Source organism: Methylovorus menthalis (genome assembly GCF_020523625.1).
Classification (GTDB): Bacteria; Pseudomonadota; Gammaproteobacteria; order Burkholderiales; family Methylophilaceae; genus Methylovorus; species Methylovorus menthalis.
Genome location: NZ_JAJAQH010000001.1, coordinates 305,615 through 536,300 on the forward strand (window position 1 = coordinate 305,615; position 230,686 = coordinate 536,300).

210 protein-coding genes, 1 tRNA gene, 1 pseudogene and 1 riboswitch (2 of these 213 cut by a window edge) are annotated in these 230,686 nt (G+C 54.8%); of the genes and pseudogenes, 105 read left to right on the forward strand and 107 right to left on the reverse strand.

Going from position 1 to position 230,686, the window contains the following annotated elements; translation table 11 throughout:
• A protein-coding gene (locus LG204_RS01360) for a LysR family transcriptional regulator (protein WP_230335600.1) crosses the window boundary here: on the reverse strand, positions 1-163 show its beginning. 791 nt of this gene lie to the left of the window's left edge; only the first 163 of its 954 coding nucleotides appear in the window; it begins with the start codon at positions 161-163; its stop codon lies off the left edge, out of view.
• A 157-nt stretch (positions 164-320) separates the two neighbouring features.
• Between LG204_RS01360 and LG204_RS01365 the strand changes: the two genes are divergently transcribed.
• From LG204_RS01365 to LG204_RS01410, 10 genes are all read left to right on the forward strand, one after another.
• Positions 321-1,022 (forward strand): pirin family protein, encoded by a 702-nt coding sequence (locus LG204_RS01365; protein ID WP_230335601.1) that lies wholly within the window; start codon positions 321-323, stop codon positions 1,020-1,022.
• Positions 1,023-1,091: 69 nt separating this feature from the next.
• Positions 1,092-1,970, forward strand: a complete 879-nt coding sequence (locus LG204_RS01370; RefSeq protein WP_230335602.1) for an SDR family oxidoreductase — start codon at positions 1,092-1,094, stop codon at positions 1,968-1,970.
• A gap of 149 nt (positions 1,971-2,119) precedes the next feature.
• On the forward strand, positions 2,120-2,785 hold the full coding sequence (locus LG204_RS01375) for a hydrolase (RefSeq protein WP_230335603.1): 666 nt from the start codon (positions 2,120-2,122) through the stop codon (positions 2,783-2,785).
• Positions 2,786-2,849: 64 nt separating this feature from the next.
• Entirely contained in the window at positions 2,850-4,727 is a 1,878-nt protein-coding gene (locus tag LG204_RS01380; RefSeq protein ID WP_230335604.1) for an amidohydrolase, read from the forward strand.
• A 7-nt stretch (positions 4,728-4,734) separates the two neighbouring features.
• Entirely contained in the window at positions 4,735-6,375 is a 1,641-nt protein-coding gene (locus tag LG204_RS01385; protein WP_230335605.1) for an MFS transporter, read from the forward strand.
• On the forward strand, positions 6,368-6,604 hold the full coding sequence (locus LG204_RS01390) for a DUF1427 family protein (RefSeq protein ID WP_230335606.1): 237 nt from the start codon (positions 6,368-6,370) through the stop codon (positions 6,602-6,604). Before LG204_RS01385 ends, LG204_RS01390 begins: the two co-directional genes overlap by 8 nt.
• On the forward strand, positions 6,605-6,823 hold the full coding sequence (locus LG204_RS01395; protein WP_230335607.1) for a DUF1427 family protein: 219 nt from the start codon (positions 6,605-6,607) through the stop codon (positions 6,821-6,823).
• 39 nt (positions 6,824-6,862) lie between these two features.
• Complete coding sequence (locus LG204_RS01400; RefSeq protein ID WP_230335608.1) at positions 6,863-7,588, forward strand: M17 family peptidase N-terminal domain-containing protein; 726 nt, start codon at positions 6,863-6,865, stop codon at positions 7,586-7,588.
• On the forward strand, positions 7,566-9,068 hold the full coding sequence (locus tag LG204_RS01405) for an alginate export family protein (RefSeq protein ID WP_230335609.1): 1,503 nt from the start codon (positions 7,566-7,568) through the stop codon (positions 9,066-9,068). Before LG204_RS01400 ends, LG204_RS01405 begins: the two co-directional genes overlap by 23 nt.
• Positions 9,069-9,155: 87 nt before the next feature.
• Complete coding sequence (locus LG204_RS01410) at positions 9,156-9,545, forward strand: hypothetical protein (RefSeq protein WP_230335610.1); 390 nt, start codon at positions 9,156-9,158, stop codon at positions 9,543-9,545.
• Between the two features lie 106 nt (positions 9,546-9,651).
• Here LG204_RS01410 and LG204_RS01415 read toward each other — a convergent pair whose 3' ends face one another.
• The gene (locus LG204_RS01415) at positions 9,652-10,557 is read right to left on the reverse strand and encodes a LysR family transcriptional regulator (RefSeq protein WP_230335799.1); all 906 of its coding nucleotides are present in this window, start codon (positions 10,555-10,557) and stop codon (positions 9,652-9,654) included.
• 131 nt (positions 10,558-10,688) lie between these two features.
• Here LG204_RS01415 and rnk point away from each other — a divergent pair, with 131 nt between their 5' ends.
• From rnk to LG204_RS01450, 7 genes are all read left to right on the forward strand, one after another.
• On the forward strand, positions 10,689-11,045 hold the full coding sequence (rnk, locus tag LG204_RS01420) for a nucleoside diphosphate kinase regulator (protein WP_230335611.1): 357 nt from the start codon (positions 10,689-10,691) through the stop codon (positions 11,043-11,045).
• Positions 11,046-11,185: 140 nt separating this feature from the next.
• Complete coding sequence (locus LG204_RS01425; RefSeq protein ID WP_230335612.1) at positions 11,186-12,220, forward strand: AAA family ATPase; 1,035 nt, start codon at positions 11,186-11,188, stop codon at positions 12,218-12,220.
• Between the two features lie 4 nt (positions 12,221-12,224).
• Positions 12,225-13,088 carry a DUF58 domain-containing protein gene (locus tag LG204_RS01430; protein WP_230335613.1) on the forward strand — a complete coding sequence of 288 codons (864 nt, stop codon included), beginning with the start codon at positions 12,225-12,227 and terminating at the stop codon, positions 13,086-13,088.
• Complete coding sequence (locus tag LG204_RS01435; protein ID WP_230335614.1) at positions 13,085-14,011, forward strand: nonribosomal peptide synthetase MxaA; 927 nt, start codon at positions 13,085-13,087, stop codon at positions 14,009-14,011. The genes LG204_RS01430 and LG204_RS01435 overlap by 4 nt, the downstream gene beginning before the upstream one ends.
• Positions 14,008-14,991, forward strand: coding sequence for a VWA domain-containing protein (locus tag LG204_RS01440; RefSeq protein ID WP_230335615.1), 984 nt, complete (start codon positions 14,008-14,010; stop codon positions 14,989-14,991). Before LG204_RS01435 ends, LG204_RS01440 begins: the two co-directional genes overlap by 4 nt.
• Positions 14,988-15,512 carry a hypothetical protein gene (locus LG204_RS01445; protein ID WP_230335616.1) on the forward strand — a complete coding sequence of 175 codons (525 nt, stop codon included), beginning with the start codon at positions 14,988-14,990 and terminating at the stop codon, positions 15,510-15,512. The genes LG204_RS01440 and LG204_RS01445 overlap by 4 nt, the downstream gene beginning before the upstream one ends.
• Entirely contained in the window at positions 15,509-16,489 is a 981-nt protein-coding gene (locus LG204_RS01450) for a vWA domain-containing protein (RefSeq protein ID WP_230335617.1), read from the forward strand. Before LG204_RS01445 ends, LG204_RS01450 begins: the two co-directional genes overlap by 4 nt.
• A gap of 68 nt (positions 16,490-16,557) precedes the next feature.
• On the opposite strand, the gene LG204_RS01455 is transcribed toward LG204_RS01450, so the two are convergent.
• Positions 16,558-17,574, reverse strand: coding sequence for a zinc-binding alcohol dehydrogenase family protein (locus LG204_RS01455; RefSeq protein WP_230335618.1), 1,017 nt, complete (start codon positions 17,572-17,574; stop codon positions 16,558-16,560).
• A gap of 93 nt (positions 17,575-17,667) precedes the next feature.
• Between LG204_RS01455 and LG204_RS01460 the strand changes: the two genes are divergently transcribed.
• Entirely contained in the window at positions 17,668-18,585 is a 918-nt protein-coding gene (locus LG204_RS01460) for a LysR family transcriptional regulator (RefSeq protein WP_230335619.1), read from the forward strand.
• A gap of 277 nt (positions 18,586-18,862) precedes the next feature.
• Positions 18,863-20,317: an ArnT family glycosyltransferase gene (locus LG204_RS01465; protein WP_230335620.1), complete on the forward strand. Its 1,455-nt coding sequence runs from the start codon at positions 18,863-18,865 to the stop codon at positions 20,315-20,317.
• Here the strand turns inward: LG204_RS01465 and LG204_RS01470 are convergent.
• The 18 genes from LG204_RS01470 to LG204_RS01555 form a co-directional block, all read right to left on the reverse strand.
• Entirely contained in the window at positions 20,314-22,479 is a 2,166-nt protein-coding gene (locus LG204_RS01470; RefSeq protein ID WP_230335621.1) for a putative bifunctional diguanylate cyclase/phosphodiesterase, read from the reverse strand. The two genes, LG204_RS01465 and LG204_RS01470, sit on opposite strands and share 4 nt — an antisense overlap.
• Before the next feature lie 31 nt (positions 22,480-22,510).
• Entirely contained in the window at positions 22,511-23,593 is a 1,083-nt protein-coding gene (locus tag LG204_RS01475; RefSeq protein ID WP_230335622.1) for a protein-glutamate methylesterase/protein-glutamine glutaminase, read from the reverse strand.
• A 27-nt stretch (positions 23,594-23,620) separates the two neighbouring features.
• The gene (locus LG204_RS01480; protein WP_230335623.1) at positions 23,621-24,118 is read right to left on the reverse strand and encodes a chemotaxis protein CheD; all 498 of its coding nucleotides are present in this window, start codon (positions 24,116-24,118) and stop codon (positions 23,621-23,623) included.
• A gap of 2 nt (positions 24,119-24,120) precedes the next feature.
• On the reverse strand, positions 24,121-24,930 hold the full coding sequence (locus LG204_RS01485) for a CheR family methyltransferase (protein WP_230335624.1): 810 nt from the start codon (positions 24,928-24,930) through the stop codon (positions 24,121-24,123).
• Positions 24,931-24,996: 66 nt separating this feature from the next.
• Entirely contained in the window at positions 24,997-25,548 is a 552-nt protein-coding gene (locus tag LG204_RS01490) for a chemotaxis protein CheW (RefSeq protein ID WP_230335800.1), read from the reverse strand.
• Between the two features lie 9 nt (positions 25,549-25,557).
• On the reverse strand, positions 25,558-27,816 hold the full coding sequence (locus LG204_RS01495; RefSeq protein WP_456085624.1) for a methyl-accepting chemotaxis protein: 2,259 nt from the start codon (positions 27,814-27,816) through the stop codon (positions 25,558-25,560).
• 239 nt (positions 27,817-28,055) lie between these two features.
• Positions 28,056-28,589, reverse strand: a complete 534-nt coding sequence (locus LG204_RS01500; RefSeq protein WP_230335626.1) for a chemotaxis protein CheW — start codon at positions 28,587-28,589, stop codon at positions 28,056-28,058.
• A 9-nt stretch (positions 28,590-28,598) separates the two neighbouring features.
• Positions 28,599-30,773, reverse strand: coding sequence for a HAMP domain-containing methyl-accepting chemotaxis protein (locus tag LG204_RS01505; RefSeq protein ID WP_230335627.1), 2,175 nt, complete (start codon positions 30,771-30,773; stop codon positions 28,599-28,601).
• Positions 30,774-30,834: 61 nt separating this feature from the next.
• Positions 30,835-31,521 (reverse strand): DUF2490 domain-containing protein, encoded by a 687-nt coding sequence (locus LG204_RS01510; protein ID WP_230335628.1) that lies wholly within the window; start codon positions 31,519-31,521, stop codon positions 30,835-30,837.
• Position 31,522: 1 nt separating this feature from the next.
• Positions 31,523-32,050 carry a chemotaxis protein CheW gene (locus LG204_RS01515; RefSeq protein ID WP_230335629.1) on the reverse strand — a complete coding sequence of 176 codons (528 nt, stop codon included), beginning with the start codon at positions 32,048-32,050 and terminating at the stop codon, positions 31,523-31,525.
• A 9-nt stretch (positions 32,051-32,059) separates the two neighbouring features.
• Positions 32,060-33,694, reverse strand: a complete 1,635-nt coding sequence (locus LG204_RS01520) for a methyl-accepting chemotaxis protein (protein ID WP_230335630.1) — start codon at positions 33,692-33,694, stop codon at positions 32,060-32,062.
• A 66-nt stretch (positions 33,695-33,760) separates the two neighbouring features.
• Entirely contained in the window at positions 33,761-35,941 is a 2,181-nt protein-coding gene (locus LG204_RS01525; RefSeq protein WP_230335631.1) for a chemotaxis protein CheA, read from the reverse strand.
• 24 nt (positions 35,942-35,965) lie between these two features.
• A complete protein-coding gene (locus LG204_RS01530) occupies positions 35,966-36,286 on the reverse strand; it encodes an STAS domain-containing protein (protein ID WP_230335632.1) in 321 nt (106 codons plus the stop codon).
• Between the two features lie 37 nt (positions 36,287-36,323).
• Complete coding sequence (locus LG204_RS01535; protein ID WP_013443418.1) at positions 36,324-36,692, reverse strand: response regulator; 369 nt, start codon at positions 36,690-36,692, stop codon at positions 36,324-36,326.
• A gap of 35 nt (positions 36,693-36,727) precedes the next feature.
• On the reverse strand, positions 36,728-37,696 hold the full coding sequence (locus LG204_RS01540) for a methyl-accepting chemotaxis protein (protein WP_230335633.1): 969 nt from the start codon (positions 37,694-37,696) through the stop codon (positions 36,728-36,730).
• Between the two features lie 524 nt (positions 37,697-38,220).
• The gene (locus LG204_RS01545; RefSeq protein WP_230335634.1) at positions 38,221-39,600 is read right to left on the reverse strand and encodes an efflux transporter outer membrane subunit; all 1,380 of its coding nucleotides are present in this window, start codon (positions 39,598-39,600) and stop codon (positions 38,221-38,223) included.
• Positions 39,597-42,728 (reverse strand): multidrug efflux RND transporter permease subunit, encoded by a 3,132-nt coding sequence (locus LG204_RS01550; protein ID WP_230335635.1) that lies wholly within the window; start codon positions 42,726-42,728, stop codon positions 39,597-39,599. The genes LG204_RS01545 and LG204_RS01550 overlap by 4 nt, the downstream gene beginning before the upstream one ends.
• Before the next feature lie 32 nt (positions 42,729-42,760).
• Positions 42,761-43,912 carry a MexX/AxyX family multidrug efflux RND transporter periplasmic adaptor subunit gene (locus LG204_RS01555; protein WP_268867965.1) on the reverse strand — a complete coding sequence of 384 codons (1,152 nt, stop codon included), beginning with the start codon at positions 43,910-43,912 and terminating at the stop codon, positions 42,761-42,763.
• 118 nt (positions 43,913-44,030) lie between these two features.
• On the opposite strand from LG204_RS01555, the gene LG204_RS01560 reads away from it, so the two are divergent.
• Positions 44,031-44,639, forward strand: a complete 609-nt coding sequence (locus tag LG204_RS01560) for a TetR family transcriptional regulator (protein WP_230335637.1) — start codon at positions 44,031-44,033, stop codon at positions 44,637-44,639.
• Between the two features lie 64 nt (positions 44,640-44,703).
• Here the strand turns inward: LG204_RS01560 and LG204_RS14090 are convergent, their stop codons facing one another.
• Together LG204_RS14090 and LG204_RS01580 are read right to left on the reverse strand one after the other, a co-directional pair.
• Positions 44,704-46,752, reverse strand: coding sequence for a putative bifunctional diguanylate cyclase/phosphodiesterase (locus LG204_RS14090; RefSeq protein ID WP_328440772.1), 2,049 nt, complete (start codon positions 46,750-46,752; stop codon positions 44,704-44,706).
• A 264-nt stretch (positions 46,753-47,016) separates the two neighbouring features.
• Positions 47,017-47,832 (reverse strand): ChaN family lipoprotein, encoded by an 816-nt coding sequence (locus tag LG204_RS01580; protein ID WP_230335638.1) that lies wholly within the window; start codon positions 47,830-47,832, stop codon positions 47,017-47,019.
• On the opposite strand from LG204_RS01580, the gene LG204_RS01585 reads away from it, so the two are divergent.
• From LG204_RS01585 to LG204_RS01595, 3 genes are all read left to right on the forward strand, one after another.
• Positions 47,819-48,088, forward strand: coding sequence for a hypothetical protein (locus LG204_RS01585; protein WP_230335639.1), 270 nt, complete (start codon positions 47,819-47,821; stop codon positions 48,086-48,088). The genes LG204_RS01580 and LG204_RS01585 overlap by 14 nt on opposite strands.
• Positions 48,060-48,200 (forward strand): hypothetical protein, encoded by a 141-nt coding sequence (locus LG204_RS01590; RefSeq protein ID WP_230335640.1) that lies wholly within the window; start codon positions 48,060-48,062, stop codon positions 48,198-48,200. The genes LG204_RS01585 and LG204_RS01590 overlap by 29 nt, the downstream gene beginning before the upstream one ends.
• A gap of 70 nt (positions 48,201-48,270) precedes the next feature.
• The gene (locus tag LG204_RS01595; protein WP_230335641.1) at positions 48,271-48,486 is read left to right on the forward strand and encodes a hypothetical protein; all 216 of its coding nucleotides are present in this window, start codon (positions 48,271-48,273) and stop codon (positions 48,484-48,486) included.
• 34 nt (positions 48,487-48,520) lie between these two features.
• Here LG204_RS01595 and LG204_RS01600 read toward each other — a convergent pair whose 3' ends face one another.
• Both LG204_RS01600 and LG204_RS01605 read right to left on the reverse strand, forming a co-directional pair.
• Positions 48,521-48,757 (reverse strand): DUF2798 domain-containing protein, encoded by a 237-nt coding sequence (locus tag LG204_RS01600; RefSeq protein ID WP_230335642.1) that lies wholly within the window; start codon positions 48,755-48,757, stop codon positions 48,521-48,523.
• Between the two features lie 84 nt (positions 48,758-48,841).
• On the reverse strand, positions 48,842-49,648 hold the full coding sequence (locus tag LG204_RS01605; RefSeq protein ID WP_230335643.1) for an SDR family NAD(P)-dependent oxidoreductase: 807 nt from the start codon (positions 49,646-49,648) through the stop codon (positions 48,842-48,844).
• Between the two features lie 115 nt (positions 49,649-49,763).
• Here LG204_RS01605 and LG204_RS01610 point away from each other — a divergent pair, with 115 nt between their 5' ends.
• Together LG204_RS01610 and LG204_RS01615 are read left to right on the forward strand one after the other, a co-directional pair.
• Positions 49,764-50,705 (forward strand): GlxA family transcriptional regulator, encoded by a 942-nt coding sequence (locus tag LG204_RS01610; RefSeq protein WP_230335644.1) that lies wholly within the window; start codon positions 49,764-49,766, stop codon positions 50,703-50,705.
• Between the two features lie 97 nt (positions 50,706-50,802).
• Positions 50,803-51,774 carry a GGDEF domain-containing protein gene (locus tag LG204_RS01615; protein WP_230335645.1) on the forward strand — a complete coding sequence of 324 codons (972 nt, stop codon included), beginning with the start codon at positions 50,803-50,805 and terminating at the stop codon, positions 51,772-51,774.
• 1 nt (position 51,775) lies between these two features.
• Here LG204_RS01615 and LG204_RS01620 read toward each other — a convergent pair whose 3' ends face one another.
• Positions 51,776-52,315, reverse strand: coding sequence for a YgjP-like metallopeptidase domain-containing protein (locus LG204_RS01620; protein WP_230335646.1), 540 nt, complete (start codon positions 52,313-52,315; stop codon positions 51,776-51,778).
• A 318-nt stretch (positions 52,316-52,633) separates the two neighbouring features.
• On the opposite strand from LG204_RS01620, the gene LG204_RS01625 reads away from it, so the two are divergent.
• Both LG204_RS01625 and LG204_RS01630 read left to right on the forward strand, forming a co-directional pair.
• Entirely contained in the window at positions 52,634-55,900 is a 3,267-nt protein-coding gene (locus tag LG204_RS01625; RefSeq protein ID WP_230335647.1) for an EAL domain-containing protein, read from the forward strand.
• A 72-nt stretch (positions 55,901-55,972) separates the two neighbouring features.
• Entirely contained in the window at positions 55,973-56,197 is a 225-nt protein-coding gene (locus LG204_RS01630; protein ID WP_230335648.1) for a hypothetical protein, read from the forward strand.
• Positions 56,198-56,232: 35 nt separating this feature from the next.
• Here LG204_RS01630 and LG204_RS01635 read toward each other — a convergent pair whose 3' ends face one another.
• The gene (locus LG204_RS01635) at positions 56,233-57,135 is read right to left on the reverse strand and encodes a LysR family transcriptional regulator (protein WP_230335649.1); all 903 of its coding nucleotides are present in this window, start codon (positions 57,133-57,135) and stop codon (positions 56,233-56,235) included.
• A 126-nt stretch (positions 57,136-57,261) separates the two neighbouring features.
• Between LG204_RS01635 and LG204_RS01640 the strand changes: the two genes are divergently transcribed.
• A complete protein-coding gene (locus LG204_RS01640) occupies positions 57,262-58,020 on the forward strand; it encodes an SDR family NAD(P)-dependent oxidoreductase (protein ID WP_230335650.1) in 759 nt (252 codons plus the stop codon).
• A gap of 17 nt (positions 58,021-58,037) precedes the next feature.
• Here LG204_RS01640 and LG204_RS01645 read toward each other — a convergent pair whose 3' ends face one another.
• A complete protein-coding gene (locus LG204_RS01645) occupies positions 58,038-58,961 on the reverse strand; it encodes a DedA family protein/thiosulfate sulfurtransferase GlpE (RefSeq protein WP_230335651.1) in 924 nt (307 codons plus the stop codon).
• Between the two features lie 3 nt (positions 58,962-58,964).
• Entirely contained in the window at positions 58,965-59,156 is a 192-nt protein-coding gene (locus tag LG204_RS01650) for a YqaE/Pmp3 family membrane protein (protein ID WP_015831183.1), read from the reverse strand.
• A 231-nt stretch (positions 59,157-59,387) separates the two neighbouring features.
• On the opposite strand from LG204_RS01650, the gene LG204_RS01655 reads away from it, so the two are divergent.
• A complete protein-coding gene (locus tag LG204_RS01655) occupies positions 59,388-60,104 on the forward strand; it encodes an MgtC/SapB family protein (RefSeq protein ID WP_230335652.1) in 717 nt (238 codons plus the stop codon).
• Positions 60,105-60,114: 10 nt separating this feature from the next.
• On the opposite strand, the gene yegD is transcribed toward LG204_RS01655, so the two are convergent.
• On the reverse strand, positions 60,115-61,371 hold the full coding sequence (yegD, locus tag LG204_RS01660) for a molecular chaperone (protein WP_230335653.1): 1,257 nt from the start codon (positions 61,369-61,371) through the stop codon (positions 60,115-60,117).
• A 219-nt stretch (positions 61,372-61,590) separates the two neighbouring features.
• Here yegD and LG204_RS01665 point away from each other — a divergent pair, with 219 nt between their 5' ends.
• A complete protein-coding gene (locus LG204_RS01665; RefSeq protein ID WP_230335654.1) occupies positions 61,591-62,511 on the forward strand; it encodes a recombination-associated protein RdgC in 921 nt (306 codons plus the stop codon).
• Positions 62,512-62,515: 4 nt separating this feature from the next.
• On the opposite strand, the gene LG204_RS01670 is transcribed toward LG204_RS01665, so the two are convergent.
• Together LG204_RS01670 and LG204_RS01675 are read right to left on the reverse strand one after the other, a co-directional pair.
• A complete protein-coding gene (locus LG204_RS01670; RefSeq protein WP_230335655.1) occupies positions 62,516-63,379 on the reverse strand; it encodes a transglutaminase-like domain-containing protein in 864 nt (287 codons plus the stop codon).
• Between the two features lie 124 nt (positions 63,380-63,503).
• Complete coding sequence (locus LG204_RS01675; protein ID WP_013443443.1) at positions 63,504-63,695, reverse strand: YjfB family protein; 192 nt, start codon at positions 63,693-63,695, stop codon at positions 63,504-63,506.
• A 217-nt stretch (positions 63,696-63,912) separates the two neighbouring features.
• Here LG204_RS01675 and LG204_RS01680 point away from each other — a divergent pair, with 217 nt between their 5' ends.
• Entirely contained in the window at positions 63,913-65,478 is a 1,566-nt protein-coding gene (locus LG204_RS01680) for a protein adenylyltransferase SelO (protein WP_407664157.1), read from the forward strand.
• Between the two features lie 115 nt (positions 65,479-65,593).
• Here the strand turns inward: LG204_RS01680 and LG204_RS01685 are convergent, their stop codons facing one another.
• Positions 65,594-66,325: a tetratricopeptide repeat protein gene (locus tag LG204_RS01685; protein ID WP_230335656.1), complete on the reverse strand. Its 732-nt coding sequence runs from the start codon at positions 66,323-66,325 to the stop codon at positions 65,594-65,596.
• Positions 66,326-66,613: 288 nt separating this feature from the next.
• Here LG204_RS01685 and LG204_RS01690 point away from each other — a divergent pair, with 288 nt between their 5' ends.
• Positions 66,614-67,930, forward strand: a complete 1,317-nt coding sequence (locus LG204_RS01690) for a hemolysin family protein (RefSeq protein ID WP_230335657.1) — start codon at positions 66,614-66,616, stop codon at positions 67,928-67,930.
• Between the two features lie 95 nt (positions 67,931-68,025).
• Here LG204_RS01690 and LG204_RS01695 read toward each other — a convergent pair whose 3' ends face one another.
• Together LG204_RS01695 and infA are read right to left on the reverse strand one after the other, a co-directional pair.
• Positions 68,026-68,229: a cold-shock protein gene (locus LG204_RS01695; protein ID WP_230335658.1), complete on the reverse strand. Its 204-nt coding sequence runs from the start codon at positions 68,227-68,229 to the stop codon at positions 68,026-68,028.
• Positions 68,230-68,398: 169 nt separating this feature from the next.
• Positions 68,399-68,656, reverse strand: a complete 258-nt coding sequence (gene infA / locus LG204_RS01700; protein ID WP_013443448.1) for a translation initiation factor IF-1 — start codon at positions 68,654-68,656, stop codon at positions 68,399-68,401.
• A gap of 333 nt (positions 68,657-68,989) precedes the next feature.
• On the opposite strand from infA, the gene LG204_RS01705 reads away from it, so the two are divergent.
• The 3 genes from LG204_RS01705 to LG204_RS01715 all read left to right on the forward strand — a co-directional run bounded on the left by LG204_RS01705 (position 68,990) and on the right by LG204_RS01715 (position 71,086).
• Entirely contained in the window at positions 68,990-69,385 is a 396-nt protein-coding gene (locus LG204_RS01705; protein ID WP_230335659.1) for a hypothetical protein, read from the forward strand.
• 164 nt (positions 69,386-69,549) lie between these two features.
• Positions 69,550-69,810 carry a hypothetical protein gene (locus LG204_RS01710; protein WP_230335660.1) on the forward strand — a complete coding sequence of 87 codons (261 nt, stop codon included), beginning with the start codon at positions 69,550-69,552 and terminating at the stop codon, positions 69,808-69,810.
• Between the two features lie 502 nt (positions 69,811-70,312).
• Positions 70,313-71,086, forward strand: coding sequence for an AraC family transcriptional regulator (locus LG204_RS01715; RefSeq protein ID WP_230335661.1), 774 nt, complete (start codon positions 70,313-70,315; stop codon positions 71,084-71,086).
• Here LG204_RS01715 and LG204_RS01720 read toward each other — a convergent pair.
• The 4 genes from LG204_RS01720 to LG204_RS01735 all read right to left on the reverse strand — a co-directional run bounded on the left by LG204_RS01720 (position 71,083) and on the right by LG204_RS01735 (position 80,476).
• Entirely contained in the window at positions 71,083-72,252 is a 1,170-nt protein-coding gene (locus tag LG204_RS01720) for an efflux RND transporter periplasmic adaptor subunit (RefSeq protein WP_230335662.1), read from the reverse strand. The genes LG204_RS01715 and LG204_RS01720 overlap by 4 nt on opposite strands.
• Positions 72,242-75,445 carry an efflux RND transporter permease subunit gene (locus tag LG204_RS01725; RefSeq protein ID WP_230335663.1) on the reverse strand — a complete coding sequence of 1,068 codons (3,204 nt, stop codon included), beginning with the start codon at positions 75,443-75,445 and terminating at the stop codon, positions 72,242-72,244. Before LG204_RS01725 ends, LG204_RS01720 begins: the two co-directional genes overlap by 11 nt.
• Before the next feature lie 212 nt (positions 75,446-75,657).
• Positions 75,658-76,677 carry a S1 family peptidase gene (locus tag LG204_RS01730; RefSeq protein WP_230335664.1) on the reverse strand — a complete coding sequence of 340 codons (1,020 nt, stop codon included), beginning with the start codon at positions 76,675-76,677 and terminating at the stop codon, positions 75,658-75,660.
• 190 nt (positions 76,678-76,867) lie between these two features.
• Positions 76,868-80,476 carry a DUF748 domain-containing protein gene (locus LG204_RS01735; RefSeq protein WP_230335665.1) on the reverse strand — a complete coding sequence of 1,203 codons (3,609 nt, stop codon included), beginning with the start codon at positions 80,474-80,476 and terminating at the stop codon, positions 76,868-76,870.
• A 164-nt stretch (positions 80,477-80,640) separates the two neighbouring features.
• Between LG204_RS01735 and LG204_RS01740 the strand changes: the two genes are divergently transcribed.
• The 7 genes and pseudogenes from LG204_RS01740 to LG204_RS01770 form a co-directional block, all read left to right on the forward strand.
• Positions 80,641-81,138 (forward strand): sigma-70 family RNA polymerase sigma factor, encoded by a 498-nt coding sequence (locus LG204_RS01740; RefSeq protein ID WP_230335666.1) that lies wholly within the window; start codon positions 80,641-80,643, stop codon positions 81,136-81,138.
• 14 nt (positions 81,139-81,152) lie between these two features.
• Complete coding sequence (locus LG204_RS01745) at positions 81,153-82,118, forward strand: FecR family protein (protein WP_230335667.1); 966 nt, start codon at positions 81,153-81,155, stop codon at positions 82,116-82,118.
• Between the two features lie 96 nt (positions 82,119-82,214).
• Positions 82,215-84,593, forward strand: a complete 2,379-nt coding sequence (locus LG204_RS01750) for a TonB-dependent siderophore receptor (RefSeq protein WP_230335668.1) — start codon at positions 82,215-82,217, stop codon at positions 84,591-84,593.
• Positions 84,594-84,996: 403 nt separating this feature from the next.
• Entirely contained in the window at positions 84,997-85,068 is a 72-nt protein-coding gene (gene pqqA / locus LG204_RS01755; protein ID WP_013443459.1) for a pyrroloquinoline quinone precursor peptide PqqA, read from the forward strand.
• Between the two features lie 223 nt (positions 85,069-85,291).
• Positions 85,292-85,921 (forward strand): hypothetical protein, encoded by a 630-nt coding sequence (locus tag LG204_RS01760; protein ID WP_230335669.1) that lies wholly within the window; start codon positions 85,292-85,294, stop codon positions 85,919-85,921.
• A gap of 132 nt (positions 85,922-86,053) precedes the next feature.
• On the forward strand, positions 86,054-86,797 hold the full coding sequence (locus LG204_RS01765; RefSeq protein WP_230335670.1) for a dienelactone hydrolase family protein: 744 nt from the start codon (positions 86,054-86,056) through the stop codon (positions 86,795-86,797).
• A 385-nt stretch (positions 86,798-87,182) separates the two neighbouring features.
• Positions 87,183-87,473: pseudogene (locus LG204_RS01770) on the forward strand (HU family DNA-binding protein); the annotation flags it as partial.
• Positions 87,474-87,553: 80 nt separating this feature from the next.
• On the opposite strand, the gene LG204_RS01775 reads toward LG204_RS01770, so the two are convergent.
• A complete protein-coding gene (locus LG204_RS01775) occupies positions 87,554-87,838 on the reverse strand; it encodes a DUF5666 domain-containing protein (protein ID WP_230335671.1) in 285 nt (94 codons plus the stop codon).
• 237 nt (positions 87,839-88,075) lie between these two features.
• Here LG204_RS01775 and pqqA (LG204_RS01780) point away from each other — a divergent pair, with 237 nt between their 5' ends.
• Positions 88,076-88,147 (forward strand): pyrroloquinoline quinone precursor peptide PqqA, encoded by a 72-nt coding sequence (gene pqqA, locus LG204_RS01780; RefSeq protein WP_013440845.1) that lies wholly within the window; start codon positions 88,076-88,078, stop codon positions 88,145-88,147.
• Between the two features lie 108 nt (positions 88,148-88,255).
• Here the strand turns inward: pqqA (LG204_RS01780) and ybaL are convergent, their stop codons facing one another.
• On the reverse strand, positions 88,256-89,947 hold the full coding sequence (gene ybaL, locus LG204_RS01785; protein ID WP_230335672.1) for a YbaL family putative K(+) efflux transporter: 1,692 nt from the start codon (positions 89,945-89,947) through the stop codon (positions 88,256-88,258).
• A 318-nt stretch (positions 89,948-90,265) separates the two neighbouring features.
• The gene (locus LG204_RS01790; RefSeq protein WP_230335673.1) at positions 90,266-91,102 is read right to left on the reverse strand and encodes a hypothetical protein; all 837 of its coding nucleotides are present in this window, start codon (positions 91,100-91,102) and stop codon (positions 90,266-90,268) included.
• Between the two features lie 439 nt (positions 91,103-91,541).
• Between LG204_RS01790 and LG204_RS01795 the strand changes: the two genes are divergently transcribed.
• The 4 genes from LG204_RS01795 (at position 91,542) to LG204_RS01810 (ending at position 97,566) form a co-directional block, all read left to right on the forward strand.
• The gene (locus LG204_RS01795) at positions 91,542-92,444 is read left to right on the forward strand and encodes a carbohydrate kinase family protein (protein ID WP_230335803.1); all 903 of its coding nucleotides are present in this window, start codon (positions 91,542-91,544) and stop codon (positions 92,442-92,444) included.
• Complete coding sequence (locus tag LG204_RS01800) at positions 92,441-94,648, forward strand: HAD-IIB family hydrolase (protein ID WP_230335674.1); 2,208 nt, start codon at positions 92,441-92,443, stop codon at positions 94,646-94,648. Before LG204_RS01795 ends, LG204_RS01800 begins: the two co-directional genes overlap by 4 nt.
• Entirely contained in the window at positions 94,641-96,593 is a 1,953-nt protein-coding gene (locus LG204_RS01805; RefSeq protein ID WP_230335675.1) for an alpha-amylase family protein, read from the forward strand. Before LG204_RS01800 ends, LG204_RS01805 begins: the two co-directional genes overlap by 8 nt.
• A gap of 76 nt (positions 96,594-96,669) precedes the next feature.
• A complete protein-coding gene (locus tag LG204_RS01810) occupies positions 96,670-97,566 on the forward strand; it encodes a mechanosensitive ion channel family protein (protein ID WP_230335676.1) in 897 nt (298 codons plus the stop codon).
• 76 nt (positions 97,567-97,642) lie between these two features.
• Here the strand turns inward: LG204_RS01810 and LG204_RS01815 are convergent, their stop codons facing one another.
• Together LG204_RS01815 and LG204_RS01820 are read right to left on the reverse strand one after the other, a co-directional pair.
• Positions 97,643-97,822 (reverse strand): hypothetical protein, encoded by a 180-nt coding sequence (locus tag LG204_RS01815; RefSeq protein WP_230335677.1) that lies wholly within the window; start codon positions 97,820-97,822, stop codon positions 97,643-97,645.
• Positions 97,823-98,038: 216 nt separating this feature from the next.
• Positions 98,039-99,277, reverse strand: coding sequence for an MFS transporter (locus tag LG204_RS01820; protein ID WP_230335678.1), 1,239 nt, complete (start codon positions 99,275-99,277; stop codon positions 98,039-98,041).
• A 48-nt stretch (positions 99,278-99,325) separates the two neighbouring features.
• Between LG204_RS01820 and LG204_RS01825 the strand changes: the two genes are divergently transcribed.
• Both LG204_RS01825 and LG204_RS01830 read left to right on the forward strand, forming a co-directional pair.
• The gene (locus tag LG204_RS01825) at positions 99,326-99,469 is read left to right on the forward strand and encodes a hypothetical protein (RefSeq protein ID WP_230335679.1); all 144 of its coding nucleotides are present in this window, start codon (positions 99,326-99,328) and stop codon (positions 99,467-99,469) included.
• Between the two features lie 16 nt (positions 99,470-99,485).
• Positions 99,486-101,804: a putative bifunctional diguanylate cyclase/phosphodiesterase gene (locus LG204_RS01830; protein WP_230335680.1), complete on the forward strand. Its 2,319-nt coding sequence runs from the start codon at positions 99,486-99,488 to the stop codon at positions 101,802-101,804.
• Positions 101,805-101,853: 49 nt separating this feature from the next.
• Here LG204_RS01830 and LG204_RS01835 read toward each other — a convergent pair whose 3' ends face one another.
• The 3 genes from LG204_RS01835 to LG204_RS01845 form a co-directional block, all read right to left on the reverse strand.
• On the reverse strand, positions 101,854-102,231 hold the full coding sequence (locus LG204_RS01835; protein WP_230335681.1) for a hypothetical protein: 378 nt from the start codon (positions 102,229-102,231) through the stop codon (positions 101,854-101,856).
• The gene (locus tag LG204_RS01840; RefSeq protein WP_230335682.1) at positions 102,221-104,080 is read right to left on the reverse strand and encodes a GGDEF domain-containing protein; all 1,860 of its coding nucleotides are present in this window, start codon (positions 104,078-104,080) and stop codon (positions 102,221-102,223) included. Before LG204_RS01840 ends, LG204_RS01835 begins: the two co-directional genes overlap by 11 nt.
• A gap of 144 nt (positions 104,081-104,224) precedes the next feature.
• Positions 104,225-104,956 carry a 2OG-Fe dioxygenase family protein gene (locus LG204_RS01845; protein ID WP_230335683.1) on the reverse strand — a complete coding sequence of 244 codons (732 nt, stop codon included), beginning with the start codon at positions 104,954-104,956 and terminating at the stop codon, positions 104,225-104,227.
• A 139-nt stretch (positions 104,957-105,095) separates the two neighbouring features.
• Here LG204_RS01845 and LG204_RS01850 point away from each other — a divergent pair, with 139 nt between their 5' ends.
• The 7 genes from LG204_RS01850 (at position 105,096) to LG204_RS01880 (ending at position 110,726) form a co-directional block, all read left to right on the forward strand.
• Positions 105,096-105,401 carry an ArsR/SmtB family transcription factor gene (locus LG204_RS01850; protein ID WP_230335684.1) on the forward strand — a complete coding sequence of 102 codons (306 nt, stop codon included), beginning with the start codon at positions 105,096-105,098 and terminating at the stop codon, positions 105,399-105,401.
• 11 nt (positions 105,402-105,412) lie between these two features.
• On the forward strand, positions 105,413-107,548 hold the full coding sequence (aas, locus tag LG204_RS01855) for a bifunctional acyl-ACP--phospholipid O-acyltransferase/long-chain-fatty-acid--ACP ligase (RefSeq protein WP_230335685.1): 2,136 nt from the start codon (positions 105,413-105,415) through the stop codon (positions 107,546-107,548).
• 114 nt (positions 107,549-107,662) lie between these two features.
• Positions 107,663-108,859, forward strand: a complete 1,197-nt coding sequence (gene lplT / locus LG204_RS01860; RefSeq protein ID WP_230335686.1) for a lysophospholipid transporter LplT — start codon at positions 107,663-107,665, stop codon at positions 108,857-108,859.
• 106 nt (positions 108,860-108,965) lie between these two features.
• Positions 108,966-109,109 carry an entericidin A/B family lipoprotein gene (locus LG204_RS01865; RefSeq protein ID WP_230335687.1) on the forward strand — a complete coding sequence of 48 codons (144 nt, stop codon included), beginning with the start codon at positions 108,966-108,968 and terminating at the stop codon, positions 109,107-109,109.
• 156 nt (positions 109,110-109,265) lie between these two features.
• Entirely contained in the window at positions 109,266-109,337 is a 72-nt protein-coding gene (pqqA, locus tag LG204_RS01870) for a pyrroloquinoline quinone precursor peptide PqqA (protein ID WP_013440845.1), read from the forward strand.
• Between the two features lie 188 nt (positions 109,338-109,525).
• A complete protein-coding gene (locus LG204_RS01875) occupies positions 109,526-109,912 on the forward strand; it encodes a DoxX family protein (protein ID WP_230335688.1) in 387 nt (128 codons plus the stop codon).
• Positions 109,913-109,955: 43 nt separating this feature from the next.
• Positions 109,956-110,726, forward strand: a complete 771-nt coding sequence (locus LG204_RS01880) for a DODA-type extradiol aromatic ring-opening family dioxygenase (RefSeq protein WP_230335689.1) — start codon at positions 109,956-109,958, stop codon at positions 110,724-110,726.
• Positions 110,727-110,797: 71 nt separating this feature from the next.
• Here the strand turns inward: LG204_RS01880 and mltA are convergent, their stop codons facing one another.
• The 4 genes from mltA to thiS are packed head-to-tail and all read right to left on the reverse strand — an operon-like array spanning position 110,798 to position 113,428.
• Positions 110,798-112,039 carry a murein transglycosylase A gene (gene mltA, locus LG204_RS01885; RefSeq protein ID WP_230335690.1) on the reverse strand — a complete coding sequence of 414 codons (1,242 nt, stop codon included), beginning with the start codon at positions 112,037-112,039 and terminating at the stop codon, positions 110,798-110,800.
• Positions 112,040-112,049: 10 nt separating this feature from the next.
• Positions 112,050-112,433, reverse strand: a complete 384-nt coding sequence (gene apaG / locus LG204_RS01890; RefSeq protein ID WP_230335691.1) for a Co2+/Mg2+ efflux protein ApaG — start codon at positions 112,431-112,433, stop codon at positions 112,050-112,052.
• A 2-nt stretch (positions 112,434-112,435) separates the two neighbouring features.
• Positions 112,436-113,215, reverse strand: coding sequence for a thiazole synthase (locus tag LG204_RS01895; RefSeq protein ID WP_230335692.1), 780 nt, complete (start codon positions 113,213-113,215; stop codon positions 112,436-112,438).
• A gap of 6 nt (positions 113,216-113,221) precedes the next feature.
• Positions 113,222-113,428, reverse strand: a complete 207-nt coding sequence (gene thiS, locus LG204_RS01900) for a sulfur carrier protein ThiS (RefSeq protein ID WP_230335693.1) — start codon at positions 113,426-113,428, stop codon at positions 113,222-113,224.
• Between the two features lie 327 nt (positions 113,429-113,755).
• Here thiS and LG204_RS01905 point away from each other — a divergent pair, with 327 nt between their 5' ends.
• The 14 genes from LG204_RS01905 (at position 113,756) to LG204_RS01970 (ending at position 125,571) form a co-directional block, all read left to right on the forward strand.
• Complete coding sequence (locus LG204_RS01905) at positions 113,756-115,414, forward strand: O-linked N-acetylglucosamine transferase, SPINDLY family protein (RefSeq protein WP_230335694.1); 1,659 nt, start codon at positions 113,756-113,758, stop codon at positions 115,412-115,414.
• A gap of 2 nt (positions 115,415-115,416) precedes the next feature.
• A complete protein-coding gene (locus LG204_RS01910) occupies positions 115,417-116,559 on the forward strand; it encodes a DegT/DnrJ/EryC1/StrS family aminotransferase (protein ID WP_230335695.1) in 1,143 nt (380 codons plus the stop codon).
• A gap of 204 nt (positions 116,560-116,763) precedes the next feature.
• Positions 116,764-116,988, forward strand: coding sequence for an acyl carrier protein (locus LG204_RS01915; protein WP_013443488.1), 225 nt, complete (start codon positions 116,764-116,766; stop codon positions 116,986-116,988).
• Positions 116,989-116,991: 3 nt separating this feature from the next.
• On the forward strand, positions 116,992-118,047 hold the full coding sequence (locus LG204_RS01920; RefSeq protein ID WP_230335696.1) for a ketoacyl-ACP synthase III: 1,056 nt from the start codon (positions 116,992-116,994) through the stop codon (positions 118,045-118,047).
• On the forward strand, positions 118,044-118,814 hold the full coding sequence (locus LG204_RS01925) for an SDR family NAD(P)-dependent oxidoreductase (protein WP_230335697.1): 771 nt from the start codon (positions 118,044-118,046) through the stop codon (positions 118,812-118,814). Before LG204_RS01920 ends, LG204_RS01925 begins: the two co-directional genes overlap by 4 nt.
• A gap of 2 nt (positions 118,815-118,816) precedes the next feature.
• Positions 118,817-119,572 (forward strand): SDR family NAD(P)-dependent oxidoreductase, encoded by a 756-nt coding sequence (locus tag LG204_RS01930; RefSeq protein ID WP_230335698.1) that lies wholly within the window; start codon positions 118,817-118,819, stop codon positions 119,570-119,572.
• Positions 119,573-119,592: 20 nt separating this feature from the next.
• Positions 119,593-120,324, forward strand: a complete 732-nt coding sequence (locus LG204_RS01935; protein ID WP_230335699.1) for an acetyltransferase — start codon at positions 119,593-119,595, stop codon at positions 120,322-120,324.
• Positions 120,321-121,544 carry an FkbM family methyltransferase gene (locus LG204_RS01940; protein WP_230335700.1) on the forward strand — a complete coding sequence of 408 codons (1,224 nt, stop codon included), beginning with the start codon at positions 120,321-120,323 and terminating at the stop codon, positions 121,542-121,544. The genes LG204_RS01935 and LG204_RS01940 overlap by 4 nt, the downstream gene beginning before the upstream one ends.
• Before the next feature lie 28 nt (positions 121,545-121,572).
• Positions 121,573-122,703 (forward strand): aromatic ring-hydroxylating oxygenase subunit alpha, encoded by a 1,131-nt coding sequence (locus LG204_RS01945; protein WP_230335701.1) that lies wholly within the window; start codon positions 121,573-121,575, stop codon positions 122,701-122,703.
• Positions 122,700-123,338, forward strand: a complete 639-nt coding sequence (locus tag LG204_RS01950) for a DapH/DapD/GlmU-related protein (RefSeq protein WP_230335702.1) — start codon at positions 122,700-122,702, stop codon at positions 123,336-123,338. The genes LG204_RS01945 and LG204_RS01950 overlap by 4 nt, the downstream gene beginning before the upstream one ends.
• Positions 123,339-123,369: 31 nt before the next feature.
• Positions 123,370-124,473, forward strand: a complete 1,104-nt coding sequence (locus tag LG204_RS01955; RefSeq protein WP_230335703.1) for an aromatic ring-hydroxylating oxygenase subunit alpha — start codon at positions 123,370-123,372, stop codon at positions 124,471-124,473.
• 173 nt (positions 124,474-124,646) lie between these two features.
• Complete coding sequence (locus tag LG204_RS01960) at positions 124,647-124,853, forward strand: CsbD family protein (RefSeq protein ID WP_230335704.1); 207 nt, start codon at positions 124,647-124,649, stop codon at positions 124,851-124,853.
• A 16-nt stretch (positions 124,854-124,869) separates the two neighbouring features.
• A complete protein-coding gene (locus tag LG204_RS01965; protein WP_230335705.1) occupies positions 124,870-125,397 on the forward strand; it encodes a hypothetical protein in 528 nt (175 codons plus the stop codon).
• Positions 125,398-125,497: 100 nt separating this feature from the next.
• Positions 125,498-125,571, forward strand: a tRNA-Gly gene (locus LG204_RS01970).
• Between the two features lie 114 nt (positions 125,572-125,685).
• On the opposite strand, the gene LG204_RS01975 is transcribed toward LG204_RS01970, so the two are convergent.
• From LG204_RS01975 to LG204_RS01990, 4 genes are all read right to left on the reverse strand, one after another.
• Positions 125,686-125,898, reverse strand: a complete 213-nt coding sequence (locus LG204_RS01975) for a hypothetical protein (protein WP_230335706.1) — start codon at positions 125,896-125,898, stop codon at positions 125,686-125,688.
• A gap of 108 nt (positions 125,899-126,006) precedes the next feature.
• Positions 126,007-127,428, reverse strand: a complete 1,422-nt coding sequence (locus LG204_RS01980) for a 3'-5' exonuclease family protein (protein WP_230335707.1) — start codon at positions 127,426-127,428, stop codon at positions 126,007-126,009.
• Positions 127,429-127,448: 20 nt separating this feature from the next.
• Entirely contained in the window at positions 127,449-127,745 is a 297-nt protein-coding gene (locus LG204_RS01985) for a hypothetical protein (RefSeq protein WP_230335708.1), read from the reverse strand.
• Positions 127,746-127,839: 94 nt separating this feature from the next.
• Positions 127,840-128,004: a rubredoxin gene (locus LG204_RS01990; protein ID WP_230335709.1), complete on the reverse strand. Its 165-nt coding sequence runs from the start codon at positions 128,002-128,004 to the stop codon at positions 127,840-127,842.
• 136 nt (positions 128,005-128,140) lie between these two features.
• Here LG204_RS01990 and thiD point away from each other — a divergent pair, with 136 nt between their 5' ends.
• From thiD to hemE, 6 genes are all read left to right on the forward strand, one after another.
• Positions 128,141-128,971, forward strand: coding sequence for a bifunctional hydroxymethylpyrimidine kinase/phosphomethylpyrimidine kinase (gene thiD / locus LG204_RS01995; RefSeq protein ID WP_013443502.1), 831 nt, complete (start codon positions 128,141-128,143; stop codon positions 128,969-128,971).
• A complete protein-coding gene (thiE, locus tag LG204_RS02000) occupies positions 128,958-129,569 on the forward strand; it encodes a thiamine phosphate synthase (RefSeq protein WP_230335710.1) in 612 nt (203 codons plus the stop codon). Before thiD ends, thiE begins: the two co-directional genes overlap by 14 nt.
• A gap of 11 nt (positions 129,570-129,580) precedes the next feature.
• Positions 129,581-130,867 carry a glutamate-1-semialdehyde 2,1-aminomutase gene (gene hemL / locus LG204_RS02005; RefSeq protein ID WP_015831232.1) on the forward strand — a complete coding sequence of 429 codons (1,287 nt, stop codon included), beginning with the start codon at positions 129,581-129,583 and terminating at the stop codon, positions 130,865-130,867.
• Positions 130,868-131,120: 253 nt separating this feature from the next.
• Entirely contained in the window at positions 131,121-135,797 is a 4,677-nt protein-coding gene (locus LG204_RS02010; protein WP_407664154.1) for a glutamate synthase-related protein, read from the forward strand.
• On the forward strand, positions 135,798-137,225 hold the full coding sequence (locus LG204_RS02015; RefSeq protein WP_230335711.1) for a glutamate synthase subunit beta: 1,428 nt from the start codon (positions 135,798-135,800) through the stop codon (positions 137,223-137,225).
• A 66-nt stretch (positions 137,226-137,291) separates the two neighbouring features.
• The gene (gene hemE / locus LG204_RS02020; protein ID WP_230335712.1) at positions 137,292-138,356 is read left to right on the forward strand and encodes a uroporphyrinogen decarboxylase; all 1,065 of its coding nucleotides are present in this window, start codon (positions 137,292-137,294) and stop codon (positions 138,354-138,356) included.
• Positions 138,357-138,412: 56 nt separating this feature from the next.
• On the opposite strand, the gene LG204_RS02025 is transcribed toward hemE, so the two are convergent.
• Positions 138,413-140,623, reverse strand: coding sequence for a primosomal protein N' (locus LG204_RS02025; RefSeq protein WP_230335713.1), 2,211 nt, complete (start codon positions 140,621-140,623; stop codon positions 138,413-138,415).
• An 87-nt stretch (positions 140,624-140,710) separates the two neighbouring features.
• Here LG204_RS02025 and argS point away from each other — a divergent pair, with 87 nt between their 5' ends.
• The 4 genes from argS to LG204_RS02045 all read left to right on the forward strand — a co-directional run bounded on the left by argS (position 140,711) and on the right by LG204_RS02045 (position 144,532).
• Positions 140,711-142,369: an arginine--tRNA ligase gene (gene argS, locus LG204_RS02030; protein WP_230335714.1), complete on the forward strand. Its 1,659-nt coding sequence runs from the start codon at positions 140,711-140,713 to the stop codon at positions 142,367-142,369.
• Between the two features lie 30 nt (positions 142,370-142,399).
• Positions 142,400-143,005: an SPOR domain-containing protein gene (locus LG204_RS02035; protein ID WP_230335715.1), complete on the forward strand. Its 606-nt coding sequence runs from the start codon at positions 142,400-142,402 to the stop codon at positions 143,003-143,005.
• Between the two features lie 67 nt (positions 143,006-143,072).
• Positions 143,073-143,705 (forward strand): thiol:disulfide interchange protein DsbA/DsbL, encoded by a 633-nt coding sequence (locus LG204_RS02040; RefSeq protein WP_230335716.1) that lies wholly within the window; start codon positions 143,073-143,075, stop codon positions 143,703-143,705.
• A gap of 8 nt (positions 143,706-143,713) precedes the next feature.
• Positions 143,714-144,532, forward strand: coding sequence for an SDR family oxidoreductase (locus tag LG204_RS02045; protein ID WP_230335717.1), 819 nt, complete (start codon positions 143,714-143,716; stop codon positions 144,530-144,532).
• A 43-nt stretch (positions 144,533-144,575) separates the two neighbouring features.
• Here the strand turns inward: LG204_RS02045 and LG204_RS02050 are convergent, their stop codons facing one another.
• The 21 genes from LG204_RS02050 to rpmH form a co-directional block, all read right to left on the reverse strand.
• Complete coding sequence (locus LG204_RS02050) at positions 144,576-147,386, reverse strand: EAL domain-containing protein (protein ID WP_230335718.1); 2,811 nt, start codon at positions 147,384-147,386, stop codon at positions 144,576-144,578.
• 448 nt (positions 147,387-147,834) lie between these two features.
• Positions 147,835-149,664 carry a glutamine--fructose-6-phosphate transaminase (isomerizing) gene (glmS, locus tag LG204_RS02055; protein WP_230335719.1) on the reverse strand — a complete coding sequence of 610 codons (1,830 nt, stop codon included), beginning with the start codon at positions 149,662-149,664 and terminating at the stop codon, positions 147,835-147,837.
• 24 nt (positions 149,665-149,688) lie between these two features.
• Positions 149,689-151,047 carry a bifunctional UDP-N-acetylglucosamine diphosphorylase/glucosamine-1-phosphate N-acetyltransferase GlmU gene (gene glmU, locus LG204_RS02060; protein ID WP_268867966.1) on the reverse strand — a complete coding sequence of 453 codons (1,359 nt, stop codon included), beginning with the start codon at positions 151,045-151,047 and terminating at the stop codon, positions 149,689-149,691.
• An 84-nt stretch (positions 151,048-151,131) separates the two neighbouring features.
• Positions 151,132-151,557, reverse strand: coding sequence for a F0F1 ATP synthase subunit epsilon (locus LG204_RS02065; protein ID WP_230335721.1), 426 nt, complete (start codon positions 151,555-151,557; stop codon positions 151,132-151,134).
• Between the two features lie 22 nt (positions 151,558-151,579).
• Positions 151,580-152,977 (reverse strand): F0F1 ATP synthase subunit beta, encoded by a 1,398-nt coding sequence (gene atpD, locus LG204_RS02070; protein WP_230335722.1) that lies wholly within the window; start codon positions 152,975-152,977, stop codon positions 151,580-151,582.
• A 46-nt stretch (positions 152,978-153,023) separates the two neighbouring features.
• Positions 153,024-153,887 carry a F0F1 ATP synthase subunit gamma gene (gene atpG / locus LG204_RS02075; RefSeq protein ID WP_230335723.1) on the reverse strand — a complete coding sequence of 288 codons (864 nt, stop codon included), beginning with the start codon at positions 153,885-153,887 and terminating at the stop codon, positions 153,024-153,026.
• A 43-nt stretch (positions 153,888-153,930) separates the two neighbouring features.
• Positions 153,931-155,472, reverse strand: coding sequence for a F0F1 ATP synthase subunit alpha (gene atpA, locus LG204_RS02080; protein WP_230335724.1), 1,542 nt, complete (start codon positions 155,470-155,472; stop codon positions 153,931-153,933).
• Between the two features lie 9 nt (positions 155,473-155,481).
• Positions 155,482-156,018: a F0F1 ATP synthase subunit delta gene (locus tag LG204_RS02085; protein ID WP_230335725.1), complete on the reverse strand. Its 537-nt coding sequence runs from the start codon at positions 156,016-156,018 to the stop codon at positions 155,482-155,484.
• Positions 156,019-156,025: 7 nt separating this feature from the next.
• Complete coding sequence (locus tag LG204_RS02090; RefSeq protein ID WP_230335726.1) at positions 156,026-156,496, reverse strand: F0F1 ATP synthase subunit B; 471 nt, start codon at positions 156,494-156,496, stop codon at positions 156,026-156,028.
• Between the two features lie 47 nt (positions 156,497-156,543).
• Complete coding sequence (gene atpE, locus LG204_RS02095) at positions 156,544-156,819, reverse strand: F0F1 ATP synthase subunit C (protein ID WP_015831243.1); 276 nt, start codon at positions 156,817-156,819, stop codon at positions 156,544-156,546.
• A gap of 52 nt (positions 156,820-156,871) precedes the next feature.
• Positions 156,872-157,675 (reverse strand): F0F1 ATP synthase subunit A, encoded by an 804-nt coding sequence (atpB, locus tag LG204_RS02100; RefSeq protein ID WP_230335727.1) that lies wholly within the window; start codon positions 157,673-157,675, stop codon positions 156,872-156,874.
• A gap of 9 nt (positions 157,676-157,684) precedes the next feature.
• The gene (locus LG204_RS02105; protein WP_230335728.1) at positions 157,685-158,056 is read right to left on the reverse strand and encodes an ATP synthase subunit I; all 372 of its coding nucleotides are present in this window, start codon (positions 158,054-158,056) and stop codon (positions 157,685-157,687) included.
• 100 nt (positions 158,057-158,156) lie between these two features.
• Positions 158,157-159,014, reverse strand: a complete 858-nt coding sequence (locus tag LG204_RS02110; RefSeq protein ID WP_230335729.1) for a ParB/RepB/Spo0J family partition protein — start codon at positions 159,012-159,014, stop codon at positions 158,157-158,159.
• 9 nt (positions 159,015-159,023) lie between these two features.
• Positions 159,024-159,806, reverse strand: coding sequence for a ParA family protein (locus tag LG204_RS02115; RefSeq protein WP_230335730.1), 783 nt, complete (start codon positions 159,804-159,806; stop codon positions 159,024-159,026).
• 2 nt (positions 159,807-159,808) lie between these two features.
• Entirely contained in the window at positions 159,809-160,468 is a 660-nt protein-coding gene (rsmG, locus tag LG204_RS02120; protein ID WP_230335731.1) for a 16S rRNA (guanine(527)-N(7))-methyltransferase RsmG, read from the reverse strand.
• Positions 160,465-162,360, reverse strand: a complete 1,896-nt coding sequence (gene mnmG / locus LG204_RS02125) for a tRNA uridine-5-carboxymethylaminomethyl(34) synthesis enzyme MnmG (protein WP_230335732.1) — start codon at positions 162,358-162,360, stop codon at positions 160,465-160,467. Before mnmG ends, rsmG begins: the two co-directional genes overlap by 4 nt.
• A gap of 149 nt (positions 162,361-162,509) precedes the next feature.
• Positions 162,510-163,850, reverse strand: coding sequence for a tRNA uridine-5-carboxymethylaminomethyl(34) synthesis GTPase MnmE (mnmE, locus tag LG204_RS02130; protein ID WP_230335733.1), 1,341 nt, complete (start codon positions 163,848-163,850; stop codon positions 162,510-162,512).
• Positions 163,837-165,486, reverse strand: a complete 1,650-nt coding sequence (gene yidC / locus LG204_RS02135; RefSeq protein WP_230335734.1) for a membrane protein insertase YidC — start codon at positions 165,484-165,486, stop codon at positions 163,837-163,839. The genes mnmE and yidC overlap by 14 nt, the downstream gene beginning before the upstream one ends.
• A 59-nt stretch (positions 165,487-165,545) precedes the next feature.
• Positions 165,546-165,764 (reverse strand): membrane protein insertion efficiency factor YidD, encoded by a 219-nt coding sequence (gene yidD / locus LG204_RS02140; protein ID WP_230335735.1) that lies wholly within the window; start codon positions 165,762-165,764, stop codon positions 165,546-165,548.
• Entirely contained in the window at positions 165,761-166,162 is a 402-nt protein-coding gene (gene rnpA / locus LG204_RS02145; RefSeq protein ID WP_230335736.1) for a ribonuclease P protein component, read from the reverse strand. The genes yidD and rnpA overlap by 4 nt, the downstream gene beginning before the upstream one ends.
• A 4-nt stretch (positions 166,163-166,166) precedes the next feature.
• A complete protein-coding gene (gene rpmH, locus LG204_RS02150) occupies positions 166,167-166,301 on the reverse strand; it encodes a 50S ribosomal protein L34 (RefSeq protein WP_045751845.1) in 135 nt (44 codons plus the stop codon).
• A gap of 279 nt (positions 166,302-166,580) precedes the next feature.
• Here rpmH and dnaA point away from each other — a divergent pair, with 279 nt between their 5' ends.
• The 3 genes from dnaA (at position 166,581) to gyrB (ending at position 171,821) form a co-directional block, all read left to right on the forward strand.
• Positions 166,581-167,990 (forward strand): chromosomal replication initiator protein DnaA, encoded by a 1,410-nt coding sequence (gene dnaA / locus LG204_RS02155; RefSeq protein WP_230335737.1) that lies wholly within the window; start codon positions 166,581-166,583, stop codon positions 167,988-167,990.
• 251 nt (positions 167,991-168,241) lie between these two features.
• A complete protein-coding gene (dnaN, locus tag LG204_RS02160; RefSeq protein WP_230335738.1) occupies positions 168,242-169,345 on the forward strand; it encodes a DNA polymerase III subunit beta in 1,104 nt (367 codons plus the stop codon).
• A 76-nt stretch (positions 169,346-169,421) separates the two neighbouring features.
• A complete protein-coding gene (gyrB, locus tag LG204_RS02165; RefSeq protein WP_230335739.1) occupies positions 169,422-171,821 on the forward strand; it encodes a DNA topoisomerase (ATP-hydrolyzing) subunit B in 2,400 nt (799 codons plus the stop codon).
• Between the two features lie 82 nt (positions 171,822-171,903).
• Here gyrB and hflX read toward each other — a convergent pair whose 3' ends face one another.
• From hflX to crcB, 4 genes are all read right to left on the reverse strand, one after another.
• Positions 171,904-173,238, reverse strand: coding sequence for a GTPase HflX (gene hflX, locus LG204_RS02170; protein WP_230335740.1), 1,335 nt, complete (start codon positions 173,236-173,238; stop codon positions 171,904-171,906).
• Positions 173,239-173,306: 68 nt separating this feature from the next.
• Positions 173,307-174,182 carry a PA4780 family RIO1-like protein kinase gene (locus LG204_RS02175; RefSeq protein ID WP_230335741.1) on the reverse strand — a complete coding sequence of 292 codons (876 nt, stop codon included), beginning with the start codon at positions 174,180-174,182 and terminating at the stop codon, positions 173,307-173,309.
• A 52-nt stretch (positions 174,183-174,234) separates the two neighbouring features.
• Entirely contained in the window at positions 174,235-174,546 is a 312-nt protein-coding gene (locus LG204_RS02180) for a DUF190 domain-containing protein (RefSeq protein WP_230335742.1), read from the reverse strand.
• 16 nt (positions 174,547-174,562) lie between these two features.
• A complete protein-coding gene (crcB, locus tag LG204_RS02185; protein ID WP_230335743.1) occupies positions 174,563-174,946 on the reverse strand; it encodes a fluoride efflux transporter CrcB in 384 nt (127 codons plus the stop codon).
• Positions 174,947-175,020: 74 nt separating this feature from the next.
• A riboswitch (Fluoride riboswitch) is annotated at positions 175,021-175,085 on the reverse strand.
• Positions 175,086-175,295: 210 nt separating this feature from the next.
• Between crcB and LG204_RS02190 the strand changes: the two genes are divergently transcribed.
• The 3 genes from LG204_RS02190 (at position 175,296) to mqo (ending at position 177,890) form a co-directional block, all read left to right on the forward strand.
• Positions 175,296-175,715 (forward strand): hypothetical protein, encoded by a 420-nt coding sequence (locus LG204_RS02190; protein ID WP_230335744.1) that lies wholly within the window; start codon positions 175,296-175,298, stop codon positions 175,713-175,715.
• Positions 175,716-175,727: 12 nt separating this feature from the next.
• Positions 175,728-176,240 (forward strand): YMGG-like glycine zipper-containing protein, encoded by a 513-nt coding sequence (locus tag LG204_RS02195; RefSeq protein WP_230335745.1) that lies wholly within the window; start codon positions 175,728-175,730, stop codon positions 176,238-176,240.
• Between the two features lie 138 nt (positions 176,241-176,378).
• Positions 176,379-177,890 carry a malate dehydrogenase (quinone) gene (gene mqo / locus LG204_RS02200; protein ID WP_230335746.1) on the forward strand — a complete coding sequence of 504 codons (1,512 nt, stop codon included), beginning with the start codon at positions 176,379-176,381 and terminating at the stop codon, positions 177,888-177,890.
• 23 nt (positions 177,891-177,913) lie between these two features.
• Here the strand turns inward: mqo and LG204_RS02205 are convergent, their stop codons facing one another.
• Entirely contained in the window at positions 177,914-180,067 is a 2,154-nt protein-coding gene (locus LG204_RS02205; protein WP_230335747.1) for a glycoside hydrolase family 2 protein, read from the reverse strand.
• 476 nt (positions 180,068-180,543) lie between these two features.
• On the reverse strand, positions 180,544-181,800 hold the full coding sequence (locus LG204_RS02210; RefSeq protein WP_230335748.1) for a multidrug effflux MFS transporter: 1,257 nt from the start codon (positions 181,798-181,800) through the stop codon (positions 180,544-180,546).
• A gap of 337 nt (positions 181,801-182,137) precedes the next feature.
• On the opposite strand from LG204_RS02210, the gene LG204_RS02215 reads away from it, so the two are divergent.
• The gene (locus LG204_RS02215; RefSeq protein WP_230335749.1) at positions 182,138-185,845 is read left to right on the forward strand and encodes an EAL domain-containing protein; all 3,708 of its coding nucleotides are present in this window, start codon (positions 182,138-182,140) and stop codon (positions 185,843-185,845) included.
• Positions 185,846-185,929: 84 nt separating this feature from the next.
• On the opposite strand, the gene LG204_RS02220 is transcribed toward LG204_RS02215, so the two are convergent.
• Both LG204_RS02220 and LG204_RS02225 read right to left on the reverse strand, forming a co-directional pair.
• Positions 185,930-186,397 (reverse strand): c-type cytochrome, encoded by a 468-nt coding sequence (locus LG204_RS02220; protein ID WP_230335750.1) that lies wholly within the window; start codon positions 186,395-186,397, stop codon positions 185,930-185,932.
• Positions 186,398-186,452: 55 nt separating this feature from the next.
• Positions 186,453-188,321 (reverse strand): methanol/ethanol family PQQ-dependent dehydrogenase, encoded by a 1,869-nt coding sequence (locus LG204_RS02225; protein WP_230335751.1) that lies wholly within the window; start codon positions 188,319-188,321, stop codon positions 186,453-186,455.
• Between the two features lie 305 nt (positions 188,322-188,626).
• Here LG204_RS02225 and LG204_RS02230 point away from each other — a divergent pair, with 305 nt between their 5' ends.
• The 3 genes from LG204_RS02230 (at position 188,627) to LG204_RS02240 (ending at position 192,221) form a co-directional block, all read left to right on the forward strand.
• The gene (locus LG204_RS02230) at positions 188,627-190,543 is read left to right on the forward strand and encodes a sigma-54-dependent Fis family transcriptional regulator (protein WP_230335752.1); all 1,917 of its coding nucleotides are present in this window, start codon (positions 188,627-188,629) and stop codon (positions 190,541-190,543) included.
• Positions 190,544-190,689: 146 nt separating this feature from the next.
• Positions 190,690-191,202: a hypothetical protein gene (locus tag LG204_RS02235; protein ID WP_230335753.1), complete on the forward strand. Its 513-nt coding sequence runs from the start codon at positions 190,690-190,692 to the stop codon at positions 191,200-191,202.
• 110 nt (positions 191,203-191,312) lie between these two features.
• Positions 191,313-192,221: a hydrogen peroxide-inducible genes activator gene (locus LG204_RS02240; RefSeq protein WP_230335754.1), complete on the forward strand. Its 909-nt coding sequence runs from the start codon at positions 191,313-191,315 to the stop codon at positions 192,219-192,221.
• A 69-nt stretch (positions 192,222-192,290) separates the two neighbouring features.
• On the opposite strand, the gene pqqA (LG204_RS14080) is transcribed toward LG204_RS02240, so the two are convergent.
• From pqqA (LG204_RS14080) to cutA, 9 genes are all read right to left on the reverse strand, one after another.
• Entirely contained in the window at positions 192,291-192,362 is a 72-nt protein-coding gene (pqqA, locus tag LG204_RS14080) for a pyrroloquinoline quinone precursor peptide PqqA (protein WP_013440845.1), read from the reverse strand.
• Positions 192,363-192,472: 110 nt separating this feature from the next.
• Positions 192,473-193,420 (reverse strand): zinc-ribbon and DUF3426 domain-containing protein, encoded by a 948-nt coding sequence (locus LG204_RS02250; protein WP_230335756.1) that lies wholly within the window; start codon positions 193,418-193,420, stop codon positions 192,473-192,475.
• A complete protein-coding gene (gene prmA, locus LG204_RS02255) occupies positions 193,417-194,304 on the reverse strand; it encodes a 50S ribosomal protein L11 methyltransferase (protein ID WP_230335757.1) in 888 nt (295 codons plus the stop codon). Before prmA ends, LG204_RS02250 begins: the two co-directional genes overlap by 4 nt.
• Position 194,305: 1 nt before the next feature.
• Complete coding sequence (gene accC / locus LG204_RS02260) at positions 194,306-195,655, reverse strand: acetyl-CoA carboxylase biotin carboxylase subunit (RefSeq protein WP_230335758.1); 1,350 nt, start codon at positions 195,653-195,655, stop codon at positions 194,306-194,308.
• A 10-nt stretch (positions 195,656-195,665) separates the two neighbouring features.
• Entirely contained in the window at positions 195,666-196,118 is a 453-nt protein-coding gene (gene accB, locus LG204_RS02265; protein WP_230335759.1) for an acetyl-CoA carboxylase biotin carboxyl carrier protein, read from the reverse strand.
• A gap of 51 nt (positions 196,119-196,169) precedes the next feature.
• The gene (gene aroQ, locus LG204_RS02270) at positions 196,170-196,625 is read right to left on the reverse strand and encodes a type II 3-dehydroquinate dehydratase (RefSeq protein ID WP_230335760.1); all 456 of its coding nucleotides are present in this window, start codon (positions 196,623-196,625) and stop codon (positions 196,170-196,172) included.
• A 118-nt stretch (positions 196,626-196,743) separates the two neighbouring features.
• Positions 196,744-197,298: a TlpA family protein disulfide reductase gene (locus tag LG204_RS02275; RefSeq protein WP_230335761.1), complete on the reverse strand. Its 555-nt coding sequence runs from the start codon at positions 197,296-197,298 to the stop codon at positions 196,744-196,746.
• Between the two features lies 1 nt (position 197,299).
• Entirely contained in the window at positions 197,300-199,141 is a 1,842-nt protein-coding gene (gene dsbD, locus LG204_RS02280) for a protein-disulfide reductase DsbD (RefSeq protein WP_230335762.1), read from the reverse strand.
• Positions 199,142-199,145: 4 nt separating this feature from the next.
• A complete protein-coding gene (gene cutA, locus LG204_RS02285) occupies positions 199,146-199,499 on the reverse strand; it encodes a divalent-cation tolerance protein CutA (RefSeq protein WP_230335763.1) in 354 nt (117 codons plus the stop codon).
• Positions 199,500-199,610: 111 nt separating this feature from the next.
• On the opposite strand from cutA, the gene LG204_RS02290 reads away from it, so the two are divergent.
• Together LG204_RS02290 and LG204_RS02295 are read left to right on the forward strand one after the other, a co-directional pair.
• Complete coding sequence (locus tag LG204_RS02290; protein ID WP_230335764.1) at positions 199,611-200,030, forward strand: FxsA family protein; 420 nt, start codon at positions 199,611-199,613, stop codon at positions 200,028-200,030.
• 189 nt (positions 200,031-200,219) lie between these two features.
• Positions 200,220-201,254, forward strand: coding sequence for a CDP-6-deoxy-delta-3,4-glucoseen reductase (locus LG204_RS02295; protein WP_230335765.1), 1,035 nt, complete (start codon positions 200,220-200,222; stop codon positions 201,252-201,254).
• Between the two features lie 50 nt (positions 201,255-201,304).
• Here the strand turns inward: LG204_RS02295 and LG204_RS02300 are convergent, their stop codons facing one another.
• From LG204_RS02300 to LG204_RS02325, 6 genes are all read right to left on the reverse strand, one after another.
• Positions 201,305-202,486, reverse strand: a complete 1,182-nt coding sequence (locus LG204_RS02300) for a heme biosynthesis protein HemY (RefSeq protein WP_230335766.1) — start codon at positions 202,484-202,486, stop codon at positions 201,305-201,307.
• Entirely contained in the window at positions 202,486-203,610 is a 1,125-nt protein-coding gene (locus LG204_RS02305) for a uroporphyrinogen-III C-methyltransferase (protein WP_230335767.1), read from the reverse strand. Before LG204_RS02305 ends, LG204_RS02300 begins: the two co-directional genes overlap by 1 nt.
• A gap of 2 nt (positions 203,611-203,612) precedes the next feature.
• Positions 203,613-204,416 (reverse strand): uroporphyrinogen-III synthase, encoded by an 804-nt coding sequence (locus tag LG204_RS02310; RefSeq protein WP_230335768.1) that lies wholly within the window; start codon positions 204,414-204,416, stop codon positions 203,613-203,615.
• The gene (hemC, locus tag LG204_RS02315; RefSeq protein WP_230335805.1) at positions 204,409-205,368 is read right to left on the reverse strand and encodes a hydroxymethylbilane synthase; all 960 of its coding nucleotides are present in this window, start codon (positions 205,366-205,368) and stop codon (positions 204,409-204,411) included. Before hemC ends, LG204_RS02310 begins: the two co-directional genes overlap by 8 nt.
• 83 nt (positions 205,369-205,451) lie before the next feature.
• Positions 205,452-206,192 (reverse strand): LytR/AlgR family response regulator transcription factor, encoded by a 741-nt coding sequence (locus LG204_RS02320; RefSeq protein WP_230335769.1) that lies wholly within the window; start codon positions 206,190-206,192, stop codon positions 205,452-205,454.
• A gap of 69 nt (positions 206,193-206,261) precedes the next feature.
• Positions 206,262-207,305 carry a sensor histidine kinase gene (locus LG204_RS02325; RefSeq protein WP_230335770.1) on the reverse strand — a complete coding sequence of 348 codons (1,044 nt, stop codon included), beginning with the start codon at positions 207,303-207,305 and terminating at the stop codon, positions 206,262-206,264.
• A gap of 29 nt (positions 207,306-207,334) precedes the next feature.
• Here LG204_RS02325 and argH point away from each other — a divergent pair, with 29 nt between their 5' ends.
• From argH to LG204_RS02345, 4 genes are all read left to right on the forward strand, one after another.
• Entirely contained in the window at positions 207,335-208,747 is a 1,413-nt protein-coding gene (gene argH / locus LG204_RS02330; protein ID WP_230335771.1) for an argininosuccinate lyase, read from the forward strand.
• 18 nt (positions 208,748-208,765) lie between these two features.
• Positions 208,766-209,623, forward strand: a complete 858-nt coding sequence (locus LG204_RS02335; RefSeq protein WP_230335772.1) for an alpha/beta hydrolase family protein — start codon at positions 208,766-208,768, stop codon at positions 209,621-209,623.
• A 320-nt stretch (positions 209,624-209,943) separates the two neighbouring features.
• Entirely contained in the window at positions 209,944-212,178 is a 2,235-nt protein-coding gene (gene bcsA, locus LG204_RS02340) for a UDP-forming cellulose synthase catalytic subunit (protein ID WP_230335773.1), read from the forward strand.
• A gap of 32 nt (positions 212,179-212,210) precedes the next feature.
• On the forward strand, positions 212,211-214,349 hold the full coding sequence (locus tag LG204_RS02345; protein WP_230335774.1) for a cellulose biosynthesis cyclic di-GMP-binding regulatory protein BcsB: 2,139 nt from the start codon (positions 212,211-212,213) through the stop codon (positions 214,347-214,349).
• Positions 214,350-214,358: 9 nt separating this feature from the next.
• Here the strand turns inward: LG204_RS02345 and LG204_RS02350 are convergent, their stop codons facing one another.
• A complete protein-coding gene (locus LG204_RS02350) occupies positions 214,359-214,952 on the reverse strand; it encodes a hypothetical protein (protein ID WP_230335775.1) in 594 nt (197 codons plus the stop codon).
• 83 nt (positions 214,953-215,035) lie between these two features.
• Here LG204_RS02350 and LG204_RS02355 point away from each other — a divergent pair, with 83 nt between their 5' ends.
• A complete protein-coding gene (locus LG204_RS02355) occupies positions 215,036-216,064 on the forward strand; it encodes a glycosyl hydrolase family 8 (RefSeq protein ID WP_230335776.1) in 1,029 nt (342 codons plus the stop codon).
• The gene (locus LG204_RS02360) at positions 216,061-218,691 is read left to right on the forward strand and encodes a cellulose synthase subunit BcsC-related outer membrane protein (RefSeq protein WP_230335777.1); all 2,631 of its coding nucleotides are present in this window, start codon (positions 216,061-216,063) and stop codon (positions 218,689-218,691) included. The genes LG204_RS02355 and LG204_RS02360 overlap by 4 nt, the downstream gene beginning before the upstream one ends.
• A 150-nt stretch (positions 218,692-218,841) precedes the next feature.
• On the opposite strand, the gene hemW is transcribed toward LG204_RS02360, so the two are convergent.
• From hemW to LG204_RS02390, 6 genes are all read right to left on the reverse strand, one after another.
• Positions 218,842-220,059, reverse strand: coding sequence for a radical SAM family heme chaperone HemW (gene hemW / locus LG204_RS02365; RefSeq protein ID WP_230335778.1), 1,218 nt, complete (start codon positions 220,057-220,059; stop codon positions 218,842-218,844).
• A 16-nt stretch (positions 220,060-220,075) separates the two neighbouring features.
• Positions 220,076-220,294, reverse strand: a complete 219-nt coding sequence (locus LG204_RS02370) for a hypothetical protein (protein WP_230335779.1) — start codon at positions 220,292-220,294, stop codon at positions 220,076-220,078.
• Positions 220,291-220,896 (reverse strand): RdgB/HAM1 family non-canonical purine NTP pyrophosphatase, encoded by a 606-nt coding sequence (gene rdgB, locus LG204_RS02375; RefSeq protein ID WP_230335780.1) that lies wholly within the window; start codon positions 220,894-220,896, stop codon positions 220,291-220,293. Before rdgB ends, LG204_RS02370 begins: the two co-directional genes overlap by 4 nt.
• A 1-nt stretch (position 220,897) precedes the next feature.
• Positions 220,898-221,614: a ribonuclease PH gene (rph, locus tag LG204_RS02380; protein WP_230335781.1), complete on the reverse strand. Its 717-nt coding sequence runs from the start codon at positions 221,612-221,614 to the stop codon at positions 220,898-220,900.
• 98 nt (positions 221,615-221,712) lie between these two features.
• Positions 221,713-222,615 carry a PP2C family protein-serine/threonine phosphatase gene (locus LG204_RS02385; protein ID WP_230335782.1) on the reverse strand — a complete coding sequence of 301 codons (903 nt, stop codon included), beginning with the start codon at positions 222,613-222,615 and terminating at the stop codon, positions 221,713-221,715.
• Complete coding sequence (locus tag LG204_RS02390) at positions 222,612-223,553, reverse strand: serine/threonine protein kinase (protein WP_230335783.1); 942 nt, start codon at positions 223,551-223,553, stop codon at positions 222,612-222,614. Before LG204_RS02390 ends, LG204_RS02385 begins: the two co-directional genes overlap by 4 nt.
• Before the next feature lie 172 nt (positions 223,554-223,725).
• Here LG204_RS02390 and LG204_RS02395 point away from each other — a divergent pair, with 172 nt between their 5' ends.
• From LG204_RS02395 to LG204_RS02425, 7 genes are all read left to right on the forward strand, one after another.
• Entirely contained in the window at positions 223,726-224,592 is an 867-nt protein-coding gene (locus LG204_RS02395) for a YicC/YloC family endoribonuclease (protein WP_230335784.1), read from the forward strand.
• Between the two features lie 87 nt (positions 224,593-224,679).
• Positions 224,680-225,288, forward strand: coding sequence for a guanylate kinase (gene gmk, locus LG204_RS02400; RefSeq protein WP_230335785.1), 609 nt, complete (start codon positions 224,680-224,682; stop codon positions 225,286-225,288).
• Positions 225,289-225,308: 20 nt separating this feature from the next.
• A complete protein-coding gene (rpoZ, locus tag LG204_RS02405; RefSeq protein WP_013440877.1) occupies positions 225,309-225,521 on the forward strand; it encodes a DNA-directed RNA polymerase subunit omega in 213 nt (70 codons plus the stop codon).
• Positions 225,522-225,659: 138 nt separating this feature from the next.
• A complete protein-coding gene (locus LG204_RS02410; protein ID WP_230335786.1) occupies positions 225,660-227,882 on the forward strand; it encodes a RelA/SpoT family protein in 2,223 nt (740 codons plus the stop codon).
• 57 nt (positions 227,883-227,939) lie between these two features.
• Positions 227,940-228,320 (forward strand): RidA family protein, encoded by a 381-nt coding sequence (locus tag LG204_RS02415; protein ID WP_230335787.1) that lies wholly within the window; start codon positions 227,940-227,942, stop codon positions 228,318-228,320.
• A gap of 31 nt (positions 228,321-228,351) precedes the next feature.
• Positions 228,352-230,403 carry an ATP-dependent DNA helicase RecG gene (gene recG, locus LG204_RS02420; protein WP_230335806.1) on the forward strand — a complete coding sequence of 684 codons (2,052 nt, stop codon included), beginning with the start codon at positions 228,352-228,354 and terminating at the stop codon, positions 230,401-230,403.
• A 22-nt stretch (positions 230,404-230,425) separates the two neighbouring features.
• Positions 230,426-230,686: the start of a chorismate--pyruvate lyase family protein gene (locus LG204_RS02425; protein ID WP_230335788.1), read on the forward strand. The gene runs 288 nt beyond the window's last position; the window shows 261 of its 549 coding nt (coding positions 1-261); it begins with the start codon at positions 230,426-230,428; its stop codon lies beyond the right edge, outside the window.

Sequence of the window (230,686 nt, forward strand, 5' to 3'; positions counted from 1 at the left end):
CTTGCCGCTCATAAATCTGCACACCGAGATCCTGCTCCAGTTTGCTGATCGTGTACGAAATCGTCGATGGCACCTTGAACAAGGCGCCACCAGCGGCGGCAAATGAACCGAGGCGGTCTACCGCATCCAGTACCAACAGGGCATCCAGGCTGATTCTAAACATTCGAAATTTTCGATCCTATACAGGTAATTTTTCCGTTTTTCTTCTCTTCGAAGCGCGTTCATACTGGCTCCAATGCTAAACGACAGAAGAATATCAGGCAATTAAAGATATTCGAAAAAACTGCATCTACCTATTAACGTTATCAAAGGAGCACACCATGTTAGAGCTACTCAAGAATTCACAACGCGGCGCAGCAGATCACGGTTGGCTGCAATCGAACCACTCATTTTCATTCGGCCAATACTGGAATCCCGAGCAAATGGGGTTTGGTCCGCTGGTGGTGATCAATGAAGACCGCGTGCAACCAGCCCAGGGCTTTGGTACCCACGGCCATCGCGACATGGAAATCATCAGCTATGTGTTGAGCGGCGCCTTGGAACACAAGGACAGCATGGGCAATGGCTCCGTGATCCGCTACGGCGACGTGCAACGCATGAGTGCTGGCACTGGCGTAAAACACAGCGAGTTCAACCACTCGAAAACAGAGCGCGTGCACTTTCTGCAAATCTGGATAGAGCCAGCCACCAATGGCATAGAGCCCGGCTACGAGGAAAAGCACTTTCCGGTGGAAGCCAAGCAAGGGCAACTGCGCCTGATTGCCTCGCCTGATGGCCGTGATGGCTCGGTGGTGATCCACCAGGATGCGCTGCTGTTTGCCAGCATCCTGGATCAGAACGATGCAGTTAACTATGAGCTCCAGTCTGGCCGCACCGCCTATCTACACCTGATACGCGGCGCGCTTGAAGTGAACGGGCAGAAGCTCACTACGGGTGACGCGCTGAAAATCAAGGACATTGCCGCACTGGACATCCGCCAAGCCAGCAATGCCGAGTTCTTGCTGTTTGACCTGCCTTACTGAGCAGAGCGCACCGACTTTTGACTTGAGCCATATTTGATTTAGCCGATTTTTAACTTAGGAGTAGATGTCATGAAAAACGAAACCATCCTCATCATCGGGGCTGCAGGCAACAATGGCCAGGCCACACTGGCCGCGCTGCAGAACATAGTGGACGCGAACACCCACGTGCGGGCCGCAGTGCGCAACGAATCGCGCGGCCAGCAATTGCGGGCAGATTATCCAGGTATTGAAACCGTGGTGGTGGATCTCGATCAGCCTGCCACCCTGATCACCGCCTTTGCTGGCGTGACCAAGGTGTTCATGATCCCCGGCAATGTGGAAAACCGTGCGCAGCATGCCAAAGCAGCGATTGATGCCGCAGCGGCCGCCGGTACAGTCAATCAGTTCGTGTTGTATTCGGTAGTTGGCGCTGAGTGGGAGGCCATCCTGTTTGCCCGCCAGTTCCGCGAAGCCGAAAAATACCTGGAAGCCTCAGGCTTGCCATGGACGCATCTGCGCACCATCTGGTTTCAGGAAAACTTCGTCAACTGGGCGGCAGGCATCAAGCAGGGCGCGTTTTACTTCGGCGTGCGTGAAGGCCGCTTTGCCCCACTCAATGTGCAAGACATAGGCGCGATTGCCGCTCGGATACTGACCACGCCAGGCCACGAGCGCAAAGCATACAACATCACCGGCCCCGAGCTGCTTTCTGGCTACGACATGGCCGCCATTTTCAGCCGCGTCACCGGTCGCCATGTGGATTATGTATCGCCACAAGCCACCGCCACTTATGAATCCCTGATTCAGGATGGCTGGCCTGAGTGGCAGGCCAAAGGGGTGCTGGAGCTGTTTGAGGTGTTCGCCTCCAACCAGGCTGCTGTTGTCTCGCCTGACGGCGAAGCGTTGCTCGGGCGGCCTTTGACCCGGTTTGAAGAGTTTGTCCAGCAATCCCGCTCAACCTTTATCTAGAACGCACGGCCTGCCATCTCAGGGTGGCAGGGTTTTGCAAGCGTCAGTCAATTTCATTCAATACGGCAACAAACAGAGTTGCTATAACTACCCCTACATTAATAACCACTGCTTCGCAGGCTTCATCATTCACCAACAAGGAGGACATCATGTCAGCAGCAACCGAAAAACTGATTACCCCGGACAATTGCGTTTTTGTCTTTATCGACCACCAGCCACAAATGTCATTTGGTGTGACCAATATTGATCGCCAGCTGCTGAAAAATAATACGGTAGCCATTGCCAAAGCGGCCAAGCTATTCAACATTCCCACTATCCTCACTGCCGTGGAGACCGAATCGTTCAGTGGCTATATCTGGCCAGAGCTAATGGATGTGCTGCAGCAGGACCCGATTGAACGCACCAGCATGAATAGCTGGGAAGACGCCAAATTTATTGAAGCCCTTAAGAAAACCGGTCGCAAGAAACTGGTTATCGCCGCCCTCTGGACCGAAGCCTGTCTGGTATTTCCCACCCTGTGCGCACTGGCAGAAGGCTACGAAGTGTTGATGGTCACCGATGCTTCCGGCGGCACCTCGGTAGAAGCCCACAATGCCGCCATTCGCCGCTGCGAAAGCCATGGCGCCGAATCCATCACCTCCATCCAGGTATTGCTGGAACTGCAACGCGACTGGGCTCGCAAAGAGACCTATGTTGGCACCACCGACATTGCGCGCGAACACTTTGGCGCCTACGGCATGGGCATCGATTACGCCGCCAGCCTGCTGCATGACTACGGCCAGCGTGCGAAATACCCGCACAAGGTCGTCAAGTAAGTCTCCCGTGGTGGCCGGGGATCCCCGGCCACCCCCGTATTGCCCATGCTGATCAGAGGTGCCCATGTCGACCGCCCGCGTTGAAACCATTTTATATAACGGCAGAATCACAACACTGGATACTGACCACTCCGAAACCAGTGCCATTGCACTCGCGGCAGGCAAGGTGGTGGCCACCGGCACCGATCAGGAGATACATGCTCTCGCCGGCCCCGATACGCAAAAGATCGACCTGGCAGGCAAACGGGTATTGCCTGGCTTGAATGACTCGCACCTGCATCTTATTCGCGGCGGTCTCAACTACAACATGGAGCTGCGCTGGGAAGGCGTAGGCAGCGTGCAGGATGCGCTTGCCATGTTGAGACTGCAGGCAGCGCGCACCCCAGCGCCGCAGTGGGTGCGTGTGGTGGGCGGCTGGAGCGAGTTTCAGTTCAAGGAAAGGCGCATGCCCACGCTGGCCGAAATCAACGCGGCGGCCCCCGACACGCCCGTGTTCATCCTGCATTTATATGACCGGGCCTTGCTGAATGCAGCCGCGTTAAGGGCGGCAGGCATCAGCAAAGACACGCCGGACCCGGCAGGCGGACGCATAGAGCGCGATGCCAGAGGCAACCCCACTGGCATGCTGATCGCCGAGCCGAACGCGATGATTCTGTATTCCACACTGGCCAAAGGCCCGAAACTGCCACTGGAAGACCAGATCAATTCCACCCGTCATTTCATGCGCGAACTGAATCGGCTGGGCGTTACCAGTTGCATTGATGCTGGCGGCGGCTTTCAGAATTATCCGGAAGATTATCAGGTGATAGAGCGGCTGCATGCCGAAGGACAGATGACGCTGCGCATTGCCTATAACCTGTTTACGCAGAACAAGGGCGGCGAGCTGGGCGATTTTCAGAAATGGAGCGGCATGGTCACGCCCTACAGTGGCGATAGCTACTTGCGCCACAACGGCGCGGGCGAGATGCTGGCATTTTCTGCCGCCGACTTTGAGGACTTTCTGCAGCCGCGGCCGGACATGGCTGCCAATATGGAAAAAGACCTGGGCGAAGTCGTGCGCTTTCTGGTTGAAAAACGCTGGCCATTCCGCCTGCATGCCACCTATGACGAAACCATAGGCCGTGCGCTGGATGTATTCGAAGCCATAGACCGCGATACCCGCTTTGATGATTTGCGCTGGTTTTTTGACCATGCCGAAACCGTATCGGAAAAAAACCTGGAGCGCATCAAACGCCTGGGCGGCGGCGTCGCCGTGCAGCACCGCATGGCATTTCAGGGTGAATACTTTGTGGATCGCTACGGTAAAAAAGCCGCCGAACATACGCCGCCCATTCGCAAGATGCTGGAGCTGGGCGTGCCTGTGGGTGGCGGCACTGATGCCACCCGTGTTGCCAGCTTCAACCCCTGGGTGTCGCTCTACTGGCTGGTCACTGGCAAAACCCTGGGTGGGCTTGCCCTCTATGGCGAGAGCAATTGCCTGGAACGCGAAGAGGCGCTACGTCTGTGGACCACGGGCAGCGCTTATAAATCAAGCGAAGAGTCAGTCAAAGGCACGCTTGCTGCCGGCATGTATGCGGATCTCACGGTATTGTCGGCCGACTTCATGACAATTCCCGATGAAGCCATCAAGGCGATCACGTCGGTGATGACCATCGTCGGTGGCAAGATCGTTTACGCGGCTGGCGATTATCAGCACTACGATACGCCATTGCCGCCAGCCAGCCCCGACTGGTCACCTGTGCGTTACTTCGGCGGACACCAGACAGCGGACACGCACTATGCCGCTTGCTCATCACCCGGTTGCGCAGTGCACGGGCATGCTCACCCCCATGCGCACGGACACGATGGAAAACTTTCCCGATGGCTGGGGCTGGATCAGGATCGCCAGCGCCCCAGTTTTGACAACCCCTGGGCCATTGGTTGTGGCTGCTTTGCCTATTAAGAACATCATGACAACTACTCAGACCCCGGCTACGGCCACCTCCGCATTCGCCCCATTCAAATACCGCATTTTCACGGTGTTATGGCTGGCAACGCTTATCTCCAATGTCGGCACCTGGATGTTCAATGTGACCTCCGGCTGGATCATGACCGACCTTTCACCTTCCCCATTCATGGTATCGCTAGTGCAGGTCGCGACGGCGCTGCCCATTTTTATCTTTGCATTACCCGCAGGAGCGCTTGGGGATATTTTTGATCGCCGCAAATTGCTGCTGATCACCCAAATCGCCTCTGCCGGCGCCTTGTTTCTGTTCGCTGCCATCCTGTGGGCCGGGCACGTCAGTGCATGGGTGCTACTGCTGTTTACCTTTCTCACTGGTGCGGGTTCCGCGTTTGCCATGCCGGCCTGGCAAGCCATTGTTCCCCGGCTGGTCGGCAAGGAAGCCTTGCAACCTGCCATTGCGCTTAACGGCGTCAGCGTCAATATTGCGCGTGCCATCGGCCCGGCACTGGGCGGCTTTATTCTGGTCGCAGCGGGCGCCACCGCCACCGTGATATTTGATGCAGTTTCTTATCTGTTTGTAGCTGCGGCATTGCTATGGTGGCGGGCAAGCGCCGGCAAAACCGACACCCTGCCACGCGAACACATGGTGGGTGCCATGCGAGCCGGCATTCGCTTTTCCCTCGGCAGCCATGCCTTGCGCAGCACCATCATTCGCGCATTGGCTTTCTTTACCTTTGCTTCGGCTTACTGGGCCCTGTTGCCGCTTATTGCCAAAGAATTGCTGCATGGCGGCCCCGGTCTTTACGGCATTATCCTAACAGCACTGGGCGCGGGCGCAGTCGCCGGCACCTTCCTCATTGCCTCCTTGCGCAAACGGCTGAGTGCCAACGCCTTGGTGGCTGCTGGCACCGCAGGCAGCGCACTGGCCATGGGCCTGTTTGCTTATGGCGGTACCGCCATCCTGGGGGTGATCGCAGGTGTAATTGCCGGGCTGTCCTGGATCATGGTGATTTCATCGCTCAATGTTTCAGCGCAAACTGCCTTGCCCGACTGGGTGCGCGCACGCGGGCTCGCCATATTCCAAATGATGTTCTGGGGTGCCATTACGGCTGGCTCCTTGCTCTGGGGCAAGCTCGCCATGAGCCTTGGCCTGCCACATGCCCTACTGCTGGCAGCGGCAATTTCCCTGCTGTTCATCCCGCTCACCTGGCGCTTCAAGCTCAACCTTGGCGAGCATGATGACTATGTCCCGTCCGGCCACTGGCCCGAGCCCGTATTGTCCACGCCGGTAGCGCATGATCGCGGCCCCGTGCTGGTCACTATCGAATACAACATCCGCCCTGAAGACAGCCATGCCATGCATTTACTGATGCGCGAACTAGGAGCACTGCGTCGACGTGATGGCGCTGTGCACTGGGGCTTGTTTGAAGATGTAGCACGCCCCGGTACCTTCATCGAGATCTTCATTGAGGAATCCTGGGTAGCGCACATGCGCCAACATTTGCGCGTATCTGGCACCCATAAACAGCTGCAGGGAAAAATACGTGCCCTGCATCAAGGAGATAGCGCCCCTACAGTACGGCACGCGGTGACGCCGCAGCATGGCGCAGCCAGCATTCACTTACCGGAGGATCACCATGATTAAGATAGTACTAGGCCTGGTGCTTGGCTTTGGCATAGGTTTTTTTTGCCGCTGGAGTGGCGTGCCGGTTCCGGCGCCGCCGGTATTGGCTGGCGCATTGCTGGTGCTTGCCATGACCATAGGCTATTTGATCGCTGACAATATTGCCCGCCACCGTAAAAACACCACGCGGCATCTATGCGGTGGCCCTACTGGCAAACCGCCTTCAGACACACACAAGGAGGTTCTCTAAATGGAAACGCTACTGTTTGGCATTGCCCTTGGACTAGCCATCGGCTTTGCTTGCCGCTGGTTTGATATTCCGCTGCCTTCGCCACCCAATCTGGTGGGGGCTTTGTTGGTGGTGTCTATGACCTTGGGCTTTCTTGCAGCCAACACCCTGCTGAGCCCATCCACTCCTGCCACGGCCACTCATGCCAGCACTACTTCGCCAGCACCAGCGTCCAGCTGAGAAGCCTGCACTCACTATCTCTATCTAGAAGGAATCATCATGCATCTTCGCCATCTTGCCTCGCTGACTGTCAGCTTGTTGGGCAGCCTGCTTACACTGTCCGCATTTGCCGATACCCCACAAACCTCCTTCAAGGCCCCACATGGCATGACCATTAGCGTGAAGCAGATTGGCCCGGTCACGCAAACCACCGAGCTGCAGATCATCACGCTGCTCAAGCACAAGCCGGAGGGCGATCAATACATTGAGGCCATGCAGGATTTCAATGCCAAGCAGGGTGGTTTGATCCAGGCGCTGCGCGAGCGTGGCGAGTTTGTTGGCGAACTGGGGGAAACCCTGCTGTATACGCCGCCAGGTCATTCCATCACGCCTAAGCGCGTGCTGCTGATCGGCCTCGGCGATGAGAAAGAGCTGTCACTGGAAAAGCTGCAACTGGCTGGGCGGATTGCCATTCGTGAAGCGACCCGGCTCAAGGCGCACCATGTCTCATTTGCTCCTACGCTGCGCGATCAGGGCAGCAGCTTGATAGAAGTAGGCACTGGCGATGCGGCCGTAGTGGAGCAGGGGCTGTTGGCTTATGACACCGAAAAACGCCTGCAGGCGCAAGGACTCGCTCCGGCGTTTGATATCAAGGACTGGGTGATTGAAGCAGGCCCCAAATACTATCAAAGCGTGAATACGCAGATTGAAAGCACCATCAAACAGGTAACGCTCACGCTGCAACAAAAAGACGCCGCCCCATATGTCGCGCCCAGCAAAAAATAGTCTGCTGCTTGCCGGTGTGCTGGGCAGCCTGGCCTCAGGCATGACATCCAGCGCACTGGCAGATGATTTTGTCACGCCGCTGGACCCGAAAACTGGCCAGGTACTGGTGTTGCCGGAAGACTCCGTGCTGGCAGAAGACGCTACCGCGGGGCACCCAAGTCGCCATCCGCCGCCTTACACTTTGCTGCGTTACACCGAACGCTACTCTTACCTGGCTGACCCTGGCTATCCACATGAATGGCTGGACCGGATCAAATATATCCCGCTAGCCCCGGGCAACCCGGAAAGTTATCTCAGCCTGGGCGGCGAATTGCGTGAACGCTACGAGAGCTACCACAATCAGGGCTTTGGCGTTTCTGGCCCCAAACAGAATGATTACGGGCTGCAACGCATCCTGCTGCATGCTGACTTGCATGTTAACGAACGCTTGCGCGTATTCGTCCAAGGCATATCCAGCATACAGTTTGGTGGAGAATTCAAAAGCCCGATCAACCAGAACCCGCTTGATCTGCAGCAAGCTTTTGTTGATTACACCTGGGGCGAGCCCACGCCAAGCGGTGAACGCCTTACTTTGCGCGGTGGGCGCTTTTCCATGGCCTATGGTTCAAGCAGGCTGGTCGCTACCCGCGCCGCGCCTAATACACCGCTCAAGTTTGATGGCATACAGCTGATCGCCTCGACCGGAGGCAAAACCAAGCTATATGCCTTTGCCACACGGCCAGTCGAAGAGCAGCGCTATCGCCCGGACGCCGCCAATGAGGAGCAGGCGTTTTATGGGGTATATGCCTCAACGCCCCTTTGGCCAAGCTTGAGCGTGGACCTTTACTACCTGGGTTTGCGCGACGAAAAAGCGGCTTATGCCGATGCCAGTGGCGTGGAAAATCGTCACAGCATCGGTAGTCGCTGGTTTGGCAAACATGGCCAATGGGACTACGACCTCGAGGCCGTTTATCAGTTTGGCAACGTAGACCATAGCGATATACGGGCGTGGACCGCGGCAAGCGATGTGGGCTATACCTTTACGCAACATCCGTGGCAACCCAGGCTCGGATTCAAGTTGGATGTCGCCAGCGGGGATAGGCATCAGGGGGATAACAGGCTTGGTACATTCAACCCGCTGTTTTTCAAGGCGGGCTATTTTAACGATGCCAGTCTGCTACGCCCCGCCAATATCAAAGATATGCATCTTTCTCTGCAAGCGCAGCCACTGGAAAATGTCACCGCCACTCTGGGCTCGGATGTCATCTGGCGTTTCAGCAAACAAGATGCCATCTATGCCACCAATGGTGCCATCAGCCTGCCCGCTAACCACGATGGCATGTATGTAGGCACAACGGCCGAAGGTTCGCTGCAATGGAAAGCCAGCCGTCATCTGGTGGCCACCCTGTCTTATGTACATCTGTACGCCAGTTCCTACGTAAAAAATGCAGGGGGCGATGATGTGGATTACTTCGCTACCTGGGTCAGTTTCTTGTGGTAAAGCTGAAAAAATAACCGCAGCCTGATGACATATATACAGACCTGTATATATACTAGCTTCTCCATTCACAACACAAGGGAGAAGATAATGAATGTTTTACTCATAGGATCAGTTGCTTGCATCACGGCATTGATCTCATCCGCCTGGTTGATGACCTTTGCCAAATGGTTTCCGTTGCCAGGCGTGGATGCTTTCGTGGTCGATTACAAAACCATGATACGCGCGCACGTGGACTATGCGCTCATGGCCTTGTTCGGTCTGGGATTTTATGGCGCTGGCGTCGAACTCCCCGTCATTGCCTGCTGGTGTCTGGCGATTGGCGGTTTCACCAATCCCACCATTTTCACCATTGCGGCGTTTGATCCGGATTTCTGGAGCAAGAAAAAGTGGAAAGTATTTTCCGCGCTCAGCTTTGTCGTCTCCACCATCGGCTTCATGTGGATTGCCTGGACACTGTTAATGCATGCGCTCGCCTGAGTGATTTTAGCGTCTCAATAAAGCTGACTTGGAAGGGTTGCTTGAAGGCGTCCTTCCAATCATTGTCAATCAAAAACCGTTTTAACGTCTTCCGTGCCTATTGCCTTTACAAGGCATCCCAGTAGGGCTCTGGACTGAATCTGGCCAGCAAGAAATCAATAAACGTGCGCGCCTTGAGCGGCAAATGCCGATTGGGCAGATACATGGCATACACGTGCTGCTCAACCGGGATGTACTCCGACAGCACTGACTGCAGATGGCCGGATTGCAAATGATTGCCGATGATGAAGGTCGGCAGCAAGGCAAGCCCGAAGCCACCCAGCACCACTTGCGACAAAGCCTCGTCATCATTGATGCGCACACGCCCAGACACCGGCACGGCAATATCGCCCTCCGGCCCCTTGAAGCGCCACCAGCCTTTATCCCCCGAATGTGTGTAGTCAAGGCAGTTATGTGCGGTCAGCGCCATGGGCGATGTCGGCAAGCCATGCTGGGCAAAATAGGCCGCGGTGCCGCAGATTTGCCGACGAACTGCCGCGAGTTTTCTGGCCACCAGTGCAGGCGGCGGCTCCTGCGTGACTTTGACGATGACATCATAGCCTTCTTCCGCCAGATCAATCTGGCGATCAGTAATCGTCATGTCCAGTTCGACTTCAGGATACTGCTGTAAAAAATCCGCCATGGCCGGCGCCACATGCAGGGTGCCAAAGGCCACAGAAGCGGCGACACGCAAAGTACCGCTGGGCTTGCTGTTGAGATTTTCCACCACCTGGCTGGCACGCTCCGACTCGGCGACGATGCGTGCGCAATGCTCCAGCATGGCGGCGCCCACCTCGGTCAGGCTGAGGTGTCGCGTACTCCGGTTCAGCAAACGCGCACCAAGTGCGCTTTCCAGCTTGGCTACCGCCTTGCTGACAGCAGAGCGCGACATCCCCAGCTTTCTGGCAGCGGTGGAGAAACTTTGCTCCTGGGCCACATGGGCAAAAACAGCCATCAGATTCAGATCATGCATATTGATTGTATCCATTTTGGAAACTTACCTTTTCCAGTATAGCGGCTTATGGTCGGCCTGATATCCCCTTATGATGTGATGACATGCCCCTGCCACTTGGCGGGGGCTTTCGTTTTTAAAGGATATTTAACATGCAGGACAGATACTTATATATATCAGAGCCGGATTACGCCGTGCTTCATACCCTGACCAGGCATCACCCGCTAAGCGATGAACTGGACCGTGCCATTGTAGTGCCAAGTGAAAAAATGCCGCCCGATATTGTCAGCCTGAATTCGCGGGTGACATATATTGATGAAAGCAACGGTGTCAGCCGCAATATTGAGCTGGTACTGCCAGAAGAGGCGAATATGGAGCAGGGCAAGGTATCGGTATTGGCACCTGTCGGCACGGCACTCTTGGGGCTGAAGGCGGGGCAAAGTATTGAATGGCCTTTCCCCAATGGCATGCCGCGACGCTTGCGTGTGGTCAGCGCCATCTCGCCATAAGGTGAGCATCGCCACAGGAATCATTCCGCCTGATGGATCGCTGGCGACCATGATCGGGAAAATTTCCCGTTTACAATATACAGACCAGTATATAACATGGGGTACAGACTCCCTTTTACAACGATTTATAAGGACGCAGAATGACTCCCGGATTGGACACGCAGCTCGCCGATTGGCGCGACAAGGCCCTCAAGCTTGAAAACAGCGTCAAACAGGTCATTGTTGGCCAGGATCACGCCATCCGCCTGATGAACCTGGCGATCTTCGCCCGTGGACACGTGCTGCTGGAAGGCGGCGTGGGCGTCGGCAAGACGACCCTGCTACAGGCGATCACCCGGGCCATTGGCGGCGCTTATGAGCGGATTGAAGGCACGGTCGACCTGATGCCGAATGATCTGGTTTACCACACCTTTCTCGGGCCGGATGGCCGCCCGCAGATCGACGAAGGCCCGCTGCTGCGTGCAGGCGAAAACCTTTCGGTGTTTTTCTTCAACGAAATCAACCGGGCGCGGCCGCAAGTACATGCGCTGATGCTACGGGTGATGGCGGAGCGCAGCGTGCATGCCTTCAAACGCGAATACAAGCTGCCACACATGCTGGTGTTTGCCGACCGTAACCAGGTGGAGAAAAACGAAACCTTCGAAATCCCCTCGGCCGCGCGCGACCGCTTCATGATGGAAATCCCGATTGAGATTCCCGAAGACCGTCAGCTACGCAAATCGCTGGTGTTTGATACCCGCTTTCAGCACACCGACCGCCTGACCGCTGAAGTGCAGGCCGACATGCTGCATTTTGACCAGATGAACGATTTTTCTGACCTGCTGCAAAACCATATCCGCTCCAGCGAGGCCATTGAAGACTATGTGCTGGACTTGTGGGATGCGACGCGCGACCCCGCCAGGTTTGGCATACACCTCGATAGCGTGGATGTGGCGCGTCTGGTGCAGGCTGGCGCCAGCCCGCGCGGCATGGGCATGCTGCTGAAAGCCGCCCGTGTGCATGCCTGGCTGCAGGAACGCGACAGCCTGTATCCGGAAGATATTCATGCCGTATTCCACGAGATCATTTCCCACCGCCTGGTGTTCAACCCCATGTATGAAATGCGGCGCACCGTGCTGGCACGCGAGTTGAGCTCGGCCATCCTCAGGACCGTTGAAGTCGCCGCCAAGGCCTGAGCGGATGGAACAAGATCACGAAAAAGCGTTCCGCTACCGTATCCCGTGGCGCACAAAAAGCATGCACCTCGGCGACCATCGTGGCACCGAGCGCGGCCTGGGGTTTGAGTACCGCGGCAACCTGCCGTTTGTCGAATACCCGGATGCCCGCCGCATGGACTTCCGGCAATCGGTGCGCGACCCTTACGAGCAGGTTCAGGTCAAGCTGTTCAATCAGGACAACACCACGCCCGTGTATGCCGTGTGCGATTTATCGAGCTCCATGCAATACGGCAGCAAGCCCCGCAAGCTGGATAGCGCGATTGCCGTGGCTGAGAGCGTGGCCTATTCCGCCTGGCAGGCGGGCGATGTCTTCAGCCTGGTGAGTTATCACGACCAGGTGGACGAAGCTTACAGCCAGCCACTCTCGCATCATCTCGCTTCATCGCTCGACCTGCTGGCGGAGCTGCGCCAGTTCCGCCGCATGCAGATGGGGGCGCGCGGTGCGCTGGAGGTATCGCAATACCTCAGCCAGCAACGCGGGCTGGTGTTCTGGATCTCTGACTTCCATATGCCCTTGCACCTGATTGAAGAAACGCTCAACTCGCTGTCGCGCCATCAACTGGTGCCGGTGGTGCTCTGGGATGAGGCTGAATTCAGCAAGCTGCCCAAGTTTGGCATTGGCAATATGCTGGATCCGGAAACAGGTGCCATGCGCACCATCTTCTTTCGCGATTATGTGCGCAAGCAATTCATGGCGGCGTTTGCACAGCGTAAAACCGCGCTGGAACAGCTGTTTCTCCAGTTCGACAGCCAACCGCTTTTTCTCTCTGAAAGCTTTACGCCGGATGTCATGACCCGGTACTTTGACCAATACGTGAGCTTATGAAAAATCGATTCCTTGTTTCCCTGCTGCATGGCCTCCTGCTGCTGGCATTGGCTGCCCCCATGTGGGCAGCCGCGTCGGCGCCGACCCCTGTCAATGCGCGCGACATCAGTATTCAGAACCCCTCGCGCAATGTCGGCCTGAAAATCGGCGATGTACTGACACGCACTGTGTCGGTGGACCTGCCTCCGGGCTTTCGCATTGCCAAAAGCGCCCTGCCGCAAAAAAACAGCCAGCAACAGGGCATAGAGCTGGTTGAGGTCAGGCTGGATGAAACATCCGCAGGCAAGGCCATGCATTACACGCTGACCCTGCGCTACCAGATATTTGCCCACCGCACACAAGCCAGCGTGCTGCAGTTGCCGGAAGAAACCATCGCCGCCACCGGCGACAAGCAGGCCGTCACCATCACCGTGCCCGCCTGGCGTTTCTGGCTATCGCCACTGGCTGCCAGCACCATGGCATCGGCCAAGGCGAATGTGATGCCCGAGCTGCCGCCAGCCCTCATCGCCACCCAGGAACACAAACTGCGCGTATATGCCTGCCTCGCCCTGCTGGCGTTGGGATTGCTGGGCTTGCTGTATATCAATGCCGAGCGTGCCTGGCTGCCCATGATGGGCGGGCCATTTGCCCGGGCTTATCGCCGCCTGAAACGCCTGCCTGAATCATCAACGCAAGCGGCCTATCTGCTGCTGCACCAGGCGTTTAATCGCACTTATGGCAGCAGCCTGTTTGCGACGGATATTCCCGCCTTCATTGCGCAGCATCCTCGGTTTGCGCCTCTGCAGGCAGACATCGAAGCCTTCTTCCAGGCATCGGCCGCCAACCTGTTTGCCGGGCGGCAGAACGAGACTGAGCATACCGTCAAGGCTGGCCTGCTCAAGCTCTGCCGTCAGCTGCGCGACTGCGAGCGGAGGGCAAGATGACGTTTTTGCATCCCTGGAGCCTGCTCCTGCTGCCACTGGCACTGATCCCGTTCTGGCTTAAAAGCAGCCAGGGGCAGATGTACTCATGGCTGGATATCGCACCGAAAGATACTTTGTCCGATATCGTGGACCTGGGCATCAAGGCCGCTACCGCGCTGCTGATTGTCTGCATCATCCTGGCCATTGCCGCACCGCAAGGCTCTGAACGCCAGGTCGTGCGGGTAGGCAAGGGCGCCCAGACCGTGCTGGTGATTGACCGTAGCGTCAGCATGGATCACCCGTTTGCGGGCGATTCCACCAGTGGCCGCGTAGCCGAGATCAAATCGGCCGCCGCCCGCCGCCTGATCACCGGCTTTATCGATGCACGGCCGGACGACATGATGGGCGTGGTGGCCTTCACCAATTCGGCGCTTTACGGCACCAAGATCACTGCCAATCGCAAAGCCATCCATGCCGCCATTGCCGCAGCCACCAGCGCCGGGATCAACCAGACCAACATCGGCGCAGGCGTAACTGAGGCCGTGGCCCTGTTTGACCAGATTCAGAGCTCGGGCTCGCGCGCCATCATTCTGCTGTCGGACGGGGCAGGCAAACTGAGTCCGCGCATCAAGAACAAAATCCGCGAGCAGGTGACGGCACGCGGCCTGAATCTTTACTGGATCGTGCTGCGCGAGCCGGACGACATCAGTATTTTTTCATCGGACCGGGTGTATGAAGAAGGCAATGAGCCACCCGCCATCGCTCTCGATCTGTTTTTCAAATCGCTGAAAATCAAATACAAGGCATACGAGGCGCACAACCCCACCACCTTGCAATCCGCGATTCAGGACATTGATGCGCGCGAGAAAAACATCATCCAGTATTCGGTCACCATCGCGGGGCGCGATTATTCCCGCATCTTTATTCTGGTAGCGCTGGTCCTGGGACTGGCCCTGCTCATCACCAAACATTTGAGGGTTCCCGCATGGCAATCGGCTTGAAAACAAAAAACGCCCTGCTTTCCGTACTCGTGCTGGCAGGCATGGTGGGCGGCGGTTACGAGGCATATACGCTGTGGAAAATCGAGCGTTTCAATGCGGCGTTGCGAGATAACACCGCGCTACCCGTGGACCAGTATCCGCTCACCGAAAAATTCGCCGCCGCCTATCGGCAAGGCAATGCCGGGGAGTACAAGCATGCCATCCAGACGTATGGACAATTGCTGGAGATGGCTCCGGATGTGGAAGCGCAGGCAAGGGTGCACTACAACGTGGGCAACAACCTGCTGCGCTTTGGCCTGAGCCGCCGAGTGAATGATGACGGCAGCCTGATTGAAGATGCGCGCTATGCGCTGATGCAGGCACGCGCCTCTTATGAGCAAGCCTTGCGCCTCAACCCGGCGTTGCTGCCTGCCAGCTTCAATCTGGATCTGCTGCTGTCCATCCTGCCAGCCAACTTGCAACAGGTGGAAAAAGAGCAGTCCGGCGTGCAACTCAGCAACCTGCCGATAGGCTTGCCATGATGCGTCTGATCCATGGTCTGAAAGCCAACTATGCCACCGTGCTGTATGTGCTGGCGCTCGCCTTCATGCTGCTCGCGCTGTTCAAGCCGCAGATTCAGCTCAAGCAGGACGTGCACAACTACCTGCTGATTGCTGATGTGTCGCAGAGCATGAATGCAGAAGATGCGATGCTCGCGGGCAAGCCGGTGAGCCGCATGGCCTACACCCGGCACCTCATGAAACGTGTGGTGGAAACATCGCCTTGTGGCACTTATTTCAGCGTGGGGGTATTTGCTGCCGAGAACGTCGGCCTGCTCTTCATGCCGCTGGAAGTATGTGCCAACTACGACATCATTACCGACACCATCAACCATCTCGACTGGCGCATGGCCTGGCGCGGCAACAGCCGCCTGAGCTTTGGCGTGAAGTCGGGCGAAACCGTGCTGGACTCCTTGAATGCGCCTGCGCAACTAGTGTTCTTTACCGATGGCGACGAAGCTCCCAAGGTCAATGCCATCAACAAGCTGGACCTGGGCGCCATGGATGGCAGCCACTGGCTATTCGTAGGTGTGGGCGGTCACGAGCCAGTGCCTATCCCCCGGTTCAATAGCGATAACAAATGGGTAGGCTTCTGGCCGTCAGATGCCAAGGAGTTTTCCGCCGGTGCGGTGGGCGTCACCTACAACGACACCTCCAAGGACGAGCCCGACCCTATCGTAGCCTATGCCGAATTTGACCGTTATCTCTCGCAACTGGAAGACGGCTATCTCAAGGAACTGGCGGGCGAGATCAAGGCGAAATACATCGAAGGCAAAGATGAAGCCGGGTTTTATGACTATATCCAGCAGCAGAAACCCGCTGCCGTTTTCGTCACCGATTACAACATCCGCTGGCTGTATCTCGGCCTGGCCTTGCTGCTGATTCTTGGCGTGTATGGCCCGGACCTGAGCAAGACCTGGCAGCGCTACCGTCAACGGCCCTCACGCCAAGCCTCCTGACCAACTGGCCAGGGGCTGGCTGAATCAAAACCAGACAGGCGTCTTGATTTCTCAAGCGCCTGCGGACCTTAAAACCCTTCCAGCACAATCTTGCCGCGTGCCTGCCCGGACTCAATCAGGGCATGCGCGCGCCGCAGGTTTTCTGCCGTAATGCGGCCAAAATTCTCGGCGACCGTGGTGCGCAACACGCCGTTATCTACCAACGAGGCCACTTCGGTCAGGATATGGTGTTGCGCTTGCATATCGGCCGTGGCAAACAGGGCTCGTGTAAACATCAGCTCCCAATGCAGCGAAACACTCTTGCGTTTGAGCTTGATCACATCCAGCGGCGTGGCCGGATCATCAATCAGCCCGAATTTGCCCTGCGGCGCAATCACCTCGGCAATCTGCTCAAAATAGGTTTCGGTGTAGGTGAGGCTCACCACATAGTCCGGCGCTGGCAGGCCGATTGCGGCGAGCTGGGGAGCCAGTGGCACATGATGGTCAATCACATGATGCGCGCCCAGATTGCGTATCCAGGCCTGGCTTTCCGGACGCGAGGCAGTGGCAATCACCGTCAGGCCAGTCAGGCGGCGCGCCAGCTGTACCAGGATAGAACCCACACCACCCGCCGCCCCGATCACCAGCAGGGATTTGCCGTAGCCATGGGCACCGCGTGCAATGGTCAGGCGGTCAAACAACATTTCCCACGCCGTGATACTGGTCAGCGGCAACGAGGCCGCAGCGGCGAAATCCAGCGTCGCCGGCATAGGGCCGACTATGCGCTCATCCACCAGCTGCAACTCGCTGTTGCTCCCGGGCCGGTTAATCGCCCCGGCATACCAGACGGTATCTCCGGGCTTGAACAGGCTCACCCCCGGCCCCACGGCGCGCACCACCCCCGCAGCATCCCACCCTAGGACGTTCCATTCGCCTGTAGGTGGCTGCTGGCCACGGCGTATCTTGGTGTCCACCGGGTTCACCGCAATCGCCTTTACTTCGACCAGCAGATCACGGCCATGGGCAACAGGGTCCGCCAGAGTCACATCGACCAATGAATCGGCTTGGCTGATAGGCAGCGAATGTTGGTAAGCAATGGCTTTCATGGCAGCTCTCTTTCATAAAATGGATAACGGTGCCAGTTTCATTGATTTGATCCAATTGATAAACTGGCCCTGACTTGTTTAAGCTTCAATATTATGTTGAAAATAAAAAACCTGGCAGACCTCGAGCTCTTCATCACCACCGCCCAGTATGGCAGCCTGTCTGCCGCGGCGCGCAGCCTGGAGATTTCCCCCGCCGTTGCCAGCGCAGCGCTCAAGCGGCTGGAAAGTGAACTCGGGGTATTGCTGTTCGTGCGCACGACACGCAGCCTGCGGCTGACCGCCGAAGGTGAGCGCTTGCTGGCACGCAGCCAACCGCTGATCAATGAACTGCGCGACCTAGCCGATGAGCTGGTCGCCGGGCATAGCCTGATCCGTGGTGAGCTCAGCCTGTCCTTGCCTTCTGACCTGGGGCGCAATGTCATCCTGCCCTGGCTGGATGAATTTCAACAGCAGCATCCCGAGCTCCACGTGCGCGTGCAATTGTCAGACCGCATTGCCGATGTCATGCGCGAGCCGGTAGATGTCGCGATACGCTATGGGCAACCACCGGACTCGAGCCAGGTCGCCTTGCCCCTGGTCACCGACAACCGGCGCGTACTTTGTGCAGCCCCACACTATCTGGCTACCCATGGCACGCCGAGCAGCCCTGCCGAGCTGAGCCAGCACAACTGCCTGTGCTTTCGGGTGGGCGATGCTCTTTACAATCGCTGGCGTTTCACTCGCGATGGCGAGGTACTGGACATCGATGTCCGCGGCAATCGTTCAGCAGATGACGCGGATGCCGTGCGTCACTGGACAATATCCGGCTATGGCATCTGTTACCGCTCATGGCTGGATGTCGGGCGCGATGTCACAGCCGGGCGGCTCACCGTCATCTGCCCGCAATGGCAGGGAGAATCCTTGCCGCTGAACCTCATCTGCCCTGACCGCCGCCAGCTCTCGCCTACCATACGCCTGCTGCGCGAACACTTGCAGCATCGCTTTCAGGTCTATGCCCGGCAAGGCAGCTGATAGCGGCACGCCCGCACCGCAGCGGGCACCTCACTGATCTTCACTTCCAGCCTCTATCCCCGCAATCCTGCGCAGGCCTTGCCGCATTTCATACGTTTTATGCAGGGCAGCCTTCAGCAAACATTCATCAACAAAACAAAATAATCATTACATTACATACGGTTACAACCGGCATGCGTCAAATCCGAATCCGGGCCCTTAACTTGCAGATGCATCACATCAGGAATTTGTAAGCTTGCGTCGTTACCATCGCGCAACTCCTCAATGCATGTGTTAAATGTTGACCGGGTTTATGCACAATCGTCGTTTTTCTTCTACGCATCTGCTGCTGATGCTGATCGTGGCAGGCCTCTTGATCAAGCTGATCAGCCTTGGCCTGTTCCCCTTGTTTGACTCTACCGAATCGCGCTACGCAGAAATCGGCCGCAAGATGTATGAGTTGAATGACTGGATCACCCCTTGGTATGACTACGGGATTCCGTTCTGGGCCAAACCACCCATGGCATTCTGGCTCACAGCGGCAAGCTATCACGTGTTTGGTGTGAATGCTTTTGCGGCGCGTTTGCCGCATTTCCTGCTGGGCGTGGCTATTCTGTGGGTGATATGGGGCTGGCTAGGCCCACGTCGGCCCGCAGAGCGTTTGTATGCCTGCGTGATTCTCAGCGTATCGGTGCTGTTTTTCATCTCCATGGGCGCCGTCATGACCGACATGGCGCTGGCGCTGAGCTGTATCCTGATGATGCGCGGTTTCTGGCTGGGCATGCACGGCACGGAGCAAAGCCGCGCCAAAGAACGCTGGCTGCTCTTCATCGGCGCAGGCATAGGCTTGCTGGCCAAAGGGCCGATTGCCTGTATTTTAAGCGGGGTACCTATCGTGCTCTGGTGTCTGCTGGCCGGACGTTTGGGCGAAGCCCTGCGTAGTTTCCCTTGGGTGCGCGGCAGCCTGCTGGCACTTGCCATGGCGCTGCCCTGGTATATCGCCGCCGAGCTGAAGACGCCCGGATTTATCGATTACTTCATTGTGGGTGAGCACTGGCATCGCTTTCTCACGCCGCACTGGCAGGGCGACCGTTACGGTCATGCCCATGCCTTTCCGCATGGCGCCATCTGGATTTTCATCCTGATCGGCACCTTGCCATGGTCATTGTTGCTGCCGCTTTTTATTGGCTGGAAAAAACCGCTGGCATTACGGGATATCCACAACAAAGCCCGCCTGCGCCAATGGTATTTCCTGATCTGGGGCTTAAGCCCGGGCATTTTCTTCACCGCTGCCGCCAATATCATCTGGACCTATGCGCTGCCTGGCTTGGCAGGCCTGGCCATGCTGGCGGCAAGCTGGCTGGCGCGGCGCGGTCCGGCCCGGCGCGTAGCCCGCGTGCTGGCCGCGGGCATGCTGATTGTGGTGGTTGGCTGGTCAGCCTATCTGGCACACGAATATGAGGACGGCTGGGGCAGCTTCAGCACCACGCGTAATCTGGTCTGGCAATATCAGAAGGAAAAACAGCCCGGCGAGCCGCTGATCGGTTACCCATTTCTAGATTACTCCACGGAGTTTTACACCGAAGGCAACGCCATCAAGGTATCAACAGAAACTGCGCTGGAATCGGCCATGCAACACGGCAAGGCTTATGTGGCGATGCACAAGACACCCTATAAAAATCTGCCAGACAGCTTCAAGCAGCGCCTGCATGTGGTGGCCGAACATGGGGATTATCTGCTGCTGAAGAATTAACCGGCGGCCTCTGCCAATTGAAGCGTCGACAGGCTGCTTGCCAGCCACGACACAAAATCGTGCTGTGGCAATGGGCGTGAAATGAAATACCCTTGCCCCAGATCACAGCCCAGCTCAGCCAGCAGATTCAGCTGTTGCTCGGTCTCTATACCTTCGGCGATCACCTGATAGCCCAGCTCGTGCGCCATGGTAATAATGGCTTTGCATAGCGCCTGGTTCTTGGTCGAGGTGGTCAGGTTAGTGATAAATGAGCGGTCTATCTTCAGGTAATCGATTTCATACGAACTCAAATAGGACAGGGAAGAATAGCCCGTCCCAAAATCATCCAGTGAAATACTCATGCCGGTATCGCGGATTTTCTTGATGCGCGCATTAACTTCCTGGCTTTGCTGCAGGAGCAGACCTTCGGTAATTTCAACCGAAATTGCCTTGCCAGGAAGGCCCAGACTCGTCAGAAAAGCGGCCCAATCCAGCTTGCCAACAGTTAGGAATTGGATGGGCGATTTATTCACGCTTATCTGAAAGTCAGGCACATAACTATCGCGCAATGCCTTGGCAAAAGCAGCGGCCTCTTTAAATACCCAATCGCCAATGGCATTGATAAGCCCGGTGGATTCGGCCAGCGGAATAAATTCCGCCGGGCTGATATAGCCGCGTTCGGGATGTTTCCAGCGCACCAAGGCCTCCGCCTTGACCGTTACCCGGTTATCGAGCCGGAAAATGGGCTGGTAAAACACTTCAAACGCTTGCTCCTCAACCGCAAAGCGCAGCTCGGTCGTCAACTTGGATCGCTTCAGCGCAATCTGCTCCAGCTCCTGCGAATAGAAGGCGTATTGTCCACGCGCTTTGCTCTTGGCCAGATAGAGCGCCTGGTCGGCATATTTCATGAGCACATTGGGCGACAGGGTATGCTGCGGATATAAGGCGATGCCGATACTGGCGGCGCAAAACACCACCTCCGACAGTAACTCATAGCTTTGGCTAAGCACCCGCAGCACATTGGCAGCAGTTTTTTCCAGCTCGGCCAGACTGGCAGTGGTGGTGACAATAATGAATTCATCTCCGCCCTCACGCGCCACAATATCCACAGGCAATACCGCTGACTGAATACGGCTGGCCGCTTCCATCAGCAGCATATCGCCGTAGATATGGCCGAGGGCGTCGTTTACATCCTTGAAGTTATCAAGGTCAACGATCATCAGCGCGACCATGTTATTGGCGCCATGATCGCCATGGATACGCTCGCTCAACAGCTGATTCAGAAGGTGTTTATTCGGCAGGCCGGTCAAGGCATCGTAATTGGCCTGCTGCCAGATCAGCCGTTCGGTCTGTTTGCGGGCCGTGATATCGGTATTGGTGCCTATCATGCGCCGGGGGCCTTCGCTATCGTTCCCGGTCATGACCATGCCCTTGGACAATATCCAGCACCACTCTGCGCTTTTGGTCAGCATGCGGTACTCGCAGATCAGGCTTTGCGCCTCGCCCGCTTTCACCGCATCAAATTGCGCCCGCAAATCAGCAATATCGGAAGGATGCACGCGTGAAATCCACTCATCCCCCTCGTCGCCGATTTCATCATCGGCATACCCCAGCATGGTTTTCCACTGCGTACTGAACGCAACCCGATTGCTGTTCAGATCCCAATCCCACACGCCATGCCCTGCGCCATCCAATGCAAATTTCCAGCGGGCACTGCTGGCGGCCAGGGCTTGATTCTCTATCGCCATCGTGAGCCATTGCGATGCCATGCTCGCCATGGCCAGCAGGCTGGATTGCTGCAGCTGCGATAGCGACCTGGGTTCAGTATTGATCAGGAAGAGCCAGCCCAGGCAATCACCGTTGGCGTCTTTCAGGTGCGCGGCGGCAAAAAACCGGATGTGGGGTGTTGCCTGCGCAGGGAATAAGGCCGCACAAACAGGGTCAAGCAACGTATCTTCCACCTGCCTGATATCTTGCACATCGTGCGTCAGTTGGCAAAAAAGCGGAGCTTGCGCACGCAAGCTGGCGGAGATGGCAGAGGGGGCGTGCACGACCACATGCCCCTGCCCGGTCACCAGCATGGCTGCCTCTACCTCAAACTGCGCGCAAAGCGCTGCCATCAGGCTTTCCATGCCTTGCTCCAGCGGCGTCTGTGCCTCAGTCCTGGTACCCGCAGATGTCATGTCGTGGAAACCTCTATCTCATGGCTGTCAGTTAACGATGCATGGCGCCGTAGTTCTGGATCTCGGTGGCAATCCCATCCAGCGAGATACTCTTATTGACGCCTCCCAGCTTGACCGCCTCCTTGGGCATGCCATACACCACGCAACTTCGCTCATCCTGGGCAACAGTGGTTGCCCCTACATCATGCATTTCTTTCATGCCCTGCGCGCCATCATCGCCCATGCCGGTCATGATGATACCCAGGGCATTTTTACCCGCAGATTGTGCCACCGAGCGGAACAGCACATTGACCGAGGGTTTGTGGCGACTGACCGGCGGACCATCAATCACATCCACAAAATACTGGGCGCCGCTGCGCTTCAGTACCATATGCTTGCCCCCGGGTGCAATCAGCGCCCGGCCCATCACGACCCGATCACCTTTTGCCGCTTCTTTTACCTCAATGGCACAGAGCTGATTGAGGCGGGCGGCAAAGGCCGCCGTAAAGTTTTCCGGCATGTGCTGCACGATGACAATACCGGGGCATACCCGAGGCAGCGCGGTCAGCACTCGTTCCAGCGCCTGGGTACCCCCGGTTGAGGTGCCGATGGCCACTATTTTTTCGGTGGTCTGCGCCATGGCTGCTGGCTTGGGTGCCAGTACCGCATCCGCGGTGAGTTTGGTTGGCGTCTTGACCGCAGGCGGTGGATCGTTATGCAGGATCTTGCGCACATTGGCCTTGGCCGCCGCCTTGATATGCTGCACCAGGTCGTCCGCCGACTCGGTCATGAAGGATTTCAGACCTGCCTTGGGCTTGGTGATGATACTCACCGCCCCGGCGGCCAGGGCCTCCATGGTAGTCTCAGCCCCTTTTTCGGTCAGGGTCGAACAGATGATCACTGGAGTGGGGCGCTGCGCCATGATCTTCTTCAGGAAAGTAATGCCATCCATACGCGGCATTTCCACATCCAGGATCAATACATCCGGCCATTCTTTCTGCATTTTCTCAATGGCAAAAATAGGGTCGGAGGCGACACCAATTATCTCCACCTCTTTTGAAGCTTCGAGATAACTGGTCAACACCTGCCTCACCACAGCCGAGTCATCCACGATCATTACTTTTATTTTATTCATTATTGAATCCTGGTTAAGGATGTACCCCTACATTTTCACGTGCCGCATCCAGACGTGCCCACTCCACACGTCGAACGAAATATTGCGGTGCCCCGAGCCCCCGAGATGGCTGGCCTTGCAGCGGAAACCATGTTTTTTAAGAATGCTTTCCACCGCGTCGATATTTTTGGAGCCTATCGTCTTGCTGAATTCCTTGGCCGTCTTCGGGAACATATTACCGCCGCCAAAAATCTTGACGTGGTAGTTCTTGTCGAACGCCTTGAATTTCTTCATCTCATCAAACATCATCGCAATCGCATCATCGGCATACCGCCCATCCAGCGCATGCAGTGCAGGCGCATCGTGCTTGGGTGGCATCATGATATGGGTCATGCCCCCCAGCAGCTTTTCCGGGTGCCAGAACACCACTGAGACACACGAGCCGAGCACCGTACGAATCCGCGTATGGCGATCACCAAAATACAATTCGCCTGGCTGCAAAAAAATATCAATAACAAAGGGCGGTTTTTCCGGCTTTACCACCATCGTTATAACGGCCTTTGATAAATTGAGGGTTGAACAATCTGAAACTTTTCGCTGATGCCATTCAGGCTTTCCGAATGGCTGATAAACAGGTAGCCACCTGGTTTCAGCAAGCTGTACATGCGGTCCAACAAGGCCCGCTTGGTATCGTTATCAAAATAAATCATCACATTGCGCAGAAAAATCATGTCGAGCTCCCCCAGCTTGGGCAGCGGATGCATCAGATTGATATGCTGAAACCGCATCTGGCGCCGTAATTCCTTGGAAATCAGCACCACGCCATCCTGGCTGCCTGTGCCTTTCAGACAATATTTCACCAAGTAGTTTCGGGGAATATCTTCAATCACATCCTGCGGGTAACGACCACGGGTTGCCGTTTCCAGCACGCGCGTGCTGACATCGGAGGCAATGATCTCCCACAGCTTGCTTGGCAGGTGCTCGGCCAGCACCATGGCCAGGGTGTAGGGCTCTTCACCGCTGGAGCAGGCCGCACTCCACACGCGGAACACCTTGGTCTTGTTGTGCTGGGGCAGCACCTTGTCGCGGACAAAATCAAAGTGCTTGGGCTCGCGAAAAAAATAGGTTTCATTGGTCGTCAGAAAGTCGACCACTACCTGCTGCTCGGCCTCATTGCCTTTTTGGTGAATGAACTCGTAATACTGTTTGAACGTATTGAAGTTGTAATACTTGAGTCGCTTGGCCAGACGGCCACTCACCAGCGATTGCTTGTTATCGCTGAGACTGATGCCCACTTGTCCGTAAATAAACTTTTTGAAAAGCTGAAATTCCGGCTGCGTAATGGAGCGAATATCCATCCTAACCTCCATTTGCTCGATGCAGGCCGGGCATCAAGGTCATGCCCAGCCTGCTATCGACGATACTTAATTCAAAACCAGCTCCGCCATTTCATCGGCAGATAACACCTGGTTCACATTCAGGATAATCACAAACTTCTGATTGATCTTTCCCATGCCATCAATAAAATCCGTCCGGATTTGTGCTCCGAACGAGGGCACAGGCTCAATCTGGTCGCGGGCAATTTCCAGCACTTCATTCACCGCATCCACCAGCACACCGATCACCTGCTGTGCTCCCGCGCGATCCACCTCGAGAATCACGATGCAGGTCTTGCGTGAGATGGCGGCTTCCTCCCTGTCAAAGCGCACTGCCAGATCAATCACCGGCACCGCCGCGCCGCGCAGATTGATCACTCCGCGAATAAAAGAGGGCATCTGCGGCACGATGGTAAGATTGCCGTACTCGATAATCTCCTTGATACGGAGAATATTGATGGCAAAAATCTCGGCACCCAACATGAAGGTCAGGTATTGCCTGTCGTCGTTATTATCCGCCAGCGGCTGCAGTTGCTGGCCCCGGCCACCCGGCACCAGGGCCTGCGCCCTGGCTGTTTCACGCGTCATTGTTTGCGTCATCATGGCCCCCTAGAACTTCACAAACTCGGCATCCTCGGCTTCATCAAATGAAAACGAGGCCTCAGAACTTGCTGCTTTTTTGGCGAACTGAGGCTTGGTCGGCTTTTTGGCAACAGACCGGGTGCTGCCATCGGATTGGCCAATATTGAAAAAGCCGATCAGCTCCTGCAACTGCTCGGCCTGGCCGCTCATTTCCTCGGAGGTCGCAGCCAGCTCTTCACTGCCGCTGGCGTTTTGCTGGGTAATCTGGCTCATCTGGTTCATCGCCACATTGATCTGCGCGGCACCTGTGCTTTGCTCCTCGCTGGCCGCGGTAATTTCCTGCACCAGATCACTGGTCTTGTTGATATTGGGCACCATTTCTTCCAACAGCTTGCCGGCCTTTTCCGCCGTACCCACGCTGTTTTCGGCCAGTTCGCCGATTTCCTGCGCCGCCACCTGGCTACGTTCGGCCAGTTTGCGCACTTCAGCGGCGACTACGGCAAAGCCCTTGCCATGCTCACCGGCACGGGCGGCTTCAATTGCCGCATTCAGCGCCAGCAGATTGGTCTGGTAGGCAATGTCATCAATGATGCTGATCTTGTTGGCGATGCTCTTCATGGCCGCCACGGTCTGCACCACGGCCGCCCCACCCTCATTGGCATCGGTCGCCGCCTTGGCCGAGATGCTTTCGGTCACTTTGGCATTTTCCGTGTTCTGGTTGATCGAAGCACTCATCTGTTCAATGGAAGCACTGGTTTCCTCCACGCTGGCGGCCTGCTCATTGGTCGCTTGAGAAAGACTTTGTGCCGTGGAGCTCACCTGATCCGCAGCACTGGCAATGCCATCTGCCGAGTTGCGGACTTCCGCCACCACTTGCGAGATCTTCTCGATGGTGTTGTTGACCGTTTGCTTGAAGTCTTCCAGCTGGCCTTTGTAATGACCTTTTACCTTGACGGTCAGATCGCCATTTTCCATCGCCTGCAATACGGCCACCGCTTCATTGACTGGCAGAATGATGCTATCCAGCGTGGTATTGATGCCCTGCACGATGGTGTTGTACTCCCCCTTGTGCTTGGAGGCATCAGCACGGTAATCGAGTTGCCCCTCAGCGGCAGCGCCTATCAACTCGCGCGTATCGGCAGACACGGCTTTCAGGTTGCGGCGCACCTGCTCTATCGTCTCATTGATAAAGGCTTTCTTGCCTGGCAGCTGTTCCATCGGTGCTTCAAAGTTACCTTCTCCGAACTCGCGTATGACAGCCATGGCTTTTTTCTTCACTGCAATGTGCCCGCTGACCATGGTATTGACACCCGCTGCCATGGTCTTGAAGTCGCCCTGCAATTTGTCGACAGTCATCATGACGTCAATGTCGCCTGCGTCATGCTCCTGCGACATATGATTCATGTCGGCAATAAAGCCTTTCAGGTTGCCGCGCATCTTTTCAATGGTGTCATTGATAAAGGCCTTCTTGCCTGGCAGCTGCTCCATCGGTGCCTCAAAATTGCCTTCGCCAAACGCATTGATCACGGCCATCGCTTTTTTCTTCACCGCAATATGCCCGCCCACCATGGTATTGACACCCGCCGCCATGGTGCGGAAATCACCCTGGAATTTTTCTGTATTCATCATGACGTCGATATCACCCGAGTCATGCTCTTTCGACATATGGCTCATGTCGGCGATAAAGCCCTTGAGGTTGCTGCGCATCTTTTCGATGGTGTCATTGATAAAGGCTTTTTTGCCCGGCAGCTGTTCCAGCGGTGCGTCAAAATCACCCTCGCCAAACGATTTGATCACGGCCATGGCTTTTTTCTTCACCGCAATATGCCCGCCCACCATGGTATTGACACCCGCCGCCATGGTGCGGAAATCACCCTGGAATTTTTCTGTATTCATCATGACGTCGATATCACCCGAGTCATGCTCTTTCGACATATGACTCATGTCGGCAATAAAACCTTTGAGGTTGCCGCGCATCTTTTCGATGGTTTCATTGATAAACGCTTTTTTGCCCGGCAGCTGTTCCATCGGCGCGTCAAAATTGCCTTCGCCAAACGCCTTGATCACGGCCATGGCTTTTTTCTTCACCGCAATATGCCCACCCACCATGGTATTGACCCCAGCCGCCATGATCCTGAAGTCGCCTTGGAAGCGATCGGTATTCATCATGACGTCGATATCGCCCGCATCATGCTCCCTGGACATGTGGTTCATGTCCTGCACAAAAGCGGCCAGATCTTTTTTCTGCTGGTCCAGACTAGCCTGCAATCTCTTCAAGCTCTCCATGACCGGACTCAACGCATCGCGCTCCGCGTCATGAATCTGTATCACCGTGTTACCCTGCTGCAATTGATTCAGTGCATGCACAACCTCATCAATGCGCTCTTGTTTTACTCGGATGCCTAGAAAACCCATGATCAATACCTCGAATTAGAAAATCACTGCAAAATTCACTCCATAAGTTAGTTGCAAGCCATTTGCAAAAGCTCATGCCGACGCATGCCACTACATACTGCTAAACCAAACTACACCTGAGCCAGCTCTGCCATCTCATCAACAGACAAGACCTGGTTTACATTCAGGATAATCACAAACTTCTGATCCACCTTGCCCATGCCATCAATAAAATCGGTGCGAATTTTTGCCCCGAATGATGGCACTGGCTCGATCTGGTCACTGGCAATTTCCAGTACTTCATTCACGGCATCCACCATGACGCCTATCACCTGCTGTGCCTCTTCGTGGTCAACTTCAATGATCACAATGCAGGTTTTGCGCGAAAGGGTCGCTTCGCCTTTTTCAAAGCGCGCGGCCAGATCAATCACCGGCACCACCGCCCCGCGCAGGTTAATCACCCCGCGAATAAAGGGCGGCATCTTGGGCACCATGGTGAGATTGCCGTACTCGATAATCTCCTTGATGCTGAGGATGTTGATGGCAAATATCTCCGCTCCCAGCATGAACGTCAGATACTGCTGATCGTCACTTTGACCATCCAGCATAGCGCCGCGTGAGACCACGCTTCGGCCCTGTGCCAGCTCCTTGACCATGTCATTCATGATGGCCCCTTAAAACTTCACAAACTCAGCGTCTTCAGCATCATCCAGGCTTGAGGTAACAGGCAGGATGGACGTTGGCACGCTATGCGCAGTTTTGGCTTTTGACCCTTTCTTGGTAGTAGCCCGCTGGGAAGAACCACCCGCATTCTTGATGCTGAAAAAGCCGATGAGCTCCTGCAATTGCTCGGCCTGCCCGCTCATTTCTTCAGCGGTGGCAGCCAACTCTTCACTACCGCTGGCATTTTGCTGGGTGATCTGGCTCATCTGGTTCATTGCCACATTGATCTGCGATGCACCGCTGCTTTGCTCTTGGCTGGCGGCGGTAATTTCTTGCACCAGGTCACTGGTCTTGTTGATGTTGGGCACCATTTCTTCCAGCAGCTTGCCGGCTTTTTCAGCGGTACCGACGCTACTTTCAGCCAGTTCGCCGATTTCCTGCGCGGCTACCTGGCTGCGCTCGGCCAGCTTGCGTACTTCGGCAGCCACCACCGCAAAGCCCTTGCCATGCTCACCGGCACGTGCCGCTTCAATCGCGGCATTCAGCGCCAGCAGATTGGTCTGGTAAGCAATGTCGTCAATGATGCTGATCTTGTTGGCGATGCTCTTCATGGCGGCCACGGTCTGCAACACCGCCGTACCACCTTCATTGGCATCGGTAGCTGCTTTGGCAGAAATGCCTTCGGTGACCTTGGCGTTTTCGGTGTTCTGATTGATCGAAGCACTCATTTGCTCAACAGAAGCGCTGGTTTCTTCCACGCTGGCGGCTTGCTCATTGGTGGCTTGCGACAGGCTTTGTGCGGTCGAGCTGACCTGCTCGCTTGCACTGGCAATACCGTCAGCCGAATTACGTACCTCAGCCACCACCTGCGAGATTTTTTCGATGGTGTTGTTGACTGTGTGCTTGAAGTCGTCCAGCTGACCTTTGTAATGACCATCCACCGTCTTGGTCAGGTCACCTTTTTCCATGGCCTGCAGTACCGCAATCGCTTCGTTCAACGGCACAATAATGTTATCCAGCGTGGCATTGATGCCTTGGACGATCTTGTTGTACTCACCCTTGTGCTTGGATGCATCGGCACGATAGTCCAGCTTGCCTTCGGCAGCAGCAGCAATCAGCTCGCGGGTATCGGCAGAGACGGCTTTCAGATTGCGGCGAACCTGCTCAATGGTCTCGTTGATAAATACCTTCTTGCCCGGTAATTGTTCCATGGGGGCTTCAAAGTTACCTTCACCAAACTCCTTGAATACGGCCATGGCTTTCTTGTTCATGGCAATGTGACCGCCCACCATGGTATTCACACCTACCGCCATTGTTTTGAAGTCGCCCTGAAAAGTCTCGGTGCTCATCGTCACGTCAATATCGCCGAGGTCGTGCTCTTTTGACATGTGGTTCATGTCAGCAATAAACCCTTTCAGGTTTTCCAGCATTTTTTTCATGGCGCCTTGCAGCTGGCCAATTTCATCCTGACTGGTGACGGCAATATCATTGGAGAGATCGCCGCGGGCGATAGCCTCAGCCACCGCTACCGATTTATTGAGGCCGGTGACAATCCCCTTGGTGATGATGAAGCCAATCACCACCATCAATACCAGAATGCTACCCGCCACGATGTTGGACATGAGTTCGGCACTATTCTTTGCCGCAATCGCCCCTTCTGCACTTTTGGAGGCAATCTCAATGTTGTATTCCATTTGTGCGATCAGGCTGGTGGAGACCTTTTCGGCGTTGGCCACATTGGCATTCAGGGCATCGCGTGCGCCTTCCTGATTGTGCTGGCGAGATAACTCAACAGCTTTTTCCAGCCCTGGCAAATAGTCATTCAAGGCCTTGATGTTTTCTTCCAGCATGTCGCGGTCTTTATCGTCGGCGATCATGCCTTCCTTCTCGTACTTCTTGAATTCCTTGAAAATATTGTCACGTGCTTCTTTGATCTTGGTTTCGATCTCCGCCATCTTGGCATCATCGGTCATCAAGGCATGCCGATACGCTCGGGCGCGCAAGTACCCGAAGTTTTCGTTGGCGCGGCTCAGCGTCACAATGCTGGGGATACTGTTGGTATTAGAGATATTGGTTGTTTCAAAAACGTAATCCATTCGGTTCTGGCCTAGCCACGCCAGACTGATCAGACCAATCAAGGCCACTATTACTAACAAACTCATTTTTTTCGCAACGGTCATTTTCACTTTTCAATCTCCAACCCATAAATTTACATTTATAAAATTCGTTCAGAATATGTGTGTACGCTTAAAAATTGACACTCAGCACCCCAGACAACGTATGGTTCATGCGATCATCCGTCGAGGTGCGGATGTATTGGTTCAGGTAACCCCACTCGGTTTTCACACTGGCAGAAAAGTCATGGGATATGCCGAGGAAAAGCCGGTTTTGATCAAAGCCACTACGTGCGCCCCAATCCGTATGGTTGGTATTGAAAAACACCTCATCCCAGGCGACGACGCTCCATGCCCCTGACAAAGGATGGGTCATGCGCACCATTTGGCGCAGGCGGTATCCGGTATCTTCAAACTCCTCCACCCGCCGCTCTTCCAGGCGTACGCGAGCAGACAAGGACGTTGAGCCAATAGGCTCGAAAGCGTAGAGAAGCTGTTGCCATATGCGGTGCTCGTCGCGAATATCGCCACTCACCAGATAGTTTCTGACATAGCCATAACCCAGCCAGACACTCAGGTTTTTGGATACCTTGTAATTGATGGCCGGGCGCAGCAACAGGCTATCGATGTGCTCGGCATTTTCACGAAATCGTGGCTGGATTTCGGCATACCAGCGCCAGCCATCCGCAGGCAACTTGCCCTGCAAGGTCAGGTTGAGCCATAGCCGGTTATCTTCATCGGTAGCGGCGTGAGCCATGCTGGCAAACCCCAGGCTAGCGATGAGTAACAAATATTGCAGGCCGGGGCGTGTCATCATCATGCTAGGCCTGCACCAGCTCTGCCATCTCATCCACCGACAAGACCTGATTTACATTCAGGATGATCACAAACTTCTGATCCACCTTGCCCATGCCATCAATAAAATCGGTGCGAATTTTTGCCCCGAACGATGGCACGGGCTCGATCTGTTCGCTGGCGATTTCCAACACTTCATTCACCGCATCCACGAGCACTCCGATCACCTGCTGCACCTCTTCGTGGTCAACTTCGATGATCACGATGCAGGACTTTCTGGAGATGGCTGCCTCACCACGCGAGAAACGCGCCGCGAGATCAATCACCGGCACCACCGCTCCGCGCAGGTTGATCACCCCGCGGATAAACGATGGCATCTTGGGCACAATGGTGAGATTGCCGTATTCGATAATCTCCTTGATGCTGAGAATATTGATGGCAAAGGTCTCTGACCCTAGCATGAACGTCAGGTACTGCTGCTGATCTTCCAGCGCCCGTCCGCCCGCAACAAGGCTTTGCCCTGTTGCCACTGCTTGTTTGACTGTTTCCACCATGATGACTCCTTAGAACTTCACAAACTCAGAGTCTTCGGCGTCATTAAAACTCGACGAGGCCTGAGCGGCTGGTGGCGCGTACGCACCGCCTTTAGACTTGGGCGCTTTTTTTGGTGCTGTACGCTGGAACGATGATCCTGTTTCCTTGATATTGAAGAAGGCGATCAGTTGTTGCAGTTGCTCGGCCTGCCCGCTCATTTCCTCGGCGGTCGCGGCCAGCTCTTCACTGCTGCTGGCGTTCTGCTGGGTGATCTGGCTCATCTGGTTCATCGCCACATTGATCTGCGCGGCACCGCTACTTTGCTCCTGGCTGGCGGCGGTGATTTCTTGCACCAGATCACTGGTCTTGTTGATGTTGGGCACCATTTCTTCCAGCAGCTTGCCGGCTTTTTCTGCTGTGCCTACGCTGTTGGATGCCAGCTCGCCGATTTCCTGCGCGGCCACCTGGCTACGCTCGGCCAGTTTGCGCACTTCGGCAGCCACCACAGCAAAGCCCTTGCCATGCTCACCGGCACGGGCGGCTTCAATCGCGGCATTCAGCGCCAGCAGGTTGGTCTGGTAAGCAATGTCGTCAATGATGCTGATCTTGTTGGCGATACTCTTCATGGCTTCCACGGTCTGCACCACGGCGGTACCGCCTTCATTGGCATCGGTAGAGGCTTTGGCAGAGATGCCTTCGGTGACCTTGGCATTTTCGGTGTTCTGGTTAATGGAAGCGCTCATTTCTTCCACCGAAGCACTGGTTTGCTCCACACTCGCCGCTTGCTCATTCGTAGCTTGCGACAGGCTCTGGGCAGTCGAGCTCACCTGCTCGGATGCACTGGCAATACCATCGGCAGCGCTACGCACTTCACTGACAATACCGGAGAGTTTTTCCACCATGGCCTTCATCGCGGCCAGCATGCTGGTAGAGTCGCCAGGCTTGATTTCAACCTGCATGGAAAGATCACCGGCAGCCACTTTGCTTGCTACTTCAGCGGCATAATTTGGCTCGCCACCCAGTTGCTTGAGCAAGTCGCGGGTGATCAGAACACCGATGATGGCAACCACAATCAACACAACGACGGTAATAATCATGGAATTAAGAACCGCAGTACGCTGAATCGCCACCGCTTCGGCAGAAGCGTTATTGCCGATTTCAACGTTATATTGTCGATCAGCATTAATCATCTCGTGGACTTTTGCGAAGATATCCTTGGAAGCAAAGGTGAATTTGCGAGCCTCTTCGATTTTGTTAGCCCGTGACAAAGAGAGTAATTGGTCTCTTACGGGGTCATAGTCTTTCAATGCAGAGCGAATGTCTTTGATGAGGGAGGCATCCTTGGCATCTGTGATGTTATTTTTTTCGTACTTATCAAGCGCCTCATCCATTTTTGCGCGGTGCTCCAATACCGTTTTATCCAGCTGAGCCATGGTGGCATCATCGGTATTGATAACGTGCTGGTATACAGTCTCTTGCAGGTCTGAATAGGATTTACTTAAGTCATCCAGGACGATAATACTGGGCACGGTATTGATCGTAACGTAATTGGTTTTCTCAAAAACCTGATTGATGTAGTACTGTCCACTGAAAGCAAGCACGATCAGGCCAATAATGGCAATGGACAGTAACAAGATCATTTTTTTTGCGACGGTAAGTTTCATTTTATGCTCCAGGGCATGAGTTCTTAAGATTAATTACGCAAAGCGTGCTGCTAATAGCATTTCTGTTTATGTCTTCTGGGTGATATGTTCATGCGCCGCATGCTCTGCTTCCTGCATCATGCTTGGCACATCCACAATCAGGGCAACCCGGCCACTGCCAAGAATCGTGAAACCGCCGATTCCCCTGATTTTGTTGAGTACCTTGCCTAGCGGCTTGATCACGGTTTGCAGCTCGCCCATCAAATGGTCTACCACAATGCCCATTTTTCGATCCCCGAACTGGACGACAACCACGTTCTCGCGCCTAGGCGGCTCGCCGTTGATCTCAAAGTGCTTGCGCAAGCGCAGGTAAGGCAGCACCTCGCCCCGCAGATTGATAAAGTCGGCATCGTTTTCCGCATCGTGGCCGGCTTGCGTCACCGGTAACTCAATGCACTCGATCACCATATCCAGCGGTACGACATAGGAAGAGTCACCGACCTCCACCAGGAAGCCATCAATAATGGCGAGTGTGAGCGGCAAGCGTATGCGCATGGTGGCGCCTTCCCCCAGCACTGATCGGATTTCAACCGTGCCACGCAAGGCTTCGATATTGCGCCTGACCACATCCATGCCCACACCGCGGCCGGAAAGATTGCTAACCGCATCGGCGGTTGAAAACCCGGGCTCGAATATCAGGTTGTAAATTTCATTTTCACTCATAATCTGGTCGGGCTTGATCAGCCCACGCTCCACGGCCTTGGCAAAAATTTTGTCTTTGTTGAGGCCGCCACCGTCGTCGCTGACTTCGATGATGATATTGCCGGAGTCGTGATAGGCATCGAGCTTGAGGGTGCCGACCACGGGCTTGCCGCGGGCAAGGCGCACCTCAGCTGGCTCAATGCCATGGTCCATGGAGTTGCGCACCAAGTGGGTCAGAGGGTCGCCGATTTTTTCCACCACGGTTTTATCGAGCTCGGTTTCTTCACCACTGATTTCAAGCTGAATATCCTTGCCCAGCTCGGCTGATACATCGCGCACCACGCGTTTGAATTTGCTGAAAGTGCCACCAATAGGCACCATGCGCAGCGAAAGTGCAGAGTCGCGTATGGTTTCCACCAAGCGCGAAATGGTAGAGGTGGATTCCAGCAGATGGGGCAGAGCTTCTTTCTGGGCAATCAGGCTGGCTCCCGAGCTGGCAATAATCAGCTCGCCTACCAGGTTGATGAGTTGATCCAGCTTGTTGGCATCCACGCGAATCAGGCTGGCTTCTGCCGTTTTAACGTCCTTGACGGCTTTTTGCTTGTCGAGGGCAGCAGCCACCACGACTGGCTGCACCACATTCTGCTCGATCAGCACTTCGCCGATAGGTTTGACCTGGTCAGGAGACTCCACTGTTCTCTGGCTGGCCAGGCCATCTTCCAGCTCTTGCCGGGTCAGGGTGCCGCATTTGATCAAGAGCTCGCCCAGACGCATGTCATCGGCGGGCATACTTTGAATCAGTTGAATGTATTCGGAAATCTTGCTGCGCGGCGGCAGGATGTGGATCTGGCTACCTTCGCGCACGAAGTCGAATACGCTTTCGATGTCGGCCTTGTCGGCGGTGGAGCTGAAGCTGATCTCGAAGCCGAGATAGCAGGTTTCAGGGTCCATGGCGTCCAGCGGCGGCAGGGTGTCGGTCAGGGTGACGATGCTGACGATTTTGCCCAGCGTGCCCAGATAACGGATGAACGAGAGGGGGTCCATGCCATTGCGCAATACATCCTGATTAAAGCGCAACGACAAATGCCAGTTATCGGTCTCAACTGGGGTGCCGCCTTCCGATTCATAAGGCGCATCGTGCTCCACCGGCAAGGTGGATGCACTCGGTTGTGGCGTATCGGAAAGATAGGTGGACAGACCTGCCTGCAGAATGGCAGAGCCTTCGAGCAGGTCGTTGTCAGGTTCCTTGAACTGCTCAAGATAGCTGACCAGCAGGCCGATGTGGTCACATACCTGCAACATCAGGGCGACCAGTGGCGGGTCCAGCGGGATTTCGTTATTGCGTACCTTGTCCAGCACGCTTTCGGCCACGTGGACAAAAGACACGATGTGGTCAAGGCCAAACAAGCCGGCAGAGCCCTTAATAGTGTGAGCCGCGCGAAAAATGGCGTTGATCGCTTCTTCGCTGGCCGGGGCTTCTTCTGCCGACAACAAGGCAGCTTCCATGCTTTCAAGCAGCTCGCGACATTCAATAATGAATGTCTGCATTGCGTCATCTAAACTCATTACAACCCCCAAAAACTATCGTTATTATTCGCTTGCAGTGAGGACGACCTGGTCGCCAAAAAAGCCTGCCAGGTCTGTCGCGTCCAGTACTTGCTGCACCGTCTCGCTATGACCGGTAATACTTAATGTGGACCCTGTTTGCTGCGATCGTAGTTTGGCCGAGACCAGCAACTGCAAACCCGAAGTATCAATTTCAGTGACATTGGTGAGGTCGAGCTCCAGCATGTGGCACTGGGTGACCGGTGGCATCAGGGCGGCGTGGTATTCAGCCGCCTCGAAAATCGTCATCTCACCTTCAATGACGACATGGCCCATGGCTCCGTTAATGTTGACAGTAATTGTCATGGCATCGCTTTCGTGGGTATCGAAGCCTGAGAAATGCTCAGGGCATAATCAGCTTGGAAACCGCCATGAGAAGCTGCGCAGGCTGAAATGGCTTCACCACCCAGGCCTTGGCACCTGCGGCCTGGCCTTCCAGCTTTTTGCTTTCCCCGGCTTCGGTGGTCAGCATGATCACCGGCGTGAATTTGTAGGCTGGCAATTGCTTGACGGCTTTCACAAAGGTGATGCCATCCATATTCGGCATATTCACATCACTGACAATGAGGTGCACTTTCTGACCGGTAAGCTTGGATAAGGCATCCTTGCCATCTGCACCTTCCAGCACGCTGTATCCCGCGCCTTCTAATGCCAGTCGTACTACCTGCCGCAGCGTCGTTGAGTCATCGACGATCATGACGGTTTTGGACATTTACTTCCCCTCTTTGAACATGGACTAAAAATGGTTTAAAAAAACGTAATTTCGTTATCCGCATCGTTATTCGGCAAGGCCGCAACGGAGGCATGGCCACTGTGGATATTGGTCTGCTCAGGCATGGTGTAGCTGTTCTGCATGCGGCCCAGCCAGGACTGTGGATCAATGTATGCAGTGCCGGATGCCACGTCCTGATGCAGCATGTTCAGCTGCTCTGACACATTGGCCAGGATCTGGCTTACGCGATCCTGGAATTGCAGCGATACCAGCACTTGGGCAATCTCGCCGCCGATATGCTTGCTCTCGCTGCGGGCGGTCTCGGCAGAAGCGGTCAATTCATCGGCCTGATGCTTGAATTTGCCCAGCACATCATTGATGGCGGTTTCAGCGTTTTGCACCATGAGCTGATCGTTTTCGGAATACTGCTTGGACATGGCCAGGGTTTCGGCAATGCCGCCGTTCACGCTCTGCACCTTGTCGGCAATGTTTTTACCTACCCGCGCCGAGTTGCTTGAAAGCTTGCGCACTTCATCCGCCACCACGGCAAAGCCACGGCCCAGCTCACCGGCATGGGCCGCTTCAATGGCGGCATTGATCGCCACCATATTGGTTTGCTTGGCGATCTGGCCCACCGTATTGGCGAGCTCCTGCAATTCGCGGGTCACGCTGGCAAGCTGCTGCACGGTGTTGAGCAGGATCTTTTTTTCTTCGAGGGAGTTACGCAGGCTGGTGGTGATGTCGTTCAGTTGGGACTGGCTATCGCGTAGCAGGCTGACGATGCCGTGTTCGTTGCCATTGCCTTGCGAGGATTTGATCGCGTTATTGATGCGCTGTGAGAGATTGGAGAAACGACTGACCAGCTGGCCGACCTCCTCCTCGGTATGTTGCCGGGCAAACTCAACCTGCCCTGCCCATATCGGCAAAGCACTGTAGCAAAGATCTGAAAGCCCTACGATTTCAGTCTGCCCAGCCTCCTGCGTAGCATCTTGCAGGGAGGTCATGCTGTTGTCATTTCCACTCACAATTAAATCCTTATTTATCAGGCAGCATAAAAGACTGCTCTTGTCGGGTGACAGGGTGTCAACCGTCTTAATGAGGATTTTCCCCGTATTTCAATAATGCAATCTATTGATAAGCAACAGGAAAAGAGTGCAGTTTAATCAATCAGCACCACTAACTAGACGGTGCAGAGCGTTATATTGGATCCCCAGATAAAAAACATGCGCACCCGTATTATCTTCACGCACTGTGTCAGCAGCGTTTAAATTAGATTACGGTCAGCGATGGCGATTCTTTAAATGGATTCTGAATTAATTGGAGAGAAAGGGCTTTCCCACGCGGGGAAAAGAAGAATAAAACCGATAAAATACAATTTGTTACAATTTTATCGGCGTCCAGCTAAAAAATATTGAATCGTTAAACATTATTCAACATTGAATAGCTTGGACACTTATTTTAAGAATTCTGCAGAACCCTGCGAAATGAGTATGCAATTGTTCAGAAATGAACGCAGAAGAAACACTGGCTAATGCCCACCCAAGGCTTTGTAGAGGCTGATTTTGTTGACCAAGCCGAGCTGTTTCAGCTGTACCAGCTGCTGATCAGACTCAAACAGGCTGCGTTGCGCATCCAGCAACTCCAGGTAACCTGCCACCCCGCGCTCATAACGGCGTGTAGCAAGCCGCAAGCGCTCGCGGTCCGCCTCGGCGATGCTGGATTGCAGGGCAATCTCGTCATCAATCTGGCGGCTGACGACCAGCACATCGGCCACTTCACGAAATGCGGTCTGAATGGCCTTTTCGTATTCGGCCACGGCCACATCCTTGCGCACCACTGCCAGATCAAGACTGGCCTTATTACGACCATGATTGAAAATCGGCAAGATCAGTTGCGGGGTAAAGCTCCAGACACGATCACTGCCGCCGCCAAACAGGCCCAGGAGGTCATCGTTGACCAGCCCGGCACTGGTGGTGAGTTGAATGCGCGGGAAAAACGCCGCACGTGCAGCGCCAATATTGGCATTGGCCGCGATCAGCCGGTGCTCGGCAGCACGAATATCCGCGCGCTGTTCCAGCAGTTGTGAGGGTAACCCGGCGGCTACGGTTTCCACCTGTACGCTATTGAGCGGCTTGGGTGGCATGGTATTGGGTGGGGCCTTGTCGCCCGTCAGCAGGTGCAGCGCATTGATCGCGAGTGCTTGCTCGCGCGCCAGTGCCGAGGCACTGGCCTGGGCGGTGCTGGCCTGAATCTCGGCTGTTTTCAGCTCAATGGCATTATCCAGCCCGCCTTCATAGCGCCGCTTTACCCGGCTGAGCGAAGCCTGGCGCGACTTCAAGGTGTCTTGCGCCAGCGTCAAGCGCTCGTTCAGGGCCAGGAGATTCACATACGCCGTTGCCTGCTCGGCAACCAGGCTGGTTTGCACGCTTTCGCGGGCATCTTGCGTGGATAAAAACTGCTCCAGCGCGGCGCTGGAGAGATTTTTCACCCGCCCAAAAAAGTCGAGCTCGAAGTCGGTGATATTGACGCCCGCCCGGTAAAAATCGGTATCGAATTTCTGGCCCTGCGTCAGCACACTACGGCTGCGTTCATAGCCCAGCGTGCCATTGATGGTGGGCAGGCGGTCGGCTTTCTGAATGCCATATTGCGCACGCGCTTCTTCAATGCGCAACACGGCAATGCGCAAGTCACGGTTATTCTCCAGCGCCAGCTTGATCAGTGCCTGCAGGTCCGGGTCCTGAAAGTAATGCGTCCAGTCCAGGGCTGACTCGGCAGCCTGGGTTTCTGTTGCCACCGGATAGGCTTCGGGCACAGGCAATGCAGGCCGCGCATACTGCGGTGCCAGAGAGCAGGCGCCCAGATTCAACGATACCAGCACGGCGACACACAAGGGTAAGCTTGTTCTCATACGGATGCTGCGTCCTTGTTAGACGGTTGAGACAGTGGCGGGCGTTTGATATAGCGCCCGATCAATGCAAAGAAAAGGGGAACCAGGAAGATCGCCAGCACCGTGGCAGAAATAATTCCGCCCAGCACGCTGGTGCCGATGGCCGATTGCGCCCCGGAGGCGGCGCCTGTCGCCAGTGCCAGCGGCAACACGCCGACGCCGAACGCCAGCGAGGTCATCACGATGGGACGCAAACGCTGGCGCGAGGCTTCGACGGTGGCGTCGATAATATTCATGCCGCCCGCATATAGATCCTTGGCGAATTCCACAATCAGGATGGCGTTTTTGGCGGACAGGCCTATGGTCGCGATCAGGCCTACCTTGAAGTAAATGTCATTCGGCATGTCGCGCAGGGTCACGCCGAGCAAAGCGCCGAGCACACCCAGCGGCACCACCAGGATCACCGATAACGGTATCAGCCAGCTTTCATACAAGGCGGCCAGCGCCAGGAATACGATAAGGATGGACACCGCAAACAGCATGGTGGCCTGGCTGCCAGAGAGCTGCTCTTCATACGACTGACCCGCCCATTGAAAGCCGATGCCCTGGCCCAGCTGCCGGCTCAGCCGCTCCATTTCGGCCATCGCCTCACCACTGCTACGGCCGGGCGCGGCGCTGCCATTGATGGTAAACGAGGGGTAGCCATTAAAGCGCGTGAGCTGTGGCGCGCCGGTGGTCCAGCTCATGCTGACAAACGACGACAGCGCAACGAACTCGCCCTTGGCGTTTCGCACTCGCAGATTATTGAGATCATCCAGACTCTGTCGGCTATGGCCCTGCGCTTGCACGATAACCCGGCGGATCTGGTTGCCATACACAAAATCGCCGATGTAATTGGAACCGAACATGGTCGCCAGCGTATCGTTGATTTCATCCATACTCACGCCCAGCGCACTTGCCTTGCGGCGATCAATATCCAGCCGTACCAGCGGCGCATCCGGCAGCCCGGCAAACATGAGGTTGGTCAGCGCTTCATTCTTTGCGCCATTCGCCAGCAGCTTGTCACGCGCCTCTGCCAGTGCCTGCACCCCGATATTGCCTCTATCCTGCAAGCGCAGGTCAAAGCCGCCGGTAGAGCCAAGCTCAGGTAGCGGGGGCGCATTCAGGGCAAAAATAGTCTGGTTGGGCCGTCCATAAAACTGCATGTTGACCCGATCCACAATCGCTTTCACCTGCTGTTCGACGGCGGTACGTTCCTTCCAGTCACGCAGCGTCACGAACAGCATGCCGCTGCTGGTACCGGTACCGTAGATACTGAAACCACCGACTTCAAACACGTACTCAATCGGCTCGTTTTTTTGCAGGTACTGGCTGATTTCACTCAGTACGGCGTCGGTTTCGGCCATGGTAGCGCCCTGCGGCAGCATGACTACCACCATGAAGTTGCCCTGGTCTTCATCCGGCAAAAATGCCGTGGGCAAGCGCACAAACAAGATCGCCACCACCGCGAGGATACTGCCGTACACCACCACCCAGCGCAGCGGCTTTTGCAGGATTTTTTTCGTACGGCCCTGGTAATGATCTGTCAGCCAGGCAAAGCGGCGGTTAAACCAGCCGAAAAAGCCGCGACTGCCATGCGATGCGCCTTGGGGAATCGGCTTCAGCAGCGTGGCGCAGAGCGCGGGCGTCAGCGACAGGGCAAGGAAGGCGGAAAAGGCGATGGACACCGACAGCGACAGCGAAAACTGCCGATAGATATTGCCCACGGCCCCACTGAAAAAGGCCATGGGGATAAACACCGACACCAGCACGACGGTAATGCCGATGATTGCACCACTGATCTGCGACATTGCCTTGACGGTAGCTTCGTAAGGCGAAAGCCCTTCCTCGGCCATCAGGCGTTCGACGTTCTCCACCACCACAATCGCATCGTCCACCACGATACCAATCGCCAGCACCATGCCAAACATGGTCAGCACGTTGATGGAAAAACCCAGCGCGTACATCACACTGAAGGTGCCCATGAGCGCAATCGGCACCACCACGGTAGGAATCAGCGTGGCGCGGAAATTCTGCATGAAGAGATACATCACCAGAAACACCAGCACGATGGCTTCGAGCAGGGTGTTGAGTACCTTTTCAATGGAGATGCTGACAAACGCCGAGGTGTCGTACGAAATCTGGTAAGTCACCCCATGCGGGAAGTACAGCTGCAGTTCATCCAGCGCCGCGCGAATGCGCTTGACCGTGGCCACGGCATTGGAGCCCGGCGCCATCTTGATCGCCATGCCCGCCGCGTTTTTGCCATTCACCTTGGATGAGAAGGAATAATCGCTGCTGCCCAGCTCTATCCTGGCGAGGTCTTTGACCAGCAGGGCAGAGCCATCGGCATTGGTACGCAGTTGCACATTGCCAAAGTCTTCCGGCGTGGCAAGCACGGCTTCAGACTCAATGGAGGCGCTGATGGGGGAATCTGCCGGCACGCCATTGGCACCGATCTGGCCAATGGTGACGCGTGCGTTGTAGCTGCGGATGGCCGAGGCGATATCTGAGGCCGTCACGTTGAGCGCTGCCATCTTTTTAGGGTCTGGCCAGATGCGCATGGCGTATTCCGGGCTGAAGGATTGCACCTTGCCCACACCCTGCACGCGCCGCAGCGTCTGGATCACATTGGCAGAGGCAAGCTCGCCCAGGTCCACTTCGCTGGTCGCCGGGTCATCCGCCGTCAACGAGACGATCAGCTGAAAACTGTCCGCCGATTTTTCCACGGAAATACCATTGCGTCGCACGATTTCTGGCAGCCGCACTTCGATGGTTTTCAGGCGGTTCTGCACATCCACCGCGGCAAGATCAGGGTTTACCCCCTGCTTGAAAGTCAGGCTCAGCCCGGCCGAACTCTGGCTGCTGGTGGCCGAGATATACATCAGCCCCTGCACCCCGTTCATCTCGCGCTCGATCACCGAGGTCACGGTTTCTTCCACCACGCGGGCCGAGGCACCGGGATACGTCGCACTGATATTCACCACTGGCGGCGCAATATCAGGGTATTGGGCAATCGGCAGCCCGCGTATCGCCAAGATGCCGGAGAGAATGATCAGGAGGGCGATCACCCAGGCGAACACCGGGCGGTCAATAAAAAATCTAGCCATAAATTTGCCTTGGGTTCTTTAAGTGGCTTGCATCAGGGAGTCTGGCCTGCGGCCGGGGTGACTTTTACCTGCGCACCCGGTGCCAGTGTGGCGACGTTGGTCGTGACGACGCGATCGCCTGCTTTCAGCCCCTTGATCACGATCCACTCGCGCCCTTGCATGCCGCTGGTTTGCACGTCCACCGGCACCACCTTGTCATCTTTATCCAGCGTCATCACCTGCGCTGATTGGGCAGTTCTGATCAGGGCATCGCGCGGGATCAGGATGGCATGCGGATTCACCGCCTGATCGAGCTTCACCTGCACATAGGCGCCGGGGAAAAGCTCGTGGGCTGGATTATCAAACAGGGCGCGCATGGCGACCGAATCCGTGGTGCTGTTGACGGCAAGATCGGAGAAGTAGAGTTTGCCTTTATGCGTGTACTCCGAGCCATCGGGCAGTATCAGGCGCACGGTAATCTGCCCCTGTTTCTTGCCTTGCACCTGCCCGGCGCGCACCGAGCGCTGCAACGCCATGACATCGGCCGCTGGCTGCGAGAAATTCACATAGATCGGGTCGATCTGATCGATGGTGGTCAGCGGGGTTGGGCTATCCTGCCCGACCAGCGCGCCCTCAGTGACCAATGCACGCCGGGCAATGCCATCAATCGGCGCCGTCACCCGTGCATAGCCCAGATCCAGATTGGCCCGGTTAAGCTTGGCTTTGGCAGACAGCAAGGCAGCACGGGCCGCCAGCTCCTCAGACGCCGCCACTTTGTAATCGCGCTGGCTCACCGACTGGTCGCTCACCAGATCCTTGTAGCGTTCCAGCTTGTCCACGGCATTGAGGTGATTGGCTTCAGCCTGCGCCAAGGCACCCGCCGCGTCTTCACGCGCCGCCGATAGCAGTTCGGGGTTGATCAGGAACAGCGGTGTGCCCTTTTTGACTTCCTGGCCTTCCTGGTAAACGCGCTCGGTGACAATACCAGCCACGCGCGCCCGCACTTCCGCCTGACGATAGGCTTCAAGCCGACCGGGAATCTCGGCCTCCATGGTCACGGGCGTTTCTGTCACCTGAATTGCCTGCACCTCTATAGGGGCAGCCCCAGCCGGTGCCGCCTGGTCGCCAGAGGAGCATGCGCTCATCAGCCCAAGCACCGACACCGCGGAAATCACCTTCCGCCACCCTGCTGGAGAAACACCCATATTTGCAAATTCCAACTTAAAAGAATGGGGCATGATAGCCCAGCGCAGATAATCAATCAATCGTGACTGATTAATTATCGGTGTATACTACACGCCTCCCTTGATGCGAGTTCATGCCTTGGCACGCAAAACAAAAGAAGACTCCCAGCGCACCCGCGACCTGATTCTGGACGCTGCCGAACACGTGATTTATGAGCGCGGCATGAGTCTCACCACCATGGCGAATATTGCCGATGCTGCCCAGGTATCCCGCGGTGCCGTCTATGGCCATTACAAGGGCAAAGTGGAGTTGGCGATTGCCATGGCAGAGCGTGCCATCCATCACGCACCGTCACTGGAACGCGGCCCGGAAGAGCCGGCGCTGGTTTACCTGAAACGCTATTGCCTTTCCGAAGTGCACTCTTATATCGACGCTAGCTCCCTGCAACGCGTGCTGTTCATCCTGTATGTGCGGATTGACGATACGCCTGAGCTGGTGAGCATCCGCGAAAGCTGGGAGCAAAAACGCGCCACCATCATCGCGCAGTGCCTGAAAGCCGCCATAGAGGAAGGCAGCCTCGCCGCCGACATTGATGTCGCGCTTTATTCGCTGTATGTCCAGGCACAGATTGAAGGCATTTTCAGCATTCTCTTCTTCAACCACAGCGCCGCAGAAAACAAATGGGAGATTGCCGAGCGCCTCTGCTCCATGGGGCTAGAGCGACTGACGCAGCAGATAAAACCCTAGCGTGGCCCAACATCAGAGCCGGCAGGATGCAGGCCCTGAGAGACATGTAAATTCACCGGCAGGGTCATGCGGCTAACAGCTGCATAAACTGCTCCAGCGGCAAGGGCTTGCTGAAGAGATACCCTTGCGCTTGCGGGCAGCCCATCTGATGCAGGTATCCTGCCTGCTCCAGGGTTTCAACCCCTTCCGCCACTACGTTTTTGTTGAGGTTGCTTGCCAGTGAGACGATCGCCTGCACGATCAGCGCGCGTTCGGCATTGTCCGTAATATCACTGGTAAACGAACGGTCGATTTTCAGTTCACTCACCGGGAATCGATGCAGGTAGCTCAAGGCAGAATAGCCCGTGCCGAAATCATCAATCGAGATACACAAGCCCATGGCATTGAGGCTTAGCAGCATGCGCTGGATGTTGTCGGTGTTCTCCAGCAGCAGGCTTTCAGTGATTTCCAGCTTGATCCAATCGGTGTGGCAGCCAGTCTCGGCGAGGATGGTTTGAATGGAAGACACCAGGTCATTGTGCAGAAACTGGCGCGTGGATAAATTGACGGCGACGGTAACCGGCTTGGTGCGGCGGCTATTCAGCGCTACCGCCACCTGGCAGGCAGAGCGGAGCACCCATTCGCCTATCGGGATGATCAGCCCAGTCTCCTCAGCGATACCAATGAACTTGTCTGGCATGATGAGTCTGCCAGACTCATGCTGCCAGCGCAGCAAGGCCTCGGCGCCAATGATCTCACGCGTGGCAAGATCAACTAATGGCTGGTAATGCAGCAGGAATTCTTCTTTCTTGAGTGCAAAGCGCAGGTTGGTTTCTACCTCGCGACGCTCAGCGGCCTTGACCGTAAGATCGGCCGAGTAGAACTGGAAATTATTGCGCCCCAGATGCTTGGCATGAAACAACGCCGAATCGGCATATTTGAGCAGATCATCCACGGCGTGACTATCCGAAGGGTAAGCGGCAACGCCCAGGCTGGCGGTGACGAAGACTTCATGGCCGTTCACCAGAAAAGGCTGGTCGAAGGCCAGCAGCACCTTGTCAGCCACGCGGGTAATATTTTCCGGCACGCGCATTTCAGAGACCAGAATACCGAACTCGTCCCCCCCCAGGCGCGCGACGGTATCGTAAGGCCGCACGCACTTTTCCAGGCGGTTGGCGACTTCACATAACAGTACATCGCCCAGGGCGTGGCCCAGGGTATCGTTGATTTCCTTGAAGCGATCCAGATCCAGCATGATGAGGCCAAATGGATAGGCATGGCGCTCGGCTTCGGCGATGGTCTGTCCGATACGGTCAATCAGCAGCGCGCGATTAGGCAGCTTGGTCAGCGTATCGAAATAGGCCAGGTGATGTATGCGTTCCTGATATTCGTAGGTCTCGGTGACATCCTGCCCCATGCCAATCACGGCAATCGGGGCACCGGCACCGTCCAGCTCGGCGGCCAGCCAGATATGGATGATCTTACGTGTGCCATCGGGGGCATGCCAGTGCAGGTCCATTGCCGCTGATCGCCCCGTGCGAAACACCTCGCTTACTGCTTTTTCGTAGCCATAAGCCGAATCACCACCGGGAAAATCGCTAGGGGTTTTCCCCAGCAAATCCCCTTCACTCACTTCATAAAAATTGACGGTTTTCTGGTTAACAAAGGTACGCCTGCAGTTCGTATCAAAACGCACGATCAGGTTGGGGGAGTTTTCAATGAGGGAGTGGTATTCGCGTTCACGGCGGATGGCATCGGTCACATCACGCGCATACCCCAGCGTGCCTTCGACCTTGCCATCAATGAGCAGGCGGGATTTATAGGTCTCGATCCAGACATCCTGTCCATCGGCAGTGTGCAAACGATTAAGTGTGCCCACCGGCTCTTCGCTGTCCATGGCTTGCCGGTCACCTTCTACATATTCCTGCGCCAGCTCCGGCGCAAAAAAATCATAATCCGTCTTACCTTCCAGCTCGCGCGGTGAAGAGACTCCGGCAACGCGGGCGTACTCACGATTGGCCGCCAGCAAGCGACTGTTCGCGTCTTTCAGCCAGACCATGAAAGGAAAGTTATCCAGCAAGGTGCGCAGATATTTTTCTCTAGCTGTTATTTTTTCTTGCGCACTACCCAGCATCAAGGACCCTTTTCAGCAAATAAACAGCAATAAAAGAGGACAAGCCTGTGATGAACATCACCAAATTTTTAGCAATGTAATACGTTATAGGACATTTAGTGAACAACTTTTATAAGGGGCTTGCAAAAATATGTCAGTCGCCGATATTGCGCAAGATAACTTCATATAGCCGAACGGCCTGATTTCATGCACTCCATCGGGATTAATGCCACAAACAGAATTTCTAACGCCTGATCATGGGGCCATGCGATCAAGTAACGGCGATCACTGACAAGGATCCGGACGATCCTGCGCGGGGGTGATCCACACATAATCATATTGGCGACGCAAGCTATCCAGCTGGGTCATCAGTTCTGGATTCTCTTCCACAAAACCAACCACGCGCAGGTGTTGCCCCGGGAGCAGGGACTGATAAATCACCGGTATCCCATAATCGCGCCGCACATGGTTATTGCCCGCGACCAGCACCGCCATGCCGGAGCCAGCCTGCAGGGCAGTGAACATGGCGGCATCCCGCGCACGCTGCGCCAGTAACATGGCGGGCAAATGCTGGGTCGGGAGCTGACCACAATGTCCATCCAGCAGATCCTGATTCAGTGTCGCCACCGCAGACGGCGACAAGGGTGCCTGCTGGAGGATGCTTGCCAGCGGCGCTGGCAAGGCAGATGCGCCCTGACGCGCAATACTCCTGGCTTGCTCCGGCGCCAGATTGCCGCCAGTGAGTGATATCCCGGCATCGCGAATGGCGGCAAACAAGCCCTCATGGGCGGGCCACTGCCAGCTTTTTGCATTGAATCCGGCGTGTTCCAGATCGGCCAGCAAGGAGCCATTCCACTGCACCGTTTGCCCGGATTGCAGATGCTCGGCAACCACATGGAGCATGGGCGTATTCTGTTTGAGTTGCTTCAGCAATTCGCCGCGCCGCTGGTGATGCAGCGCATTGTCATGGACTTCGCCCAACAGCAGCACATCTTGCTGCGCGAGATCAGCGGCCAGCTCTGCCGTCGAAACCGTCTGCCCGTTAGCCAGATTGATAATGCGCTCGGCAGCCATGGCTGGCGCCGTGATGAATAAGCTCATCCACAGCCAGCTGAAAAAAACGGCACGCTGCCACATCGCTTTCTCCTTAAATATCCATCATGGATTTGAATTGTTATCCAACATGACGCGCACAAGACCTGATGGTTCAGCCAGTGCAATGCAAGCAGAAGTTATGCAGCGCGCGCGCAAGGAACCGGCCATAGACGCCTTGCCCCTAAGCAGACAAGATAAGCAGGCCAATGTGTATGGCGCAATAGGAGAACCTCATGGATCAGGAAATATCCGGCAAGCTTGATGCCATTAATACCACGCTAAAGAATATTCATCGGCAAATGCTGTGGGTATTCTGGCTGGTTGCCGTATTTGCGCTGCTGTACTTCGGGCTGTTGATTTACCTCTTGGCGTGAACTTTAACCCCGCCTCCAGGCATTGATTCGCCATCCCTATCACCACAAAATTCCACAACGAAAGCCCATCATGACCCGATTACCGATACCCGACGAACAAGCCGCTCTAGCGGCCTTGTTGCGCAAACAGCAAGCTGCGGAGGGTGGAACAGAAACGCTTTCCATCGAAACGCTCGGGCAATACACCTGCTTTTGCAAACTGCGCGCGTTTTGTGCTGACAAGAGCGCCGAGAGTTGTCTGCGCGAGCGCAATCTTTATCAGGAGTTTGTTGACGCCGGGCGTTGATCACACCCCCATAACTTGAAGTTTGAGGCAGGGATTACTCGGGCGCGACGATGCGCTCCACCAGCCGCCCGACCAGGGGCGCCACCAGCAAAATCGCCAGAAAAACCACAGGCCATGCCGTGCAGAAGGCATGCCACCATTCCCACATAAAGCCAGCATGCCAGCCAATATGCCGCAACGTGAGGGTGCCGGAAACCAGCATGACACTCAAGGCCGACATCACTGCTGCAAACACGATAGGCCGAAAGCGGCGCGGTATTTTCCAGGACATGAGCTTCCTTTCAATCAACATTCAAATGCCAGATAAAACACCGTGGGCTCAGGGTCACCCCCGAGCCCACGGTGTTCGGCGGAATTACTGACGCACGGCTTGCAAATAACGGGCGGCAGGCTGTTTATGAGAAAGGTTAGGGCGCAGATGATTGCGCGCATCCACCAGGCGAGTCCAATCCGCGGCTTCGGGCAGGGATGGGATAGTGACCACTTCGCCCAGATCAAGTCCGACCAGTGCTGCATCGACCATGGTTTCAGCAGGCATGACGATCTCTTGTGGCAGATGGTTAACGGAGAAACCGGCACGATCCCACAGCTCGGTATGCGTAGCGCCGGGCAATACCGCTTGCACGCGCACGCCCTTGCCGGACAACTCGTGATGCATGGACTCGGAAAGATTCAGCACATACGCTTTGCTACCGCTGTAGCTGCCATTCAGCATATCCGGAGCCAGCGCCACAATTGAGGCGATATTGATGATGGTGCCATTGCCGCGCTTGACGAAGCTGGTGGCGGCCGCCGCAGCCAGGTGTGTCAGCGCTGTGACGTTGAGTGAAATCATGGTGTCGATCTGGTCCAGGTTTGAATCCAGCAGCGAGGTAACGGCGGCAGTGCCGGCATTGTTTACCAGCACGCGAATATCGCTATCGGCTTGCAGCTTTTGCTTTACCTGCTCCAGGTCTTGTTTGCGCGTCAGGTCAGCACCCAGAATTTCTACCTGGCGACCTGTTTCGGCATGCAATTTGTCGGCCAGCGCCTGCAGACGGGTAGTATCGCGGGCCACCAGCACCAGATCGTAACCGCGTCTAGCCAGGCGATCTGCATACACAGCGCCGATGCCGGAAGATGAGCCAGTAATGAGTGCCTTGCCTTGGGTGGATGTCGTCATGCGTTTCTCCTTGGATAGTGAATTTAAGTAGGTGTTTAAATAAGCGATTGACGAGAGTCAGTATATGCACGTACTCTATGTCTCAAATGTCATTTAACCCACTTTTTGAGACATCATGATGCGTATCGGATTTGTTGTGTTCCCCGGCTTTCAGATTCTGGATCTGGCGGCGATGACCGTGTTTGAGATGGCGAATATCGTTAGCCACCAGGCGGTTTATGAGCTGCATCTGGTTTCCGAACATGGCGGTGCCGTCACCAGCTCGACCGGGGTGAGCGTGCTCACCGATGCCTTTGGCGACCAGGCCTTTGATACGGTCATCATGATGGGCAGCATCGGCATTCATGCTTCAAGCCCAGGGTTGCTCGACTATCTGCAACAGGCCACTGCTCAAAGTCGCCGTATTGCCAGCATATGTACAGGCGCCTTTATGCTAGCCGAGGCCGGCTTGCTGGATGGCTTGCGTGCCAGCACGCACTGGCGGCATGCACGCGAATTGCAGCGCCGCTACCCCAAGGTCAAGGTGGAAGAGGACCGTATCTTCATTCGCGAGGGCAAGGTGTGGACCTCGGCAGGGATGACGGCATGTATTGATTTATCGCTGGCGCTGGTCGAAGCCGACATCGGGCTTGACGCGTCGCGCACCATTGCCCAGCGCATGGTGGTATACCACCGCCGCACTGGCGGCCAATCGCAGTTCTCGGCCTTACTGACACTGGAACCGAAGTCGGACCGCATCCAGACGGCGCTCACCTATGCGCGCAGCAATCTGCACAAGCCACTATCTGTGGATGATCTGGCCGATGTCGCGCATCTGAGTCCGCGTCAGTTCAGCCGCGCTTTCCGCGCCGAGACCGGGCAATCGCCTGCCAAAGCCATCGAAAACCTGCGGGTGGAAGCGGCCAAATCCATGATAGAAACTGCCCGCCACCCGATTGACGTGGTGGCCCGGGAAACTGGCTTTGCCGACCCGGAGCGCATGCGCCGGGCCTTCATTCGTACCCTGGGCCATCCACCGCAAGCCATCAAGCGCATGGCCCGCACGCAAACCCATTGAGTGGTGTGAATATCATCTTCAGCGCGGTATATGGCCAGTCGTTGCTTGCGCTATACGCGATGCCAACGTATTACTCTAAAATATCGGGAATAAGCCCATGACACCGGACAACGAGTCACCAGCCAAGATGAGCGCGCCCTTAATACCACCTGAAGAAGACAGTACCGTCTATAAAACCCTACTGGAATCCACCAAAGCAATTCCGTGGAAAATAGACTGGAGCACCATGACCTTCAGTTACATCGGCCCGCAGATTGAGTCGCTGCTGGGTTGGGCGCCCGAGAGCTGGGTGAGCGCAGGCGACTGGGCCGCACGCATGCACCCGGAAGACCGCGAATGGGTGGTGGATTATTGCGTATCGCAATCCCGTTCTGGCATCGACCATGAGGCGGATTACCGGGCGCTGACCAAGGATGGCGAATACATCTGGATCCGCGATGTGGTGCATGTGCTGCGCAATGCCGAGGGCGAAGTTGAGGCACTCATCGGTTTCATGTTCGATATCAGCGAACGCAAGAAAACCGAAGAAAAATTGCTGCAATTGCAAAAAGAGCTCGAAGAGCTGTCTTTTCAGGATGGCCTGACGCGGGTGGCCAATCGCCGCATGTTCGATTCCATCATCCAGGTGGAGTGGACCAATGCCCGACGTAATAGCCAGCCGCTGTCACTCATCATGCTGGATATCGATTACTTCAAGCAGTACAACGACCATTACGGGCACATTCAGGGCGATGATTGCCTGAGGCAGGTGGCCGAGGTGTTGAGCGGTGCCGGTACGCGCGCCAATGATTTCTTTGCACGCTTTGGTGGTGAGGAGTTTGTGCTGGTGCTGCCTCAAACCGATAGCGAGGCCGCCAAAAAAATTGCCGAGCGCTGCCGCAAGCTGATTTTCAAGGCGCAGATTCCCCACGAAAAATCCCTAGTGAGCACCGTCCTCACCATCAGCGTGGGGGTGGGCACGGTGATTCCTGGCTATCAGGATGAGCCCGTGGACTTCATCAACACTGTGGATCAGCGGCTTTATCAGGCCAAACAGCTCGGCCGCAACTGCATCGTCAGCGGCACCTGAGTCAACAAAGCGCCGCTCTGGGCTCCCATAGCGGCTCGCCGCCTGCATCCAGATAGGTCAGGTACACCCGCAAATCGAACTCCAGCTGGTGGTATTGCGGCTCCATGTAGCAGCACAACTGGTAAAACGCCTTGTCGTGGTCGCGCTCCTTGAAATGTGCCAACTCATGCACCACGATCATGCGCAAGAATGCCTCCGGCATGCTGCGAAACAGCCCCGACACATGTAGTTCGCGCTTGGCCTTGAGCTTGCCACCCTGCACCCGTGAAATAGCCGTATGTGTCCCCAGTGCATGCCGCACGATGTGCAGCTTGCTGTCGTATGCCACCCGGCTGAGCTGGCCGCTATTACGCAGGTACTCCTCTTTTATCCTCATCACAAAATCGTAAAGCCCTTTATCGGTGCGGATGGCATGCGGCTCTGGATATTTCGCCATAAAAATCTCCGCGAGTTTTCCCTGGCGAATAATGTCCAGCGCCTGTGTGACAAGGCTGGCAGGATAAGCAGCAAGATAGTGGCTGGTGGGGGTCAAAGGCGGCATGATGGGCAGGTGAAAAGGGCTGCTGCATTTTACACCTGCAGATGGTGATCAAGGACTATTGCACATCCCCGGCAAGTTGTTTAGGCTTGCAGCTCACGCACCCGAAGGGCCTGAAAATAATAAAGCAGGGCATGGGGTTTGCTCAGTTCAGGCTGGCTTTGCGCCGCCCCATCTCTCTTGAATATTGGCACAACTACATTGCGCGTCGCTCTTAACATCCGTTGCTCAGGTTTCGCTACCGGTGTCATTCGCCGTGTGGTGACAGCCTTCTTGTGGCCCCACATCAGATGGGTTTTTCATCCGCTTGCCCTGTGGCTGATGCTTGCATTGGCTGGCCTGCATGCACTCACTGCTCATGCTGGCCCCCAGGTGCTGCGCGTCATTACCGACGACAATTACCCCCCATATCTGTTTCGCGATGCCAGCGGCCATCTGGAAGGTTACCAGATGGATCTGTGGAAACGCTGGGAGCAGGAAACCGGCATCAAGGTCGAGCTGACCGCCACGCATTGGGATCAGGCCCAGCATGCCCTGCTCAACGGAGAAGCGGATGTCATCGACATGATGTTCCGCACGCCCGATCGCGATGCGACCTATGACTTCTCATCGCCTTATGCCAATCTCCCGGTCGCCATTTATAGCCACGCCAGCATTCCGGGCATTGCCTCAACACATGATCTGCGCGGCTTTTTGATTGGTGCCCAGGCAGGTGATGCCTGTATTGAGCGGCTACGTGCGGACTCGGTAACGAATTTCAAGCTCTACCCTGATTACACCTCGCTGATTCAGGGTGCGCTGGATGAGCAGGTAATGCTGTTTTGCATGGATGAATACCCGGCAAATTATTACCTCTACAAACTGGATACCACTCACCAATATCGCAAGGCTTTCCAGCTTTACCAGGGTCAGTTTCATTACGCAGTGAAAAAAGGGGCAACAGAGACACTGCGACTGGTTGAAGAAGGCATGGCGCGGATTCCGCGTGAAGACAAGATCGAGATGTTCCAGAAATGGGTGGGCCAATCGCCGATACTGCTGCCATATAGTCGTTACATTGCGCCAGGCCTGGGCCTGCTGGCGCTGGTCGCCGCGGTAGTCTTTCTGTGGATTTTTCTGTTAAGGCGAAGCGTTCAAACCAAAACCGCCGAGCTCGCCAGCCAGCGCCAGCGATTGCAGCAGATTATTGATGGCACGGCAGCGGGTACCTGGGAGTGGGATATCCGCAGCGGTGACTGCATCGTCAATCCGCGCTGGGCCGCCATGCTGGGCTACACACCAGAAGAGCTGGAGCCTTGTACCGCCGACAGTTGCCGCGCGCTCTGCCACCCAGACGATCTTGAGCAAGTGATGCAGGCAGTTGAGGCACACCTTAATGGCAGTACGGAATACTTTGCCAGCGAGTCACGTCGTCGCCATAAAAACGGGCACTGGATATGGGTGGCAGACCGCGGACGCGTCACCCATCGGTCACCCCAGGGTGAAGCGCTGACCATGAGCGGCACGCGGCTTGAAATCACCAAGCTCAAGCATGCGGAAACCGCACTCAAACAGGCGGTGGAGCAACAAAAAACCTTTATCCAGCAGGCGCCGATCTGTGTGGCCATGTTTGATCGCGACATGCGTTATCTGGCCTGCAGCAATCTATGGCAACAGGAATTTGGCCGCCAGCACGGCAACCTGCTCGGCTTGAATCACTATGAAGCACACCCCGACCTCCCGCAGAAATGGCGCGTGGCGCATCAACGCGCGCTGGCAGGCGAGCAGCTGGAAGAGGAAGAAGACTTGTGGATACGGTCAGATGGCCAGCATCTGTGGACACGCTGGATGATCACGCCATGGCTGGATGACCATCAGACCATACAGGGCATCATCATCGCCTCCGAAAACACCTCCGCCCGCAAGCAGGCCGAAGAGGAATTACGCCTGGCGCATACGGTATTCGAGCACAGCAGCGAAGCCATGCTGGTGACCGATGCCGATAACAACATCATCACCATTAATCCGGCCTTTAGCGAGATGACGGGATACTCACTTGAGGAAGTCGTTGGCAAGAACCCGAAAATCCTGAGCTCCGGACGGCAGGGCAAGGAGTTTTACCAGGAGCTCTGGAATACGCTGGAAACGGCAGGGGAGTGGCGCGGCGAAATATGGAACCGCCGCAAGAGTGGAGAAGAATATGCCGAATGGCTGGCCATCAACAATATTTATGGCGAGGACGGCAAGCTGTTCCGCCGGGTGGCGCTATTCTCCGATATCACCGAGAAAAAACGCGCCGATGCCCTGATCTGGAGCCAGGCCAACTATGACTTGTTGACGCAACTGCCCAACCGTCGCCTGTTCAGCGACCGCCTGCAACAGGAGATCAAGAAGTCGCAGCATGACCATAGCCAGTTTGCGTTGCTGTTCATTGATCTTGACCGCTTCAAGGAAGTGAACGACACCCTGGGCCACAGCCACGGCGATTACCTGCTGATCGAAGCATCACACCGCATTCAGCGCCATCTGAAAGAAACCGATACCGTCGGGCGACTGGGCGGCGATGAATTTACCGTGATCATTGCCAACCTGCCTGACCCCAGCGTCATGACGCTGATCGCGCAGCGTGTGCTGGATGCGCTCGCTGCGCCATACGACCTCGAAGGTGAAATTGTCTACATCTCAGCCAGCATTGGTATTACCGTCTTCCCCGAAGATGCGACCACCAGCGCCGAGTTGCTGAAAAATGCCGATCAGGCCATGTATGAAGCGAAAAAGAATGGCCGCAACCGCTTCAGCTTTTTCACGCCCATGATGCAAGCCATGGCGCAGACCCGCATGCGCATGATGCGTGATCTGCGCAATGCGCTTGGCCTGAACCAGTTCATGGTCTATTTCCAGCCGATTGTGGATATGGCCAGTCAGCGCATACACAAAGCTGAAGCGCTGATACGCTGGCAACATCCGGAACTAGGCTTTGTCAGCCCCGCCGAATTCATTCCTCTGGCTGAAGAAACCGGCCTGATACACGAGATAGGTGACTGGGTATTCCAGCAGTCGGCGCAGCTGGTCAAGCAATGCATCCCGATCGTGGGTGACGATTTCCAGGTGAGCGTGAATAAATCCCCGGTGCAGTTCCGTGACCGCACACAGGCCCACCAGGACTGGATGGAATACCTGAGCGGACTGGGCTTGAGCGGGCACAATATCGTGGTGGAGATCACCGAGGGCCTGCTGCTCAATGCCGACAGCGGCATCTCGGACAAACTGCTGCATTTCCGCGATGCAGGCATGCAGGTTGCCATTGATGATTTCGGCACGGGCTATTCATCGCTGTCCTATCTCAAAAAGTTTGATATTGATTACCTCAAGATAGACCAGTCCTTCGTGCGCAATCTGTCGGGAGAAGGCGAAGACCTGGCTCTGTGCGAGGCGATCGTCACCATGGCACACAAGCTGGATTTACGCGTGATAGCCGAGGGCGTGGAAACTACTGCACAGCGTGACCTCCTGGCCCAGATCGGGTGTGATTATGCTCAGGGTTATCTGTTCTCAAAACCGGTGCCGAGGGAGGAATTCATGCAACTGCTGGAACGATCCATCGCCTGATCGTGCCTAACAGGCATACACTGCACATCGGCAGCCTGCCTGAAAAAACGACAACAAGAGAAGGGAGACAACATGCCCTACAAGTTTTTGATGTTTTACTTTATCTCGCTCGGCATATGCTCGCTGTCCACCATCTACAAAACCAGCTGTTTCAAGAACATGCTATGCCGCCAGATATTGGGCAATATGTTCTGGAGCCTGATACCGATCGCCAACACCTTCAAGGCCGTTTTGTGGATTTATTCCATGATTGTAGACGCCTGGCGGCGGCGCCATGGGCAGTCGCCACAAGGCTGATTGAGGCATATGTTTTGCGAGGTAAGCACACAAGCTTACGCTGCCATGTAGGCATGCACTTTTTGCGTCAGCCATTCCATGAATGCCAATAAACGCCGCGACAGATGACGTCGGTGCGGATACAGCAGGGACACCGGCATCGGCTCCGCCTTGAAATCCGCGAGCACCTCCACCAGCTCACCCCGTTGCAGGTAAGGCCGCACGGCCACCACAGGCACCTGGATAATGCCGAGCCCAGCCAGACAAGCCATGCTGTAGGCGCTGGAATTATTGACCGTGACGCGCGCAGGGACCGGGCGATGTCGGCTCACTCCCGCCTCCATGTATTCAAAGCCGGAAGGCTTGGCCCCCAGCACCGAAACGTAGTGCACCATGTAATGCTCCGCAAGATCCTCCAGAGTCGTCGGCATCCCATATTGCTGGATATAGGCCGGGCTGACGCAGTTCACCATCTCAAGTGATCCCAGAGGCCTTGCCACCAGCCCAGACTCCGTCAATATCCCCACCCGCACGACACAATCAAAACCTTCACTGATCGGGTCAACCCGCCTGTCTGTGCTGCTGAGTTCGATTTCAATGCCCGGATGTCGCTGCATGAATTCTGGCAGCTGGGGAATCACCAGGTTGTGGGCCATGTTCAAGGGCATATCAACCCGCAAGCGGCCGCGTAGCAGGGTTTCTGTTTGCTGAAACAGGCTTTCCACCTCGTCCACCTCTGCCAGCAAATCCTTGCAGCGCTCATAAAACCGCTGACCATCCTGCGTGAGTTGCACTTTACGTGTGGTTCTGTGTAAAAGCCTCGCACCTAGCCGAGCTTCCAGCTGGCTCACTGCATTTGAAATACTGCCTTTTGGCAGTCCCAGGCTATCCGCCGCCTGGGTAAAACTTGCCAGTTCAGCGACCCGTACAAATACCTGCATGGCATCCAGTTTATCCATAAGCGCTCAATTGATCTGTTATTTTGAACAGTATAACTACTTGCGCCCAGTTTATTCGCTCCTAGACTGGTAATAGACTGTTTTCCAGCAAGCATTCATTGTGAATTTTTTAAGAGGAGAACCAGCATGACAAGCAAGATTGCAATTGTGACGGGAAGTAGTCGCGGGCTGGGCAAAAGCATGGCGCTGAGCCTGGCGGCCAAGGGGCAGGATGTCATCATCACTTATCATAGTCAGCGCGCAGAAGCAGAGGCCGTGGTCCGCGAGATCGAATCTCTGGGCCAGAAAGCCGTCGCACTTAAGCTGGATGTAGGCGATAGCGCTTCGTTTCCTGCTTTCGTGGAAGAGGTGAAGGCTGTATTGCAAGCGCACTGGCAGCGGGATCAGTTTGATTTTCTCGTCAACAATGCAGGCACCGGCATACATACCCCGTTTGCCCAGACGTCCGAAGCCGAGTTTGACCAGCTGGTGAATATCCACTTCAAAGGCGTGTTTTTCCTGACGCAGCAGTTACTTGGCCTGATTGCCGACCATGGTCGCATCATCAACATCTCCAGCGGACTGACGCGATTCTCCTTACCCGGCTATTCGGCCTACGCCGCCATGAAGGGGGCTGTGGAAGTGTTGACGCGCTATCTGGCAAAAGAGCTGGGGCCACGCGGCATTGCCGTGAATGTCGTGGCCCCTGGTGCCATTGAAACCGACTTTGGTGGTGGCACGGTGCGTGATAATGCCGAGGTGAATAAATTCGTGGCCAGCCAGACCGCCTTGGGACGCGTGGGCTTGCCCGACGATATCGGCCCCATGGTGGCATCGTTGCTGTCGGACGATAATCGCTGGGTGAATGCCCAGCGTATTGAAGTCTCAGGCGGGATGTTTGTGTAACTCGCCCTGAGTCTTGCTCAAGGCTCTATCTTGAAGCCGGCATCGACCCAGGCATCGATGCCGCCCTTGAGTGGCCGCACCTTGTGATATCCCCGCTTGATAAGCAGCTTGGCCATTTTGGCCGCGGTCACATCATTGGGGCATGAACAATACAGCACGATATCCGTATCGATATCGGTATCAATAAACACGGTATCAATGGTGTCCTCCGTCATGCTGAGCGCACCGGGAATACGACCATCGCCTTGCAGATGTGCAGGCCGGGCATCCACGATCACCGGGCGCGAGCCGCTTTTGAGCATGGTATCCAGTTCGTCCACCGAAATGCGCGCCATGCGCAGCGATTTGATAAAGCGGTGACGCTCCCACCATTTGTTTAGGATGAAGGCCACCAGGGCGATACCCAGCAACAGGGCACCCCACTTTCCCATCTCGCTCAGAATATCCAGCAACTCATCAATGGCGCTGCTGAACAGCGTGCCAAGCACAATGGCGGAGCCTGCCCAGATGGCAGCGCCCAGGCTGTCAAAAATGATAAAGGTCGTCACCCGCGTGCCCACGGTGCCCGCCAGCGCGCTGGATACCGAGGCAAAGCCGGGAATGAACTTGCAAAACAGCAGGGCAGGTGGCCCTATGCGCAGATACACCGATTCAGTTTGCCGCACACAGGAATCAGGCGACAGCGAAATGCGGCATAGCTTGCTCATGACCCGCCGGCCGAATCGGCGTCCGGCAAAATACCAGGCCAGATCTGCCAGCAGTGAAGCGATCACGGCGGTCAACAGCAGTTGCGCCGGACTATATTGGCCCTGAGTGAGCAGGGCGCCCGTCACCAGCAAGGTAGGGTAAGCGGGAATAGGCAGCCCGATCTGCTCAAGAAACACATTGGCAAACACGATCAGCAAGCCGTATTGCTGGAGCAGATCAAGCAAATGCTGCATGGATTATCTCGACTTCAAGGCGTCGGCGATTTTCTGATCGGTCTTGTACTGGCTCAGTGCATATACCGCCCAGATGGTCGCGGGTAGCCAACCGATAAGCGTGACTTGCAGAATCAGACAGACAATGCCTGCGATGGGACGGCCAATCGTGAAAAATGTCAGCCAGGGCAGAATAAGGGCAATCAGTAAACGCATGTCAGCGACCTATATGAAATGTTAACGCCCACTATATTAACAGCGTCTGCCGGATTACGGACCTTCCAACCAGAGAAGAACGTATAGATGAGGCCATGCCAGCGCGACCGCACATGCCATGCTGGAGGCGCCACCTCTATTCCCGATGGCGCTGATCATGAATACAAACAGCCAGGAAATCAGGATAATGCTAGCGGTCGCAAGATAACACTCTCCAAAAAGGAGCCCGCAGTGGAAGCCTGGCAAAACATCAACCTCCTCTCTTTACTCGATACCCTGATCAGTCTCAGCACGGCGTTTGTACTAGGCAGCCTGATTGGCTTTGAGCGTCAGTATCGGCAGCGCACAGCGGGGCTGCGCACCAATGTGCTGGTGGCAGTCGGCGCCGCCATCTTTGTCGATATGGCCAACCGATTAACCGGGCATGAAGGATCGGTGCATGTCGTGGCGTATGTTGTGTCGGGGATAGGCTTTCTCGGGGCAGGCGTCATCATGCGTGAACAGGGCAATGTGCGTGGCCTGAATACAGCGGCAACCTTGTGGGGCTCCGCAGCGGTGGGTGCCTGCGCTGGCGCCGATCTTCTGCTGGAATCCCTGCTGGGTGCGCTGTTTGTACTGGCCGCCAACACCCTTTTGCGGCCCGTGGTCAATCGTATCAACCGCCAGCCCATGGACACCCCGGCAGTGGAGCTAACCAATACAGTCTATGTGATTGCAGCGCGCACGCATCAGAAAGAAGCCATGTATCTGCTGGAGCAGGCACTGGAGCAAACCGGCTATCCGCTGCAAGCCCTGGTCATGCATGCCTTTGGCGAAAATGAAATCGAGATCGAAGCGACGCTGGCAGCCACCTCGGTCGATGGCCTGGTGCTGGATCAGGTGATCGATCAACTCAAGCAGAGCCCGCATGTGGGGCAGGCCTTCTGGAGCCCCAGCACCACAGATTAAGGAGTGCCCGCTAGCGGGAAAACCAGCGACTGGCATAGAGCGCCAGACCGCTGGCAACCCCGCCATGCATATTGCCCGTCACTAGCGGCATGTTATCGCCCATCACATTGCGTATCGCCTGCTGTATCACGGGTGATACAGCCGAGCCGCCGGTCAGGTAGGTTTTATCAATGCGCACGCCAGCCCCGGCACGCGCTTCTTCGATCACCTTGCGGATTTTTTCGGTGGCCTGGGTAATCGCCTGTTGCATCTGGTCACGGTTCATGCCGAGCTGCAACTCAGGCGCCACAAAATCCACATTGATATCGGTCTCAGCTGCATCTGTCAGGCGAATCTTGGCCTGCTCGGCGCTACGCACCAGACTGTGGGTCAGACGCTCGCGCCAGACCTTGTACAAGCGGCGGCGCGCTTCATCCGGCTCGCCATGTACCGGCATTTCAAACCGGTTGTAAAAGGCATGCTGGCTGGGAATGCTGTTGACGGAAATGGCATCAAACGCCTTGTGATGCAGTTCTCCATCTTTGCCGAAGTGCGGCATGATCTGGTGCCAGCCGATGTGAATATCAAGATCGGTGCCGCCGATGCGGGTACCGGCATACGACAACAGGTCAGCACTACGGTCCGCGCTCGCCCGGGCATGCGGCCCGACGCGCACCACGGAGCAATCCGTCGTGCCACCGCCCACATCCACCACCAGCAAGACCTCATCATTGACCAGCCCGTTTTCGTAATCCAGCGCCGCGGCCAGTGGTTCATACATGAAGATCACATCCTGCAAACCCGCTGCCAGCGCGGCTTCGCGCATAATAGTGAGTGCCTGCTCATCGCCGCGTTCGCCGTATACCCCATGGTACCGAATGGGGCGGCCTATCACCGCCTGGTGCAAGGACATGCCACTCGCCGCCCGCGCCTGTTGCATCAGCCGCTCCAGCATGCGGCTGATGATCACGGTGAAAAATTCCAGCTGGTCGCGGCTGAGGTCGCTGCCCAGAAACACCTTGGGGGACTTCACATACAGACCATCGGTGGGGCCTTCGGTATGCGCTTGAATGGCGGCACGGCCAAACAGCAAATCCCGGGCATCGCCCAGCTGCTGACGCAGCGTCATGCGCGCATCGTCTTCTTCATCCAGATGATCCGGGCGCTGGCGATAGACCGCCGATGGCAGATAAACACTCTCGCCTTCCAGCGGCAACAAGGTCACCACGCCATTCTGCGCCACCCCCACCGAAGAGTTGGACGTCCCGTAATCGATCCCGCAATGCATGCGCGGCCCCATCTGACAAAAGAGCAGGATTCTACCATTTGTCATGCCCCCAACGCTGGCTTACCCCATCACCTGACCTTGCCTGAGGTTGCCTGAACGAGAATATCCATAGCGCCATTCGGCCACGCTGGCAAGCAATCAATTTTTAAGGTGGATGCCCATGAAGCCACGGGATGAATAGGCGACTGAGGTAAAATGCCTTGTTTTTGAGTACGCACCATGTGGTTCAAAAACCTGCAGATTTATCGCATCTCCCAATGGAATACCCCAGTCGAAGCGCTGGAAGACCAACTGGCACGCCACGCCCTGCCAGACACTCCGACATCTGAAATGCAGCAAGCTGGCTGGATTGCACCAGCCGGTCCCGGCAAGCCATTTGTGCATGTGCAAGCTCAGCAAGTGCTGATTGCGCTGTGTGTGGAAAAGAAGATCCTGCCAACCAGCGTCATCAATCAATATGCCAAGGCACGCGCGCTGGAGCTGGAAGAACAGCAGGGCTATAAACCCGGGCGCAAACAGATGAAAGAGCTGAAGGAAGCGATTGCCGATGAGCTGCGGCCACGGGCGTTTTCATTGCGCCGCACCATTTATGCGTGGCTGGACCTTGCCAATGGCTGGTTTGTGGTGGATGCCGCCAGCGCCGCCCTGGCCGATACCTTGTTGGAGCAATTGCACAAGTCTGTCGATGGCTTTTCATTACGCTTGATCAAGACCAACCTTTCCCCCACCAGCGCCATGACAGGCTGGCTGGCGGGTCGTGAAGCGCCGCATGGTTTCAGCGTGGATCGGGATTGTGAATTGCGCGCGCTGGGCGATGACAAGGCCACTGTGCGTTATGTGCGGCATGACCTCGAGGCCGAGGAAATCCGCAAGCACATCCAGGGTGGCAAGCAGGTGACTCGCCTGGCCATGACCTGGCGTGACCGCATCGCCTTTGTGTTGAATGATGTGCTGCAGATCAAACGGCTGGAAGTATTGGATGTACTGAAAGAGGCGGCGGCCGATGTCGCTGCCGAAGAAATGTTCGACAGCGACTTTGTCATGATGAGCGGTGAGCTGAGTCAGCTATTGCCCGAGTTATTGTCAGCCCTGGGCAGTGAAGTCGACACAACACCCAAACCTCAGGCTACTGCTGCCTGAGCGATCAAGCGTCTGTAGAAACCGCCTGATCGCTGTGTTGAGGCAGCACGATGCCGGACGCCACGTCCTGCAATGCCTCAATCTCGATCAGCGGCGCCCAGGAATTAATCGCGCCGAACACCGTGGCAAAGGATACATCGGCGGCATCGCGGCCCGTGCCCAGCCGTATTAATCCGAGGCGCGGCGAGATGCCGGTGGGCTCAAACACATACCAGCGATCGCCCAGATACACTTCAACGTATGCATGAAAGTCATGCGGACCACTGGCCGGGTCCGAGCCGTAGTCCACGCCAGTCACAAAGCGAGCCGGCATATTCAGGGCGCGGCACAAGGCAATCATCGCATGCGAAAAGTCACGGCATACACCGGCTTTCTGCTCGATGACGTCGGTCGCCGCACTCATGCTGTTGGTGCTCCCCGGCAAATAGGCGAGGTTGCCATGCACCCAGTCGCACACCGCCTTCACGCGCGCATAACCGCGGGGCAGATGACCAAACTGCTGGTTGGCAAATGCTTGCAGCAGATCAGACTGGCAATAGCGGCTGGGGTAAAGATAGCGCAGGTATTTGATGGGGATATCGGTGATCGCCACTTCTTCCAGCGTGTCGGGCGTCTCCAGCTGATGATCAACCTCTACTGTCGCCGAGTAATGCACTTCCAGCGGACCGGCCTCAGCCTGACAACGCACATAGCGCGTGCCATAGAAGGTGTCTTCATATATTTCATATTGAAGGGGCTGGCTGAACTGCAGACGTTCGTTAATGACGGACTGGTTAGCCGTCTGAGCCGCATGCAAATTGAGGATGAAGTCGGCGCGAGGATCCAGCACTTCATACTTGAGGCTGATGGCCAATTGCATTTTGATCATGATGGTATCTTGAGGTAGGGATACCCCATGATACGTTAGTACTTACTTAGCAGGCATCGGCATTTCGCCTATAAGCTTATCCGTGCCATCCTACAAGACGGGCAAGCGAAACGCGGGGGCAGGGTCAGGCGGTGGTATTGATATTCTGGCCGAGATGATCTGGCAAGTTTTGTATTTTAGGCAGGGCTTCTATCATGCCCGCAGCGGCTGTCGCCTGCGCGTCCAGCGCCTTTTTCAGCACTTCCATGCTAACGGCTTGCCCGGCTTTGGTCTCTGCCATGCTGGCGGCTACGGTGGCACTGGTCACAGAATCCATACAATTCTCCTCATCTACACCACTGTATCGGCAGACTTTAGAATTACTTTAGGGCCTTCACAAAAAAACTTGCTCAAGCCCGGCAAAACTTGTGTATCCCATGGCGGTCTGTTCTGATTGAATGCGCGATTCTGCTAGACTCAGCAAAGTCGCAGGTCCAGCCCACGCGGCATTCCCCGTCATCGGGGCCAACTCTCCATTTACACGCAAGGTCATGATGCTGTCTTTCGATAATCGCCTGCTAAACGAACTCCCCGGTGACCCGATACAGGGTGCCCAGCTGCGCCAGGTCCAGGGTGCACTCTGGTCGCGGGTGGCTGCAACGCCCGTCAGCGCTCCGCGCCTGGTGGCATGGTCACCTGAAATGGCCGCCACACTTGGGCTTACAGCGGCTGATATGCAATCGGACGCCATGCTGCAAGCGCTGTCTGGCAATGGCCTGTTGCCCGGCATGCAGCATTACGCCACCTGTTATGGCGGCCATCAGTTCGGCAACTGGGCCGGCCAGCTGGGCGATGGGCGCGCCATTTTTCTGGGGGAGACCGTGAGCGCGGCTGGCGAACGCTGGGAGCTGCAACTCAAGGGAGCAGGCGCCACGCCATATTCCCGTCGCGCAGATGGCCGGGCAGTGTTGCGCTCGTCATTACGCGAATTTTTATGCAGTGAAGCCATGTTTCATCTAGGCATCCCCACCACACGGGCACTGAGCCTGGTGACGACAGGCGATACCGTGATTCGCGACATGTTTTACGATGGCCACCCGGAGCGCGAGCCAGGTGCCATCGTCTGCCGCGTTGCGCCATCGTTCATCCGGTTTGGGCATTTTGAGCTGCCCGCTTCGCGCGGCGATATTGATCTGCTGCGACGCCTCACGGAATTCACCATGCAACGCGACTTTGCCGACATGGCGTTCCCCGGCGACATGCCCCTGCACGAGCGCGTGCCCATCTGGTTTGGCGAGATCTGTCGCCGCACGGCCCTGTTGATGGCGGAGTGGATGCGCGTGGGGTTTGTACATGGCGTCATGAATACGGACAACATGTCCATCCTCGGGCTCACCATTGATTACGGCCCCTATGGCTGGATAGACAATTTTGATCCCGGCTGGACTCCCAATACCACCGACGCCTCCGGCCGCCGCTACTGCTTTGGCCGCCAACCTGATATCGCGCGCTGGAACCTGGAACGGCTGGCAGAAGCGCTGGCGCTTTTGTTGCCCGAGCCTGCGCCGCTTGTCGAAAGCCTGGGCATATTTGACAGCACCTATGGTCAGGCCTGGAGTCAGGGTCTGGCCGCCAAATTCGGGCTGAGCGACTGGCAGGATGACGATGCCGCCTTGATGAGCGAGATTTTTGAATTGATGACACGGGCGGAAGTCGACATGACCATGTTCTTTCGTCTGCTGGGCGACATGGATATGCAATCCCCCAATGCAGAAGCGCTACGCGCAGCGTTTTATCGCGAGGAGTTGTGGCAGGATTTCCACCTGCCCCTGTACTCCTGGCTGCAACGCTATGGCGAGCGGCTCAAGCACGACAACCTGCCGCAGACGGCGCGACGGACCGCCATGCACAAGGTGAACCCACGCTTTGTGCTGCGTAATTATCTGGCGCAGCAGGCCATAGACCAGGCCACCGAGGGCGACACCACTATTCTGCAGCAATTGTTCAGCGCCATGCGGCAGCCTTACGATGACCTTCCGCAACATGCGCCTCTTTATGCATTACGGCCGGATTGGGCGCGGCAGAAAGCAGGCTGCTCCATGCTCTCTTGCAGTTCATAAATCGCCCGCCCACATCCACATTTTCTGTGGATAACTATGTGGGCTCGCTGCGGAAGGTGACGCCAAGTGCATGATGCAATAGCGAAGCCTCGCTATTGGTCACAATTGTGTCATCTCAGGCCAGCTTGCAGCTGCGGTAATGCTGGGCTTGGCAACTTTGCGCCAGGGCTTTGGCTTCCGCCAGCTGTTCCGGTGTCATCTTGGCTTCGAGATACATGAGTATTTTTTTGCGCTTGGCACTGCGCCCATGGGCATCCTGCGGATTTTCGGCCGCGAGCCAGATCCACATATAACCATTCACCATACTGGCTGGCACGCCTTCGCCTTCCAGATACATATTGCCGAGATTGAACTGGGCGTCACTATCCCCTTGCTCCGCTGCCAGGCCAAACCATTTCAGGGCTTCGGGAATATCCTGCGGCACCACATCACCACGCAAGTAAACAATGCCCAGATTAAGCTGCGATCGCACATGGCCTTGCTCCGCGGCCTTGCGATACCACTTGATTGCCTCGTCGTAATCCATGGGAACCCCGCCATCTCGACTAAAGTAAATCACCCCCAATGCATATTGCGCCTCCGGAAAACCCTGGTCAGCAGACAGACGGTACCACTTCACCGACTCTTGAGGATTTTCTGGAACACCGTCACCCCGGGCATACATCAGCCCAAGGTTGTACTGGGCTTTGGCATCCCCTGCAGCCGCCAACTCGCGGTATATAGCCGCTGCCTGCCCAAACTTGCCGGCATCCACGGCCACCTTGGCGTCATCCAGACTTGCCGCAATAGCCGTGACGGACAATAGCAAGGCCACACATACGATATATCCCAATAAACGTTTCACCATCGCCTCCTGGCCGGTCAAAAATCAATCAAGCCGCGCGTTTACAAACCTTTATGGCTTGATGCCCAGCCTACTATACAGCTCTGTATGGGCAAGCAATCGCAATGGATAGTTCCACCACTGCAAGACGCTCGGCCATTCCACTACGGCATAACCCCGTGCAAGCCGCGCCAGCGCTTAAGTAGGCGCAATCATCGCTTTTAATGGATAATCTCTGCTGTGCCTGTTTGCACAATTTTCCCGCAACAACGCCTTTGACCCAGGAACCCTGTTCCCGAAAGCCACCGCGACATGCTGACCGATGTATTACTGATTATTTTTGCCGGATTGCTGGTGTTGCTAAACGGATTTTTCGTGGCTGCAGAGTTCGGCCTCGTCAAACTACGGGCAACCCGCGTGCGTGCCATGGCCAAGACCTATGGCTGGCGCGGCCGCATTCTCACCCGCGTACACAGCCAGCTCGACGCCTACCTCTCAGCGTGTCAGCTCGGCATCACTCTGGCCTCGCTGGGCCTGGGCTGGGTAGGCGAACCGGCGTTTGCCGAGCTGCTTACCCCCCTGTTACATGCCGCAGGCATTGATAGCCCGCGCATTGTGCATCTGGTGGCATTCTCGCTGGCATTCTTCATTATTTCGTTCCTGCATATCGTGGTGGGCGAACTGGTACCAAAATCGCTTGCCATTCGCTCTGCCGAAAAAGTCGGGCTGTGGACCGCACCCGCGCTGTATGGGTTTTACTGGGTCATGTATCCCGCGATCTGGATACTTAACCACAGTGCCAATCTGGTATTGGGGGTGCTGGGGCTAAAAAGTGCGACATCCCACGACTCGCATTATTCGGCGGATGAGCTCAAGGTCATCCTGCGCAGCTCGCGCGCTGACGACAAATTCAGCCGTAGCGAGTGGCGCGTGCTGGCACAGGCCATCGACTTCCGCGAGCTGGATGTGGCCGATGTGATGCGCCCGTTCCACGAGGCAGTGGTATTGCATGAAGGCGACAGCCTGGAAGCCAATCTGCAAAAAATCGTGCAGCAGCGTTACAGCCGCTACCCCTATATGGAAACCTCGGGCGAAGTCATCGGCATCATCCACCTGAAAGACCTGTTTGTCGCCCAGCACAAAGGCCGTCTGGAAGATATTGAAGATCTGGTACGGCCGATTGCCATGGTCTCGCCTGATCTACCTGCGACTGAGCTTTTCAGGCGCTTTCAGCAGGGCGCGCCCCACTTTACCGTGGTGGGTTATGAGGGCAGCCCGCCGGTCGGGTTTGTCACGCTGGACAACCTGCTGAGCGCGCTGGTCGGCGAGATACGCGATGAATTCAGGCAATCGCTCAGCGAATGGACCAAGCTTGATGATGGCTCGCTACTGGGCAAGGCCAGCCTGCCCATTCCAACCTTGGAGCGCACACTGGGGATTGATATAGACTCCAACGCGGCGGATAGTGTCGGCGGACTGATTCTGTGGAAACTGGGCGACTTGCCGGAAGAAGGGCAAAAGATCGAATTCGAGCAATTCAGCATCGTCGTCAAGAAAATGGTGGGCCCACGCATCTTGCTGGTGCGGGTGTATCCAAAGTTCGACGATGAGATGGGGCTGGGAGGCTAGAAAGCCGGATGCAAAACACGTTGGGGAATCAATAACAACAGGCAATAAAAAACGGAGCACTAGGCTCCGTTTTTCACATCAAACCTAATACAGGATTAGGCTTTTTGAATGTTCGATGCTTGCTTGCCTTTAGGGCCATCGATGACTTCGAAAGAAACGCGGTCGTTGTCTTTCAGGCTCTTGTAGCCAGTGTCGGAAATTGCCGAATAGTGCGCGAACAGATCGCTGCCACCGTCATCGGGAGTAATAAAGCCGAAGCCTTTAGAATCATTGAACCACTTAACAATACCTGTTGCCATTTTGATACTTTCTAACTAAAAGGGAGGCTCCCCGAAAGTTTGAATAAAAACCATATAAAACAAATTATTAATTCTTAATTACAAACGCCTGAAAAAGGTTTTACGCAGTAATCAGCACCCTGTCAACCAATATTTAAATATATTTGCGTGGGCGCGAATCAAAAACAGCTTAATAAGTACGGCGACGCGGCACGAATGCACCACGGTTTTCAATGTGACGGAAGGTGATACGACCCTTGCTGACGTCATAAGGCGACAGCTCCAGCGTCACCTTGTCACCCGCCAGAATGCGGATGTTGTTCTTGCGCATCTTGCCTGCAGTATAAGCCACCAGTTTGTGACCATTTTCCAGGGTGACCAGAAAACGGGAATCCGGCAGGATTTCGGCAACTACGCCGCTCATTTCGATTAGTTCTTCTTTTGCCATCGCTGACCCATCCTTTTAGTAAATTAAAGTTCGTGTTGTGAAAATGTTGTCGACCGATACAACATTCGGGACAAACACGCGAGGCAAGAAAGCGAAGACATGTGCATCAGAAAATGGCAACGCACAAGGAAGACTATTTTTTACCAAGTGCAGCACTATGCGCCAAGTTGACTACTTAAGCAATGAAAAAAGCCATGACAGCTTAAATAATCAGCAGCTTAGCCGCATAAATCCTATATCCCCATGGGGTTTACAGCCAGCTTGCGCTAGAATGGCGACTGGATTATTTGCCGGACTGATTTCCGGTGCTCACGTGAATAATTGATGCCTGCCATGAGAAAAGAAACCTTTATATTCCTGTCCAGTTCGGCCGTAGTCTTGATTATCATCGGCATCATGCTGGAGCTGGGTGTTGCACAGCAGCGCGCTTCCATTATCACTACCCGCTATGCTCATTGCGAAGAAGCCCCCTCCCTCCCTGGCAAGCCATCGAGCGACGGCTGCCAGCTTGAGGTGAAGGACTACACCAAGAATGGCGACCTGCTGGTTTTTCTGGACAAGGACAACAAGCAGGGCATGCTGCCCATTAGTGCCGTTAAATCCATTGTGGCGCAAGCTGCACCACCATTTAGCATATTCCGCAACATCTACCTGCTGATTGGTGTGCTGCTGCTGCCACTCAGCATCGTGTTATACCGCTTGAGCAAATACGGGAAGCCCACCGTCTGATAGTCTGCAATCGCAGGATAGGCGCCATTTCATGGCACCTCAAGCTCCCTTTGTCACCCTACTGAAAAACATCTTTAACCTGACTGTCACCAATCTGGCACAAAGTCTGCTTATTATTGAAGTGTCATCCATGTTTAAGCAATGTCAGTTAGGAAGGAGTGATCATGATTATTACCCACACATATAACGGCTACGAACTTAGCGCTACGTTTTACCAGAAAGCCGAACGTTACTATCCCTCCGTCAGCATCATCGCGCTGCATGACAGCCAGCGCAGCTCTGTCATGGCGCCTCCATGCCCAGGCAATGGCTTTGGCAACAAAGACGACGCCTTGATGCTGGGCATCGGTTTTGCGCGTGATGCGGTCGATGGCAAGATCAAGAACTTTTGCATGGAAAGTCTGCAGTTCAAAAAATCTGCCTGATTTACCTGTCTTTGCCATTTTCGTGCGACACGGCTGTCACTGGCTAACGACTGCCTCAAGAAATCTCGACACGCTGGCTGCCTAGTGCAGGCTTTGTTTTTTCACTTTAAAAATCATGCCTAAGTTAGCATTTTGTAACATTTTTACACAGGCTCGAAAAAACTCTTACAAAGCGTTACACCGCTGTCATCGTTAAGCAATAACCACCCGCTATGATGCATACATGGTTTCTGCTGGTTAAGCATCCAGCAGCGACAGGCTGATCGGTCCATGTCATCCAAACTGACAAAGATCACCATTTATTGCTTATCTCTCTCTTCAAGTTGTTTGTTCCACGCCTCCTGCCCGGGTTCCCGGGCATTTTTTTGCCTGATGCATATGCAGGTATGCCCGATTACCAAATAAGAATTTCACATCACCAAATGGCTCTGATTATAATTAATGCCGTTCATTACCCTGGATTGCCATCATCAGCTCGCTTCCCGATCATATCTGGAGAACCTTGGCATCAAGCGCAGACCCCGACAGCTCGGACCGCCCTGTCGTTGCCATCAGCGTAGACCACGCCAAAGGACAAAGTGTGGAAACACACACCCACGAGCGCGGGCAGTTGATGTTTGTCGTATCGGGCAGCATGCGGATTACGACGATTGAAGGAGCGTGGATTACCCCGCCGGGCCGGGCATTCTGGGTACCAGCAGGCACGCATCATAGCGTGGTCTATCCACAACCTGCCCGCCTGCACACAGCCTACATCCGCCATGATCTGCTACACAACCTGCCTGCCAGCTGCCGGGTACTCAAGCTTTCGCCTTTATTGCGTGAGCTGGTGATACGAGCCGCGGCTTCGGGATGGGAATATACGGACGACAGCCCGCAGGCAAGAATGATGCAGGTGTTGATAGACCAGATTGCCCAGGAAAAAGAAGCGCCGCTATTCTTGCCTGAGGCACGGGACCATCGCGTACGCCGTGTCACGCAAGCCTTGCATGAAAATCCCGGTGACACGCGTCCTCTGGAGCAATGGTGTCACCTGGCAGGGGCAAGCTCGCGCACGCTGTCGCGCCTCTTCATGCAGGACACCGGCATGACCTTCACCGCATGGCGCCAGCAGTTATGCCTGATAAGTGCTGTGGAACTGCTGCTGGAAGGGCAGAGCGTCACGCAGATTGCCCTGCGGCTTGGCTACGCCAGCACCGGCAGTTTTACCAGCATGTTCAGCCGCGTGATGGGGGCTCCACCTACGGCTTACCTGAATCGCTGGGAACAGGCCTAGCCGGCTTTTTTTTCAGGCGCAGCGGCATCCTGCTTGATCAGCACTTTGGTACCATCAGCAATGCCATCCGGCGGGTTGTCGATGATACGATCTGTCGCCGATATACCATCGCTGAGCTCCAGCGCACTGCCAAGATCGCGGGCAACTGTAATGGCTTTGCGCTTAACTGTGCCATCTTCAGCAACCACGGCAACCTGCATGCCTTTGGCATCAAAAATCAAGGCACTCGCGGGGATGCTAAGCCGTGATGCCTGACCTTGCAGGTTAAAGCTGACGCGGGCATAACTCCCCGGCAACAGCTTGCCATCGGCATTGTTCAGGCTGAGCTGCATCAGGCTGGTGCCGGAGCTGGCATCCACGGATTGTGAAGCAGAGGCCACTTTTGCCTGAAATACCTGGCCTGGCTGCTCCGGCACCGTCACATCCGCCGTGTCGCCGGGCTTGATGCTGCCAAGATATGCCTGCGGCACGCTGACGTACAAACGCAGGCGACGATTGTCAGATACCACAAACAGCGCGGGGCCACTGCCACTTCCTACATTGATGAGCGCGCCAGTATCGGTGTTGCGCGACGTTACCACTCCATCAAAAGGCGCAACAATCCGCGCAAATGCCTTGGTCGCCACAAGACGGTCCAGATTGGCTTGTGCCGATTGCAACAGCGCCTGCTTGGCAGCGTAGTCGCCTACTTTTTCGTCGACTTCCTGATGCGATACCGAATTGGTATCGAGCAGCGATTGCAGTCGCTTGGCCGTAATCGCTGCAAGGTCAACATTCGCCTTGGCAGTTGCCACTTCAGCACGCGCTTGCAGCAACTGCTGATCCAGATCCGGCGTTTCAATTTCCGCAATCAGTTGTCCGGTCTTCACGGGAGTCCCTATATCAGCTTTCCAGGATTTCAGATAGCCGCTGACACGCGCATACAGTGGCGCTGCTGCATAAGCTTCAAATCGCCCGGGCAATTCGAGTGGCTTGCCGCCTGTGATTTCGGTGGCATTGATAACACTCACCGAAATATCCGCCTGCTGCTCGGTCCAGCTCTTGAGCGTGCGGGCATTTTGGGCACGGGCCGTAATGCCTACGATCAGCACCCCCAGCAACACGACGCCTATGGCAAGGGCGCCTATGCGTAATGATCGTGGCGTCTTATGGGTTTCAGATGACATGCGGCTCTCCATTTACTTGTGGCTGGGACGCAGCAGGTTTAAAGCGTGCGTGCACCATGCTAAATACGACAGGTACAAAAATCAGGGTAGTGATAGTGGCAAAAAGCAGGCCACCGATGACGGCACGGCCCAGCGGCGCATTCTGCTCGCCGCCTTCACCCAGGCCCAGGGCCATGGGTGCCATGCCGATCATCATCGCCAATGCGGTCATCAGCACCGGGCGGAATCGTACAAAACCGGCCTCAAGGGCAGCAGCCGTCGCATCGCCCAGCACATCCAAGCGCTCGCGGGCAAAGCTGATCACCAGCACACTATTGGCCGTGGCTACCCCCATGCACATGATCGCGCCAGTCAGCGCCGGAACAGACAACGGCGTAAAGGTCGCAAACAGCATCCAGATAATGCCGGCAATCGCTGCAGGCAAGGCGCTGACGATCACGAACGGATCGCTCCATGACTGGAAGTTGACCACGATCAGCAGATAAATCAGCACGATGGCACCCAACAGACCGAACAACAAGCCATTGAAGGATCGCTCCATGGTCTGCACCTGGCCCATCAAGGCCACGGTGCTGCCTTTGGGCACATCCTGCGCGGTCTCGTCCAATATCTTGCGGATATCGGCAGCCACCGCGCCCAGGTCTCTATCCTGCGTGCTGGCATGCACCTGGATCATGGGCTGAATATCGTACTGGCTGACGATGGCATTGGCACGATCACGAGTAAAGGTGGCAACACCGCCCAATATCGACGTGACGTCATTCGCGCTGCCGCTCATGGGCAGGTTTTCAAGCTTGGAAAGCGAATTCATCTCGTATTGCGGCGTCTGCATCACAATCGGATAAGACACGCCATTGGCAGGATTCAGCCAGTAGGTAGGCGCCACTTGGCTGCTACCAGCCAGATTGACGATCACGTTATTGGTCACATCGCGCGTGGTCAGCCCCAGCTCCTGCGCCCGCGTACGATCAATATCGATCTTGAACACGGGACTGCTGCGCGACTGCTGTATACGCGCATCGGCAATGCCCGGCACCTGGCGTATACGCTCAAGCAGCTTGTTGGCATAGTCAAAATTGGCTTCACGATTTGCCCCGCGAATCTGGATATCGACCGGCGCAGGCGAACCGAAATTCAGAATCTGGCTGACGATGTCGGCAGGCGGGAAGGAAAAGGTAGTGCCCGGGAACTGCCGTGGCAAGCGCTCCCGCAGAGCTTTCACATAGTCCGCCGTTGGTTGGTGGCCTTCAGCCAGCGCAATCTGGATATCGCCATCCTGCGCGCCAATAATGCCGGTGTTGTTGTAGGTCAGGTTGATCGAGCTGATCGGCTGGCCGATGTTATCCACCATGGTCACAATCTCATGTGCCGGAATCACCTCACGGATCGCCGCCTGAATATCCGCAAATTGCGCGGCGGTCTCTTCCAGACGTGTACCCACCGGCACGCGCACATGCATCAGAATCTGTCCGCCATCCACCGCCGGGAAGAAGTTGCGGCCGAGGAAAGGCACCAGCGCAAACGACAGCATGACAAAGGCCATAAATCCAATGACGAATTTCTTGCGGTTGCGCATGGCGACATGCAACCAGCCGTGATACCCCTCGCGCACGCGCTCGAAACGCGCCTCAAAACCACGCTGAAACCTCACCAGAGGATTGCGTGATGGTGGCAAGGCCGCATGATTGCCATGCAAATCCGTATGCGGCGCATGCGGCTTGAGCAGATACTTGGCCATGGTTGGCACCAGCGTACGCGACAAGATGAACGAGCTGACCATGGCAAAAATCACCGCCTCGGCCATGGGCACAAACAGGAAGCGTGACACGCCCTCCAGCAAGAACATCGGCACGAAGACGATACAGATACAGAGCAGCGACACGAACGCTGGCGTCACGATTTGCGCCGCGCCATCGAGAATAGCGGGCTCCACCTGCTTGCCTTGTTCCAGATGCCAGTTGATGTTCTCAATGGTCACCGTAGCATCATCCACCAGAATACCCACTGCCAAGGCCAGACCACCCAGCGTCATGATATTGAGCGTTTCGCCAAAGGCATTCAGCGCAAAAATGGCGCCCAGAATGGAGAGCGGAATAGATACCGCAATAATCACGGTAGAACGCCAGCTGCCGAGAAAAAGCAGGATCATCAGGCTGGTCAGCACCGCCGCAATCGCGCCTTCAAAGGCAACGCCCTTAACGGCAGCCCGCACGAAGATAGATTGGTCATTGATAGGCACCGCTTCCAGATTATCCGGCAAGGTCGGCTTGATTTCCTGCAAGCGTGCCTTGACCCCGGACACGATATCCAGCGTTGAAGTCGCCCCGTTTTTCAGCACGGACATCAGCACCGACTTGGCGCCATCCACGTGCACAATATTGCTTTGCGGCGGGTTGCCATCACGCACAGTGGCGACATCGCGAATGTACACGGTCGCACCATTGACCACCTTGATCGGGAAATTGCCAATATCGTCCATCGCGCCAGCGGCATTATTCAGCTGTAGCGTATATTCCTGCACACCGATTTTTTGCGTACCGACTGGCAAAATCAGATTCTGTGCGGCCAGCGCATTGGCGACATCCTGTGCTGCCAGGCCACGGGCCTGCAAGGCAGTCGGGTTCAAGTCGATTTGCACCTGTCGCGTCTTGCCGCCAAAGGGATACGGCACCGCGGCGCCTGGCACGGTAACCAGCCGCGTGCGTATAGTATTCAGTCCAAGATCGCCCAACTGTTGCTCGGACAAGCCCTTGCCGGAAAGCGCAATCTGCAAGATAGGCACCGTAGAAGCGCTGTAGTTGAGGATCAGCGGTGGGGTAACGCCCGTGGGCATCTGCCGCAGTATCACCTGCGATACGGCGGTCACCTGCGCATTGGCGGTGGCGATGTTCACACCCGGCTGGAAGAAAATCTTGACGATGCCGAAGCCGTTATACGAGTTGGCTTCGATGTGCTCAATGTCATTCACCGTCGTAGTGAGCACGCGCTGATACACCGTGGCGATACGCCCTGCCATCTGATCCGGCGGCATGCCGGTGTATTGCCAGGCCACGGCGATCACCGGGATGCGAATCTCCGGGAAAATATCTGTCGGCATGCGCAACGCGGACAAAATGCCCAGGATAAGCAGCAGGATAGACATCACTACAAACGTATAGGGGCGCTTAAGTGCAATCTGAACAATGCTGAACATACGAACTTTCAAAACGCCATGAGGCGTTTACACAAGTGAACAATAGGAAATACCACGAGAATAATGTCAGGAATCCATGCCAGGATGAGCATTACCGCAGCTGAACATTATGCGTATTCCACCCGTCTCGTGCTTGGGCAATCCTGCCATATTATTCAACTTTTACGCTAACTATTATCGTTACGCGCTGAATTTTTTATTGTTGAAGATGCTTATTGTGCGAGGCCCGCTTCTTGTGGAACCAGCTCCTGCGCCATGTCAGGCGCCAGGGCCTGCAACTGGCTGAGGAGTGTCAGCATGCGGTCAGCCTCCCCCTGCTGACGCGCAATACGGGCTTCCGCCAACAGGCTGGCACTATGGCGCGGATTGGCCTGCAATACCTGCCTGTACAAAATATCCGCTGCCTCCATATTGCCAAGACGGTCCTGCGCCAGCGCCTTGTAGTAAACTGCTTCCACGGTACCCGGCTCCTGTAACGCCCATTCGCTGGCTATTCTCAGCAACTCATCCCACTCCTCGTTCTGCATGGGAATCACCACCCGCATCAGGTAAGGGCGCTGGTTTTCCGGTGCATCCCACAACGGCCTGCCATTCTCGCTCACATGCTCCGCCTCGGGTGCCTGCAGCAAGGCCTTGATCCATTTCACTGACATGCTGTAGTAGTACCCATGACGCCCAGGGCTTTTGAAGGTGTTGAGCCCGATGAGCTTGCCTTCGCTATCAAACAGCGCACTGCCGCTGGCGCCTAGCACAAAGGAAGAGGATGTACGGATGATCTCGGCATCATCCAGCGGGTAGAGCGCCTTGATGGTACCGAAGGTGGTTTGAGGTTTGGGTGGCCCGCCAGGAAATCCAATGGCAAACACATCCTGCTCGTATTGCAGTTGTTCATCATCGCCGAGCACAACCGGTTTTAATGGCAAATACTCTACGCGCAACACACAGATATCGTGACGCCAGTCCTCTCTTACCGACACGGGCGCGTAGGTTTCACCACGCGCAGCGACGTTGATGCCATTCGCATCAGCCAGCACATGGCAATTGGTCGCCACCAGATTTTCTGCGACGACGACGCCAGAGCCTATGCCGTGGCCGCCACTTTTCGTGACTGTATGTATTTTGACTATGGAACCTTTGAGCGCAAAAATCAGCTCGGCCGGGGGTTCTGCGTCCGCCCATGAGGGTAGGCTGGCAAGCGCAAAAAGCACGCACAGGGATTGGTAAATTCGCATGGTCGCTCTCCAGCCATACTGCGCAATATCAAGGCGTACACCCCACTCAATGCTGAGGGGGTGGTTGCAGTCTCAGGATTATAAGTTATGAGGCCGCCCCATCTTGCAATCAACGCATGAGATGAGGCGGCCTTGAAGCCGCTGACCGCAGAACCGGGGAGACCACCGCCAGCGACTACATCATGATTGACTACCGGCTGACTCCCAGGTTCAATTTAAGCTGGATTTGTCCCCCGTCAGTACGGGCTGCATCGATTGGGGTTTGTGCAAGACGCGACGGCGCCAGCCCAGCTGCTTGCTGCAAATATTGCTGCACACTGGCTGCGCGGGCCGTCGCCAGTTCTTGCAAGGCGCTATCAGGAACATTCACGCCATCTTTGAGTTGCTGCAGCATGCTTTCATAAGCCGCCGGGTCTTCCGGCTTGGCAATTTCGAGATAATCCTTCAGCTTGCCCAGCACGCCGCGCTTCTTGGCATCCGGACCGCGCTCTTGCGCCAGCTGGAATACCGCCGACTGTACCTTGGGGTTATGCAGATCGACCGGCCCGGGTTGCTCATCGGGGGACAGCTTCAGCCCCATACGCTGCGCCACATCCCGACGAATAGTCTGCTCCTGCAATGCCCTCCGGTCCGCTACCGCGTCATAGGCCGGAGTCACCGTCAGCGTCAATGCCGGACGTTTTTCCATGGCTTTTGCCACTGTCTGCAATTTTTCCTGCTCGGGGGGTGCCAGCGCCGCACTGGCAGGATCAAACACCACCGCCTCCAGCTTGTCGGATTTGATGCCCAGCAAATTGCCGAGCGCGCGGAATGGGGCGGTGGCGATTTTGCCGAGCACATTCACAAATGCTTTCCAGACGATCTTGCCGTAGCTGAACTGCGGATCATCCAGGCTGCCCGATACTGGCAAATTGAGATCGATAATGCCATCGCTGTCTTCCAGCAGGGCAATCGCCAGATCGAGGGGCAGATTGACCGCATCCGGGCTATCCACATGCTCCCCCAGCCGCAGTTTGTTGATGACAAACTTGTTTTCGCCAGTCATCTGCCGCTGTTTGATCTTGTACTCCAGATCCACCGAGAGCTTGCCCGATTCAATGCGGCGCCCGGCAAACTTGCCGGAATACGGCGTCAGGCGGTTCATTTCCAGATTACGGAATGTCAGCTTGAGATCGGTAAAGTCAGTGGCTTTAAAAGGTTGCAAGGAACCACGAATGCGGGCGGAGCCATACTCATCCACCTTGCCATCCAGCTCCACCTGCGCGGTGGTATTGGGGTCTGTCGACAAGCCATTGATTACGCCTGACAAGCTGTTGATATAGGTACCAAATTGTGGCTTGAGCGAATAATCCGCAAACTCCAGACGCGCGCGATCTATACGAACCCGTGAAATGCTGACCGGGAAGGTGGAGGTAGCCTCCGCCCCTGTCGATGCGTTTTTGCTCGTGGCCTTGCCCTGCGCTTTGGGCGCGCTGGCTGGGGCCGGGTTCGCTTTTGCCCCCGCAGCCGAATTCACTGGCTGGGTACGCATCATGCGCTGCACATTCAGCGTTTTGTCTTCATGAATAATGAACTTGCCCTGCGGCTCCACAATGCGCAGCTCGTCCATATGCAAGCGATCTGGCCCCAGGCTGAGCTTGAGGCTATCGCTACCCAGGGTTTTCCAGGCAAGGAAGGTAGCGCCGCCATTTTCCTCGGCAATTGCCAGCCTATCCACAGCAAAGCCGCCTTTGAATTGCGCACTGAATGCCTGGTCAGTCTTGAGGCCGAGCTGGCCATTAAGCCGGACGGCACCATCATTCAGCCGCAAGAGGGCGAACTGATTGATGTAGGGTGCCAGCGGCTTCAGCGACAAGGCATTCAGCGCCAGTTTGAGGTCTGCCTTGAAAGGCGACAGGGTGAGCTTGCCATCGGCATTGAACTGCCCACCTTGCCTGACCTTGAAGCTTGCCTTGACGGGGATGCTGCGACCAAGATCCAGCGAAACATCATGCAGCTCTATCCCAGCGCGCTCAATATCCAGCACCACTGGCTTGCCGGTCGTATTGTCTTCCACGTGTACACTGGCATCCTGCAATGCCAGTTTAGGCAGGCTCAATTTCCATGCCGGGCCTGATTTTGTGGCGCTCGCATTGCTGGCTTTTTGCCTGGCTGAGGGGGAAGCGGCAGCTTGTGCACTGGCTGCCGGGCTCCGTGTTTCCAGCATGGCCTGCCAATTCAGCGGCTGACTGGTGGAGCGCAATACCTGGGCCTGCAAACCACTGAGCAATACCGCGCCAAGACTGACCGATTGCGCGTCCACATCCACGGCGCCATTCTGCACTTGCAGGCTGGCCAGGGTCACGGCTGGCTGAGGATAGAGCGCCGACTGCAGTTGCACCGGGCCAACCCGACTTTGGATATCGCGCAACTGCAGCTTGCCTTCGGAATTACCTAATCCCAGCTCCAGATTAAACGCATTCAGCGTCACATCCAGCGGGTGAACAAAACTGGCATCGTGATATTCCGCCCGCCAATCCGCCAGACGCAGACGGCCGATATCGAACGTGAATGCCTGCCTGGTGGGAGCAGCATCGGCGGCAGGGCTGCGGCTGCCTGTTTGCGCAGGCTCGCTGTTAGCGGCTGGTATCAGCGATTGCCAGTCCAGACTGCCATTACTACTACGGGCGGCCTTGATATGGCCTGCGTGCAAGACGGCATCCGCCACTTGCAGATGCTGGCGCGCAAGGTCGTAATCGATGCCTTGTACATCAATGGCATCGAGTTGAAACAAAGGTGTTTTTGCCTGTTGCAGCGCCAGTTTCTGCAAGCCCAGCCGCATGTTCTTGAATGTCAGCTCCGTGCCTTTCCGCATGGAAAAATCCAGGCGTGGCATGGCCACGGATAACTGCTTCAGATGCAATTGTGCCGGGCCATGCTGCCCTTGTACTTCCGCCGCCACATCATCAAGTGCCAGGCTGAGGTCCTGCACAATGGCTTCTGGGGTTGGGTCTTGCTGCTCGGCGCTTTTTACCATGGCAAAACTGTAAGTCAGCTGGCTTTGCAATTCGCCTTGCGTCAGGCGCACCGGCAATGACTGATGTTTGACAATCTGCATCAAGGGAGCGAGCTTGATGCCTTGCAGCTCCAGCACCCCCTGCGACACCAGCGGATTAAGCCCGATATTCCCCTTCCACTTCAGGCTGCCGCCATCGGCGGGCAATTTTGCCACGATCAGGTAATCCCCCCGGTCCTCAGGCAAGGTAGACAAGCCATCCAGCTCCAGACCCAATGGCTGCAATGCCAGCTCGAATGGTTTCGGACGGTTGCGTTCCACATAAGCGACATTCCCGCCTTCGATCAAAATATGATCAATCAGCAAGCGCGGCATGCTGGTGGATGGCGTGTCATCCTTGTCTTCATTCAGCTTGGCAATGAGATCAGCCCAATTCAGCCGTCCATCCGAGCCAATCTCGACGGCGACCTGCGGAGCGGTCAGACGTATATCCTTGATACGCCAGGCAAAGCGAAACAGCCCGCTGGTTTCAAGATTGACATACAGGCGGTCAAAGCTCGCCAGTGGTGCGCCATTTTGCCTATTCAGCTTGAGTTGATGGGCCGTCAGGATGAGGCGCAAAGGATCAAACTTTACATGTTCAACACTGGCCTGGCTGGCCAGCTTGTTCTCGGCAAACCACGGCAAAATGCGGCGCGCCAGAGGATCCACCGCAAAATAGGCAAATAGCAGATAGGCGACAACGAGGCCTGCGAAAATCTTGAATGGGGTGGTGAGCAGTAGCGCCCTGATTCTGCTTAACATGGCAGTCTCCTTCTTTTTCGGCAGTATAAAACATGCACCGATCTGGGGCGACCTTGCTTTTGTAAAGTAAAGCCTGCTTGAGGATGCGACGCGACCACCTAAAGCGTTGACGCGGTATGCTTACAATCATAAAATGAGAACCATTCTCATTAAAAATAGACCGCATGTCTGCCCATCATCATGCCGCCCTGCACGCACTTTATCGTGATCACCATGGCTGGCTTTCCCATTGGTTGCGAAACAAACTGGGCTGCACCCAGCAGGCGGCAGACCTCGCCCAGAACACCTTCATCCGGGTACTGCAATCGCGGCAGCTCATGCACTTGCAGGAGCCTCGCGCATTTCTTACGGTATTGGCCAAGCGCGAGCTTTATACCTTCTGGCGACGGCGCGACCTAGAGCAAGCCTATCTGCAAGCGCTTGCCCAGCAACCCCAGGCCAACCAGCCCTCTCCTGAAGACATGCTGCTCATCCGCGAAGCCATCGCTGCGCTGGACCAACTTTTGAATGGCCTGGCCCCCAATATCCGGCAAGCTTTTTTGCTCAGTCGGCTGGATGGACTTACCCATGTGCAGATTGCGGAGTCCATGGGCAAGTCTGTGGCCACCATCGAGCGCTACATGAAGCAGGCTTTGTTGCATTGCTATCTGTCATCAAAATGAAGAACAAAAAACCCATGACTAGTCAGGCAATAGATCCGGTGGTACTGGCAGCCATCGACTGGATGGTCAGGCTGGACAATGGTCATGCTCCGGCAGATGTGCACACGGGTTTTGAACGCTGGATGGCAGCGAGCGATCGCCACCGCCAAGCTTGGCAGGAGATGACCCGTGCCTTGCAACCGGCCAGTCAGTTGCAATCCGTCCCACATCAATCGCCCGCTCAACTCTCTATTATTCGCGACGTATTAAACGCGCCCCCATCCCCTCAGCGGCGACGACTTCTGAATGGGATGGCCCTGGTGGTGGCCGGTCTGGGAACGGCTTATCTGCTCAAACGTTCACCAACCGGCATTGCGCTCAGCGCCGATATCACGACAAGCACGGCAGAACGAAAAACCGTCATTCTGGCCGATGGCAGCCAATTGACGCTGGATGCTGAATCCTCCATAGACCTCAGCTTCACCGCAGGCAAGCGCTTGCTAACCTTACATTCTGGTGCATGCATCGTACAGGTCGCAACAGATCCCGTGCGCCCGTTCACCGTCGCCACAACCCACGGCTCCGTCACAGCCCTGGGCACCCGTTTCATGGTGCGCCGCCAGTCAGATCGAAGTCTCGCTTTGGTATTGCAGCACAGCGTCATGCTGGCCGCTGGGCAACAAAGGCAATCCTTGTTCGAGGGTGAGTCCGCCTGGTTCGACACTAAAGGGATAGCACCAGAGCGCGAGGACATGCGCTCCTATGCCGCATGGGAAGATGGCGTACTGGATGTGCGCAACCAAGCTCTTGGCGAAGTCGTGGAAGCGCTACGTACTTATCGCAAAGACTATCTTCGCGTATCCCCTGCGGCGGCTCAATTGCGGGTATTCGGGGTATTTCAGTTGGACGACGCAGAGCGCAGCCTGCGAACGCTGGCGCAAGCCCTCCCCATCCGCATCACGCACTATGGGCCCTGGCTGACGCTCATTGATAGCCGTTGATTGCAACATTCTGATGCATTTTTGAGGGGTTTTCCCCGGCTCGCTGGACATGGTGTTTGTAAATCCAAATCACCAATCGCTTCAGGGAGCTATAACATGACATTACCTATTTTCAAGCCCAGGCTTATCACCCTAGCAATTTCGCTTGCCCTCACCGGAATGCCAGCCTGGGCTGAGCCTGTCGGCGCAAATCAGAAAACTGGCGCACAGGCCACGCATCATTACGACCTGCCATCGGACAAGCTGGATGAAACGCTTATCCGCATTGCACGCCAGAGCGGAAAGTCGATTGCCGCCGACCCGGCCTTGCTAAAAGGGAAGTTGGCCCCTGCCATTCACGGCACCCTAACTGCCGAGCAAGCACTGGATAAGGCGCTTGCTGGTAGTGGTTTGCAAGCAGTGACCACAGAAGCTGGTTTTAGCCTGAAAACCGTGGCAATCGATTCAAATGTCACTGTCGAAACCCTGCCGGAAGTCACAGTGCAAGCTGCGAGAGAGCAAAGCGCCACCACCGAAAACAGCCACTCTTACACGTCCGGCATGGTGTCCATTGGCAAAGGCGAACAACGCCTGCGGGATATCCCGCAATCGCTGAGCATCGTGACCCGCCAGCGCATGGATGATCAGAACATGACCACCGTGGCAGAAGCGATGCAGCAAACCACCGCGATGACCGTCGTGAATTACGGCAGTAATACGGCGGGTATTTCTGTACGTGGTTATGGGCTGGATGTTATTCAAATTGATGGCATTCCGGTACAGGATAGCCAAGGCGCATGGGGAACCAGCTCACTCGACCTGACCACCTACGATCGCATTGAAGTACTACGAGGCCCGGCAGGTATGTTGCAAGGCACTGGCGAGCCTGGCGGCACAGTAAATCTGGTCCGGAAACGCGCGATGGCAGACTACGCGATCAAAACCAGCGTACAGGGCGGCTCCTGGGATAATTATCGCGGTGAATTTGACGTGACGGGTGCGCTCGATAGCGAAGGTAAAGTACGTGGACGCGTGGTTGCCATGTATCAGGACAAGAAGTCCTTCATTGATCATGATTACGCGCGTAAACCCCTTGTATACGGCACATTGGAATTCGATCTGACGCCTAGAACCACGCTATCGATTGGCGCCACCATTACCAGCATGGATTCACGTCCCACCTTTGGTCTTCCCACTTATGCGGATGGGCGTGTGGCCGATATCAGCCGCTCAACCTATATCGGCTCCGGGTGGGATAACAAACACGAGAACAGCAACAGCTATTTCCTCGAAGCTGAGCACAAACTCACCAGCGGCGGAGAGCTCAAGCTCCGCGCCAGTGCTCTGGAACGCCGTTACGGCCTGGAAACAAGTGCGTTTGGTGATTCCTATATTGATGCCGCGGGTAATTTTGATCGTGTTTTGCTGGCCAGCAAAGGTAAAACCAGCGATTACGGCCTGGATGCATATCTCACCCAGCCATTCACTGCGCTGGGTAAAGAACATAACATTCTCATTGGTTTGAACTCGCGCGTGTTTAACTCCAACACCGCCTATGCTCAGGTATATGGAGCGACACAAAATATTTTCACTCCAGCGCGCAGTGTAGCAAAACCCGATTTTATCTACGAACCTGCCGATATTTACCAAACCAGCCAAACGGGTATTTATGGTCAAACCCGATTGCAAGTGCTCGACAACACCAAATTGATACTGGGCGGACGTCTGAGTAACTGGAAAAACGAAAGCAAAAGTTCGGCCGATGGCGATGCCAGTATCACGCATGAGTTCACCCCCTACGCCGGGCTTGTCTTTGATATCAACAAGCAATACTCCCTGTATGGCAGCTACAGCGATATCTTTCAGCCACAAACCGCCTTGAGTGCTGATAAAAAAATCCTGAAACCCCGCACGGGAAAACAGTATGAAGTCGGCATCAAAGGCGAATTACAGGATGGCAAGATTAACCTGCACGCTGCCCTGTTCCGCATCAATGATGAAAACCGTGCCATGACGGATCCTAACAATCCGACTTATTCCATTTCGGCGGGAGAAGTCCGCAGCCAGGGCTTTGAGTCCGAGTTCAGCGGTCGCCTGCGCTCAAACTGGGATGTGATGGCGGGTTATGCCTATACCGAAACCAAATACCTGAAAGCGGATGAAGCCAACCAAGGGCTGGTATTCGCCACCTCGACACCGAAACATAACTTCAAGCTCTGGAATAAATATCGGCTTTCAGAAGCATGGGCTATTGGCGGTGGATTGAATATCAGCAGCGGTGTTTATGCATCTGATGGCACCACGAAATGGGAGCAGGGAGGATATACACTGGCCTCAGCCCAGGTCAGCTATCGCATTGACCCGCACTGGGAGTTAAGCCTGACGGGGAACAACTTGTTCGACAAGTCCTATTATTCACGCATGGAAGGCTGGTCGCGGCAGAGCTATTTTGGCGATCCGCGAAATGTCATGTTGACCTTGCGGGGCAATTTCTAAAGCTTAAATGCCTGCAAATAATCCTGGAGAATGTCACTAGCACACCATGAGTATGGAGAATTTTTCACAACGCTTAATTCGCAATTGACAATCATTCTCAATTGGAGCATGATCAATTCACCAAGACATCATCTCCCGTCAAGGTAAGTCAGAAACTGGCTGGTGACCCTTAAACTCCAGCCAGCTTTCTGATCCTCATCTGCTCTCGTCAACCATCTCGCGGCTTTATTTCTTTAGTTAATCAGGGTCTACCTCCTTTTTAATCTCATGAAAATCATGAGCCATGTTTCATGAGTTTGTCTCTGCCATACAAGCTCGCTCCGCCCCATAATGGTCTTGTCAAACGCCCAAGCGTTTAACTCTCCTAAGTTTTGAATTTCAACGGTTACAAGGGCTATCAATCATGTGGATCAAACCAGAAGTAACAGAAATGCGTTTTGGCTTTGAAGTGACCATGTACGTTTGCAATCGCTAATCTGCCAAAGAGCAGGGACATAACTGGCACATTGCTGCCAGCGTGAAACAGGAGCCTAGGCTCCTGTTTTTTTATGCTCGAATTGCACACCTAAAACTTTCCAAACCTTTGCATAGTCCTCCACATATTGATTTAAATCAATAGGCTAGATGTACCCCTAGTTTTATTCACATTCCCCGGCTATGGTGCTTTTTCATAACTAAAAAAGGAAGAGATAATCATCATGAAAACCGGGAATTTTTTTACTAGATGGCTATTACTGCTCATCAGCTTATTCGCCATACCAGCCCATGCGGCTGTGGCATATCAATATGAGGGTAACCCGCTTTATGGCAGCATCACCGCGGTCACAAATGAGGGAATATTTACAGCAGACTATGAGTCATATCCCATTCAAGCAATTTTGGTCTTTAACGATATTCTGCAGCCCAACTCCACCTACTCCATCAACGATGTCACCGCTTTTTTTGTAGGGGATTATTTGGGAACCCCGGTGCCGGTAGCAAACCTGGGAGACCCCAATGATCACAATCTAGAGATCACCGCTACCGCGAATATTCAAACCGATAATCTGGGTAATATCTCAAACTGGTTCGTACTTTACGATTATGGGACCCTCGGATATCAGAAGGTCTTCAAAACCACCCATAGCGGGGATTACGTCTCATCTTTTATTTTCACTGGAGGAATAACTGAGACGGCCGAAGCATCCAACACCTTGCCGGGGAGCTGGACTCATTATACTTATACATCGCCAGTACCAGAATTACCGCCAATTGCCTTATTGGCGTTTGGCTTGGCATTCATGACGGCATGCCGTTCGCTGACGAAAAAAAGTATCGCACCTGTTTAATCTCATTAACCCTCGTTTGATGAATGGAAGACCTCGCAAGGGGAATAGCTAATATTCCCCGCTTTTTCGCCTGACAAGCTAAAATAGCTGATTATATCGATTCAAAAAAACACTATTTCAGGAGCCCTTGTCATGCTGATTCAAAGCCACATTGTTGACCTGCCGACACCTACCGGTGTCATGCGTACCTATGTACACCGCCCGAAAGGTGAAGGTCGCTTCCCGGCTATCCTGTTCTATTCAGAAATTTTCCAGCAGACCGGCCCGATTGAACGTGCGGCAAAAATCATGGCAGGCTATGGCTATGCTGTTCTAGTGCCAGAAGTGTTCCATGAGCTTAACCCTATCGGCACGGTCTTGGCGTACGACGACGCAGGTCGCGATAAAGGCAATGCCGACAAGTCAGCCAAGGATGTCCAAGGCTACGATACCGATAACGCAGCCATGATTACTTATCTCAAGCAGCAAGAATGGTGCAGTGGTGACATTGGCGCGATGGGTTTCTGCATTGGCGGCCATCTGGCATTCCGTGCCGCTCTTCAGCCTGAGATCAAGGCAACTGCCTGCTTCTACGCCACGGATCTGCATACAGCGGTAATCCCTAACAAACCAGGCCAGCACAGCATGGAGCGTCTGGCAGATATCAAGGGGGAACTGCTGATGATCTGGGGCAAGCAAGACAACCATATTCCTACGGCAGGGCGCGCTGAGGTGTATCAAAAACTGACAGAAGCAAATCTTTCATTCACTTGGCATGAGTTCAATGGCCAGCATGCCTTCATGCGTGATGAGGGTGAACGCTACGACCCTCAGCTCGCCAATACTGGCTACCAGCTGGCATTGCAACTGTTTGGCAACACGCTGAAAAAAGCCTAACGTCGAAATGAAGCTCTAAAAAAGCAATAGCCACACATGAAAGGCCGGAAAATCCAGGGTGGTTTTCCGGCTTTTTATTCATCGCCACAGCAGCATGTGACATTTTTTGACCATTCCCATTTTTTTGCCCTTGCCATCTGAGCGACAAGGCAGGGGCTCGTCCAAGCCCTGATTAGCATAATGAAAAATATATAAAAATCATAAATTTAATAAATACTTATGCAAAAAGACCGACGATTCTTTGTTTGCATAAGTATTCAAGAAAAGTAGCTGATACTTTGCAAAAATATTCAATGTGCATAATCACAGGAAATTTTAAAAAAATTTGTATATGAAGTGCCGCAAAGCTTGCCAGACTAGGTTAAGATAGGCGCTCCATCCAACAACCTTGATTGAAAACACTATGAACAAACAAGAATTGATTGAAGAAATTGCAACAAGCGCTGGTATTAGCAAGGCTGCCGCTGGCAAGGTGATTGATGCATTCACCAGCAGTGTTACTGGCGCTTTGAAGAAGGGTGACTCCGTAACCCTGATCGGTTTCGGTACCTTCGCAGTTTCGGAACGCGCTGCCCGTACTGGCCGCAATCCGCAAACCGGTAAAGAAATCAAGATTGCTGCTCGCAAGGCTCCAGCCTTCCGCGCTGGCAAGGCTTTGAAGGATGCCCTGAACTAAACTGAACCACGGTTCTTCAGTCAGGTAAAAACGCCAGCAAATGCTGGCGTTTTTTTATGGTCGTCACACTAAGAAATTAATCAAAGCTTGCCCGCGGGCTTTGTACACTTCTCTGTTTTCTCGCTTTCGATTTCTTTCGCCAGCCCATTTTTGTGTTCAACCTCCACACAAGCGCCAATAGCGAGCGGGCCATGATCGTCCTCGAGTTTGGTTTTTTCATTCACGTGTATCTGCTGGTCACCTATCACCCAGACGCCAAGGTTGTTATCCGGCTTGCTTTGGATGGTGCCATAGAACTCGGTATCGGCCATGGCGGCCATGGGCAAAGCCAATAGACCTGCGATTACAAGACACGATTTCATCATGGTCTCTCTCCTTATTTATCGGTATGAATGTATCTGTAGGTGTACGGGTAGAGCGATTAAGTTCCGACCTGCTGCCGCTACGCGTTGAGATGTTTAATGAAAATCATGAGGCGTGAATCATGAATGGCAGCAGGGGATTAACAAAACCGCAGGCGCATACTGCAGTCATACAGATACAGCAAGTTATCGCTGATTCATTACCCGGATGACTTAACCAACCCAATGAGGAGAACTATCATGTGGACCAAACCAGAAGCTACCGAAATGCGTTTTGGCTTTGAAGTAACCATGTACGTTTGCAATCGCTAAAACGTCGCATGCATCCAGGCGCTAACTTGTTGGCGCTTGTTGATTAAATAAAAAAACGGAGGTTTTCCTCCGTTTTTTTATGGGCACGTATACTGTGTGGGATAAATATCAGGACTGCACAAAGCGATCCAGAATATGCTTGGTCATGCCTTTCGCCAGTTCTTCTTCGCCATAGAACACCGTTCCTACGCCATCTTTTCTCAGCAGGGTGGACTCTTCTTCATTATGGGTGCGCACCACAATCTCAATGGTAGGTTGCAACGTGGAAGCCGCCTCTGACATTTTGCGGAAATCGATGGTTTCCGGGGTCGCAATCACCAACATGGAAGCATTCTGTATGTGCGCTTGCACCAGAACGGCAGGATCAGCGGCATTGCCCGACACAGCAGCGATGCCTTTTTTGCGCAGCCCCTCCACAATCTCGCGGTTCTGTTCGGCAATCACAAACGGTATCCCTTGCTCGGTCAAGGCTTGGGCAATACGTCGGCCCACGCGGCCATATCCCACCAGCACCACTTGGCCTTCAAGCAGCTTGCGCTCCGTGCTCATAGGCAGCTCGGCAAACGGGTCGGTACGTCGATCAAGGTGGCGCGCAAGCTTGGAGAAGCTCAACAGCCATTTTTCTATCGGCTTCGCGAGAGAAAATACCAGGGGATTCAGTGCAATCGAAATCAGCGCTCCGGCCAGCACCAGACTCATGCCCTCCGCCGGCAGAATACCCAAGCCCATGCCCAACCCGGCGAGGATGAAAGAAAACTCGCCAATCTGCGCCAGGCTGGCGGCCACCGTCAGCGCCGTGTTGAGGGGATAGCGGAAAGCCAGCACGATCGCCATGGCCGCAATGGATTTACCCACAATGATAATGGCGACCACTGCCAGCACACTGAATGGCTCCTTGACCAGAATAGCCGGGTCAAACAGCATACCCACCGACACAAAAAACAGCACGGCGAAGGAGTCACGCAAAGGCAAAGATTCCTCTGCGGCACGATGACTGAATTCAGATTCGCGCATCACCATGCCCGCAAAGAAGGCGCCCAGAGCAAAAGACACACTAAACAGCTTGGCAGCGCCAAACGCAATGCTGATGGCCGCAGCAATCACGGCCAAGGTGAATAGCTCGCGTGAGCCGGTCTTTGCCACATGCCACAGCAACCATGGCAACAAGCGCTTGCCAGCCACCAGCATAAAGACAATGAAAAATGAAACCTGCAACAAGGTAAACCCGATGGTCTGCCAGAGTGGGGCAGCACTTTCCACCGGGGCGGTACCGCCCAGTATGCCTGCTAGCGGCGGCATCAATACCAGCACCAGGACTGTGGCAAGATCTTCCACGACCAGCCAGCCCACGGCGATTTTGCCATTCATGCTGTCTACAATGCCCCTGGCTTCCAGCGCCTTCAGCAGCACCACCGTACTGGCGCATGACAGTGCCAGGCCAAAAATAAGTCCCTCGCCAAGAGTCCAGCCCCACAAGTGAGCCACACTCGCTCCCAGCACGGTCGCAAGCGTCATTTGCACCACCGCGCCGGGGAGTGCAATACGTTTGACCGCCATGAGGTCCGCAATCGAAAAATGCAGGCCCACGCCAAACATGAGCAGCATGACGCCAATTTCAGACAGCTGGGAGGCGATACCGGTATCGGCGACAAAGCCTGGCGTTGCCGGGCCAATCAGAATACCTGCCAACAGATAACCCACCAGAGCGGGCAACTTGATTTTTTCGGCAATAAAGCCGAACACCAACGCCAGGCCGAAGCCCGCCGCGACGGTGGAGATGAGAGTGATGTTATGGTCCATAGCGCAATTTTTTGTGAAGATTGTTATTGAACATCACTGCATTGAATGTCAGCTACAGTGCGGTAAGCGGGGCCGCAATCCATCGGTGAAGTTGACTGATCCCGTTCAATGCAAAAGCCTGTATTGACCAGACCAGCAGGCTAAGCATACACAGGGTATACCCCTGCTGTCTTTCCCATTTTTTATTGACGACGCTTCAATGAAAAGTGATTCCCCACCCTAAGGGAGTCTCATCATTAAAAATGGTTCGCATCTGGTTTAAGGATTACAAAAGATAGATGTCAGGGCAGAGCCACTGATTATAAGGATAGCCGCTGGCTACCACTGAAAATCGTTGAGCAGGAAATCTTCCAGGCCATCGTTATCCTGCGGGCGTGCAGACAAGGTTACGACACGGCCAAGACGTTTGGATTCCCAGGTGAAATCCCCTTTGTAATCACGGCGGATAATCTCGATCATGCGCTTGACCACCGCCCGGCGAATATCACCATCGGCAGGCGCTTCCACCTCGATATATTCGGTGCGGGGATTACTGAAGTAGCGCCAGCCACGGAATACAAATTTAGCCCCGCGTGAACTCATCTGTGTGATCTGGAAAACGCCGCCGCCCGCTTCCTTCAGGTTGCGCTGGATATTGGCCTCACGTACCTCATCAGCCGTCGGTCCCCGCTCTTTGGCAGCCGCATCCTCATTCACGATAGAAGGATCACCCTGCGCACGCCGCTTGTCACGCTGCTGTTTCACGTAGCTCATCATGTCGGTCGGCGGCGGCGACATATCCGGTTCCGCTGGAGGGGCAGGTACACGCCGGTCCAGCGGAGCAGGTGCATGATCCCGGGCAGGCGGCTGGGCCGCCATGACAGGAGGAGATGTCGGCTTGCTCGGTTTGGTCACCGGTTTGCTGACAGGCTTGGGTGGCGCTTTGGGCGCAGGGGCGGGCTCAGGCTCCGCCTGGGTACTGGGTTGCGGGGTCTCCGCTGCTTTGGGCGCCGCCTTGGGGGCGAGTTGCATCACAATCTGGCTGGATTCGGCAGGCTCGGACTCAGGACCAGACTCCATGGGGTGAATGATGACGGTAAACAGCAGAATCGCATGTATCAGCAGCGAAATTACAATCGCGATCAGCGTATTGCGGCTGATGCGAATCTGCAGCATGCGATCTCCCCGAGAACGTTTATCCCAGAGAAAAGGGGCCGCGGCAGAGGTAGGCAATTGTGAAGAGGGCTGTTTGTTAGTCAACACGGGTTCTTGTGTGCTTGATGCTGGTGTAAATCGCCATATTGGAGCCATGCCACCCGATATGGTTGCATGAACGACCATAAGCTTAACATCAAGCGTAATAGCGTAATGTTAAAAAAAAGTAATCATCACTTGGCCGCAGGATGGCGTCATATCCCTTTGCAATGCCGGGCTAGCGTTGGCTGCTTTTAAAAAAAATCGAAACTTTGCCGCTCAAAAGACCACTAAAAGATAACAGGGGAAGCTTACAACACCCTGACCATCCCACCTTGTCAGGAGTGGCTGAATGCAGATTATCTTTTAAAAACAACAGCAAAAGGGAACTCCATTGCAATTACAACCTCACCATAAAGACATGGGCTCATGCGTTGCCTTGTTTGGCGAAGTATTAGCCGATGTTTTTCCTGATGGCCATATCCTGGGCGGCGCCCCTTTCAATGTCGCGCGCCACTTGCAGGGATTTGGCCTAAAACCCGTGATGATTTCACGCACGGGCAATGATGTCCTACGCGAAGAACTGCTCGCCGAGATGAACGCACGCGGCATGGATACTTCCGGCATCCAGTGCGATCCCCAATACCCCACTGGCCAGGTCACCGTGCATATGGATGCTGGCGGCCACCGCTTTGAAATCCTCCCCTACCAGGCATACGACTATATCCACGCTGGCGTGACCCACATGCTGACCATGTCCCTCAAGCCAGACCTGGTCTATTTTGGCACCTTGGCGCAGCGCAATATGGAGTCGCGCCTGGCGCTGGATAACTTCCTCAACGACGCCAGAAGCCCGCGCTTTCTTGATCTCAACCTGCGTGCTCCATGGTATGACAAGCATACGGTGCGACGTTCATTGCTGCGTGCCGATATCGTCAAGATGAATGAGGACGAACTGGGCGCGCTGGCGATCTTGCTGCGGCTGCCGGGAAAATCGTTGCCTGAGCTGGCGATGGCCATGCTCAAACGCTTCAATCTCAAGCTGGTGGTGATTACACGCGGTGAGCAAGGCGCATGGCAACTGAATGCCAGTGGCCAACTGCAGGAAACCGGGCCCCAAACCATGACCCAGCCTTTGCAGGATACAGTGGGCGCGGGCGATGCATTCGCCGCGGTGTACATATTGGGTCATCTGCATGCATGGGAGACCAATCTCACCCTTAGCCGGGCCAACCAGTTTGCCAGTGCGCTATGTGCCATACGTGGCGCAGCGCCGCATGACCTGACGTTTTACCAGCCGTTTGTGCAGGAGTGGCTGTCATGATCACCGCCAGCGATAGCCCGCTCTATGTACTGATGATCAGCCTGCATGGCTTGATACGGGGTTACGATCTTGAGCTGGGACGCGATGCCGATACCGGTGGCCAGATTACCTATGTGGTCGAGCTCTCGCGCACCCTTGCCGCCCATCCCGAAATCGGCAAGGTCGATCTGTTGACGCGCGCCATCCTTGACCCCTCCGTCGCGCCTGAATACAGCCAGCCGGAAGAAGCGCTATCTGCCGGGGCACGCATTATCCGCCTGCCCTTTGGCCCCAAGCGCTATCTGCGCAAAGAGCTCATGTGGCCTTATCTGGATGAGCTGGTGGATCGTTGCCTGCATTACTTACGGCAACAGGGGCGCCTGCCTGACCTGATTCATACCCACTATGCCGATGCCGGGTATGTCGGGCAGCAACTGTCATTGCTGCTGGGTATCCCACAAGTGCATACCGGCCATTCGCTGGGCCGTACCAAGCGTGAACGCCTGCTGGCCAGCGGCCGCAAGCAGCACGCCATTGAGCGCCAGTTCAATCTGGACCGCCGCATTGCGGTTGAAGAAGATATCCTCAAGCATGCCGCGTTTGTGGTGACCAGCACGCGCCAGGAGATCGACTCGCAATACGGCATCTATCACAACTTTGCCCAGCAACGCTATGTGGTGATTCCCCCGGGCACCGATACCAAACGTTTCTCACCACCCGGCAGGCGCAAGATTCAGTCTGACCCACAGCAACAGATAGACCGTTTTCTCAGCGACCCGGACAAGCCCGTCATCCTCGCTATCTGCCGCCCGGACCTGCGCAAGAATCTCAAAGGCCTGGTGCATGCCTATGGCCAATCGCAAGAGCTGCAGGAAAAAGCCAACCTGGTCATCGTCGCTGGCACGCGCGAGGATATTCGCGCCATGGAAGAGTCGCAGCAACAGGTGATGCAAAACCTGCTGCTGGATATCGACAAATATGATTTGTGGGGCAAAGTCGCCATCCCCAAGCAGATATCGCAGGATGCCATTCCCGAGCTTTACCGGCTTGCCGCCAGAAGGCGTGGTGTATTTGTGAACTCCGCGCTGACCGAGCCGTTTGGCCTGACCCTGATTGAAGCCGCCGCCAGCGGCCTGCCTTTTGTGGCGCCGGATGACGGTGGCCCGCGCGATATCGTGCGCAACTGCCGCAACGGCCTGTTGGCCAACACCCTGGAATGCGAAGCGATAGGCCAGGCCTTGACCAGCGCGCTGGCAGACCGCAAGCAATGGCGGACCTGGTCGGCCAACGGTCTGCTCGGCGTCAAGCGCCATTACAGCTGGGATGCCCATGTCGCCAAATACATGAAAGAAGTACGGCATGTGCTGCGCCGCAACCGCAAAGTGGTGCGCCGTCATCACGCGCTGTTGCTGGATTCTGGCAAATCGCAAATGCCATTGGTCGAGCGCACCCTGATCAGCGACATCGATAACACCCTGCTGGGCGAGCGAGCCTCGCTGCAACAGCTAATGCAGTGGCTGAGCCGCAATAAAGGTAAGCTGGCATTTGGCATTGCGACCGGACGGCCGCTGGAGAGTGCGATTGCCATCCTGAAAAAATGGCAGGTGCCGCAACCGGAAATCCTGATTACCTCGGTAGGCAGCGAAATCCATTATGGCGCCAAGCTGATTCCCGATATAGGCTGGGCCAACCATATCCGCCATATGTGGCGTCGCGATGATCTGCAACAAGCGCTCACCGGCATCCCCGGGCTGACCTTGCAAGCACCAGAAAACCAGCGCGAATTCAAGCTGAGTTATATCGTGGATCCCAAGCACATGCCCACCATCAAAGAGCTGTATCGCTTGCTGGGCGAGCGCAAATTGCGGGCCCAGTTAATCTACTCACATCAGGAGTTTCTCGACATCTTGCCTATTCGCGCGTCCAAAGGGCATGCCATCCGCTATCTGGCCTACAAATGGGGCTTGCCGCTTGAAAACTTCCTGGTCGCAGGCGACTCAGGCAATGATCAGGAGATGTTGGTGGGGAATACCCAAGCCATCGTCGTCGGCAATTACAGCCCTGAGTTGCAGGCGCTGAAGGGCATGCACAGCGTGTATTTTGCCTCCCGGCATTTTGCCGCTGGCATACTGGAAGGGCTGCGTCACTATGGTCTGCTGGAAGTCCCCATCAGCACGGCACCGCCTATACCGGATACGGCAGAGAGCGAGGTGCCCCATGTATGAACAGGTCTCGCACTCGCTGTTGAATGACATCCTGATCGGCCTGAAACCCGAGATCAAGAAACACAATCTGCAGCATTTCTATATCCGGCTTGGCGCTAATTTTTATGCCATCTACTCGCTATTTCATAGCCTGTATGGCGAGCGGCCAGATTACAAGCAGCAGCTGGGCAAGCTGGTGGAAACGCTCACACGGCAGTACCTGAATCGTGCGCCGCATCTGCGCGAGCAGGATCTGGCGCGGGAAAAAGACCATACCTGGTTTCTGAGCCAGAAATGGGTGGGATTCGCCATGTACTGCCAGGAGTTTGCGGGTGATCTGCAGGGCGTGCAGCGCCATCTGCACTTTTTGCAGGATCTGGGCATCAATCTGCTGCATATCATGCCCATCATGGATTGCCCGCGCGGCAAAAGCGATGGCGGTTATGCCGTGCGCGATTTTCGCAATATCGATCCTCGTTACGGCACGCTGGCCGACCTTGATGCACTGATCAGCAATCTGAAAAAGCGCGACATGCTGCTGGCGCTGGATGTGGTGGTCAACCACACCTCAGATGAACACGACTGGGCGGTGAAAGCACGGCAGGGCGACCCCAAGTATCAGGATTACTACTACATGTTCGATGACCGCGAGTTGCCGGATTTGTACGAAGAATCGATGCTGGAGGTATTCCCCGAAACGGCGCCCGGCAATTTCACCTGGAATGCCGAAGCCAATAAATGGGTGATGACCGTATTCAACCAGTTCCAGTGGGATCTGAATTACCGCAACCCGGCGGTGTTGATCGAGATGATCGACATCATTCTCTACTGGGCCAATCATGGCGTGGATATCTTGCGACTGGATGCCGTGGCCTTCTTGTGGAAAAAAATTGGCAGCAGTTGCCAGAACGAGCGTGAAGCCCACCTGATTCTGCAACTGATGAAAGATTGCTGCCAGGTAACAGCCCCCGGCGTCTTGTTTATTGCGGAAGCGATTGTGGCCCCGCCAGAAGTGATCAAGTACTTTGGCGAAGATGCCATCAATGCCAAGGAGTGTGAGATTGCCTATAACGCCACCCTGATGGCGCTGCTGTGGGAAGGGGTCGCTACCAAGAAGGCATCGCTGCTCAACAAAGGCATACGCAATATTCCCAACAAGCTGGAGCGTGCCACCTGGCTCAATTATCTGCGTTGCCACGACGACATTGGCCTGGGGTTTGATGATAACGATATCCGCCAGGCAGGCTACGAGCCTTGGGCGCACCGGCAGTTCCTGATCGACTATTACACCGGCAACCGGGAAGACTCGATAGCTCGCGGTGTAGCGTTTGGCCGTAACGATAAAACCGGCGATGCGCGTATTTCCGGCTCGCTAGCGTCCCTGGCCGGGCTGGAGACCGCCCTCAACCTTCAGGACGAAGCTGCGATTGATACCAGCATACGCACCATCCTGCTGTTGCATAGCATCATCCTGTCTTTCGGCGGCATTCCATTGCTGTATTACGCTGATCCGCTGGGCACGCTCAACGATACCTCGTATCTGGAAGACGAACTCAAATACAACGACAGCCGCTGGGTGCACAGGCCCCGCATGAACTGGGAAAAAGCCGAACTGCGCCAACAGCCAGGCACCGTGGAATATCGCATTTTCAATGGCCTGAAGAAGTTGATTGCGTTGCGCAAAGAACTCCCCGCGCTGGCCGATCTGAATAATCGAGAGCTGTTTGAGCTGGAAAACCCGCATCTGCTGGTGTATTCGCGCTTTGATCCCTTGAACAGCCAGGCACGTGTACTGGTGGTCAATAACTTTGACCATAACTCCCAGGCCATGCCGCTGGAGCAACTGCGTCGCGCCGGTTTTTTCACCCATGGCACCGTGCAAGAAACGATCGCTGCAGACAGCTATTCATGCACAGAAGATAGCTTGCTCATTCCGCCACTCACCGCGTGCTGGTTCAAGACCTGAACTACACCGCCCGGCGGGCCTGATGATTGCACACCATGCTGATCATCGCCCGCCAACACATGCAACAGGAGGCCCCATGGAACACTATCTCATTCAGCTCGGCATCGAGGACATTCAGAAATTCTGGGAAATCGCCAAGGTATTTCTCAAAATTGTGCTGATACTCGCCATCGCCTGGCTGGCGATGCGCATTTTCAACCGCATGCTGCTGGCGCTGAAAACCCATCTGCTCACGCATGCGCAGGATAACCCTGAAGAAATCAAGCGCGTACAAACCCTGGGGCGCGTGTTTCGCTACATTGCCACGGTGCTGATCTCCGTCATCACCATCATGGAGATACTGAATGAACTGGGCGTATCCATTGCGCCTATCCTGGCGGCAGCCGGGGTGGTGGGCGTTGCCGTGGGCTTTGGCGCGCAGAGCCTGATCAAGGATTACTTCACCGGATTTTTTCTGCTGCTGGAAAACCAGATCCGACAGGGTGACGTAGTGGATGCAGGCGGTAAAAGCGGCTTTGTGGAGGAGGTGACGCTGCGCTACATCAAGCTGCGCGACTACGATGGCAATGTGCATTTTATTCCCAACGGCGTTATTTCCACCGTCACCAATATGAGCCGCAGCTTTGCTTATTCCGTGATTGATGTTCGCGTCGCCTTCCGCGAAAACGTGGAAACCGTGATGACGCTGATGCGCGAAGTCGGGGACGACATGAAGGCAGACGAGGTGTTTAATCAGAAAATACTGGACGACCTGGAGATGGCGGGGGTAGATCGCTGGGATGATTCGGCGGTCATTATCAAGTGCCGCTTCAAGGTGTTGCCACTGGAACAGTGGACCGTGCGCCGTGAATACCTGAAGCGCCTGAAGCACGCCTTTGATCATGTGGGCATCGAGATTCCCTATCCTCACCTGACCATTTCGGCAGGCCAGATGCGGGGCGAGAACAGCCCTGCCATGGACGGCACGAATTAAACAGCAGGGATGTCAGAAATGCGCTGGGGTTAATGCAGGAGCTGAATTGCCGCGCTCAATGCCTAGCGCAATAACGTCAGACGCAATCGCCACTCGCAAGCGTCATCTTGACGATTTCGCGGCGTAGCTCGAGCTCACGTTGCTCTGTTTTATAAAGCGTGGTCTGGGTAAAGCGGTCGGGGATTTCCAGCACATTCAGGTACTCAGGCTGAAACGCAGGAGCGGGGATCAGATAGTCAAAACTTGCAGCATGCATGTCAATTCCTTTTGGGATATCAGGTTATTACTCGGGCTGAAATTGTGTTTCAGCGCCATTAAGAGCGCACGAGAATCAAAAGATTCCCACGCGCTCGTAGTTTATTTGGTGTTTGCGGATAGCAAAACGCCAAACTACCCTGATATCGTCCCCTAATTCGATTACTTTAGGGGCAGGCCGGAATATTTCTGCCTGAATGGACAAATTCCACTGAAGTTAATGCAGCTCGTGCAAATGCAGGCGACGCAAGCGCGGTGCCAGACGAGCCGTCGCAGCGACTACTGCCAGCGTCATAGTGCCGCCAAAAATCACCGATGGCACCAGCCCCATCAGCCGGGCACTGACCCCGGACTCAAAAGCACCCAGTTCATTGGATGAACCGATGAATATTCCGTTGATGGCCGAAACCCGTCCACGCATGGCATCCGGCGTCATCAATTGCATGATGGTGGTGCGCAACACCACCGAAATGCCATCAAATACCCCCGAGATTGCCAGCAAAAAAGCCGCCAGCCAGAAATGCGTGGTCAGGCCAAACAGGATAATGCTGATGCCAAAGCCCGCCACGGCCATCATAAGATATTTGCCCGCATGCCGATTCAGCGGGTGACGTGCCAGCACAATACCAATGATCACTGCGCCCACCGCAGGTGCGGCCCGCAATATGCCCAGGCCTTCAGGGCCGTGATGGTAAATATCATGGATAAACGCGGGCAACATGGCGACCGCGCCGCCGAACAGTACCGCAAACATGTCCAGTGCCTGCGCCCCCAGCACAATCTGGTTGCTGAATACAAAACGCAAGCCCTGCCCGATGCTGGTAAACACCGGCACGCTCTCGGCTGGCGGCGGCTCCACCACCCGTATGCTCAGGATGGCGACAGCGGCCAGGATGGCGAATCCGGCAGACACCAGATACGCCACACTGACATTGGTCCAGCCCACCAGTATGCCGCCCAGGGCGGGGCCCATGACCAGGCCGATCTGGAATACCGAACTCCCCACCCCGGCAGCCCGGCCGAATTCGCTACGTGGTACGACCAGCGCAAATAGCGCACTGAAGGATGGGCCAATGAAGGCGCGCGCAAAGCCAACGCAGATAATCGAGCCATAAATCCAGTACGTTGGACTTCCCGGCACATAGCCAGCAGACACGGCGGCCAGCGTCAGGGCATTCAGCATCAGTACGCCGCCTGCCATCGCCCCAAAAAAGCGTCGTGAATGATGGTCGACCGCATAACCAGCAAACAGGGCTGTGCAGATATAAGGCACCACTTCAGCCAGTCCGATGAGCCCCAGCGACAATGGATCGCGCGTGAGTTGATAGATATGCCACCCCACCACCACCGCCACAATCTGGTACGAAAAAATAACCGACAGGCGAAACGCCAGCAATTTCAGAAAAGACGGATTCTTGAGCAACTGCAAATTAGGGGAGTCGATAGAAGGAGTCATATCAGGGTTCGATCTAAAAACGCATTTTACGGGAAACTGGACCGAAATATGCTTGAAATTATTGGTCCCTCCCTTGTAGCAGAACCATATTCAGGCAACTCTGGAGCAGAAGCTATGCAGATGAAAACAGATGCAAACAAGCAATGGTTTACATTCGTTAACAATTTAGGGTTAAATGATGCAACAGCATAATTATAAAAAGAACTTGATGATGTCAGGCAACGCAAAAGGGGTGCTTTTTGGTGCAGTGACGGTGGTAATTCTGGCCATCATTGGTTCTTTTTTTGTACCCCAGCCGTGGTTGCCCTTGCTGGACAATCTGCACTGGACTGTCAGTAGCGGGGCTGCATTCCTGCTGGCCTGGATGGGTTACCGTCAGGCCTACCCCGAACAACGTGAACCCCGACGCTGGTTTTTGCTGGGTATAGGTTCTTACTTTGTTGGCCAGCTTTGCTGGGATGTACAATCGGTCATCGGCTGGAACCCATTTCCGGCACCTGCTGATTTCTTCTATCTGATGCTGGGCCCCTGTTGCATTCTGGGCCTGCTCAGCGCCCTCAAGCTGCATCTTTCCCATGCAAAACTGACCGCCGCCAAGCTCGATATGGCGGTGATGACCATTGCCGTCATTGGCCTCATTCTGCTGATTTATATGGGGCGCCAGGCGGATAGTAACGCCCTCCAATTGCTGGTGCTGGTGTTTTATCCGGCAGGCTTGCTTAGCGCCGCCTGCTTTGCGCTCTTGCTGGTGCCGTTTTTGCGCTTACGCTTGCAATTGGGCTGGCTATTGCTACTTGGCGGGCTGGCATTGGAAGGCGGCATTTGGATGCAGTGGAACCTGAATGTCATCGACCAGGTGAACATAGACGGCTCCTTGCTCAACCATGTGTTTTCCGCTTCTGATTTGCTGCTGGGTCTTGGCGCCATGCACTGGATGGCCACCCCATCGGGCAATCGCACTTACATCCGTATCTGCCAGGGTATACAACGCGCGATCCCGTTGATGGCCATGCTGATCGCCATCAGCACCATTTATTTCATGATGATGGATACGGCAACGCCTATCGCCAAATCCATTGCATTGGCCTCCTGCCTGAGCATTATTGCACTGGCCATGGTTAGGCAGAGCATTCTTCTGGCAGAAAGTGAGCGCCTGCTGACAGCCGAGCAATTGATAGAAGAAGGTCAATTGCGCTACCAGCATCTGGCCCATCATGACATTCTCACCGGGCTGCCCAATCGCCTGCTTTTTCAGGACAGGCTGAGCCATGCATTGGCCTTGAGTGCGCGCAACAACAATCGGGTTGGCATGCTGTTTATCGATATCGACCATTTCAAGAATATCAATGACAGTCTGGGTCATGTGATAGGAGACGAGCTACTGGTCGCGATCGTAGAACGCTTGAAACTGCGCATACGTGAACAGGATACCTTTGCGCGCCTGGGCGGGGATGAATTTGTGCTGTTGATCGAGCAGTTACAAAACGCCAGCGAAGCCGCCACCATTGCCAGCAACCTGCTGGACGCGCTCAAGACCCCGTTTCACTTAAGTGGCAATTGCGAAGTCGTCATCAGTGCCAGCATCGGCATCAGCGTATGCCCGGAAGATACCCAGGATGCCACCCAGCTTATCCGCAATGCCGACTCCGCCATGTACCGCGCCAAGGACACCGGGCGCAACCGCTATCAGTTTTATACCGAAGAGCTGACCAAGCGCGCCCAGGAAAGACTAATGACAGAAAGCCGTCTGCGTCAGGCAATACGCGACAAAGCCTTTGTATTGCATTACCAGCCGATATACGCCAAGGCCGAAAATGTCGTCGGCCCACCCCATATCTCCAGCTGCGAGTGCCTGATTCGCTGGCAGCAGGAGGATGGCAGTCTGATATACCCTGACCACTTTATTCCATGCGCAGAAGAAACCGGCCTGATTATCCCCATAGGCGAATGGGTGCTGGACCACGCGTGTGCCCAACTGGCAGAGTGGGATACCCGCCTGCCTGACAATACGCTCAGCATGGCAGTGAATATTTCAGCCAGGCATTTTTGCGACGTGAATTTTGTGACGACCGTGCATGAAGTATTGAAGCACCATGGCATTGCGCCGGGTCGGCTGACCATTGAGATCACGGAAAATGCGGTGATGGATAGAATGGATATCGCCATTCCCACATTGCAAACACTGGTTCGTACAGGCGTGCATATTGCACTTGATGATTTTGGCACTGGCCAGTCATCCTTGGCCAAGCTGAAAACCCTGCCCATCCACGCGCTTAAAATTGATCGCGAGTTCGTCAAGGATATCCCCGACAGCACCGATGACATGCAGCTTGCCGCTAGCATTATCCGCATGGCGCAGGGCCTGCATCTGCAAACCGTGGCAGAAGGGGTGGAGACACAGGAGCAGTATGATTTTCTTGCGCAGGCAGGTTGCGACAAGTTTCAGGGCTACCTGCTTTCTCGCCCAGTGACTGCAGAAAAGATTTACACCCTGCTTGCCGCTTCTGCAGAGCTTGCGACAGCCTGAAGCATCGCGGCCTGTACTCAAGCCCGGCCGACCACCGGGCTAAGGCGACTCAGGGAATGCCGATATCCTGGGCGGACAACGGCCCATACACCAGCTCATCCATGCCCCAGAAGCCGCCGGTGGCATCGAGGTAATACGCTCCACCGTCCAGCTCCTCCTGATACAGGGTGAATACATACACCTTGCTGTTGTAATACTTGCCCGGCTCCTGATACACCTGATGCAAGGCTTTTTTCTCGCGCATGCGCTTCCATTCCAGCTTGTCGATGGCGGGGAGGGGCAGCAGGGATGTGCTGTCTGCCCCAAAAAACGCCTGGTAGCGCTGATTGAATGCAGCCTGGATCGCTTCAGGCTCCGCGGCCTGACTGCTAGCAGTCATTGCCAGTGACAGGCACAACAGGCAGGTCAATAAGGATTTAATTGCCATTACTTCCTTGCGCGCTGGCATCGGTAATTTCCCGAATCTCCGGCTCTTCCAGCAGTCCTTCTGCGCCAATCACCTGATTGCGTCCGCTATGCTTGGCTTTGTAAAGAGCGGCATCGGCACGGGGCACGATGGTATCCGGCCCTTCGCCCGGCAGCCGTTCGGCCACCCCGGCGCTAAAGGTGATCAGCACGCGTTCGTTGCGATGCATGAAGAAATTCTTGGTGAGGTCACGCTGCACGCGCTTGATGATATCCATGGCCTCATCCTGCTTGGTACTGGGCAGTATGATGATGAACTCTTCGCCACCATAGCGCGCCAGCACATCGGTATTCCGCAGCGAGTACTTGATGATGCGCACCAGATGGATCAAGGCCTGATCACCGGTGGCATGGCCCAGGTTATCATTGAGCTGCTTGAAGTGATCAATATCCATCATGGCAATACTGAGCGGCGTACCATGGCGGTCGGCACGGGCAAACTCACGTTCCATGGCTTCATCCATGCCGCGCCGGTTTAGCGTGCCAGTGAGGTAATCTTCATGCGCGACTTCGCTGATATGGTCTAGGCGTCGCGTCAATTCATCGATCAGCTTTTCCGCTTCGTCAGCGCGCTGTTGGGCATCCACCAGCGCATCCTTGGAACGCTGTATGCTCAGGCCTATGCTGCGGGTATCGTTCAACAGGCTATCAATGACGGAGTTGAGCTCCACCAGATCCTCGGTGGAGGTGATACGGTCGCGATAGCCATTCAGCTTGTTCTGGTATTCACCGGTATCCGTATCCATTTCGGCCAGTCTGTCCACGAAGATTTCCGCCATGCGCTTCAGCGAATCCTTGGCTTCAATCAGCCGCGGCTTGATCTGTCCCTGCTTGTACAGCATCTCTTTCAAGCTGCTTTCGGCGTCGTAGAGGCGGGTAAGGTCCAGCGGTTTCTCGAGGATATCCTGCACGATCTGGGTCTGCCCATGCAGCCATTTATCCTCCAGCACCAGCTCACCCATGCTGTTGTTCAGCAGGCGCAATAATTGCAACAAGGCTTCGTGCAGACGGTTTTGCTGATCGCCATGCATTTCCAGGGTGAACAGCACGCCCTTCAACTCTTCGGCAATACGCTTGATCTGGGTTTCATTCGTCGCGGAATGAATATCCTTGACCAGTTGTTTAGCCTTGGCTTCCGGCTCGGGCAGGGAATGCAATTGCGGGATCAGCACCAACTCCATGGTGCGCACCAGCATTTCGCGCCAATATTCGGCAGGCTTTTTGCCATAGAGCGACTTGCTGGGGGCAGGGGTGGGCGTTTCGCCTATGGTTTCCGCTTCGCCTTCCAGCACCTGCGGGCCATCGCCCTGCACATGATCAGCCACTGAGCCTTGTCCCCATGAGTTGGCGAGGGATTGGATCTTTTGTGGCAAGACATCGGGGTCATTGCCAAAGTTGGTAAGTACCCGGTTAAGGCCTTCTTTCTTGCGTGTCAGCGTCACACCCTTGTGACTCATCTCCAGCTGCTTGAGCAGGTTGCGAATCACCACCGGCCAGCTGGTTTCATCACCACCAGCGGCGCCCAAGGGCAGGAGCTTGATGAGCTGGTCTTCCACCCGGGACCAGTCCTTTTTCTCAATCAGGGTGGCAATGGATTGGGCGGCGGCAATATACTTGGGACGCTGCTTGCCCGCGTCGTGCAAGACTTTGTCCAGCACGTGGGCAAGCTCAAGAGTTTCATTCATGGAAACAACGCCCGCGATCTCGTCGTATACCGTCCGAAAATTATCCGGCGTAGGTGGGACTTTGCGCGATGCAAGCTGCATCAGCGCCTGCCGGGCAATCTCGATGGGGGTAGGTTTTTCTTGCATACTGGCTCGCGCTTAGCTCCATAACCGATGCCACAGCATCGGAGTTTCAAACTGCGTTCTGGCTCTTGTCAGCATACGCTACCACAACTGTATTAAATGACGTGAACAGGGCCGCTATTTATGGCCATTTCCGTCATTCACAGGCTACTTTGCGCGAAATGTCACCACCAGCACATCGCGATAGGCAGGATGTGCCGCATCGATCTGCTCCACGGGCGTCACCCCATGCATGCAGCGTCTATCATTCACGATGGCGCTATCCAGCGGTTTGGTCAGGGTAAAGCTGTCCAGGGTTTTGTGCTCAAGGTCATGCATGGTGGTAGTGCCGCTGGAAATATTCACGCGCTTTACCATCATCACCAGCACAAAATCAACGCCATCGCGGTGTATGCCTTCGGGCGTTGGTTTGCCATGCAAGTCGGCACTGGCTTCAATGCGGAATTGATGGCATTCGATATGCCAGACTTTGTCAGGGAGCATGCGGCTGAACATCTTGTGACAGAAGCGCAGGATGTTGCGCATGCTGTTACCCTGCATGATAGCCGCGGGTATAGGCTCGAACTCGCGCGCGACACCTCCATTCAGCGGGTTGTAGTCCAGGCTCTGGTAATGCGGCTGATGCGGTTCCAGCACAATGTCACCGCCTTGCGCTGGTGCACTGAGCGTGGCGTAGCGGCGACGGCGATAGCGCCCGCCATCCGCCATGTATTGATCCAGCGGCATGGATTCCCAGCTGGCAGCAAAGGCGGGCCAGTCGTTCAGCGCGTCTTCGGCCTGCCCCAGTAACCAAGCCTGCATGGCTTCTCCTGCCACAAAACTGAAGCCCGCCCGGGCTATATTGTCCAACAGTTCGGATTGTCGCAGTAAGGGTGCCACGCCGGATCGCTATCTATGAAATCATGAAAGATAAGCATCTTAGCCGCTTGGAGAGGCAATCTCAACGTTGGCAGGTGCGGATTGGCGTGGTTTGAATAATATACTTGACGGACATAACTAAATAACTAATTATTTAGTTATGAAAGCCATCATGCAGATTCCATCCGAATGGGCAGATACCTCGAAACTGTTCATCGCGCTGGGCGATGAACAGCGACAACGCATACTGCTTGCCTTTGAGCCTGATGAACGCCTGAATATCGGCCAGATTGTCGCGGCCTCGACCTTAAGCCGCACCGCTGTGAGCCATCATCTGCGGGTATTGCGGGAATCCGGGGCCCTACAGAGCGAGAAAGTAGGAAAAGAGGTGTTTTTCCACATAAATAAAAAGATGATGACGGAGGCGCTTGAAGGCGTGCTGTCTTACATCAAGACTACTATCTGAAGGGAGATTTCATGCTGGCAACGCTTTTAAAATTGGTCTGTGGATTACTGTTTCGTGTTGAAGTAAGGGGCAGGCAACATCTGCCATCGCAAAACCAGGAACAGCACAAGCTGCTGATTGTGGCCAACCATGAATCCTTTCTCGATGGCTTGCTGCTCGGGCTTTTTTTGCCAGTGCGCGCGACCTTCGTGGTACACACCACCGTATTGCAGAGCCCGCTGTTCCGATTGATCCTGCGCATGGTGCCGCATCTGGCGGTTGACCCCAGCAATCCGCTCGCCATGAAACAAATCATTCGCCTGCTGGATGCAGGCGAGAATGTGGTGATCTTCCCCGAAGGCCGTATCACGCTGACCGGCAGCCTGATGAAAGTGTACGACGGCCCGGGTTTCGTTGCCGCCAAAACTGGCGCCACCATCTTGCCAGTGCGCGTGGATGGCGCAGCCCGCAGTTATTTCAGCCGTCTTTCCGGTGGCAATTATCCGCGCCAGCTTTTCCCCAAAGTGTCGCTCACCATTTTGCCAACCACGCATCTCCCCATACCGGAAGCCGCCAATGCCAGAGCCCGCCGCAAGCTGGCTGGCGAAGGCATGCGCGACATCATGCAGGATATGCTGTTCAAGTCGCGCCCGGTCAAAACACTGTTTGGCTCCCTGCTGGATGCCATTTCCATTCATGGCCGCCGCACCCGGCTGGTAGAAGACATGCAACAGATCGAGGAATCCTATGGCGATCTTTTGAAAAAGAGCCTGGCGCTGGGGCGCCTTAGCGCCAAGATTACCAGCGCTGGAGAAACCGTTGGCGTGCTGATGCCGAATGTCACCAATACCATCTGCCTCATTTTCGGCATGAGCGCATTCAAGCGCGTCCCCGCCATGCTGAATTACACGGCAGGCAGCTCGGGGCTGCAAAATGCCATCATCGCTGGCAATATCCGCACCGTCATTTCCTCACGCAAATTCATCACGGCCGCCAAGCTGGAAGAGACGGTAGCGGGTTTAGCAAATGTGCATCTGGTCTACCTGGAAGATTTGCTACCCAGTTTGAACGGATGGGACAAACTTTGGCTGATGGGCTTTGCGCTATGGTTGCCACGACTGGCAGTACCGCATGCCAATCCGCACGACGCGGCCGTGGTGCTGTTCACGTCGGGTTCTGAAGGCAAACCCAAGGGCGTGGTGCATTCGCATCACAGCATCCTGTCCAATATTGCCCAGATTGCCGCCATCATCGATTTCTCGCCTGCCGATAAATTCATGATGGCCCTGCCGCTGTTCCATGCGTTTGGTTTTACCTGCGGAGCCATCATGCCGCTGGTCACGGGTAGCAAGCTGTTCGTTTATCCATCCCCTCTGCATTACCGGGTGATTCCCGAAGTAATTTACGACCGTGGCTGCACGGTGCTGTTCGGCACCAGTACCTTTTTGGGCAACTATGCCAAATTCGCGCACCCCTATGACTTCTACCGCTTGCGCTACGTAGTCGCCGGAGCAGAAAAGCTGAATGAAGAAGTCCGCAAGGTCTGGGCGGATAAATTCGGCATTCGCATTCTGGAGGGGTATGGTGCCACCGAGTGCGCACCCGTGTTGGCGGTCAACACCCCCATGGCAAACCAGCCGGGTAGCGTGGGCCGCATGCTACCCGGCATGGAAACCCGGCTGGAAAGCATCCCCGGCATCGCGCATGGCGGACGTCTGCTGGTGCGTGGCCCCAACGTCATGATGGGGTATTACCTGTATGACCAGCCGGGCGTGCTAAAAGCGCCTGCGGATGGCTGGTATGACACTGGCGATGTGGTGGATATTGATGCCCAGGGCTTTATCCGCATTCTGGGCCGGGTAAAACGCTTTGCCAAAATTGCCGGGGAGATGGTGTCGCTGGAAACAGTGGAAGTCCTGGCACACGAAGCCTCGCCCGAGCATCAGCATGCTTCCAGCACCCAGCCGGATGCACAGCGTGGTGAAAACATCGTGCTGTTCAGCACCGATACCAGCTTGAGCCGCGATAGCCTGCAGGCGGCGGCCCGCAAGCTGGGAAGTCCAGATCTGGCGGTGCCGAAAAAAATTATTTCCCTGGAAGCCCTGCCTTTGCTGGGGACGGGCAAAACAGATTACGTGACATTGCGCACCATGGCGGCCGAGGCATGAGCCGGATATCTGCGGCCAGCAATAAAGCCCCATCCTTTGTCGATGCGGGCTTAAGGCACCCTTCAACCATTTAAGCCACCCATTCAAGCCAACCATAAAAACCAGGGAGTTTGCATGCATTCCACCTCCACCCCATCGGCGATTCCTGCGCGCGGCATGACTGCCGTTCTGATCGCCCAGTTTATCTCTGCCCTGGCAGACAACGCCCTGCTGTTTGCCGCGATTGCCCTGCTCAAATCGCAATCGGCGCCAGGCTGGCAGCTGCCCTTGTTGCAAGAGTTTTTTGTGGTGGCCTTTATCGTGCTCGCCCCTTTCGTTGGCCCTCTGGCCGATGCCCTGCCCAAAGGCCGGGTGATGCTGATTGCCAATGGCATGAAGTTCATCGGTGCCGCTGCTATGCTGTGCGGACTGCATCCCCTGCTGGCCTATGGCATGGTCGGGCTGGGCGCCGCCGCCTATTCCCCCGCAAAATACGGCATCCTGAGCGAGTTGGTCGGGCCACAACATCTGGTCAAAGCCAACAGCATGATGGAAGGCTCTACCATCGTCGCCATTCTACTGGGCGCCGTATTGGGCGGCTGGCTGGCAGATCACTCCGTCACCGGTGCCCTCACCGCCATTGCTGGCTGTTACTTGGTCGCGGCCCTCGCCAATCTCTTCATTCCGCGCCTGCCTGCCGCCCATGCCTTGAGCCGGGTGTCGTTGCCAGCATTGGTCAGGGATTTTGTCATCGCCACCAGCACGCTGCTGAAAAACCCGGACGCGCGCTTCTCGCTCATCGGCACCAGTATCTTCTGGGGGGCAGGCAGCACCTTGCGCTTTCTGCTGGTGGCCTGGGTGCCGGTTGCCTTGGGCATCGCCGATCTCAGCACGCCTGCCAATCTGAGTGGCGGTGTTGCCATCGGTATCGCGCTGGGCGCATTTGCCGCCGCCCGCTATGTACAACTACATTCGGTGAACCGCGCCTTGCCCGCCGGGGTACTGATCGGTTTGCTGATCGTGGGCTTTGCCTATGTTTCCAATCTTTACTGGGCGATTGCCGCACTGATTGTGATTGGCGCCTGCGGCGGTTTCTATGTCGTACCGTTGAATGCCCTGCTGCAGGAGCGCGGCCACGCCAGCGTAGGGGCGGGGCACGCCATTGCCGTGCAAAACCTGTTTGAAAATATCTGCATGTTGTTGATGGTAGGCTTGTATACCTTGCTGGAAAAGCAAGGCATGCCGGTCATTCATTCCACGGTAGCCGTCGGCCTGGTGGTTTTTGTGGCGATTGGATTATTGGCAGCGCAACGTCTATGGCAAAAAAAGTAGGTGCTGTCTGACACCGATTTCAGCCGCGCACTGAATGTTGGACGGCAGAGGTCCCGTTACATTGATCAGGTGTGAATGCCCTTAAATTTGCGACTGGAGATACACCATGAAGAATAAAATCGTAAGCATCCTCTGCCTCTGCTCATTCATGCTGCTGACCGCCTGTAATACCATGAGCGGCGCCGGCAAAGACATTCAGAAGGGCGGCGAAGCCTTGGAAAACTCCGCAGACAAGAACAAAGGTTACTAAACTTTCAATGTGCATAACAATGTGATTCTCATGAAAATCATGAGCTCCATTTCATGACTAACACAATGCAAGCCGTTCTCGAGGAGCGTACAGTTTGTCTCACGTTAGAAGCATGTGAGTGCATCGGACGAAACCTCAACGAAAGGAGAAACGATTATGTGGACCAAGCCAGAAGCTACCGAAATGCGTTTCGGTTTTGAAGTGACCATGTACGTTTGCAATCGTTAATATTAACGTTGCGACAACATGAACGGGGGCCCAGCGCTCCCGTTTTTATTTGGACGTTCCAACGCTGAATTCCTCAGCTCTCGGTCCCCTGCCGGGAAATCATCACTGCGTCATCCCGAATCCCCACCAGTCTTGTCTTTGCCGCTAAAATGCCAGAGCAGCACCCCTATATCTCAGGAGATTAAAGCATGAACCCTTGCAACCGTTGGCTCACTTTTGCTGGAAGAGTATTGCTGTCACTGATTTTCATTATTAGCGGTCTGGGCAAAGTGGCGGCACCTGATGCCACCATAGGCTACATCAGTAGCGTAGGCGCACCATTCCCCGAGGTGGCTTATGCCATCGCCCTGCTGGTAGAGCTGGGCTTGGGCCTAGCATTGCTGTTGGGCTTCAAGGCGAAATTTGCTGCGGCAGGAATCGCGATTTTTACGCTGGCAGCGGCGTTCTTGTTCCATACGGATTTCAGCAATCAGATACAGCTGGTAATGTTCATGAAAAACTTCACCATCGTCGGCGGTTTGTTGCTGATCGTGGCTTATGGCGCCGGTGGTTTCAGCCTGGATAATCGCAAGTAAGCTTCATCCATTTTCAAGTAATGCAGCCTGGCAGGATACGGTAATGACGACGCTTTTTATTTCACATGGTGCACCTACCCTGGCGATGGCCCCGGGCAAGACCGGTGAGATGTTGCATAAACTGGGCTTGTCATTGCCGCGTCCGCGGGCCATTCTGGTGGTGTCCGCCCACTGGGATACGCCAGAACCCCGCGTCAGCTTTGTGCAGCAACCAGATACCCTGCATGACTTCAGCGGTTTTCCCAAAGCCATGTATGACATGCAATACCCGGCACCCGGCTGCCCGGAATTGGCAGAAAAAGTGGTGGAGCTGCTGACGGCAGCCCAATTCAACATCCAGCGCGACCCCAAACGCGGACTCGACCACGGCGCCTGGGTGCCCTTGATGCTGATGTATCCGGATGCCGATATTCCGGTGACCCAGCTTTCGATCCAGGGTCACCGCGACCCGGCCAGCCACTACCGCATGGGGCAGGCGCTGGCATCGCTGCAGGATAGCGGCGTCATGCTGCTGTGCTCGGGTGCCATCACCCATAACCTGCGCCACCTGTTTGAAGTGCAACGCACCACCAGCTCATTGGCCTATGTCACGGAGTTTGCCAACTGGGTGGGGGATAACATTGTCGACAAGAACGATGAGGCACTGCTGAATTATCGTACGCAGTCGATCAATGGTGTGTTGGCGCACCCGGAAGAGGATCACATACTGCCGCTGTTTGTGGCGCTGGGCGCAGCACGCGGCCCGGCGATACGCTATCAACCTGAGCACACCTATGGTTTTCTGGCGATGGATGCTTATGCCTGGGCGGCTTAGCCTGACAACATAGCGCCCAAAAAAACAAAGCCGCTTAAAAGCGGCTTTTTGATCCATCAAAGGAATTGGAATTAAGGTGCTGGAGCCGCCGTTGGCAATGGGAAGCCATGCGGCAGCAATACCCAGATCTTGCCACGCTGCTTCATGGCACCGGCTTGCCTACCGGCATCATTTCCCGCTCCCCAGAAAAAGTCAGCGCGCACGCCACCCTTGATGGCGCCGCCGGTATCCTGTGCCATCATCAGGCGGTTAAGCGACTTGCTGCTGTTGGGGTAAGTGGTAGAAAGAAACACCGGCGCGCCCAGCGGCACAAAGCGCGGGTCTATCGCCACCGCACGCTCAGCCAGGATAGGCACACCCAGTGCCCCCAACGGGCCTGGCAAACCTGGCGGCAATTCACGGAAAAATACATAGCTGGGGTTGCTGTTGAGCAGCTCGCGCAACTTGTCTGGATTATTGCTTGCCCAGTTTTTGATGCCCTGCATGGACGCCTTATCCGCGGTTAATTCACCGCGCTGAATCAGCAAGCGCCCGATGGACTGATAAGGGAAACCATTCTGGTCAGCATAGCCCACATGCACTTGCTCGCCATTGTCCAGACGTATCACCCCCGACCCCTGAATCTGCAGGAAAAACAGCTCGACAATATCTTCTACCCAGAACAGCTCGCGCCCACGCAACGGGCCTTGTGGGGATTCAATCTCACCGCGGTCGTAGTAGGGAATCAGCTTGGTGCCCACCACGCGGCCGCGTACCCGCTTGTTGGCAAGCTCGGGGAACAGGCTCGTCAACTCCACCGTAATCAGATCATCCGGCCGACTGTAGAGCGGATAGCGATAGGCGGCTGTCGGCAGGCGGCTGCCGCGCAACAAGGGCTGGTAATAGCCAGTAATCAGGCCTTCGTCGGTGCCATCCACATTGGTGGTCTGGTAGACATCAAAATAGGTTTGCAGGTAACTGCGGATACTAGCCTGATCCGGATTGATCATATTCTGGGCAGCGGCGCAGGCAGCCTGCCAGGGCTGACGGGTTTTCAGGGTCGAGCAGCTCTGCAGCCAGGCGGGCCACGCTTGCACCAGATTATCTTGCTCAAGCGCACTTAGCGCATCCCAGCTGGATGGTTTCAGCAGGCCATACTCTGGAATCTTCGGTGCCGCTGGTTTTTCCGGGGCAGGCTTGGGCTCTTCCGGCAACGGAATCGGCAAGGCAGGACAATCGCACGCAGGCTTGGGGCTTGGCTGAGTGGGCTTTTGCGGCTGGCTGCCACAGGCGGTCAGCAATACGGCCAATAAAACAATCAAACGAGCATGCATGACAACAACCTTAATGCAGAGTACGGGGGATGGAAAGGGTAAATGCCGGTATCTCGGCTTCAAACGCAGTGCCATCCTCGGCCACCAGCTGATAGGTGCCGCGCATGAAACCAACCGAAGTGCGCATGACGGTGCCGCTGGTGTACTGGAACTGCTGACCAGGCTTCAGCGTAGGCTGCTCGCCCACCACGCCCGGGCCACGCACTTCCTGCACGGACTCATCGGCATCGGTAATGATCCAGTGGCGGCTGATGAGTTGCGCGGTTTCAGTGCCGGTATTAATGATGGTCACGGTGTAGGCAAAGGCATAGCGTGGCTCGGCTTCATCGGACTGATCCGGCAAGTAGGCACTCACCACACTGACGGTAAACTGGTAACGGCGGGATGACTCCACGCTTATCCAATCATGCCGGTGGTAGGAGAACTGGGCGTAGCAGAATAGAGTTTTTTCGGCATACGCCCGGCGAGATAGGCTTCGCGACCCGCTTCCACGGCCTTTTTCATGGCGCTCGCCATCAACACCGGGTTGTGCGCCCCGGCAATGGCAGTATTCATCAGAATGCCCTGACAGCCCAGCTCCATGGCGATGGCCGCATCCGATGCCGTACCCACGCCGGCATCCACCAGCACCGGCACCTTGGCGTTTTCGATGATGATCTGCAGATTCCATGGGTTCAGTATCCCCATGCCAGAGCCAATCAGCGATGCCAATGGCATCACGGCACAGCAACCAATTTCTTCCAGCTGTTTGGCAATAATGGGGTCATCCGAGGTGTAGACCATGACGTCAAAACCTTCTTTGACCAGGGTTTCAGCGGCTTTGAGCGTTTCAACGACATTGGGATACAGCGTGGTCGGGTCGCCCAGCACTTCAAGCTTCACCAGCCTGTGCCCATCCAGCAGCTCGCGCGCCAGACGCAAGGTACGCACCGCATCATCCGCCGAGTAACAGCCCGCGGTGTTCGGCAGGTAAGTAAATTCTTCCGGCGGCAAGTATTCCAGCAAGGAGGGCTCGCCAGCATGCTGGCCGATATTGGTGCGACGGATCGCCACGGTAATGATTTCGGCACCGCTGGCATCAATCGCCGCACGGGTTTCGGTAAAGTCCTTGTATTTGCCTGTGCCCACCAGCAGTCGTGACTGATAAGCCTTGCCAGCAATATTGAGTGTATCCATAACGCGTTAACCGCCTCCTACAGCGCCTACAATTTCAAGTTTATCCCCATCATTCAGGGCCGTATCGGCAAACAGGCCGCGCGGCACGATATCGCCATTGCGCTCAATCGCCAGACGCTTGCCCGTGAGGCCCAGGGTTTGTACCAGCTCAGCCACCGTAAGGGTTGCCACATCGAACTGCCGGGAATTACCGTTGATCGTCAGATGAATCAATTGAATTACAGCCTAATCGTTTTAGAGAAGCCAGGAATATGGGACCGCAGCTTCAAGAACCGCGAGGAAAGGTATTTTACGTAGGTTAGCAGGCAATTAGCAAATCATCGCCCGCGCATCGCAAGGATTAGTGATACCTTGAATAACGGGACTTTTACACGATTGCTACCGCCTTTACCGGGCTTGCTTTCATATTAAGCTAGCTGACAACGTATGTCGCCATACACTAGCAATTGGCTTGACGCTATATCCCCTAGGATATAGGCTTCGCCAGAGTCGGAAGCACACAGGCGTTCCGCATTACAACAGACCAAGGCCAGTTAAATAGTGTCTCAATCGCCCTCTTCAAAGTCTGCAACATTATTCCAGGAAGCGCTCAAAGCGGAAGCGGAGCAGGACTATTTTGAGGCCTTGAGCAAATACACTGCCTCACTCTCCCTCGAAGGCGATCAGGTACCGACCTGGGTCCGCATCGGCAAAATATTCCTCCGCACCATGAAATACCAGCAGGCGCGCGAGACCATGGAGTTTGTGCTGGGTATGAACCCACACAATGTCGATGCGATTTATGGCCTGGCGATCTCGTATTTTTATCTGGGCAAGCTGGATGAAGCCCGTGCTTTTATTGATCAAGCCGTGGAGATGCAGCCGGATAACGCGACCTATGCCATAGACCGCGCCAACATTCATTCCATCAGCCAGCCAGATCCCGCTCGCAAGCTCCAGCTTTATCAGGCATGGGGGCAACGATTTGCTGACCCGCTGGCCCGTCAGAGCCCGCCAATGCTGAACAACCGCAACCCGGATCGCGTGCTGAAGGTTGGGTATGTCTCCGGGGACATGCGCGACCATGCCATCGCTTTTTTTATGGAGCCCGTATTCCGGCATCATGACCCGGCACAGATGGAGGTGCATGTCTTCTCCACCACCATGCATCCAGATGACACGACGGCCCACCTGAAATCCCTGGTGCCGCACTGGCATGATGTCTCCAGACTGGACGACGATGCCTTGTTCAAACTGATACGCGCACAGCAGATTGATGTGCTGGTAGACCTCTCGGGCCATACCTACGGTCATCGTCTATATGTATTCGCTCGCCGCGCCGCGCCTGTACAAGTGACATGGCTGGGCTACATGGGGGGCACGCTGGGCATGCAAGCCATGGATTACCGGCTGACGGATTACAGTGCAGATCCGATTGGGCACGAAGCCTACTATCTGGAAAAACTATATCGCCTGGCGTGTATGGCCAGCTATATCCCGCCAGCCCATGCACCGCTGGTGGAAACTCCACCCATGTTGCAGGGCACTTCGCCTACCATCGGCTGTCTCAACAGCTCGCGTAAAGTCACCGATCACATGCTGCGACTATGGAAGCGCATCATGGAGCGACGTACAGACATCCAGCTCCTGCTGCATGTACAGGAAAACACCATCGACGACGCCATCCACACCATTGAGCCTCGACTGGTCGAGCTGGATATGCCGCTGGATCGCATCATCGTCTCGCCCATGGTACCGCTGGATGAGTTCATGGAACGTGGGAGTCTGGTGGATGTGGCACTGGATACTTCACCGGTGTCAGGTGGCACAACCACTCTGCATACGCTTTGGATGGGATTGCCAGTGGTGACGCTGGATGCAGACGAAGCTGTCTCGTCCGCCACGGCATGTACGTTGGCAGGACTGGGATTTAATGAATGGATCGCCCAAAACGATGACGACTATATCGAGATCATTCTGAGATTGCTGGATAACCCCGAGCAACTCGCCTCCATGCGAAGCATTATCCGCGAGCGCATGCTGGACAGTGTGCTGATGGATTATCAGACGCGCTGCACCGAGCTGGAAACTGCTTACCGCAGGCTGTGGCATAACTACCTACTGGGTGAAAACCTGTTTCATGACTTTCAGGCAGCGACACCCGCGCAGGAAGAAAAGATAGCGGCTCTGCGTGCCGGCGGCGGCCCTGCCAAAGGATAAGCATGTCGAATCCCCAAGGCATCCCATTACTGGTTCCCCAACTGCCCGACCGGCTGGCACTGCAACCCTTTCTGGACAGGATAGACTTTAGTCGCCACTACTCCAATTTCGGTCCCTTGGTACAAGAGCTGGAACAACGTCTGGCGACAGACTATTCAATTCATGCATCGCTGCCACTCGAGGTAGTGACGGTCAGCAGTGCAACCGCCGGGCTTGAGCTGGCACTGAGCAGCCTGGAGTTACCACCAGGTTCGCGTGTCCTGGTTCCGGCGCTCACCTTTGTCGCCACGTTGACCGCCATTTTACGCGCGGGTCATTTGCCCGTGATTTGCGATATTGATCCTGACAGCTGGTTATTGACGCCAGAGATTGCGGACAATTGCCTGCGAGAGAGTGATTGCCAGGCCGTCATTGCCGTTGCCACCTTCGGTCAGGCGCAAGATACGCAAGCATGGAGCACATGGCAGCAGCGCAATCGCGTACGTGTGATTATCGATGCCGCAGCGGCCTATGGCTCACAATGGGTAGAGGCGGTAGATATTCCGGTCGTTTTCAGTATGCATGCCACTAAATCGCTGGCGGCGGGGGAAGGGGGCTTTGTGGTAACGGGCCAGCCCAGCCAACGCCGCATGATCAAGGAGTTGAGCAATTTCGGCATTAATCTCAGTCCTGATACGGATCATCCGGTGGGGCACCTTAGTTACGCCGGCACCAATGCCAAATTATCTGAATATCACGCAGCGGTCGGACTGGCCAGCCTGAATAACTGGCAAGCACAGGCCGACATGCGGCATGCCGTGTTTCTGCAATACCGGGAAACCCTGCAACAAGCGTGCGGTGATGCACTGATCTGGCAACAGGGCCCCGCTCCCGCCAGCCCCACGACGTTTAGCGTACGGCTGGGTAGCAGTGGGCGTCGCAGCAAACTTGAGCAGCTATGCGCCGTCAGCAAGATCGGCACCCGACGCTGGTATCAACCCTTGTTGCATCAGCATGCGGCCAAGGTCGGCCCGATTGTGCATCTGCCTACCCCCATGGCAGAGGCGGTGAGTGCAGACCTTATCGGCCTGCCATTTTTCCCCATGCTGACCAAGGGGCAAATGGCGGAAGTGAGCCAGCATGTGGCAATGGCGGTGGCCGCATGAGCCTGCCTCTCAACATCATCCATAGCCAAGGTTTTTATGAAGCCGAACGCTTTGCATTGACTGGCATGGCCTCCAAAGGCACGTTCCACAAGGCACCCGCTGAAATACCCCTAAATAAATCCGGTATATTGTCGATAATAAATTTAAAGACGACAATAAATCCAGACTCTTCCATCTCTCTCTATAAATCGTATAAAGGTCGCTATGAGCACAATTGAAACATTCATCGAAAAATTCAATGAAGCAGTGGATTTTCAGGAGCCTGTTGAAGTGTCGGCAGATACCAGACTTGAAACCTTGCCTGAATGGGATTCGCTCGCAGCGCTGGGGGTGATCGTGATGTGTGATATGGAATACAAAAAAACTATCACTGGCAATGACCTTTCCAACTGCCAGACCATCACTGACATTTACAAATTGGTCGCCTAAGCCATGGCTCAATCTGTCCTCCGCAATATCCGCTACCGTGGACTCACCACCTGTGTCCCGGAACGTGCTTTCTCCAATGTGCAGGATTGCCCGCCAGAGCAGCGCTCTGAACGTGAGCGCCTGGTACGTAATATTGGGATAGAAACCCGTCGGGTCTGCCTGGAGGGCGTGGTATTTTCCGACCTGGCTCTGGTCGCTGCTGAAAAACTGATTGCGGGCCTGGGTTGGGAAAAGTCATCTATTGACGCCCTGATTGTGGTGACACAATCCCCCGATTACCCTATTCCAGCCACCGCGATCATTCTGCAGGATAAGCTTGGCCTATCGCATGGCACGGTGGCATTTGATATCAACCTGGGATGTTCAGGCTATGCCTATGGCCTCTTCACGCTTGGCTCCATGCTCTCTGCTCACGGCTTGAAGCGCGGCATCATGCTGGTAGGCGACAAGTCATCCAACCCGCTGTCACTCGACAATGGCCTGCTCTCGCTGTTTGGCGATGCTGCAACCGCCACTGCTCTTGAGTTTGATGAAGCTGCCCCGCCAATGTATTTCAATATGGGTAGCGATGGCAGTGGTCATAAAGCCATCATTATTGAAGCTGGTGGTCAACGCGTACCTATACAGCCGCACCACCTGGAGCGCCTGCCGGGTGCCGATGGCATCTCGCGCAAGGGCACAGACGTGATACTGGATGGCCCGTCCATCCTTAATTTCTCGATACGCGAAGTACCCGTGGCAGTAGCGGAATTGGTTGAATTTTCTCCGTTCGGCCTGGAAGACATTGATTATTTTGTTTTCCATCAGGCCAACCGCATGATCAACGAAACCATACGCAAAAAACTGGGCCTGCCAGCAGAAAAAGTACCGATGTCTCTCAAGGATTTTGGCAATACCAGTTCGGCATCGATTCCTGTGACCATCAACACGCGCCTGCAAGAAGCACTGGCCCAGGGCCCTCAGCGTCTTCTGCTATCAGGATTTGGCGTGGGATTATCCTGGGCATCCTGCATCCTGGAAATCGAGAATGCCTATCTTCCCCCTTTGATTGAAATATGAGCAAACTCAACCTTGACGCATTCAGCCTGCATGGCAAGCGGGTATTGGTGACGGGGGCTTCGTCCGGATTAGGACAAGCCGTGGCGATTGGCGCCGCCGCCGCTGGCGCCCAGGTAGTGCTCACCGGGCGCGATAGCGCACGCCTGGAAGAAACACGTGCCGCCATGACAGGTGAAGGCCATATCTGCGTGGCGGCTGACCTTACCAGCGCAGAACAGCGTGCAGCCCTAGTAAGCCAGGCGGGCGTGATTGATGGCCTGGTGCATAGTGCAGGCACAGCCGCCGTGCGACTATTCCGGCAGATTGATGAAGACTTCATCCACCGCGACTTCAGCATCAATCTGGATGCGCCCTTGCTTCTTACCCAGCAATTACTTGCGAAGAAGCAAATTGCCCAAGAAGGCTCCATCGTCTTCATAGGCTCTATTGCCGCCCATATCGGCACCAAAGCGTCCAGTGTCTACTCTGCCAGCAAGGCTGCATTGCGCCCAGCAGGGCGTGCTCTCGCTCTGGAAGTGGGGCCCAAACAACAGATACGCGTGAACTACATGGCGGTGAGCTACATTGAAACGCCTATGCTGAAACGCCTGGCTGAACAAGGCATGGGCGGCAGCATGGCGACCGTGACCGAACCACCTTTGGGGAAAGGCGTGCCGGAAGATGTCGCCAATAGTGCTGTTTTCTTGCTCGCCCCGGCTTCGCGCTGGATTACGCGCGCTACCCTGTATGTGGATGGCGGCCTGACGTGCCAGATTAGTGCCCAATAATCATGACGCAGATCAATAATCCTTTTTCCATGGCGAACAAACGCATTCTGGTTACCGGCGCCTCATCGGGCCTGGGCCGACAGATTGCCATTTCCTGTGCAGCGGCTGGCGCCACCCTGATTATCTGTGGCAGAAACCCGGAGCGCCTTCAGGAAACCCTGAGCCAACTGGCAGGCAGCGGTCACGTCACCATACTCGGCGACTTGACCACCGATGATGCGATCACGGCCACCGTCGAGCAGGCTGGCAACATCGACGGCGTTGTACATTGCACCGGTATTTCCATCCCCATGCCAGCCCGCATGGCCAAACGCGAATTCATCGAGCGCCTCTACAACATCAATGTGTTTACGCCGCAATTGCTCACCAATCAGCTGCTGGCAAAGAACAAGCTCAACAAGGATGGCGCCGTTCTCTTCATGTCCTCCACGGCGGCCGTGCGCGGAGTACACGGAACCAGTATTTATGCCGGTACCAAAGCCGCGCTGATTGCTGCCGCCCGTTGTCTGGCATTGGAAACCGCCAAACGTGGCATCCGGGTTAACTGCCTGGCACCCGATCTGGTTGAAACCCCCATGCTACATGGCTCTGGTGCCAACATGCCCACTGGCGAATGGCTGGATCAGCAACGGGCCATTCATCCTCTGGGCCTGGGGACGCCGGAAGATGTTGCGAATGCGGCCATTTTCTTTCTCTCACCTGCCAGCCGCTGGATCACCGGTACCACACTGATCATGGATGGCGGGATTACCCACTGATGATGAGCTGAGCGTAGCGCATGAAAAATTTAATCATTATTGGCGCCAGTGGTTTCGGTAGAGAGGTATTGATGATGGCCATTGATAACCCTTCCCACCAGCTGGACTGGGTGATCAAAGGGTTTCTGGATAACCGTCCCGGCATTTTGGATGGCTTTGCAACACACGCTGCAGAATTGCCTGATGCCATGGACTATACCGTAGAAAAACGCCTGCGTTACCGGCGTGATTACCCGGTGCTGGGTGATCCCTTAAGTTACATGCCACAACCAGATGATGTGTTTTTGTGCGCCATAGGCAATCCGGCTGATCGTCGAAAATATACTGAGCCCTTGATTGAAAAGGGCGCACAATTTATCCGGCTGGTACATCCGCTGGCGGCTGTGTCTACCTTTGCTGCGATTGGGAAAGGTAGCATCATCGGCCCTTATGCCAGTCTTTCACCGGATAGCCGCATCGGCCAACATGTGACCGTCAGCAGCTACACCGCGATTGCCCACGATACCGATGTTGCCGACTGGGTGGAAATCGGCGCCCATTGCCTGATTGCAGGTAATGTGAGCATTGCCAGCGGCGCCCGCATTCACCCCGGCTCGGTCGTCACTGCCAAATCCCGTATAGGGGAAAATGCTGTCGTCGCAGCTGGCAGTGTTGTCTTCAAACATGTTTCTGCCAATACCACGGTCATCGGAAATCCAGCCCATCGATTTGACTGGAAACCGGAAACCAATAGCGAAAGCAAAGCCTTATGAGCGCATTACCAAAACCCGATAACGCCACCCAGCTGGCCCGCGATAACCTGTTGAAGATTTATGCGCGCTGCCAGGAAAATCGTCATGCCTACTTCCCGGAAATGGCCGGGGAGCTGATCAACAATACCGCTGAAATGCGCGTTATTGTGTTCAGTACGCGCGGCCTGGGCTTCTGCCAGCAGCTGGACCAGATTGAAGCGGCAGTGCGCTTGAAGGGGGGGCGGATTGAAGCGTTGGTGCATGACGTGGATGACAAAGACAACCTGAAAAATCCGCATATCGCCGGATATCCTCAACTGACCGCCGATACTTTTTTTGCCAACCCGGAAGCATACAAAGGCTGCCTCATTGTTGACCGCACCTGCACTTGGTATCCGGGTATCCGCTACAAGGTCAGGCTCAAGCAAGCCGGCTTTACCGTATTGCGCGTTGAGCAATTCCTCAATGCACCGGGGCTGGAAGCAGCGGGCGGCTCTTATCGCCTGCACGCGGATGTCATGCTGGCCCGCTTTGATGAGTTCCTGGCACTGGAACGCCACTGGGTTGATGACCTTTCGCTACAGACCTACTACTACACGCTGGCCGCCTTTATCAGCATGAATCACCAGTATTTTGCTTTCCATTGCGGGGATTATCGCCAGCGTTATTTCTCGCCTGACATTGATCTCAAGCTCAATGGCAAGACAGTCTATGCCGATTGTGGCTCGCATGATGGTCAGGAAGTGCTGATTTTTGCCGAACGGGTAAACCATCAATTCAAGGCCGTGCATGCCTTTGAGCCGGATCACACGAACTTTATCAATCTCTCCAACAATATCGCGTCTTACACGGCACGCCATGGTGCCAAGCCGATTTATTGCCATGAACTCGGCGTGTTTGATCGCAATGCCTATCTGTACGCTGAAGGGTATGACTCTGGCGTGACCATCACCGACCAGTCCTCTTCCTCCGGCTTTGGCCTGCATGTATGCCGCCTGGACGATATGCTGGGCGAGCTTACCCATTTGCGCCTCGAAATCGAGGGAGCTGAGCTGGAAGCCCTGCATGGCGCCAACCAACTGATTTTGAAAAACCGGCCTACACTGACTGTTTCTGCCTATCATAAAGCGACCGATTTTCCCGATCTGCTCAAGTACATAGAAGAAACCGGGCTGGATTATCAATTGTCGCTCCGCCACCAGTCCCTGGAGCCGGGCGTGTTATGTATTTACGGCGTGTGATCTTGCCTCAAAAGGATATAGTGCCAGCATGCGTCCTTTATTAAGCCCGCACCATTACACGTCGCAAGCATGGTTCGACACGGAGTTAAAGACGATTTTCAATCGTCTGTGGCTGCTGGCTGGCGTTACCCCCATGTTACAAAAGCACCTGGACTATCGAACCCTCACCCTGGCTGGCAAGCCTGTCGTGCTGCAAAACCATGGGGGCGTGATACGGGCGTTTTCCAATATCTGCCGCCATCGCATGGCACGTATCCAGTCAGAAGAGTTTGGCAACCGCGGCTTGGTCTGCCCTTACCATCATTGGTGTTATAACCAGGACGGCCAGCTTACACATACGCACAAAGATCCCAAGGTATTCAATTTTGCCGAGGGGGAAACCGAAGACATCCGACTCACGCAATATCCGGTAAAAGTGATTGGTAGCCTGATTTTCGTCAATCTCAGTGATGCACCCTTGCCGATTGAAGAACAGTTTGATGCGCATACCACATCGCTGCTGGAGACCTATACCGGCCAGATGGATTCTGCGTTCATTTACACGCGCTATGAAGGTGACTTCAACTGGAAAACCGGCATGGAAAACATCAAGGATTCCTTGCATGTGCCTTGCCTGCACAAATCCACCTTTCCCAAGCACTTTCGGGTCGATATCGCCAGTGACCCTTCCATCCATGGCAAGGACGCCGTTTACGATTCACAGAATGCTGGCCTGCAGCAAGCCACAACCATGGGCATGATTGCCATGCAGTCCGCTCCCGAGCTGGACTGGCAAACCTTGGTTGCACAACTGGATAGCAAGGGGCGTTACCAGACTTTTCATCTGTTTCCCAATGTCAACCTCATGGTTGTCGATGGCACCTCGTTTGCCATTCAGACCTATAACCCGCTCGCTGCTGACAAAACCGAAATGCACATGATGGTGGCATTAACCCGTCCGGTGGCAGACTTTCCGCACAAGCCTGTCGTGCTATGGGAGCACTTGCTGAGTGACATGACGGTTCTGCAGGAAGACATCGAATGTCTGGAAGCTTTGCAGCGCAATTTGGCGTCCAGCGATAGTGACTTCATACATGGGGCTTATGAAACGGGTATTCTTGATTTTCATGCCGCATATCTTGCCCAGACAGGCTCTTCTGAACCTGACGCTACCCGATGAAGAAACTACTGATTTTTGGTGAAAGTACCTCACTCGCCCGCCTTAACCACGAAATAGAGCGCTCGGCTTTATACGACATTGTGGGTATCGTGGTCGCGAAGGCGACCACGGCGACGCGATATGGCATCCCGCTGTATACCCTGGAAACACTTCCTGCCTTCGATAAGCAGGAGGTCAGTGCCTTTATTGTGGGCGATGAACAACATCTCAACCAGCAACGACTCGCGGCTTATATGGATGTCAAACGGATGGGCTACGCGATTACATCCTTCTGCAGCTCCAGCGCATCAATCGCAAATGGCCTGAAGCTGCGCGAAAATGTATTCATTGATCGGGATGCACGCGTTCTCGCCCCTGCCAATATAGGCGCCAATACCTGGATTATGCAGGGGGCCCAGATTGATGCGGATGCCAAGATTGGCAGTTCATGCTGGATAGGCGCGCAGTGCGTTATTTCAGCAGGCGCCACCATCGGCAAGAACTGCACCTTGGGTCAGGGCGTCGTCATTGGCCCTGGGGTGGTATTACCTGCATGGTCAACCATCCATTATCCAACCACGCTGACCGAATCGCCCCCAAACGCCGTGTTCCTGGATGCCCGCTTTCGGGCCCCGGTCTATTTTTTCCAAAAATAATGACGCCTCTTTCGACTCGCTAATCGCTCCCATGACAAACGCCCCTCACATCTATTGCGATCCTGCCATTTTTGCCCGCGAGCAAGCCGAGCTTTTTGCCCAGCAATGGCTGTATGCGGGCTTGACGCATGAGCTGACAGCGCATAACGATTTCGTGCGGGTAAATCTGGCCGGGCGCGACGTCATTATTCAGAACCTTCATGGTGATCTGCATGCCTTTATCAATGTATGCAGCCACCGACACTCCATCATCCATGACACCCCTTGTGGCAATCGGCCATTAACCTGCCCCTATCATGGCTGGCACTACAATGAAGAAGGCACGCCGGTCGGAATTCCATGTAAAAAAGCGTTTCCTGCCGTCACGGCTAATCCGCAGGCCTTCAATCTGCAAAAACTGGAGGTAGCGAAGGCGGGCGATTTCGTATTTGTGCGAATGAACCCGGGAGAATCCGACCTGCCTGCGTTTTTGGGAGACGCCTATGATTTCCTGACAAAGGTGTCGGCTGGTCTCGATCAATGTATTGATATTCACGAGTCCCATATTCAGGCGAACTGGAAAATTGTGATTGAGAACTCTCTGGAGGGCTATCATGTGCCGCTGGTACATCGCGCCAGCCTGGCAAAAGCCACCGAAATACAGTTCAGTCAAGAGGCGGGGGACTCACTGGAATATATGCCGCCTACTGGTCATAGCTCCGTCAATAACAAGGCGAATAAAAAGTGGCTGGAACGCTGGTCACGCTACCAGAAAGACATAGGCCAATGGCCTTTTATGTTCGAGCACTACGTACATAGATTGGTATTCCCCAATCTGACCGTTACCTCTTTTCTGGGATACAGTTTTCATATTCAGCATTTCCGCCCGAATAGTGTTGACTCCACCACCGTCTATTCAAAGATATTTTCTGCCAAATTTGATGGTCAAACGCCACGCGGCAAAATTATCATGCAGTCCATCATGAAGGAAAACATTCACTTTACCCATCTTATCTTTCAGGAAGACAAGCTGGCATGTGAGCGTACCCAGCAAGGGTCGGCACAGGCCTCACGCCCATCCATCCCCGGCGAGATCATAGAACAGCGGGTTTCCGATTTTCGTAAAACTTATGCACGCTTTCAACCGCTTAAATAAGTGCTTTAATACTTGAGGCCTTGCTGGCCGAGGAAAACCCGCGTAAGGATTCTCCGACAATCAATTCAGTCCGCTCCGACTACCTCCCTATATTCGCTCCCTTTAATCTGAGGCTGTTGCACTCAAGAGTGCCAAGGCGTATTCCTTCCTCATTCCACGCAAAGGAGATCAGCATGAACTGGGACCAAGTAGAAGGTAACTGGAAACAACTCAAGGGCAAGGTACGTCAACAGTGGGGCAAGCTCACCGACGACCAGTTTGAACAGATCAAGGGCAACCGCGAAATGCTCTCAGGCAAATTGCAGGAGCTTTACGGCATTTCCAAGGAAGAAGCCGAAAAACAGATTGAAAGCTTCAACCGCGACTGTACCCGGCATTAAGCCTTAAGGAGCATGCATGCAGATCCTACATCTGATGCGCCATGCCAGCCTGCTCCTGTTGCTGATGGGCTCGGTCACCCACGCGGCCCCCATCAGCAAACCCAATTACGAAGCAGGCAAGGTACGGGTGCAGGAGACCTATCAGCAGGAAAAAACCCTGTGTGACCATGTGAGCGGCAATGACAGCGAGGTCTGCCTTGAGCAGGCACGCGCCAACCGCAATATCGGGCTGGCAGAACTGGAAGCGCTGTTCAAAGGCAGTCAGGCGGCCTGGATAGAAGCCGAGCAGGAAAAAGCCGAGTCCAATTACAACGTCGCCAAGCAAACCTGTCAGGGCATGATAGAAGAAGACACCAAACGCGTATGCATCAGCAAGGCGAGGGGTGAGCGCGACAGTGCCTTCACCGCCATCGCCGCGGAACGCATGCCCGACAATCGCGCTGAAGCGCAGCTGGATGATGCCCTCAAGAAATGTTCAGCATTGAATGGCAACGAACAGAATGCCTGCCGCGAACAGGCAAAAAAGCGTTACGGCAAAAGCTGAGGCGGTATTGCCCAAATGCAGGCGATATGTGAGTCTGCCGAATAAATATGCAGGATTCGTTTGCAACGACACCAGCCCGCCATTTAGAATACGACCCCATGCGGGCGTAGTTCAATGGTAGAACGCTAGCTTCCCAAGCTCGATACGCGGGTTCGATTCCCGTCGCCCGCTCCAGATTTTTTGGCACCAGACCTTTTCAAGTGCCGGTTATCCAGATTCCAATTGAGCCCTGCAGGTTATCCACTTAGATCGTTCTCGCACGATCAAAATACCTTGCTCATTTACCCTCTAGGCGTCAATAGCGCGCTCGATTTCGCCGTAAAAAGAATCGATGCTCTCTCTTTTGGCACGCTCCAGCATCATTTCGTCCGCCAGTTTGGACGCATGGACGCATAGAGCGTTTATATCTAACATTTCTTCGCGTTGATCACGCTCGCGTATCAGCGCGTTAACGGCTGCCATGGCGTAGCCATCCCATATTTTCATATGTTCATTGGTCATTCGTGCCTCAATGCCGGAATGTCGGCCAGTAAGTTGTAAGTATGCGTCTGTCCATAATCGTTCAAGCGGCCTTTTCATGCCTCATTACTGATTACTTAGACTAATTACTTAGATACTTGTCGCCATCATAGGTTTGCCAGTTACCAGACATTTGATATTGGCAGTGGCTTTGGCAAGTTCTCTCAGCAGCAGTTTGTAGGTATCAAGATCAAATATCAGGTCTGCTCTGGCGCTGGCAAGATGGTGCAGACTGGCCTCATCCTCCACGCTGCCCAGCGCGCACCAATGCTCAAACACATGCAGCTGGCTCTGCCCGGTGAGGGGGTTTTGCTCATGTATGCCGATCTTGCCAGGGTAGGGCCAGGTTTTCATGCGGTGCGCGGCGAGCGCTTGTTGCAGACGCAGGTAATGCAGTTCTGAGGCCTCTTTGCCAGCGCATACGCCTTTGCATTTGCGAAGCTGATGGGCAAAGCAGGGGCCTTTGCCAGTTTCAAGGCCCAGCACTTTGGGACAAAGGGCATGATTCTCGGCAATCTGCCGCAAGACTTCCACCGCCTGCCGCTTGCTGCGAAAGGTGCCAAACAGTTGCCCCAGTGTTGCGGGATCAATTTCTTCTTCACGCACCAGCGTGAGCAGGGGCCTGACGTCATGACTGGTTGCCAGCCGCCATGAACATAGCTGACGCTCGCGCCGCAGCTGGCGGTTGTAGATGGGCTGTCGTTCTTTTACCAGACGCGATTCCAGCATCAGGGCGCCAAACTCGCCCGCCGTCTCAATCCACTCAATATGATTGACCTCTTGCGAGATGCGCATCTCCTTGGTGGAAGCATGGTCGCCACTGAAATGCGACAGCACCCGACCACGGATATTGATGCTTTTGCCTATGTACAAAGGCAGCTGGTTATCGCCATAAAACAGATAAACGCCGGGGCCTTCGGGAATATCATCCAGAATGGCGGCATCAATGCCGCTCGGCAGGGTGTGGCCTTTGAGCAATTCACGCGCGGCCTGTGCAATGGCTACAGGACCCAGCTCCACTTCCGCTGAACGGAGAAAATCCACCAGCGCCACAACATCGCCCATTGCACGGTGGCGTGCGCCGCATTGCAGGGCGTGGCGCTGGATGATGCTATCCAGACTGTGGCTGCGATGCTGCGGATAAAGCTTGCGCGACAGCTTGACCGTGCAAAGCACTTTTTGCCGAAGGTCTATGCCCATGCGCTTGAATTCATTTTTAAGGAATCCGTGATCAAAGCGGACATTGTGCGCGCACAGCACGGCGCCCTCGAGATGATCAAGCAGCTCCCCTGCTACTTCCTTGAAACGGGGAGCGTTTGCCATCATGCCATCGTCTATCCCGGTCAAGCGCTGAATAAACGGGGGAATGGCCGTATCGGGATTCACCAGCGTTTGCCAGCGGCTGACTTCCTGGCCGTTTTCAAAGCGGATCAGGGCGATTTCGGTGATACGGTCCACCAGGGGCGTGGCGCCAGTGGTTTCAAGGTCGAGCAATACGTAAGCGGGTAACATCCGGGCGAGCTACTCTTTCATTATTCAATACGGTCGGCAGAGGTTTCGGGCAGCCCCAACTCCTGGCAGGCCAGCCGTTTGGCAGTTTTGATCATCGAGTCTGAAAACACCGTAATGTCGGCATCCGCCAGCGCAATTTGCTGGTATTTCTGCAATGCCAGCTCAAACGGCGCCTGGTTGATCATCTCAATCAGCTGCATGTAGCGGTCACGTTGCTTGGTGTCTTTGCTGCCTGTTATCTGCAGGTGGATGTTTTCCAGATGCATGGAAAAATAAGCCACAAACTCCAGCTGAAAACTGTTTTGAATATCGGTCATGAGGGATAGCGCATATGCTCAACCACGACTAGCGTAGCGGCTGGTGAAGAATAATGGCCATGAGATTTCACCAGCCCAGGCAAGTTCAGCATGCTCAGATTTCGATCATTTCGAAGTCTTCCTTGCGGGCGCCGCATTCCGGGCAGGTCCAGTTGGGGGGCACGTCTTCCCACCGTGTGCCGGGGGGAATGCCATCTTCAGGACAGCCTTTTTCTTCTTCGTATAGCCAGCCGCAAATATTGCACATCCATGTTTTCATGGGCTTTTCTCCTCGTTTATTGTTAGCGGGTAATTTAAGTTAAAATAGCATTCTTGATAGCAGAACCAGCGCTGTGCCAGCGCCTCTAAGCATCTCACCGCCCACCTTGATACGGTCAACACCCGGAACCAACACCATGAATCTGATGCCCCCTACCGTGATGACCTTTGCCGCTACCGATCCCAGCAGTGGTGCAGGCTTGCAGGCTGATTTGCTGACCTTGGCCAGCATAGGCTGCCACCCGCTTTCCGTTGTGACAGCAATTACTGTACAGGATACCGTGGGCGTCGAAAATGTCATGATGTTTGATGCCGACTGGGTCAATGACCAGGCGCGTACCATCCTGGAAGACATGCAGGTTTCCGCCTTTAAAATCGGCATGCTGGGTAGCGTGGAAAATGTCGCCGTCATTGCCGAAATCGTGGCTGATTACCCGGATGTGCCATTGCTGATCGACCCGGTCTTGTCCTCTGGCCGTGGCGATGAGCTGGCAAATGAAGAAATGCAGGCTGCGATGATAGACCTGCTGTTCCCCCAGGCCACCATGATTACGCCGAATAGCCTGGAAGCGCGCCGCCTGGCTTTTCACGATGATGATTCCGATGCCATCGAACATGCCTCGCTGGATGAAAGCGCCGACCGCCTGCTCGGCATGGGCTGCGAATATGTGCTGATTACCGGCACCCACGAACGCTCACAGGAAGTCATCAATACGCTGTATGGCGAAAGCGGCCTGATCAAGGCCTATAACTGGGAACGCCTGCCAGGCAGCTACCATGGCTCCGGCTGCACCCTGACTTCCGCCATTGCGGCCTGCATCGCCCATGGATTATCCATCGAAGAAGCCATTCTGGAAGCGCAGGAATACACCTGGAAAACGCTAAAATACGGCTTCCGTCCGGGCATGGGCCAATACATTCCTGATCGCATGTTCTGGGCACGGGATGAAGAGGATGATGCCAATTAAAGGGCTGTACGCTGTTACCCCTGACCTGGACGATACGGAGCGCCTGTGCGAGATGGTCACTGCGGCTATTGCCGGGGGTGCAACGCTGGTGCAATACCGCAACAAAGAAGCCGGTCACGTGCTGCGCATTGCACAGGCGCAGGCCTTGCTCGCCATCTGCAGGCAGCATGGCGTACCGCTGATCATCAATGATCATGTGAAGCTATGCCTGGCACTGGATGCCGATGGCGTGCACATTGGCGGTACCGATGGCGATATTGCTGCCACACGCCAGCGTATCGGCAACAAGCTGCTGGGCGCCTCCTGCTACAACCGCATCGACCTTGCCCTGAAAGCACAGGCGGCTGGCGCAGACTATGTCGCCTTTGGTGCCTGCTTCAGCTCGCAAACCAAACCGCAGGCGCCTGAAGCTGCGCTCAGCCTCTTCAGCACCGATCCTGCCTTGCATGTACCCAAAGTCGCCATCGGCGGCATTACCCTGGACAATGCACCGCAGGCGGTTGCCGCCGGTGCCGACATGCTGGCCGTGATTGGCGCCCTGTGGGGAGCAGACGATATCCGGCAAACCGCCCAACAATTTTCACGACTATACAATTGACCGAGCTCATCATGACTTCTCGTAACCAGCAACTGTTTGAACAATCCCAAAAACTCATTCCCGGCGGCGTTAATTCACCCGTCCGTGCGTTTCGCTCGGTAGGTGGTACGCCGGTGTTTTTCAAACGCGGCGCTGGCGCCTGGCTATGGGATGAAGACGACAAGGCCTATGTGGATTACGTAGGCTCATGGGGGCCTATGGTGCTGGGCCACGCCCACCCTGAGGTGATCGAAGCCGTGCGCACGGCAGCGGGCGACAGCCTGTCGTTTGGTGCACCGACGGCGCGCGAGCTGGATATGGCCGAGCTGGTAAGCAAGCTGGTCCCTAGCATGGAACAGTTACGGCTGGTCAGCTCCGGCACCGAAGCCACCATGAGTGCCATTCGCCTGGCGCGTGGCTTCACCGGCCGTAGCAAGATCGTCAAGTTTGAAGGCTGCTATCACGGCCATGCCGATGCGCTGCTGGTGAAGGCGGGCTCTGGCCTCTTGACCTTCGGCACGCCCAGTTCGGCAGGGGTTCCACCGGAAGTCGCCGCCCACACGCTGACATTGGAATACAACAACATCGCCGCCGTCGAACAGCTGTTTGCGGAGATTGGCAACGAAATTGCTTGTGTGATTGTAGAGCCGGTCGCAGGCAACATGAATCTGATCGCCCCGGCAGCCGGTTTTCTGGAGGCGTTGCGTGCCCAGTGCACCCAGCACGGTGCAGTGCTGATTTTTGATGAAGTCATGACCGGATTCCGGGTGGCGCTGGGTGGCGCACAGGCGCGCTATGGCATTACCCCGGACCTGACAACACTGGGCAAAGTCATCGGCGGTGGCCTGCCAGTAGGGGCTTTCGGCGGTCGGCGCGACATCATGCAATGTCTGGCGCCCGTTGGCCCGGTCTATCAGGCAGGCACCTTATCTGGCAATCCAGTAGCCGTTGCTGCAGGCATGGCCACGCTGAAACTGATACAGGCACCTGGCTTCCATGCAGCGCTGGAGGCCAGCACCCAGCGTTTCGTGCAAGGCCTTGCAAATGCGGCAAAAGCGCACGATATTGAATTTAGTGCACAAAGTGTGGGCGGGATGTTCGGCTTGTATTTCAGCGCCGAGGTTCCGCAAAGTTATGCGGATGTCATGCAGTCTGACAAAGAGGCCTTCAACCGCTTCTTCCATGCCATGCTGGATGAGGGCGTTTATCTGGCACCTTCGGCGTTTGAAGCGGGCTTTGTATCAGCAGCGCATGGCGACAAGGAAATTGACCTCAGCATCGCCGCTGCAGAAAAGATTTTCGCCAGCTGGAAAAAGTAAGCCACTTTAGCTGCATGGGGTTTCATGCTTTTTTAGCCCTATGTGATTGAACTTATAACCCTTTAACGGTAACATTGAAGGTTCCGCTAAATATTTTATGGCCCAGCGATAATTTCGGCCACGCAGGACGGCAAGCACCAATAAAAAAACTCCACGAACTCCCTCGATTAGCGCGACGGGATGAGGGAAGAACAAGGCGCCCGGTTCTAGTAAGTGCCTTTAAAGATGCAGTGTCGAAAGATGAGATGGAGACATGAGTTTGGTAACGCGAGTGAATACGCCAATGAATGAAACAGCAACAGTGACGAACCCTGAAATGCAGGGCCTTTACAATCCGGGCAATGAGCACGACGCCTGTGGCGTCGGCATGATCGCACACATCAAGGGCAAAAAGAGCCACAAGATCGTGGAGCAAGGCCTGCAGATTCTGGCTAACCTGACCCACCGCGGTGCGACAGGCTATGACCCCAAGCTGGGTGATGGTGCCGGCATCCTGATTCAGATGCCTGATGCCTTCCTGCGCAAGGAAGCCACCAAGCTGAGCATCAACCTGCCAGCCGAGGGCGAGTACGCCTGTGGCATCGTGTTTCTGCCGCAATCGCAAAACGGCCGCGAAGCTTGTGAATCCATCATTGCCCGCATCGTGCACGAAGAAGCACAGACCCTGCTGGGCTGGCGCGACGTGCCCCGCGACAACAGCAATATTGCCGATCAAGCACGCGCTGTTGAGCCTGTCATGCGTCAGGTATTCATTGCTCGTGGCCCGGCAGCTGCCGACCAGAACGCCTTCGAACGCAAGCTGTTCGTCATTCGCAAGCGCGTTGAACATGCCGTTCGCGCCCTGAAGCTGGAAGACGGCAACCAGTTCTACATTCCTTCCTTGTCCTCGCGCACCCTGGTTTATAAGGGCATGCTGCTGGCAAACGAAGTCGGTATCTATTACCAGGACCTGCAGGACGAGACCATGGTGTCCGCCCTGGCACTGGTGCACCAGCGCTTCTCGACCAACACCTTCCCAGCCTGGGATCTGGCGCACCCATTCCGCATGATTGCCCACAACGGTGAAATCAACACCATGCAGGGTAACGTCAACTGGATGGCCGCCCGCCACGAATCCATGCGCTCTGCCCTGATGGGTGAAGACCTGGAAAAACTGTGGCCGCTGATCGTGGATGGCCAGTCCGACTCCGCTGCATTCGACAATGCGCTGGAACTACTGGTGGCCGGTGGTTACTCATTACCGCACGCCATGATGATGCTGATTCCGGAAGCCTGGTCCAGCAACACCCTGATGGACGAAGACCGCCGCGCTTTCTACGAATACCACGCTGCGCTGATGGAGCCATGGGATGGCCCGGCCGCCGTGGCCTTTACCGATGGCCGTATGATAGGCGCCACGCTGGACCGTAACGGTCTGCGTCCCGCACGTTATCTGATTACTGATGATGACCACGTCATGCTGGCATCCGAAATGGGTGTGCTGACCTTCCCGGAAGAAAAAATCGTCAAGAAATGGCGTTTGCAACCCGGCAAGATGTTCCTGATCGACATGGAGCAAGGTCGCATCATCGACGACGCTGAAGTCAAGCAAAGCCTGGCACAAGCCAAGCCATACCGTGAGTGGATTGAAAAGTCCCGTTACTTCCTGGGCGACCTGCCCAAGGTTGAAACCAAGCTGGAGCTGAATGCTAACCTGCTCGACCTGCAACAAGCCTTCGGCTACACGCAGGAAGATCTCAAGTTTGTATTGCAACCCATGATCACCAATGGTGAAGAGGGTGCGGGCTCCATGGGTAACGACAGCGCCCTGCCGGTGCTGTCCAACAAGCCCAAGCCGCTGTATACCTACTTCAAGCAGCTGTTTGCGCAGGTCACGAATCCGCCTATCGACCCGATCCGCGAAGAGCTGGTCATGTCGCTGGTGACCTTCATTGGCCCCAAGCCTAACCTCTTGGGCATTGATGAAACCAATCCGCCTATTCGCCTTGAAGCCAGCCAGCCGGTATTGACGCTGGACGAGCTCGAGCAGCTGAAAGCCATCGACAGCCTGACCCAGGGCCGTTACCGCACGCTGACACTGGACATCACCTATGCCGCCGCACAAGGCAAACAAGGCATGGCTGCCGCGATTGAATCCCTGTGCAAAGCCGCGGCTGATGCGGTGCACAATGGCTTCAACCTGCTGATCCTGTCTGACCGTCAGGTAAGTCCTGACCGTATCGCCATTCCGGCCTTGCTGGCCTGTTCCGCGACGCACCAGTCTTTGGTACGCGCTGGTTTGCGCACCAATACCGGCCTGGTCATCGACACTGGCTCCGCCCGCGAAGTGCATCATTTCGCGCTGCTGGGCGGTTATGGCGCCGAAGCGATCTGTCCATGGCTTGCTTTTGAAACCATCAGCAACATGATGAGCACCGAAGGCAAGGCCGCTGACATCAAGGAAGGTCACAAGAAATTCGTCAAGGCGATTGGCAAGGGCCTGCACAAGGTCATGTCCAAGATGGGCATTTCCACTTACCAATCCTACTGTGGCGCGCAGATTTTCGAAGCGATCGGCCTCAATAGCCCATTCATCGCCAAGTACTTTACTGGCACGGCCACCACCATTGAAGGCATAGGCCTGAATGAAGTGGCAGAAGAAAGCCTGCGCCAGCATCAATCAGCCTTTGGTAGCGATCCGGTTCTGAGCAATGCGCTGGAAGCGGGCGGCGAGTATGCCTTCCGTGTACGCGGTGAAGAGCATATGTGGACGCCTGATTCCATTGCCAAGCTGCAACATGCCACCCGCACCAATAGTGCCAGCACTTACAAGGAATACGCCAAGCTGATCAACGACCAGACCCGCCGTCACATGACGCTGCGCGGCCTGTTCGACATCAAGTCAGCCGGCGCACCTGTGCCGCTGGAAGAAGTGGAACCCGCCAAGGAAATCGTCAAGCGCTTTGCCACTGGCGCCATGTCGCTGGGCTCCATCTCCACCGAGGCCCATGCCACGCTGGCTATCGCCATGAACCGTATTGGCGGCCGTTCCAACACCGGCGAAGGTGGTGAAGATCCCAAGCGTTTCATCCCGGTGGCCAAGGCCAGCTCGCTGGCAGAAGTGCTGGGCAAGGATCGCATTGAGAAAGACGTGCCCATGCTGGCAGGTGACTCCCTACGCTCCAGCATCAAGCAGGTGGCGTCTGGTCGTTTCGGTGTTACCGCTGAATACCTGGCGAATGCCGACCAGATTCAAATCAAGATGGCGCAAGGTGCCAAGCCAGGTGAAGGCGGTCAGTTGCCAGGCCACAAGGTGAGCTCCTATATCGCCCAGTTGCGCTTCTCGGTGCCGGGTGTGGGTCTGATTTCGCCACCTCCGCACCATGACATTTACTCGATTGAAGATCTGGCTCAACTGATCCATGACCTCAAGAACGCCAATCCCAAGGCTTCGGTATCGGTCAAACTGGTATCGGAAACCGGTATCGGCACCGTTGCCGCCGGTGTAGCAAAGGCAAAATCTGACCATATCGTGGTCGCAGGTCATGACGGTGGTACCGGCGCATCGCCGATTTCTTCCATCAAACATGCCGGCACGCCATGGGAATTGGGCCTGGCCGAAACACAGCAAACCCTGGTGCTGAACCAGTTGCGTGGTCGTGTGGTTGTTCAGGTGGATGGCCAGATGAAAACCGGTCGTGACGTCATGATTGGTGCGCTGCTGGGTGCCGATGAGTTCGGCTTTGCCACGGCGCCGCTGGTGGTTGAGGGCTGCATCATGATGCGCAAGTGTCATCTGAATACCTGCCCGGTTGGCGTTGCCACTCAGGATCCAGTGCTGCGTCAGAAATTCACCGGCCAGCCAGAGCATGTCGTGAACTACTTCTTCTTTGTTGCTGAAGAAGTGCGCGAACTGATGGCAGGCATGGGTATCCGCAAGTTTGAAGACCTGATCGGCCGCGCCGATCTGCTCGACATGCAAGCCAGTATTGACCACTGGAAAGCCAGTGGCCTGGATTTCACCAAGGTATTCCATCAGCCCAAGGTCGATGAAACCGTCTCGCGTCGCAATAATGAGTCGCAAGACCACGGTCTGGTAAAAGCGCTGGATAACAAACTTATTGCCCAGGCAGCCAATGGCCTGGAAAAAGGCGAGAAGACCGTTATCGAAACGCCTATCGTCAACACCAACCGTACCGTGGGTACCATGCTTTCGCATGAGATTGCTCGCCGTTATGGCCGTACCGGTTTGCCTGATGACACCATTACCGTGAAGTTGAGCGGTACTGCAGGGCAGAGTTTTGCTGCCTTCCTGACGCAAGGCATCACCTTCGAGCTGACTGGTGAAGGCAACGATTACGTGGGCAAGGGCCTTTGTGGCGGCCGCATTGTGATCAAGCCGCCCAAGGCTTTCCGTGGCGTGGCGGAAGACAACATCATTGCAGGTAATACCGTGATGTATGGCGCCACTTCGGGCCAGAGCTATTTCAATGGCGTGGCTGGCGAGCGCTTCTGTGTACGTAACTCGGGTGCTACCGCTGTGGTTGAAGGCGTAGGCAACCATGGCTGTGAATACATGACGGGCGGCACGGTAGTAGTGCTGGGGCAGACTGGCCTCAACTTTGCGGCTGGTATGTCGGGTGGCGTGGCTTATGTGTACGACATCGATGGCATGTTCGCCAAGCGCTGCAATATGAGCATGGTCAGCCTGGAACCTGTGGAAGCCGCGGGTCATGCGCCTGCTGGTACCGGTCATCACATGGGTCAGCACGACGAAGCCACCCTGAAGTTACTGATTGAAAAGCACGTTGAATACACCGGTAGCAGCCGCGCCAAGGCAATACTGGCGGATTGGGATCAGGCACGCGCCAAGTTCATCAAGGTGCTGCCAAATGAATACAAGCGCGTTCTGAATGAACTGGCTGCTGCAGAAAAGAAGGAAGCCGCATAAATGGGCAAAGTAACAGGATTTATGGAGTATGGCCGTCTGTCCGAGGCCAACCTGCCAGTCAATGACCGGGTCAAGAATTACAAGGAATTCGTTCTTCACCTGAGCGATGACCAAGCCAAGACCCAAGGCGCTCGCTGTATGGATTGCGGTATTCCGTTCTGTATGAGCGGCTGCCCGATCAACAATATCATTCCTGACTGGAATGACCTGGTGTATCGCCAGGACTGGCGCAATGCGATTGACGTGCTGCACTCAACCAATAACTTCCCCGAGTTTACTGGTCGTATCTGCCCGGCACCCTGTGAAGCGGCCTGTACGCTGAACATCAACGCCGATGCCGTGGGCATCAAGTCGATTGAACACGCCATCATCGACAAGGCATGGGGAAACGACTGGGTGAAGCCTCAGGTTCCTGCCAGCAAAACCGGCAAGAAAGTTGCCATCGTCGGCTCCGGCCCGGCAGGGATGGCAGCAGCACAGCAACTGGCTCGCGTTGGTCATGACGTCGTCGTGCTGGAAAAAGAAAGCCGCATTGGTGGCTTGCTGCGTTACGGCATCCCTGACTTCAAGATGGAAAAAAGCCATATTGACCGCCGCATGGAACAAATGCGCGCGGAAGGCGTTGAGTTCCGTACCGGCCAGCATGTGGGCGAAAATGTCAGCGCCGATGAGCTCACCAAGGAATTTGATGCTGTGATTCTGGCGGGTGGCGCCGAATATCCTCGCGATTTGCCAGTGCCTGGCCGTGCGCTGGATGGTGTACATTTCGCCATGGACTTCCTGACGCCACAAAACAAGGTCGTCGCAGGCGACACGGTTGCCGACCAGATCATGGCAACTGGCAAGCACGTGGTGGTAATTGGTGGCGGTGATACCGGCTCCGATTGCGTGGGTACCTCCAACCGTCACGGTGCAGCCTCCATCACGCAGTTTGAACTGATGCCACAACCGCCTGAAAAGGAAAACAAGGATCTGGTATGGCCGAACTGGCCGCTCAAGATGCGTACTTCGAGCTCCCATGAAGAGGGCTGTGATCGCGACTGGTCCATCACCACCAAGGAATTGATTGGTGAAAATGGCAAAGTGGTCGCACTCAAGGGCGCACGCGTGGAGTGGAAAGACGGCAAGATGGTTGAGATTCCAGATTCTGAATTCACCATCAAGGCTGATCTGGTACTGCTGGCCATGGGCTTTGTAAGCCCGGTACAAAAGGTACTGGACGCATTTGGCGTTGAAAAGGATGCACGTGGCAATGCCAAGGCAACCACCGACGGTGAGGGCTGCTACGCAACCTCCTCCCCCAAGGTATTTGCTGCTGGCGACATGCGCCGCGGTCAATCTCTGGTGGTATGGGCCATCCGCGAAGGACGCCAATGCGCCCGCGCCGTCGATGAGTTCCTGATGGGATCATCCACCCTGCCAAGATAAGGCTAACCAGGCATGACACAAGGGGATACCGCTGGTATCCCCTCATTTTTTTGAAAAGCCCCCACCATGACAGCACTCAAGAACGACACCTTCTTACGCGCACTTCTGCGGCAGCCTACCGACTACACCCCCGTCTGGATGATGCGCCAGGCCGGACGCTATCTGCCGGAATACCGTGCCACACGGAAGAATGCTGGCAGCTTCCTGAGCCTGTGCAAAAACACCGACTTTGCCACCGAAGTCACCATGCAGCCATTGGATCGTTACCCCCTAGATGCCGCCATCCTGTTTTCCGACATCCTGACAGTCCCCGATGCGATGGGGCTGGGGCTGTATTTTGTCGAAGGGGAAGGCCCGAAGTTTGAACGCCCGGTGCGCGACGCCGCTGCGATTCACAACCTGCATGTGCCGGACATCGCTGCCGATCTCGGTTATGTCACTGACGCTGTCAGCCAGATACGCAAAACGCTGGATGGCCGCGTACCGCTCATCGGCTTCTCCGGCAGCCCCTGGACGCTCGCCACCTATATGATTGAGGGGCAAGGCGGTACGGATTTCCTCACCATCAAGAAAATGGCGTATGCAGAGCCTGCGTTGCTGCATCATTTGCTGGATATCACCGCGCAAACCGTCACGCTGTACCTCAATGCACAGATTGAAGCGGGCGCCCAGGCCGTGATGATTTTTGACTCCTGGGGTGGCGCGCTCTCACATAACGCGTACCGCGAATTCTCATTGGCTTACATGGAAAAAATCGTCGCAGGGCTGATCAAGCAACGTGACGGTACCCCTGTTCCCAGCATCGTGTTTACCAAAGGCGGCGCCCTGTGGCTGGAAGCGCAGGCGGCCATTGGCGCTGATGCTTTGGGATTGGACTGGACTGTAGATATTGGCGAGGCCAGAAAGCGCGTAGGCGGGCAAGTAGCGCTACAAGGCAATATGGACCCGGCTATCCTGCTCTCGACCCCGGAAGCCATTGAAAAAGAAGTCGCCAGCATACTGGCGAGTTACGGTCATGGTCACGGCCATGTATTCAACCTCGGCCACGGCATCACGCAGCATACGCCGCCAGAAAATGCGGAAGCCATGATCAAGGCCGTGAAAGCCTTGAGTCCGCAGTACCACGTTTAAATCACGAAGATTCCTTTGGTTTTCTGCTAACGCGGTGTTTCCGCGACAGACAAACGCTAAAACTCCAGGGGATCTACATCGACCGTCCAGCGCAGCTTGCTGGCTAATGGATGGGCGCGCAATTGCGGTACCAGCTGTCGCAATAATTGCTGAATCTGCAAACGGCTTTCGCCTTGCATCAGCAAGTAAGCCCGCTCCATACCCTTCAACTTCTCCATCTGGGGCCGCACGGGATCATACGTAAGCACATGCTCACTCAGCTGCCTTGCCAATACCAATGCATCATTCAGAAAATCCTGCACTAGTGAATACTGATTGGCCTCAGCACGCAGCAGGGCTAGAAAAGCATAGGGCGGAAATTGCGCCAGCTGCCGTTCCTGCAGCTGTGAATCTGCGTATGCCACATAATCATGCTTACGCAGGGCATTGAACAGATTGTGCTCGGGGAAGGAGGTCTGTATCAGCACTTCACCTGGCTTGTCAGCCCGACCCGCCCGGCCAGACACCTGCATCAATTGGGCAAAAAGGCGTTCAGCCGCCCGAAAGTCCGGGCTGAATAGCGCACTATCGGTATCGACCACCCCCACCAGCGTCAGATTGGGAAAGTCATGGCCTTTGGCCAGCATCTGCGTGCCCACCAGGATATCAATCTCATCGGCATGCACCGCCTGCAGGATATCTGCCAGGGCTTCCTTGCGCCGCGTGCTATCACGGTCCACGCGTTGAATGCGTGCCGTGGGGAACAGGCGCGCCAGGGTTTCTTCCAGACGCTGCGTACCATGGCCGGTAGGGTGCAAATCGGCATTGCCACAGCTTGGGCACTGCCGCACGATCTTCTGCTCATGTCCGCAGTGATGGCATCGCAAGCGGCTCTGCCGCAGATGCACCACCAGCCGGCTGCTACAGCGGGTGCATGAAGCAATCCAGTGGCAGGCATTGCACAACAACACTGGCGAGTAGCCACGCCGATTGATGAACAGCAGGCTTTGCTCCTTGCGCTGCAAGCGTTGGCGCAGCGCTTCGATCAGAGCGGGCGATAACCCATCCTGCAATTCAACGCGATTGGTATCGATGCAACCGATACGGGGCAACTGCGATTTGGCGACAGCCCGGTTTTGCAGCGTCAGCAAGCCATATTTGCCGGTTTGCGCGTTGTGCCAGGTTTCCAGGGATGGCGTTGCCGACCCCAGCACGATGGGCACTTTCGCCCGTTGCGCCCGCACCATGGCCACATCACGGGCATGGTAGCGCATGCTATCCTGCTGCTTGTAAGAGCCATCGTGCTCTTCATCCACAATCACCAGCCGCAGCCTGGGCAGGGGAGTAAATACCGACAGGCGGGTGCCCACCACAATACGGGCAATACCTGACTGGGCCAGACGCCAGTTCTGCAAGCGCTCGGCCTCGCCCAGATTGCTATGCAATGCCACCATGGGCAGATGCGGCAAACGGCTGCGAAATCGCGCTTCCAGCTGCGGGGTCAGATTGATTTCAGGCACCAGCACCAGCGCCTGACCATCATTGTCCGCCAGCATAAGTTGCAGCCACTGCATGTAAACCTCGGTTTTGCCACTGCCGGTAATCCCATGCAGCAGCCATGCCTTGAACCCTTCGCTGGCCTGCATGCGCTGCAAGGCAGCCGTCTGGTCTTCGTTCAACGGCGGCGGCGGTACGGCTGCTGACACTGAGGCCGACAATCCCGCCAGCACCTCATCCGCCTCTACCCAGCCAGACTCCTGCAAGCCCTGCATGGCCCCACGCCAACCGGAAGAAATCTCGGGTAACGCGCTTTCATGCAGAACGCCATGCTCACGCAAGGCTGCATATAGCTTGCGCTGGATAAGCTTGCGGCGGGGTAGTTGTTCAATTTCGGCCGCAAGACCCTCAGGGGAAAGCCGGAAAGCATACTGCTTGCGCGACACCGCAGGCTCGGTCTGGCGTAAACGCCCAGGCAAACTGGCGAGGAGGGCTTGCCCCAGCGGGTATTGGTAATAGTCCGCACAAAAGCGCAACAGGGCAAAGGTATCCGAATCCAGCGGGGGTTCATCGACAAACGCCGTTTCGATCGCCTTCAGTTTGGCAGAGGGCACCTCGCTGACCGCACTCTTGCCGACCACAATGCCGATTTGCCGCCGACGACCAAAAGGCACGACCACGCGCTGCCCCACCGCGACATCAAAGCCGCCATCTAGGTAATCAAACAGGCTGTCGATAGGCACATCCAGTGCGACTTGCAGGATGCCCATGGGAGGTGGGGTAATGATCATTGAAACAGATATTGAATCGGGTGGTGAGCGTTGTTGGTCAATGGGTTAGAATAGCGACTTTCGTCATATTGTATAGACTTCACTCTCTTGAAAGCACATCTTACCGAATTACTGACCCAGGCCGCAAAAAGCCTGGGGGTCGATAGCGCAAGTTTTTCGATTCTGCTGGAACGCCCGAAATCTGCCGACCACGGCGATTTTGCCACCAATCTGGCCATGATGCTGGCCAAACCCTTGCGCCAGAACCCACGTGCCATTGCTGAGAGCCTGATCAAGGCACTTCCAGCTTCCGACTATGTTGCCAAGGTGGAAATCGCCGGTGCTGGCTTTATCAATTTCTTCCTCAATGGCCAGGCACGCCATGGCGTGATTGCGCAGATACGCGAGCAGGGTGACCGTTTTGGCCACAATAGCGCTGGTCAGCGCCGCAAGGTACAAGTGGAGTTTGTCTCCGCCAACCCCACCGGACCCTTGCACGTCGGCCACGGCCGGGGGGCTGCAGTCGGCGACTGTCTGGCACGGCTGCTGGCAGCCAATGGCTGGGACGTCACGCGCGAGTTCTATTACAACGACGCTGGCGCCCAGATCGACAATCTCACCAAGTCTGTCCATGCACGTGCGCAAGGGCTTACCCCCGAGCACCCGACCTTTCCTGAAGAAGGCTATCGCGGCGAATACATCATCGATATTGCCAAGGCTTACCTGGCAGGCGAAACCATCGTGGCAGATGACCAGCAGGTGACCGCCAGCGGTGACGTGAACGATCTGGAATCCATACGCCGCTTTGCCGTAGCTTACCTGCGGCATGAGCAGGATCTTGATCTGCAGGCATTCCAGATCAAGTTTGATGTGTTCTCACTGGAGTCCGGCCTCTACACCGAAGGCAAGGTGGAAAGTACGGTACAAGCCCTGATCAATAGTGGCCATACCTATGAGCAGGACGACGCCCTCTGGCTCAAGACCACCGACTTTGGCGATGACAAAGACCGTGTGATGCGCAAGCGTGAAGGCGGTTATACCTATTTTGTGCCTGATGTGGCCTACCACGTGGAAAAATGGAAACGTGGTTTTGAACGCGTGATCAACGAGCAGGGTGCCGACCACCACAGCACCATTACCCGCGTACGCGCAGGTTTGCAGGCAATTGATATCGGCATTCCGCAAGGCTGGCCAGATTATGTATTGCACCAGATGGTGACCGTGATGCGCGGTGGCGAGGAGGTGAAACTCTCCAAGCGTGCGGGCAGCTACGTCACGCTGCGCGACCTCATCGAAGAAGTGGGCTGCGATGCCACGCGCTATTTCCTGGCCGCACGCCGTGCCGATTCGCAACTGGTATTCGACATTGACCTGGCGCGTGCACAAACCAATGACAACCCGGTGTATTACATCCAGTATGCGCATGCCCGTATCTGCAGCGTGCTGGGGCAATGGGGTGGCGATCAAAGCACGCTGGTCAGCGCTGATCTCAGCCGTCTGGATGCACCCCACGAGGCAGCATTGCTGCAGCGTCTGGATGAGTTCACCGATGTCGTAAAAAATGCAGCCGATGAACTGGCACCGCATATGATCGCCAATTACCTGAAAGAGCTGGCGAGCGACCTGCACAGCTATTACAACGCACAGCAATTCCTGGTAGAAGATAGCGCACTCAAGCTGGCCCGCATGGCCTTGATCAGCGCTACACGCCAGGTATTAAAAAATGGCCTTGATCTCCTGGGCGTCAGCGCCCCGGAAAAAATGTAGGCCATATAGGAAAGTAAGCAAGGAGATATTGTGAGCAGAGATTACAAACCCCGTAGCGCCTCATCCAGCAAGAGCGGCAGCAAATCCAAAGGCAGCCCGTTCTTTTCCGGCCTGCTGGTTGGACTGGTTCTGGGCGTTGGCCTGTCGGTTGCGGTGGCGATCATGGTGAAAGGCAGTGACAGCCCGTTTGTCAGCCGTGCTCCAGAAAAAGCGCCAGAGGAAACAGCCAAGGCAGATACCAGCGCCTTGCCCAAGGCTGAAAAGAATGCCGATACCCCGGAAAAGCCACGCTTTGATTTCTACACCATACTGCCTGGCAGCGAAACCCAGGTAACGGAACAAGAGATCAAGCAGAAACAGGCCGCACCAGAAGCTGCCAAAGTGCAGGAAAGCTACTTCCTGCAAGTGGGCGCTTTTCAGACTGAGCAGGAAGCCGACAATATGAAGGCAAAGCTGGCACTGCTGGGGCTGGAAGCCATCGTGCAAACCGCGACCATTCCTAACAAAGGGGTATGGCATCGCGTGCGGGTCGGCCCATTTGCCAATGTCGACCAAATAAATAAATCCCGTGAAGAGCTGGTACAGAACGGATTTAAGGTTGACCTGATCAAAGTGAATAGCAGTACGCCTGGATAAAGCCTGTCAGCCGCAACCAGCTTAATGCGTTAGTCGATTACAACTTACATCAACAAGGATTCGAATCATGAAAAAATTCCTGGCGGCTTTGCTGCTCCTGGTTTCCACCCATGTCATGGCGGCAGACCCGCAAGCGGGCACCGATTACAACCTGACCGTGCAAAGCATCCCCAGCGATAGCAATGGCAAGCTCGAGGTTATTGAGTTGTTCTGGTATGGCTGCCCGCATTGCTATCAGATGGAACCTGCCATCAACGCCTGGGTAAAGAAACTGCCAGCCGATGTGGTGTTCAAGCGTATCCCTGGCGTGCCACGTCCTGACTGGGCACCGATGGCCAAAGCCTATTACGCCATGGAATCCCTGGGCGTGCTGGAAAAATTGCATGGTCCTTTGTTCGAAGCCATCCACAAGCAGCATGCTTTCCGTCCTGACGACGAAAAAGCCTTCGTAGACTGGCTGGTCAAGCAAAGCGGCCTGGATCGCAAAAAAGTAGAAGAAGCCTATAACTCCTTCTCCAGCAATACCAAAATCATGCGTGCTATCCAGGTGTTCCGCGCTTCTGGCGCAACTGGCGTTCCCACCCTGATTGTGGATGGCAAATACATTACTTCCAGCAGCATGGCCGGTGGCAATGACCAGGCACTGAAAGTCGCTGATTTCCTGATCGCCAAGGCCAAGCAGGAACGCGGCGGCAAGTAATCAAACCCGTGAGTTTCACGCCTTTTTCACAGCCCGCCACGGCTCCCGCCCGGCGGGCTGATACATTAAAAGTCTTCATTACCGGCGCTTCAAGCGGTATAGGCATGGCACTGGCACAGCATTATGCAGGGCTGGGGGCCACATTGGGCCTGGCTGCACGTCGCACCGAGCCTTTACTTGCTTTCCGTCAGCAATACGCCGGGGCTTGTGAAACCTATACGCTGGATGTGCGCGATGCCGACGCCCTGGCACACGCTGCTGCAGACTTCATGAGCAAGCACGGGGTACCCGATATTGTGATTGGCAATGCCGGCGTCAGCCGGGGTACGCTGACTGCCATCAAAGAAGACCGCACGGCGTTTGCTGCAGTCATGGCGATTAATGTGCAGGGCCTGGTACATACCTTTCAGCCATTTATCGGTGCCATGCAGCAAGCTGGGCAGGGCCAGCTGGTAGGTATCGCCAGTGTGGCCGGAATACGCGGCCTACCCGGCGCAGGTGCTTACAGTGCCTCCAAGGCCGCGGCGATTGCTTATCTGGAAAGCCTGCGTATCGAGATGCTGCCGCATGGCATTGCCGTCACCACCATTGCCCCTGGTTATATCCGCACGCCCATGACCGATGTAAATACCTATACCATGCCGTTTTTGATGGATGTGGACGTGGCCGCCAGCAAATTCGCGCAGGCGATTGCTGCCAGAAAGCGCTTTGTGGTGATTCCCTGGCAGATGGGCTGGGTGGCCCGCTTGCTGAGAATATTGCCGTGCTGGCTATGGGATGGCTTGATGCGACGAGCCCCGCACAAGGCGCGTATCGAAGTAGAGTAATACCGCGAGGGCCGCGCCTTTCTGCGTCGTGCGAATCAAATAATCAGGCAATGCTTAGTACGTCGGGATTAAGCTGTTCCAACTCTTCCAGCAGCATGGGTTTACCGAGGAAGAACCCCTGTGCCATGGTACAGCCCTTCTCACGCAAAAATGCTAGCTGGCTGGCGCTTTCCACGCCTTCTGCCACCAGTTCCAGATGCAACGCCTGGGCAATACGGATGATGGCATTCACCAGCTCGGCCCTATCTTGCTGCTGCACGACATCTTGCATGAACAAGCGGTCAATCTTGACCTGGCGTACCGGGAACTGCCCCAGATAGCTGAGCGCCGAATAGCCCGTGCAGAAATCATCAATGGCGATGGTAATGCCCATGGCCTTGAAGGCATTCAGCACGGCCATGACTTCGTGATTTTCCTCCAGCAGCAGGCTTTCGCGTATTTCCAGCTTTACCCATACCGGTAGACAGCCTGTTTGCTCCAATAAGCGGCTAACGGCGGCCAGCAAGTCGTTATAGAGGAACTGACGGGCGGAAAGATTGATGGCGATGGTGAGTTTAACCTCACGTGCCCGATTCAACTCGACGATGGCTTTAAATGCGTTTTCCAGCACCCATTCGCCAATTTCGACGATCAAACCGCTTTCTTCTGCCACGCCAATAAAGTCCGCCGGTTGCAACATGCCCCGTTTGGGATGGTTCCAGCGTAGCAAGGCCTCCGCGCCCAACAACTTGCCGGTAAAGAGATCAATCTGTGGCTGAAAATTCAGCACAAACTCGTTATTTCGCAATGCCTGCCGCAAGGAGGACCCAATCGCAATATATTCCGATGCCTTTGAGCCCAGATCATGGCTGTAAAACTGATAGTTGCTGCGCCCCATGCTCTTGGCATGGTACATGGCCGCGTCGGCGCATTTGTACAATGCTTCCTGGTCTTCACCATCAAGCGGGTAGGTAGCAATGCCGACGCTGGTTGAGATAAACAGCTCCTTGCCCTGAATATGGAAAGGCTGCGCAATTACCTGCACGATCTTGCTGGCAATCGTCGCCAGATCGTCCGGCTTGCGGATATCCGGCAACAGAATGGCAAACTCGTCGCCTCCCATGCGGGCAACGGTGTCATACGTGCGGATTGCCATCTGCAGGCGATCCGCCGTGGCACACAACAGCTCATCGCCTACCAGATGCCCCAGGCTATCGTTGATGCTCTTGAAATGATCAAGATCCAGCACCATCACGCCAAACTTCTGCTTGCTCCACTGCGCCTCCATCAGCACTTGGCTGATACGGTCATTAAACAAGGTACGGTTGGGAAGATTGGTCAATGAATCATAGTAGGCAAGATAATAGACGCGCTCGCGATAGGCGACCAGTTCGGTAATATCGCGTTCGACAGCCAGAATGTGCTGTACCCGACCCTGTTCATCCAGCTCGGGTACGATGCGGATATGTGAGTGCCAGGTGTCGCCTTCAGGAGTATTGCCCGACATTTCCATGAATCCCGGCTGCCCGGTAGCGATAACTTCAAGAATTTTTTGCTCGTATTGAGAAAATACCTTGCCGCCGGGGAATTCGGATGGCTTTTTCCCAAGCACGACGTTGCGCTCTACACCCAACTTTTCCAACTTGCGATTATTGACGAAGATGCGCTTGGCCTGGAGATCAAACCGGGTAATGGCGTCGGGGGTATTATCAATCAGGGTGCGTAACTCAATTTCGCGATGCACGATTTCAAGCTCGTTGAGCTTGGCTTCGGTAACGTCACGGGCATAGCCTACAATCCCCTTCAGCTCATCATTCACGCGCACGGGCGATTTGTAGATTTCCATCCAGCGCTGGCGGCCATGCTTGTCCGCCACTTGGTCTACCGCATGCCAAGGCTTGCCGCTTTCCAGCACGACCTGATCACTGGCAATATGCGCTTTTGCAATTTCTTCAGGGAAGAGATCAAAGTCTGTTTTGCCATCCACATCGCGCGTGGAAGCGGCTTGCGCCCAGTCTGCATAGGCGGTATTGGCTGCTAGCAAATGGCTTTGCCGGTCTTTCAGCCAGACCATGAAGGGGAAATTGTCGATGAGTACACGCTGGTATTCATCCCGCAAGCGCAATGCATTCTCGGCGGCCCGACGCTGGGAAATATCGCGGGTAATGCTGAGCACGCTGACCACATCACCTTTGCTATCAAACTCCGGTGCCACCTGCAGAGACTTGCACACATACTGGCCATCTTCCGTCACCCACTGCAGTTCAATATTGCCAGGTTTGCGCGATCGCATGATCTGCTGCAACTGATGTTCGTAATCTTCCGGCGTCATCCACGCCTTGCCCCATATTTCTGTCGGCTTTTTGCCTAAGGCATTTTCTAAAGGTATTCCATATACCGTTTCATAAGCTTGACTGATAAAAATGCGGCGGCAATCACGATCGTATCTAATGAAGATATCCGGTGCATGCTCGACCAGATCGCGAAACTTCGCTTCACTGGCCTCTAGCTGATCCTGCAAATGTTTGCGCGTTGAAATATCCCGCACCAGCGCCAGGTTGTAGGCGGTGCCTGCATATTCAACATAATTGGCATTGATTTCGACAGGCAAGATCTTGCCTTGATGGGTGCGGTGCCGGCTTTCGAAGGTCAGTGAGATTTCAGCGGTGAGCTTATGCCAGTGTTGGTCCCAGCTGGCTTGATCCATACTGGGGTCAATATCGGCCACCCGCATGCCCAGGAGCTCCTGCTCATTGTAGCCCAGCGTACGGCAACATTCTTGATTGACGTAGCGAATACGGGAAGAAGGATCAATCAGGAAAATGGATTCCGTCACCTTATTGAGGGCAAAGCTCAATATGGCGGGAATATCCATCGCGTCCCCTGTATCAGTATGTATATCAAGCCTGCTCATGTTTAGTGCGCCACTTGCCCTGATTTTTCGTTCTGCTGGCGCTTGCGCTAGCACTCTTTATTGGGCCAATCCCAATGACAAGATATTCCTGCACTCAGCCCTGGCAAACGGCAATCACCGGGGTGAATCCATGCCTGATCCTTAAGATGGCGATACAAAGCCTATTCTGCTGTAGGACGCTTGGCAATACGTTTGCCAATAATGGACGACTTCTGAATGAAAATGCATCGTTTAAAGTCGAGCATATCTTATTCAACAAGCAATCCGCGTGCCGTCGGGTTTATGAAAGACCGAGATTGATAGATGAAGCGCAGGAGCAATACGGGGAAATCAAAGCCAAGCTAGGACTCTTGGCTTTGATACAGGATGGGATTTTTGAATGTGGAATACGGAAAATAGCTACCGTGGCTTATTCCACTGTCACTGATTTAGCCAGGTTTCTCGGTTTATCAACATCGGTGCCCTTGAGCAGCGCCGCGTGATAAGCCAACAGCTGCACAGGGATAGTATGCAAAATAGGAGATAGCACACCCACATGGCGCGGCGTACGAATAACATGCACTCCCTCACTTTCTGTAAAGTGACTATCGGCATCGGCAAACACAAACAATTCGCCGCCACGTGCTTTCACTTCCTGCATATTCGACTTCACCTTTTCCAACAACACATCATTGGGGGCGATCACCACGACAGGCATATCACGGTCTACCAGAGCCAGTGGTCCATGCTTCAACTCGCCAGCAGGGTAGGCCTCAGCATGAATATAGGAAATCTCCTTGAGCTTGAGGGCGCCTTCCAAGGCAATAGGGTAGTGGATGCCACGTCCCAGAAACAAGGCGTGCTGTTTGTTGGCGAACAAAGTGGCCCATTCCCGAATCTGCGGCTCAAGGTTGAGCGCATACTGGACGCTGCCGGGCAGATGACGCAAGGCGTCCAGATATTCCTGTTCCTGGCCTTCCACCAGGCGGCCGTGCTGCTTGGCCAGTGTCACCGCCAGTGTAAACAGGGCGACTAGCTGTGTAGTGAATGCCTTGGTGGATGCCACACCAATTTCAGCACCGGCACGTGTATAGAGAATAAGACGCGATGCCCGTGGAATGGCACTTTCCTGCACATTGCAAATCGCCAGTGTGAGCAATTGCCCCAGAGCTTTGGCGTGCTTGAGTGCTTCCATGGTATCCAGCGTTTCACCAGATTGTGAAATCGTCACAATCAGCTGCTTGGGGTTCGGCACGGATCGACGATAGCGATATTCACTGGCGATTTCTACCGAGGTGGGAACCTGCGCAATGCTTTCCAGCCAGTACTTCGCTGTCAGCCCCGCATAATAGCTGGTCCCTGCCGCCAAGATCAGGACGCTGTCCACCTCAGCGAATACTTCTTCGGCTCCCAGACCAAACAAGGCCGGCGAGAAGCTGGCATCGTCAATCAGCGCTTCAATGGTGTCTGTCAGTGCACGTGGCTGTTCATGTATCTCTTTCTGCATGAAATGCGAGAACGGACCCAGCTCCATGGAGGCCAGCGAAACATCGCTCATATGTACTGTGCGCTCGACAATCTGCCCAGCGCCATCGTAGATAGTGACGCCATCCTCACGGATTTCGCCAACATCGCCGTCTTCCAGGTAGATCACGCTACGGGTCACTGACAATACGGCGGATACATCCGAGGCTATGAAATTTTCACCTTGGCCAAGCCCAATCAACAATGGGCAACCCTGGCGGGCGCAAATCATCAGTTCTGGGGCATTGATGGAGATAACACTGATCGCAAAGGCACCCGTCAACTCCTTAACAGCCGCCTGTACTGACGATAGTAAAGACTTACCTTGCGCGTGATGGTAATGCACCAGATGCGCAATGACTTCGGTGTCGGTTTGCGACTCAAACAGATAGCCCAATCCGCTCAGTCGCTGGCGTTGCTCATCGTGATTTTCAATAATGCCGTTGTGCACGACGGCGATTTCACCCTTGGATACATGTGGGTGAGCATTGGATTCGGTAACTCCGCCATGCGTTGCCCAGCGTGTATGTCCTATACCTACAAAGCCGCTAAGCTGTTGCGCGTTTGCTTTGTTCTGCATTTCGCTCACACGGCCCACTGCACGCACGCGTTGTATGCCCTGATTCAGCACGGCAATACCCGCTGAGTCATATCCGCGATATTCCAGCCGGCTGAGGCCTTCGATCAATATTGGCACTACATTGCGTTTGGCTACTGCTCCTACGATACCGCACATATGACTTGCTTTCCTTGTGGAGGGTTACTTCTTGATTTTTTCCGGGCGTTTCCAGCCGGTGACCGTGACTTGGCGACCACGTGCTACGGTGAGCTCGCCCGCTGGGGCGTCCTTGCTGATGGTAGATCCCGCACCTATGGTGGCGCCAGCGCCAATGATAACGGGGGCAATCAGCTGTGAATCAGAGCCAATAAAGGCATTGTCGCCAATGACCGTGCGGAATTTGTTTACACCATCGTAATTGCAGGTAATGGTACCGGCGCCAATATTCACCTGTTTACCTACGGTGGTATCGCCTACGTAGCTGAGATGATTGATTTTGCTACCCACATCTACCTGCGCATTTTTCAGCTCGACGAAATTACCTACATGCGTATCGTCCTGCAATACCGTACCAGGGCGTAGACGCGCGTATGGGCCAATTTTGGCTTGCTTCCCGACTTCGGCATCATCAATATGGGTATAGGCAGCGATTGCTGTGCCAACACCGATGCTGGCATTGCGGATGACGCAATACGGTCCAATCCGCACGCCGTCTGCCAGATTTACCTCGCCCTCAAACACACAACCCACATCGATGCTGACATCACGCCCAACGCTCAGTTTGCCGCGTATATCAATTCTGGCCGGATCACTAAGGGTAACTCCTTGCCGGAGTAATGCCGCAGCTTGCTGCTGTTGATAACAGCGCTCAATCGCCGCCAAATCTGACTTACTGTTTATTCCTGTTATTTCCGGCTCATTGGGCGCCAATACACCCCCAACAGCGATGCCTTGCTGACTTGCCATGCCCACAATGTCCGTCAGATAGTATTCACCTTGGGCATTGTCATTCCCCAGATTTTTAAGCCACTCCGACAATGCATCATTGTCGACAGCCATGATGCCTGTGTTGATCTCCTGGATTTGCCGTTGCTCTTCCGTGGCATCCTTGTGCTCAACAATCGCCACCACGGCGCCGTCCGTATTCCTGACGATACGGCCGTAACCTGTGGGGTTAGCCTTGGCAAAGGTAAGCAGAGTCAGCGTGTCTTGCTTCTGCAGCAATTGGCGGCAAGTTTCCACGCTGATTAATGGCACATCGCCCAGCATGATGAGTGTTTTAGCATGGGGATCAAGAAAGGGCAGGGCCTGCATGACAGCATGTCCGGTGCCTAACTGTTCAGTTTGTTGTACCCATTGGATATTCTCATTGCTAAATCTGTTCGGCACAGCATCGCCGCCGAATCCATATACTATCAATATCTTGTCTGGGGATAACTGTTTGGCTGTGTCGATGACATGCGCAAGCATCGGTTTGCCAGCAACAGGATGCAATACCTTAGGTAGGTCACTATGCATGCGAGTGCCTTTACCAGCGGCCAGTATGAGTATATTCAGCATGGTGGAGTGTGATTTCTGATGTTTCAAGTATAAACAAAAAAGGCAGCCTGAGGCTGCCTTTCCGTGAGCTACTGCATGTGCTCTTTAATGCGATTTCTTGCGCAGACGTTCAATGGCATGCAACTGGGCCATTGCTTCCGACAGTTCAGCCTGGGCACGGGCATAATCGATTTCAGAAACATTGTTTCTCATCGCTTCTTCAGCCGCCGCCTTGGCTTCAGCCGCCTTGGCCTCGTCCAGATCATGACCACGGATCGCGGTGTCAGCAAGGACAGTAATAATGCCAGGCTGCACTTCCAGCATGCCGCCAGAAATATAAATCGCCTGCTCTTCCGCCTCGTTTGCCACCTTGACGCGCAACACGCCAGGCTTGATCGTCGTAATCAGCGGAGTGTGGTTGGGGTAAATACCAACCTCGCCCAACTTGGCAGGAGCTACCACGAATTCGGCTTCACCCGAAAAGATGGAAGCTTCTGCGCTGACGACGTCTAGATGTATTGTGGATGCCATATTTAAGTTTCCTTAAGACTACTTAGTTTAAGGTTTTTGCCTTTTCTACGGCTTCTTCAATCGCGCCTACCATGTAGAAAGCTTGTTCTGGCAGGTGATCGTACTCACCATCCACAATCGCCTTGAAGCCCTTGATGGTGTCTTTCAGCGTAACGTACTTGCCTGGAGAACCAGTAAACACTTCAGCTACGTGGAAAGGCTGCGACAGGAAACGCTGAATCTTACGCGCACGGGCTACAGCCAGCTTGTCTTCTGGAGACAATTCGTCCATGCCCAGAATAGCGATAATGTCGCGCAGTTCCTTGTAGCGTTGCAGGGTTGATTGCACAGCACGTGCCACGTTGTAGTGTTCTTCACCTACGACCAATGGGTCCAGCTGACGCGAAGTCGAGTCCAGTGGATCAACCGCAGGGTAGATACCCAGGGCAGCAATGTCACGTGACAACACAACAGTGGAGTCAAGGTGCAAGAAGGTGGTAGCTGGCGATGGATCGGTCAAGTCATCCGCAGGAACGTACACGGCCTGGATGGAGGTAATGGAACCCACCTTGGTGGAAGTAATACGCTCTTGCAGACGGCCCATTTCTTCAGCCAGGGTAGGTTGGTAACCCACAGCAGAAGGCATACGGCCCAGCAGCGCGGATACTTCGGTACCAGCCAAGGTGTAGCGATAGATGTTGTCCACGAAGAACAGAATGTCACGGCCTTCGTCACGGAAACGCTCAGCCATGGTCAGACCAGTCAAGGCCACGCGCAGACGGTTGCCTGGTGGTTCGTTCATCTGACCGAACACCATGCCTACCTTGTCCAGAACGTTGGAGTCCTTCATTTCGTGGTAGAAGTCGTTACCTTCACGGGTACGCTCACCTACGCCAGCGAATACAGACAGACCAGCATGCTGCTTGGCGATGTTGTTGATCAGTTCCATCATGTTCACGGTCTTGCCTACACCCGCGCCGCCGAACAGGCCAACTTTACCGCCCTTGGCAAACGGACATACCAGGTCGATCACCTTGATACCAGTTTCCAGCAAGTCAACGGAAGGGGAGAGCTCTTCAAAGGTAGGGGCCTTTTGGTGGATGGAGCGGCGCTCATCACACTCAATTGGACCGGCTTCGTCGATAGGGCGACCCAGAACGTCCATGATACGGCCCAAGGTGCCGTGACCAACTGGAACCTGAATCTGGTTACCAGTGCTCTTTACTTTCATGCCGCGTGACAGGCCATCGCTGGAACCCATGGCAATGGTACGAACCACGCCGTCACCCAGTTGTTGTTGAACTTCCAGCGTCAGACCGGCTTCGGCTGTGGAGTTCTCTTCATCTAAAACAAGTGCCTCATACACTTTAGGCATCTGGTCGCGTGGGAATTCAACGTCAACCACCGCACCAATACACTGAACAACTTTACCTTGACTCATCTTGGTATCCTCAATCTTTATCTTAATTCGTTACACCGCTGCTGCCTTAAACGGCAGCCGCACCACCGACAATTTCTGAAATTTCTTTGGTAATCGCAGCTTGGCGGGCCTTGTTGTAAACCAGTTTCAGCTCGCCGATGACGTTCTTGGCGTTGTCGGATGCGGCCTTCATCGCTACCATCCGGGCGCTTTGCTCGGATGCCATGTTTTCGGTAACAGCGTGATATACCAGCGACTCGATGTAACGCGTCAGCAACTCATCAATGACTTCACGTGCCTCAGGCTCGTAGATGTAGTCCCAGTGGCCTTGTGCAGTCCCCATCTGCTCACCGTTCAATGGCAGCAATTGCTCCATGACCGGCTCCTGTTTCATCGTATTGATGAAACGGGTAAAGCAGATGTGCAGTTGGTCGATTTCACCAGCCACATAGGCATCCAGCATGACCTTGATCGTACCGATCAGCTTTTCCAGGTGTGGAATATCACCCAGGCCGGTGATATGCGATTTGACGTTGGCACCCACACGGGTCATGAAGCCCAGCCCCTTGTTGCCAATCGCGCTAACCGCAATCCCCTTGCCAGCAGCTTCCCATGCTTTCATCTGATTCAGCGACAAGCGCAGCACGTTGGTATTCAAACCACCGCACAGACCCTTGTCCGAGCTGACCACAATCAGCCCCACATTCTTGACTTCAGCACGCTGAATCAGGAATGGGTGCTTGTACTCAGAGTTTGCATGAGAAAGGTGAGCCGCCACATTGCGGATCTTTTCAGCATAAGGACGGCCAGCCCGCATCCGCTCCTGCGCTTTGCGCATTTTGGATGCGGCGACCATTTCCATCGCCTTGGTGATCTTGCGTGTGTTTTCAACACTCTTGATCTTGGTACGAATTTCTTTGCTACCGGCCATTATCTCGTCTGCCTGTCTCGTGAATGCTTAATCGCCAGAGGGCTTAATAAGCGTTCGTTGCTTTGAAGTCTTTAATTGCAGCTTCCACAGCCTTCTCGTCGTCACCGCCAAGATCCTGGGTAGATTCAATCTTATCCAGCAGGTTCTTGTACTTAGACTTCAGGAAGGCATGCAAGGCGGATTCGAATGCCAGTGCACGGGCAACCGGCACGTCATCGAAGTAACCCTTGTTGGCTGCCAACAATGTAACGGCCATGTCAGAGATGTTGAGCGGGGCGTATTGAGCCTGCTTCATCAACTCAGTCACCAGGCGACCACGCTCCAGTTGCTTACGCGTGGTTTCATCCAGATCGGAAGCAAACTGCGCGAACGCAGCCAGTTCACGGTATTGGGCCAGAGCCAGACGAATACCGCCGCCGAGCTTCTTGATAACCTTGGTCTGTGCTGCACCACCCACGCGAGATACCGAGATACCGGCATTGATAGCAGGGCGGATACCAGCGTTGAACAGATCGGTTTCCAGGAAGATCTGACCATCGGTAATCGAAATCACGTTGGTCGGAACGAACGCGGAAACGTCGCCAGCTGCAGTTTCAATAATAGGCAGGGCGGTCAGGGAACCAGTCTTGCCCTTGACTTCACCATTGGTGAATTTTTCTACGTAATCTTCGTTCACACGAGCTGCACGCTCAAGCAGACGGGAGTGGATGTAGAACACGTCACCTGGGTAAGCTTCACGACCTGGTGGACGACGCAGCAGCAGGGAAATCTGACGATAAGCCCAGGCTTGCTTGGTCAAGTCATCATAGACAATCAATGCATCCTGACCGCGGTCACGGAAGTATTCGCCCATGGTGCAACCAGCGTATGGTGCCAGGAATTGCAAAGCGGCAGAGTCAGAAGCGGCAGCAGCAACAACAATGGTGTATTCCATTGCGCCGTGCTCTTCCAGCTTGCGTACCACGTTGGCGATCGTCGAAGCCTTCTGGCCGATCGCAACGTAGATACAGGTCATGTTCTGACCTCTTTGATTGATGATGGCATCCACCGCAACGGCGGTCTTGCCGGTCTGACGATCGCCGATGATCAGTTCGCGCTGACCACGACCAACCGGCACCATGGAGTCGATAGACTTCAGGCCAGTTTGTACTGGCTGCGAAACCGACTTACGGGCAATAACGCCAGGAGCAACTTTTTCAATCTTGTCTGTCAGCTTGGCATTGATAGGGCCTTTGCCGTCAATCGGCTGACCCAGTGCATTTACCACGCGGCCAATCAGCTCAGGGCCAACAGGCACTTCCAGAATGCGACCGGTACATTTGCAGATGTCGCCTTCGGTGATTTGTTCGTAGTCACCAAGTACCACGGCACCTACGGAATCACGCTCCAGGTTCAAAGCCAGACCGTATGTGTTGCCAGGGAATTCGATCATTTCACCGGCCATCACATTGGAAAGGCCGTGAATACGAACGATACCATCAGTCACCGAAATAACCGTACCTTGTGTACGCGCTTCGGCACTGGTGGAGAAATTCTCTAACCTGCTCTTAATCAGCTCACTGATTTCTGATGTAGATAACTGCATAATTCTCTCCTAACCTTTCAGCGTGTAGGCCAACTGTTGTAATTGGCCACGTACGGATGCGTCTATTACCGTATCGCCGACTACAATCTTGATGCCGCCTAATAATTCCGGATCCACTTTAACGCTTGCTTCGACCTTCTTACCAAACTTGGCTTCCAGACGCTTCACCACGCCAGCAATATCGGCGTCGCTAGGTTGGGATGCGGCGGTAATTTCAGCTTCAAGCACGCCTTCGTCTTGCGCTTTCAGTTCATCAAACGCAGCGGCGATGTCTGGCATGACAGCCAGGCGACGATATTCCACCAGCAACTTGATCAGGTTAGTCACCTGCTCATCAATTTTGCCACTGGCCACGGTCAGTACAGCCTGCTCAATGTCAGCTGCATTGACCTTGGGATCATCGATATAAGCCTTCATCTGCTCATTCGTTACGATTTGCGCAACGAAATTCAGCATGTCAGACCAGCTCGCGAGTGCGTTCTTTTCCTTTGCCAGGCGGAAAGCCGCTACAGCATAAGGTCTTGCAATGGTTATCGCTTCAGCCATGATCTTCCTACAGCTCGTTAGCGATGGTGTTTAGCATGTCTGCGTGAACCTTGGCATCGATTTCCTTGCGCAGGATTTTTTCCGCACCGGCAACAGCTAATGCTGAAACCTGAGCGCGTAAACCTTCCTTCGCACGGTTAACTTCCTGATCGATTTCTGCCTTGGCACCAGCAAGGATGCGATCACCCTCAGCTTTAGCGTTGTTTTTCGCTTCTTCGATAATGTCAGTTGCACGCTTTTCAGCCTGCGTAATGATCGAAGACGCCTTCAGCTTTGCCTCTTCAACAGCAGCAGTCGAACGCTGCGTTGCGGCTTCAAGCTCTTGTTTACCACGTTCACCTGCTGCCAGACCATCAGCGATGGTCTTTTGACGCGTCTCGATAGCCTTCAAAAGAGGAGGCCAGACAAACTTCACTGTGAACCAGATCAGAATGGCAAAGGAGACGGCCTGCGCAAATAGTGTCAGGTTGATGTTCATATTTGCTCCCGAGCTGTTAGTTCAATCCGCTTATTAACTATCAAACGTTATTGAGCAACAACGGCAAGGAGTGGGTTTGCGAAAGCAAACATCATAGCCAGACCAACACCGATAATGAAGGAAGCGTCGATCAGACCCAGCAGCAGGAACACTTTACCTTGCAGAGCTGGAATCATTTCTGGCTGGCGAGCTGCACCTTCCAGGAAGCTAGCACACATGATACCGATACCTACGCAAGCGCCAGCTGCGCCAAGACCAATGATCAGACCGATACCAACACCGGTGTATGCTTGAATCATGGCTAAAAGTTGCAAGTTCTCCATTTAATTTCCTTTCGGCTTTCGAGAGTTGTAGTTGATTAAAACGTTTAAAGACTTAGTGACTTTCATGCGCCATCGAAATGTAGACAACGGTCAGCATCATGAAGATAAATGCCTGCAGCACAACGATCAGAATGTGAAAGATCGCCCAGCCAGCGCCCAGCAATGCCCCAAAGAAGGTGCCTGCCAAGCCCGTTGCCGCCCACATACCCAGCAGCAAGAAAATGATTTCACCCGCGTACATGTTACCGAACAGACGCAGTGAGTGAGAAAGAGGTTTGGAAATGTATTCGATGAGGTTGAACGCCAGATTGGCTGGCCAGATCAAGGGGTTGGTACCAAATGGGGAACAAAACAGTTCGTGTATCCAGCCGCCCAGGCCTTTGACTTTGATACTGAAGAAAATCATCAGTATCCATACAGACAACGCAAGTGCAAATGTTGCATTGATGTCGGAAGTAGGAACGCTGCGCCAGTGATCAAGGCCGATAGAATGATAGAACAAGGCCATGATGTCGACCGGCAGGAAGTCCATGGCATTCATGAACAGCACCCATACAAAGACGGTCAAGGCCAGCGGAGCCAGAAAGGCATGACGGTTGCCGTGAAAAATGCTTTTGACCTGATCATCGACAAACTCAACAGCAAGCTCAACAAACGCCTGGCGCTTGCTAGGTACGCCAGAGGTAGCGCCACGCACTACCCACCAAAGAAAGCCAAATACGACCACACCAAGGATGGCTGACATGATCAAGGTATCGTAATGCAATACCCAGAAACTGCCGTCGCCTACCGACTTGGCATTGAATGACAGATGGTGACCGATATATTCTGATGGGGTAAGTTTTTCTGCAGCCATTGCGTCAACCTAAAGGTTATTCTTTTCGTTTAAAGTAAAAATTGCTGCTCCCGACATGATCGCCGCCGAGCCCAGACCAAAAATCAAGGCCAGCGGTATCAAATTCCGGTAGAGCGTGAATACAAGCAACAGTGCGATGGCAATCACCGCGATTTTGATGACTTCTGCCACCAACAAATTAGCCAATGCGGAACCTGCCGTATTTTTAGCAGCGCTGGATTGCAGTTTTTTTGCAGCCGCCAAACTACCCAGTATGGCGGAACCACCACCGGCTAACGCCGAAAGGGCACCATGCAAACCGATAAGCAAATAAGCCACCAGTGCAACCAGGGCAGTCGCTACCACCTGCCTTTTTATCATCTGACCGAGCACCGCATCCATACAACGTAACCCTGCATTAGCATCTTATGTGCCAGACCCGCTGCGCCTGACCATAAAAACCCAAGATTTTCTTGTTTAATCAGCTGCAAGTCAAGCTAAATTAAGACAGACCTGCTTTCAGACGTTTTAGAAAATCATCCAACTGATCCAGATTGGCGTAATGGATTTTCACAAATCCTGCGCCTTTTTTGCTCGCTTTGATTTCAACCTGTGCACCAAGCGATTGCGAAACTTCTTCTTGTAGTGCGAGCACATCACGATCTACCGTTTTTTCAAGCTTGGCTTTTGGCTCGCTTAGCATCTGTTTTACCAGGCGTTCAGCCTCTCGTACCGAAAGGCTTTTCTGGGCAATATGCTCTGCCACCGTGATTTGTTTGACTTCTGGCAATGTGAGGAGGGCGCGCGCGTGCCCCATATCCAGCTTACCTATCATGAGCATCTCCTGCACATTGCCATGCAGGTTTTGCAACCGTAACAGATTGGTAACGGCACTGCGCGAACGTCCAACCGCTTGCGCGGCAGCTTCATGCGTCATGCTGAACTCTTCAATCAGGCGCTTGATGCCGTTAGATTCTTCAAGGGGGTTCAGGTCTTCGCGCTGAATATTTTCGATCAGAGCCATTGCCAGTGCGGCTTCATCCGCAATTTCTCGCACCAGCACAGGCACTTCTTCCAGACCCGCCAGCTGGGCAGCGCGCCAACGACGCTCACCAGCAATAATTTCGTAATGCTCATCGCTCAACAAACGCACCACGATAGGCTGCATGATGCCCTGAGCCTTAATGGAGTCTGCCAAACTGGAGAGCGACTCCTGATCCATATGCGTCCGCGGCTGATATTTGCCGGGCTGTAATTGGCCGACTTTGAGAGACCGCAAGGTATCGGCATCGCGCACTGTTTCCATATCGCCTGACAATAACGCGTCCAGGCCGCGCCCCAGACCTTTGAGTTTCACCATGGGAATTCCTTAACTTACAGCCGGACTGGCAGTCGGCTTACGATTGATGATTTCACCTGCAAGAGCGAGGTAGGCTTTTGCCCCTTTCGAGGCTTTGTCATAAAACAGTACGGGGACACCATAACTCGGGGCCTCAGCCAACCTGACGTTACGCGGGATCACGGTTCTGTATACTTTGTCGCCAAAGTGCTTGGCGAGCTCGGCAGACACCTGCTGAGCCAACATATTGCGGTTATCGAACAAGGTGCGCAGCAAACCTTCGATTTCCAATGTTGGATTCAGGTAAGCGCGTACTTTTTTGATGGTGTTGACCAGGTCAGACAACCCTTCGAGCGCGTAGTACTCGCACTGCATGGGAATCATGACGGCATGCGCTGCTGTCAATGCGTTCACGGTGGTCAGACTCAAGGAAGGAGGGCAATCAATCAATACATAATCATATTCGCCATCCAGTAATGCCAGCGCATTTTTGAGACGGACTTCGCGGGCGATTTCGCTTACAAGCTCCACTTCGGCACCCGCCAGGTCGCGATTCGCTGGCGCCACATCAAAGCCACCTTTTTCCGAACGCTGTATTACCTCTTTCAAGGATTTCTGACCGATCAGTACGTGGTATACGGTACTTTTTAAAGCAGACTTATCAATGCCACTGCCCGTCGTCGCATTTCCTTGAGGGTCCAAGTCGACCAGCAGCACACGCCGCTTGGTGGCTGCCAAACTAGCCGCCAGATTGACGGAAGTCGTGGTTTTCCCTACGCCACCTTTTTGATTGGTTATCGCTAAAATCCGCATGGTTACGCCATTCTGCTTAGAGGGGTGAACATCAATTCGTGGGAAGGTAATGTGACCAGATGCCGTTGCGCATCCAGCCCCGGCACATGCAAGGCAACTACCTTGGCTTCTGGCATGCCTATCGCTTCCAACTCGCCCACAGGATTAACACCCTTCATTGCGAGCCAATTCCCATCTTTTGCGATTAAATGGCGCGTCAACTTGATAAAAAGGGTTATTTCCGAAAATGCACGTGAAATCACTACGTCGTACGCTTGCGAAGGCTGATGCTGCTCGACCCGACCAGCGACCACATCCAGATTGGCAATACCCAGCTCAGCCTTGGCCTGGCGCATGAAACTGGCCTTTTTCTGGACCGCATCAATGGTGGTCACCTGCAGATCCGGCATGCATAGCGCGAGTATGATGCCAGGCAATCCTGCACCACTCCCCACATCCAAGAGCCGCGCTGGCGAAAGAGCCTGAACATGAGGCAGTACGGATAGACTATCCAGCAAGTGCAGGGTAACCATCTCATCGGGATCTCGCACAGCGGTGAGGTTATGCACCTTGTTCCATTTTTGCAGAAGAACAAGGTAAGCCAGCAGTTGTTGTTGTGTTTCTTCTGAGACAACCCACCCAGCGTCTACAATGCCAGCGGCCAATTTTTCAGCCTGACTCATGCGGCGACGTCCGACTTTTTACTGCGGTTGCGGCGCTTGAGGTGCACCAGCAACAATGAAATGGCGGCTGGCGTAATTCCCGAAATGCGACCGGCCTGCCCAACTGTTTCTGGCTTTTGCGCATTCAGCTTTTGCTGGGCCTCAATCGAGAGCCCATGCACTTCGCGGTAATCCATATCTTCCGGCAGACGCGTATCTTCCTGACCGCGCTGACGTTCAATTTCATCTGCCTGACGGTCAATATATCCCTGATATTTCGCAGCTATTTCAATTTGCTGACGCACTTGCTCATCCTGCTCACCGCCACCTTCAGCCAGCGTAAGCAAAGCCTCGTAACTCACTTCCGGACGACGCAAAAGCTCAAACATCGAATACTCTCTATCGATTTGCTTACCCAGAACTTTTTCCATGACCTCAGCACTCACCTGACCCGGGTGCACATACGTCTTGCGTAAACGCTCTTGCTCACGGAGTATGGCTTCCTGCTTGCGGGAGAAGACTTCCCAGCGCTCATTATCTACCAGTCCTATTTTGCGACCTGCTTCAGTCAATCGCATATCAGCATTGTCTTCTCGCAACATCAATCGGTATTCCGCCCGGCTGGTAAACATGCGGTAGGGCTCACTAACCCCCCGTGTAATCAGATCATCAACCAGCACCCCCAAGTAAGCCTGATCACGCGCAGGACACCAACTCTCTTTCTCCTGCGCATATAAAGCAGCATTTGCTCCCGCCAACAGCCCTTGAGCGGCGGCTTCTTCATAGCCCGTTGTGCCATTAATCTGCCCAGCAAAGAACAAGCCTTGGACAGCCTTGGTTTCCAGCGAATTTTTTAAGCCACGCGGGTCGTAATAATCATATTCAATTGCATAGCCAGGCCGCAAAATGTGTGCATTTTCCAACCCCTTTATGGACCTAACCAATTGATATTGAATATCAAAGGGCAAACTTGTCGATATGCCGTTCGGATAGATCTCATTGGTGGTCAACCCCTCGGGCTCCAGAAAAATCTGATGAGATTCCTTATCGGCAAAACGATGGATTTTATCTTCAACAGAAGGACAGTATCGAGGGCCCACTCCCTCAATAACTCCCGTGTACATGGGCGAACGATCCAGACCACTACGTATGATGTCGTGTGTGCGTTCATTGGTACTTGTAATCCAGCAAGGCAGTTGGGCAGGATGTTGGCTTGCGTTTCCCAGAAAGGAAAATACGGGTACCGGATCATCTCCCGGCTGCTCAAGCATCACACTGTAATCAATGGTACGGCCGTCAATGCGGGGAGGGGTGCCGGTTTTCAAGCGACCAGCAGGCAAACCAATTTCGCGCAACCTTGCTGCAAGAGAGATTGCAGGAGGATCACCTGCCCGTCCCGCCTGATAGTTGGCCAAACCAACATGCACCAGGCCACCCAAAAAAGTCCCCGCAGTCAACACTACGGATTTAGATTCAAAGCGCAAGCCAAGCTGGGTGACCACACCTGCAGCCCGAGTTCCATCCAAAATGATATCGTCAACCGCCTGTTGAAACAGCCAAAGATTAGCTTGATTTTCCAGCCGGCGCCGAATGGCAGCCTTATATAGCACCCGATCAGCTTGTGCACGGGTAGCTCTAACTGCAGGGCCTTTGCTTGAATTGAGGATGCGAAATTGAATGCCGCCTTCATCTGTCGCGGCCGCCATGGCACCACCCAGCGCATCCACTTCCTTCACTAGATGGCCTTTACCAATACCACCAATGGAGGGATTACATGACATTTGCCCCAAGGTTTCGATATTGTGGGTCAGGAGCAGTGTTTTTTGCCCCATGCGTGCGCTCGCCAACGCGGCTTCGGTGCCGGCATGACCGCCACCAACCACAATAACATCAAATTTTTCAGGGAATTGCATGAGAATCCGAAAGTTGCAAATATGCCCGCAATGATACCGCATTCACACCAGCAATGTCAGGATGTTTCACGTGAAACACAAATGAATCATTTGTGAATGTGACATATCGCTATGATACTAAAGAATTTTTTTATTTCTTTAGAAAAAATCTACTTACCTATGCAGAATCGACTAAAAATCTCACCTAATAGATCATCTGGTGTGAATTCACCCGTAATTGAGCTCAAGGCTTGCTGAGCAAGACGCAACTCTTCAGCCAATAATTCTGGCTGCTCTAAATATGCAGCAGCGTTTGCTAAATGGACTTGCACTATCTCTAAAGCCTGCAAGTGACGAGTGCGTGCCATGAAAATGCTTTCACCCGCAGGTTGCCAACCTGCAATCTTCAACAAATGGGCTTTCAGAGCATCAAGCCCCAAGCCCAGCTTTGCCGAGATATACAGATGCTCCTGACCCTCGTGTTCTTGCTGGCGGGGCTGCTCAGATTGCAAATCAATTTTATTATGGACCCATATTTTGGGTAAATTCGCTGGCAATCGCTCCAGAATCGATTTTTCTGTCTCGGTAATACCATGAGCTGCATCCACCAATAATAATGCGGCATTCGCGTTTTCTAGAGCTCGCCATGTTCGCGCAATTCCTTGCTTTTCGACTTCGTCATCGGTTTCACGCAGTCCGGCAGTATCAATCAGGTGTAAGGGAACACCGTCAATCTGGACGACATTACGTATGGTGTCACGTGTCGTGCCTGCAACAGGAGTAACAATCGCAACCTCTTCCCCTGCCAACTGATTCATCAAACTGGATTTGCCGACATTCGGCTGACCGACGAGTACTACTTGTATACCTTCCCGCAGCAAATTCCCTTGGCGAGCCCCTTTGAAAACCAACGAAAGGGCATCGACAATGTTTTGCAATTTATCAGAAACGCGTCCTTGGCTTATAAAGTCGATGTCCTCCTCTGGAAAGTCCAGGCAGGCTTCTACATACATACGCAGATTAATAAGGGACTCGAGCAGATTGTGGATATACCGCGAAAATTCGCCAGACAGTGAGCGAACAGCACTTCGTGCCGCCTCGGCTGTGGCCGCATTGATCACATCAGCAACTGCTTCAGCTTGTGCCAGATCAAGCTTGTCATTCAGGAATGCGCGCCGGGTAAACTCGCCAGGCTCAGCCTGACGTGCGCCCAACTGCAAGCAACGAAGCAGTAGAAGTTGCATGAGCGCTGGGCCACCATGTGCCTGCAACTCAAGCACATCTTCTCCCGTGTAAGAATGAGGCCCTGCGTAAAAAATAGCGATGCCGCTATCGATTAGCTGGCCATCGGCTTCTTTAAATGGAAGATAGGCAGCATGCCGTGGGGGAGGGCAGTGGCCCAGCACCGCAGCAGCAATCTGTGCGGAAGCCGGGCCGGATATACGAACCACGCCTATACCCCCTGAACCAGGGGCGGTGGCAATGGCAGCTATCGTATCAACGACGGCCATTTCCTTTTTTCTTCAGCGCAGTGGCACGCTCGGTACTACGATTAATATGCCATTGTTGAGCAATCGACAATACGTTGTTTACCAGCCAGTACAAAACCAAACCTGCCGGGAAGAAGAAGAAGAACACGCTGAATACGATAGGCATGATCATCATGACCTTGGCTTGAACCGGATCGGTAGGCGTCGGGTTCAAGCGCGTCTGGATGATCATGGTTGCGCCCATCAGAATAGGCAGCACATAGTAAGGATCAATGGCGGAGAGGTCATGTATCCACAGCATGAATGGGGCGTGCCGCATTTCCACGCTGCCCAGCAGCACCCAGTAAAGCGAGATAAATACGGGAATCTGTACCAGGATAGGCAAGCAACCACCCATCGGGTTGATTTTCTCGGTTTTGTACAGCTCCATCATGGCAACTTGCATCTTTTGACGGTCATCACCGTATTGTTCTTTCAGGCGTTGCAAGCGTGGCGCAAGTTCACGCATGTGTGCCATGGAGCGATAGCTAGCCGCAGAGAGGGGATAGAACGCTAGTTTGATCATGACGGTAAGCAGGATGATGGCCACACCCCAGTTGTGTACCACGCCCTCAATCTTGGACAGAATCCAGAATAGCGGGGATGCAATGATCGTGAGCCAACCATAATCCACCGTATATTCAAGACCTGGCGCCACTTGCTTCATGACTTCCTGATTTTGCGGACCGGCATAATACTGCGCTTCAACCTCGGCGCTAGCTCCAGGAGCAATGACACCGATATCACTTTTGGTACCGATAGAATAGATATTGTCAGCCAGCTTCTTGCTGTAAAACTGACGTGTCACACCCTCCTTGGGAATCCAGGCACTAACGAAATAGTGCTGCAGCAACCCAACCCAGCCGTCACTGGTGGTCTTGGACAAGTCGTTCTTGCCCATATCCTTGAAGGAAAGCTTTTTGAATTTGTCAGCTTGAGTGAAGTAAGCACCACCGGTAAAGGTAGGCATCATGTGTGAGCCCTGATTGGACTCAGTGTCATGCACTACCTGGTAGTAAACGGTAGGATCAATTGGGCTGGCGCTTTCGTTATGAATTTCATAACGCAGGTTGATGACGTAACTGTCACGGTGGAAAGTGTAGATTTTGTCGACCTTGACACCATCGGTGTTGGTGGCCGTCAACCGTACCTCAAGAGTATCGCTGCCCGCTGCCAGCTGATAACTGGTAGCCCCCGCAGTGAATACCGTCTTGTGATTAGGCAAGTCCTGACCAATCAAGCCACTTTGCGCCACATAGACCATAGGTGCCGCACGGTCATCCAGCAGTACAAAGTTTTCCGTCGTGGAATTATCGGCACGGTGCTTCAACAACTCGAGACGACGCAAATCACCGCCTGTGGTGTCAATAACTGCTTTATAAACGTCCGTTTCAACTTGAATACGATCCGCCGTTTGCAGTCGGAAACCGGATTCTTTGGGCATATCAGCCACAGCTTTGGTACCGGGTAATTTTTCAGCATGCGGAACACTATTATCGCTAGCTGCTTCAGCTGTCACTGCCTCAGGGGTAGGCGTATGTTCACGCTGCCATGCATCCCATAACATCAGGATAGAGAAAGAGAAAATAACAAATAAAATCAGACGCTTGGTATCCATAACTCGCTTATCTTAATGTTGAAATGCATGATATTGAATGGCTTGATTACTTGCACACATCAGGGCACAGGATCATGCCCACCTGGATGCCAAGGATGGCATTTTCCGATACGACGAACACCATAGGCTAATCCAGCAAAAGCCCCGTGTTTATTAATGGCCTCTATCGCATATTGAGAACATGTCGGGCTGAACCGGCACTGTTGCCCAAAATAGGGACTTAACGCTAACTGATAAAGCCGAATCATTGCCACCAGGGCCTTGGCCAGTAGTCTCATGATACTGATTTCCGCTTTTCGAGCTGCTTTGTCAATTTGCGCAGTAATTCACCAAACTCCCCAGCAAGACTGGAATAATCGCTTGATCCATAGACGCGTTGAACTCGCACGACCAGATCCAAAGGATCAATATCGTGCCGATGCACTCGAAATAGCTCACGCAGGACACGCTTCATGTAATTTCTGTCCACAGCCCGTTTGGCTATTTTCTTTCCCACAATCAGGCCAAGCCTTGGCGTGCCCAGGGAATTATATTGGTAGTGTATGGCGAGATAATGACCGGAAATACGCTTGCGGAAATTAAAAACGGATGAAAAATCATCCGTTTTAATAATTCTAACTCGGCTAGGAAAACCAAACTTTGGCGTAGCCAAAACTGGATTAACCGATATCGTCACACACTTATACAGCTAGACGAGCACGGCCCTTGGCACGACGCGCTGCAATTACTGCACGGCCGCCACGGGTTTTCATGCGCACCAGGAAACCATGAGTGCGAGCGCGACGAACTTTCGAAGGCTGGTATGTACGTTTCATTGTGAATCTCCGACTTCTGTGCGTTTCTAAACAAAGGGCGTAATTTAACCTGATACAACAGTACCCTGTCAATGTTTATTTCAAGTTATTCCTTATCCACATCCGCTTATGGATTGCTTGTGGATAAGTTTAATTAAACCCGCTAGAATGAATCCCTTGCCGTCACCAGCACTCGCCGTCTCCAATCCGGCGCCAATGGCGGCTCTGGTGCTCGAAATCAATAATACAAGCATTCGGGCAAATTCCATATTTGCTATCAGTTGAGGAATCGGGCAACCGATGGAAAATTTTTGGTCTATCTGTCTGGGCCGCTTTGAGCAAGAACTGTCAGCTCAGCAATTCAATACCTGGATCAAGCCGTTACATTTTGAGACGCATAACCATACTTTACGGTTATTTGCGCCGAATCGTTTCGTCCAGCAATGGGTAAAAGACCGCTTTTTACCTCGCATCCAGAATCTCGCTGAAGAGTTGATCCAGCATCCCGTTGAAATCGAGCTTGGTCTGCAAGACCCTTCGATGAAAAAACAAATGGCAACGCCTGTCGTTAAGACAACCTTTGCCGAGCTCAAGGTAGAAGAGGCTGCACCCCCTTTTCTTCAGGAAACCCCTGCGAAAAAACCAGCTGCCAAACCTGTCGAAGCCAAGAAAAGCAAACCTCACGGCAATCCTAGCGGTCTAAACAGTTCATTCAATTTCGATAACTTTGTAACGGGTCGTGCCAATCAATTGGCACGCGCGGCGGCCCTGCAGGTAGCTGAAAATCCTGGAACTGCCTATAACCCGTTGTTTATTTATGGCGGTGTGGGGCTGGGGAAAACCCATTTGCTACAAGCGATCGGTAACCATCTGAAAATGAACCGCCCGGATGCAAAAATTCGTTATCTACATGCTGAGCGCTATGTATCTGATGTGGTTAAAGCCTATGAACTGAAAGCGTTTGATGAATTCAAACGCCAGTATCACTCATTGGATTTGCTTTTGATTGACGATATTCAATTCTTCGCCAAGAAAAGCCGGACCCAGGAAGAATTCTTTTATGCATTCAATTCCTTAATTGAAGCTAAAAAGCAGATCATCATTACTTGCGATACCTATCCAAAGGAAATCGTTGATGTGGATGAACGTTTGCGCACACGTTTCAGCTGGGGGCTGACTGTCGCGGTAGAACCTCCGGAGCTGGAAATGCGTGTTGCTATCCTGCTGAAAAAAGCGGAAGAGGCCAAGTTTGTGCTGCATGAAGACGTCGCCTTCTTTATTGCGAAGCAAGTAAGATCCAGCGTACGAGAGCTGGAAGGGGCATTAAACCGGATTGTGGCAATGGCCAACTTTACGGGTAACCCCATTGATGTCCATCTGGCGAAAGATGCGCTGAAAGATTTGATTGCGGTGCGTGGCCGCCAGATCACGATGGAGAATATCCAAAAAACAGTGGCTGACTATTACAAGATCAAGGTCGCCGAAATGTACAGCAAAAAGCGTTCGCGTAATTTTGCACGACCAAGACAAATTGCCATGGCACTCGCTCGCGAGCTGACTAACCACAGCTTTCCGGAAATAGGGGAGGCCTTTGGCAGCCGCCATCACACCACGGTGATGCATGCGTGTGAGGAAGTTGAGCAATTGCGGCAGAATGATCCAAATGTTGCGCGGGATATCGCTTTCCTCACCCAGGTCATCCGCGATTAAGAATATGCCCACTGAGGTTAACAGAGCTAAGCGTAAGCCGTGGATAAGTTGTGTACGTAAATGCAGGTTAGGCGCGATTTTAATAAAAGGGTAGAATAAGCAACATTTTATCCACAGCAGACTTGCTAGTTTTACGCAGACATAAAAGTTAAATAATAAGTTGATTTAATTATAAAAAATTGAGTTATCAACAGAAGTTCACACCATTATTGTTATTACTACAGAATTTATTATTTAGATTGTTATAAAACATGAACATCAAAATAAATCGCGATACCTTGTTAAAACCCCTGTCTTCTGTGACAAGCATTGTAGAAAGAAGGCATACATTGCCTATACTTTCCAACCTCTTGCTGGAAGCAAAGGATGAAAAGATCGTTCTAACGGCAACAGATCTTGAAATGCAAATATCGCTGGCATTACAAACCCCAGTAGGTGGAGAGCTTTCCACCACAATTTCAGCAAAGAAACTTCTCGATATCTGTCGCTCGTTACCAGAAAACGCTGAAATAACCATGGCAACGGCAGAAAGTCGTATCCAGGTAAAAACGGGCAAGAGCCGGTTTAATCTGCAAACCCTGCCAGCAGCTGATTATCCTGTCATGACGAAAGCCACAGGCACCACGTATACCGTAGTCACGATTGACCAGAAATCGCTGAAGCGTTTGTTCAAGCAAGTTGAATTTGCCATGGCACAGCAAGATATACGTTACTATCTGAATGGTTTGCTTTTTGAGGTAAACGGAAATCGACTCAATGTAGTAGGAACCGATGGCCATCGCTTGAGCTTTACTTCAACTGAATTAGCACAAAGCTACGAAAAACAAGAGCTTATACTGCCACGCAAGACAGTAATTGAATTAATCAAATTACTGGATGACAGCGAAGAAGATGTCACCATTGAAATTGCCAGTGGACAAGTAAATTTCTCATTTGGCGATATAAAGCTTATTTCAAAGGTAATTGATGGCAAATTTCCTGATTACACACGGGTAATTCCGGTAGGCCACAAAAACAGCTTTAATGTTGATCGCATGACGATTTTGCTGGCAATGCAACGCGCTTCGATTCTGTCGAATGAAAAATACCGCGGTATTCGCATGGTGCTTGGTAGCGATAGTTTGCGTTTAATCAGTACCAATAGCGAACAGGAAGAAGCAGAAGAAGAGCTGGAAATCGCTTATGGTGGTGATTCGCTGGATATCGGTTTTAATGTAACGTACATGATTGACGTACTGAACAACGTTAATTGCGATACCGTGACCTTCTCATTTGCGGATGCAAACAGCAGTTGTCTTGTCACTGTAGCTGACGACGAAACCTACAAATACGTTGTAATGCCAATGCGCATTTAAAATATAAGTTTAAAGACTTACGATTGATTTCATTAGATTTAAGTGTTTCACGTGAAACTTTGAAAAGATAAAAAGCATGACAGATTACGATTCATCCAGTATCAAGATTCTTGAAGGCCTAGACGCAGTGCGCAAGCGCCCCGGCATGTACATTGGTGACACTTCCGATGGTAGTGGCTTGCACCATATGGTATTCGAGGTCCTCGATAATGCGATTGACGAAGCCTTGGCAGGGCATTGTGATGACATCAAAGTTATCATCCATCCTGATAATTCAGTCAGCGTTTCTGATAATGGCCGAGGTATTCCGACCGACATCAAATACGATGACATCAAGGCGGTAAAGCGTTCTGCTGCTGAAATTGTGATGACCGAACTGCATGCAGGTGGCAAGTTCGATCAAAACTCTTACAAAGTGTCTGGTGGTTTGCACGGCGTGGGCGTTTCTGTTGTAAATGCCTTGTCTGACTGGCTCAAACTCAAAATTTATCGTAATGGCCAAGTGCATCAGATGGAATTCCGTCGTGGCGACGCCGTTGCTCCACTCGCGATCACCGGCACTACTGAACGCAAAGGCACTGAAGTTCACTTCTTGGCTTCTATTGAAACGTTTGGCCTTGTCGAGTTTCACTTTGAAATCCTGGCCAAGCGGATTCGCGAACTGTCTTTTCTGAATAATGGCGTGAAGATCGAGCTGATTGATCAACGCAATGGTAAGTCTGAAAACTTTGCACACTCTGGTGGTGTACGTGGTTTTGTGGAGTACATGAACCGCAGCAAAACCGTGCTCCACCCCAAGCCTTTCTATGCCGTTGGCGAGAAAGATGGCATGACAATTGAAGTTTCCATGCAGTGGAATGACTCATATGCTGAAACAGTGCAATGTTTTACCAATAACATTCCGCAACGCGATGGTGGTACCCACCTGACAGGCTTGCGGACGGCTATGACGCGCACGCTCAATAACTACATTGAGCAGAACGAGCTAGCGAAAAAAGCCAAAATTGAAACCACTGGCGATGACATGCGCGAAGGCCTTACTTGCGTACTGTCGGTTAAAGTCCCCGAGCCAAAGTTTTCTTCCCAAACCAAGGACAAGCTGGTATCTGGCGAAGTCCAGCCTGTCGTACAGGAAGTGGTTTCGGCCAAGCTGGCAGAGTTTCTGCTTGAAAACCCGATAGATGCCAAAGTCATCTGCGGCAAGATCATAGACGCCGCCCGCGCCCGCGATGCCGCCCGCAAAGCGCGTGAAATGACCCGCCGTAAAGGCGTCATGGATACCATGGGCTTGCCTGGCAAGCTGGCTGACTGCCAAGAACGCGATCCTAGCAAATGTGAACTGTACCTGGTCGAGGGTGACTCCGCCGGCGGCTCAGCCAAACAAGGCCGCGACCGCAAGTTTCAGGCTATTCTGCCGCTTAAGGGCAAGATTCTGAATGTGGAAAAAGCCCGCTTTGACAAGCTGTTGTCCTCGCAGGAAATTGCCACGCTGATTACGGCCATGGGCACAGGCATAGGCAAAGACGACTTCAGCGCTGACAAGCTGCGCTACCACCGCATCATCATCATGACCGATGCTGACGTTGACGGTGCCCACATCCGTACCCTGTTGCTTACGTTCTTCTATCGTCAGATGACGGAACTGGTGGAACGCGGCCACATCTACATCGCCCAGCCACCTCTCTATAAGGTCAAGCAGGGCAAGGACGAGCGTTACCTCAAGGATCAGCAAGAGCTGGATCAATACCTGCTGCAATCTTCCCTCAAGGGTGCCGAGCTTTTAACGCGTGAAGGTGGAGAAACGCTGGCAGGCGAGCAACTGGCCGAGATCGCCAAGCAAATGGTGCTTACCGAAGCCGTTATCCGTCGCCTGGTCTCGCTTTACGATGAAAGCGTGCTGCGTGCCTTGCAAAACGTAGAAGGTACGGTAGAGCTTGATACCGAAGAGCATGCCAACGCTGTGGCCGAGAAGCTGCGCCCATTGCTGGGCCACACCGGCTCAGAAGTCATCGTGGCACAAGACCTTGAAACCGGCACCTATCGCCTCGAAGTCAACAAATACGTACACGGCAATCTGCAATCCTGCGTGGTTGATACCGACTTCCTCGGTAGCGGCGATTACCGCCAGATCAGCAAGATGTCGGTCATGCTGCAAGGCCTGCTGGGAGAGGGCGCCACTATCAAGCGTGGCGAAAAATCACAGCCTATAGCTACTTTCAAGGCCGCGCTTGACTGGTTGCTGGAAGAAGCCAAGCACAACCTCAATATCCAGCGCTACAAAGGCCTGGGCGAGATGAACCCGGAACAGCTGTGGGAAACCACCATGGATCCTACCGTGCGCCGCCTGCTCAAAGTGCAGATCGACGATGCGATTGCCGCAGACGAGATTTTCACCACCTTGATGGGCGACCAGGTAGAACCACGTCGCGCCTTTATTGAAAGCAACGCGCTGGGTGTAAATAATCTTGATATTTAAGTAGTTAGAATTATTTTGATTGTAAAAAAGCGGCCATTTGGCCGCTTTTTTATTTCAGCTATCTGAATAAAACTGGAAAAAATTATTCAGATAGTTTTTCCTGCAGTCTTTCTAATACTGACGTTTCCCCACATATCTGGAAGAAGGTCCCTTGCTCATCCGAGCGTTCGCCACGTACCTGGCAGCTAGCGTAGATTTCGCCCAGTAATTGCTGCTTGGCCCAGGGTACGAAAATTTCCGTTTCAATCAGATCCCGCTGAAAAAACTCCACGATCATCTTGTGCAACTTGGAGACATCCTCAGGACGGCGGGCACTCATGACGACACAGTCAGGGTATTGGGTTTTGAGGGCCGCTTCACGCTCGGCTTGGGCATCGGCATCGCCTACATGGTCAATTTTATTGAAGACGCGGATTCGGGGGACATCATCTGCGCTGATTTCCTCAAGCACTTTGTCGGTGACTTCCAGCTGGCGTTCAAAGCCGGGGTCGCTGGCGTCGATCACGTGTAGCAGTAGGGCGGCATCCAGCGCTTCATCCAGTGTGGATTTGAAGGATGCGACCAGACCGTGGGGCAGGTTTTTGATGAAGCCTACGGTATCGCTGACAAGCACGCGCGGCACGCTCTCCGGATAGAGCGTGCGTACGGTGGTGTCCAGTGTGGCAAAAAGCTTGTTGGCCACCAGAACTTCGCTGCCGGTAAGAGCACGCATCAGGGTGGATTTTCCGGCATTGGTATAGCCTACGAGCGCAACGCTGGTGAGGCCTTGCCGTTGTTGCCTTCTGGCACGCTGGGTTTTGCGCTCGGCTTCCATGGCCAATATCTCGAGCTGCAGCTCGGCGATGCGGTCACGTATCTTGCGGCGATCAAGCTCGGTTGAGGATTCACCGGCGCCGCGGCCACCCACACCGCTACGTTGTCGGCCCTGCGGGCCTGCGAGTTTGGCGGCTTCACGCAGTCTCGGCGCCATGTATCCCAGGCGTGCAATCTCAACCTGGGCTTTGGCAGCGCGGGAGCGGGCATTACGGTGAAAGATTTCCAGGATCACCATGGTGCGGTCCATGACTTCACAACCGGTTTCTTTTTCCAGGTTGCGTGCCTGGGAAGGCGAAATCTCATGGTCGACCAGAATTGCTTCTATGAGGTGACTGTCTGCGGGGGCATCTTCCTGTTCGGCGATTTCGTTTTCATGGCTGACCCATGCCTGGATTTCCTGGCGTTTGCCGATGCCGAGGTAGGCAGTGGTATCAAAACTGCCGCGTTTTTGCACAAAGGTATGCACGACATGATAGCCCAGCGTTTTGGCCAGTTCGCGCAGTTCGGTGAGCGATGCTTCAAACTCAATGTCACTGACACTGGGTAATTGCACGGAGGCAACGATGGCGTACTTTGGAGCGTCTTTTACATCTGTTTGCATGGTCAGGGTTAGGGTGCCTTGAAAAAAATCGCCTGAGCGATCAGAAATGCATATTGGGGAAAATAATATTAACTATGCTGCGGTCGGCTTTTATCTGCAGGTGTTTCTGTGGCGCGAGCCTGTTTTTTTTCTTCTTCCTTGCGCACATCATCAATCACCCGCAGCACGCTCTTTAAATCCACCGGCGTGGCATCTGGTGCCACATGCCCAGTGAGTTTGGATTCGATGGTCAGGTCGCCATGAGCATACAGCGCCCAAATTTCCTTGCCATATTGCGTGCCTAGCAGCGAGGGAGCAAAGCGGCCGAAATAGGCGGCAAGATTATCTACATCGCGCTCCAGCATGCTGCTGGCGTGGTTGTTACCGGCTGCGTTAACGGCTTGCGGCAAATCGATGATGACAGGCCCATGGCTGCCCAGCAGGATATTGAATTCGGAAAGGTCGCCATGCACGATACCTGCATTCAGCATGCGGATGACATCCACCAGCAGGCTTTGGTGGTGCTGCAGCGCTTCTTGCTCGGTGAACTCGACATCATTGAGGCGAGGGGCGGCGTGGCCTGCGGCATCCGTTACCAGCTCCATCAGTAACACGCCTTCGTAAAAATTGTATGGCTGGGGCACGCGCACACCAGCCGCGGCCAGGCGATAGAGCGCATCAACCTCGGCACTCTGCCAGGCCTCTTCCTGCAGCTTGCGCCCATAGCGTGAACCTTTACCCATGGCACGGGCCTGACGGCTGCTTTTGACCTTGCGGCCCTCGGTGTAATCCACACTCTGGCGAAAGCTGCGTTTGTCGGCTTCTTTGTATACCTTGGCACAGCGAACATCATCGCCGCAACGAACTACATAGACGGTGGCTTCCTTGCCACTCATGAGCTGGCGTAGCACTTCATCAATCAGCCCATCTTCAATCAGGGGCTCCAGGCGTTTGGGAGGTTTCATGGGCCCCATCATACGGGGGTGCGGGCCCCCCGGCAAACTTGCAGAGGCAGTGTTAACCCGTTGTTCCGAATTCAACCGGGGTTTTAACGTAAAACAGGGAAAGCGCATGTTGCGCTAAAAGTGCAAAAAGCTGGTCTGCCTCATTGCTCTGCACGATCATGATCACTTGCACCGGCTGATCTGCCAACTCAAAAAAATGCGCGGCATGCAAGACGCCATCGTGGCCGTAACCCTGGCTGGCAGGGATAATGGTCGCCCCTTTGATCCCAAGCTTGCGGGCTTCGTCCAGCAGCCAGTCGTGAATGGGGCGCTGTTCGTGATGGCGGTTTTGTGCGGTGTAAAACGGCAGTTGAAATCCTTGCATGGCACACTCCTTTTTCCTAAAGCGATTTGATCGCGTTGATGGTGGCAAAGCCGAGCAGCGTCATGCTGATAGAGCCGACCACATGCAGCAGAATGGCAGCGCCCGCCCAGCTTAGGCGACCTTGTTGCAGCAGGGCGGTAACTTCCGCCGAGAAAGTGGAAAATGTGGTGAGACCGCCCAGAAATCCGGTAATCGCAAACAAGCGCCATTCTGGAGATAGTTGCGGCAGGCTGGCAAACAAGGCCAGCAGCAGGCCAATAAGATAACCACCTATAAGGTTGGCAGCCAGTGTGCCTGGCGGTATGGTGGGGAAGATGGCATTAAGTGCCGAACCAAGCCACCAGCGGGATACAGCACCCAGTGCAGCGCCCAGGCCGATAACGAAAATTGAGTTAAGCATGAAAACTGTCCTTCAAGATGGGCTGATTGCAAAGCCGGGACAGGGGGCGTGCACCTACGCACCCTGGCCAGGGTGTTCTCGTAGGCATCATCAGCTGCAAGGCAGCGGTTAAGGGAGGAATGCCATCTCCACCGCTTGTAGTATAGCCGCGCCCTTAAAAAAAATCTAACTGCCAAGAGAAGGGCATCACCCGCTTGAAAAAGTGACATTAAAAGTTGGATTAACTTCATAAGTTTATGATTTATAGGTGAATTGTTTACATAACTTTACACGGGATACCAGAACTGCACGGCCGGGGGTCCAGTCTTATTTGTAACCCGCATTTCGACGGGTAGACAGGATTAACAATATGCATGGCTTTAAAAATATTATCTTGGCTGTCAGCGTTGCTGCCGGTTTGCTGGGTAGCGGAGTGGCATTGGCAGATCGCGGCCATTTCCATGGCAATGTTGGCGTTTATGTAGGGCCGGGCTTTGGCCCCGGTTGGGGACCGGGCTGGGGACCGTATTACCCACGTCCGTATTATTACGACCCTTATTACTATGGCTATCCAGTTCCGCCACCTATCATCGTGCGCCCAGCGCCGCAGCCTGAAGTGTATGTGGAGCAACCACAAGCGCAGGTTGCACCGGCACAGGCGCCAGCCGCCCCCGCGACCGATAATTACTGGTACCACTGCGCGCAGCCTGAGGGCTATTACCCGTACGTGAAGGAATGCTCACAAGGCTGGCAAAAGGTGGCTCCGCAACCACCGGCACCGGCCAAGTAGCGAGGGAACATCATGAAGATCCCATTATATGTATTGCTGGGCGGTGGCCTGGTTGTGAGTGGTTGCGTCACCGTGCCGGATGGGCCTAGTCGCATGGCCCTGCCTGGCAGTACCAAAACCTTTGACCAGTTCAGGGCCGATGACGCCAGTTGCCGCCAATACGGCCTTCAGCAAAGCGGAGCCTCGGCCAAACAGGCCGGAGACGATAGCTTGGTGAAAAGTGCGGCCGTCGGCACGGCAGTTGGTGCAGTGCTTGGGGCTGCCATCGGTGGGCATGGGGCAACAGCCGTAGGTGCGGGTACCGGCTTGCTGGTAGGGACTGCGGCCGGTGCGGATGCTGCACAAGCCTCATCGTATACCGTGCAGCAACGCTACGATAATGCGTATTTGCAATGCATGTATGCCAAGGGGCATCAGGTGCCAGTAGCAGCCAGCGAAGCAAATCAACGCCGTGTGGTGCAGAGCTACACCCCGCCACCGCCCGCTTACTATCCACCGCCACCTCCTCCACCTGGGTATTACTGAGCGGATTCTTTTCTAACAGTTGGACGTCATCAGGGCTGCATGCTGAAAGGTATGCAGCCTTTCTCACGCAGGTCGGTACCGAGCAGGCCTTGCCCCAAGCAGTTATAATAGCGCCGCTATTCATCATGCAATGGACGGATGCGCGTTAAGCGCTTGGGGAGAGACGTGACAGACAGGCAGGTAGATATTTTGTTGGTAGGCGGTGGCGTCATGAGCGCGACCTTGGGCACCATGCTGCAACAGCTGGATCCCACCTTGACCATCTTGATGGTGGAACGCCTGCCGCAGGTCGCCGCCGAAAGCTCGGATGGCTGGAATAACGCCGGTACCGGCCATGCCGGCTATTGTGAGTTGAATTACACCCCCCAATTGGCAGATGGCAAAGTAGAGATCAAGCGTGCCCTGAGCATTAACGCAGCTTTTGAAGTCTCGTTGCAATTCTGGTCTTGGTTGGTAGAGAACGATCTATTGCCCGAGCCCCAACAATTTATTCGTCCCACCCCACATGAAAGCTTTGTCTGGGGCGCTGAAAACGTCGAATTTTTACGTCAGCGTCATGTAGCGCTTAGCCAGCATCCTTTGTTCAAGGATATGGAGTTCAGTGATGATCCACGCGTGATTGCGGAGTGGATGCCATTGGTGATGGGTGATCGCCCGGCCTCGCAGCCAGTAGCAGCCACGCGTGTGGCCTATGGCAGCGATATTGATTTTGGCGCATTGACGCGCCAGCTGGTGCAGTCCCTACAAACACGTACAGGATTTGAGCTCAAGACCAATACCGGCGTCAAAAGCCTCCGTCAGCTCCATAATGGCCGCTGGCGCGTGCAACTGAAAGGCAAACAAGCCGCCGATAACCAGATCGTCGAGGCAGGCTTTGTATTTCTGGGCGCTGGCGGTGGTGCGCTGCCTTTGCTGCAAAAGTCGGGCATTCCCGAAGCGCGCGGCTATGGTGGCTTTCCGGTCAGTGGCTTGTGGCTGGTCTGCAACAAGCCCGAGATCATCCGTCAGCATCAGGCCAAGGTCTATGGCAAGGCCCCGCTGGGTGCGCCGCCCATGTCGGTGCCGCATCTCGATACCCGCTATATTGATGGCAAGCCCGCCTTGCTGTTTGGTCCTTATGCCGGGTTTACCACCAAGTTTCTCAAGCAAGGCTCATGGCTGAACCTGCCAGCCTCGGTGAAGCCACGCAATCTCAAATCCATGCTGGGTGCCGGTCGGCATAATCTTGATCTGACGCGGTATCTGATCGGCGAGGTTTTTCAGTCACACAGCAAGCGGGTAGAGGCTCTGCGCCAGTTTTACCCGCAAGCGCGCGATGAAGACTGGACGCTCGCCAAGGCCGGACAGCGCGTGCAGATTATCAAGCGCTGTGACGATAAAGGCGGCAAGCTCGAATTCGGCACGGAGATTGTCGCCTCGGCGGATGGCACGCTGGCAGCATTGCTGGGAGCTTCGCCCGGGGCATCTACCTCGGTACAGGCCATGCTGGATGTATTGCAGCGCTGTTTCAAGGCGCGCCTGCAAGAGACGGCATGGCAACAGCAATTGAAAGCCATGGTGCCATCTTGGGGCGAGTCTTTGATTGAGGATGCGGCATTGCTCGCGCAAGTGCGTACTCGCACCTTGCGCACCCTCAAGCTGCAAAGCTGATCAGGTAGCGGTGGTGTTGCTGGTCAAGGCGTGACGCTGAACCGGAACCGGTTGCTCCCAAGGCGTTTGCCTTGGCTATCCTGTAACTCGGCCTGCAACTCGTACTGCCCTGGCTTGGGTTGTTCCAGACGGTAATCTTCCAGCTTTTTGCCGCTGTCCGCGGCCATATCCAGCATCCACTCGCGTTGATCCACTGCCTGGCCATCCCGTAACAGGCTGATGGTGTACTTCGCCTGAGGATAAGGCTGCCAAAGATCATTGATGGCCCACAGGCCGATGATGATGGTTTCGCCACTCGCGTATTGGTCTTTTACCCATTGCAGGCTGGGAAGCACTGGCTGAAAGGCCGTACGCAAGGCGTCATAGCCGGGTTTTGGCTGGCGCCAGTAATCCACCACCCCCCAGTTGATGGAGGGCCAGTTTTCCACAAACATGAACTGGAAAATGGCGGATACTGGCGCATAGCGCTGGCGCCGGTAGTTTTCAGCAGCAAATTGAATCAAGCGCGATTGATAGGCCTGCGTGTTTTCCATCAGTTCTTGCACGTTGTTGCCGCGCGGCACATGGGCAATATTGAAGGTCTCATGCGGCTGAAAATTATGGAATTGCCATTTTTCCCATTGCGGTTCGGTTTGCGGCCACATCTCAGCTTCGCTAAACAAACGCTTGAGGCTGCTCATCACCGGCAAGGCCTGCGCACCAAATTCAGTAATCCAGGGGTTGGGGGCAGGGCGGGCAAAGGCATGCCAGTTGTCGGAATACCAGCCTAGCCACTCATGCTCCTTGGTGCCGGATTCACGGCGCGTGATGCGGGTATCGTCGAGGGCACGTACATCCTGGTAGAGCGCATTATCCAGCGCGAGGTTCTGATCTGCGCGGTAGTCCGGATACTTGCTGACCATCCATGGCGAATCCCACGGCGGCTCGTTGTGCATGGTCCAGGAGACGACAGAGGGGTGGTGGTACAGGGTTCGCACCATGTCAGCAGCCTGGGCGCGTGCGGTGCGATGAAAAGCGTCGTCATCGCTGTATCCCCAGAGTAGCGGGAAATCCTGCATCACCAGCATGCCATTGCGATCGCAGGCCTCGTAAAAGGCCGCAGATGCGATATGGGCATGCACCCGGATCGCGTTCACATGGGCGTCGCGCATCATGCGGATATCGCGCTCGTAACGATCAGGCGTCATTTCTGCCAGCCACTGGCTGCCAATATAGTTGGTGCCACGCATGAACATGCGATGGTTATTGATATACCACTGCTGTGTGGTTTCATCGACACGCACCTCGCGCAAGCCCAGCACCTGTTCGCGTGCATCCAATACCCGACCATTGTTGGTGATGCGCAGCTTGAATCGATACAGATTAGGTTTGCCATAGTCGGCTGGCCACCAAAGCTCGGGCTGGGTGAGTGCATACTGCAAGGGAAAGGTCTGGCTACCAGGCTTTAACTTAAGCGGCTGGGCAAAGCGATAGCTGCGGCCTTCAAAATTTTCTGGCACCAGCTCGGCTTCGACCTGTACCAAGGTTTCATGTGAAACATCGCTGGCTACCGCCACTTCCCCATCCAGGCGCCAAGCATTGCCATGGCGGCGTGGTGTCAGCTTGAGGCCCTGTACGGCAAGCTGATCGCTGAAGGCGATGGTGACCGGCGCCCAGATACCGCCGGTGTTCTGTTCTTGCCCACGCGGCGACCAAGCGCCCCCGGGGCGGGTGTCATGGTGACTGAATATTCCCTTCACCAATCGTTTATGCAAAGACCAATCTTCCGGTTTTTCCAGCGGGCTATCTACCAGCACGGTAATGACATTATCGCCATCGCGCAAATGGGGGGTGATATCAAATGAAAATGGCTGGAAGTAACCTTCGTGGTGGCCAAGGTACTGCCCATTGACCCAGACATCCGCCAGATAATCTACGCCTTCAAACTTCAGCTCGGCATGCTTGCCACGGGTGCTGTCATCCAGCCTGAAGTGCGTGCTATACCAGGCTTGGCCGGAGATATCCTGGCCTTGCCTGAACCAGTTGTCTGGCACGTTGATCGTCTTCCAGCCTTCTGCAGGCGGGGTCATGCTCGGCGTGACGGGGACGCGGTTGATGGGCATGAATTGCCAACGGCCAGATAAATCCAGTACTTGGGGGCCGCTTGATGGTGCGGAATGCGCAAGCTTAGGTGCCATGATCAGCCAGCAGGCTGCAACCAGCATCAAAAAAAAGGCGGCAGACCCAAGCGGGCGCCCGTTGTGAATGTTCTTTATCAACGTGTATCCCAGTCGAGCCTGTTAATGTGAAGTGATCGTTGAGGGTAAAGCGGAAAGGGGCGAGCCCCTGATAAAACACAGGCGCCCCACGCTTGCAGGCGCCCGATACTGCTGCAGCCAGCTTATTCTGCGATTCTAGCAGGCTCGCGATGCAGGTAAGATTTTGCAACACGCTTAACGATATAACCAACCACCAAAGTCTTGATCAATAATCTCATGATGCTCTCCTTGTGATGAGTGACGAAGTCGGTGAAAAACCAACATAACGTCTGAGTACATTATTGCGAGTAAGTTGCCGCTATCTGATCCATGCGGCAACAATGAAAGCTCAGTTTAGTGTGCCATGGGTGGCCTGCCTATCGGGGCTGGTCTGACATGGCTGTCGGACTAGTGCTTTATTTAATGGCTTCCCAGGCATTGAGTTTCTCCGCCTCCAGCTGCTGGCTATGGCGATAATAGCGTTGCCCGGCTAGCCATAACACCAGGCCGACCAGGCTGAATCCCAGTTGACCACCCGCGAGCCACAGGACCGAGTGCGACAGCATAGGAGCAAGTCCGCCGGCGACTACTGCCGACAGCATGGTTTGGGTAAAGGATTGGCACGAGGCCACAGTACCGCGGATGGCGGGGAAGAGATCCAGCACAAATAGGGTGATACCCGGTGCCGCCATGGACATGCCTATGGTATAGAAAAAGAGCGGCATTACCGACCACGGCAGGGCAGGTGGGAAAATGGCATGGTAAATCACGTTGGCCAGGCTGGCGCCCACCATGAAGATAAAGCCAATGTGAACCTGGCGTTGCACGGGCAATTTACCCGCCATGCGATTGGCGGCGAGTGCTCCCAGAAAAATACCCGACACGGCTGGAATAAACTGCCAGCCAAACTGGTCAGGCCCCAGATGCAAATGCTGTGTGAGAAACACTGGCGCCGCCGCCACATACAAAAACAGACCGGCGAAATTGAATGCCAGCGTACCGGACTTCAATTGGAACAATGGCGAACGAAATACCTGCTTGTAGCTGGCCCATAAAAAATGCGGATTGAATGGCTGGCGTTTGCCTAATGGCAGGGTTTCTGGCAACAACTTATAGCAGGCCCAGAACAGCAGGATGGTGTAGACAAACAAAACCAGGAAGATAGTGCGCCAATCAAACCATTTCACAATCCAGCCGCCGAGGATGGGCGCGATGGCCGGGGCAATGGAAAAGATCATGGTCACCAGCGATAGCAGCCGTGCGGCGGGCACATCGTCGTAGCGATCGCGAATGATGGCACGCCCCACCACCACGCCCGCACCCGCGGAAACCCCCTGCAAAATGCGGAATGCCCACAGGTATTCCACGCTGTGGGCGGCAGCGCAGCCCAGCGAACCAATGGCAAATACGGCCAGCGCCACCAGCACAATATTGCGACGGCCAAAGGCATCGGAGAGCGCACCATGCCAGAGGATCATGACAGCGAAGGCAAACATGTAGGCCGTCAGAGTTTGTTGCACCTCGATTGGCGTGGCGTTGATGGAATCCTGAATGGCCGGAAAGGCGGGCAGATAGGTATCCACTGAAAAAGGCCCCAGCATGGCAAGCGCAGCGAGAAGTATGGCTAAGGTGGTCGAGCTGGAGAATAATTTATTGCGCGGAATCAGTGGCATATATCCATGGCAGGGGCGATTGCCCGGTTAGGTTATTGTTGGCAAAGGGAGTGACTGGACAAGGCCTTACACATGCTGGGTTGGTCAATTTGAATAAGAAAAAGTTTAAACCTCGCCGCGTATTCTAACCACGTATGGTGTCGGGAGAGCAGGGTGTCAGGCCTGGTCATTTTACCCTGCCCAGCGCGTATTTAAATTGGACACTCGTCAGCAATTGGGATAGTTTTATAAGGGGTTGTTTGCATAATAAGTTCTTGCGTCATGTAGATCGCGAACCGGGGAATTATTCCAGCGAATTTCATGACCATGAGAATAATGGGAAGAACACAGCGCAATGATGACCACATATCTTCTTGACGCCCAGAAGGCACTGGCAGAGAGCAAACATTTGCTCGCCATGGCGGGTGAGCTGGCGTCAATCAGCATGGCGATCGTTGATACGGACGGTCACTGGCTGGCTGCCAATGGCCCTTGCTGCCAGCAACTGGGCTATGAAGAATCGGAGTTACTCAAAACCAGTTATTGCGAGCTGGTGCACCCTGAAGATTGGCAAGCGGAAAAGCTGACGTGGCGCGAGGTATTGGCGGCATGTTGTGCGCAACCACTGGAGCACAGGTTCAAACATCGTTCCGGTCGCCATGTCTGGCTCAGCAGCGCTTTCTCTCCCATACGTTCCCAAGACAATACCCTCCTGTTTTATCTCCTTCGCATTGAAAATATCACCGACCGCAAACTGGGCGAACAACATCGTGTGTTGATGAATTTTGCGCTTAACCAGGTCACTGAAGCCGCGTATTTGCTGGATGAAAATGAGCGCCTGACCTATGTGAATGATGCCGCCTGCAATGCCCTGGGCTACAGCCGTGAAGAGCTGCTGCACATGGAGATGGGGGAAATACATAGTGACGGGTGGCCGGAAATAACCAGGACAGCCCTGGACAATACCGCGTCTCATCTAGTGGTAGAGACCATGCATAGGCGCAAGGATGGCAGCCAGTTTCCGGTGGAAATTCATGCCAGCCTGTTTGAGTATGAAGGCGTTCCCTATCGGCTGGTCATGGTGCGCGATATCAACGACCGCAAAGAGACCGAACAGCAATTACGCAGTCAGGAGCAGCTCTACCACACGCTGGTGGATCATTTGCCTGATCCGGTTATTCGTTACGACAGCGAAGGCAAGCGTGTATTTTTGAATCCGGTGGCTGAGGCTTTGTTACAGCGGCCAATCGCCGAGTTGCTGGGTAAAACCAGTCTGGAGCTGAATCCGGCATCGCAGGCCTTGCAGGACTATGTGGCGCGAGTAAAGCAGGTGATCGCGAGCGGGCAGGAGTGCGACTTTGATTTTTTTATGGACAGGCAACCCACGGATAGCCAAGTCCACAACAAAGTGATTGCCGTACGCATGGTGCCAGAGCATGATGCTTCGGGGCAGATCTCCGGCGTATTGGCCGTGGGGCGCGATGTGAGCCTGCTGAACGAGGCCACGCGCAAGCTCAGTACCTTGCTGGAAAATATCCCGGATCTTATTGCACGCTTTGATCTGCAAGGCCGCTATCTGTATGTAAACCCGGTTTTTTGCGAAACGTTTCAGACCAGGGCCCCCGACCTGATCGGGCAGCAGAGTGTTAGCTGGCCAGGTATTGTGGGACAGGACGCTCCCATTTTGAAATCGATTCAGGAAGTTGCCCAACGCGAAGAAGCCATCACTGTCGTCTTGGATGTCACCATGCATGGCAAGCCGAGTTATCTGGAGTGGCGCCTGATTCCGGAAAGTGATCAGCAGGGCCGCGTGGTCAGTGTGCTGGCGGTTGGGCGTGACATGACGCAGCTGCGCATGCATGAGCGCCTGGAGCAGATGCGCTTACTGATTCTGGAATCGCTCGCGCATGGTGACGCTTTCTCCAGCGTGCTGGATCTGGTCACACGCTACATGGAGCAAGCCAAGCCCGGCTTTTTATGCAGCATCATGCTGCTCGATAGCACGGGCACGCGCTTGTTCTGTACCCATGCGCCCAGCCTCCCGGCTGAATTTGTGGCTGCGGTGGATGGGGTTACCATCGGCATGGGCGTAGGTTCTTGCGGAACAGCGGCGGTGTTGCAAGAGCGGGTGCTGGTGGATGATATATGCACCCATCCTTATTGGGCACCTTATAAAGAGATCGCCTTGGCTGCGAATTTGCTGGCGTGCTGGTCTGAACCCATTTTTGATTCAGGCCACCGCTTGCTGGGCACCTTTGCCATCTATCGACGCGAGGTAGGGGCGCCCAGTGCAGAAGACCTCAACTTCATTCATCAGGCTAGCCATCTGGTGGCCATCGCCATTGAGCGGCATCGTTCGGATACCCAGTTGCAGGAGCGTGAACGCGAACTTCGTTCATTGCTGGATAATTCCCCCGATACGATAACCCGCTACGATGCCAATTGCAGGCGTCTTTATGTCAATCAGCGCATGCTGGAATACTTTGATACCACCCCCGAAGTGGTCCTGCATACCACGCCAAGCGACTTTCCCGGTGGTACGGTGACGGTGGAATATGAGGCACGTATCCGGCAGGCTTTTCTTTCTGGCCAGCCGGATGAGCTGGAGCTTCCGCTGAAAGCGTCGAATGGAAAGCTATTGGTGCGGCATATCCGAATGATGCCGGAGTTTAACCCTGATGGTACCGTGGCCAGCGTGCTGGCAGTAGGGCGTGATATTACGGAAATCGTGGAATACCGGCAGCGTATTCATGACATGGCGTTTTATGATGCGCTGACCCGCTTGCCTAATCGCGCCATGTTGCTGGAGCAGATGCGCAGCGGGATATTGGCAGCCACAGATGCAAGTCAGATCTTTAGCCTGATGGTGCTGGATCTGGACCGGTTCAAGCAGATCAACGAAACCCTGGGGCACAGTACCGGCGATTTATTGTTATGTGAGGCGGCGGCGCGTTTGCAGGATCATCTGCGCGAAGGCGACATGATTGCCCGCATGGGCGGCGATGAGTTTGTGCTGATGTTGAGGCCGGGCGATGCGGAGCCTGAATTGATTGCCATGGCACAGACTTTGATCCAGGCTTTCCGCCAGCCATTTCTGGTGGCGGGCCGGGAGCTGTTTGTGTCAACCAGCGTTGGCATTGCCCGCTACCCGACGGATAGCCAGGATGCCGATACCCTGCTAAAATTTGCTGATACCGCCATGTATCACGCCAAGGCCCAGGGACGTAACAACTTTCAGTTTTATGTCAGTGCGCTGACCGAGGTTTCATCTGCCCGGATTGAGCTTGAAACCATGATGCGCCGGGCCATTCAGCAACAGGAGCTGGAGCTCTATTACCAGCCGCAATGGGATCTGCTGGAAAACCGGATTGTGGGGGTAGAGGCCCTGTTGCGCTGGAACCAGAGCGAGCATGGCCTCATGATGCCCAATGTATTTATTCCGGTAGCCGAGGAAACCGGGATGATCATCGAGCTTGGAGAGTGGGTGCTCACAACAGCTTGCAGGCAGGCCGTGCAATGGAACAGGGGCAAGGATGTTCCATTGAAGATCGCGGTGAATCTTTCTACCCGCCAGTTTATTCAAAACCCATTGCTTGCCTCTGTCACCCGCATCTTGCAAGAAACTGGCTGCCGTCCTGAATGGATCAAGCTGGAAATCACCGAAAGCCTGCTGCTGGAAAGCAACCTCGATATTCTCAATACCTTGAACGCATTTGATGCCATGGGGCTGGTGATTTCGATCGATGATTTTGGCACCGGGTATTCGGCACTAAGCTATCTCAACCGTTTTCCGGTCAAGCAGATCAAGATTGATCGCAGCTTCGTCAAAGATGTGCCACATGACACGCACAAATCAGAACTGGTGAAAGCCATGATCTCCATTGCCCATGTGCTGAATCTGGATGTTGTGGCGGAGGGCGTGGAAACCCAAGTGCAATCCGACTATCTCAAGGCATCGGGTTGCCGTGCGGTACAGGGCTATTTTTATGGGAGGCCCATGCCGCTGGCGGCACTGGAAGCGGTGTTACGTGAGCAGAGTCTGGGCCACAAGCCTGCTGACATATAAAAAAGGCCGGGTAAACAGGTTTACCCGGCCAACGCTATGGATATGCCAAATGGAGATAAGGCATAAACTTGCTACAGCAAACTGTTAATGCTTGACCGCGTTGCTGCGCAGAAACGCGACCACTTTGAGAACTTCGTCCGGGCTAAGCCCTTGGGTCGGATCATCCGGTACCATGGCTCCGGCGCCTTTTGCCCCCATGCCACCAGCCGTGCCGGCCCAGATTGTTTCGAAAATGCCTTGATCGTTGGCATTCTTGGTGTAGTTCCATCTGTCGTCGATCAGGTTGGGGCCGACAGCACCTTCGCCTTTTGCGCCATGACAAGCGGTGCAGCTATACATCTGAAAAATTTTCTTGCCGGTCTTGATGGCATCGGCATTACCCAGATAGGTGTTTTTGCCGGAACTCATGAATTCCTTGGCGGCAGGGGTATCAAACATCGCGCCGGGAATCGCCAGCGGTTTGTTGTCTATGGTGGATACCAGGCTGATGCCAGCGTTACCTGCGTAAGGCAGGGCGATAGCCAACAAGGCGATATAGCGTAGTTTCATCATGTTGCTCTCCTCACGGGGAGACCCGGTTAGATGGGCCTCCCACCGTTTTTATGGTTTAAAGACTGAATACATTCATGCCGCCGCCGCCAGGAGCTGCGTTCCACTTGGTCAGCTCCTTGTAGCCGCCAGCTGCACCCAGGCCATCGGTTTCATTGCTCAAGCCGAGGTTCATGGCTACGCCAGCCCAGCCGCCGATACCGGACAATACGCCAACATACTGCTTGCCCTTGTGGCTATAGGTAATGGCGTTACCCACAATGCCGGAGCCAACCTGGAATTTCCACAGCTCCTTGCCGGTTTGCGCATCCACTGCCTTGAACCAGCGGTCCAGCGTGCCATAGAACACGATGTCGCTAGACGTTACCAGCGCGCCACCCCAGGCCGAGAATTTCTCCTTGTTGTACCAGACGGATTTTCCCTTCAGGCCATCCCAGGCCATAAAGCCACCCATCACGCCATCCGGACCGGCAAACATGGTCAGGGTCGCACCTACCCAGGGTTGCCCGGCGATGTACTTGGACTCAACGGGCTCGTAAGTCATGCAAACATGGTTAAGCGGCACATAGAACTTGCCGGTCTTGGGTGAGTATGCCGAAGGCTGTTCATCCTTCACGCCCAGCGCAGATGGGCAAATGCCTTGCGCGTTATAGTCTTGGTGCGTGGAGAACTTTGGATCCTTGATCGGTACGCCAGTTTTCAGGTCTACCTTACTTGCCCAGTTGACGAATGGATGCATCTTTTCAGCAACAAGCAGGGTGCCATTGGTGCGGTCGAAGGTGTAGCCAAAGCCGTTACGGTCAAAATGGGTTGCCAGCTTTTTACCCTTGGCTTCCCACAGCACGATTTCGTTCATGCTGTCGTAGTCCCACTCATCATGTGGGGTCAGTTGATAGCCCCAACGTGCCATACCGGTATCCACATCGCGTGCGAAAATCGTCATGGACCACTTGTTATCACCTGGTCGTACATCTGGGTTCCAGGTTCCTGGGTTGCCGGTACCGTAGTACATCAGGTTCAGTGCTGGATCAAACGAGTACCAGCCCCAGGTAGGGCCGCCGCCATGTTCGTAGCCATTTTGCATGGCTTGTGGCTTGAGCCATGTACGGGTACCCAGTTCCTTTTCCGGGAATTTCAGCTGATCCTTGGTCAAGGCCTTGAATGAGCCGCCTTCCTTGTTGCCGCCGTTTACGTCTTCATACAGCGAGAGCGAACTGTAGTGCGGGTTTTCCTTGTTGAAGCCATCACCGATCAGCATTTCGCTGTCAGGGCCGGTGCTGTATGCGCGCCATGCCAAGGAGCCATCCTTGATGTTGTAAGCCGAGATATAACAGCGTACGCCATACTCACCACCGGAGCAGCCGGTAATGACCTTATCCTTGATGATATGTGGTGCATTGGTATTGGAAGCGCCTTTCTTGGTATCAACGACTTGTACGTCCCAAATCTTGGTGCCAGTCTTCGCATCCAGCGCAACCAGCTTGCCGTCGTTTTGCTGCAGGAATATCTTGCCATCGCCATAACCCAGGCCGCGGTTAACGCTGTCACAGCACAACAGGGCTTGAATTGATGGGTCCTGCTTGGGGAAGTAAGACCAGATGATCTTCTGGTTATCGTTCAGGTCCAACGCATAAACGTTATTCGGGAATGCAGTATGTACGTACATAACATCATTGATGACCAGCGGAGCGCCTTCGTGGCCGCGATTCACGCCAGTAGCAAACGACCAGGCCATTTTCAGATTGCGCACATTGCCTTTGTTGATCTGGCTCAAACGGCTGTAGCCAGTATTGGCGTAGTCTTTACGAGGATGTGCCCACTGGTTGTCGTCCTTCATCAGGTTTTCGAGTTCAGTAGCGGCCAGGCTGCTCAAGCTGCTGAGACCCAATACGCCAGCTAATGCGAGTTTCAAGGTTGTTGTCTTCACGCTAAATCTCCATAGTTAATTTGTTTTAACAGCATGTGAGTGACTAGCCACCAGCTTCCGGCGGAGGCCCTTCGGCCGGTGGCAGTAAAGCCTTAATTGCAATCGCTGTGCCAGAAAAGAAAACAGGAAGGGAGAATTACCCGAAAGCCTTATGGCGTAAGGCTTGCAGGTGGTATGAAAAAAACATGAGGGACTTGGGAGCGACGCTACTGGCAGGCGTGTGGTTGTCACGAAAATGAACAGGTGTTACATTCAGTAACAGGTGATTTTCCTGCATTTCCCCAGCCAAAGACTGACAGCTAGCCATGCAATATTCCATTCCCGATGAAGCACACCAAATCAGAAATGCACGCTCGCAATTTCTGGTCAGCGGACAGGTGCAGCAAGGTGCTGTGGCGGAAGAAATAGCCCGCTCCTGGCAGCGCTGCCTGGCCAACGGCATGGACAGCGCTGCGTCGGTGGACAATCAAATACTGACCCAGTATGAGTTGCGCCAGCGTCAGGAGCAGTACCATCTGCTGCTATCGCATGCCCGCCCCGAGATGACCACGCTTAATGAGCAGATTGCTCACACGCGCAGCATGGTGATCCTGACGGATGATCAGGGCGTGATTTTGCATAGCCTGGGGGACAATGCTTTTCTCTCAGAGGCGCAGCAGCTCGCGCTCAATCCCGGTAGCTCATGGCATGAAGCCTACCGTGGCACCAATGCCATTGGTACAGCCTTGATTGAGCAATCCGCGCTCACCGTGCGGGGTGCTGAGCACTTCATGGAGCGCAACCAGATCCTCAGCTGCTCGGCTGTACCTATATTCGGGGCGCAAAATAATCTGCTGGGAACACTGGATGTTTCCAATGATTTACTGATGCCGCAACAGCACACCTTGGCGCTGGTGAAAATGGCGGCGCAAATGATTGAGAACCGTCTTTTCCGCGCCAGTCATCATGCCGATATGGTGCTGCATTTTCATGCCCGGCCAGAATTCATTGGTACCTTATGGGAAGGTATCGCCATGTTCGGAGCCGATGGCCGGCTGGTGGCCCTCAATCGTAGCGGGCAGTTCCAGTTGGGGTTGGCGCCCACTGAGTTGCCCCAAGGTGGTGTCTATTTCCATCAGCTTTTTGAAAGTGACCTGGGCAAGCTCGAAGCCGCGAGCGCCAGCACGCTGGTATTTCCTTTGCGCCTGACCAATGGCGCGCGCTTGTTTGCCCGTGCAGAAGCACGCAGCAATAGTCCGGCACGTCCCGAGACGGCGGTAGAGCCCCAGAAGCGCGATGCCGCGGCTAATCTGGGTATGCTGAATACAGGCGATCCACAGATTGCGCGTGCGATCAGCCAGGTGACTTTGGTATTGAACCAGCAAATCCCTATTCTGATTGAAGGCGAAACTGGTGCCGGCAAGGAGCTGTTTGCCCGGGCGATTCATGAAGCCAGTGCGCGGTATCAGGGCCCGTGGGTGGCTGTTAACTGTGCCGCCTTGCCAGAAGGGCTGATTGAAGCCGAATTGTTTGGCTATGAAGATGGTGCCTTTACCGGTGCGCGCCGCAAAGGCAGCACAGGCAAGCTCGAGCAGGCTAACGGCGGTACTCTGTTCCTGGATGAAATTGGTGATATGCCACTTGGTCTGCAGGCGCGGTTGCTGCGCGTATTGCAAGAGCGTAGCGTTACGCCATTAGGCAGCAGCAAATCCAAGCCTCTGGACTTTATGCTGGTGAGTGCGACTAACCAGAAACTGCGTGAAAAAGTCGAGAAAGGCGAGTTCAGGCGTGATCTTTATTATCGGCTGAATGGCCTCAGTGTGAGTTTGCCCCCTTTGCGTCAGCGTACGGATCTGGCCGCGTTGGTGCAGCTGATCCTGCAAACTGAAAATGCTGAAACTACGCCGATTGATGCAGAAGTGATGCAATTGTTTGAATGCCATCCCTGGCCCGGCAATATTCGCCAGTTGCATAATGTGGTCAAAACCGCACTGGCCTTATCTGCGGGCGGCAAGATTCAATCTATGCACCTGATGCAGGATTTTCTGGATGAGCTTGAGCAGGGGGTGGGCTCTCCAGAGCGCGCTCAGGAATCGCCGCAGGTCTCGCTGGATGCGGTGACCACAGATGCCGTTCGCAATGCCTGGCAGCAGCACGCAGGCAATGTATCGGCCGTGGCACGCCAGCTAGGCATCAGCAGAAATACCCTGTATCGCAAGCTCAAGGCTTTGCAGCTTATCTAGCTTTTCAAAGCCAGCCCTTTCAAAACGCACATTTCCATCGCGACTTTCCGTTCGTCCTACAGCTAAATCGGACCACACCTATAGAGTCAATGTTTGCTCTCACGTATGGTAAAGAGCTGATCATTGGATATAAACAGGAGGTCATCATGGACCATTACCAGCATCGCGTCGCAGGCGTATACGTTTATCCGCAAGAGGCAGAGAACACCCTGCAAAAGCTGAAGGAAGGCGGTCTGCAGCCAGAGCAATTGCATCTGCTGACCTCGGATCGTCACGCTACACACGAGCAGGAAGGTAGTCGGGATGTATTAAAAGATGTTATCAAGGATACGGCCATAGGGACCGTAGTCGGTGGCGGCGTGGGCGCCTTGGGTCAAGCAGCGATAGTGGCTGCCAATGTGAGCCTGTTCGTCGCTAGTCCGCTTTTGGCGCCATTGGCCATGGTGGGGTGGGGAGCGGCGGTGGGAGCGATTGCCGGGGCTGGCGCAGGGATTGCGCAGAAATCAGGCGACTTCAGTAATTTTGTGATTGATGCCATCAATAATGGCTACGTAGTGTTACTGGCATACACCCGTTCAGGGGATGAAACAGAGCTGGCGCGCGAGATAATTGCCGCTTCAGGCAAGGAGCAGCATGAGATGCAAGTGGTTAAATTGTAAGGGGTAGCCTGCATATACCACAACCAGCTAAAATTGCTATAGTCGATATGTATCATTCCAATTGACGCATGTTTTGATATATTTGCTTTATCAGTAAAGTTGGGATGGTCATGACCCTTAGTGAACTTCGTTTCATCGTGGCAGTGGCCCGAGAGCGTAATTTTAGACGCGCCGCCGAGAAAAGTTTTGTCAGCCAGCCGGCGCTCAGTCTGGCCGTAAAAAAGCTGGAGGACGAGCTGGGCGTGATGCTGTTCGAGCGCAGTCGTAGCGATGTCAGCATGACGCCGGTAGGGGAGCGTATTGTTGAGCAGGCCATACGCACCCTCGAAGAGGCTGGGCGCATCAAGGAACTCGCCAAGCAGGGCAACAACCAGCTGATTGGTACTTTCAAACTTGGCGTGATTTATTCCGTTGGCCCCTATCTCCTGCCTGAAATCATTCCGCCCTTACGCAAAAGCGCGCCCGATATGCCATTGGAGGTGGAAGAAAACCTCACCGCCAATCTGGAAACCCAGTTACGTAATGGAAATATTGATGCTGCCATTATTGCGCTGCCATTCGATATTCCTGGTATCAAGCTTCAATTGCTTTATGAAGAAGAATTTGTAGTGGTGGTGCCGGCGGATCACCCTTGGGCTAGCCGTAAGAGCATTAGCCCAGAAGATCTGGCTGAAGAAAAAGTATTGTTGCTGAACACGGGCCACTGTTTCAGTAGTCAGGTACTGCTGGCTTGCCCAGACCTCTCCCGTAAGGGCGAAATGCTGCAAGGTAACTCTCTCGAAACCATACGCAATATGGTGGCTTCCAATCTTGGTATTACCGTGCTGCCCGCCAGCGCGGCGGTTGAGCGCTATCAGAATCCGCTGATCAAAGTGGTGCCTTTTGAAGCTCCAGTGCCCAAGCGGCAAATTGCGCTGGCATGGCGCAAGAGCTATGGCCGCGAAAAAGCGGTGGACGAAATTGCCCATGCCATACGCGGCATCCAGTCCGAGTGCATACACGTTAATAATCCCCATTAAAAAAGGAGGCCATGGCCTCCTTTTTTAATGAGAGTGTGGATGAGATCCACATCTCCTGTCGCTAGTGAATTAACGATTGCAAACGTACATCGTTACTTCAAAGCCGAAACGCATTTCAGTAGCTTCTGGTTTGGTCCACATGGTGTTCTCCTTGGTAGTCAATGGGTACTGCATGAAGAACATCATAATCCTGCCGGGAACACGCTGCATGCGCAGCTTCATGAAAGAACACTCATGAAAATCATGAGTGCTTAATAATTCACAAATAAGCGGTAGCCCGATACTGTCTGATGATCGGCCGTGAGCAGCAATTTGATGGGCATCTCTTTTCCTGCTGCGATGCCTTTTTCTACCACCGTTCCTGCGGGCAGATACTCTTCCGCGGTGAATGTGCGACGCAATATTGCTTGATCATTCGCATCGGTTAATGTCAATTCCAGCTGCGGATAAGCCTGAGTATGCTTGGCCTGATTGATCAAGGTACTGGTCAAGACCAATAGACCTTCATATTCGCTGTCTTCCAGCAGATTGGCATCGTCGATGACGAGCTTGCTCGCGTCTTTCGGTAATTCAACGGTGCATTTCAATGTCACGCACACCTGTTGCAGATAGGGTTTGCTATCTGGCCAAGCCAGTGCCAGCGCATTGCGCTGGAAATACGCCAATTGCAGAATAATTGCGATAAGTAGTAGCAACACAAAAAAACCACTCAGCCAGGGGAAGGCCCTAGGCTGGATAGTCACTGTTTGTAGTTTGGATTTTGGTGCTGCATCACGCCAGACGGGCTGGCTTGGCGTGTGTGGTGGCGTTTGAGGGAGCGCATGCGTTTCTACTGCAGCATGCGGTTCATCAGGTTCGACAGCCTCGGGTTCGACAGCCTCGGGTTCGACAGCCTCGGGTTCGACAGCCTCGGGTTCGACAGCCTCGGGTTCGACAGCCTCGGGTTCGACAGCCTCGGGTTCGACAGCCTCGGGTTCGACAGCCTCGGGTTCGACAGCCTCGGGTTCGACAGCCTCGGGTTCGACAGCCTCGGGTTCGACAGCCTCAGGTTCGACAGCCTCAGCCTCATTCAAATGATCCAGCGCATTAAAGATATGCTGGCATGCGCCGCATCTTACCGTGCCTCGCCGCAGGGATAACTGCTCCGGCTTCACGTGAAACACGGTGGAACACGCTGGGCAGGAGGTGACCAAACTCATCTTTTACGACCGGTGAGTAGCACCCAGCTATCCATGAATTGCGGGGTTTCCATATCAAACCATTCGGCATAGATGGCGGAAACTTGTTCCTGTTGCTCACGCAAAATGCCGGAAAGTGCGATACGGCCTTGAGGCTTGCAGGCAGCTGCCAGCGCAGGGGCCAGTACCATCAAGGCGCTGGAGAGAATGTTGGCAACCACCAGATCGGCGAAACTGTCAGGGAGTTGCTTGGGAAGGTAAAACTCCGCTTCCACGCCATTGTTTTCAGCATTGAATACACTGGACTGTATGGCTTGAGGATCAATATCGACGCCGATAACCTTACCCGCGCCTAATTTGCTGGCCGCAATGGCCAGAATCCCGGAGCCACAGCCGTAATCGAGTACGGTAAGGTCTGCGCTGACCTGGTCAGCCAACCATGCCAGACACAAGTGCGTGGTGGGGTGGCTCCCCGTGCCAAATGCCAGACCGGGATCCAGCACGATGTTTAATGCGTCCGGGTTGGGGGCGGCATGCCACGACGGCACTATCCATAAATCATCTCGAATCCTGATCGGGTCGAATTGCGATTGTGTGGCGCGTACCCAGTCCTGTTCGGCAATGTGTTCCGTGCTATAAGGCAGCGAGCCAAGCCCGGTGGCTGCTGCCAGCTCGCCCATTAATACCGGAATATCCGTAGATTCTGCCAGCAGGGCGCTGACAATATTGTGTTGCCAGATGCCTGGAGGTGGGTCCCCTGGTTCACCAAAAATCGGTTGTTCGTCAGGGGTTTCAGCATTGGCATCCTCGATGCTAACAGACAACGCCCCCAGTTCCATCAGGGTGTCACTGATGAGATCGGCGGTGTTGTCCCTGGCTTCTATTTTCAGCGATACCCAGGCCATGCTACTTACTGCTGATGCCCAGCTTGTGTTCGAGATAATGAATGCTGGTTTCACCTAGGTGGAATGCGGCATCGTTCATCAGATCACTGTGCAGGGGCACATTGGTTTTAATGCCTTCAACGACCATTTCTGACAACGCGATACGCATGCGGGCAATCGCCTGCTGACGCGTATCACCGTAAGCAATCAGTTTGCCGATCATGGAGTCATAATGGGGTGGAACCAGGTAGTTCTGGTAGGCATGGGTGTCAACACGAATGCCAGGACCGCCAGGCATGTGGAAGGTATTGATCCGGCCAGGGGAAGGTACGAAATTGTATGGGTCTTCTGCATTGATACGGCATTCAATGGCGTGACCACGCAGTACGATGTCACTCTGCTTGAAGGAAAGTTTTTCGCCTGCTGCAATCAGGATCTGCTGCTGGACGATATCAATACCGGTGATCATTTCGGTGACTGGATGCTCAACCTGTACCCGGGTGTTCATTTCAATGAAGTAGAACTCGCCGTTTTCATACAGGAATTCAAAGGTCCCCGCACCGCGGTAATTGATGCGACGGCAGGCATCGGCACAACGTTCACCGATTTTTTCGCGCATTTTCTGGGTAATGCCAGGGGCAGGCGCTTCTTCCAGCACCTTTTGGTGACGGCGCTGCATGGAGCAATCGCGTTCGCCCAGATAGACGGCATTGCCATGTTCGTCAGACAGCACCTGGATTTCAATATGGCGTGGCTGCTCAAGGAATTTTTCCATGTAGACGGTGGGGTTGCCAAAGGCTGCACCCGCTTCGGCTTTGGTCATGCTCACTGAGTTAAGCAACGCCGCTTCAGTATGGACCACGCGCATGCCGCGGCCACCGCCGCCACCTGCGGCCTTGATGATCACAGGGTAGCCAATTTCCTTGGCGATCTGCAGGACGGCATCAGGATCGTCCGGCAATGCGCCTTCGGAGCCAGGCACGCAGGGCACACCTGCCGCGCGCATCGCATCCTTGGCGCTGACCTTGTCGCCCATCAGGCGTATGGTTTCAGCGCGCGGGCCGATAAATACAAAACCGCTTTGTTCTACACGTTCTGCGAAATCAGCGTTTTCCGATAAAAAGCCGTAACCGGGGTGGATGGCTTCAGCATCGGTGACTTCTGCCGCACTGATCACGGCTGGAATATTCAGATAACTTTGACTGGAGGGCGCTGGGCCAATGCAGACGGATTCATCTGCGAGTTTAACGTACTTGGCTTCACGGTCGGCTTCGGAATGCACCGCAACCGTCTTGATGCCCAGCTCGCGGCACGCGCGCTGTATGCGCAGCGCAATTTCGCCGCGGTTGGCAATGAGGACTTTTTCAAACATGGAAACCTCGTTAGCCAATAATAAAGAGTGGTTCGCCGTATTCTACCGGCTGACCGTTTTCAACAAGAATCGCCTTGACCACGCCAGTGTGATCTGCCTCGATCTCGTTGAGCAATTTCATGGCTTCAATAATGCAAAGTGTGCTGCCAGCGGTGATGCTGCTACCTATCTCTACAAACGGCTTGGAATCAGGGGAAGGCGAGCGGTAGAACGTACCGACCATCGGGGATTTCACCACATGCCCTTCAATGACAGGTGCAGCGGCTGCTTCAGCGACAGCCGGAGCGGCTGCCTGCGGGGCAGGAGCTGCCTGGATATACTGTGGAGCGAACTGCATGCCGGCATGGGCATTGGGCAGATTGCGACTGATGCGTACTTTTTCTTCACCTTCGGTCAATTCCAGCTCGGAGATGCCGGACTCTTCGACCAGGTCGATCAGTTTCTTCAGTTTGCGTAAATCCATGTTGAACCTCTAAATGATTAAAACGCATGTGACATGCGGTTATGTTGGTAGTTAATGTTGTAAACGGCGGATGGCGTAATCCAGCGCCAGAGAATAACCATGTGCGCCAAGCCCGCTGATAACACCGACTGCGATATCCGAAAAATACGAATGATGGCGGAAGGATTCACGGGCATGTACGTTTGAAAGGTGAACTTCAATGAAAGGTACTTTTACGGCAGACAAGGCATCGCGCAGGGCGACCGAGGTATGGGTGAAGGCAGCCGGATTGATGATCACAAAATCGACAGGGTGTCTGGCGAGATCATGTATCCGGGCAATCAGTTCCGCCTCGGCATTGCTCTGAAACGTTGTCAGGGCCACGCCATGCGTCTCCGCCTGCTCTTGCAGACGCTGGTTGATCGCCTGAAGAGTATCGCTGCCGTAATGGTCAGGCTCGCGCAACCCCAGCATATTGAGGTTGGGGCCATGCAATACGAGAATGGAAGGAGTCGTATCAGCAACCATGGCAGTGAGATTCGGGGGACTGGAGACGCGATTTCATGGCAGCAAGTTTGCCGTAAATTGGGGGATATTGTCCAGTGAATTGACGAAATTTACCGAATTTACATGTTTTTGAAAACTTCTACGGGGTGTTGCTGGCTTGCAGCAAGGGCTTGACGGTTTGTTCCAGAAGATGGCGTGTAATACGGCCGAAGTACGTTTTGACAATATGCCCGTCGCGATCAATCACCACGGTGTAAGGCAACACGCTGCGGTGGTTGCCCAGACTGTAACTTAAGGGGCCTGCTTCGGTATCTGCTGCGAAAAGAGGATAGCCTACCGGGGCCTCACTAGCAAACTGATTTACACTTTCCTGATCTTCAGCAGCAATGCCTAAGACCAGTAGTTCTTCATCCTTGTATAGGGCCTGAAGCTCGCTTAGTTCTGGCATTTCTTCGCGGCAAGGTGGACACCAGGTTGCCCAGAAATTTACCACCAAAATGCGTCCGCGTAACTCGGACATAGGCTGCATGTTGCCTTTCACATCCGGCAGTATTACGGCAAAAAAGCGGGAAGTGCTGGCGGCTGGATGATCTTCACTAAAGCCGCCCTGCTGCCAGCGGCTCACAAGCGAATAGGCGCCAGTGGCAATCAGCAGCAAGGCAAGGATGAATAAGGCGCGGCGGGAAAGCTTCATATCAGCAATAGGCTATGCCGGTCTCGCAACCCAGCGTGTGGCGTGCGCGCAAGAACTGTTCGCTATTCTGATAGCCGATCAGCTTGAGTTTCGGGTCACGTTGATCCTGCCCATGGAAAAACAGAATGGCAGGGGGGCCGAACAGCTGGAAACGTTGCAGCAATGCGGCATCTGCCGGGGTATTCTGGGTAACATCCACTTGCAGTAACACAACATTTTCCAGAGATTGCTGCACCCGTGGGTCGCTAAAGGTGAACTGTTCAAGCTCTTTGCAGGCCACACACCAATCTGCATAAAAATCCAGCATCACGATCTTGCCCTTGGCATCCGCCAGCGATTGCTGCAATTCCTCCAGGCTATGGATGCGCTTGAAAGGCAATGCAGGTGCCGCGGCGGTTTTTTGCAGACTGGCGGTGTTAAAGCCAGAAAGAGGCTGCAGAGGAGATTTTGCCCCACTGAATGCACCTATCAGCATCATCACGCCCAGCAGGAACAGGATAATTCCCAGCCCCTTCCATACCCGTTGCCATCCCGTCGCGGTGTCAGGCAGGCGATCAAGCGCATGCAGAAATATGGCAGGCACAATCAGCAGGGCGGCCCATAAGGCCATTTGTACCGGAAGCGGGATCACCGGGCTGATCAGTAACAGCGCGACATACAGCATGACCACGCCAAACAGCTGCCGTATGCGCTCCATCCAGGGGCCCGCCTTGGGTAACAGGCTGCCAGCAGAAGCACCGATCAGCAGTAGGGGCAGGCCCATGCCCAGGGATAGCGCAAACAAGGCACTGCCCCCCAGCCAGACATCGCGTGTCTGGCTGATGTATAGCAGAGCACCAGCTAATGGTGCAGCCACACATGGGCTCACAATCAGCGCGGACACCACGCCCATAAGAAATACCCCGGCAAAATGCCCGCCGCGGATACGGCTGTTGGTACCAGTCAGGCGATCCGCCAGCGACTGCGGCAGGCGGATTTCATAAAAACCGAACATGGAAAGCGCAAGCAGGACGAACAGCAGTGCCGTGGCTCCCAGCACCCATGGTGTTTGCAAGGCGTTGCTCAGCAATTGCCCGGATAAGCCGGCCGCGATACCTGCCAATGTGTAGCTGAGTGACATGCCAAATACATAAGCGGCGGACAACAGCATGGCGTGGCCTTTGCCCCCATGGCCATGCGACTTGCTACCGACAATAATGCCGGAGAGTATAGGGATCATGGGCAACATGCAGGGCGTGAAGGCGAGCAGCAGGCCTATGCCAAAAAAGCCGCTCAGAATCAGCCATAGTTTGCCGCTGCCCAGCAGGCCTGCAATGCGATCCTGATCCGGTTGGCTGGCGGCAGAGGTTTGTTCGGTGGCATCGCCACCCAGGCTGACATCCAGTGTTTTATGGATGGGCGGGTAGCACAAGCCTTTTTCGCTACAGCCCTGGTAGGTCGCATTCAGCTTGAGAATGGCGGGTACATCGCCGCTAAAAGCGAGCTGCAGTTTGGCTTCGGCTTCGCGATGAAAGACATAAGTAGTACCAAAGTTGGGATCTTTTTTGGATTCGCCGGGTGGCAGGCTAATGTCAGTGACCGTCACGCCTGGTGTTGCACTGGAAAACTTGATGCGATCCCGGTAAACGTAATGGCCGGGAGCAATCTGGAAGACGGCTTGCAAGGTATCTTGCCGTATCGAGCCCACTTCCAGCTTGAACGCTTCATCGGGCGGCAGAATGCCATCGTCATCGCTGGTGAATAATGCCAGCTTGCTGCTGAGCGGCGCGGCGGTTACGGGGGCGCTGGACAGGGCGGGGAGCAGACTGCATAACATCAGCAGCACGTTCAAAAGGTGTTTCATGGGGTCAGGCCGTCGTTTCCTCGTTAAGCCACGCCAGGTAAGCGGGCAATCCAGTGCTGATTGGGACACAGAGGATTTCGGGAAGTTCGTAAGGATGCTGCTGCACAATCGCCTGTTGCAAGGCAGAATATTGTGCGCGGTTGGTCTTGATTAGTAGCGGAATCTCACTGGCGGTTTCGATGTTGCCCTGCCAGCGATAAACCGATGTGCAAGGCGCCATGATATTGACGCAGGCAGCGAGCCGCGCGTTGACCAGAGACTCCGCTAGTCTGGTAGCCGCCATCTGATCCGGCAGATTGGTCAGGACCAGAATCGCCTCGCTGGCATCTACTGCATTTGATAAGGTGTCATGTGACATGATGTCAGCATCCCCGACTTGAAATATCCACGTAAGGCTTCATTTACAAGGGAACAAGGGCGATGACGCGACGTCACACCCTTGCTTCGCTATTTTTAAAGTACCGCATATATGCCTTTACCCTTGTTGCTGCTGATTTTACTCGCATTCCCCGTTGTCGAGATATGGTTATTGATAGAACTGGCCGGGCGTTATGGCGTTTGGGTACTGCTTTACCTGGTGGTGGTCGCCATTCTGGGCTGGCGTCTGATACAGGACGAAAAGCTGATGCTGGGTCGCATGACACAAACCCTGAGCCAAGGGGGCGCCCCGGCCCGTGCCTTGTTCAGCGGTGCCAAAAACATGCTGGCAGGCATACTGCTGATTATTCCTGGCGTGGTGACTGACGCCATTGCCGTGATTCTGCTGCTATTGCCTTCGGCCAAGCCAGAGGTTTTTGATCAAACCGTACAGCCGGAGCCCCGTCAGAGCCGCAGGCCACAAGCGGCAAACGATGATGTCATCGAGGGTGAATATACCCGCGAAGATTAATAAATAGCCTGCAGAGTCTCATAGGCTATGCAATGGCTGTTTGCACGTGCTCATGCTGATTGATGGAGGGCTTGTGTTAAACTCGCGCCTCGCCTAACGGTTTGTTTTTGTGCGCATTAATGCCATGCGGCCTTATGGTTGGTCTGGCTTGGTGGCACTTTCATCATTGTAGAATCGGGAATTGAACGCATGTCTCACCAAGTTACAGTCCAGCCTAGCGGCCATAGCTTTGTCGTTGAAGGTGATGCCACCGTGCTGAGCGCGGCTATTGATGCAGGGCTTGGCCTGCCATACGGATGCCGTAACGGCGCTTGTGGTGCCTGCAAAGGCAAGGTGTTGCAGGGTGAGGTAAGCCATCATGAGCATCAGGCATCCGCCCTGACCGATGCTGATAAAGCCAATGGCCTGGCGTTGCTATGCTGCGCTGTACCGCAAACCGACATGGTGATCGAATGCCGCGAAGCGACCGGCAGCAATGGCATACGGCCACGCATCATGCCGGCAAGAGTCCAAAAAATGGAGAAGCTGTCACACGATGTGATGGCCTTGTTTTTGAAGCTGCCCAGCAACGAGCGCATGCAGTTTCTGGCAGGGCAATACATCGAGTTTCTGCTCAAGGATGGCAAGCGCCGTGCCTTTTCGCTGGCTAATGCACCGCACCATGATGAATTGCTGGAACTGCATCTGCGCCTGATCCCTGGTGGGACCTTCACCGAATATGTCTTCAACGAAATGCAGGAAAAAGCCATTTTGCGCCTGGAAGGGCCTTTTGGCAGTTTTTACCTGCGTGAGGACCATGACAAGCCTATTGTGTTTGTGGCGGGGGGTACGGGCTTTGCGCCGATCAAAGGCATTATCGAGCATATCCTGCATCAGAAAACGCCTCGCAAGATGGTGCTTTACTGGGGCGCGCGTTCTCTGGAAGACCTTTACATGCCGGAATTGCCACAGCGCTGGCTGGAGGAATCCAATCTCTTCAGTTACGTGCCGGTATTATCCGAACCCAAGGACGAAGACGGCTGGCAAGGACGCCGCGGTCTGGTGCACGAAGCCGTGCTGGAAGACTTTGCTGATCTGAGTGCTTATCAGGTGTATTGCTGCGGTGCGCCGCAGATGGTCGATGTCGCGCATCAGGCTTTCCAGCTGAAGGGCCTGCCAGAAGACGAGTTCTTTTCAGATGCGTTTACCTTTTCCAATCCTCCACCCAAGCCTGTGGTGGCATGACCTTATAGCGAGGTCTTCACTCTCAAGCCAGCGCCCTTACGCTGCTGGCTTTATTCAAGCCCCTGGCAGAACTGGGTGCTAAGGCGGAATTGATGGTTGGCGGCTTCGGTTTCCCCGCGCTTATCCAGCAGTCGCGCCAACGCCAGATGGGTTGCGGCACTTGGCTTCACGCTGAGGCTGGCTTCAAAATAACTCTGGGCCTTGCCCCATAAACTCAGGCGTACGCACAGGTTGCCTAGCGAACGCAGCAAATCAGCGTCATTTTCATGACTCAGCAACCAGTGCTCCGCCTGTTGCAGTTGTTTTTGTGGGTGCGATGACAGGCAGTCGCCCAGCATGCCCGCAAGTTTGCTGTCCCATCCTTTGGTCAGGCTCATTTCAACAATTTCTGCTGCCTGATCGCCTGCCCCTGCCTGCATGAAGGTCTGCGCCGCAATGCTGGCAATGCGATTATTCAGACGGTCTTCTTCCGGCATTTTTTTCCAGTAAGCATTCAGCTTGTCCAGATCATCTGCCAGCCGTTGCAAGAGATGCGTATGGGCTTGCTGGCGCAGTTCGCGCAAATGCCAGCTTTCGATGGCATCGTGTTTTTCCAGACGGCGCAAGGCTACCAGCACCTGCTCCCAGTTTTTCAGATGCACCTGGGCTTTCAGCTCCAGTCGCAGCGCAGGAGGGTACTTCGACTCCAGCTTGTCCAGTTTGTGCAGTACATTCAATGCTTCGTTGTAACGGCGATCATCCAGCATGAACTCTGCCTGATAAAGCAAACGGGCAACGGCGGCATCCGGCGCAATGCGCTCTGCTTCTGCCAGATAGTAATCACGCTGCGATTTGTTCTTGAGCTTGTGGGCGGCGCGAGCGGCAACCAGCGTAGATAATCCGGGATTTTCTTCTAGCGCCAGGGCTTTGTTGGCGGCTTTTTCGGCCAGCAGATAGCGACCTTCGGCCAGCGATTGCAATCCCTCACTCAAGGCTGCACGCCCCAGGCGAATGCGGCGTTCTTCCTTATAGCTGCGCACGCTGGCGGGCAGGTGGCGGGTGTATTGAATCAGCCTCAGCAATAGGTGCAGGCTGATAAAGCCGCCCACGATCATCACCAGCAGCAGGTTGAGCGAAAGCTCCATCCGATAGGGCGGACGTACGATCAATACATAGCCCTGATTATTGACTGCCAGCAGCGATACACCGACCGCCAGCCCCAGAATCAGCAATATCCAGAACAGCCAACGCACTATTTACGCTCCGTGTTGCTTTTTACAGGTGTGCTCAAGCGTTCCAGCGAAAGTTTGTACTTGCTAACCAGCGACAGGCTTTCGTTGACATCCGGCAGGTTGATGACGATTTCCTTTGCCGAAAGCTCTTTCAAGGTATTCAAGGCGAGCTGTGTACCGCTATCGCGAGGGTCGAAATGACTCTTTAGCCATTTTTCAGCGGCAGCGAGGTCAGCACGGTAGGTCGCTTCGTCATGTTGCAGCAGGGCAATGCGCGCTGTCAGCAAGTGCAGCTTGATGTTTTCACGCAGGAAGAAATTCTGTTCAGGTGCCAGGAGTGGTGGTTCCGGGCGGTCTATGCGCTCCAGACGGATCATGGTGCGCAGATCCTGCCACACTTCTTGCGCCAGGCGCCGCCATGGATTGCTGTCCCATTCGGGGGCCAGTGCAGGCGCAGATTGCGGATGGCGCTCGCTTACCAACGGCAACGTACCGACGGATTCCGCCAGGTTTTCCAGTTTCAGGCTGATGCCCACTGTGTCTACTTGCGGCATGTTTTGCAGGCGCTGAATATCCTGGCCTATGGATTTGCGCAATTGCACGACCTGGCTGCTATCAAGATGCTGCAAGCGGGTATCCGCTGTTTGCAGTGCCAGTAGCGCGGGCTTGATATTGCCTGCCAGCTGCAATTGCTGGTTGGCGATGATGATCAATTGCTCGACCTCGGCAATCGTACGTTCCTCGCGATTATTGGCAAGCTCCACATACAGTGTCTGCAGGGCTTCGGCCTGATCGCGTGATTCCGCCAGTTTTTGCTCAAACATCGAGGCGCGGGCACTGACTTCAGTGCTGCGTTCATCGGCATTGCGGGCCAGGGCCAGGGCTTGCTGGTTGACGCCATTGAACTGTTCGAGCTTTTGCGAGAGCTCCTGCTCCAGCACGGCAAAGCGCTGGCGTGCGTGATACCACTGCCAGGCCATGGCGATCGCAGCGGCCAGTGCGATGACGAGCGCGAGCTGGGTCAGCCAGCTGTTGCTGGTCGCAGGGGTGGCCGCTTCTTCCTCCATGACCTCTTGTGCAGGCACGTTGGAAGTCGCGATGGCGGGCGTTTCAGCTGGCTGGGAAGGCGTGGGTTGTTCGCTCATATTCAGTGTCGTTGTTGTTTCAAGAGGGCTACAGCATTCAGGCATTGCAGCATGGCATCATCTCCCGGCGCCTCTGCAATCCTGACGTGAAGTCCAAGATCAAGGGGCAGCTCGGCAATGCGTGCATGATTCACACACAAAGTCACATCTCGTATCCACGCTTGTTGCCCATTATTCGTCATGGTCAGCAAATGGCGCATGGCTTCGCTACTGGTGACCACAACGGCATCCAGTTGCTGTTGTTCCCAGCGTTGCGCCAGCGGCTCTGCGCTGGTTTGCGGATTGATCCGGCGGTAGCATTCGGCAAAATCCACAGTAGCACCGCGTACGCGCAGGCTCTCTGCCAGTAGTTCCCGACCACCAACGCCACGAAAAATCAAAAATCGCTTAGCCTTTACCTGCTGCATCTCGGGGAGTGCCAGCAGCGATTCACTATCATACCTGCCTTGTGGCGTTAGCACCGGGGCAATGCCCAGGCTGGTCAGTTCGGCAGCGGTAACCGGGCCGATGGCAGCATGATGCAATGTGGCAGGTGGCTTGCCTACCAGATTCAGCATCCTTGGTATTGCATTCTGAACCGCATTGCTACTGATAAAAATAGTCCAATCGTACTTGCCGAGCTCATGCAGCTGCGCATCAAAAGCGCTGTAATCTGCCAGCGGTGCGATTTCAATCAGCGGGAAGGGGTGCGGCTTACCCCCTGCTTCCACGATCATGCGCGATAAGCGCGTGGCCTGATCCGACGGCCGGGTTATAGCGACGTTCAGGCCTGTCAGTGCCAGACGGATCAGCGCTAAATCAGCCATGCGCGCTTTGTTCGGCCAGCGCTTGCAGAATCTTGTCTGCTCCCTGTGCAATCAGGGATTGGGCTAGCTGCTGGCCCAATAGTTCAGGCTGGGCTGCATTTCCATTGGCTTCGGCGTGCAGCATCTGCTTGCCATCTACACTAGCGACGAAGCCATGGATGGTGATGTTCTCGCCCTGCTTGGTGGCATAAGCCCCAAGCGGTACCGTGCAGCTGCCGGCCAGCGCCCGGCTCATGCCGCGCTCGGCTTCAACGCAGGCAGCTGTGTCCGCGTGGTTCAGGGGTGCCAATACCGTTAACAGATCGGTACGCGCTGCGTTGATTTCAATCCCCAGCGCACCCTGGCCCACGGCGGGAATGCTGTCTTCTGGCGCAATGGTTTGCGCAATACGATTACCCAGGCCCAAACGTATCAGGCCTGCGGCTGCCAGAATGATGGCCGCATATTGGCCTTCATCCAGTTTGCGCAGGCGGGTTTGCAGATTGCCGCGCAGGGACTCAATCACCAGATGCGGAAAGCGCGCTTGCAACTGGCTCTGGCGGCGCAGGCTGGAGGTACCGACGATGCTGCCCGCAGGCAAGGCTTCCAGCGATGGGTAATCATTCGATACAAAAGCATCCCGTGGATCCTCGCGTTCGCCTATCGCTGCCATGGCAAAGCCCTCAGGTAAATGCATGGGCACATCTTTCATCGAATGCACCGCCAGGTCGGCGCGGCCATCGGCCAATGCCTGCTCCAGCTCCTTCACAAACAGCCCCTTGCCGCCAATGCGTGCCAGCGGGGAATCCAGAATCTGATCACCCGTGGTGGTCATGCCCAGAATTTCTACCAGCGTCTCAGGGTACAGGGCCTGCAAGCGAGCCTGGATGTGGCGAGCCTGCCACATGGCCAGCGCACTTTCACGCGAGGCAATGACAAGTTTTTCTGGAATGGTGGTCGGAGTGGAAGTCATCATGGGCTGGCAGGGCGCAACGCCCGAAGAATCGAATAAAACGCTATTTTAACATACGGATGATGACCGCTTTGTGCGTCTGGTCAGCCTGCCAGATTTTTAAGCAGATGCAATTGCCGCCGACTGACAGCCACCGTTTCCGGAATGCCTTTCAGCAACGCTACCCATTGATGTTCCCCTTCGGTCATTTTCTGATAACCCAGCAGGTAGTGCGGATTGACCAGGCAGTTACGATGCAGTCGCAGAAAGCGTTCGCCAAACTCCTGCTCTATGCTGTTGAGGCTGTCTTCAATCAGATATTCATGTTGTGCAGTGCGCAAGGTGGTGTATTTCAGCTCTGCCCGCAGATAAATCACCTCGCTCACTGGTACCAGCAATACACGCCCACGCTCGCTGATGCTGAAGTGGCTGCGCTGAGGCTGCATGGGGCGAATCGCAGCCAGTTGCGCAGGCAGCAATGCACGTGCCTTGTTGATGGCGGTGAGCAGACGTTCACGCCGGATGGGCTTCAGCAGGTAATCAACCGCGTTCATGTCAAATGCCTGCAGCGCGTATGCATCATACGCCGTGGTGAAGATGATCGCTGGCGGGGAGACCAGCTTCTGTAAATGGCCGGCGGCTTCTATACCGTCCATTTGCGGCATGCGAATATCCAGCAGCACCAGGCTGGCGCGGCTTTGCTGGACCAACTCAATGGCCTCGGCGCCATGGCGGGCTTCTCCGGCAATGCTGATGTCGGGCATGTCGGCCAGTAGCTCGCGCAGGCGGTTGCGCGCAGGCGCTTCGTCATCGGCGATGATGAGCGTGACGGCTTGATCAACCATGGTTCAGTGGTAACTGCATCTTTAAATCCAGTTGTTTGGGCATGCCATCTCTCATTTCAATAGCGTGTGTCAGCCATGGCGATGGTAAGGCAACATGATATGGACTTCATAACGGCCATCACGCACAGAACTGGAGAGCGTGGCCGCGATATCAAAGTGCAAGGCCAGGCGCTCTCTGATATTGGCCAACGCCATTTTATTGCCCGAGGTGCGGGTCTGCTCGGGAGCCAGCGGGTTTGAGAGCAGCAGGTGCACTTCATTGTGCACGGTGTAAATCTTGATGATGATTTCGCCACTTTCGCTTAGTGGCTCAATGCCGTGGTATACGGCATTTTCCAGTAATGGCTGCAAGACCAGCGGCGGCACCATGGCATCCGGTGGCATGGAATCTATCTGCCACGTGACCAGCAGGCGCTCATCCAGTCGCAGTTTTTCCAGTGCCAGATATTGACGGCAGAGGCTGATTTCCTGCGCCAGCGGTACCAGCTCGCGGTTGTCTGCCATCAACACACGGAACAGTTCCGCCATGTCTTCCAGCGCGGCTTCTGCCCGCTGTGGCTGGCTACGCACCAGTGACAACACCGCATTCAGACTGTTGAACAGAAAGTGTGGGCGTATGCGCGCCTGCAATGCCTGCAGACGCGCCTCGGCCATGGCGGGGGACATGGAGCGATAACGCAGATGCAGATAGTAGCCAGTGATAGCGCAAGTCAAGAAGCTAAGCAGCCAGAGACGCGACAAGAGTGGCAGGGCCTCCATCCCCAGAATATTTACCCCGGCGATATACAGCAGGGTGACGACTAGCATGGCGAACACTCCGGCCAGCAGCATGGCGACTGCATAAGGCACCCGTAACAGCCATGGGTATGTCAGATAAAGCACGAGCAAGCTCAGTAGCAAGGCGGGCTGACCAAACGCCGATTGCTCGGTGAAGTGGCTTAAGGTTGCTGGCAAGCTGGTGCTTTGCACGGCAGCGGAGAGCAGCATGAGCAGATTGACCAGTAACAGGATGCGCAAGGCGATGCCGGGGTTACGAAAATCCGGCAGTTTTTGCAGCGCCCCCGGCGCGGTCGCAGTGAGCGTAAGGCCGGGCTTTTGCTTTATACTTGTCATAAGCTCATTATTCTTAACGAAAACGTCTCATGCAAGAACAATCCCGCACCCCCAATTCACTCGATGCCAAAGACAAAGCCTGGTCCGGCCGTTTCAACGAGCCTGTCGCTGAGCTGGTCAAGCGCTACACGGCATCGGTGGATTTTGACAAACGCCTGGCCGAGTTTGATATTCAGGGATCGCTGGCCCATGCTCGCATGCTGGGCAAGCAGGGCATTATCAGCCATGAGGATGTCAGTGCCATCGAACAAGGGCTGGCGGCGATCCTGCAAGAGATTCGCGCTGGCGAGTTTGAGTGGCTGCTGGATCTGGAAGATGTGCATCTGAACATCGAGAAGCGCCTGACAGACAAGATCGGCGATGCTGGCAAGCGCCTGCATACCGGCCGCTCGCGCAATGACCAGGTGGCGACCGATGTGCGCCTGTGGTTGCGCGCTACCACCGATGATGTGATCGCCGGAATTCGTGGCTTGCAGGCTTCGCTGCTGGATCTTGCTGAAGCGCACAGTGATACCGTGATGCCTGGCTTTACCCATTTGCAAGTGGCCCAGCCAGTGACCTTTGGTCATCACCTGCTGGCTTACTTTGAGATGTTGCAGCGCGATGCCGAGCGTTTTGCCGATGCGCGCAAGCGTATCAATCGTTTGCCGCTGGGCGCCGCCGCGCTTGCTGGCACCAGCTATCCGATAGATCGTGAATATGTGGCGCAACAACTGGGCTTTGATTCAGTCTGCCAAAATTCGCTGGATGCCGTATCCGACCGCGATTTCGCCATTGAATTTACCGCTGCCGCTGCCTTGCTGATGACGCATCTGTCGCGCTTCTCCGAAGAGCTTATCTTGTGGTCCAGCCCGCGCTTTGGCTTTATCGATATTGCCGATCGCTTCTGTACCGGCTCCAGCATCATGCCGCAGAAAAAAAATCCTGACGTACCCGAACTGGTGCGTGGCAAGACCGGCCGGGTCAATGGTCACCTGGTGGCGCTGCTGACCTTGATGAAAAGCCAGCCGCTGGCCTACAACAAGGACAATCAGGAAGACAAGGAACCCTTGTTCGACACCGCAGATACTATTCTGGTGACCTTGCAGATATATGCCGACATGCTACGCGGCATCAAGGTCGACAAGGCCGCCATGCGGGCAGCCGCGAGCGAAGGCTTCGCTACCGCCACTGATCTTGCTGACTATCTCGTGAAAAAAGGCACGCCTTTCCGCGATGCTCATGAAGTGGTGGCGCTTGCCGTGCGGTATGCGGTGGAAAAAGGCTGTGACCTGTCTGACCTGCCTCTGGCCGAGTTACAGAAATTCAGTGGCCAGATCAGCGATGATGTCTACGCCGTCCTGACCCTGGAAGGCTCTCTCGCCAGCCGTAATCATATCGGGGGAACCGCTCCGGAGCAGGTCCGGCTTGCCATCGGCCGCGCGCGTCAGGCCTTGGCCTGATCGCCAACCGCCCTCGGCATGCCGGTCGGTTTTCAGACATTCAATGTGTCAGATGCTGCACAGCATCTGACCTTTCCCGCCCTTAGTTTTTACCCCACCACGCAAGAACCCCAGCCGCACAGCATAGGCCCCTATACTATGCAGGTGGCGCTGGATGCTCCCTTGGCACCAGGTGTCTTCCCGCTGGTGCTGATATCTCACGGCAGCGGCGGCGCGCCCATTCTGTACCGCACCATCGCCATGGCTTTGGCAGCACATGGCTATGTCGTCGTTCTGCTGGAGCATGCCGGCAATAATCGGCTTGATAACCGCCTTAAGGGTACCTGGCAAAACCTGCAAAACCGTCCGCGCCATGTATCGCTGACCATAGATCATCTGGCCCAGAACCCAGCCTACTCCCCCCATCTTGATTTCACCCGCATTGCCGTCATCGGCCACTCGCTGGGTGCATATACCGCGCTTGCCCTGGCGGGTGGCCAGCCCTGGACTCAGGAGCAGGAGGCCGTGCCGGTCGAGGCTGACCATCGCATTTCTGCGCTGGTGTTGCTGGCGCCCGCCACGGCTTATTATTTGCCCGAAGGCGCCTTGAGTGCGATCAATTTACCCATACTCATCCTCACTGGCGAGCACGATGACATTACCCCGCAATGGCATGCCGACCTCGTGATCAATGGCGTTCAGCAGCCAGCCTGCGTGAGCTGGCATGAGGTGAAGAATGCCGGACATTTTTCCTTTCTCAGCCCATTTCCGCAGGCGATGCAACGTCCAGGCCTGGCCCCTGCGCTTGATCCCGCCGGATTTGACCGGGTAGCGTTTCATCAGGTGATGCCGCTGCAAATTGCAGCGTTCCTTGATCGAGAGTTAGGGCAGCCCTGAGGCAAGCTTTATGCACTATTCAGGGGAGTTTTAGCCTGCCAAGCTTAAATGAAGCAAGGCTTTTGTTCGGCGCTTGCGCATGAATAAAGCGCCTTAGTAAATGATTTCACTACGAATTAACAACGGATAGTACTAAAGTAAGCGGGCGACGGTATAAGAGTTGCTAGTTATCCTGCTTGAGCATGTGCAAGCCTTCCCGATCTATCGGCGATGATGGGCTTGATGGTAAAGTGGCGTGCGGTTGGGGGAATGTAATACCAGCCGCGTCAGATGAGGATCAGGGGTTCATCTGTGAAAATGAGAATTAAAAGAAAAAAATCATGAAACCAAAGGCGCTGTTCCCATTTTTTAATGAGGATCCCAAGAGTCAATCGCTCTCCATAGGATGGCTCTTGCTGGGGTTTGCCAGCCTGTTGATGTACCTCTTGAAGGTATCCATTGATGTATTCGATCTTCAGCGCCAGCTCATGCTGTCCTGGGGCGTGTTTGTGATTCTGGCGTGCATGTACAAATGGCAGGTGACCAAGCGCCCACCATGGCGCTTTTTGTTTATCCTGCTTTCCGGCTTTCTGGCCTTGCGATACCTGATCTGGCGCAGTACCGAAACCCTGATCTACACCGGGCCGCTGGATTTCATTGCCATGACCTTGCTCTACCTGGCCGAAGTGTATTCCCTGACGATCTACATGCTGGGGATACTGCTGAATCTCTGGCCCCTGCGTAACCGGCCACTCAAATTGCCGCCCAACCTGGCGGATTATCCCGTGGTGGATGTGTTTATCCCGACCTACGATGAGTCGGACGATATCATTCGCATCACGACCATTGCCGCTAGCCAGATTGATTATCCCAAAGACAAACTGCGCATTCACATTTGCGATGATGGCAGCACGGTAAACAAGCGCAACAACCCGGCCTCGGCCGAAGTCGCGTGGGCGCGGTATTACCGTTTGCGCAGGCTGGCGCAGGATCTTGGCGTCAACTACATCACCCGTGAAACCAATGTTGCCGCCAAGGCGGGCAATCTTAACCATGCCCTGCACCAGACGCATGGCGAGCTTTTTCTGGTACTGGATTGCGACCACGTGCCGACCAACGATATCCTGCGCCGCACAGTTGGCTTCTTTGCGGCTGACCCAAAGCTGTTTCTGGTGCAGACGCCGCACTTTTTCATTAATCCCACGCCCGTGGAAAAAAACCTCATTGGCGTCGGCAATCCCAATCGTGAAAACGATATGTTTTACAAGGAAATCCATCGTTCGCTGGATTTCTGGAACTCCAGTTACTTCTGCGGCTCGGCCGCGCTGCTGCGCCGTCGCTATGTCATGGAAGTGGGCGGCATCGCGGGCAAGACCATTACCGAAGACGCCGAAACCTCCTTTCACCTGCACAGCCTGGGCTATAACAGCATTTATCTGGATCGCCCCATGGTGTGCGGGCTATCGCCTGAAAGTTACAAGGACTACATCTTGCAGCGCACGCGCTGGGCACAGGGCATGGTCCAGCTCTTCCTTCTCAGCAATCCACTGATGGCCAAGGGCCTGAGCTTCCACCAGCGCTTGTGCTATTTCAATTTCTGCTTTTACTGGTTTTTTGGATTGGCACGCGTGATGTTTTTCATCGCGCCAGCCTTGTTCCTGCTGCTCAGCCTCAAGATTTATTTTGCGTCGTTCACGCAAGTCATCAGTTATGCCGTGCCGTATATCTTCTCCACCTTCATGCTGATGGATTTCTTCTATGGCCGGGCGCGCCAGCCATTTTTCTCGGAAATTTATGAGAGCGTGCAGTCGATTTTCCTGGCACCGGCGGTGATCGCCGTGCTATTCAACCCGCACAAGCCCTCGTTCAAGGTCACACCCAAAGGCAGCACGCAGGAGCAGGATTTTCTTAATCCTTTGGCTGCCATCTTTTTCGTCATTATCCTGGTTAATATCCTGGCCATCGGCGCCGGGGTCATCAGCTGGTTTACGGATCCCATCCTGCGCGATACCTTGTCGGTGACGGCTGTGTGGTGTACTTATAACGTGGTCCTGGCGATCATTTCACTGGGGGCTTTCTGGGAACGCAAACAGATGCGCCAATTTCACCGCATCAACGTGGAAGAGCCCATGAGGATACGTCTGCCGGGCGGGGATGCCGAATACTTAGGGGAGACCATGGACCTTTCCATCACGGGCTTGGGGTTCAAGGTGAGGCTGCCTCAGGTGCCAAAGGTTTCGGAGCCGGTGATACTGGAAACAACCAGCAGCGATGGCAGGAAATTTATCTTTAACGCCGTCTTCAAACGGGTGATTGAGCGTGACGGCGTGTTTTATTGTGGGACGGAATTTGTGCTGGATAAGCAGAGTTACGCCCAGGCCGTGGCCTATTTGTATGGCGATAGCGGGCGCTGGACGCGCTTTTGGGCCAAGAAAACCCGCAATGAGAAAACATTCAGAATGCTGGGCCACCTGTTTGTATCTGGCATCAAAGGTATGGTGGAAAGCATGGGCATCATGACGTCATCTGGCGTGCAGTATCTGATGGCCTTGCAAAGAAAATACGCAAAAAAATAAGCCAATCAATCATAGGGAAGTTCGGGGGTAGTATGAAAGTGTTGATGTATGTCGTTTTATGGATGTTTCCGCTATTGGGTTATGCCAATACCCAGCAGGTCGAGCTCGACAAGCTGATTGCAGCGCCCACGCTTACCTTGAAATGTACCGGGGATGAGCAGGGGCTGGATATCCCGCTGGCGCATCGCTGGAATGTGAAAAAGGTGACGCTGAACCTGCATTACGTTTCCTCGATCAACCTGATTACCAGCCAATCCCAGCTGGTGGTCAAGCTGAATGGCATGCCTATCGCCCAGACCAAGCTCGATGCATTAAGCCCGGATGTGCTGGTGCAGCTCAATCTGCCGGTGCAGTATCTGACCGCAGGCTATAACAAACTCTCGTTTGCCGTAGCCCAGCACAGCGAAAGCAAAGGCTGCGAAAAGGGCTGCTCGCCCGATATGTGGACGACGATAGACCTCAAGCGCTCGGTGCTGGCGATCGACTATGAAAACAAGGCGGTTCCTCTGGCCTTGTCCAGCGTGGGCACCATGCTGTTTGACCCAAAAGTCTTCCCCCAGGCTGAAGTGCATCTCGTCACCGATACCCAGGATGCCGAGTTGCTGAACCCCTTGTCGATTGTGGCTTCCGGAGTGGCGCATCATTTTGACTATCGACAAGTCAGCTTCACGGTTTCCAGCCAGCTGAAACCCGGGGTCGACAATATCCTCGTGGGCAAGCATGCCTTTACCCAGCGCCTGCTGGGCGAGGCGAAACTGGCATTGGCCGAACATGCCGACGGTGGTTATGTCACCATGCTGCCGCTGCCACAGGCTGGCGGCGGTCAGGATGCCGGACACGCTCTGCTGGTAGTCACTGGCAAGCAGGTGGATGAGGTCAAGCTCGCTGCCGAAACCTTTGCCAGCATGTCGATTTTCCCCGGCACACAGGGACTGAGTGCCTATGAATTCAAATTGCCCAAACTCAAGGAATACAGCGGCCGTGAGCTGATTGAGCCGGGCAAGGAATATACCCTCAAGGCGCTGAATTTCCCGACGGCGACGTTCCAGGGGGGCAATGCCAGCAGCAAGGATATCAATTTCCGCTTGCCGCCAGATTTCATGATCCGGCCCAACCTGGCGGCCAAGCTCACGCTGCACTTTGCCTACGGTGCTGGCATGCGTGACACCTCGGCCATGAATATCGTGGTGAATGGCAAGATCGTCAAAGGCATTCACCTGGGCAACACGGATGGGGCTTCGTTCCAGAATTACGTGATTGAAATCCCCACACGCCTCTTCCAGCCAGGGAGCAATCGCATTTCTTTCAATACCGAGTTGCATCCGCCATTGAAAGAATGCGATCTGATGCTGACCGGCAATATGTTCCTCACCGTATTTGATGACACCACCTTCAGCTTCCCCGACATGCCGCATTTTGTCGAGTTGCCGAGGCTGGAGCTCTTCATGCTGAGCGGCTTTCCCTTCACGCGCTGGGCAGATGGCTATGAAACCAAGGTGGTATTGACGCAGACCGACGACAACACCCTGTCTGCCGCCATGAACCTGATTGGCTTGATGACGCAGAAAAGCGGTTTTCCCCTGTATGCCATCCAGCTGGATAAAGCCTTGGCCAATCCATGGAAGGGTGACTTCATCATGCTGGGGTCGCCAGACAGCATTTCTACCGCGCTAGGCGGCAAGGGCTTGCCTTTTACCAAGGCCAAGGCCGCCGTGCCGTATGCACTGGTGCGGGATTGGGCGTCAGATCCCGTGTTGGTCAGCAGTGTGCAAGCAAGTCAGTTGGGCGAGGGGCAGGGCTATCTCATGCAGTTTGAGTCGCCGTATGAGTCGGGTCGTACCGGCATGGTATTCGCCGCGCGTGATTCGAAAAACCTGCTCAGCCTGAGTGAAGCCTTGCTCAAGTCCGAGGTGCAGGCGCAGACCGAGGGAGAGCTGACCATGCTGGACATTGCCGCGCAGGAGGACAAGCCTATCGTGAAAAGCTTCAAGCCTGAAACCACCTTTACCACGGGTAAATCCGGCAAGAAGTCGTTCTGGCAGTCTTACCTCTACACCCATCCTTATGTGTATTACGGGCTGGTGATTTTGCTGACCATCGGGTTTGCCATCACCCTGTTTGTGGTGCTGCGCCGTTATCGCAAGAAACGTGTGGCCGGACGGGCAGTATAAAAAAGCGGGCTATTGCAGCTGATGGTCTATGGTACGCGTGCCATCCAGCGAACTCAGGCCATGCTGCAAGGGTTCGCGCCAGGTATACGCCAGCACCAGCAGAAAAGGGATCAGGCAAATGAGGAACAGCTTGATGAAAAAGCCTGCGGAAGACGCGCCTTGATGATGCGTGGGGCTAGCGAGCTCGAATTCCTGCATCTTCCAGATGGCTTTGTAGGCGGTGGTGCTGGCATGATCCACCGTCCTGAACTTGATGGATTGATCATGGTGGATGGCGCGGTATGCGCTTTCTGAGAGGTGGATTTCCCCGGGGCGTAAAAAAGCCGCCGGGGGAGATGTGAGGGCAGGAGTAGTATTTTCAGCGCATGCGATATGGATACCCAACAGTATGGGTGGGTGGCTGCCGTTATTGAAATTAAAGAGGTCGGTAGCGCGCTGCATGGCGATGGCGGCTTGCAGGCTATCGTCGGTACTGGCAAAGCGGGCGATCCAGTGCTGGCCTTCCGTTGTCATGCTGCCGGTGTGTTCGGTCACGGCGTCTTGGGCTAGCTGCCGAATGGTTTGCAAGGCATCGTTGCTGTGGCTGAAGACCTGGATGGTCATCCCCACTGCTTGTGCCGGATTAACATGTTGTAATTGTGCGGAGCCAGTCATCGTTACCCTGTCAGTCATTTTTGAGAGACGTTATGTTTAAAACGGATAGGCCTTTATCTTACTTTAAGGCACTGCTGCTAGGTTTCCTATTTCAATTCGGCAGTGCGTCTGCCACGGCGGGCCAGGCCGAATGGACGGAATTCAAGCAGCGCTTTGTGCTGGCCGAGGGCCGCGTGGTAGACGTAGGCAATGGCGGTATCAGCCATTCGGAAGGGCAGGGCGTCACCATGCTGCTGGCCGTGCATTACAACGATCAGAAGACCTTTGATCGTCTGTGGCAGTGGACGCAAACTTCACTGCAGGTGCGCAAGGATCATTTGCTGGCCTGGCGCTGGACCACCAAACATGGCGTCAATGATTTCAACAATGCCACGGATGGCGACCTGTACGTAGCATGGGCGCTGCTGCGCGCCTCGGACAAATGGCATGTCCCCGCCTATAAAGCGGCGGCAGAGGCTATTCTCAACGATGTGAAGCGGCTGCTGGTAAAACCGAGCAAGTGGGGCCCCGTAATTCTGCCCGGCTCGGCAGGTTTTGAAAAACCGGCTGGCCAGATCGTCAACCTGTCTTACTGGGTTTTCCCGGCCTTGAATGATTTCAGTCGCTACGCGCCCGACCCTGTGTGGGACCAACTGGGCCAGAGCGGTATCACCTTGATCGGCGAGAGCCATTTCGGCAAATGGCAGTTGCCCACCGACTGGGTGCAACTCGGCAATAAAGTGATTCCTGCCCCGGGATTCCCGGCGCAATTTGGCTATGACGCAGTGCGCGTGCCGCTTTTCATCATGTGGGGCAAGAAAGCCAGCGCAAGTGTGCTGGCGCCATTCCAAGCATTCTGGGGACATTATCAGAAAACCCCCTATGTACCGCCCACTGTCAGTATCGAAAACGATGCGATAGCGCCTTATGGCGCAGCGTCCGGCATCCTCAATATTGCAGATATGACATGCCGCTATCCTGCCTTACAGATAAGGCCTGAGTATCCGATCAACACGCAGGATTATTACTCGGCAACGCTATTGCTGCTGGCCGATATGATGGTGGAGGAGCAGTCGCGTTGAAATACAGGACTCTAGTGGTGATGCTGTCATTGGCCGGACTGGCCGAATGCCCCCTCATCGCCTGTGCGGAAGAAGCTCCCGGCAATCTGCGGGCGATGACGGCCACCACATCTGCATGGGCTGTCGTCGCAGAGCAGGATGCGGGCGCATCACCGGCAAAAATCAAGGCTGTGCCGTCCAATGTCATCAGTGAACCCAAGGCGGTGTCAGATGCCATCGAATCCCAAACGCCTGAGAAGAATGGCCGGGTGCAAAGCCAGCCACTGATCAACAATGTGCCGCTTTCCAGCTTTTTGACCTCACCGAAAAAAGCCACTACTCCTGCTGCCGTCAATCAGGCTGTACAGCCGAGCGCGCCCGATACCCGTCCCTTATGGAAGCTCTTTAACCAGCATCAATATGACCGTGTGGAACAGGATATTGCCAGGCTTGAACGTGAGCATCCCGACTGGAAAGCCCCACCGGATCTGCTTGCCTTGCTGGTGCAAAAGCGGCGCGAACAGCGGCTGGAGCGCGCAATGCGCGAGCAGGATATGGAGGCACTGGTGAAACTGGGCGAGCAGTACCCGGATGCGTTTTCATGCGCTGCCATCGACAAAGCATGGGTGCTGGCCGCCGCTCGCTCAACGACGGGGCAAATCGAAGCCTTGCAGGCGCAACTGCAATATCTGGTGACCCGGTGCGAGAAAGAAGAAGACAGGCTCGCCACCCTGTACAAAGCCCAGCAGTGGCTCGCCCGTGAAGAATGGGAGGCCTTGATTGCCCTCAGCGCAGGCACCCAGCGCAGTGCGCATGGCGAGGGGCTTTTTCAGCAACTGGTATACCAGAACGGGGTAGAGGATCTGGAGCTTGCGATCAAGCAGCAGAACAATGCCATGGTGGATAGCCTGTTTGCCCAGCTGCAACCACAGATTCTTGCCAGAAAAGATGTCAGCCAGCTATTGCTGGTGGCCTGGCATGATTTCAAGCTGGAGAGATTGGCGGCGGCGCAGGATTTGTTTGTGATTGCTCTGACGATGGAGCCGCAGAATGACAATGCCCGCTATGGCCTAGCATTGAGTTACTCGCGCCAGCAAAACCATGAGGAAGCGATTACGGTTGCCCAAGGCTTGCCGCCGGGCGATGCCGGGCGCAATGACCTGCTGCTGAATGCTTATCTTGCAAAGGCAAAACAGGCTTATGAGCAAAAGGATAGTCAGCAGGCTTTGAACTACTTGCAGGAGGCGAAGCAAGCTGGGGCCTTGCCCCGGTATGCGGCACTCATGCAGGCCTGGTCCAAGCTTGAGTTGGGGGATACTGCGCACGCTGCTGAGGAATTTGCCGCGCTTTACCGCGCACGGCCGGATGAGGAAAGCGCCGCTGGCGTCATGGCGAGCTATCTCAAGCAAGATCGGGCAGACGACATTGCCACTCTGGCGTCTACCGAGCCACTGGCCAGCCTGTACAAACACCATGTCGCCGCAGGATTATTTGGGCAGAAACGCTTTTTTGAGGCGCGCGCACTTGATCCTGCAAGCTATGGCGAAGTCGGGGCTATTGCCGCGCCACAAGCCAGTGCCGAGGCGGCCTTCCGCGACAAGAGCGGCACCCAGGGCTTATCTCAGTTGAGCATACGCCAGGTGCCCGTGCTGGATGCCAGCCTGCCGACGGGTAGCAGCGGCGAGCTGAATGTTTCACTGCGCGAAGTTCGCCTGGATAGCGGCACATTGTCACGCAATGCGCTGGTGGGCTCCGGCAATTCCGGTGCCTGGCAGTATTCGCCGGTTACCAAAACAACCGGGCTTGAGCCGCGAGTAAGCTGGCGCGACGATGTGTGGGATATCGCCTTGGGCATGACGCCGGATAACGGCGAGGTCAGCAGTCGCCCGACGGGCTATGTGGCGCATCAGAGCATGAGCAAACTGGCGAATCTCACCAGCAGCTTGTATGTAGAGCCGGTGCGCGAGTCCTTGCTGTCTTACACCGGTATTCGTGATCCCTATACCGGCAAGCAATGGGGGCGCGTGCTGCGCAAAGGTCTTCGATTGAACGGCCTGCAGCAACTGGGGAATAACTGGTCCGTGAGCGGTGCCATTAACCTGGAATATCTGGATGGCGAGAGTGTGGAAACGAATCGCCATGCGGGTATGTTTGCCAGTGTGGGCAAAAACCTCGACTTGCCTGCATTTTCATATGCCGTGGTGGGCCTGGGCTTGAATTATGATCATTATGAAAAAAATCTCAGCCATTTCACGCTGGGGCATGGGGGGTATTTCAGCCCGGAGCGCTTTGTCAGCATAGGCCCCTCGCTGGACTTTCTCACCCGTGAAAACCAGCAGTTCATCGTGAAAGGCCGTTTGGCGTTTGCCACCGTGTCCATCGCCGAAGCGGCTTCGCCGTGGTTTCCCGGCAATGAAGACGGCAATACCTATGCCTCCAGCAAAAATAACGGCATGAGCTATACCGCTGAAGCCAGCGGTGTCTGGCGCATCAACGACAGGCTGCAGATAGGCGGTGCGCTCTCCGAGCGCAATGCACCACAGTACAAGGACGAGACCGGAATGCTGTTTTTACGGGTTTTGTTTGAATCGCGGCAATCGGTATTAAGTACTGACTTACCTACCAGAACATTCAACGGGCTGTACTAACCTTTCAATCCTGTTCTTTCAATGCTGTCTTTTTGCGCGGGCCTTACGACGCGGTGCTTCGATTTCGCATTGTCAGGTCAGTGCGTGGGATTATTGCGTTGCGCGTACATCAGGCGGTGGCGGATGTACGGCAAGATAGTCGCGGGATTTTCAGTCCTGCAGAAAGAGTTGCAATAGCTCATTCAAAAAGCGCTGCCCCAGCGCGGTGGGGGCAATCAGCTCAGGAGTACGCGTAATCAGGCCGCGTTGCTCGGCCTGCTGAAGGGCGGGTTCCACCGTGCTGAGCGCTTGCCCCGTCATGGTGGTAAACAGCTTGGGGTCAAAGCCTTCAGTCAGGCGCAGGGCATTCATCATGAATTCAAATCCGAGGTCTGCGCGATCCAGCAGGCGTTCTTCCTCGACATGGCTCATTTCAGCCACGGCTTTCATGTAGGCGTTGGGTTGCTTGATGCGCGATTGCCGCAGGATGCGGTCATGAAAACTCAGCTTGCTGTGAGCGCCCGCACCGATGCCCAGATAATCCCCAAACACCCAGTAATTCAGGTTGTGCCGACAACGTTTGCCCGCTTTGCCAAAGGCTGAGGTTTCGTAATGACCATACCCGTGTTCTGCCAGCAAGTGCTCAATGGCTTCCTGCATGGTGGCGCTGGTGTCATCGTCCGGCAGGGCTGGTGGCTTGTAGTAAAACGGCGTGTTGGGTTCCAGTGTCAGGTGATAAGCGGAGATATGCGTGGGGCCTAGCGCAATGGCGGTGCGGATATCCTGAAGGGCTTCTTCCAGGGTTTGCTCCGGCAGTGCATACATCAGGTCCAGGTTCACGTTGCCAAAAATCTGGATGGCATGTGCTGCGGCGTGCTGTGCTTCTTCGCTGTTGTGTATGCGACCGAGGGCTTGCAAATGGCGCGGATTAAAGCTTTGTATGCCAATCGAAATGCGGTTGACCCCGGCATCGCGGTAGCCTTCGAAGCGATCAGCTTCAAAGGTGCCGGGGTTGGCTTCCAGCGTGATTTCCGCATCGTATTCCAGCGGTGTGAGCATGCGCACATGGCTGAGGATGCGATCTATGGATTCCGCGCTGAACAGACTGGGCGTACCGCCGCCAAAAAAGATGCTGCGTACCTTGCGGCCCCATACCAGAGGCGTGGCTTGCTCAAGGTCGGCAATCAGCGCATCGACATAGGTGCTTTCCGGGATGGGATTGCGCGATTCATGCGAGTTGAAATCACAATAAGGACATTTGCGCACGCACCAGGGGATATGAATATACAGGCTGAGCGGCGGCGGATTGCGCAAGCCGCTGCTGGTGAGCTGGCCGACCAGTGGATTCTCGGTCACCGGGGCAGGTGCAATTGGAATAATCGGGATCATGCGGCGCGGAAAACCGCTAGGCTTTGTTGTACGGGTTGATCAGGCTATCGATCAGCTGGTGCAGGGCGTCACGCATCTGCTGCTCGGAGACTTCCATCAAGAGGCCGTCTTCCAGCGCATCCTGCGCAATTTGTTTCAGCTCGTCAAAATTCTCGGTCATCACCTTCACTTTTTCCGTGCAGGAGACCACGCTGTTGTCATCGCGTACCCATTTGGGCCAGTCGTTGCTACTCATGTTGCCAATCTCTCCAGTCGATGTAGCAATCGCGCCATGGCTTGGCCACGGTGGCTGATCCGGCTCTTAACATCCAGTGGTAATTCGGCCACGGTCTTGCCGGTTTTGGCATCCAGAAACAAAGGGTCATAGCCAAAGCCATCTTCGCCGCGCAAGGTGTCCAGTATCTCGCCTTGCCATACACCTTCGGCAATCAGCGGTTCCGGGTCGTCAGCATGGCGCACCAGCACGATCACACAATAAAAATGCGCCTGCCGCTGGGTGAGACCCTGCATGACCTCCAGCAGTTTCGCATTATTGCGGGCATCCGATTTTGGTTCACCCGCGTAGCGGGCTGACAACACGCCAGGTGCGCCTTGCAGGGCATCTACGCACAGGCCGGAATCATCGGCCAGCGCAGGCAGTCCGGTATGGCGGCTGGCATGGCGTGCTTTGGTCAGGGCGTTTTCAATAAACGTACAGTAGGGCTCTTCCGCTTCCGGCACATTCAAGGTGGATTGCGGGATGATCTCCACGGCGAGCGGTGCCAGCAGGTGGCGGATCTCGCGCAACTTGCCCGCGTTGCCGCTGGCGATGACCAGTTGGTTGAATGGCAGCGCCATGTTACAAGCCCAGTACCTTGGTTTGCAGGCTGGTCAGCTCGCGAATGCCTGCGGCAGCGAGGTCCAGCATGCGATCCATATCGGCACGCTGAAACGGCACACCTTCGGCCGTGCCCTGGATTTCCACATAGCCGCCGCTGCCGGTCATCACGACATTCATGTCGGTATCGCAGTCGGAATCTTCAATATAGTCGAGGTCCAGCACCGGCGTGCCTTGATAAACACCTACCGACACAGCGGCGACGGAGTCACGCAAAGGCGATTCGCTGATCAGGCCCTGGGCCAGCAAGCGGCTGATGGCGTCATGCAGGGCAACATAGGCACCGGTAATACTAGCGGTGCGGGTGCCGCCATCGGCCTGAATCACATCACAGTCAATCTGTATGCTGCGCTCACCCAGTTTTTCCAGATCGATGATGGCGCGCAGGGAGCGGCCAATCAGGCGCTGAATCTCCTGTGTGCGGCCACTTTGCTTGCCACGCGCCGCTTCGCGGTCCATACGGCTACCGGTGGAGCGGGGCAGCATGCCGTATTCTGCCGTTACCCAGCCCTGGTTTTTGCCGCGCAAAAATCCGGGCACTTTTTCGTCCACGCTGGCGGTGCAGAGCACATGGGTATCGCCAAACTTGACGAGTACCGAGCCCTCGGCATGCTTGGTGTAGTGCCGGATGATTTCAATAGGGCGTAGCTGGTGGGTTTCTCGCTGGCTGGGGCGCATGATGGTTTCGCTCTGTCAAAACCTTGATTATAAGCCAGTCGTGGTGAATTCAATAATGCCGGGTTCCACGTGAAACGACGGCTGCAGGGCGGGGCAGGCTAGACGCGGGATTTGGCAATGGCCGCCTGTATTTCAGCAATTGCCAGGTCAATCTGCGCTTCGTTCAGCTCAACATCTTCGGCCTGGGCTGAATTTTCAGTAACGGGATTCATGATGGTCGTAATCGCCCCCATCGCTATGTCATCAGAAGACAGCATCAGCTCGGCTTGCCCCAGGCGCAGGCCGATGGCACTGGCATTGTCACCTTCGCTGCCATTTTGCTCCTCGGCGGTTTCCAGCATACGGGGAATGGCAATATCGACCGGATGCTGGTAAATCATGTCGGCCATCTGCTCTTCGCTCAAGCCTGACCACAAGCCATCCGAGCACAGCAGCAGAATATCGCCATCTATCAGCTTGCGCGGCGGCGTCAGCTCGATTTTGGGCGCATGGCCGCTCCCCAGGCAGTTATAGATTTTGTGCCGCTCCGGGTGGCGTGCCATCTCATCGCGATGCAGCAAGCCCTGACGAAACAGCTTTTGCACCACGGAGTGATCCTCCGTGTGGTAAATGCTGCGCCCACTGCGGAAATGGTAGAGGCGGGAGTCGCCTACATGGGCTGTGTACAGGCGATGTTGCTGGATAATGGCGGCGACGATAGTGGTGCAGGGGGCTTCGAGCAAGTGCTGGCTATGCTTGAGCTGATGCAAGGCTTGGTGAATGACCTGGATTTGCTCCATCAGGTAGCGGCCGGGGTGGGGCAGCAGGTCAACCGCTCTTTTTTTGAAATCCTCGGTCAGGGTTTTGACGGCAAGGCGAGCGGCCACTTCGCCATGACGATGGCCACCCATGCCATCGGCCAGCACCATCAGCACGGCATCGCGACTATAGGCATAGGCCAGCCTGTCCTGATTATGCGCACGTGGGCCTTTGCGGCTACTTTGGTAAATGCTGAATTTCATGTGTCTGGCCGCCAATACTGGCGTAGTTTGTCCATCAGCCCGGCTTTGGCGGGAGGCGCGCTGGGGATCTGCTCCGCCAGCAACTTTTGCAGGGTCAGCACACTTTGTGGGCGCTGCATGTGGTCTATCGCCAGGCAGCGATCAATAATTTCCAGCAGGGCTCGCGAATAATGCGCTTGGCCGAGGCGGGTGGCGGGTATCAGTTTGTCTTCCTTGCGGCGGGCATCCGCTGCAGGTGGTGTGCCGCGGCTGATGCAGGCATACATGCTGGCACCTACACTATAGATATCGCTCCATGGTCCCAGCAGGGTTTTGTCAAAGTATTGCTCGGGCGAGGCAAACCCTGGTGTATAGCTCGGCGGCAGGCTGGGCTGGGTAGCGGACAATGTTTGCCGGGCCGAGCCGAAATCCAGCAGCACAGGCGAGCCATCCAGCCGGATGTAGATGTTGGCGGGCTTGATATCCAGATGCAACAGCTTGCGGGCGTGCACTTCGCGCAGGCCATTCAGTAGCTCGCAAAAGACGCGACGGATGAAGTTCTCTCCCAATGGCTGCGGTTGGTTGAGGATGGAAGCTTGCAGGGATTTTCCACGCTCGTATTGCATGACCATGTATACGGTATCGTTGGCGCGGAAAAAATTCAGCACCCGCACAATATTGCGGTGTTCGATGGTAGCAAGTGCTCGCCCTTCCTCAAAAAAGCATTTGAGGCCATGCTTGAAATTGGTAGAGGCGGCGGCCGAGTTGATCTGCACTTTGCTGCCTTCGCTACGCAAGGCGAGGCCGGTGGGCAGGTATTCCTTGATAGCCACGGTATTTTTGCTGGCATCTTCGGCCAGGTAGACCACGCTGAAGCCACCCGCGCTCAGAACCTTCTTGATGACATAGTCCTGTAGTGGGTGTCCAATGGGGAGAGACTGGTTTTGCGTAGCCTGCATACTGAACGATACATCCCAAGTGTCGGCCGTGGCATGAATGAAAAATGCGCAACAAGATCATCAGAAAACCGTGTGCCGCCGCGGCGAGGCACCAGCTTATTTTGGCATGAATCCGGCGGGATTTGATACCATGCCCCAACTTTAAAATCTTCATCTCCCCCAGGAATTTTCCATGACATTCAGTATGACCGGATTTGCCTCGCTGGAGCGCGAGGTTAGCGGCGGCACTCTCATTATCGAGTTGCGCTCCGTCAATCATCGCTATCTTGAATTGCACATGAAGCTGGATGACAGCCTGCGCAGCTTTGAACCCATGGCGCGCGAACTGATTGCAGCGCATCTCGGCCGTGGCAAGGTGGAATGCCGCATGAGTCTGATGCGTAGTCAGGATGCTGCCAAAAAAGCCGAGCTTGATATCAGTATCGTGCAGCAGCTGGCCAAGCTCTCGGCCGATGTGCAGCATCATATGCCTGCCAGTGCGCCTTTGACGGTGGCCGACATTCTGCGCTGGCCCGGCGTGGTCATGAGCGATGGCATGGATACGGCTGCGCTGGGTGATCAGGTCAAGGCGACCCTGGAACAGGTGTTGCAGGACATGAGTGCCGCGCGGGCGCGTGAAGGTGCCAAACTGGCAGCGGTGATCCGCGAGCGCCTGGCTGAGATGGAGCGCGAAGTTGCCCAGGTGAAGCCGCTGTTGCCATTGCAGATCAAGGCGTATCAGGAGCGCCTGATGGCCAAGCTGCAGGAGGCCTTGAAGTCGGTGGATGAAGAGCGCGTGCGGCAGGAGCTGGTGCTGTTTGCCCAGCGCGTGGATGTGGACGAGGAGCTGACCCGCCTCACGGCGCATATTGAAGAAGTAAAGCGTATCCTCGGCGCCAAGGCCGCGGCAGGCAAGCGTCTGGATTTCCTGATGCAGGAGCTGAATCGCGAAGCGAATACCCTGGGTTCCAAGTCGGTATCAACCGAAGTATCGCAAACAGCCATGGCACTCAAAGTATTGATTGAACAGATGCGTGAACAGATTCAAAATATCGAGTAATCACATTTGAAAAGGCGGCCTGGTAACGGGCCGCCTATCTGAAGTTACCGCCAACTGGCGCAGGCCATTTACAAAGAAATCACAAGCATGACAGGCAATCTATTTATCATCACCGCAGCTTCTGGCGCGGGTAAAACCAGTCTGGTGCGCGAGTTGCTCGCGTCGGACAGCCAGATCCAGCTTTCGGTGTCGTACACCACCCGCAAGCCGCGACCAGGCGAGGTGGATGGGGTGCATTATCACTTTGTGGAAGAGGTTGAATTCATGCGCATGCTTGAAGCCAGCGACTTCCTGGAAAGTGCGCATGTGCATGGCGCGCGCTATGGCACATCGCAAAGCCGGGTAGAAGGCGTGTTGAAGCAAGGCAATGACCTGATTCTGGAGATTGACTGGCAGGGTGCTGCCCAGGTGCGCAGTCTTTATCCCCAGGCGATCAGTATTTTTATTCTGCCACCCTCGCTGGAGGCTCTGGAGCAGCGCCTGCACGGCCGTGGGCAGGATAGCGTCGAGGTGATTGCACGTCGGCTGGCAGCTGCTCGCGATGAGATGCGCCATGTGGTCGAGTTCGACTATGTTACAATTAACGACGATTTTGAGGTGGCGCTAAATGATCTGCGCGCCATCATCCGCACCCAGCGTTTGCAGCGTGAAAAGCAGTTGCTGCGGCACCAGGATCTGCTGGAAAAACTCATATAGATCATACGGAGGAATAACACATGGCTCGCATGACAGTAGATGATTGTCTCGAAAAAATCCCTAATCGCTTTCAACTGACACTGGTAGCAGCGTACCGTTCGCGCCAATTGGCCAACGGCTCGGAACCTTTGGTCAATACCCATGGCCAGAAGGACAAGCCCACAGTGCTGGCACTGCGCGAAATCGCATCCGGCAAGGTCGGTCTGGAAGTGCTGAACCGCGGCCAAGCCTAAGTTCAACATCCGGTGCTAGATGCACCGAAGATCAAGCAAGGCGCTGTTTGAAGGCATTATGTGTGTTCAATCGGTGCCTTGTTTTTTTGGTAAAACCCTTTAGAAGTTTAATGGATCGTCACAGGTGGTTGAGTCAGCATGCCTAAATTGGTAGCCAAACGTCCGGCGGAGTCGCTGAAACATGTGGCAGCCCCCTTATTGCCCGCCGATAGCGAAGATTCGCTACTGACGCAGCGCTTGCGGGTTTATCTCAAGCCAGAAGATATTGAGCAGGTCTGGGCGGCATATCGCTTCAGCGATATGGCGCATACCGGCCAGCTGCGCAAAAGCGGCGAGCCGTATATCACGCACCCGGTGTCGGTGGCCTGCATCCTGGCCGAGTTGCACATGGATGTGCCGACGGTGGTGGCTGCCTTGCTCCATGATGTGGTGGAAGATACCGGCGTCACCACTCAGGAGGTGAGCGAGCGCTTTGGCAAGCAGGTGGCCGAGCTGGTGGATGGACTTTCCAAGCTGGACAAGATCAAGTTCAGCACCGAGACCGAAGCCCAGGCGGAAAACTTCCGCAAAATGCTGCTGGCCATGTCGCAAGACGTGCGTGTTATTCTGGTCAAGCTCGCTGACCGCCTGCACAACATGAGCACGCTCGGCGTCATGAACCCAGAAAAGCGTCGTCGCACCGCGCGCGAAACCCTGGAAATTTACGCGCCCATCGCCAATCGCCTGGGGCTGAATGCCATCTACCAGGAACTGGAAGACCTGAGCTTCAAGCATTTGTACCCCATGCGCTATTCGGTCATCTCCAAGGCTATCCTGGCTGCGCGTGGCAACCGCAAGGAAGTGGTCGGCAAGATACTGGATGCCATACGCGAGCGCTTGGGCGAGATGCATATCGAAGCCGAGGTGACGGGGCGCGAAAAGCATCTTTACAGTATTTACCGCAAGATGACCGGTAAAACCGTGACCTTTTCCCAGATATACGACATTTACGGTTTCCGCATCATCGTCAAGGATCTGTCCAGCTGCTATCTGGCGCTTGGCGTGTTGCATGGGCTCTATAAGCCGATCCCAGGCAAGTTCAAGGATTACATCGCTATCCCCAAGGCCAATGGCTACCAGTCGCTGCATACCACGCTGTTTGGCCCGTTTGGCACACCGATTGAGGTGCAGATACGCAGCCGCGAGATGCACAACATCGCCGATGCTGGCGTAGCGGCGCACTGGTTGTACAAGACGACCGACGCGCATTTGACTGAGCTGCAGCAGCAGACGCACCAATGGCTGCAGCGCCTGCTGGATATCCAGAGCGAAAGCACGGACTCGCTGGAGTTTCTCGAGCACTTCAAGGTCGACCTGTTCCCGGATGAGGTGTATGTGTTTACGCCCAAGGGCAAGATCATGGCCCTGCCAAAAGGCGCCACGGCGGTGGACTTTGCCTACGCCGTGCATACGGATATCGGCAATCGCTGCGTGGCCGTCAAGATCAACCAGGAGTTGGCACCGCTGCGTACCGAGCTGCATAACGGCGATCATGTGGAAATCATCACGGCTGCTCATGCGCACCCCAACCCTGCTTGGCTGAATTATGTCGCCACCGGCAAGGCACGCGCGCATATCCGCCACTTCCTCAAGTCCTTGCAGACAACCGAGTCAGCCCATCTGGGTGAGCGCTTGCTGAACCAGGCACTGCGTGCCCTGCATGCCGACGTCGCCAAGATCGACGACACGCATTGGCTGAAGCTGCTGCGGGACTATGGCGCCAAGAACAAGGAAGAGATTCTCACCGACATTGGCTTGGGCAAGCGGCTCAACGTCATGGTCGCGCATCAACTGCTGGCAATGAGCGAAGAGCAGGGCGAGCGCCATGCCAAACACACCAACAAGCCGCTGGGCACCATCACCATCCGTGGTTCCGAAGGCATGGCCGTGCAATTTGCTCAATGCTGCCGCCCTATCCCTGGCGACCCCATCCTTGGCTTTATCAACAAGGACAAGGGGTTGGTCATTCATACGCACGATTGTCCGGCCATCCGCAAATTCCGGGTCGATCCGGAAAAGTGGCTGGATGTTGAATGGGATCCGGATGGCAAGCGCCTGTTCAATGTTAATCTGAAGCTGGTGGTTGCCAACCAGCGCGGCATGCTGGCGCAGATCGCGTCTACCATTGCCGAGGCGGGCTCCAATATTGATCACGTCAGCATGGAAGAGTCGGACAGCAGTGCCTACACCAATATGCATTTCACCGTGCAGGTAGAAAATCGCGTGCACCTGGCCGAGCTGATGCGTCGTATCCGCAAAATTCCTGACGTGGTGCGCATCAATCGCGTCAAGGGTGCCGGCACCGAGCAGCGCATACAGTAAGGCTCGGCCGCACCACGCAAACCTAATATCCTAAAAACTTAAGACCTGAGGAAAACCATGGCAAAAAAGATCATACATACCGACCACGCCCCCAAAGCGATCGGCACTTACTCGCAGGCAGTTGCAGTCAATGGCACCGTTTACCTGTCGGGGCAGATTGGCCTGGATCCTGCCAGCATGGAGCTGGTAGAGGGTATTGAAGCTCAGGTGCATCGTGTATTCACCAACCTCAAGGCCGTGGCTGAAGCGGCCGGTGGCTCCCTGGCGGATGTCGTGAAGTTGAACATTTTTCTGACGGATCTCGGTCACTTTGCCCTGGTGAACTCCATCATGACCGAGTATTTCAGCGAGCCTTATCCTGCGCGTGCTGCCGTTGGCGTCGCGACACTGCCACGCGGTGCGCTGGTGGAAGCTGATGCCGTTATGGTGCTCGCCTGAGTCTTTAACTTCCCGCTGGCAAGGATAGTCTCTGAAACCGCTGCAAGACCTCAAGGGCATCACGCAGCCGGTGCTAAGCGGGCTGCGCAAGCTCGGTATTCATAGCATTGAAGACCTGGTCCTGCATTTGCCCTTGCGCTATGTGGATGAAACCCGCATCTCGCCTATCCGCGAATTGCGACTAGGCGAGCAGGCCCAGGTCGAAGGCGAGATTATTCATGCCGAAGTCCTGTACAAACCCCGCAAGGCCCTGATTGCTAGATTGCAGGATACGAGTGGCATCCTGACCTTGCGCTTTCTCAACTTCTACCCCAGCCAGATAGCGGCGCTGAAAGAGGGCAACCGCTTGCGCGCACTGGGTGAAGTGAGGAATGGCTTTTTCGGTTATGAAATGGTGCACCCGCAGTGCAAGCCGGTGCGAGAAGGGGCTGCGGTGAAGCAGACCTTGACGCCGGTCTATCCGACCACGGCAGGCTTGTCACAGCCTTCGCTGCGGAAATGGATAGGGCGGGCCCTGGAAACGGGGAGTCATGATGAACTCCTGCCGGCCAAGGTGTATCAGGGCAAAGCCTGGCCTGATTTTCAGCAAAGCCTGCTGCAGTTGCACTATCCTCCACCCGATGCCGATCAACATGCACTGCAGGAAAAAACCACCCCCGCCTGGCAACGCCTCGCATTTGACGAGCTGCTGGCCCAGCAGATTTCCATGCGCAAGCATTACGCCCGTCGTCGTGGTCTGGGCGCGCCTGCCATGCCGCCTTCCAAAAAGCTGGTCTCCGCGCTATTGAAATCCCTGCCGTTTGGCCTGACGGCAGCCCAGCAGCGCGTATTTACCGATATTCAGCAAGATCTCGGCCGCAGCTACCCCATGCAGCGCCTGTTGCAAGGCGATGTCGGTAGCGGCAAGACCATTGTGGCAGCCATGGCCGCCTTGCAGGCGATTGAGCATGGCTGGCAAGCCGCCATCATGGCGCCTACCGAGATTCTCGCCGAGCAGCATTTCAATAAATTAACTGCCTGGCTACAAAATCTGGCATCTGGCGTGGCTCCGGTGCGCGTGGTCTGGGTGGCTGGCAGCCAGGGCAAAAAGGCGAGAGCAGAGGCGCTGGCCGCGATTGCCAGTGGCGAGGCGCAATTGGTGATCGGGACCCATGCCGTGTTTCAAGAGCAGGTGCAGTTTGCCAGGCTCGGTCTCGTGGTGGTGGATGAGCAGCATCGTTTTGGTGTGCAGCAACGCCTGGCGCTGCGGCAGAAAGGCGCACAGCCGCATCAGCTGATGATGAGTGCCACTCCAATACCGCGTACGCTTTCCATGAGCTATTTTGCCGATCTGGATGTGTCAGTGATTGATGAGTTGCCACCCGGGAGAACCCCAGTGGTGACCAAGCTGGTATCCGATGCGCGCCGCGAAGAGGTGTTCGAGCGGGTGCGTGCAGCTTGCAGCCAAGGCAGGCAAGCTTACTGGGTTTGCCCTCTGATCGAAGAAAGTGAAGCCTTGCAGTTGCAGACAGCGGTGGACACGTATATCGCTTTGCAAGAGGCGTTTCCCGAATTGCAGGTGGGGCTGGTGCATGGGCGCATGAAACCGGCTGACAAACAAGCCGTTATGCAAGCGTTTGCCGCCAATCAAATCCACTTGCTGGTGGCGACGACCGTGATTGAAGTCGGGGTGGATGTACCGAATGCCAGCCTGATGGTGATCGAGCACGCTGAACGCATGGGGCTTTCGCAGTTGCACCAGCTGCGTGGACGGGTAGGGCGCGGGGCCGCCAGTAGCGCCTGCATTCTGCTTTACCAGACGCCGTTATCGGAAACGGCGCGTGCACGTCTCAAGATTATTTATGAATCAAGTGATGGGTTTGAAATTGCCCAGGCGGACTTGCACTTGCGGGGGCCGGGCGAATTCATGGGCATTCGGCAGAGTGGTACGCCCATGCTGAAAATTGCCGACCTGGAGCGGGATGCGGTGTTGCTGGCGGAGGCCCAGGCCATGGCTGACTGGCTGCTGCAAAAGCATCCGCAGGCTGCGGAAGCGCATTTGCAGCGTTGGCTGCATCAGGCGCAAGAATTGGTCAAAGTGTGATGCAGCCTGCGATAATAATGCCGTGAGAATTATCCGCGCCTTTCCCCGTCAACGTCAGCACTGGTTGCGCCAACCGGTGGGTAGCGGTCCCTATCGCTCCTGGCTGGTCGAGACGGCATCCCTGACCCGGCGTTTGCAATCGCGTTCCGCGACATTCTCAGTCAATACGCTCAGCCTGAAGCAAGCATTGCCTGCCCCGGAAGATGCTGCATTGCTGGATATTCCCGCGCGGCATCCTTCGCTGATGCGAGACGTGCATTTGTTATGTCATGGTCAGCCAGCG

Coding starts and splice junctions, on each gene's coding strand:
- LG204_RS01365 (WP_230335601.1), top strand. CDS start 321: ATGTTAGAGCTACTCAAGAATTCACAACGCGGCGCAGCAGATCACGGT.
- LG204_RS01370 (WP_230335602.1), top strand. CDS start 1,092: ATGAAAAACGAAACCATCCTCATCATCGGGGCTGCAGGCAACAATGGC.
- LG204_RS01375 (WP_230335603.1), top strand. CDS start 2,120: ATGTCAGCAGCAACCGAAAAACTGATTACCCCGGACAATTGCGTTTTT.
- LG204_RS01380 (WP_230335604.1), top strand. CDS start 2,850: ATGTCGACCGCCCGCGTTGAAACCATTTTATATAACGGCAGAATCACA.
- LG204_RS01385 (WP_230335605.1), top strand. CDS start 4,735: ATGACAACTACTCAGACCCCGGCTACGGCCACCTCCGCATTCGCCCCA.
- LG204_RS01390 (WP_230335606.1), top strand. CDS start 6,368: ATGATTAAGATAGTACTAGGCCTGGTGCTTGGCTTTGGCATAGGTTTT.
- LG204_RS01395 (WP_230335607.1), top strand. CDS start 6,605: ATGGAAACGCTACTGTTTGGCATTGCCCTTGGACTAGCCATCGGCTTT.
- LG204_RS01400 (WP_230335608.1), top strand. CDS start 6,863: ATGCATCTTCGCCATCTTGCCTCGCTGACTGTCAGCTTGTTGGGCAGC.
- LG204_RS01405 (WP_230335609.1), top strand. CDS start 7,566: ATGTCGCGCCCAGCAAAAAATAGTCTGCTGCTTGCCGGTGTGCTGGGC.
- LG204_RS01410 (WP_230335610.1), top strand. CDS start 9,156: ATGAATGTTTTACTCATAGGATCAGTTGCTTGCATCACGGCATTGATC.
- LG204_RS01415 (WP_230335799.1), bottom strand. CDS start 10,557: ATGCATGATCTGAATCTGATGGCTGTTTTTGCCCATGTGGCCCAGGAG.
- rnk (WP_230335611.1), top strand. CDS start 10,689: ATGCAGGACAGATACTTATATATATCAGAGCCGGATTACGCCGTGCTT.
- LG204_RS01425 (WP_230335612.1), top strand. CDS start 11,186: ATGACTCCCGGATTGGACACGCAGCTCGCCGATTGGCGCGACAAGGCC.
- LG204_RS01430 (WP_230335613.1), top strand. CDS start 12,225: ATGGAACAAGATCACGAAAAAGCGTTCCGCTACCGTATCCCGTGGCGC.
- LG204_RS01435 (WP_230335614.1), top strand. CDS start 13,085: ATGAAAAATCGATTCCTTGTTTCCCTGCTGCATGGCCTCCTGCTGCTG.
- LG204_RS01440 (WP_230335615.1), top strand. CDS start 14,008: ATGACGTTTTTGCATCCCTGGAGCCTGCTCCTGCTGCCACTGGCACTG.
- LG204_RS01450 (WP_230335617.1), top strand. CDS start 15,509: ATGATGCGTCTGATCCATGGTCTGAAAGCCAACTATGCCACCGTGCTG.
- LG204_RS01455 (WP_230335618.1), bottom strand. CDS start 17,574: ATGAAAGCCATTGCTTACCAACATTCGCTGCCTATCAGCCAAGCCGAT.
- LG204_RS01460 (WP_230335619.1), top strand. CDS start 17,668: ATGTTGAAAATAAAAAACCTGGCAGACCTCGAGCTCTTCATCACCACC.
- LG204_RS01465 (WP_230335620.1), top strand. CDS start 18,863: ATGTTGACCGGGTTTATGCACAATCGTCGTTTTTCTTCTACGCATCTG.
- LG204_RS01470 (WP_230335621.1), bottom strand. CDS start 22,479: ATGACATCTGCGGGTACCAGGACTGAGGCACAGACGCCGCTGGAGCAA.
- LG204_RS01475 (WP_230335622.1), bottom strand. CDS start 23,593: ATGAATAAAATAAAAGTAATGATCGTGGATGACTCGGCTGTGGTGAGG.
- LG204_RS01480 (WP_230335623.1), bottom strand. CDS start 24,118: ATGGTGGTAAAGCCGGAAAAACCGCCCTTTGTTATTGATATTTTTTTG.
- LG204_RS01485 (WP_230335624.1), bottom strand. CDS start 24,930: ATGGATATTCGCTCCATTACGCAGCCGGAATTTCAGCTTTTCAAAAAG.
- LG204_RS01490 (WP_230335800.1), bottom strand. CDS start 25,548: ATGACGCAAACAATGACGCGTGAAACAGCCAGGGCGCAGGCCCTGGTG.
- LG204_RS01495 (WP_456085624.1), bottom strand. CDS start 27,816: ATGGAGAGCTTGAAGAGATTGCAGGCTAGTCTGGACCAGCAGAAAAAA.
- LG204_RS01500 (WP_230335626.1), bottom strand. CDS start 28,589: ATGAATGACATGGTCAAGGAGCTGGCACAGGGCCGAAGCGTGGTCTCA.
- LG204_RS01510 (WP_230335628.1), bottom strand. CDS start 31,521: ATGATGATGACACGCCCCGGCCTGCAATATTTGTTACTCATCGCTAGC.
- LG204_RS01515 (WP_230335629.1), bottom strand. CDS start 32,050: ATGGTGGAAACAGTCAAACAAGCAGTGGCAACAGGGCAAAGCCTTGTT.
- LG204_RS01520 (WP_230335630.1), bottom strand. CDS start 33,694: ATGAAACTTACCGTCGCAAAAAAAATGATCTTGTTACTGTCCATTGCC.
- LG204_RS01525 (WP_230335631.1), bottom strand. CDS start 35,941: ATGAGTTTAGATGACGCAATGCAGACATTCATTATTGAATGTCGCGAG.
- LG204_RS01530 (WP_230335632.1), bottom strand. CDS start 36,286: ATGACAATTACTGTCAACATTAACGGAGCCATGGGCCATGTCGTCATT.
- LG204_RS01535 (WP_013443418.1), bottom strand. CDS start 36,692: ATGTCCAAAACCGTCATGATCGTCGATGACTCAACGACGCTGCGGCAG.
- LG204_RS01540 (WP_230335633.1), bottom strand. CDS start 37,696: ATGACCTCCCTGCAAGATGCTACGCAGGAGGCTGGGCAGACTGAAATC.
- LG204_RS01545 (WP_230335634.1), bottom strand. CDS start 39,600: ATGAGAACAAGCTTACCCTTGTGTGTCGCCGTGCTGGTATCGTTGAAT.
- LG204_RS01550 (WP_230335635.1), bottom strand. CDS start 42,728: ATGGCTAGATTTTTTATTGACCGCCCGGTGTTCGCCTGGGTGATCGCC.
- LG204_RS01555 (WP_268867965.1), bottom strand. CDS start 43,912: ATGGGTGTTTCTCCAGCAGGGTGGCGGAAGGTGATTTCCGCGGTGTCG.
- LG204_RS14090 (WP_328440772.1), bottom strand. CDS start 46,752: ATGCTGGGTAGTGCGCAAGAAAAAATAACAGCTAGAGAAAAATATCTG.
- LG204_RS01585 (WP_230335639.1), top strand. CDS start 47,819: ATGAATAAGCTCATCCACAGCCAGCTGAAAAAAACGGCACGCTGCCAC.
- LG204_RS01580 (WP_230335638.1), bottom strand. CDS start 47,832: ATGAGCTTATTCATCACGGCGCCAGCCATGGCTGCCGAGCGCATTATC.
- LG204_RS01590 (WP_230335640.1), top strand. CDS start 48,060: ATGGATCAGGAAATATCCGGCAAGCTTGATGCCATTAATACCACGCTA.
- LG204_RS01595 (WP_230335641.1), top strand. CDS start 48,271: ATGACCCGATTACCGATACCCGACGAACAAGCCGCTCTAGCGGCCTTG.
- LG204_RS01600 (WP_230335642.1), bottom strand. CDS start 48,757: ATGTCCTGGAAAATACCGCGCCGCTTTCGGCCTATCGTGTTTGCAGCA.
- LG204_RS01605 (WP_230335643.1), bottom strand. CDS start 49,648: ATGACGACATCCACCCAAGGCAAGGCACTCATTACTGGCTCATCTTCC.
- LG204_RS01610 (WP_230335644.1), top strand. CDS start 49,764: ATGATGCGTATCGGATTTGTTGTGTTCCCCGGCTTTCAGATTCTGGAT.
- LG204_RS01615 (WP_230335645.1), top strand. CDS start 50,803: ATGACACCGGACAACGAGTCACCAGCCAAGATGAGCGCGCCCTTAATA.
- LG204_RS01620 (WP_230335646.1), bottom strand. CDS start 52,315: ATGCCGCCTTTGACCCCCACCAGCCACTATCTTGCTGCTTATCCTGCC.
- LG204_RS01625 (WP_230335647.1), top strand. CDS start 52,634: ATGCTTGCATTGGCTGGCCTGCATGCACTCACTGCTCATGCTGGCCCC.
- LG204_RS01630 (WP_230335648.1), top strand. CDS start 55,973: ATGCCCTACAAGTTTTTGATGTTTTACTTTATCTCGCTCGGCATATGC.
- LG204_RS01635 (WP_230335649.1), bottom strand. CDS start 57,135: ATGGATAAACTGGATGCCATGCAGGTATTTGTACGGGTCGCTGAACTG.
- LG204_RS01640 (WP_230335650.1), top strand. CDS start 57,262: ATGACAAGCAAGATTGCAATTGTGACGGGAAGTAGTCGCGGGCTGGGC.
- LG204_RS01645 (WP_230335651.1), bottom strand. CDS start 58,961: ATGCAGCATTTGCTTGATCTGCTCCAGCAATACGGCTTGCTGATCGTG.
- LG204_RS01650 (WP_015831183.1), bottom strand. CDS start 59,156: ATGCGTTTACTGATTGCCCTTATTCTGCCCTGGCTGACATTTTTCACG.
- yegD (WP_230335653.1), bottom strand. CDS start 61,371: ATGCATTGCGGGATCGATTACGGGACGTCCAACTCTTCGGTGGGGGTG.
- LG204_RS01665 (WP_230335654.1), top strand. CDS start 61,591: ATGTGGTTCAAAAACCTGCAGATTTATCGCATCTCCCAATGGAATACC.
- LG204_RS01670 (WP_230335655.1), bottom strand. CDS start 63,379: ATGATCAAAATGCAATTGGCCATCAGCCTCAAGTATGAAGTGCTGGAT.
- LG204_RS01675 (WP_013443443.1), bottom strand. CDS start 63,695: ATGGATTCTGTGACCAGTGCCACCGTAGCCGCCAGCATGGCAGAGACC.
- LG204_RS01680 (WP_407664157.1), top strand. CDS start 63,913: ATGCTGTCTTTCGATAATCGCCTGCTAAACGAACTCCCCGGTGACCCG.
- LG204_RS01685 (WP_230335656.1), bottom strand. CDS start 66,325: ATGGTGAAACGTTTATTGGGATATATCGTATGTGTGGCCTTGCTATTG.
- LG204_RS01690 (WP_230335657.1), top strand. CDS start 66,614: ATGCTGACCGATGTATTACTGATTATTTTTGCCGGATTGCTGGTGTTG.
- LG204_RS01695 (WP_230335658.1), bottom strand. CDS start 68,229: ATGGCAACAGGTATTGTTAAGTGGTTCAATGATTCTAAAGGCTTCGGC.
- infA (WP_013443448.1), bottom strand. CDS start 68,656: ATGGCAAAAGAAGAACTAATCGAAATGAGCGGCGTAGTTGCCGAAATC.
- LG204_RS01705 (WP_230335659.1), top strand. CDS start 68,990: ATGAGAAAAGAAACCTTTATATTCCTGTCCAGTTCGGCCGTAGTCTTG.
- LG204_RS01710 (WP_230335660.1), top strand. CDS start 69,550: ATGATTATTACCCACACATATAACGGCTACGAACTTAGCGCTACGTTT.
- LG204_RS01720 (WP_230335662.1), bottom strand. CDS start 72,252: ATGTCATCTGAAACCCATAAGACGCCACGATCATTACGCATAGGCGCC.
- LG204_RS01725 (WP_230335663.1), bottom strand. CDS start 75,445: ATGTTCAGCATTGTTCAGATTGCACTTAAGCGCCCCTATACGTTTGTA.
- LG204_RS01730 (WP_230335664.1), bottom strand. CDS start 76,677: ATGCGAATTTACCAATCCCTGTGCGTGCTTTTTGCGCTTGCCAGCCTA.
- LG204_RS01735 (WP_230335665.1), bottom strand. CDS start 80,476: ATGTTAAGCAGAATCAGGGCGCTACTGCTCACCACCCCATTCAAGATT.
- LG204_RS01740 (WP_230335666.1), top strand. CDS start 80,641: ATGTCTGCCCATCATCATGCCGCCCTGCACGCACTTTATCGTGATCAC.
- LG204_RS01745 (WP_230335667.1), top strand. CDS start 81,153: ATGACTAGTCAGGCAATAGATCCGGTGGTACTGGCAGCCATCGACTGG.
- LG204_RS01750 (WP_230335668.1), top strand. CDS start 82,215: ATGACATTACCTATTTTCAAGCCCAGGCTTATCACCCTAGCAATTTCG.
- LG204_RS01760 (WP_230335669.1), top strand. CDS start 85,292: ATGAAAACCGGGAATTTTTTTACTAGATGGCTATTACTGCTCATCAGC.
- LG204_RS01765 (WP_230335670.1), top strand. CDS start 86,054: ATGCTGATTCAAAGCCACATTGTTGACCTGCCGACACCTACCGGTGTC.
- LG204_RS01775 (WP_230335671.1), bottom strand. CDS start 87,838: ATGATGAAATCGTGTCTTGTAATCGCAGGTCTATTGGCTTTGCCCATG.
- ybaL (WP_230335672.1), bottom strand. CDS start 89,947: ATGGACCATAACATCACTCTCATCTCCACCGTCGCGGCGGGCTTCGGC.
- LG204_RS01790 (WP_230335673.1), bottom strand. CDS start 91,102: ATGCTGCAGATTCGCATCAGCCGCAATACGCTGATCGCGATTGTAATT.
- LG204_RS01795 (WP_230335803.1), top strand. CDS start 91,542: ATGGGCTCATGCGTTGCCTTGTTTGGCGAAGTATTAGCCGATGTTTTT.
- LG204_RS01800 (WP_230335674.1), top strand. CDS start 92,441: ATGATCACCGCCAGCGATAGCCCGCTCTATGTACTGATGATCAGCCTG.
- LG204_RS01805 (WP_230335675.1), top strand. CDS start 94,641: ATGTATGAACAGGTCTCGCACTCGCTGTTGAATGACATCCTGATCGGC.
- LG204_RS01810 (WP_230335676.1), top strand. CDS start 96,670: ATGGAACACTATCTCATTCAGCTCGGCATCGAGGACATTCAGAAATTC.
- LG204_RS01815 (WP_230335677.1), bottom strand. CDS start 97,822: ATGCATGCTGCAAGTTTTGACTATCTGATCCCCGCTCCTGCGTTTCAG.
- LG204_RS01820 (WP_230335678.1), bottom strand. CDS start 99,277: ATGACTCCTTCTATCGACTCCCCTAATTTGCAGTTGCTCAAGAATCCG.
- LG204_RS01825 (WP_230335679.1), top strand. CDS start 99,326: ATGCTTGAAATTATTGGTCCCTCCCTTGTAGCAGAACCATATTCAGGC.
- LG204_RS01830 (WP_230335680.1), top strand. CDS start 99,486: ATGATGTCAGGCAACGCAAAAGGGGTGCTTTTTGGTGCAGTGACGGTG.
- LG204_RS01835 (WP_230335681.1), bottom strand. CDS start 102,231: ATGGCAATTAAATCCTTATTGACCTGCCTGTTGTGCCTGTCACTGGCA.
- LG204_RS01840 (WP_230335682.1), bottom strand. CDS start 104,080: ATGCAAGAAAAACCTACCCCCATCGAGATTGCCCGGCAGGCGCTGATG.
- LG204_RS01850 (WP_230335684.1), top strand. CDS start 105,096: ATGAAAGCCATCATGCAGATTCCATCCGAATGGGCAGATACCTCGAAA.
- aas (WP_230335685.1), top strand. CDS start 105,413: ATGCTGGCAACGCTTTTAAAATTGGTCTGTGGATTACTGTTTCGTGTT.
- lplT (WP_230335686.1), top strand. CDS start 107,663: ATGCATTCCACCTCCACCCCATCGGCGATTCCTGCGCGCGGCATGACT.
- LG204_RS01865 (WP_230335687.1), top strand. CDS start 108,966: ATGAAGAATAAAATCGTAAGCATCCTCTGCCTCTGCTCATTCATGCTG.
- LG204_RS01875 (WP_230335688.1), top strand. CDS start 109,526: ATGAACCCTTGCAACCGTTGGCTCACTTTTGCTGGAAGAGTATTGCTG.
- LG204_RS01880 (WP_230335689.1), top strand. CDS start 109,956: ATGACGACGCTTTTTATTTCACATGGTGCACCTACCCTGGCGATGGCC.
- mltA (WP_230335690.1), bottom strand. CDS start 112,039: ATGCATGCTCGTTTGATTGTTTTATTGGCCGTATTGCTGACCGCCTGT.
- LG204_RS01895 (WP_230335692.1), bottom strand. CDS start 113,215: ATGGATACACTCAATATTGCTGGCAAGGCTTATCAGTCACGACTGCTG.
- LG204_RS01910 (WP_230335695.1), top strand. CDS start 115,417: ATGTCGAATCCCCAAGGCATCCCATTACTGGTTCCCCAACTGCCCGAC.
- LG204_RS01915 (WP_013443488.1), top strand. CDS start 116,764: ATGAGCACAATTGAAACATTCATCGAAAAATTCAATGAAGCAGTGGAT.
- LG204_RS01920 (WP_230335696.1), top strand. CDS start 116,992: ATGGCTCAATCTGTCCTCCGCAATATCCGCTACCGTGGACTCACCACC.
- LG204_RS01925 (WP_230335697.1), top strand. CDS start 118,044: ATGAGCAAACTCAACCTTGACGCATTCAGCCTGCATGGCAAGCGGGTA.
- LG204_RS01930 (WP_230335698.1), top strand. CDS start 118,817: ATGACGCAGATCAATAATCCTTTTTCCATGGCGAACAAACGCATTCTG.
- LG204_RS01935 (WP_230335699.1), top strand. CDS start 119,593: ATGAAAAATTTAATCATTATTGGCGCCAGTGGTTTCGGTAGAGAGGTA.
- LG204_RS01940 (WP_230335700.1), top strand. CDS start 120,321: ATGAGCGCATTACCAAAACCCGATAACGCCACCCAGCTGGCCCGCGAT.
- LG204_RS01945 (WP_230335701.1), top strand. CDS start 121,573: ATGCGTCCTTTATTAAGCCCGCACCATTACACGTCGCAAGCATGGTTC.
- LG204_RS01950 (WP_230335702.1), top strand. CDS start 122,700: ATGAAGAAACTACTGATTTTTGGTGAAAGTACCTCACTCGCCCGCCTT.
- LG204_RS01955 (WP_230335703.1), top strand. CDS start 123,370: ATGACAAACGCCCCTCACATCTATTGCGATCCTGCCATTTTTGCCCGC.
- LG204_RS01960 (WP_230335704.1), top strand. CDS start 124,647: ATGAACTGGGACCAAGTAGAAGGTAACTGGAAACAACTCAAGGGCAAG.
- LG204_RS01965 (WP_230335705.1), top strand. CDS start 124,870: ATGCAGATCCTACATCTGATGCGCCATGCCAGCCTGCTCCTGTTGCTG.
- LG204_RS01975 (WP_230335706.1), bottom strand. CDS start 125,898: ATGACCAATGAACATATGAAAATATGGGATGGCTACGCCATGGCAGCC.
- LG204_RS01980 (WP_230335707.1), bottom strand. CDS start 127,428: ATGTTACCCGCTTACGTATTGCTCGACCTTGAAACCACTGGCGCCACG.
- LG204_RS01985 (WP_230335708.1), bottom strand. CDS start 127,745: ATGACCGATATTCAAAACAGTTTTCAGCTGGAGTTTGTGGCTTATTTT.
- LG204_RS01990 (WP_230335709.1), bottom strand. CDS start 128,004: ATGAAAACATGGATGTGCAATATTTGCGGCTGGCTATACGAAGAAGAA.
- thiD (WP_013443502.1), top strand. CDS start 128,141: ATGAATCTGATGCCCCCTACCGTGATGACCTTTGCCGCTACCGATCCC.
- thiE (WP_230335710.1), top strand. CDS start 128,958: ATGATGCCAATTAAAGGGCTGTACGCTGTTACCCCTGACCTGGACGAT.
- hemL (WP_015831232.1), top strand. CDS start 129,581: ATGACTTCTCGTAACCAGCAACTGTTTGAACAATCCCAAAAACTCATT.
- LG204_RS02010 (WP_407664154.1), top strand. CDS start 131,121: ATGAGTTTGGTAACGCGAGTGAATACGCCAATGAATGAAACAGCAACA.
- LG204_RS02015 (WP_230335711.1), top strand. CDS start 135,798: ATGGGCAAAGTAACAGGATTTATGGAGTATGGCCGTCTGTCCGAGGCC.
- hemE (WP_230335712.1), top strand. CDS start 137,292: ATGACAGCACTCAAGAACGACACCTTCTTACGCGCACTTCTGCGGCAG.
- LG204_RS02025 (WP_230335713.1), bottom strand. CDS start 140,623: ATGATCATTACCCCACCTCCCATGGGCATCCTGCAAGTCGCACTGGAT.
- LG204_RS02040 (WP_230335716.1), top strand. CDS start 143,073: ATGAAAAAATTCCTGGCGGCTTTGCTGCTCCTGGTTTCCACCCATGTC.
- LG204_RS02050 (WP_230335718.1), bottom strand. CDS start 147,386: ATGGATATTCCCGCCATATTGAGCTTTGCCCTCAATAAGGTGACGGAA.
- glmS (WP_230335719.1), bottom strand. CDS start 149,664: ATGTGCGGTATCGTAGGAGCAGTAGCCAAACGCAATGTAGTGCCAATA.
- glmU (WP_268867966.1), bottom strand. CDS start 151,047: ATGCTGAATATACTCATACTGGCCGCTGGTAAAGGCACTCGCATGCAT.
- LG204_RS02065 (WP_230335721.1), bottom strand. CDS start 151,557: ATGGCATCCACAATACATCTAGACGTCGTCAGCGCAGAAGCTTCCATC.
- atpD (WP_230335722.1), bottom strand. CDS start 152,977: ATGAGTCAAGGTAAAGTTGTTCAGTGTATTGGTGCGGTGGTTGACGTT.
- atpG (WP_230335723.1), bottom strand. CDS start 153,887: ATGGCCGGTAGCAAAGAAATTCGTACCAAGATCAAGAGTGTTGAAAAC.
- atpA (WP_230335724.1), bottom strand. CDS start 155,472: ATGCAGTTATCTACATCAGAAATCAGTGAGCTGATTAAGAGCAGGTTA.
- LG204_RS02085 (WP_230335725.1), bottom strand. CDS start 156,018: ATGGCTGAAGCGATAACCATTGCAAGACCTTATGCTGTAGCGGCTTTC.
- LG204_RS02090 (WP_230335726.1), bottom strand. CDS start 156,496: ATGAACATCAACCTGACACTATTTGCGCAGGCCGTCTCCTTTGCCATT.
- atpE (WP_015831243.1), bottom strand. CDS start 156,819: ATGGAGAACTTGCAACTTTTAGCCATGATTCAAGCATACACCGGTGTT.
- atpB (WP_230335727.1), bottom strand. CDS start 157,675: ATGGCTGCAGAAAAACTTACCCCATCAGAATATATCGGTCACCATCTG.
- LG204_RS02105 (WP_230335728.1), bottom strand. CDS start 158,056: ATGGATGCGGTGCTCGGTCAGATGATAAAAAGGCAGGTGGTAGCGACT.
- LG204_RS02110 (WP_230335729.1), bottom strand. CDS start 159,014: ATGGTGAAACTCAAAGGTCTGGGGCGCGGCCTGGACGCGTTATTGTCA.
- LG204_RS02115 (WP_230335730.1), bottom strand. CDS start 159,806: ATGCGGATTTTAGCGATAACCAATCAAAAAGGTGGCGTAGGGAAAACC.
- rsmG (WP_230335731.1), bottom strand. CDS start 160,468: ATGAGTCAGGCTGAAAAATTGGCCGCTGGCATTGTAGACGCTGGGTGG.
- mnmG (WP_230335732.1), bottom strand. CDS start 162,360: ATGCAATTCCCTGAAAAATTTGATGTTATTGTGGTTGGTGGCGGTCAT.
- mnmE (WP_230335733.1), bottom strand. CDS start 163,850: ATGGCCGTCGTTGATACGATAGCTGCCATTGCCACCGCCCCTGGTTCA.
- yidC (WP_230335734.1), bottom strand. CDS start 165,486: ATGGATACCAAGCGTCTGATTTTATTTGTTATTTTCTCTTTCTCTATC.
- yidD (WP_230335735.1), bottom strand. CDS start 165,764: ATGAGACTACTGGCCAAGGCCCTGGTGGCAATGATTCGGCTTTATCAG.
- rpmH (WP_045751845.1), bottom strand. CDS start 166,301: ATGAAACGTACATACCAGCCTTCGAAAGTTCGTCGCGCTCGCACTCAT.
- dnaA (WP_230335737.1), top strand. CDS start 166,581: ATGGAAAATTTTTGGTCTATCTGTCTGGGCCGCTTTGAGCAAGAACTG.
- dnaN (WP_230335738.1), top strand. CDS start 168,242: ATGAACATCAAAATAAATCGCGATACCTTGTTAAAACCCCTGTCTTCT.
- gyrB (WP_230335739.1), top strand. CDS start 169,422: ATGACAGATTACGATTCATCCAGTATCAAGATTCTTGAAGGCCTAGAC.
- hflX (WP_230335740.1), bottom strand. CDS start 173,238: ATGCAAACAGATGTAAAAGACGCTCCAAAGTACGCCATCGTTGCCTCC.
- LG204_RS02175 (WP_230335741.1), bottom strand. CDS start 174,182: ATGAAACCTCCCAAACGCCTGGAGCCCCTGATTGAAGATGGGCTGATT.
- LG204_RS02180 (WP_230335742.1), bottom strand. CDS start 174,546: ATGCAAGGATTTCAACTGCCGTTTTACACCGCACAAAACCGCCATCAC.
- crcB (WP_230335743.1), bottom strand. CDS start 174,946: ATGCTTAACTCAATTTTCGTTATCGGCCTGGGCGCTGCACTGGGTGCT.
- LG204_RS02190 (WP_230335744.1), top strand. CDS start 175,296: ATGCATGGCTTTAAAAATATTATCTTGGCTGTCAGCGTTGCTGCCGGT.
- LG204_RS02195 (WP_230335745.1), top strand. CDS start 175,728: ATGAAGATCCCATTATATGTATTGCTGGGCGGTGGCCTGGTTGTGAGT.
- mqo (WP_230335746.1), top strand. CDS start 176,379: ATGCGCGTTAAGCGCTTGGGGAGAGACGTGACAGACAGGCAGGTAGAT.
- LG204_RS02205 (WP_230335747.1), bottom strand. CDS start 180,067: ATGGCACCTAAGCTTGCGCATTCCGCACCATCAAGCGGCCCCCAAGTA.
- LG204_RS02210 (WP_230335748.1), bottom strand. CDS start 181,800: ATGCCACTGATTCCGCGCAATAAATTATTCTCCAGCTCGACCACCTTA.
- LG204_RS02215 (WP_230335749.1), top strand. CDS start 182,138: ATGACCACATATCTTCTTGACGCCCAGAAGGCACTGGCAGAGAGCAAA.
- LG204_RS02220 (WP_230335750.1), bottom strand. CDS start 186,397: ATGATGAAACTACGCTATATCGCCTTGTTGGCTATCGCCCTGCCTTAC.
- LG204_RS02230 (WP_230335752.1), top strand. CDS start 188,627: ATGCAATATTCCATTCCCGATGAAGCACACCAAATCAGAAATGCACGC.
- LG204_RS02235 (WP_230335753.1), top strand. CDS start 190,690: ATGGACCATTACCAGCATCGCGTCGCAGGCGTATACGTTTATCCGCAA.
- LG204_RS02240 (WP_230335754.1), top strand. CDS start 191,313: ATGACCCTTAGTGAACTTCGTTTCATCGTGGCAGTGGCCCGAGAGCGT.
- LG204_RS02250 (WP_230335756.1), bottom strand. CDS start 193,420: ATGAGTTTGGTCACCTCCTGCCCAGCGTGTTCCACCGTGTTTCACGTG.
- prmA (WP_230335757.1), bottom strand. CDS start 194,304: ATGGCCTGGGTATCGCTGAAAATAGAAGCCAGGGACAACACCGCCGAT.
- accC (WP_230335758.1), bottom strand. CDS start 195,655: ATGTTTGAAAAAGTCCTCATTGCCAACCGCGGCGAAATTGCGCTGCGC.
- accB (WP_230335759.1), bottom strand. CDS start 196,118: ATGGATTTACGCAAACTGAAGAAACTGATCGACCTGGTCGAAGAGTCC.
- aroQ (WP_230335760.1), bottom strand. CDS start 196,625: ATGGTTGCTGATACGACTCCTTCCATTCTCGTATTGCATGGCCCCAAC.
- LG204_RS02275 (WP_230335761.1), bottom strand. CDS start 197,298: ATGAAGCTTTCCCGCCGCGCCTTATTCATCCTTGCCTTGCTGCTGATT.
- dsbD (WP_230335762.1), bottom strand. CDS start 199,141: ATGAAACACCTTTTGAACGTGCTGCTGATGTTATGCAGTCTGCTCCCC.
- cutA (WP_230335763.1), bottom strand. CDS start 199,499: ATGTCACATGACACCTTATCAAATGCAGTAGATGCCAGCGAGGCGATT.
- LG204_RS02290 (WP_230335764.1), top strand. CDS start 199,611: ATGCCTTTACCCTTGTTGCTGCTGATTTTACTCGCATTCCCCGTTGTC.
- LG204_RS02295 (WP_230335765.1), top strand. CDS start 200,220: ATGTCTCACCAAGTTACAGTCCAGCCTAGCGGCCATAGCTTTGTCGTT.
- LG204_RS02305 (WP_230335767.1), bottom strand. CDS start 203,610: ATGAGCGAACAACCCACGCCTTCCCAGCCAGCTGAAACGCCCGCCATC.
- LG204_RS02310 (WP_230335768.1), bottom strand. CDS start 204,416: ATGGCTGATTTAGCGCTGATCCGTCTGGCACTGACAGGCCTGAACGTC.
- hemC (WP_230335805.1), bottom strand. CDS start 205,368: ATGACTTCCACTCCGACCACCATTCCAGAAAAACTTGTCATTGCCTCG.
- LG204_RS02320 (WP_230335769.1), bottom strand. CDS start 206,192: ATGGTTGATCAAGCCGTCACGCTCATCATCGCCGATGACGAAGCGCCT.
- LG204_RS02325 (WP_230335770.1), bottom strand. CDS start 207,305: ATGACAAGTATAAAGCAAAAGCCCGGCCTTACGCTCACTGCGACCGCG.
- argH (WP_230335771.1), top strand. CDS start 207,335: ATGCAAGAACAATCCCGCACCCCCAATTCACTCGATGCCAAAGACAAA.
- LG204_RS02335 (WP_230335772.1), top strand. CDS start 208,766: ATGCCGGTCGGTTTTCAGACATTCAATGTGTCAGATGCTGCACAGCAT.
- bcsA (WP_230335773.1), top strand. CDS start 209,944: ATGAAACCAAAGGCGCTGTTCCCATTTTTTAATGAGGATCCCAAGAGT.
- LG204_RS02345 (WP_230335774.1), top strand. CDS start 212,211: ATGAAAGTGTTGATGTATGTCGTTTTATGGATGTTTCCGCTATTGGGT.
- LG204_RS02350 (WP_230335775.1), bottom strand. CDS start 214,952: ATGACCATCCAGGTCTTCAGCCACAGCAACGATGCCTTGCAAACCATT.
- LG204_RS02355 (WP_230335776.1), top strand. CDS start 215,036: ATGTTTAAAACGGATAGGCCTTTATCTTACTTTAAGGCACTGCTGCTA.
- hemW (WP_230335778.1), bottom strand. CDS start 220,059: ATGATCCCGATTATTCCAATTGCACCTGCCCCGGTGACCGAGAATCCA.
- LG204_RS02370 (WP_230335779.1), bottom strand. CDS start 220,294: ATGAGTAGCAACGACTGGCCCAAATGGGTACGCGATGACAACAGCGTG.
- rdgB (WP_230335780.1), bottom strand. CDS start 220,896: ATGGCGCTGCCATTCAACCAACTGGTCATCGCCAGCGGCAACGCGGGC.
- rph (WP_230335781.1), bottom strand. CDS start 221,614: ATGCGCCCCAGCCAGCGAGAAACCCACCAGCTACGCCCTATTGAAATC.
- LG204_RS02385 (WP_230335782.1), bottom strand. CDS start 222,615: ATGAAATTCAGCATTTACCAAAGTAGCCGCAAAGGCCCACGTGCGCAT.
- LG204_RS02390 (WP_230335783.1), bottom strand. CDS start 223,553: ATGCAGGCTACGCAAAACCAGTCTCTCCCCATTGGACACCCACTACAG.
- LG204_RS02395 (WP_230335784.1), top strand. CDS start 223,726: ATGACATTCAGTATGACCGGATTTGCCTCGCTGGAGCGCGAGGTTAGC.
- gmk (WP_230335785.1), top strand. CDS start 224,680: ATGACAGGCAATCTATTTATCATCACCGCAGCTTCTGGCGCGGGTAAA.
- rpoZ (WP_013440877.1), top strand. CDS start 225,309: ATGGCTCGCATGACAGTAGATGATTGTCTCGAAAAAATCCCTAATCGC.
- LG204_RS02410 (WP_230335786.1), top strand. CDS start 225,660: ATGCCTAAATTGGTAGCCAAACGTCCGGCGGAGTCGCTGAAACATGTG.
- LG204_RS02415 (WP_230335787.1), top strand. CDS start 227,940: ATGGCAAAAAAGATCATACATACCGACCACGCCCCCAAAGCGATCGGC.